Origin of the sequence: Oerskovia sp. USHLN155 (assembly GCF_037145535.1) — a bacterium.
Lineage (GTDB): Bacteria > Actinomycetota > Actinomycetes > Actinomycetales > Cellulomonadaceae > Oerskovia > Oerskovia rustica.
Genome location: NZ_JBBCXG010000001.1, coordinates 114,937 through 342,785, shown reverse-complemented (window position 1 = coordinate 342,785; position 227,849 = coordinate 114,937). Strand labels below are relative to the sequence as shown.

Below are 227,849 nucleotides of genomic sequence, written 5' to 3'. Positions count from 1 at the left end.
GCCGCGGCCTCGAGGGCGTCGACGAGCCGCGACCGGGCCGCGTCCTGCGACCGCTCGGGCACCTTGTCCCCGCACGCGTCGGCGATCCGACGTGCGGCACCGCGCACGTCCGCGACCATGCGCGCGACCGCGGCCTCGCGCCGGGCGGCGGCCAGGTCCAGGAGCGCGTCGAGCTCGTCGATCCCCTGCCCCGTCGTCGCCGAGACGCCCAGCACGCGCGCCGTGACGAGACCGTCCTCGGCCACGAGACGGCGCAGGTCCGCGAGGCACGCGGTCGCCTCCTCGGGGGTGAGCCGGTCGATCTGGTTGAGCACGACCACGACGACGTCGCCGTGCCCCGCGAGCGGGCGCAGGTAGCGCTCGTGCAGCGCCGCGTCCGCGTACTTCTGCGGGTCGACGACCCACACCAGCAGGTCGACGCGCTCGACCAGGCGCTCGGCGACCGCGCGGTGCTCGGTCACGACCGAGTCGTGGTCCGGCAGGTCGAGCAGCACGAGCCCGTCGGTGGCCACGCCCGCGCGGTCCGCGGCGTGGTGTCGGTCCCCGACCTCGAGCCAGCTCAGCAACGGGTCGGCCCCCGGCCCCCAGACGACCGCCATCGGGCGAGCCGTCGTCGGGCGCGTGATGCCCGGCCGGGCGAGCGGGGCGCGGGCGATCGCGTTGAACAGCGAGGACTTGCCCGACCCGGTCGAGCCCGCGAGCGCGACGACCGTGTGCTCGGCCGACAGCGCGGTGCGCGTCGCGGTGTGCGCGAGGACGGCGCGCGCGTCGTCGAGCAGGTCGTCGGGCAGGCGGGCCGTGCCGGCCGAGACCGCGGTCTCGAGCGCGGCGACGCGCGCCGACAGGTCCAGGCGGGCCATCAGCGCTCGTCCCCGGTGGGCGCGGCCTCGCCCGGCTCGACCGGACGGGTGCCGAACAGCCGGCGCCAGAACCCGGGACGCTCGGTCACCGGGGCGGCCGTGTGGTCCGGTGGTGCCGACGCGGGGACGGCACGCGCCCCGCGCAGGGCACCCCCCTGCCCGACGGCGCCGCTCACCTCTCCCGTCACGCCCGCCCGGTCGCGCTTCTTCTGCTCGCGCCGCGCGGCCTGGCGCACGTCGTACGCCGCGGCCCGGAGCGGGGCGCCCGTCGCGTCCCCCGTGCCGAGCGCGTCGAGCTGCGACGTGTAGCGTCGGGCCTCGCCGTCGAGGACCGCCGCGACGCGGTCCGCGAGCCGGTCCTGCGCGGTGCGGGTCAGGCGGCGGACCGCGTCGTCGCCGAACACGGCCTCCAGGAGCTTCTGCGCGAGCACCGCGGTCCCGCCCGCGATCCCGATCTCCGCCCCGGTGATGCCGCCCGTCGAGGCGAACACGAGGATCATGAGCGCCACGCCCAGGCCGTTGAGCCCGAACGACAGCGCACGCGCCGTGCCGCGCCTGCCCGCGGCCTGCTCACCGACGAGCGCGAGGACGTCCGACTGCCAGCCCCGGATCTCCTCCGCGACCCGGGTCCGCAGCGAGGCCGAGGCGCGGGACAGGTCGAGCCCGTCGAGCAGCGCGGCTCCGGCCGGGTCGGCACGCCACGCACGGTAGGTGCGCTCGGCGGCCTCCTCCGCGGCGTCGAGCACCACGGACTCCAGGCCGTGCGAGATCGCCTCCTCGACGCCCGGGACCTGGCGCCCCTTGCCGCGGAAGAAGCCGCCGATCGCGTCGCGGACGGAGCCGACCTTCTGCTCGACCGCCCGGAAGAACTCGCCCGTACCCACGAAGTCCTGCCAGCGTGCAAGGACCTCACCACGCAGCATCGCGCCGTCGCTCGTCGCGGCGAGCACCGTGCGCCGCGCGTCGTCGTACGCCGCGTCGACCGAGGACCGCAGGTGGTCGTCGGCCTCGTGCTGAACGTCGACCGCACCGGCGAGCCGCAGCGCGCGCCGCACCAGGTCGTCGACCACGCCGTCCCGCGTCGCGTCGATCACTGCCGAGCGTGCACCCGCGTCGCCACCGAGCGCGGTCAGCCAGCGCGAGATCTCCCCGACCGCGGTCTCGGGCAGCAGGCCGTCCACGAGCGACGCCTCGGGCACGACGAAGATCGGCGCGTCGCCCAGGCCGTTCTCCGAGGCCAGCCGCTGGAGGTCCGCGCCGACGGCCTCCGCCCCGGGATCCACGCGGTCCAGGACGAGCGCCACCTGCGCGCGCCGGGTCGCGGCCTCGTGGAGCAGGTCCCAGGGCACCGCGTCGGCGTAGCGGGCAGCCGTGGTCACGAAGAGCCACAGGTCCGCGGCCCCCAGGAGCTGCGCGGCGAGCTCGCGGTTCTCGACCACGACCGAGTCGACGTCCGGGGCGTCGAGGAGCGCCAGGCCCGGCGGCAGGACCTCGGACGCGACCAGCCGGACCGACCGCTGCGCCCCCTCGGCGGAACCGTGGTCCGCGGGTCCCGTGACGCGCGCGAGCCCTGGCAGGATGCGGTCGGTGCTGAACCAGCGGGCGTCGAGCGGGTGGTGGACCAGCACGGGCGAGCGGGTCGTGGGCCGCAGGACCCCCGGCACCGTGGCCCTCTCCCCCAGGACCGAGTTCACGAGCGTCGACTTGCCCGCCCCCGTCGAGCCACCGACCACCACGAGCAGCGGCGCGGACCGCGACCGCAGGCGCGGGAGCAGGTAGTCGTCGAGCTGGTCGACCGCGAGCGCGAGCGTCCGACGGTCCTCCTCGACGCCGGGCGTCACGAGGGGAAGACGCTGCGCCGTGAGCTCGCCCCGTAGGACGTCGAGCGCCGCGACGAGCTCGTCGGTGCCCTGTACCGACCGCGCGGGCGCGTGCCCCGCGCCGGGGTCCTCGTCCGCGACGTGACGACCGTGACCGGCCTCGTCGAGGCCCTGGTCGGGGGTGCCGATGGCGCGGGAGCGGTCGTCGCCTGCGTCGGTGGGACCGCCGTCGGGAGCACCGCCGACGGGCGGGACGGCGTCGTCGCTCGGGTGGGTCATGCGCCTCAGTCTGCCGGACGCAGCGCCCGCGCGACCGGTGAGCGCGCCGGGACGACGAAGGGCCCCGGCGGATCGCCGGGGCCCTTCGGTCGCGGTGCCGCCCGTCAAGGGCCGAGCACCGGTCGTGCGCTGGTCAGTCGCGCGTCAGCTTGCGGTACGTGACGCGGTGCGGGCGCGCCGCGTCGGCGCCGAGGCGGCCGATCTTGTTCTCCTCGTACGAGGCGAAGTTGCCCTCGAACCAGTACCAGTTCGCCGGGTCCTCCTCGGTGCCCTCGTACGCGAGGATGTGCGTCGCGACGCGGTCGAGGAACCACCGGTCGTGCGAGACCACGACGGCGCAGCCCGGGAACTCGAGCAGGGCGTTCTCGAGCGAGCCCAGGGTCTCGACGTCGAGGTCGTTGGTGGGCTCGTCGAGCAGCAGGAGGTTTCCACCCTGCTTGAGGGTCAGCGCGAGGTTCAGACGGTTGCGCTCACCACCCGAGAGCACGCCGGCCGGCTTCTGCTGGTCCGGGCCCTTGAAGCCGAACGCCGCGACGTACGCACGGGAGGGCATCTCGACGTTGCCGACCTTGATGAAGTCCAGACCGTCCGAGACGACCTCGAACAGCGTCTTCTTGGGGTCGATCCCGCCGCGCGACTGGTCGACGTAGGAGATCGACACGGTCTCCCCGACCTTCAGGTCGCCGCCGTCGAGGGGCTCGAGGCCCACGATCGTCTTGAAGAGCGTCGTCTTGCCGACACCGTTCGGGCCGATCACGCCGACGATGCCGTTGCGGGGCAGCGTGAAGCTCAGCCCGTCGATGAGCTGGCGACCGTCGAAGCCCTTCTGCAGGTTCTGGGCCTCCAGCACGACCGAGCCCAGACGCGGGCCCGGCGGGATCTGGATCTCCTCGAAGTCCAGCTTCCTGGTGCGGTCCGCCTCGGCAGCCATCTCCTCGTAGCGCGCCAGACGCGCCTTCGACTTGGTCTGGCGGCCCTTCGCGTTGGAGCGGACCCACTCGAGCTCGTCCTTCAGACGCTTCGCGAGCTTCTGGTCCTTCTTGCCCTGGATCGCCAGGCGCTCCTGCTTCTTCTCCAGGTACGTGGAGTAGTTGCCCTCGTAGGGGTACAGGCGACCGCGGTCGACCTCGCAGATCCACTCCGCGACGTGGTCGAGGAAGTAGCGGTCGTGGGTCACGGCGAGGATCGCGCCGGGGTACGACGCGAGGTGCTGCTCGAGCCACAGGACGGACTCGGCGTCCAGGTGGTTGGTGGGCTCGTCGAGGAGCAGGAGGTCGGGCTTCTCGAGGAGGAGCTTGCAGAGCGCGACACGACGGCGCTCACCACCCGAGAGCACCGACACGTCGGCGTCCGGCGGCGGGCAGCGCAGCGCGTCCATGGCCTGCTCGAGCTGGGAGTCGAGGTCCCACGCGTCGGCCGCGTCGATGGCCTCCTGCAGGGTGCCCATCTCGGCGAGCAGGGCGTCGAAGTCCGCGTCCGGCTCGGCCATGAGCGCCGAGATCTCGTTGAAGCGGTCGAGCTTGCCCTTGATCTCGGCCACGCCCTCCTCGACGTTGCCGAGGACCGTCTTCTCCTCGTTCAGCGGCGGCTCCTGGAGCAGGATGCCGACCGAGTAGCCCGGCGAGAGCCGGGCATCACCGTTCGAGGGCTGCTCGAGGCCGGCCATGATCTTCAGGATCGTGGACTTGCCGGCACCGTTGGGGCCGACCACACCGATCTTGGCCCCGGGAAGGAAGTTCAGGGTGACGTCGTCGAGGATGACCTTGTCACCGTGCGCCTTGCGCGCCTTGTACATGGAGTAGATGAACTCAGCCACTGGCTCTGTTCCACCGTTCGATCGCTCGCGGGATGCTGTGCGCCCGCCCCGGACCCGGGGTGCCCCAGGTGGGGCGGGCGTCTTCGACCCCCCAGCCTACGCGGTCGGGCCTCAGCGCGTCGCCAGGAGCTCGCCGGTCGGCACGGCCTCGTGGGTGTCGCCGGCCTCGGCCTTCTCGTCGGCGAGACCCGCGTCGTCGGCGCCCGGTCCCCGCTCCGCCAGTGCGTCGTCCACCAGGCCGTGCTCGGCGTCGTCGTCCTCGGGGAACGGCTCCCCCAGCCGTCCCAGGTCCCACGCGCCGGCGTCGCCCGGTCCCTCGCTCAGGCCGCCCGTCCGCTCGCCGGACCCCTGGGTCCCCGAGCCCGGGACCGCACCGGGCGAGGCGGGCGCCAGGGCGTCCGCGGCGCCGTCGGGCTGGGCGGTGCGATGCACCGTGTGCTGGAACTGCGCGCGACCGCGCGTCAGGTCCGGGCCGAGCGCGCTCGCCTCGATCACGAGGTTGGTGCGCGGGCCCTCGGGGCTGGTCCACTCGTCGACCGCGAGGCGGCCCGTGACCACGACCGCGTCGCCCTTGCGCAGCGACGCCGCGACGTTCTGCGCCATGGCGCGCCACGCCTTCACGGTGAACCAGATGGTGCGCCCGTCGACCCACTCGCCGCGCGAGCGGTCGAGGTAGCGCGTGGTGCTCGCGATGCGGAAGCTCGTGAAGTCGTTGCCGGTCGGGGACGTGAAGAGCTTGGGGGTCGTGCCCATGAAGCCTGCCAGCGTCACCGTGACGTCGTTGCCCATCGTTCCTCCTGGGTGCGGGGCCGGCCTGGTGCCGACCGCGCACTCAGGCTGACGGTTCGCGCGTCGCGGCGTCCTGGGTCGAGGGCGTGTCTGTGGACAGCTCGCTCAGGTCCTTGGCTGTGGGCAACGTCAGAGGCCCGGTGAGCGGTGACGCCTTGCCCGTGTCACGCGCCGACTGCGCCAGCTCGCGCACCCGCCGGTGCTCGTCGAGGAGCTTCTGCGTCGGCCTGCCCATGGTCTCCTGGACCACCCGCTCGACGGCTCCGCGACCCGAGGCCAGGACCGTCGCCTCCCGGCGGCGCGCCAGCGTGCGACGGATCTGGATCCCTGCGAGGAAGAAGCCCAGGGCGACCAGGACCGCGGCCCCGGCAACGATCGCGAACGTCGCGACGATCGCCTTGTCCAGGTCCAGCACGCCCAGCGAGCCGAGGATCGCGAGCGCCCCCGTGACCACCGCGACGCCGATCGCCGCAAGAGCCGTGGTGCGGGTCGCGCGTGCCGAGGACGGCCCGCGGGTGTCGAGCGAGACCTTCGACAGCGCGCGCTGCGTGTCCTCGACCAGCCGGTCCGCGGGAGCGACCGCCTCGTCGAGCGCGTGCTTCCAGCCCGGGCGCAACGCCTTGCCGGCCCGCGCGAGCCACCGGCTCCGGGACAGAACGACGGCGTCGACCTGCGGCGGGGCGAACTCGGGGCGGCCGTACCCGTTGCGCACCGCCGCCGCGACCTGCCCCGCGACGGCCGAGAGCCCCGTGGCCTCACCGATCGCCGCGACCTCCTCGTCGACCGCGGTGCTCATGGTCCACGGCACCTCGCCGGGCGTCTCCTCGAGCAGGAGCGCACCTGCGCGGTCGAGCTCGCCCGCGACGCGGCTCGCGGCCACGCTCCGGCGGGCCACGGCCTGCTCCAGGAGCTCGCGCACCTGCCCGAGGCCCTCGCCCGTTCGCGCCGAGACCATCGTCACGAACACGCCGGAGAGCCCGTCCTCCTCCAGGAGACGCCCCATGTCCGCGACGAGGTTGCCGCGCTGCGTCGTGGGCACCGTGTCGATCTGGTTGAGCGCGACGACCATCGACGCCTCGAGGCCGACCGACTTCTGCAGGTAGCCCGAGTGCAGCGCGTCGTCCGCGTACTTCTGCGGGTCCACGACCCACACGAGCAGGTCGACGAGCGGCAGGACGCGGTTGACGACCTCCTGGTGCGCGGGCTCGATCGAGTCGTGGTCCGGCAGGTCCAGCAGGACCAGGCCCTCCAGCCCCTGCTCGGCGTCGCCGTCGAGCTCGCTGCCGCGCGTGATCCGGCGCTCCGGGTCGACCTCCAACCAGTCCAGCAGCGCGGTCGCCTGGTCGCTCCACGAGCACGCCGTGATGCGGGCCGTCGTGGGGCGCTTGGCGCCCACGTCCGCGAAGTTGAGCCGCGAGATCCGGTTGAAGAGGCTCGACTTGCCCGAGCCCGTACCGCCCGCGAGCGCCACGACCGTGTGGTCCACGCCGAGCGCCAGACGCTCCCGCACGCCGCCGATCGCCGTGCGGACTCGGGCCGCGACCTCCGGGTCGAGGCGGTCGCCCGCGAGGTCCAGGGCCTTGGCGAGGTCGTCGGTCCGGGACCGGAGCTGGGTGTCGTGGGACGTCATGAGAGCCTCCTGAGCTCGGCGAGGCGCAGGCGCAGCCCGACGGCGGCATCCGGTGCGAGGGCGGGGATGTCGAGGCGGTCGTGCAGGTCGACGGACTCGCGGGACACCATGGCGGCGGCGCGGTCCGCGAGGTCCGAGGTCAAGGTCGCGACCGACGCGTCCCCGGCGTCGCCGAGGAGGCTGTGCACGAGGCGAGCGGCGTCGTCGGACCCTGCGGCGGCCGTGAGGAGCAGCGCCGCCAGACCCGTGGGGCCGAACGCCTTGACCGCGGCCTCGGCCCGGCGCGTCTCGGCCGTCTCCTGCGGCGCGATGCCGGGCTCGTCGACGCCCCGCAGGGCCTCGACGGCGCGGTCCGCGACGGCGACCCACTCGTGGACCTGCGTCGCCGCGGCCTTCTCGCGTGCCGCCTCACGGACCGGGTCACCGTGCTCGGGGGCGAACGCCGGGCCGCCCGGAGGGGCCGACGGGCCGGAGAGCGCAGCGCGCAGGGCGTCGTCGGCGGCGGCCCCCGCCGCGACCAGCGTGCGGGTCGCGGCGGCGCGCACCTCCTCCAGCAGAGGTTCGAGCGCGACCTCGCGCGAGCGCCCCCTGCGCTTGGTCGAGCGCGCCAGCCCGTGCCGGACCTTGATGCGGTCGATCTTCTCGGCGCCCGCGAGCTGGGCCCAGCGCGAGGCGACCGATCCCCCGGCCACCACGCCCGAGGCGACGGTCCGACGGGCGGAGGCCTCGGCGTCGGGCAGCGCGCGGTCGATCGTCTCGCGCACGACCTCCGCGGCCTCGACCTGCTCCTGCACCGCGTCCGCGATACCCGTGACCCACGCGGGCAGCGCTGCGAGCGAGCCCTTGAGCGTGCGCACGATCACGGCGCGCGAGCGGTCCGGCCCCGCGAGCATCGTCAGCCAGCGCGCGATGGGTGCGACCGTCGCACGGTCGAGCATGCCCTCGTGCGGGCCGACGTCGGGGATCACGAACAGCGGGACCCCCTCCATGCCGTGCTCGCGCAGGCGCGCCAGGAGGTCGCCACGGATCGTCGTGAGGTTGTGCTGCGGGACCCGGTTGAGGACCATCGCGACGCTTGCGCCACGCTCCATGGCCTGCCCCAGCGCGACCCAGGGCAGGGCGTCCCCGTAGCGTGCGGCCGTGGTCACGAAGAGCCACAGGTCCGCGGCCTCGAGCAGCTGGGCCGCGGTCGACCGGTTCTCCGCGAGGAGCGAGTCCAGGTCCGGGGCGTCGAGCAGCGCGGTGCCGCGCGGCACGCCGTCGTGCTCGACCACGCGCGACATGGCCGTCGTGGGGCTGTGGACCAGGACGTCGACGTCGAGCGGGTTGTAGGCGAAGACGGGCTCACGGGTCGTCGGGCGCAGGACGCCCGCCGTCGAGACCTCCTCGCCCAGCAGCGAGTTGTACAGGGTCGACTTGCCCGCGCCCGTCGACCCGGCGATCACGACGACCGCGGGCGAGGACAGCTCCTTGAGCCGGGGCAGCAGGTGCTCGTCGAGCTGGTTCAGCAGGCGCTTGCGGGCCTCCTCGGCGTCCCCGGCCCCGTCGAGGTCCAGCGGCAGGCGGGCGTCGGCGACGTCACGGCGCAGGTCCCGGCCCACGTCGTAGACGGTGGTCCCGATCTCCTCGGGGGCGTTGCCAGGCGTGTTGCCGGGCGTCCTGCCCGAGGCGGAAAAAGCCCGCGGGGCACGGTCGGCAGCATGTCGGGTCGTCACCCGTTCATCTTCTGTGGTTACCGAGGCGATGCCAAACGCGCGCGCCGATGATCGGGTGACGGACTGCGGCGGGGGCGGGTGAGTTGGCCGACCCGGGGCGTGAGGGCTGGACCGAGGTGGCGTGCGACACGTCGCGGTGCCGCCAGAGCGAGCCTGCCCGACGGCGGCGCTCGCCCCGTGCGACACGTCCGCCTCGCGCGCGTGCGCGCAGGTCACGGCCGGATCCCACTACGATGGTCCCCGCGCCCCGATAGCTCAATGGATAGAGCAACGGCCTTCTAATCCGTAGGTTGCAGGTTCGAGTCCTGCTCGGGGCACCCCTACGCCTGACGCCCGACCTCACGTCCCGCGCCCTCACCGCGTCTTCAGGACGAACCGGTCCACCCGTCGCGGAGGTACTCCCATGCTGGACGTCCAGGACGCCGTCCACGTCACGATCGACCCGTCGATCCTCTACTTCGGGACCCCGGTCGTCCTCGTCAGCACCGTCGGTGCCGACGGACGGCCCAACCTCGCTCCGTTGTCGTCGATCTTCTGGTTGGGCCACACCGCGGTGATCGGTGTGGGGGCCAGGTCGCAGACCGCGATCAATCTGCGGGAGACGGGCGAGGTCGTCCTCAACCTGCCGTCGGTCGAGCAGGTCTCGGCGGTCGACCGGATCGCCCTCACGACGGGTCGTGACCCGGTCTCGGCGCGCAAGTCGTCCGTGGGGTACCGGTACGAGCCGGACAAGTTCGGGCGCGCGGGCCTCACCCCGGTCGGGTCGGACACGGTGTCGGCGCCGAGGGCGGGCGAGTGCCCCGTGCACCTCGAGGGTCGTGTGGTCGACGTCCACGCCCTGTGCGGCGACGACCCGGTCGCGGCGGGGAGCATCCTCGCGGTCGAGATCGCGGTCACGCGGGTGCACGTGCACGAGTCGATCCGTCTAGCAGGTTCGGCCCACCGGATCGACCCCGACCGGTGGCGCCCGCTCATCATGAGCTTCCAGCAGTTCTACGGGCTGGGCGACCGCGTGCTGCCGTCCCGGCTCTCGACGATCGACGAGGAGTGGTACCGCTGATCGACGATCCCGCCGGTCGCCCTCGTCGGCGGCGGTCACGTCGACGAGGGCGATCGGCGACGGCTGGGCCGTCCTGCTCTTCTTCCCCGTCGTGGTCGATCAGCCCCGGGGGGCGGGGGTTACCCGCCACAGCGGGCAGTCAGCAGATGGGCCGCTCCCACGGAAGGTGTCCCGCCCCGGGAGGCGAGCGAACGCCGTCGGGCAGCCTGCGGACCGGGTGAAGATGACCGGCGCCGCCGCCGCGGACATCGACCCTGATCGGGGCCCCCGTGCCGAGAATCCGCACATGGGGAGTTCTCTCCTCCCCCGGGGCGTGAAAGAGTAAAGAACCGGCCACCCGTCGCGGATATACTCCCCGGACCGGCCGGTCGACCGGCTTGCCCGGTTCGCCGGGTTCCAGGGGTGGGTCTCGCACCGACCCCGGTCAGTCACGAGCGAAGGATCACGATGACCGAGGCAGCACCGCTCCAGCCCCCCGCCGCGACCGAGCACCTCGTGCTCTCCGCGCCCGAGCCCGTGAAGCCCGTCGCGACCACGCAGGCCCCCGCGATGGCCCCGCGCGTCGACGAGGCCGCGATCCCCGGCCTGGACCAGAAGGTCACGTCCTACCTCGATGCCCTCATGGCCTCCGACGCCCGCTCGCCCGAGTTCGCGGCCAAGGCCAACGACGTGCGCACCATGGGCGACCAGGACATCCGCACCGCGGCCGACTCGTCGAACCGTCTCCTCGCCACGCCCGTGCGCGCGCTCAAGGAGGGCGGGCTGTCCGAGGGCTCCAAGGTGGGCAGCACGCTCCTGGAGCTGCGCCGCACGGTCGAGAACCTCGACCCGTCCGAGGCGAGCGTGGGTCGCAAGCTCCTGGGCATCATCCCCTTCGGCGACAAGCTGACCGACTACTTCCGCCGCTACGAGAGCGCGCAGGGCCACCTCAACGCGATCATCCGCGCGCTCTACGACGGCCAGGACGAGCTCCGCAAGGACAACGCCGCGCTCAACCTCGAGAAGCAGCACCTGTGGGACACCATGGCGCGCCTCAACCAGTACATCTACGTGGCCGAGCGTCTCGACGCGCAGCTCTCCGCGAAGACCGCCGAGCTCGACGCGACGGACCCGGAGAAGGCCAAGGCGCTGCGCGAGGACGTCCTGTTCTACGTGCGCCAGAAGCACCAGGACCTCCTGACGCAGCTCGCGGTGTCCATCCAGGGCTACCTCGCGATCGACATCGTCATCAAGAACAACGTCGAGCTCATCAAGGGCGTCGACCGTGCGACCACCACGACCGTCTCCGCGCTGCGCACGGCCGTCATCGTGGCGCAGGCGCTCGCGAACCAGAAGCTCGTCCTCGACCAGATCACCGCGCTCAACACGACGACGTCGAACATGATCGCCTCGACGTCCAAGATGCTCGCGGACCAGTCGGCGACCATCCAGTCGCAGGCGGCGAGCGCGACCGTCGGCCTCCCCCAGCTCCAGGCCGCGTTCCAGAACATCTACGCGACCATGGACTCGATCTCGACGTTCAAGGTCCAGGCGCTGGACTCGATGGCGCAGACCATCGGCGTCCTGGAGACCGAGACGACCAAGGCGCGCGAGTACCTGGACCGGGTGGCCCAGGGCGACCAGTCGGGTGCGGCCTCGGGCTCGCTCGACCTCGGGAAGGTCTGACCCGGACACATGGGCTGGTTCCAGAACCTGTTCGGCGGCGGGCGCAGGCGCCCGCCGGAGGTCCCCGTGCTGCCGCCGGCACCGACGAGCGCGGACATCCTGGCCTCGGTCGACGCCGTGCAGGCGCAGATCGAGGGCCGGGTCCCGCCCGCCGTCACGGCGCGCGTGAACCGCATCGCGAAGACGGTCGACGACATGGCCCCGCGCCTCGACCGCCTCGGCGGCGGCAGCGCGCAGGCGCACACGGTCGTCGCGACGGCCACGAGCTACCTGCCGGAGGCCGTCGGCGGCTACCTGCGCCTGCCGCGCGACTTCGCGGACACGCGCGCGGTCAACCGCGGCAAGACGTCGCTCATGATCCTGTGCGACCAGCTCGACCTGCTGGGCGTGACGCTCGACAAGATCTCGGACGCGGTCTCGCGTGCGGACGCCGCGGCGCTCGTGGCGCACGGTCAGTTCCTCGCGGAGAAGTTCCAGTCGTCCTCGATCGCGCTCGCGCCCGACGCGGGGGTGGGCACGGCCCAGCCGCAGGCGCCGGGCACCCCGGGCGGGTTGGAACGGCCGTGAGCGCCGCGCGCCAGGGGGCGCTCGCACGGAGCATCGAGGCGCTCGTGGCGGTGGGTCGCGGCGCGGGCCTCGTGCCCGACGACGTCGCGCACGAGGGCGAGCAGCTCGCCGCCGCGGTGGCCGAGTCGTCCACGGGCGCAGCCCCCGCGTGGCTCGAGGCCGTGGGCCGCGACCCGGGCGACTACACGGCGTTCTTCGAGTCGGCGCAACGTGGCCGGCGGTGGCGCTCGGCCCCGACCGACCAGCTCACGGCTCTCGTCGTCGCGGGCTCGGAGCACGCGGCCGCGTACGCGGAGGCGCTCGCGTCCGTGATCGCCGCGGCCGGCTCCCTGGGCTCACCCGGGCTCGCGGCTTCCGCCGGCGCCGCGTCCACGACGGCCGTCCAGCGGGCCGCGGCCCAGCCGCACACCGCCGCACCGCGCCCGCAGCAACAGGCACCGACCACCACCCGCTCCCCCGCGCCCGCGTTCGACCCGACGCTCCCGAGCGCCACGAGCCCGTTCGACCTCGGCTCGCTCGTCGGTGCGGGCGGGCTCCGTCCCCCGGCACAGGACGTCGTCCCGACCGTGGACGCGATCCTCGACGCGCTGGGCGCCCGGACCCCCGGCCACCCGGTTGGTGGGCCGGCCTCCGGGACGCACGCGACGCCGTCGGGCAGCGTGGACGGCGCGACCACCGGCGGCGCGCAGACCGCGACGACCGGGGACGCCGCCGCAAAGGCGGAGGACGAGGCCGAGCCGCCGCGCCCGCTCGAGGAGCTCCTCGCGGAGCTCGACGCGCTCATCGGGCTCGACCGGGTCAAGCACGAGATCCGCCAGCAGACCGAGCTCCTGCGCGTCGAGAAGCTGCGCACGGCCGCGGGCCTGACCACGCCCACGCTCACGCGCCACCTCGTGTTCCTCGGCAACCCGGGCACGGGCAAGACGACCGTCGGGCGCCTCGTCGCAGGCATCTACCGCGCGCTCGGGCTGCTCAGCACGGGGCACCTGGTCGAGGTGGACCGCTCCGAGCTCGTCGCCGGATTTCTGGGGCAGACGGCCGTCAAGACGTCCGAGGTCGTGGCGACCGCGATCGGCGGCGTGCTCTTCATCGACGAGGCGTACGGCCTCGCGGAGGACCAGTACGGCGCCGAGGCCATCAACACCCTCGTCAAGGACATGGAGGACCACCGCGACGACCTCGTGGTGATCGTCGCCGGGTACCCCGGCCCCATGGCCGGGTTCATCGCGACCAACCCCGGGCTCGAGTCACGCTTCTCCACGACCATCACGTTCGACGACTACACGGACGCCGAGCTGCGCGGCATCTTCGAGCGCATGGCCACGTCGGCCGACTTCGAAGCGCTGCCCGAGACCCTCGACCGGTTCGAGGAGATGGTCTCGCTCGTGCCGCGCACCGAGGGGTTCGGCAACGGCCGCCACGCGCGCAACGTCCTGGACGCGGCCATCGCACGCCATGCGTGGCGCCTCAAGGACACCCCGGAGCCCACGCTCGACGAGCTCCGCCGGATCCTGCCCGAGGACCTGCTGCCCCAGGACGGGACCGCCGCCGAGGGCTCGGCCGGCGTCCTGACCGACGCGGCCGAGCCGACCGAGCCGGGCAGGCCCGCTGAGCCCGACGAGCCCGACGGCCTCCCCGAAGACCTCTCCGAGAACCCGACCGTCTCTCCTCAGGAGGAGCCTGCATGAGCCAGACCCTGACGCCGCCGCCCGGGTCCGCCCCGGCGACCGGTCGGGCCGTCCAGCCCTCCTACCCCGGGCAGCCGTCCGCGCAGCCGGGCGCGCCCGCCGCCACGCAGGCCGAGGAGCGCGCCGCGCGCCGCGCGGGCGTGCGCAGCGCGCTGCGGCGCTCGCCGGGCAAGCTGCGGATCGCGCTCGCGCTGTGCGTGCTCGCGGCGATCGTCTTCGGCGCGCTCGGCTTCCAGGCCGCGCGCGTCCAGGGGATCGCGCTCGACGACGCCCGCGCGGACACGAGCCAGCTCCTGGGCGTCCAGGACGTGCGCAACAACCTGGTCGTCGCGGACGCCGCGGCGACCAACGCGTTCCTGGTCGGGGGCCTGGAGCCCGTGGACCAGCGCGAGCGCTACGACGACGCGATCGCGAACGCCTCGATCCGCATCGCCGAGCTCGCGGGGTCCAACAGCGCGGACGCGACCGAGCTCGGCCGGGTCGCCTCGCAGGTCGCGGTCTACACGGGCCTGATCGAGCAGGCGCGCGCCAACAACCGCCAGGGCTTCCCGGTGGGGTCGGCCTACCTCGACCAGGCCTCGACGCTGCTGCGCGACGAGATCCTGCCGACGCTGACCACGCTCGTGGACGACAACGCCGACCGCGTGGCGTCCGACCTGTCGATGGTGCGCAACGCGCTGTGGATCCTCGCGGCGGGCGTGCTGTGCCTGGCGCTGCTGGTCGCGACGCAGGTGTGGCTGGCCAAGCGCACGCATCGGGTGCTCAACGTGGGCCTGCTCGCGGCGAGCGCGGTCGTGCTGGTCGTGGGGGTCGTGGGCGCAGTCCTGCTGAGCCAGACCAACGGCGCGGCCGCGGCGGTCCGCGACGGCCCGTACGCGGCGACGCTCGCGGCCTCGACCGCGTACTCCGAGGCCAACGACGCCAAGGCCATGGAGAGCTTCACGCTCATCAAGCGCGGCTCGGGCCAGGCGTACGAGGAGTCGTTCGTCGAGCTCACGGCCGACGCGACGCAGCGCCTCGACGAGGCGGGCGCGGCCGGGGTCCTCGACGGGACCGCGGCCGGGTACCTGGCCGACTGGGTCACGCAGCACCAGGCGATCCGTGCGCTCGACGACGCGGGCGACTGGGACGGGGCGGTCGCGCTCGCGACGAGCTCGTCCGAGGGCAGCCCGAACGCCGCGTTCGCAGCCTTCTCCCAGTCCGTCACGAACGACATCACCGACAACATCCGGGCCACGCAGGCCGACCTCGCCTCGGCGGGCACGAAGTCCGCCCTCGCGGGCTGGCTGCTGCTGGCCGCGGGTCTCGTCGCGGCGGTCCTCGCCTGGCGCGGCCTGAACGTCCGACTGGAGGAGTACCGGTGATCACCACGACCTTCCGCAAGAGCGGGCGCCTGGGCGCCCTGGTGGCGCTGGGAGTCTCGGGCGCCCTGGTCCTGGCCGGTTGCGCCACGCCCGACGCCGGGTCGTCCGCGGGTGCGCCTGTGGCCTCGGTCGTCGGGACGGCCGGCAGCACCGCGGCCGGGAGCGGCCCGGCGGGCGCCGCGGTCTCCGCGGCCGCGGCGTGCGAGAACCCGGTCGCGTCCTACGCACCCGACGGACCGCTGCCCGGACCGGGGGCCCTCCCGGCGGGCAGCACCATGGCGGCGATCCGCGACCGCGGCTCGCTCGTCGTGGGCGTCTCGGCCGACACCCTCCAGCTCGGTGCCCGCAACCCCCTGACGGGGCAGATCGAGGGCTTCGACATCGACGTCCTCCACCAGGTGTCGACCGCGATCTTCGGCGACCCGGACCGGCTGCAGTTCCGCGTCATCACGTCGGGGCAGCGCCTCGAGGCCCTGGAGACGGGCGAGGTGGACATCGTGGCGCGCGCGTTCACGATCAACTGCGAGCGCTGGGAGACCATCGCGTTCTCCTCGGAGTACTACCACGCGGGCCAGAAGGTCCTCGTGACGCGTGACTCCGAGGCGCAGGGCATCGCGGACCTCGCGGGCCAGCGGGTCTGCGCCCCGGACGGCACCACGACGCTCGAACGTCTCCAGGAGTACCCCGACATCGAGGCCGTGCCCGCGACGACCCACACGGGCTGCCTCGCGCTCTTCCAGCAGGGCAAGGTCGACGCGATCACGGGCGACGACACGATCCTCGCGGGCTTCGCCGCGCAGGACCCGTACGCCAAGGTCGTCGGGCAGGCGATCTCCGACGAGCCGTACGGCCTGGGCATCCCGGCCGCGAACGTCGACATGGTCAAGTTCGTCAACGGCGTCCTGGAGCAGATGCGCACCGACGGCACCTGGACGGCGCTGTACGACGAGTGGCTCGGCGTCCTCGGTCCGGCTCCGGCCCCGCCGGTCGCCGTGTACGGCCGCACGCCGTGACGCCAGGCTCCTCGTCCTCCCCTGTTGCTGCCGGGCCGCCCGTGGCCCCGCGCACGCAGCAGGCCCCGACCGCGCCCGGACGCCTGGGCGAGGCGAGCCCCGCCGCCGAGCTCTTCACGTACCTCGCGGCGCTCGAGGAGTGGCTGCGGGCACGCCGCACCGAGCTCGACCGCCTCGACGCCGCAGCCCAGGCCGCGGCGTCCCCCGAGACGTACACCGCGGACCTGCTGCTCGCCATGACCCTGTGGCAGGCGGCCCGCACGCGCGCCGACGAGATGGCCGTGGTCTGGGACTCGGGGCGTGCGGACACGGTCGCGCGCGAGAAGATCTCACAGCTGATCTGGGGTCGGCTCAGCTCGCCCGACGGCTCGTCGCTCGTGTCGCTGGTCGAGGCGACGCGGCTGTGCGACGCGATCGTGGCCGCACTGCGCACGCGCCTGTCGTTCGACCCGAACGCCGCCGACGAGGTCGCCCGGTTCCGTGGGCTGCGCGCCGAGCTGGCCCGGTGCGACGAGCTCGCCGGCTCCGACACCTCGGCCCGTGGCCGGGTGGAGAAGCTCCGTGAGCGCTGGACGCGCCTGCGGGACAAGGCGTCGCACGGCGCCGACGTGACCGGCCCCCTGACCGAGCTCGAGGCCGAGGTCGCGCGCACCGAGCGCGACCTCATCGTGGGCGCGTCCGAGCGTCGCGAGCTGGCCCGCGACCGCAAGCAGGCCGTCGAGCGCTACGCGGCGCTGGAGGCCCGCGAGCCCTCGCTGCGCGAGCTCGCGGCCCGTGCCCGCCGCGAGATCGCGGCTCCCCCTCGCCTCGCGGTGCCCGACGTGTCACGCCTCGGCGAGGTCCCGCACGACCGTTCGGGGCTCGACGGCTTCCTCACCCGGCTCGCGACCGTCGCGCGCGCGTTCGACACGGTCGAGTCCGCGTACACCGCGCCGCTGCGCGAACGGGCCGAGCTGCGCTACCGGCTCGACGCCTACCGCGTGAAGGCCGACGCCAACGGCCGCAGCTCCTCCCCCACGGTCCGCTCCGGGCTGGCCGAGGCCCGCGAGGCGGGCGAGGCCGTGCCCTGCGACGTGGTGCTCCTGCGCTTCCTCGTCGAGCAGTACCAGTTCCTGTCCCGTGACCTGCCCGCACACCTCTCGTCGCCCGGACCGTCGCCCGCACCGGGCCAGGAAGGATCGTCCCGATGACCACGACCGCTCAGGAGTCCTGCTCCCAGCCGGGCTGCCCCGGCTTCATCGAGGACGGCTACTGCAACGTCTGCGGCTCGCCCGCCGCGCCCTCGGGCGCAGCCGGTGCTCCCGGCCCGGCAGGGTCGTCGACGACCGCGACCGCTGCCGCCGCGTCGCCGTCGGCCATGCTCGGCACGGGCATCGCGCAGGCCGCGCCGAACTACGCGGCCGGCCCCGGCCCCGAGGGCGAGGCCGTCTCGACCCGCACCGGGCGCACGAGCTCGACCCAGCTCGCGAGCGCCGCGCTCGGCTCGGCCCGCTCGGCCGTCACGGGCACCAAGTCGACACGGCGCGTGGGGACGTCCTCGACACGTCTGCGCGGCCACCGCCTGGGCGCGGGACTGACGACCGTGCCCAGCGCGCCGGTCCGCGACCCGCTCCAGGCCATCATGGCCGTGCCCGAGCTCGCGGAGTCCAAGCGCTTCTGCCCCACGTGCGGCGCCAAGGTCGGCCGGTCGCGCGACGGCGTCCCGGGCCGCACCTCGGGCTTCTGCCCGCAGTGCCGCACCGCGTTCTCGTTCGACCCGCAGCTCTCGCCAGGCGACGTCGTGGGCGGCCAGTACGAGGTCGTGGGCTGCCTCGCGCACGGCGGCCTCGGCTGGATCTACCTGGCCCGCGACCAGAACGTGTCGGGCCGGTGGGTCGTGCTCAAGGGTCTGCTCAACTCGGGCGACCCCGACGCGTTCGCGGCCGCGATCTCCGAGCGCCAGTTCCTGGCCGAGGTCGAGCACCCGCTGATCGTCGAGATCTACAACTTCGTGATGCACGACGGCGCGGGCTACACCGTCATGGAGTACGTGGGCGGCAAGTCGCTCAAGGAGATCCTCAAGGACCGCCGCGACGACAACGGCGGCGTGGTGAACCCGCTGCCCGTGGACCAGGCGCTCGCGTTCGTCCTGGAGATCCTCCCGGCGTTCGCGTACCTGCACGACCTGGGCCTGATCTTCTGCGACTTCAAGCCCGACAACATGATCCAGCAGGGCGACGGCGTCAAGCTCATCGACCTGGGCGGCGTGCGGCGCCTGGACGACCTGACCTCCGCCATCTTCGGCACGGTCGGCTACCAGGCTCCCGAGGTCGCGGAGATCGGGACGTCCGTCGCGTCCGACATCTACACGATCGGGCGCACGCTCGCCACGCTCGTGCTGGACTTCCGCGGGAACCAGACGACGTACGTCGCCTCCCTGCCGCCGGTCGCCGAGACCCCGGTCTTCCAGCAGTACGACTCGTTCTACCGCCTGCTCGCCAAGGCGTGCGCGCTCGACCCGTCGGACCGCTTCGCGACGGTCGACGAGATGCGCGCGCAGCTCATCGGCGTGCTGCGCGAGGTCGTCGCGACCGACCGCGGCCCGGGCAGCGGCGCGCTGCACTCGGCGGCCTCCGTCCTGTTCGAGGCGCCCGTGTCCGACGACGCCGACCACCCGCTGACGTGGGACGCCCTGCCGACGCTCAAGATCGACGAGTCCGACCCCATGGCGAGCTGGCTCGCGGGCGTCAACATCGCCGACCCCGCGGCTCGCATGGCCGCCCTCGCTGCGGCCCCCGAGTCGACGGTCGAGGTGCGGCTCGCGTACGCCAAGGCCGCGATCGAGCACCGCCGGTTCGCCGAGGTCGACAAGACGATCGTCGAGATCCTCGCCGACGACCCGTGGGAGTGGCGTGCGGCCTGGATCGGCGGGCTCGCCGAGCTCGCGCGTGGCGAGGCCGCGGACGCCCGCGCCTCGTTCAACGCGGTCTACGGCCAGGTCCCCGGCGAGCTCGCGCCCAAGCTCGCGCTCGCGGTCGCGTGCGAGGTCAGCGGGGAACCGGACATCGCGGAGTCGCTGTACGTGATCTGCGCCCGGTCGGACGCCAACTACACCGCTCCCGCGGCGTTCGGGCTCGCCCGCATCCGGCAGGCGCGGGGCGACCTCGACGGGGCCCTGCACGCGCTGGACCTCGTGACCCCGACCCGCAGCTCCTACACCGACGCGCGCATGCGCCGCGCCCGGCTCCTCGCCGGCTCCGACCGCGGGCTCACGGCCCTGGCCGAGGCGCTCGCGAGCGTCGAGTCGGTCGCGATCCCCCAGCGCGACCGCGTGGCCCTCTCGATCGACGTCCTGCGCTCCGCGCTCGAGGAGGTCACGGTCAAGAAGCAGGTCGGCACGGCGCGCCTCGGCGGGGTCGAGCCCAAGGAGCCACCGCTGCGCGACGCCCTCGAGGGGGCCTACCGCGAGATGGCGACGCTCACCGAGGACCGGGTCGCGAAGATCGACCTCGTCGACCAGGCGAACGCCGTGCGCCGCTGGACGACGACGTGAGCGCGCAGGAGAGCTCGCCCGGCCTGCTCGCGCCGTGCGCCACGTGCGGTGAGGTGCCCGCACCCGGGGCCAGGTTCTGCGAGAACTGCGGCTCCGACGTCGGGCCTGCGGTGGCCGCCGGGGACGGGCCGCCCATCCTGGCGCGCCCGCCCGTTCCCGCGCTCCCCGCGCTCAGGCTCCCCGAGCCGCCCGCGGACCTCAAGCCGACCGACCCCGAGTCCGGGTCGGTCCCGCCTCCCCCTCCTCCGCCCCCTCCCTCCGCGGTCCGGCGACCCTGCACGAGCTGCGGCGGGACCGTCGCGGACGACGGCTACTGCGAACAGTGCGGCGAGAAGGCCCAGGTCGAGCGCGACCACTGGGCCGAGCAGCCCACCCCCTGGGTCGCGGGCGTGTGCGACCGCGGCATCCGGCACTCGCGCAACGAGGACGCCATGGCGCTCGCCGCGTCGGGCGACCCGGCCACGGTCGGGCGGTTCGCGGCCCTTGTGGTGTGCGACGGGGTCTCGGCCGCGCCGGACTCCGACGTCGCGAGCCTCGCGGCCGCGCGTGCGGCCCGCGACGTGCTCGCGTCCGGCGGGCCCGACGGCGCCGCGCCCGTCACGGGCGACGTCACCGAGCGCATCCAGGCGTGGCAGGCTCTCATGGTCGCCGCGTCGACGACCGCGAACGACGCCGTCCTGGTCGCGGTGGGCGACAAGGCCGAGCGGGCCGAGCCGCCGTCGTGCACGTTCGTCGCGGCCGTCGTCGACGGCCCGCTGGTCGTCGCGGGCTGGGTCGGCGACTCGCGCGCCTACTGGATCCCCGACGCCGGCACGGCCCGCCAGCTCAGCGTCGACGACTCGTGGGCGCACGAGCTCATGGCCATGGGCACGCCGCGCCACGTCGCCGAGAACGCGCCCCAGGCGCACGCGATCACGCGCTGGCTCGGGCCCGACTCGACCGACCCGGCGGCCCGCTGCGCCCCGACCGTCCCCGACTCCTCGGGCTGGCTGCTGGTCTGCTCGGACGGCCTGTGGAACTACTGCTCCGCGGCCGACGACCTCGCGGACCTCGTGCGCTCGACCGAGGCCACGACGGGACGCGAGCCGCGCGCCCTGGCCGCCGAGCTCGTGCGCTGGGCCAACGCCCAGGGCGGCCGGGACAACATCACCGCGACCCTTGCCCGTTTCGAGGCGCTCGCCGCCTCGAACACCTCCGATAACCTGCACACAGACGCTTTCTCGGGCGACGAGCCCGCGACGCACGCCCTCTGATCCACGAAGGAGCCCAGAACCCATGGCCGAGTTCTCCGCCGAGGTCTTCCAGAACGAGTTCCTGTCCGAGGGCGCCACGGATGTGCACGCCATCGTGACGGTGACCGCCCGAGGGGCAGGTCAGGCGGGGGCGGCGACGTCGGGCGGCGGCGTCGCCGAGATCATCATGGTCGACACGTCCGGCTCGATGTCCGGGCGCAACATGGAGTCCGCCAAGTACGCCGCGCAGGTCGCGGTCGACCAGATCCTCGACGGGACCTGGTTCGCGATCGTCGGCGGCAGCCACGTCGCGCAGCGCGCGTTCCCGTACCCCAACGCGCGCGTCGCGATGGTGCAGATGGAGCCCGCGGCGCGTGAGGAGGCCAAGCGGGCCATCGCCATGATGAGCCCGTCGGGCGGCACCGCGATGAGCACGTGGCTCCAGCTCGCGGCCCAGCTGTTCGACACCGTGCCCCAGGCCGTCCAGCGCCACGCGATCCTGCTGACCGACGGCAAGAACGAGTCGGAGCCGCGCGAGAACCTGTCGCAGGTCGTGCGTGCCGTGACCGGGAGGTTCCAGTGCGACGCGCGCGGCGTCGGGTCGCGCTGGCAGGTCGACGAGCTGCGCGAGATCTCGACGGCCCTGCTCGGGACGGTCGACCTGATCGCCGACCCGAGCGAGATCGCGGCCGACTTCTCCTCGCTCGTCCAGAAGTCCATGTCGCGCGGCGTGGCCTCCGCGGACCTGCGCGTCTGGGCCCCGCAGGGCGCCCAGGTGCTGTTCGTCCGCCAGGTCGCCCCGACGGTCGAGGACCTCACGACGCGCCGCGCCGTGGTCAACCCGCTCACGGGCTCCTACCCCACGGGCTCGTGGGGCGACGAGTCGCGCGACTACCACGTGGCCGTGCGCGTGGCCTCGAAGCCCGTGGGCTCCGAGCAGCTCGCGGCGCGCGTGCAGCTCGCCGTGAACGGCGAGGTGGTCTCGTCGGGTCTCGTGAAGGCCAAGTGGTCCGACGACGGCGCGCTCACCACGCGCATCAACCCGGAGGTCGCGCACTACACGGGTCAGGCCGAGCTCGCGTCCGCGATCCAGGAGGGCCTCGCGGCCAAGGCGGCAGGTGACGAGGCGACCGCCACGGTCAAGCTCGGCCGCGCGGTCCAGCTCGCTGCCGAGACCGGCAACGACGAGGCCACGTCTCGGCTGCGCAAGGTCGTCGAGATCGAGAGCGAGGAGCAGGGCACCGTGCGCCTCAAGCGCAACACCGACAAGCTCGACGAGATGGCCCTCGACACCGCCTCGACCAAGACCACGCGGGTCAAGCGATGAGCGCGATCTGCCCCAACGGGCACGCGTCCGAGTCGACCGACTACTGCGACGTGTGCGGCGAACCCATGGGGGCTGCGAGCAGCGCGTCGGCGGCCGTGGCCTCCGGGTCCGTCGGGGCCGCGGCCGGTGCTGCCGGCACTGGCGGCGCGGCTGCGGGTGGCGAGCCCATCACGTGCCCGCACTGCTCGTTCCCGGCCGCGGCCGGGGCGCTGTTCTGCGAGAACTGCGGCTACGACTTCACGACGGGCTCGCTGCCCGAGCCCGCTGGGGCGCCGTCCGCCGCGACCCCGGGCTCGGTGGGTGCGGCTGCACCGGGGCCGCTCGATCCCCCGGCGTCGTCGCTCGACCTCGACCCGGTCGCTCCCCCCGCGGGGTCGCCCGCTGCCGCGCCGTCGGCGGACCCGCTGTCGGCGCCGGCCGCGCTCACGCCGCCGGTCGGTGGCCCGGAGGCGGGTGACCCGTCGTCCGCCCCGGTCGCTGGTGGAGACCCGGGAACCGGACCCCTCGTCGCTCCTGGAGATCCGGGTGCTCCCACCGGCCCGGCAGAGGGCGAGGCGGCGTCCGCGCGGACGGGAGCGACGCCGTCGAGCACGGGGACGCACCTGCCCACCCCGCCCGTGCCGGGCGAGGACCAGTGGGTCGTCGAGGTGTGGATCGACCCCGACTGGTACCAGGCGCAGAAGGCCGAGGACCCGCTGCCATCGGCCGGACTGCCCGGCCTCGTGGTGCTGCGCGAGCGCAGCGTCCTGGTGGGACGCCCGTCGGTGTCACGCAACATCCACCCGCAGATCGACTGCGGCGCCGACACCGGCGTCTCGCGGCGGCACTGCCAGCTCAACACCGACGGCCAGCGCTGGTGGGTCGAGGACCTCCAGTCGTCCAACGGGACCTACCTGAGCCCCGCGGGCGGCGAGCTGCCGATCGACCCCATCCCCGCCGGTCAGCGCCGCGAGGTCGCCGACGGCGACCGCATCTACCTCGGCGGCTGGACGCGCCTCGTGATCCGCAAGGCGCTGCCTGGGGAGGTCTGAACCTTTCGCGTCGTGCGCGACGGGTGGCGCGGACGCCGGCTGAGGCCGGGCCGCGGCACGTCCCGACGGAGGGCGACGGTTGGACAGACACGACCTACGCGCCCGCAGCCAGGTGAGTGTTCACCGACACCTGCTCCACAAACGAGGTTGAGAGGCGTGATTGCACTCGCCGCAGCAGCAACCACAAGTAGTGCTGAGAATGCTCCAAGTACACTCATGCGATCTAATGCCAGAGTCATGGGGCGTCCCATCCTCCCCTGTTCATCAACGCTCCGCCTCGCGACCTGCCCGACCAAACCATCGGGCCGTAATCTCGCGGTCGTCGATCAAGAAGTCGTCTCTCGATTGGGCGTCGAGGGGTGGTGCTCACGGCCGTCAACCCGAACCGGGTCAAACGCAGATAGTCTGATCACCCGACTCCACGAACTGTCGACGACGACACACAGAGTCGCGAATCGGCGCGCAACCGTTCGTTCGCTCCGGAAAGAAGGAGGCCGATGACGATCTCGGCCTTGCATCAGAGAGGATGGTTCGGAAACACTGCCACCTTCCCTCTATTATCCCGCTTGACCGGTCTGGACTCAGGGCCTTTCAGTCTCAGGGGGTGCGGCGGGCCTCCACAAACCGCATCAGCCTTGCTGACTCGAGCACACCGATGTCGGGCGCGAACTGCCAACCCACGCGGGTGAACGCGAATTCGCGGCTTCTACTACGAGTCGCCGCCTCCGAACCACGCCCCACGGAATTCACTTCCCCTCTGCCAGAACCACCGAAAAATCGAAGCCTTGACTCTCCCAAACTTGGGCAGCGCCATGAAGCACATCGAGAAGGACATGAAAATCTGAACAAATCGCCTTCTCTAGGTGATCAACATTGCTAAATACAACGAGCAAAGACGAGATGTTACCTAGCCATGACAGGTCCTGGAGACAGTCCGAGACCGCGTCCCAGCTCCCACCGAAATAGTCGGGAAACCGGAGGGCTCGCGCCAGCTCGGCAATAAGGGTCGCCTTCGAATTCACCTTCTCACCATCAACCTCAGCGAGGATCAATCCAGGACTCTTAGCACGCTCGGAGAGGAAGCTAGCATCTACCATCCTCGGCCACGACCGTTCAGACCCATGTCCGGGTCCCACTTCCCTCACCGCCCTTGAACGAAGTTGCTATAGTGATCACTAGTATAGTACGCCGAGCCGTCGGTCCCAGTGATAAGCCTCTCTGGGCCACGGTTCACACCGGGAGCGTACGGATTCACGTCATACTCAAAATACTTCACCACGCCACCCGCACCGTCGGTTGATGGCAAATAGCCCTCCTTGTTCCCAAAGGGGCGCTGAGCGCCTTGCCAATTTGGCAAACCAAAGCCAGCCGGTCCCGCGCCATTGTTGGCGTCGACATGGTCAAGAACGTCCTGCACATGCTTTGGAAGCGGTCCAATACCCACGTTGCCTGCGATCGGACAGGTGTTATGAACCAGAACCTCTTGCTGGCCAACATGATAGGTGTGGATGCCGTCAACCGAAAGATTGTACGCCCATGCAGTGCGCGAGGCGGAGCCACGCAACTCATCGATCGCGATCGTCCGCCCGTCAGCCTTCAGAACGAGTTCGCCAGCAGACAGCTCGTCGGCGCGCTCGAACCGCCCGTCGGTCACGGACCAAAACGGGTGGTCCTCGGTGGTCTCGAGGACGGCCCCGTTCTCGAGCCGGAGGTCCGTCACGGTGTCTTCGTGCACGAAGACGTGGGTGACTCTCCGGGCCTCCTGCTCCCCGGTCTCCGGGTCAGAGGCGGTCACCTCATCGCCGACCTTCACCTCATCGATGGGCTTCTTCGAGCCGTCACCCATCAGGACAGGGGTGGCTCCGGTAAAGGAGCACGCCTTGGCTGCGGTGTTTGCGGCACCGCCGGACAAGTCACGGGTCGCCTTATTCAGGCGTGAAACTGCGGGCCCGATCTTGAACCCTCTATAGATATCACCACCGATCGGGAGGAAGCTCGTGGCGCTCCGCTGAACCTCGTCCAGTCCCGCTCTCTTGCCGAACCAACCATGCCCATGCCGTCAGCGGCCATTCCAATCGGGCCGGGAATCATGCCGGCAGCATCGAGAGCCGTGCGCCGATACTGCTTGAACAATCGATTCTTGGCAGGCTGCAACTTCAGTTCTTGGCGCCGATGCTCTCGGTACTGGGAGGGGTTGACGATGAATGTGTTCGAGATTCCCATTCTGGGCTTGTGGACCGTACCGATTCCAGTTCTCGAGTTGTACTCGTACGCCTGGTTGCAATCCCGGTAGTCGACACGCCCGCAGTAGATGAGCCCCGTCGGGTCGGAGTAGGTCGTGGGGTTGTTGTTCGAGTACGCGTACCCGTTCCACTGCTGCGGGTCCGTGAGATCCATGAGCGGGTCGACCGAGATGAAGCGCCCCGTCTGCGCGTCGTAGTAGCGCGCACCGACCTGCGTGAGCCCTGTGGAGTCTGTGGGCTTGTTGAGGAATCCGCGATCCCCGACCCAGGTGGATGCTGCGGCGCCACGGGGGTTCCCGTACGGGTCGTGGTAGCGCCGCGTGAGCTGGTTGGTCGAGTTGTTGATCGAGATCTCGGCCGTGGCGTGGTGGTCACTGATGAGGGTCCGCACGCCCGCCGAGCCGTTCGCCGTCCGGGAGGCGACGGTCTTGCCTGCGAACGAGTAGTACCGCCAGCGCAAGTCCTCGCCACGATCCGCACACACTTGTAGATTCCCGACAGGCTCCCCGGACCTCGTGGAGCCGGGCTGGGAGGTTTCCTCCAACCGCTTGTCGACTTCCACCACCTCGCGCCGTTCGCGCTGGCCCGTTGCGCCGACGCATCTTCACCCTCGCGAGGACCAGAGTTGACCCGTGCCACCCGGCACCTCACGCCCTTCCCGAGGAGACCCTGTGGCCCGCCCCGTGCGCACCGATCTGCCCGCAGACCTGCCCGCAGACGTCCCCACCCCCGCACACCCCGACCTGTCGGTCTCGCCCCACGCCCCGGCACACCAGCCATCCCGCTGGAGCGTCACCGCATCCGACGCGGCCCGCATCGCGACGTTCGCCGCCCTGACGGCGGTCCTCGGCATGCCGGGGCCTCTGGCCCTGTTCGGCAACGCCGTCCCGATCACGCTCCAGACCCTCGGCGTCATGCTCGCCGGCGCGCTCCTCGGCGCGTGGCGTGGCGCGCTCGCGATGCTCACGTTCCTCGCGCTCGTCGCGGCGGGCCTCCCGCTCCTGTCGGGCGGCCGCGGCGGGCCGGGGGTCTTCGTGGGTCCGTCGGCGGGCTACCTTGTCGGCTTCGTGGTGGGTGCCGCGGTGATCGGGCTGATCGTCCAGCGGTTCACGACCCTGTCCTTCTGGCGTGTCCTGGCGGCGTGCGTCGTGGGCGGCATGCTCGTCATGTACGCCCTGGGTATCCCGCTGCAGTCGCTCGTCACAGGCTTCTCGCTCCGGACGGTCGCGACCGGTGCGCTCATGTACCTCCCGGGCGACCTCGTCAAGGCCGTGGTCGCGGCCTCGGTCACGGTCGGCGTGGTCCGCGCCTACCCCGCGGCCTCCCCGCTGCGCCGCGGTCCGAGGACACAAGAGAACCAGCCCGCCGCGAGCCCTGCGGCCTGATCGACCTACGATCCCCTCATGCCCGTCGCCCACGCCGTCATCGCGCACGCCCGCAGCTCCGCAGGGGGGCGCTGCGCGCTGCGCTCCCCCGATCGCTCTCGCACCTACCGTGCCCTCGCTGCGGACGTCGCGGCGGGAGCCGAGTTCCTGCGGGCGACCGGGACGGCCGTGGGCGACGTCGTCGCGATCTCCCTGCCCGACCCGGTCGACCTCCTCACGGCCCTCCTCGCGGTCGACCTCGCGGGTGCCACTCCCCTCGTCTGCGACCACTCGTGGTCGCGCGCCCAGCGCGCCGAGGTCCTGCGCACCATCGCCCCGGCGGGCTTCGTCGAGGTCCCGCTCCCGCGGGGCAGCGCGACGGACGCGCTCGCCCCGCTCGGCGGCCCGGTCGCGGACAGCGGGCCCGACGACGTCGCTCCCGCCGAGCCATCGGCGTCGGATCTCGCGTGGGCCGGGTTCTCGTCGGGGAGCACGGGCCGGCCGCGCGCGGTGGTGCGCACCCGCGCTTCGTGGACAGGCTCGTTCCCGGCGACCGCGCGACTCACCGGCACCGGTCCCGAGGACACCGTGCTGGTGCCCGGTCCGCTCGCGTCGTCGCTGTACTGCTTCGCGGCCGTGCACGCACTCGCGACGGGGGCGTGCGTCCAGCTCGCCAGGGGCGACGCCGCGATCACGACGGCCCTGGCGACCTCCGACGTCGTGCACCTCGTGCCCTCGGCGCTCGAGCCGATCCTCGACGCGATCGAGGCGGGCGCCCCGAGCCGACTGCGGACCGCCGTGGTCGGGGGCGCGTCGCTGCCGAACGACGTGCGCGAGCGCGCGGCCCGCGCGGAGGTGGGCGTCGTGACGTACTACGGGGCCGTCGAGCTGTCGTTCGTCGCGATCGACACCGACGGCACGGGCCTGCGCCCCTTCCCGGGCGTCGAGGTCGAGGTGCGCGAGCTGCCGGGGGCGACGCTCGGCGAGGTCTGGGTGCGGTCGCCGTGGGTCGCGCAGGGGTATCTCGCCCGCGCGACCGGCCCGTTCCGCCGCGACGGCGAGTGGTGCACGGTGGGCGACCTGGCCGAGGTGCCCGTCCCCGAGCCCACCACGGGAGAGGATGTCCCGCTGGTCCTGCGCGGCCGGGGAGACGGCGCGATCCTCACCGGCGGCGCGACGGTCGTCCCGGAGGACGTCGAGGTCGTGCTGCGCGCGATCCCGGGCGTCGAGGACGTCGTGGTCGTCGGGACCCCGCACCGCCGGCTGGGCGCGGTCGTGACGGCCGTGGTGCAGTGCGCGGACCGGCCGGGGCTCCGCGCGCACCTCGAACGCGTGGCCCGGGCCTCGCTGTCCTCGGCCCAGCGCCCGCGCCACTGGTACGGCGTGCGCGAGCTGCCCCGGACGCCGTCGGGCAAGGCCGCGCGCGGCGCGATCAGCGAGGCGCTGCTGTCCGGGGAGCCCGCGTACGAGGCGCTGCGGTGAGCGCGTCGCCCGACTCCCCCGTGGTCGTCGCCGCGCGGCGGACCTGGATCGGCACGGCGGGCCACGGGCTCGCGGACGTCGGCGCGGTGGACCTCGCCGCGCCGGTCCTGGGCGCAGCCCTCTCCGACCTCTCCGGGGGCCTGGACGTCGACGACGTCGTGCTGGGCAACTGCACGGGACCGGGCGGGAACCTTGCGCGGGTCGCGGTCCTCGCGGCCTCGCTGCGCGACCCGGACGGGCCGTTGACCGAGCGCGTCCCCGGGGTCACGGTCGACCGGCAGTGCGGCAGCGGCCTGGCCGCGATCCTGCTCGCGGCCCAGGGCGTCCGCGCCGGTGACGGCGACGTCGTGCTGGCCGGGGGCGTCGAGAGCGCCTCGACCGCCCCGCTGCGCGCCCACCGCCCGCCGCGCGGATCGGAGAACCTGCCCGTCCCCTACGACCGCGCCCCCTTCACGCCGCCCGAGCTCGGCGACCCCGACATGGGCGCCGCCGCCGACGCCCTGGCCCGCGAGCGGGGCATCGGCCGCGAGCGCCAGGACGCCTATGCCGCACGATCGCACGCACGCGCCCTCGCCGCCCACGCGGCGGGCAGGTTCGCCGACGAGACGGTCCCGGTCGGGACGCTCGACCGCGACGAGCGCGCTCGCCGGCTCGACCCTGCGCTGCTCGCACGCCTCCCGGCCGTGTTCACCCCGGGCGGGACAGTGACCGCGGGCAACGCGAGCCCGCTCAGCGACGGCGCCGCAGCGGTCGTGATCGTCCCGGAGCGGGTGCGCGCCCGCCTGGGGGTGCCCGGCCTGCGGCTCGTCGGCGGCGTGACGCGCGGCTGCGACCCGCGCCTGCCCGGCTGGGGGCCTGTCCCGGCGGTACGCAAGCTCCTGGCCCGTACGGGCCGGAGCATCGACGACGTCGCCGCGATCGAGCTCGTCGAGGCCTTCGCGGCGCAGGTCCTGGCGTTCACGGGCGCGCTCCGACTGCCCGACGACGACGCTCGCCTGTGCGCGGACGGCGGCGCCCTGGCGCTGGGGCACCCGTGGGGGGCGAGCGGCGCCGTGTCGGTCGTGCGGCTGTTCAGCCGACTCGTGCGCGCGGGGGCCCCGGCGGGCTCGCTCGGGCTCGCGGCCGCGGCGGTGGGCGGCGGCCTGGGTGTGGCTGGGTTGTTCGAGGTGGTCCGATGAGAGGGGCACGCATGCACGGGTCGACCGTCGAGAACCAGACACCGGACCCGGCGACCGCGCCCGCCGAGGTGGGCTGCGTCGTCGGGCTCGAGGACGTGCACGTGCGTCTCGGCGAGCGCGACGTCCTGCGCGGGGTCACCGCCCGGTTGCGCGAGCGGCGCATCGGGATCGTCGGCGCGAACGGCTCGGGCAAGAGCACCCTCGCGCGGCTGCTCAACGGACTCGTCCTGCCCACCCACGGCACCGTGCGGGTCGACGGCCTCGACACGCGCCGCTCGGGGGCCCAGGTCAGGCGACGTGTCGGCTTCGTGTTCTCCGACCCCGACGCGCAGATCGTCATGCCCACCGTCGCCGAGGACGTCGCCTACTCGCTGCGACGCAGCGAGCACGACCGCGCCGTCCGCGACCGTCTCGTCGCGGACTGGCTCGAACGCCACGGGCTCGACGGTCACGCCGACCACCCCGCGCACCTGCTCTCGGGCGGCCAGAAGCAGCTCCTCGCGCTCACGTCGGTCCTCGTGACCTCGCCGCGCCTCGTCGTCGCCGACGAGCCGACGACCCTGCTCGACCTGCGCAACACGCGCCGCGTCGCCGCACTGCTGTCCGAGATCCCGCAGCAGGTCGTGCTCGTCTCGCACGACCTCGACCTCATGACGGGCTACGACCGCGTGCTCGTGATCGACGAGGGCCGGGTCGTGGCCGACGACGAGCCCGCACCGGCCGTCGCGTACTACCGGCGGCTCCTGGACGAGCGGCCATGACCCCTGCGAGCGCGGCCCGGCCGAGCACGGCGGCGGGCACGGCCGGTGCCTACGTCGTCGGGCGCTCGCTGCTGCACCGCGCACCCGCAGGACCCAAGCTCGCCGCGCTCATGGTGTGCTCGCTCGCCCTGCTGCTCGTGCGCGACGCCGTGGGCGTGGGCCTCGCGGCCCTCGCGGTCGTGGGGCTCTACGGGTTCGCGGGCCTCGGGTGGCGCAGCGCGTGGGGCCAGGTGCGCCCTCTGCGCATGTTCCTGCCCGTGGTGTTCGCGCTCCAGTGGTGGCTCATGGACCTCACGTCCGCCGCGGTCCTCAGCACGCGCCTCCTGGTGCTCGTGGCGCTCGCGGGCCTCGTGACCTGCACGACGCGGGTCGCCGACCTGCTCGCGGCGATCGAGCGCGGGCTCTCGCCGCTCGGCCGCGTCGGAGTGGACGTCGAGCGCATCGCTCTCGTGCTGGCCCTCGCGCTGCGCAGCGTGCCCGTGATCGCGGACCTCGCGGGACGGGTCCGCGACGCGCAGCGAGCCCGTGGCCACGAACGCGACGTGCGCGCCTTCGCCGTGCCGCTCGTCGTGGGCGCGATGCGGCAGGCCGACGCGCTCGGCGAGGCGCTGCGGGCGCGCGGCTTCGACGACTGACCGTCAGGCCCGCCGCTGCTCGAGCCACTCGATCGCGACGACGCCCTGCCGCCGCTGGAACGCGCGCAGGGTCGGCATGTTCAGCGGGGCGGGGTGGCGCGCCGCGTCGAAGAAGTACCCGGCGAGTCCGGCGAGGAACGCGTCGACGTCCTCGCGCGTGGCCCCCCGGAACAGCGGGTGGGTCGCCGCGATCCGGTCGACGTCGACCGTGCTGCCGTTGACCCGCGCGTCGAGCAGCAGGGTCACGCCGTCGATCCAGCGCGCACCCGTCCCGGCCCAGGGCCAGTCGACGACCCACACGCGGGCGGACGTGTCGACCAGCAGGTTGTCGAACCGCAGGTCGAGGTGGACGAGCCGGTCGCCGTGCGCGGCGCGGGCTGCCCCGGCCGCGAGCGCCTCGAGCTCGTCGAGGTGGCTGGCGGCCCAGGCCGGGAGCGCCGACACGTCACCGTCGGAGCGCAGCCGCGTCCAGCCGTCGAACGACGGGGCGAGCTCGGCCGTCGCCTCGGGGAACGGCGCGGCACCCGAGGGGTCCCGGACCACGGGCTGCTCGAGCAGCGCACCGAGGAGCGCGATGAGCTCGCGGCGCTCGGGCGGCAGACCGGGGTGGCGGCCGTCGACGTCCTCGATCACGAGCGCGACCCACTCGTCGGACTCGTGCGCGCCCAGGAGCCGGGGGGCCGGCGCGGCGTCGGGCAGGCGGCGCAGCACGTCGAGCTCACGGCGGTGGATGTCGTAGGCGTCGGCGCTTCGGGTGCGACTCACGGCCTTGACGAAGGCCCGGTCGCCCGCAGCGGTGCGCACGCGGTCGGCGCTGCCCGGGGAGTACCCGTGCGCCTGGCTCTCGGCCAGGACCACCTCGCTGCCCAGGATCGTCTCGACGTCCGCGCGCACCTGCGGTGCGAGCTCCTGCCAGGTCGTGCGCCGCGTCGAGACGGTGCGTCGTGTCGAGTCCATCCGGGTGACAGTAGTCGGCGCGCGGCGCGGGACCGTTGAGCGCGCGCCCGCGAGTCCTGTCGTGTCCTCGCAGGTCAGCCGCATCACCCGCGCCGAGCGCCTCGCGCGCCTACTTCCCCTCGGGGGTCGGCTGCTTCTCGATCTCGACCCTCGTGAGCTCGGGGGTGAACGCGTACACGTCCTCGCCGTCCGAGGAGATCCACCACTTGCCGCACATCACGGTGCTCGCCTTCTCCTGACCGTCGGGCCACCACGCCGCCAGCAGGGTGGCGTCCGTCCGGAAGTCGTCGGCCGTGAACCCCTCGCGCTCGGGCTGCGGGATGAGCGGGTTCTCGGCCGAGACCGTGGTGCAGTCGGCCGGCAGGCCGTCGAGGCTCCCGCGGTACGTGAGCAGGCGCTCCATGCCCGTGGTGCGGAAGATCCCCTGGACGGTCGCGGCGTCGTCGGGCACCCAGGACGGGACGACCTCGTCGACCTTGCCCGCCTTGCCGGTGTCGAACGCGTAGGTCTTGGTGTGGCCGTCGTTGCGTTCCTCGAGGCTCTCGGAGAGGCCCCCGCACGCGCCGAGCGTGAGGGCTGCGAGGCCGCCGAGGGCGACGACGGCGAGCGTGCGGGGTCGGCGGGCGATGGACGGGGACGTGGTGTTCGTGGTCATGGCATCGACGCTACGGAGTCGCCCGGGGGCGACGCGTCGGGTCCTGGTCGGGTCCTGCGCGCGCTCGTCTGCACCGCTCGCGGGACCCTGTGGCAGGCGGTCTCCCTCTCTCGTCGCAGGCCGAGGGCGAGTCCCCCAGGGTCATCCCCTAGTCGCCGAGATGCCGGATTCGTCGCGTACGCCCCATCGGCCATCCGGCGGCCCTCGTCCCGTCGGCCGCCGTTCACCGGCCGGTCACCGGCCGGGCCTAGGTTCCGAGCGTCCGCCCTGCGCCCTGCGGGGCCATCGGAACGAGGAGCACGGAATGCGCGTGGTTCACCAGTCCCGCCTGCGGCACCCGAGGTCGGCCGGGATCGTGGCCGTCGGCCTCACGGTCGCGGTCGCCGCCGGGACGTTCGGGGTCGTCGGCACCGCCGTCGCGGCCCCCGACCCGTCCGTCCCCCCTGCCGTCACGCTCTCGCCGCTCGGCACGTACTCGACGGGCCAGCTCGACGAGTCCGCGGCGGAGATCGTCGCGTTCCACGCGGCCTCCACGCGACTGTTCGTCGTCAACGCCCAGTCCGGGAAGGTCGACGTCCTCGACGCCCGGGACCCTTCGGCCCCGACCCGCCTGTTCGAGCTCGCGGTCGGCGGCACGGCTTCCGCGGACGGCTCGGTCGTCGCGGCCGACGCCGTCGTGAACTCGGTCGCGATCCGCCCCGACGGCCTCGCGGTGGCCGCGGTCGAGTCGAGCACCAAGACCGACGACGGCTGGCTCGTCCTCTTCGACGCGGCCGCGCCCGTGACCACGCCGGGGGCCGCCCCCGCGAACGCGATCCTCGGCGCCGTGCGCGTGGGCGCGCTGCCCGACATGGTGACGTTCTCGCCCGACGGCTCGCGCATCGCGGTCGCGAACGAGGGCGAGCCTGCGGACGACTACAGCGTCGACCCCGAGGGCTCGATCTCGATCGTCACGGCCCCCGCCGGCCTCGCGAGCGCCGCCCAGGCGGACGTCCGCACGGCGACGTTCCACGCGTTCGAGGCGGGTGGCGCCAAGCCGCTCCCGGCCGGGGTCCGCGTGTTCGGCGGCCGGGAGGCCGCGGGCACCGGCACACCTGATCGCCCGGTGTCGGAGAACCTCGAGCCCGAGTACATCGCGTGGGACGCGACCGGCACCCTCGCCTACGCGAGCGTCCAGGAGGCGAACGCGCTCGCGGTCGTCGACGTCGCGAGCGCGACCGTGACGGACCTGCTGCCGCTCGGGGCGCAGGACCACGCCGCCGCGGGCACGGGCCTCGACGCGTCCGACAAGGACGGGAAGATCGACATCCGCGCGTGGCCGGTCAAGGGCCTCTACCAGCCCGACACGATCGCCTCCTACCAGGCGGGCGGCGCGACGTACCTCGTCACGGCCAACGAGGGCGACTCGCGCGACTGGGCCGGGTACTCCGAGGTCGCGCGCGCCAAGGACCTCGGCAAGAAGGGTGTCCCGGGTCTGTGCGCCGACGCGTTCTCGACGTTCGTCGGCGCACCCGGCAACCCGGCGACGCTCGCCGACCTCACCGCGGACGCCCACCTGGGCCGGCTCAACGTCAGCACCGCGAGCGGGCTGCGCGCCGACGGCTCGTGCTACGAGGAGCTGTACTCGTACGGATCGCGCTCGTTCTCGATCTGGTCGACAGACGGCCGTCAGGTCTTCGACTCGGGCGACGCGTTCGAGCAGCTCGTGGCCTCGGTCAACCCCGACTTCTTCAACTCGAACCACACCGCGTCCGGGTTCGACGGGCGCAGCGACGACAAGGGCCCCGAGCCCGAGGGGCTCGCGCTGGGCGCGGTCGGCGGTCGCACGTACGCGTTCATCGGCTTCGAGCGCGTGGGCGGCATCGCGGTCTTCGACATCACCGACCCCGCGCGCGCGACCTCCGTGTCCTACGTCAACCACCGCGACTTCTCGGTGAGCGCCGAGGCGACGCCCGAGAGGCTCGCCGAGGCAGGCGACCTGGGTCCCGAGGGCCTCACGTTCGTCCCCGCGAGCGACTCGCCCACGGGCGCGCCGCTGCTCGCGGTCGGGAACGAGATCTCGGGCACCACGACGTTCTACGGCGTCGACGTCCCCGGGGCCGAGCCCGACGACGGGCGGATCGACCTCACGGTCACCATCCCCGCCGCACCCGTCGAGCCGGGCGAGTTCGTGTGGACGATCGACGGCGGCAGCCGCGTCGTGGACCTCGGCACGGCCCGGCTCGCGGGCGACCACCTCGCGGCCACGGGACGGCTGAGCGCCGTGACGGTCACCGACACCCGTGCGACGGCTCCCGCATGGTCCGTCTCGGCCCAGGTCGACGACTTCACGAGCGGCGCCGGCGCGGGTGCGCGCACGCTGCCCGGCAAGCACCTCGGCTGGACCCCGTCGCTCGTGACGGCGGGCGGCGGGACGCTCGCGGGCGCCCCCGTGGCCTCGGGTCTCGTGAGCGGCAACGGCCTCGCCGACTCGGCCCTCCTCGGCTCGGCCGCAGCCGGGCACGAGCTGGGCAGCGCGGTCCTCGGGGCCGACCTCGACCTGCGCTTCCCGGTCGACGCCGCCGCGGGCACGTACACCGCGACACTCACGCTGACCGCGATCGGCTGACCGGCCGTGGATCGTCGCGCCGCGGCCGCCCGTCGTCGTCGCAGTGCGGCGGCCGTCCTCGCCGGGGTGGTGGCAGCGCTGCTGTCGACCGCCCCGGCCGGGGCCCTCGAAGCGCCCGACGGCGCAGCACCGGTCGAGCCCGTGCCGGTCGGCGAACCCGTCAGCTGGGGCGTGGCCCCCGCCTCGGCCCCGACGTTCGACCTCGTCCTCGACCCCGGGGCCACGGTCACCGACGAGCTCGTCGTGACCAACCACGGCGACGTCCCGCTCGACCTCGCGGTCTACGCGGCCGACGCCTTCACCTCGCCCACGGGTGCTCTCGACGTCCTGCCCGCGGGCACGCCGTCCGAGGACCTGGGCGCCTGGATCACCCCGGACGCCGCGCGCGTCGCGGTAGGCCCGGGCGAACGGGTCACGGTCCCCTTCACCCTGACCGTCCCGGCCGGGGCGACGCCCGGCGACCACACGGCCGCGCTCGTCACCTCGCTCGTGACGGGGGCGGGCGAGGGCGGGGTCGCGGTCGACCGGCGCCTCGGCACGCGAGTCCTGGTCAGGGTCGCGGGCGACCTCGTCCCGTCGGCGGCGATCACGGCCGTCCATGCCGCCTACACCGGGGCGTGGAACCCCGCGGGCACCGGGGACGCGCAGGTCTCGTACACCGTGACCAACACGGGCAACGTGCGCCTCAAGGGCCCGCTCTCGGCGACGGTCGCGAGCGGTGTCGGCAGCGTGTCGGTCCCGCTGGGCGACCTGCCCGAGCTCCTTCCGGGCGACGCGATCACCCTCACGGGGACGGTGAGCGGCGTCGCGCCGCTCGGGTGGCTCAGCGCGTCCGTGACTCTCGCGCCCGTCGTCGCCACCCCGGCGAGCACCACCCTGCCCGACGGCGCCGCCTCCCACCCCGTGCCCCTCGCCACGGGCGAGGGGCACCTGTGGGCGGTCCCGTGGTCGGCGCTCGCCCTGGCGACCCTGCTGGTCGGTGCGGTCCTGGGCTGGCGGGCGCTGCGCCGTCGGGCACGCGTACGGTTCGAGGCCGCGGTCGACGCGGCCCTCGCAGCCCGTTGAGTGCGTGATTCGGCTGCGACTCGCCGGGCGTGTCGCAGCCGAACCATGCACTCAACGGCCGGCGGCCTCCGCGGGCTCGGCGGCCTCCTCGGTCGCGGACGCGCGCGAGCCCCTGAGCGAGAGCAGCATCGAGACCGCGAGCCCCGCCGCGGTGACCCCGACGAGCAGACGGTAGTCGACCGCGCCGACGACGGCCGCCGCGACCACGGTCATGACGAGCTGCGGCACGTTGAGCAGCATGTTCGTCGCGGCCGACGTGCGGCCCTGGAGCGTCGGCGGGGTCTTGAGCTGGCGCTCGGTCACGAACCCCACGATCGCCCACGTGACACCCAGCCCGATCGCCCCCATCCCCACGATGATCGCGACGAGGTTCGTGCCCAGGGTGGGCAGGATCCCGAGCGTCACGATCCCCAGCGCGAGGGCGACCAGGCGCTGCGACCCGATCCTCGTGATCATGCGTGCGGCCGTGAGCCCCGCGACGATCGCCGTGACGCCCTGGACGCTCGAGATCGGCCCGAGCATCTCCGGGCCAAGTCCCAGTCCGTTCTCGATGACCGCGAAGCTCACCGCGTTGAGCACGCCCACGGCCCCGAACGCGACCGCGAGCGCAACGGTCAGGACGCCGAGCGGCGCGGTGCGGATCAGGTGCCGGAAGCCCGCGGTGACCTCGGCGAGTAACGGCTCACGCTCGTCCTGCGGCGTCGGCGGGGTCTCGACGAGCACGATCCGGGACACGAAGAACGCCGCGACCACGAACGCCACGACGGCCGAGACCACGAGAGGCAGCGGCCCGACGGCGACGTACACGCCCGCACCGATGACCGGCATGACGAGGCGGAACGTCTGGTCGATCGTCGTGAGGCGGCCGTTGGCTGCCCCGAGCGCCTCGTCGGGCAGCAGGTCGCGGATGAGCCCGGACTGGGCCGCGGCCGTCGCGAAACCGATCCCGGAGTACAGCACCGTGACGACGAAGATCAGCCACACCTGGTCCGGCCCCCTGACCGCGAACAGCGAGAGCAGCGAGACCGCGCCGACGAGGTAGGCGACGATCATCATGCGGCGGCGCGAGACGCGGTCGGCGACCTGGCCGAGCAGCGGCGAGACGAGCGCCGGGAGGCCCAGCGCCGCGAACACGAGGCCCGCGGTGCCGTTCGAGCCCGTGAGGTCCTTGACCCACACCGCGAAGATGACCGCGAGGACCGAGTCGGCGAAGTTCGTGAAGCCCCACGCGACCGTCAGGAGGCGGAAGGGGCGCGTGCGCAGGGCCTGCTTGACCAGTGCCGCGGTGCCGGTGTCGGTGTCCGTGTCCGTGCTCATGCGTCGGCCTCCTCGCCGGTCGGCAGCTCGACCGTGACCGAGCCGGGGGTGGACGCGCTCGTGCCGGGAGCGGCAGGGTCCACGGCGGACACCGGAGCGTCCGGGTCGAAGGGGTCCGCGTTGACGACACCGAAGAGCCGTGCGGGCCGCGATCCCTCGGGGCGCAGCTCGGGGTGCGCCCAGCGGCCCTCGAAACGGTCGGTGATCGCCTGGAGCTCGCGCGAGAGCTCGGTGAGCTCGGCAGGCGTCGCCCAGAACGAGCTCTTGGTCATGACGGACGCGAGCAGCCACTCGTGGGGCTGGCGGGGCGCGCCGTCGATCCAGTGCGCGATCCGCGCGGCCTCCTGGTCGACGACGATCCGCGCGAGCTCGCCCGCGGCACGCAGCGACTCGGGCTGCTCGGGGTCGTAGCGGCTGGTGCGACCGGTACCCACGGGCTTCCACGGCTTCTCGCGCCCCACCCTTTCGGCCGGTTCGACGAACCCGTACTTGGCGAGCATCCGCAGGTGGAACGAGCAGCTCGCGACCGACTCCCCCGTGACCTCCGCGCAGCGCGTGGCCGTGGCCTGACCCTCGTCGTCGAGCAGGTCGAGGATCGCGAGGCGCAGCGGGTGCGCCAGGGCGCGGATGCGCTCCGGGTCGGAGGTCGTGACGGCCTCGTCTCGCTGCGCCGGAGCCGGGGGCTGCGCGGGCTGGTGAGCGGCGTCGTCGGGCGGGGTGGTCTGCGGCATGACAGCCACGGTACAACTCTAAAGAAGTCTTGCGCAAGACTTCTATAGAGTCACATGAGCACCTGGCTCTCCTGCCGCAGGTCGTGCAGCCGGTCGATCACGACCACTCCCCCGAGCACCGCCACGGCCAGGCTCGCACCGGCCAGGACGTCCGTCACGAAGTGGTAGCCGAGGTAGAGCCTGCTCCCACCGACCACGACGATCACGACGACGCTCACCACGACCCACAGCGCGAACACGATCCGCCGCTGCCGCCCCTCCTTCCACTGCCGCCACACGAGGTATCCCCCGACGAGCACGAGGGTCGCCGCGCCGATCGTGTGCCCCGACGGGAACGAGAAGCTGCGCTCGACGCCCGCGACGACCATCGCGGACTCGTCCGGTCGCGGTCGGGCCACGAGCGCCTTGAGGACCGTCGAGACGAGCGTCGAGGTGATCATGGCCCCGACGAGCAACCCCGGCTCCCACCAGCGCTTGGTCGCGAGCCCCCACCACAGACAGCCCACGGCCACGAGGATCGGCAGCACCACGGGCCCGAACATGTTGGTGATGAACGTCAGCACGGTCGTCGCGGCCGCGCTCCGGTGCGCGACCATCCACTCCAGCACCACGTCGTCGGTGAACCAGAGGTCGTCGCGCTCGCGCACGGAGTCGTAGACGACCAGAAACCCCAGGACGCCGATCACGATCAGGACCAGGCCCGGCAGCGCGGCGACCAGCCGCGAGCGCCACACGTCCCGCCCGCCCGACGGCGCCGCCTCCCCCGCACTCAGGTCACCTCGGGCGTCACGCGCCTCGTCGTCAGGGTTCATCCCGAGAGCCTAGGGAGAAAAAGGGGTGCGCCGCTCGGTGAGGAGGTGGAAGTGTGGCACCCATCACCGCGGTGGCGTCCGTCCGGTCAGTACCGGGCGGTGGAGGGCCCGGCCAGGTCCACGAATCCGACGTCACGAGAGACACCACCATGCATCCCCAGCTCATGTACGACGTCGCCGACCTCGGTCGGCGCGAACAGCTCCAGGAGCAGACCCGCCGCCGCAGCTCGCTGCGCCGGGTGACGACGCGCCTCCCGGAGCACACCCGGCGATCCCGCCGACCCCGTCACACCGCATGACGCGGCTCGACCCTCCGGCGCCGCCCGCCCACCGGGTCCCCGCACGCCGAAGGCCCTGACTCCTCACGGGAGCCAGGGCCTTCGCGCTGTCCGCGGACTCGCGTCAGGCGCGCTCGGCGCGCTCGGCCAGGACGGCGTCCACCTCGCGCAGGAAGTCGGGGAGGTCGCCCGGGTTGCGGGACGTCACGAGCGTCCACCCGCCGGCGTCGTCCCGGACCACCGACCGGTCCTGCCAGGTGCCGCCCGCGTTGCGCACGTCGGTCCGCAGCGACGGGTAGGTCGTCAGGGTCTTGCCCTCGAGCACGCCCGCCTCGACGAGCACCCACGGACCGTGGCAGATGGCCGCGACCGGTCGCCCGGTGGTCGTGAACGACGTCACGGCGGCGATCGCCTCGTCCTCGAGCCGCAGCGAGTCGGCGTTGAGCGTGCCGCCGGGGACGAGCAGCAGGTCGTAGCCCGCAGGGTCGACGTCCTGCAGCCGGAGGGTGGGCGCGACCGTCGTCCCCGGGTCCTTGTCACCCACGAGGGTCTCGACGGGGTCGATCGTCACGGCCGCGACGTCGACGGCCGCCCCTGCCGACCGCAGGTGCTCGAGCGGCACCACCAGCTCGTCCTGCTCGACGCCGTAGTTCGTCACGATCGCCAGGACGCGACGGCCCGCCAGGTCGGTGTCAGCCATGGTTGTCTCCTTCTCGTCGTCGTCAGAGCACCCGGGTGCGGTCGCATCCAGGTCCTCCTCGACCGTAGGTCGGGCCCGTCCGGCTCGCAGCACGGGCGTCCAGGGCCTCGGCCCCGGCCCCCACGGCCTAGGCTGTGGGCGTGAGCCCCGTGAACACCAACGACCGCATCGTGTGGATCGACTGCGAGATGACCGGCCTCGACCTGGGCGCCGACGCGCTCATCGAGGTCGCCGCCGTCGTCACCGACTCCGAGCTGAACGTCCTGGGCGAGGGGGTCGACGTCCTCATCACCCCGCCGGACGAGGCGATCGAGCAGATGGGTGACTTCGTCCGCGAGATGCACACCACCTCGGGGCTGCTCGAGGAGCTGCCGGGCGGCACGACCATGGCCGACGCGCAGTCCCGCGTGCTGGAGTACATCCGCACCTGGGTGCCCGAGCCGGGCAAGGCCCCGCTCGCGGGGAACTCGGTCGGCACCGACAAGACGTTCCTCGAGCGGGACATGCCGGAGCTGGTCGGCCACCTGCACTACAGGATCGTCGACGTCTCCTCGATCAAGGAGCTCGCGCGTCGCTGGTACCCGCGGGTCTACTTCGCGTCCCCGGCCAAGACGGGCGGTCACCGTGCCCTGGGCGACATCCTCGACAGCATCGACGAGCTGCGCTACTACCGCGAGGCCCTGTTCGTGCCCCAGCCCGGCACGGACTCGCGGACGGCAAAGGCGATCGCCGAGCGGATCAAGGCGACGAGCGTGGGCACGACGCTCGGGACGATCGTCGCGCCCTTGCCAGGAGCCGCCGCGGGAGACACCGCAGCCCCCGGTTCGGCGCCCGCCGGGGCCGACGCCGAAAACCTGTCCTGAGACCCCTCAGAAACCAGGTACACTTTTCGACGGCTGCTAGAACGGTTCCTCGGAACCCGAGCAGGCCGTGGTGGGTATAGCTCAGCTGGTAGAGCACCTGGTTGTGGTCCAGGGGGTCGCGGGTTCAAGTCCCGTTACTCACCCCACGGGAAGAGGCTCCTCGCGTTCGCGCGAGGGGCCTCTTCTGCTTCCAGCACGCCGCATCACCCCCGCGAGACGCCCCCGCGGCGGCTGTGATTCCGCTCACCGGTGGCGGCTTCGCCTGCCCGTCCTACAGTGGGTGAGGTGTCAGCCCCCGCGAACACTGCCGTCCGTGGTGAGCACCAGCACGCGCAGGCCGTGGCCTCGTTGGTGCGCTCCGCCGCTGCCGTCGACCCCGGTCGCCCCTTGCGCCTCGCCAAGCGGACGACGAACCTGTTCCGCCCCCGGCGCCCGTCCCCTGGTCCCGGCCTCGACGCGTCGGGCCTGACGGGGGTGATCTCGGTCGACGACGCCGCTGGCACGGCAGACGTCCAGGGCATGTGCACGTACGAGGACCTGGTCGCGGTGACGCTGCCGCAGGGGCTGGTCCCGACCGTCGTCCCGCAGCTGCGCACGATCACGGTGGGCGGCGCCCTGGCGGGGCTCGGCATCGAGTCGAGCTCGCTGCGCAACGGCCTGCCGCACGAGGCGGTCCTCGAGATCGACGTCCTGACGCCGTCCGGCGAGCTCGTCACGGCCGGGCCCACGGGCGAGCACGCCGATCTCTTCCACGCGTTCCCCAACTCGTACGGGACCCTGGGGTACGCGACACGCGTGCGGCTGCGCCTCGACCGGACCGAGCCGTTCGTCGCGGTCCGCAACGTGCGCTTCGGGTCGGTCGCGGAGGTCGCTGCGGCGGTCGGCAAGATCGCGGCGGACGGCTCGTGGGACGGGCAGCGGGTCGACTTCTGCGACGGGGTCCTGTTCGCCCCGGGCGAGGTGTACCTGTGCCTGGGCCGCTTCGCGTCGCGTGAGGAGGCCCGGTCGCTCGCGCCTGCGCCGAGCGACTACACGGGGCAGCGTATCTACTACCTCTCGGTGCGTGAACGTCCGCTCGACGTGCTGAGCACCCACGACTACCTCTGGCGCTGGGACACGGACTGGTTCTGGTGCTCGCGTGCGTTCGGGGTGCAGAACCCGTTGGTGCGCAGGCTGTGGCCGCGCCGGTGGCGACGCTCGGACGTCTACCGCCGGATCGTGGGCCTCGACGAGCGCCTTGACCTCACGGGCCGGCTCGCGGACCTTCGCCGTCGGCCGCGCAACGAACGGGTGGTCCAGGACGTCGAGGTGCCCCTCGACCAGCTCGAGAGCTTCATGGCGTGGTTCACGGGCCACGTCCCCATGACGCCCGTGTGGCTGTGCCCCCTGCGGCTCGCCTCTCCCGAGCCGTGGCCGCTGTACCCGCTCGAACCGCACCGCGTGTACGTCAACGTGGGCTTCTGGGGCGGCGTGCCGATCGCCGAGGGAGGGCGCGACGGCGACGTGAACCGCCTGATCGAGATGGCGGTCGCGGTGCGGCACGGCCACAAGTCGCTCTACTCGACCTCGACGTACGGGCGCGAGACGTTCGACACCTTGTACGGCGGCATCGACTACGCGGCCGTCAAGGACCGCTACGACCCGGCGGGGCGCACGCCGACGCTCTACGAGAAGGCGGTGCAGGGAGCATGACGCAGATCGCGGTGGCCGAGGTCCTCGACGAGCTGGCGGAGGGCCCGTTGCCGTTCGGCTTCAGCGCGTACGACGGGTCGAGCGCAGGTCCGGCGGACGCCCCGTTCCACGTGCACCTGGCGAACGAGCGGGGTTTGCGGTACGTCGCGACGTCGCCCGGGGGGCTGGGGCTCGGCCGCGCGTACGTCGCGGGCGACCTGCAGGTGGACGGGGTGCCGGGCGGCGACCCGTACCCGTTGCTCCGGGCGGCCGCCGACGGGCTGCGCCTGCGCCGCCCGAGCCCTGTGGAGGTGGCCCGGTGGGCGCGCGGTCTGGGCCTGGGCGTCCTGCGGCCTCCGGAGCCGCCGCCCGAGGAGCACCTGTCGCGCCTGCGCCGGCTGACCGAGGGGCTGCGGCACTCGCGACAGCGGGACGCCGAGGCGATCAGCCACCACTACGACGTCTCGAACACGTTCTACGAGCGCGTCCTGGGGCCGTCCATGACGTACACGTGCGCGTGCTTCCCCACGTCGCAGGCGACGCTCGAGGAGGCGCAGGAGCACAAGTACGGGCTGGTCGCGGGCAAGCTGGGCCTGCGCAGGGGCATGCGCCTGCTCGACGTCGGGTGCGGCTGGGGCGGCATGGTCCGGCACGCGGCGCGTGCGGGGGTGCGGGCGCTGGGGGTCACGCTGTCCCGGCAGCAGGCCGAGTGGGCGCAGGCCCGGATCGAGGCCGAGGGGCTGGCGGACCTCGCGGAGGTCCGGTACGGCGACTACCGCGACGTGACCGACGGCGGCTTCGACGCCGTGAGCTCGATCGGGCTGACCGAGCACATCGGTGTCGCGAACTACCGCGCGTACTTCACGTTCCTCCAGGGTCGCCTGCGTGACGGCGGCCGGTTGCTCAACCACTCGATCACGCGCCCGACCAACACGGCCCGTCCTCGCGCGGGTGGTTTCATCGACCGGTACGTCTTCCCGGACGGGGAGCTCACGGGCTCAGGCCGGATCATCTCGACCATGCAGGACGTGGGTCTCGAGGTGCGGCACGAGGAGAACCTGCGCGAGCACTACGCGATGACGCTGCGCGAGTGGGGCGCGAACCTCACCCGGCACTGGGACGAGTGCGTGGCCGACGTCGGGATCGGCACGGCCCGCGTCTGGGGCTTGTACATGGCCGGCTCGCGGCTCGCGTTCGAGCGCAACGAGATCCAGCTCCACCAGGTGCTCGCGGTGCGCCCCGAGCCGGGCGGGGCGTCGGGCTTCCCGCTGCGCCCGGACTGGACCCCGTAGGCCCGACGGCGCCGCGCCCCTCTCCGCGGCGCCTCCCGGTCGGGCGCGGGTCGGGCAGGGTCGCGCGACGGCCCCGGGGTCAGGACCCGTCGCGGGCCGCCGTGAGGTGCGTGTGCGCGCACCGCCACCCGTCGGCGCCCCGGACGAACACGTCGGTGATCCACTCGTCGGAGGCGAACGCCTGGCCCTGGTAGTGGCCGGTGTTCGTGCCGCGGCCGACGAGCACGGCGACGTCGCCCAGCGAGCGGACGCTGCCGGTGATCTTGCTCATCGACTCGTGCGTGAGGTCGCCTGATCGCACGAGGGCCAGGAAGCCCTCCCGGGACGTGGTGCCGTCCTCGCCGACGATCAGCCAGTCGTCGGTCATGAACCGGCCGATCGCGTCGGCGTCGTTGGCCACGATGGCGTGCCCCCAGTCCGCCTCGACGGCTTCCAGCTCGCCCTGCAGGTCGTGGTCGGTGTCGTGTCCCATGCCACCCTCCTGGTGCTCACGGACCCGTTTCGGAGGGCCGCTCGGGACCTTGGTCCCGGGCCCGGGAAACCTTCGGCCCTACGCTCGGGGACGGCCCGTCCGGTCGTTCCTCCCGGCATTGACACTCTGTCATCTCCGCGTGACGGAGGCCACAGAATCTCGCTTGTGAAGACGTTCACAAGGTCTGTAGGGTCGACTTATCGAAGCGCTCCCAGCATAGGGATCGCAACGAAGTTCGATCCTTTCGCACCTCATCTCAGGTCGCCTCGACCTCTTCTTCTGGGAGTCACACCATGAGCACCAGCACCGCTGGTCCCGCCCGCTCCGTCCGCCTCATCGGCCTCGTCACGATGATCGCAGGCCTCGTGCTGCTGCTCGCCGGCGCAGCCACCTGGGCCACCATCACCTCGCAGCTGGCCGCCGAGAAGATCACGGTCTCCGAGGACGCGTCGATGCTCGCCGGCTCGCCGGTCCGCGGCCCCTTCAGCGCCTACGCCCAGGCCGAGATCATCAACGAGCACGCGCTCAAGATGAGCGAGGGCAAGACCTACGCCGAGCTCGACAAGGAAGACCCGACCCGCGCGACGGTCATGAACGGCTCGTTCCTCCGCGCCTCGCTCTTCACCTCGGTCGTCTCCTACGGCGTCAGCGCACTGGTCATGGGCCTCGGTGTCCTGTTCGGTCTCCTCGGCTACGCCCTGCGTCGCATCGGAGCAGCCCCCGCACTGAGCGTCGGCACCGCGAACCCCACCCCTGAGGTCGTCAACGCCTGACACAGCAGCACCAGCACGACCAGCTCGGCAGATCACCCGGCAAGAATCTCCCGGCATGGTGAAGGCCCGACGAGCAACCGCTCGTCGGGCCTTCATCACGTCCGGGGTCGGGCGCCGTGACGTGCGCCCGTCGATCGAGGGGCCCTGGGACGCCCCCGGCGGTCAGGCCTCGGGGCTCGCCACGAGCCGCCGCGCCACCGCGTCCGCGAAGCGGTCGAGCGATCCCTTGCCGAGCGAGAAGAAGAGCGAGGGCTCGGTGAGCTCGGCCTCGATGACCATGGGGGCGCCGTCGTCCCCGTTCACCAGGTCGACGCGCGCGTAGAGGTTGGGCTCCTGCCCCGGGACGGCCTTCGCCGCGACCGCGAGCGCCTGCTCGGCGACCGCGAGCTGCTCGGGGCTCGCCTCGAAACGGCTCATCTCCTCCTGCTTGTACAGGCCCTGGGTGGGACGGTGCGGACCGGTGAGCAGGGCGTTCTTGCGCACGGCGTGCGAGAACTCGCCGTCGACGAAGATCAGGCCGGTCTCCCCCGCGGTGTCGACGCTGCGGACGTACGGCTGGACCATGACCTGACGGCCGGAGGCCAGGAGGTTCTTGGCGTGCTGGATCGCGAGCCCGCGCGAGTGCGCCTCGCCGGACTGGTAGCGCCCCGTGTCCTTGGCCCCGGCGCTCACGACAGGCTTGATGACGAAGTCGCCCTGCGCGGGCAGGCGCGTGTGGATGGCGCGCGAGGACAGGTTCTGGCTCGGGTCGAGCCAGAGCGTCGGGATGACCGGGACGCCCTGCTCCTCGAGCTCCTTGAGGTAGCGCTTGTCGGTGTTCCAGCTGATGACGGCGGCGGGGTTGAGCACACGACCGGCACGCTCGGCCCACTCGACGAACTCGTCGCGACGGGGCGCGTAGTCCCAGGCCGAGCGCACGACCACCGCGTCGAACGACGACCAGTCGACCGACTCGTCGTCCCACACCGACGGCACGGCCTCGATGCCCCGGGCGGCGAGCGCTCCCACGAGGGGGGCGTCGTCCGGGTCGAGGTGGGGCAGGACGGAGCAGGTGGCGATGGCGATGCGCGCGGTGGTGGTCACGCGTACGAGCCTAGACGCCCCGCGCGCACCGTACACGCGCGGGCGGTGAGATCTCCGTCGCGCCCCCTAGGCCGCAGCGGCGTCCGCGGTGCGACGCAGGGCGGCGAGGATCCCGTCCGCGGTGAGGGACCCGACGACGTCGCCCGCCTCGTCCGCGACGGGCACCCGGCCCATCGCGGCCCCGGGCAGCGCCGCGATCGCCTCGAAGGCGACGGACAGCGGCGCGCCCAGGCGGATCGGGTCGGGGGCGGGCGCCGAGATGAGGTCGACGCTCTCGAGGTCTGCGCGCTGCACCATCGCGAGCCCGAGCATGCGAACGGGCGCGCCCTCTCCGATGAACTCCCGCACGGCGTCGCTCGCGGGGTGGGCCAGGACGGTCAGGGGCTCGGCGAGCTGTTCGAGGTGCCCGCCGAAGCTGAAGACCGCGATGCGGTCGGCGAGGTGGACGGCCTCGTCGATGTCGTGCGTCACGAACAGGACCGTGGTCCCGAGCTCGCGCTGGATACGCCGGAACTCGGTCTGGAGCCTTCGGCGCCCGGCAGGGTCGACGGCACCGAAGGGCTCGTCCATGAGCAGGACCGGCGGGTCCGTCGCGAGGGCCCGGGCCACGCCGACGCGCTGGCGCTCGCCGCCCGAGAGCTCGTGCGGGTAGCGCTTGGCGTAGGTGTCGGGGGCAAGACCGACGAGCTCGAGCAGCTCGCCGACCCGTGAGCGGGTCCGTGCCTTGTCCCAGCCGAGCAGCCCCGGGACGGTCGCGACGTTCTGGGCGACGGTGCGGTGCGGGAACAGGCCGACGTTCTGGATCACGTACCCGATCCGCCGCCGCAGGGCCACGGGGTCCCCCTGCGTGATGTCCTCGCCGCTCAGCAGGATGCGCCCGGCCGACGGCTCGACGAGGCGGTTGGTCATGCGCAGCGTCGTGGACTTCCCGCAGCCGGACGGCCCGACGAGCGCGAGCATCTCGTGCTCGCGCACGCTCAGGGACAGGTCGCCCACGGCGACCGTCCCGTTGGGGTACTCCTTGCGGACGCCGTCGAACACGATCGCCGCCTCGTCGGTGATCGTCGGGAACGCTGGGGTGGCCTCGGTGGTGCCGGTCGGGGTGCTCGCCATGCCACGACGCTACCCGGCGCGCCACCCCGTCGCGCGAGCGGTGGGCGGCTCGGGATAGGTTCGACGGCATGCCGCCCAACCCGTGGTTCTCTTGGAGCTACGTCCAGAACAACTGGGGAGAGATCTCCCAGGCGCTCGTCGAGCACACGACGATCACCATCCAGGCCGTGCTGATCGCCCTGGTCATCGCCCTGCCGCTCGCGGCGCTCGCGCACCGTGTGCGCTGGCTCGCCGTCCCCGTGCTCGGCACGACGGGCGTCATGTACACGATCCCCTCCCTCGCGCTGTTCTCGATCCTCGTCCCGTTCACGGGGATCGGTCGGACCCCCGTGCTCATCGGTCTCGTGATGTACGCCCTGCTCATCCTGGTGCGCAACGTCCTGGTGGGTCTGCAGGGCGTCGACCCGGACGTACGCGACGCGGCCAAGGGCCTGGGCTACGGGCCCACGCGGCTGCTGGCAGCGGTCGAGATCCCGAACGCGCTGCCGAGCATCATGACCGGCGTGCGGCTCGCGACGGTCTCGACCGTGGCGCTCGTCACGGTCGGGTTCGTGGCGGGGTACGGCGGGCTGGGCACCCTGATGTTCCGCGGCTTCCGGTCGAGCTACAACGCCCAGATCATGACGGCCACGCTCCTGTGCCTGCTGCTGGCCGTCGTGCTCGACCTGCTGCTTCTCCTGCTGGGCCGGGTCCTGACACCGTGGTCGCGCACCCGTGCGCCGGGCTCGACGGCCCGCCCGACGGGACGGGGCACGACCGAGGCGGCGGTCGCGCAGGCGGCCGAAACGGCGAGCGAGCGGACCGCATGAACGTCGTCGAGGAAGCCCTGACGTGGCTCAACGACCCGCTCAACTGGACCGGCCCCGACGGGCTGCTGGTCCGCACGGGCGAGCACCTGGAGATGACCGCGATCGCGGTCCTCCTGGCCGCCCTGATCGCGCTGCCCGCGGGCATCTGGCTCGGCCACTCGGGCAAGGGCGCAGGGCCGACGATCGTGATCGTCAACACCTCGCGCGCGCTGCCGACGTTCGGGATCCTGCTGATCCTCGCGGCGGGCGGGCTGTTCGGTGACCGGGCCGCGGTCATCTCGGCCGTGATCTTCGCGATCCCGCTCATCCTCGCGAACGCCTACACGGGCGTCGCCGAGGTCGACCCCGACGTCAAGGACGCGGCGCGCGGCATGGGCATGAGCTCGCAGCGCTCGCTGTGGCTCGTCGAGCTGCCGCTCGCGGTGCCGTTGGTCGCGGCGGGGCTGCGGACCGCGATCGTGCAGGTCATCGCGGTGCTGACGCTCGCGGCGTTCGTCGGTGGCGGGGGGCTCGGCGTGCCCCTGCGCGTCGGGTTCTCCAACCAGCGCTACGGGCAGGTCCTCGCGGTGGGCGTCGTGATCGCGGTGCTGTGCCTCGTCGTCGACGCGGTCCTCGCGCTCGTCCAGCGGGCCGTGACCCCCGCGCCGCTGCGCGTGAAGGCGGGCACCGTGCGCTGAGGTCCCCCTCGGGTTGCCGGGGCCCTCCCTCGGGGGTGGAATGGGTTGTCCGTGCGAGCCGACGACCCGAGAGGCACCTGACACCCATGTCACGGCGATCCACCACCTTCCGCACCCTGACCGCTTCCGCCCTCCTCGTCGTCGCTCTCGCGGCGTGCGGCGAGGCCGGTTCCTCCGGCACCGAGGCGTCCGGGGGTTCCACGTCGACCGCGAGCGGCACCGTGTGCGAACCCGTCGCCGGCGACGCGCTCGTCGTCCTCGAGGACGACAAGAACCTGCAGACCGTCGACAACATCATCCCGGCGGCCAACGCGGCCGCCGTCGCGAACCAGCCGGCCGTGCTGGAGCTGCTCGACACCGTGTCCGCGGCGCTCGACACCGACAAGCTCATCGCGCTCAACAAGGCCGTCGACGTGGACCGGCAGACGTCCTCGCAGGCCGCGCAGAAGTTCGTCGAGGACGAGGGTCTCGCGGCGACGTCGACCCCGGGGACCGGCACGTCGCTCGTCGTGGGCGCGGCCAACTTCTCCGAGAGCACGACGCTCGCCGAGATCTACGCCGCGGTCCTGCGCTCGGGCGGCTACGACGTCACGGTCCAGACCGTCGACGCGCGCGAGACGTACCTGCCGGCGCTCGAGTCGGGCCAGCTCAGCGTGTTCCCCGAGTACGTGGGGACGCTCACCGAGTTCCTCAACAAGGAGATCAACGGCGCCGACGCCGAGCCCCTCGCGAGCGGTGACCTCGACTCCACCGTGACCGCGCTGCGCGACCTCGGGACGCAGAAGGGCCTGACGTTCGGGGAGCCGTCGGCGGCCCAGGACCAGAATGCGTTCGCCGTCACGACGGCCTTCGCCGAGAAGTACGACGTGTCGACGCTCAGCGAGCTCGCCGAGGCCTGCCCCGGCGGTGTCACGCTCGGCGCCGGCCCGGAGTGCCCCGAGCGCGCGTTCTGCCAGCCGGGGCTCGAGGAGACCTACGGCCTCAACGTGACCAACTTCGTGAACCTCGACGTGGGTGGGCCGCTGACGAAGTCGGCGCTCCTCCAGGGCGAGATCGTGCTCGGCCTCGTGTTCTCCTCGGACGGCCAGCTCGGCTGACCGAGCAGGCGGCTGCTCGGGGCCTTCGCGGCTACAGGCCGTAGGTCTCGAGCAGCCGTAGCCAGACCTCGCTGATCGTCGGGTAGGCGGGCACAGCGTGCCACAAGCGTGCAAGCGGCACCTGCCCGACGATCGCGATGGTCGCGGCGTGCAGCATCTCCGCCGCGTCCGGGCCGACGAACGTCGCGCCCACGATGACCTGCCGGTCGGTGTCGACCACGATCTGCGCGGTCCCCTCGTAGCCCTCGGCCACGAGCACGGCCCCGGACACGGACCCCAGCTTGTACGACACCGCCTTGACCGTGAGCCCCGCCTTCCTGGCCTCGGCCTCGGTCAGCCCCACCGACGCGACCTCGGGGCGGGAGAACACGACCTGGGTCTTCGCACAGTGGTCGGCGGTCGCGGCGTAGCGGCTCCACGGCTCGGGGGTCTCGCCGTCCGCCCCGGCTGCCGCGGCCTCCCCCGGCTTCGCCCTCCCGAACCTCGCCGCGACCACGTCGCCCACGACGCGCCCCTGGTACTTGCCCTGGTGCGTGGTCGCCACGCGTCCGGTCACGTCCCCGCACGCGAACAGCCAGCCGCCGTCGACGCCCTGGACCTCGAGCTGGTCGTCGACCGCGAGCGCCTTCCCGGGCTCGAGCCCGACGACGTCGACCCCCAGGTCCGCGGTGCGCGGCACGCGGCCCGTCGCGACGAGCACCTGCGCCGCCGCGACCGACCCCTTGCCCTGGGGGCCGTCGTACGCGAGGCGCGCTCCGCCGTCGGGAAGGGACGACGCTCCCGTGACGCTCACACCCAGGCGCACGTCCACGCCGATCGTCTTCAGGCCGGCCGCGACGGCCTCGCTCGCGAAGGGCTCCGAGCGTCCGAGCAGGCGTCCGCGCGAGAGCAGCGTGACCTGCGACCCCAGGTCGCGGAACGCCGTCGCCATCTCGACGCCCACCACTCCCCCGCCCAGGATCACGATCGAGGGCGGGACGTCCTGGACGCTCGTGGCCTCGCGGCTGCTCCACGGGTCGGTCTCGGCCAGCCCCGGGGTGTCGGGCAGGACGGGCACGCTGCCCGTCGCGACGATCACGGCGTGCCGGGCGGCGAGCAGGCGGGTCTCGGGGAGGTCGTCGACGTCGGCGTCGGGGTCCTCGGGGCTGACCTCGACGAGCTTTTCCCCGACGAGCCGGCCCAGGCCGCGCACGAGCGAGATGCCGGCGCCGTCGAGCCACTGGACCTGCCCCGAGTCGTCCCAGTGCGAGACCATCTCGTCGCGGCGCGCGAGGATCGGCGCCGGGTCGAGCTCCGGGTCGGTCCGGACGCCGGGGACCGCGCGCGCGGCCGCCAGCGCCGCACCCGGGCGCAGCAGCGCCTTGGACGGCATGCACGCCCAGTAGGAGCACTCGCCGCCGACGAGCTCGGCCTCGACCACGGCAACGCTCAACCCGGTGCGGCTCGCGCGGTCGGCGGCGTTCTCGCCGACGGGCCCACCACCGATCACGATCACGTCGTAGGTCTCGTCCGGGGTGGCCTGGGTGCGTGGGTCGGTGCTCATGCCTCCCATCGTGACCCGGACCTCGCGCGGTTGCCCGCCGGGGCGCGGGGGCGGGTGCCCAGGGAGGAGAGCCCAGCCCCCTAGCGGCGCGCGGCGTGCCCGGTGACCAGCTCACGCAGCAGAGCGACCAGCACGTCGCGGTCCTTGCTCGGCAGCGACGAGAGGAGGGCGTCCTGCGCGTCGCCGAGCGCTGCGCCGAGCTCGTCGAGCCGACGCATCCCCCTGGGGGTCAGCGTGACGATGTTGCGACGCCGGTCGGACGGGTCGGCTCGGCGCTCGACGTCACCGTCGGCTGCCAGTCTGTCGAGCAGCGCGACCATGTCGCTCCGGTCGATCCCGCACCGGCGCCCGAGCGCGGCCTGGCTCGCTGGGCCGAACTCCTCCAGGGCGGCGAGCACGGCGTAGTGGGACCGGTGCGCCCCCGCGGCGGACAGGTGCTCCGAGACGGTCCGGGCCGCCTCCAGCGCCGCCTGGGAGAGCAGCCAGCTGGGAAGTGCCCGGAGGCGTTCAGGGGCGGTCTCGGTCTCCATCCCCAGATCCTACGCTTTGTTGGCTCTACCTATTGTGGGCACTGCCAACCATGGTTAACGTTGGGGGCTCCAACGACTTGCCGTGGTCACGAACTCTCGGAGGCTCTCATGCCCGTGCACGACGACGCCCACCTTCCCGTCACGCACCACGACGCCCTGCGCGGGCTGCTCGACCGCGAGGACGTCGCACGCCTCGTCTCCCGCCTCACGGCCGCCCTCGACGACGGCGACACCGACCGGCTCCGAGACCTGCTCGTCCCGGACGCACGCGCCACCACCCCCGGTGGAACCGCGCAGGGGGTCGACGCCGTCGTCGCCCAGGCCGCGCGCAACCATCGGCCGGAGGACGGCGTCCAGCACCTCGTCGGCAACGTCCTGGTCGATCTCGCACACGACCACGCAGAGGTCCGGGCGAACGTGGTCGCCACGTTCGCCCGACGCGAGCCGCAGGCGGACAGGCCCGTCACCCTCGGAGCGGTCTACCGACTCAGGGCACGCAGGACCGACGCCGGCTGGCGACTAACGCACATCACGACGGAGCCGATCTGGACATCGACCACCCCCGTCACGCGCGCTGGACCGGCCTAGCAGGACCTGGCGCGGCTGCCCGCCGGGCGGGGTGACGCCCGCCTCAGGTCGCGTCGTCGACGTGGGCCTCGTCGAGGCGCTCGAGGATCTGTGCGACTGTCTCCGCGACGGTCCACCCGGTCGTGTCGAGGTGCAGCCCGCCCGGGGTCTCGCGCGCGGCCGCAGCGAACTCGTCGGGCGTCCACGCGCCGTAGGCCTGCTTGTGCCGGGCGGCGTCACGCGCGGCGAGGGCCGCGGCGTCGGGCACCAGCACGACGGCGTAGCGCGGCCGGGTGCGCAGGCTCGCCGTGAAGCGGGCCAGGTCGGGCCCCAGCAGGATGTCCTGGACCACGGCCGTGATCCCCGCGGCCGCGTACGTGTCGGCGGCGCGGGCCGCGAGAGCGTGCCGCAGGTCGAGCTGGGCACGCGCCTGCGCCGACAGCGGCGGGTCCATCGACGCCTGCCCGCTCACGACGAACCGGCGGAACATGTCGCCGCGCACGTGGGCCGCGAGGGGGAAGGACCGGGCCAGGGCCTGCGCGACCGTCGACTTCCCGGAGGCCATGGCACCGGTGACGACGAGGACGGGAGCGGACGCGCGGACGTGAGCGGCGCCGTCGGGCAAGGAGGTCTCAGCAGGCATGCTCCGGACCCTAGGACGTGCGGCGGCCCGGACGCGAGCGGATTGCGGGGCGCTCGCCGAGCGTGCAGCTCGGGCCGTGCGCGGGAGTCCGCGACCCGAGCCGCACGCTCGACGCGCACGCCTAGTGCAGGACCGCCTTCTCCGAGCCCGCGCCCGTGAGCGAGCGGACCTCCATCTCGGCGAACTTCTCCGGGTGCGACGTCTCCTTGCTCAAGAACGTCCCCAGCACACCCAGCAGGAACGCGAGCGGGATCGAGATCAGGCCCGGGTTCTCGAGCGGGATGACCGCGAAGTCGATGCTCGTGTCCTTGATCATCGACAGGCTCGCCCCCGTGACCGGGTCCACCTTGCCCGAGACGACGGGCGAGAACGCGATGAGCACCAGGCACGAGACCAGGCCCCCGTACATGCTCCACAGCGCGCCCGACGTGTTGAACCGCTTCCAGAACAGCGAGTAGATGATGGTCGGCAGGTTCGCGCTCGCCGCGACCGCGAAGGCCAGCGCCACGAGGAACGCGATGTTCTGGCCCTGCGCGAAGATGCCGCCCACGATCGCGAGCACGCCGATCACGAGCACCGTGAGGCGTGCGACCTTGACCTCGCCGTCGGGCTTGACGGCGCCCTTCTTGATGACGTTCGCGTAGATGTCGTGCGCGAAGCTCGTCGCGGCCGTGATCGTCAGCCCCGCGACCACCGCGAGGATCGTCGCGAACGCGACCGCCGAGATGATGCCCAGCAGGATCTCGCCGCCCAGCTCGTACGCGAGCAGGAGCGCCGCGGAGTTCACGCCGCCGGGGGCCGACGAGATCGCCTCGGGACCCACGAGCGCGCCCGCCCCGTAGCCCAGCACGAGCGTGAACAGGTAGAAGATGCCGATGAGCCAGATCGCCCAGACGACGCTGCGGCGCGCCTCCTTGCCCGTGGGCACCGTGTAGAAGCGGGTCAGGACGTGCGGCAGGCCCGCCGTGCCGAGCACCAGGGCCAGCGCGAGCGACAGGAAGTTGAGCTGCGACATGGGCGTCGCCCCGTACTGCTTGCCCGGCTCGACGAGCGCCTCCCCGCCCGGGCCCGCCTTGTCGATCGCGCCCTGGAACAGGTCCGACAGGTTGAAGCCGAACTTCGCGAGCACCCAGAACGTCATGACCCCGGCACCCGCGATGAGCAGGACCGCCTTGATGATCTGCACCCACGTGGTGCCCTTCATGCCGCCGATCATCACGTACGCGATCATCAGGACGCCCACGATCGCGATGACGACGGACTGCCCCGCGGTCGACGAGATGCCGAGCAGCAGCGCGACCAGGCCGCCCGCCCCCGCCATCTGGGCCAGCAGGTAGAAGAACACGACCATGAGCGTCGCGAGCGCCGCCGCCATGCGCACCGGGCGCTGGCGCAGGCGGAAGCTCAGGACGTCGGCCATGGTGAACTTGCCCGTGTTGCGCAGCAGCTCGGCCACGAGCAGCAGCGCCACGAGCCACGCCACGAGGAAGCCGATCGAGTACAGGAACCCGTCGTAGCCGTTGATCGCGATGGCCCCGCAGATGCCCAGGAAGCTCGCGGCCGACAGGTAGTCGCCCGCGATCGCCGTGCCGTTCTGCGGGCCCGTGAAGTTGCGCCCGCCCGCGTAGAAGTCCGCAGCGGACCTGTTCTGCTTCGAGGCCCGCAGCACGATCACCATGGTCACCGCGACGAAGGCCGCGAAGATCCCGATGTTGATCCACGGGTTCCCGACGTCCGAGGCCTCCGCAGCCAGGGTCACGACGGGCGGCTCCACGCCCGGCGCCCCCCTCACCGGTCCTCCCCCTCGATCTGTCGACGCATGTCGTCGGCGACCGGGTCGAACCGCTTGTTCGCCCAGCGCGCGTAGATCATGGTGATCGCGAACGTCGAGACGAACTGGCCCAGCCCGAACAGCAGCCCGACCGTGATGTTGCCCGAGACCCTGATGCTCATGAAGTCGTGCGCGTAGTCCGCGAGCAGGACGTACACCAGGTACCAGACCAGGAACAGGGCAGTGACGGGAAAGACGAAGAGGCGGAACCTGCGGCGCAGGTCCTGGAACTCGGGGGAGCGCTGGACCCGCTGGTAGTCGGTCTCAGCGACGGGATCGTCCGTCGAGATGTCGGTCATGATGCCTCCGTTGGCTCATGCGTGCGGCACGCGGCGTTGCGTGGCTCGGGCGGCTTTTTCACCCGCTCCGCCAATGTGCCGTACATCACCCTTGTCGCCAAACACCCGATCCGGGCGTGTCGGAGGCTGCGGCGCCGGGTCGACGGGTGGGCGGCCTCGCCTGGTGCCGCGGCGGGCCACCGGGCACGGTTCCGACGCCGAGCGTGCAGTTCGGGCTGCCCACGGGCGCCCGTGACGACCACAAGTGCACACTCGACGACGTGCCCGAGGCGAGCGGCGCCGTCGGACCGACGGCGGCGCCCCGCAGCGCGCTCAGACCCGGCGGAACTCCAGGTCCGTGATGCCCCGGCCAGCCGCGTGGCCCTTGTTCTCGAAGCTCGTGAGCACGCGCCCCTCGAAGCGCGGCGCGACCGCACCGACCCCGTGGACGTTCTCGAACGACGGGTTCGCGCCGACGACCTCCAGCATCTGGTCCGCGTACTCGGCCCAGTCGGTCGCGAGCCGCCACGTCCCACCGGGACGGACGACCCGCGCGGCGAGCTGCGCGAGCTCGGGCGTCACGAGGCGGCGCTTGTGGTGGCGCGCCTTGTGCCACGGGTCGGGGAAGAAGATCCAGAGCTCGTCGACCGAGGCCTCCGGCAGCATCGTCGTCAGGACCTCGGCCGCGTTCGCCTGCACCAGGCGCAGGTTCGTCAGACCTCGCTGCGTCGCCCGCAGCACGGTCTGCGCGAGTCCTGGCGTATAGACCTCGACGGCCAGGAAGTCACGTTCCGGGGTGGCCTCGGCCGCGTTGACCACGGCCTCCCCCAGGCCCGACCCGACCTCCACCACGAGAGGAGCCGTCCGCCCGAAGGTCGCGGCGACGTCGAGCACGTGAGCCGGGTCGACGGACGTGCGCGCGATCGACCGAGGGACGTCCAGGACGAACTGGTCGGCGTGGTCGTCCCACGCGCGCTGCTGACGGGTGTTGAGGCGGCCGCTGCGGCGGACGAAGGACACGATGTCGGTACGGAAGCCCTGCTCGCGGGCCTCGGAGAGGGTCTCGGGCACCCGCCCAGTCTAGGCGGGCGCCCGAGGCCCCTCCCGCGGAGGGTCAGACGTACTGCGCGTACGCCGGCAGGTCGAGCTGACCGTTGCCCGACAGGCCGATGACGACGACCTCGGGCTCGGTGAGCGTGCGCGCGTACGCGATCGCCGCCGCGACCGCGTGCGTCGACTCGGGCGCCGGGATGATGCCCTCCGAGCGGGCGAACTCGAGCCCCGCCCGGAACGCCTCGTCCTGGTCGATCGCGATCGCGTCCATGAGCCCCAGGTTCACGGCGTGCGAGACCATGGGCGACATGCCGTGGTAGCGCAGACCGCCCGCGTGGATGGCCGGCGGCACGAAGTCCTTGCCCAGCGTGTGCATCTTGAGCAGCGGCGTGAGCCCCGCGACGTCGCCGTGGTCGTAGCGGTACTCGCCCCGCGTGAGCGACGGGCACGCCGAGGGCTCGCACGCGACGAGCCGCGTCGTCGTGCCCTCGCGCAGGTTGCGCCCCAGGAACGGGAACGTGAGCCCTGCGAGGTTGGACCCTCCGCCCGCGCACCCGAACACGACGTCGGCGACCGGCTCCCCCGCCTCCTCGAGCTGGACCAGGGCCTCCTGACCGATGACCGTCTGGTGCAGCATCACGTGGTTGAGCACGCTGCCCAGCGAGTAGTGCGCCTGCGGGTCCTGCGCCGCGACCTCGACGGCCTCGCTGATCGCCATGCCGAGCGAGCCCGTGGTGTCCGGGTCGCTCGCGAGGATCGCACGGCCCGACGCCGTCAGCTCCGAGGGCGACGAGTGGCACACGCCCCCGTAGGCCTCCATCTGGAAGCGGCGGTACGGCTTCGAGTCGTACGACGCCCGCACCTGCCACACCTCGCACGTGAGCCCCAGCAGGGCTGCGGCCATCGACAGCGAGGCCCCCCACTGCCCCGCGCCGGTCTCGGTCGTGAGCCGCGTCGTGCCCTCCATCGCGTTGTAGTACGCCTGCGCGATCGCCGTGTTGGGCTTGTGCGAACCGACCGGGCTCACGCCCTCGTACTTGTAGTAGATCCGGGCGGGCGTGCCGAGCGCGCGCTCCAGGCGGTGCGCACGGATGAGCGGCGCCGGCCTCCACATCGCGTAGATCTCACGGATCGTCTGCGGGATCTCGATGTAACGCTCGGTGCTGACCTCCTGCTCGATCAGCGCCAGGGGGAACAACGGGGCCAGGTCCGCGGGCACCAGGGGCTCGAGCGTGCCCGGGTGCAGGTGCGGCGGGACGGGCTCGGGCAGGTCCGCGTTCAGGTTGTACCAGTGCGTCGGGACGGTGGAGGGGATCTCGACGCCGAGCGGCTCGAGCGAGCGAGCGGTCGGGGCGGCAGGCACCGAGGGTGCCGGGGCGGGGAGGGGGGACGTCGTCAAGGAACTCTCTCCTTCGTGGATGGGCACGTGCGGGGGCAACGTTCCGGGCGATCCACTCCGGGAGACCTGCTGGACCGCCCTTCGTCGGGCTCGGTCAGCACGCCACAGCGTCCGACCGTCAGCGGTCGGGCCACCAGGTGTGTGCGGTGAGCAGGTTCACGGGCAGACCATAGCCCGCGGGGCGGCGAACTGTGAAGCGCGTCTCACGGACGGCCGTGCGCCGGGGACGACGAAGGCCCCTCCCCGCGTCGACGCAGGTGAGGGGCCTTCGAGGTGGTGCGCCATCATGGACTCGAACCATGAACCCGCTGATTAAGAGTCAGCTGCTCTGCCAATTGAGCTAATGGCGCCTGGTGGTGCTGGTCGTGCGGTGCTGCGTGCCCGCCGCTGCGGACGTCACGACGGCCCCGTCTCCGGGGCCGCGATCGTGGTGCGCCATCATGGACTCGAACCATGAACCCGCTGATTAAGAGTCAGCTGCTCTGCCAATTGAGCTAATGGCGCGCGAGAAGAAACACTACTGAACCGGCCCCCCGGAGACAAATCAGGGGGCCGGGCAGGGCTGTGACCTGCGCGACAACCCGCTGCGCGGGCCGCCGTCGAGGCCGCGCGTGCTACAGGTACAGCCCGGTCTTGCCGCTCGTCTCCTCGGGCTGCGAGACCGCGCTGACGTCCTTCTCGCGCAGCAGCACGAAGCTCTTGCCGTTCAGCTCGACCTCTGCGCGCTCCTCGGGGTCGAACAGCACGCGGTCGCCCCGGCTCACGTGCCGCACGTTCTCGCCCGTCGCGACGACCTGGGCCCACGCGAGCCGCTTGGGCCCGACGGCCGTCGCGGGGATCACGAGCCCCGCCGACGACTGCCGCTCGGACGAGTCGACCTCGGGCAGGACCAGGAGGCGGTCGTGCAGCATGCGCAGCGGCAGGCGCGCGGGCTCGCTGCCCGACGGCGTCCCGCGCGTCGCGGAGGACTTCTTCCGGGAGGTGCTGGCCGCGGCGGCGGGCTCGGGGCGCGCGTCCGGCTCGGGCCCGGCGTCCGGCTCGGGTGCGGGGGCGTCGTGCGGGGTGGGGGTCGTCGTGCTCACAGTCCCCACGCTACCGGTGTCCTCTAGGCTCGGTGTGAACCGCGATACGCACCACGAGGAGTTCCATGAGCACGCGCCTTGCCGTCGGAGACGACGCCCCCGACTTCACCCTCCCGACCGCCGACGGCGGTTCCGTGACGCTGTCCGACCTGCGCGGCAGCTCGGTCATCGTCTACTTCTACCCCGCGGCCTCGACGCCCGGCTGCACCAAGGAGGCGTGCGACTTCCGCGACTCGCTCGCGTCGCTCCAGGGCGCGGGCTACAAGGTCGTCGGCATCTCGCCCGACGCGCTGCCCAAGCTCGTGAAGTTCGCCGAGGAGGAGTCGCTGACGTTCCCGCTCGCGTCCGACGAGTCCAAGGAGACGCTCGAGGCGTACGGGGCGTGGGGCGAGAAGAAGCTCTACGGCAAGACCGTGACGGGCGTGATCCGCTCGACCGTCGTCGTCGACCCCGACGGCAAGGTCGCGCTCGCGCAGTACAACGTCAAGGCGACGGGCCACGTGGCCAAGCTGCGCCGTGACCTGGGGATCGACCCCAAGAAGTAGGCCGCCCGGTCCGCGAGCCGCCGATCGGTGCACCCCTCGCGCGCCCGTAGACTGTGCGGGCGCGCGAGTGGCGTAATTGGCAGCCGCGCCAGGTTTAGGTCCTGGTGTCTTCGGACGTGCGGGTTCGAGTCCCGCCTCGCGCACCTTCTGTCCCCGGTCAGCCGACCGGTACCTCGATCGCCCCGGGCACCAGTCCCGGCTTCGTCTCGGTGCAGTCGGTGTCGGCGGCCAGTCCCCACCCCTTGACCTGGACCGCGTCCCCGGCGCACCCGACGAGCTCCCGGTCCCCGAGCGGCTCCTCGAGCGCGACCGTCGTGGGCCGGACCCCGAAGTCCTCGCTGCACGCTCCCCTGGTCCGCTGGACGAAGGCCCGTACCTCGACGGTCTCCGTGCTCTCGTCGACCTCGACCTCGTCGACGTCGATGCACGTGCTGCCCCCGGCGAAGACGGCGACCTCCAGATCGGTCCCGTCCTGCGCGAGGAGCACCCACTCGACCCGCAGACGTTGCGGCTCCCCCGCCTCGCAGCCCGCGAGGACGGCCACGCCCAGCATGCACACCGCGACCACAGGCGTGATCGTGCGCGCGCGGCCGCACGTCGCCGAGGACCACCACGTCGCTCTCGTCATGCGCCGGACCCTACCGCCGCACGGGCCCCCGCGCAGGTCCCCGATCACGCAGCGCGCACGCGCCCGTCCTACTCTGGGAGGAGGTCCCGAGGAGGCGATCCCCAGTGCCGAACGGTCGGAGAACCCAGGCCATCTACGCGCACGAGGTCTCGGCGGCGATGTCGGCGATCGACCGGCGACGCTTCCTGCCGCGCAACCAGCGCCCGTACGCACGCGACGACCGGCCGCTGCCGATCGGCCACGGCCAGACGAACTCCCAGCCCCGGACGGTCGCCGACACGCTGCGCCTCCTCCAGGTGCCGCGCGGTGCGCGCGTCCTGGACGTGGGGTCGGGCTCGGGGTGGACGACGGCGCTGCTCGCCCACCTGGTCGGGTCGAGCGGGAGCGTCGTGGGCGTCGAGATCGACCCGGACCTCGCGGAGTGGGGGGCGGCGAACCTCGCGACCTACCCCATGTCGTGGGCGCGGATCGAGGTCGCCGAGCCGGGCGTGCTCGGGCGCCCGACCATGGGGGGCTACGACCGCATCCTCGTCTCGGCGGCCGCCCAGGTCCTGCCGCAGGAGCTCGTCGACCAGCTCTCGATCGGTGGGCGCCTCGTGATCCCGGTGCAGCACGTGCTGGTCCTCGTGGAGCAGCACCTGACGGGCACCGTGACGAGCCGGCACGGGAGCTACAGCTTCGTGCCGCTCATCGGGTCGTAGCCGCGGCTCCCGCGCGCCAGCGCGCGGCCGAGAAGTGGACCCGGCACCGTGCCTGGTAGGACTCGACGCCACCGACGTGCTCGGCCCCCGCGGTGAGGGCGTCACCACGTCCGTCGTCGCCACGGCCGACGACGACGCGCTCGTGGAAGGGGGCGTCCTCGCCGCAGACCGTGCAGACGGCCGTGAGGCGGTCGGCGCGCTCGGCCAGCGCGCCGAGCGCCGGGATCGGGTCGAAGGGGCGTCCGTCGAACGTCACGTCGAGCCCCGCGACGATCATCACGAGGCCCGCGTCGGCCGCGTGCTGCACGACGTCGAGCAGGTCGGGGCCGAAGAACTGCGCCTCGTCGACCGCGACGAGCTCGACCGCGGGATCGACCAGGTCGAGGATCTCCGTGGCGGACGTCGCGGCACGCGAGGGGATGTCGAGGCCTGAGTGCGAGCTCACGATGCCCTCGCCGCGCCGGTCGTCGAGCGCGTGGTGCACGACCTCGACGCGGCGACCCGCGATCTGCGCCCGGCGTACGCGCCGCAGCAGCTCCTCGGTCTTGCCCGCGAACATGGGCCCGCTGATGACCTCGACCCGTCCCCGCCGCACGTCGTCCACGCAGCCAGTAGACCATGGGGTGATGACAACGGCAGGGCCCACAAGGCAGCCCCGGGGCTCAGCCTCGGGCGTCCCACTCCGAGCGCAGCACACCCATGACGACCGCGTCGTACCGCTGCCCACGCACGACCCGCGCGTCGCGGAAGCGGCCCTCCTCGACGAACCCGAGTCGTCGGCCCACGCCCAGCATCGGCCCGTTGCCGGACCACGTCGCGAAGTCCAACCGGACCCAGTCGGTCACCGAGAACAGGTAGGTGGTCCACAGCGCGAGCGCCTCGCGACCGATGCCCCGCCCGCGCACGGCCGGGTCGTAGACGCCGACGCCCATGCGTGCCCACGCGGTCTCGCGCGACTCCCAGTACCAGGAGACGGTCCCGACGAGGTGGTCGTCGGGGTCCGCGATCACGGCCGAGCGAGGCGGCAGGCCGTCCACCACCCCGGGCGGTGTCAGCGCGAGGGCGGCGACCCGAGCGTCGGCCTGCGCGTCGTCGGGCACGGGGTAGTACGGCCCGTCCCACTCGTGCCACTCGTGGTGGGGACGCAACCACTCACGGAAGACGGCGAGGTCCGCGGGCCGCCAGCCTCGGAGCCGGGCAGCATGCCCGACGCCGTAGACCGGCACCTGCGGATCCCTCGCCGTCATCGGTGGTTCAGCGTGCGTCAGTCGACGTCGCCCTGCGGCGAGGAGCCCTCGTCGGAGGCCTCGTCGGTCAGGTCAGCCGACGACGCAGCCTCCCCAGCAACCTCCTCGTCAGCGGCCGCCTGCTCGACCGGAAACGAGTCCTGGTCGTCGGCGACCTCCGGGGCACCCTCCGTGGACTCGGCGTCCGTCAGCGCGGTCTCGATCCCGACCGCTTCGACCTCGGCCGGTACGACGACCTCGGCCTCGGTCACCTCGGTGACCGACGCCTCAGCGACGACGGACCCCTCGACGGACGCGACGCCGTCGTGGTCGTGGTCGTGCGCGTGGGCCGCCGCGGCAGCGATCGTGGCGAGCGTGGCCTTGACGGCCTCGCGCGCCTCCGACGTGACCTCGGGCAGCACCGGGACCGCAGGGGCCGCGGCCGGCGCCGTCTCCTTGGTCACGCGCTTGCGGCGCGACCGGGAACGCGAGCTCTCCGACTCTGCGGGCTCCTCCTGCGCTGCGGCAGGAGCCGGGGCGTGCTGGTGACCGCCGCCGTTGTTCGAGCCGCCCGACTTCTCGATCGGGTCGGTGTGCACGATGAAGCCACGACCGTTGCAGTGGTCGCACGTCTCGCTGAACGCCTCGACCAGGCCCTGGCCCACGCGCTTGCGCGTCATCTGGACCAGGCCGAGCGAGGTGACCTCGGCGACCTGGTGCTTGGTGCGGTCGCGGCCCAGGCACTCGACCAGGCGACGCAGCACCAGGTCGCGGTTGGACTCGAGCACCATGTCGATGAAGTCGATGACGATGATGCCGCCGATGTCGCGCAGGCGCAGCTGGCGGACGATCTCCTCGGCGGCCTCGAGGTTGTTGCGCGTCACCGTCTCCTCGAGCGTGCCACCGGAACCGGTGAACTTGCCCGTGTTGACGTCGACGACCGTCATGGCCTCGGTGCGGTCGATCACGAGCGAACCGCCCGAGGGCAGCCAGACCTTGCGGTCCATCCCCTTGGCGAGCTGCTCGTCGACGCGGTGCGCCGAGAAGGCGTCCTTCTCCGACGTCCAGCGCGAGACGCGCTCCTTGAGGTCGGGCGCGAGCTCGGCGACGTAGCTCGAGATCTCGTTCCAGGCGTTGTCGCCCGAGACGACGAGCGAGCTGAAGTCGTCGTTGAAGATGTCGCGGACGACGCGGATCGCGAGGTCCGGCTCACCCTGGAGCAGTGCCGGGGCGGAGACCGACTTCGCCTTCTTCTCGATCGCCTCCCACTGGCTCTGCAGGCGCTCGACGTCGGCGCGCAGCTCGTCCTCGCTCGCTCCCTCGGCTGCCGTGCGCACGATCACGCCCGACCCCTCGGGGACGACCTCGCGCAGGATCTTCTTGAGGCGGGCACGCTCGGTGTCCGGGAGCTTGCGCGAGATGCCGGTCATGCCGCCGCCGGGGACGAACACGAGGTAGCGGCCCGCGAGCGTGATCTGCGACGTGAGGCGAGCGCCCTTGTGGCCGATCGGGTCCTTGGTGACCTGGACCAGCACGGAGTCGCCGGACTTGAGCGCCTGCTCGATGCGGCGCGGCTGCCCGTCGAGGCCCACGGCGTCCCAGTTGACCTCGCCGGCGTACAGGACGGCGTTGCGGCCCTTGCCGACGTCGATGAACGCGGCCTCCATGGACGGCAGGACGTTCTGGACGCGGCCCAGGTAGACGTTGCCGGCCATCGAGACCTGCGACTGCTGCGAGACGTAGTGCTCGACGAGCACGCCGTCCTCGAGCACGGCGATCTGCGTGCGGCCGTTCTTCTCGCGCACGACCATGGAGCGCTCGACCGACTCGCGGCGTGCGAGGAACTCGGCCTCGGTGATGATCTGGCGGCGGCGACCCGCGTCGCGGCCCTCGCGGCGGCGCTGACGCTTGGCCTCGAGGCGCGTCGAGCCCTTGAGCGCGGTCACCTCGTCCGAGGACGTGCTGCCGCTGCGCTCGCGCGTGCGGGTGCGGGTGGACGACGTGGAGGTGGAGACGCCGGCGGTCTCGCTGCCGTCGGCCCGTCCGCCACGACGACGGCGGCGACGGCGACGGCTCGATCCCGAGCCCTCCTCGCCGTCGTGCTCGTCGACGTGGTCGTCCTGCTGGTCCTGCTGGTCCTCGGTGGTCTCGGCGCCCGGCTCACCCTCGGAGGCTGCGCCCGCGGGCTGCTCCGCCCGGTCGTCCGACTCGTCGTCGCCGTACTCGTCGCCGTCGGCTCGTGAGTCGCCGCCGCGCGAGCGGCGGCCACGGCCACCGCGACGGCGACGACGGCGCGGTGCGCCCTGCTCGTCGTCCTCGGCGGAGGCCGACTGCTCGTCGGTCTCGACCACGATCTCGAGGTCGTCGGCCTCGAACGCGTCGGCCGGGATCTCGACGCCCTCGGCGACGAGCTCGGCCTCGATCAGCTCGATCTCCTCGACAGCGGCCAGGTCCGCCCCGACGAGCTCGACCTCGACGGCGGACGCCTGCTCGGGCGCCGACTCCGCGGCGGGGACCGCCGGGGCCTGGGCGGGGGTCGTCGTCCCGGAGGTCGACGGCGCACCGGCGCCGCGGCGTGCGGACCGGCCGCGGCCGCCGCGCGTGCGGGCGGGGGCCTCACGCTGCTCGACCGGGGACTGCTCGGCGGGCGCCTGCGGAGCCTGCTCGGCGGGAGCCTCGGGGGCCGGGGCCTCCACGCGGGCGGGCGCCTCCTCGGTCGGGCGCGTGCCCGGCGTGGCGAAGCTCGGCAGGGCGCCCGTGGGCGACGTGGTGGGGCGCACGACGCGGCGCGAACGGCGCGGCGCGGCGGCCGGGTCCGGAGCCTGGAACAGGAGCGCGGTGGTCGCCAGACGCGGGGTGGCGGAGCCGCCACCGGTCGACGCGGGCGAGGCGGGCGCCTCCTCCACGACCGGGGTGGCCGCCTCGGCCTCGGCCTTGGCTGCTGCCGAGACCTTGTTGACGCGGCGCGAGCGGACCTTGGGCGCGGCGGGCTCGACGGGAGCCTCGACGACGGGAGCGGTCTCCTCGGCCGGGGCCTTCGAGGTCGCACGGCGACGCTTGGCTGCGGGGGCCTTCTCGACCGGCGCGTCGCCGGGCACCTCGGTGGTGGTCTCCTCGGCGGCCGGTGCTACGGCCTGCGCTGCGGAGGACCGCGTGGCCCGACGGCGCTTCGCGGCCGGGGCGGCAGGCTCGTCCGCCGCGGGGGTCGCCTGAGCGGCAGGGGCTGCAGCGGGCACGTCGGCGACCGGTGCGGCAGCGACGGGTGCGGTGGTGGGCTCGGCAGCCGGCTCTGCGGCGGGCTTGCGGGTGCGGCGGGCGCGGGCGGGCTTCTCGGCCGGGGCGTCCTCCTCGGCGGCGGGCTTGAGCCCGAGCTCGGACAGCACGTCGAGGACCGGCGCGTCGGCGGCGGCACGGGCCGCAGCGCCCCGCTTGCCACCACGACGGGGGGCATCGGCCGGGGCGTCCGCGGCGGGCGCCTGCACCGTGGCGGGAGCCTTCGCGGCGGGCGCCGTCGTGGTCGCGGGCTTCGTGGCGGGGGCCTCCGTGGCGGGTGCCTCGGCGGCGTTCGAGGCCGAGGGGGTCGTCGTCGGGCGGACGACGCGGCGCGAGCGACGCGGGGCGGCCTCGGCGGTCGGGAGGTCGATCCCGAGCGAGCCCGTGGGGGCGACGGGGTTGACGGCCGCGGGCTGCGCGGGGGCCTTCACGGCGGGGAGGGAGATCTGGGCTGTGGCCGCCTGGGCGACGGCCTCGGCGGAACCGGGCGCCGCGGCGGTCCGGGTGACGCGTCGTCGGGCCGGCTTCTTGGCGGGTGCTGCGTCCTGGCCGGCGGCCGAGCTCGTCGGGTCAGGGGTCGAGCTCGTCGTGTCAGGGGTGTGGTCGAGGGTCACGCGATGCGCTCCTGGTACCCCGAAGGTCCGTCCCCACATCGTGCGGCCCGTTCGGGCGGTTGTCGTCGCTCGGGACGTGCGCATCGCAGCGCTGTCGTCCCCGCGACGGAAGTCGGCGGTGGCGGCTCGGGCAAGGGCGGGCGGCGGGGGGCGCTTCGCCGGGCGGGCCATTCTTCCCGTTCGGCGGCGCTCCGCGAGCCGCGGACTGCGGTTGCGTCGAGCACGTACTGGGCGCGGAGGAGATGTGGTCCCCCTTGCTGGGTCAAGTATCGCACAGCCGACGTCGATCAGATGGGCATCTACAGGTCCGCCGCCCGTGTCGTCCAGAGGACCAAGGTCCCGACTCGGACCTTGTGAAGGTTCTCACAAACTGTCGTTTCCCGAGAGTTTTGGCGCCTGCTCCCCTCGCCGATGGTGCAGATTGGTCATAGCGTCGGCAGTAGGAACGCTGACCCTGCCCTGAGACAACCCCTCAGAACCCCCGGCAGCCCCCAGGAACCCCCCAGGAGCGTTTGTGGACGTCCTCGATCTCGCGAGGTGGCAGTTCGCCATCACGACCGTCTACCACTTCATCTTCGTGCCGTTGACGATCGGGCTCGCTCCTCTCGTCGCCATCATGCAGACCGCATGGGTGCGCACGGGGAACGAGCGGTGGCTCAAGCTCACCAAGTTCTTCGGCAAGCTCCTCCTCATCAACTTCGCGATCGGCGTCGTGACGGGGATCGTCCAGGAGTTCCAGTTCGGTATGAACTGGAGCGAGTACTCGCGCTTCGTCGGGGACGTCTTCGGTGCTCCGCTCGCCATGGAGGCGCTCGCCGCCTTCTTCATCGAGTCGACGTTCCTCGGGCTGTGGATCTTCGGCTGGGACCGCCTGTCCAAGAAGGTGCACCTCGCGTGCATCTGGGCCGTCGCGATCGCCGTGAACCTCTCGGCGTTCTTCATCCTCGCGGCCAACTCGTGGATGCAGCACCCCGTCGGGACCATCTACAACCCCGAGACCGGGCGTGCCGAGATGAACGACATCGGCGCCGTGCTCACCAACAACACGCTGTGGGCGGCGTTCCCGCACACCATCACCGCGGCCTTCCTCACCGCGGGCACGTTCGTCGCCGGCATCGCCGCCTGGTGGATGGTGCGCCTCGTGCGCACCAAGAAGGCCGAGAACATCGACCTCGCGCGCAACGTCTACCGCCCGGCCATCACGCTCGGCGTCATCGCGATGATCGTCGGCGGGCTCGGCGTCGCGGTCAGCGGCGACTTCCAGGCCAAGCTCATGTTCCAGCAGCAGCCCATGAAGATGGCCGCGGCCGAGGCCCTGTGCGAGAGCTCGCCCGACGGCGCACCGTTCTCGATCCTCGCGATCGGCGACCTGTCCGACTCGTGCGAGGGCGTCAACCACATCCTCGAGATCCCCGGCATGACGTCGTTCCTCGCCAAGGGCAGCTTCACCGCCCCGCTCCCAGGTGTCGACGAGGTCCAGCAGAGCATGACCGAGCGCTACGGCGACCTCACCGCGGCCGGCGAGCCCGTCAACTACTCCCCCAACCTGGGGCTGACGTACTGGAGCTTCCGCCTCATGATCGGCTTCGCGGTCGGGTCGATCGTCCTTTCGGCCATGGCGCTGTGGCTGACCCGCAAGGGACGCGTGACCGACAACAAGTGGTTCGCCCGCGTCGGGATCTGGGCCATCCCCATGCCGTTCATCGCGTCGTCGTTCGGCTGGATCTTCACCGAGACCGGGCGCCAGCCCTGGGTCGTCGCCCCCAACCCCTCCGGGATCGACTCGATCCGCCTGCTCACCGAGCGTGGCGTGTCGACCGTGGTGAGCCCCGGCGTCGTCCTGACCTCGATGATCGTCTTCACGCTGGTCTACGGGGCCCTCGCGGTCGTCTGGTTCAAGCTCATCCACCGCTACTCGGTCGAGGGCGTGCCCGAGATCGTGCACGACGACTCCCCCGAGGCGCGCGCCAAGGGCGACCCCGACGCCCCGGACTCGACCGACGAGTCCGACCGCCCCCTGTCCTTCGCGTACTGACGCGCTCTGACGGCTCAAGGAGACCCAGTACTCATGGAACTCACCATTCTCTGGTTCGTGCTCATCGCGATCCTGTGGATCGGCTACCTGGTCCTCGAAGGCTTCGACTTCGGCGTGGGCATGCTCCTGCCGATCCTGTCCCGCAGCAAGGACAAGGCGAAGAAGGACACCGAGCGTCGGCTCATCATCAACACGATCGGCCCGGTGTGGGACGGCAACGAGGTCTGGCTCATCACCGCGGGTGGTGCGACCTTCGCGGCCTTCCCCGAGTGGTACGCCACGCTGTTCTCCGGGTTCTACATCCCGCTCTTCCTGATCCTGCTCGCGCTCATCGTGCGCGGCGTCGCGTTCGAGTACCGCGGCAAGATCAACGACGACCGCTGGCGCGCACGCTGCGACCAGGCCATCGTCTTCGGCTCGTGGATCCCCGCGATCCTGTGGGGCGTCGCGTTCGCCAACCTGGTCCGCGGCGTCGAGCTCGACGCGGCCCACCAGTACGTCGGCGGCTTCTGGGCCCTGCTCAGCCCGTTCGCGCTGCTCGGCGGCCTCACGACCGTGCTGCTCTTCCTCATGCACGGTGCCGTGTTCATCGCCCTCAAGACGGACGGCGAGGTCCGGGTCAAGGCCCGCCGCCTGGCCGGCTGGTTCTCGATCGCCTCGGTGTTCGTGGCCGGCGGCTGGGCCGTGTGGGCCCAGGTCGCCTACTCGGTGCCGTGGACGTGGGCCGTGGTCGTCGTCGCGGCCGTCTCCCTGGTGGGTGTCGTGCTCGCCAACGCCAAGGCCCGCGAGGGCTGGGCGTTCCTGTTCTCCGCGCTCGCGATCCTCTCCGCGACCGTGCTGATCTTCGGGTCCATGTACCCCGACGTGATGCCGGCGCTCGACCCCGCGAACTCGCTGACCATCGACAACGCGTCCTCGACGCAGTACACGTTGACCGTCATGACGTGGGTCGCCGTGTTCCTGGTGCCGCTCGTGCTGGTCTACCAGTCGTGGACGTACTGGGTGTTCCGCCGTCGCCTGTCGACCAAGGACATCCCGCCGCCCATCGGTCTCTCGCTCAGGAAGCTCAAGGACTCCGCGTTCGGCGGGCCGTCCTCGGGCGGCGCCAAGAACCTGGACCTGACCCCCGCCACGGGTGAGCGGGACCCGGGGACGGACGCGGCGGCGTCGGGCAGCACGAACGACGGCACCGGCAGCACGTCCGCGTGAAGCCTCTCGATCCACGGCTCCTGCGCCAGGCGCGGGCGGCTCGCGGGTACGTCGTGCTCACGGCGGTGCTCGGCCTCGTCACGGCCGGGCTCGTCGTGGCGCAGGCGCTGCTCATCGCGAGCGTCCTCGCCCCCGCGATCCAGGGCAGCCTCACGCTGCCCGACGTCGCCACCCCTCTGTCGTGGCTCGCCGCGGTCGTGGTGGTGCGTGCCGGGGTCGCGTGGGCGCAGGAACGGTTCGCGCTCAAGGCCGCGACCAGGACGGTCGCGGAGCTCCGCGAGCAGGTCGTCAGCCATGCGGTGGCCCTCGGGCCCCGCTGGCTGGCGACCGGCCGCGGACCGGCCGTCGCGACGCTCGCGACGCGCGGGCTCGACGACCTCGAGCCCTACATGGTCCGCTACCTGCCCCAGCTCCTGCTCGCGGCGACCGTCACGCCCGCGACCCTGGCCGTGGTGCTGGGCCTCGACTGGATCTCCGCGCTCATCATCGCGGTCACGATCCCCCTCGTCCCGCTCTTCATGATCCTCGTCGGGCAGCTCACGGCCGGGACGTCCGAGCGACGGCTCCAGGTCATGCAGCGGCTCGGGTCGCAGGTCCTCGACCTGCTGGCCGGGCTCCCGACCCTGCGCGCGTTCGGTCGCGAGCACGGCCCCGAGAAGCGCGTCCGGGCGCTCGGCGACGCGAACCGCCGCGCCACCATGGGCACGCTGCGCGTCGCGTTCCTGTCGGGCATGGTCCTCGAGCTGCTCACGACGCTGTCGGTCGCGCTCGTCGCGGTCGGCATCGGGCTGCGGCTCGTGTACGGCGAGGTCGGGCTCGAGCCTGCGCTCGCCGTCCTGGTCCTGGCCCCCGAGGTCTACCTGCCGCTGCGCCAGGTCGGCATGCACTTCCACGCCTCGACCGACGGCATCGCGGCGGCCAACCAGGCGTTCGAGGTGCTCGACGAGCCGGTGCCGCCCGTCGGGACCACCCCCGCCCCGGCCCTCGCCGGCGCACGCATCACGTTCGACGGCGTCAGCGTGCGCGCGGGAGAGCGCGACGTGCTGGCCCCGGCCGCGCTGACGACGGCGTTCGGCGCCCGGGCGGCGGCGACCGACGCCTCCGGGACCGGTGCGACGCCGTCGGGCACCGTGGTCGCCCTGACCGGGCCCAGCGGGTCCGGCAAGACCACCACGGCCCTGGTGCTCCTGGGCCTGCTGGCCCCCGACGCCGGGCGCGTCCTGGTCACCCCGCGCGACGGCGAGCCCGTCGACCTCGCGGACGTCGACCCGACCACCTGGTGGCCGCAGGTCGCCTGGGTGCCGCAGCGCCCCACGCTCACCCCGGGGACCGTGCGCGACGTCGTGCTCGACGGTCGCGAGGTCCCCGACGCCGACCTCGCCGCCGCCGCGCGCCTGTCCGGGCTGGACGCCGTGCTCGACGTCCTGCCCGACGGCTGGCACACGGTGATCGGGCAGGGAGGCGTGGGCCTCAGCGTGGGTCAGCGCCAGCGCGTAGCCCTCACGGCCGCGCTCCTCGGGGACCCGGCCCGTGTCCCGCTCGTCGTGCTCGACGAGCCCACGGCCCACCTGGACGCGCGCGGCGAGCAGGCCGTGCTCGACGCCGTCCGCACGTGGCGCGACCAGGGACGCACGGTCGTCGTGGTGGCGCACCGCACGAGCCTCGTCGAGCTCGCCGACCAGGTCGTGACGGTGGCCTCGGCACCGCTCCCGCCCGCCGCGGGCACCGAGCCCGCCCCTTCCGTGCCGGACGCGTCGACCGCGTCCGCCTCCTCGTCAGGAGCCGTCGCATGAGCGACCTCGACCAGGTACCCGGCGAGCCCGTCGCCGCCGGGTCCACCGCGCGGGTCGGCGCCGCCGACGATCGCACCGGTACCGACCCGCTGTGGCGCGCGGTCCGGCTCCTCGACGTGAGCTGGGGACGTGCCGCGAAGGCGATCGGCCTGGGCTCGCTGGCCCTCGCGAGCTCGGTCGGCCTCGCGGCCGTCGCGGCCTGGCTCATCGCGCGCGCCTCGCAGATGCCGCCCGTGCTCCAGCTGTCCGTGGCGACCGTGGCCGTACGCGCGTTCGGCATCTCGCGCGGCGTGTTCCGCTACCTCGAGCGCCTGGCCTCGCACGACGTCGCCCTGCGCGGCATGGCCTCGCTCCGCGCGAACGTGTACACCTCGCTCGCCTCCGGACGTACAGCGGCCGTGGCGGGGGTGCGACGCGGTGACCTGCTCGCCCGTGTCGGCGCCGACGTCGACGCCGTGGGCGACGTCGTCGTGCGCGCGATCATCCCCGCCGGCGTCGCGCTCGTCGTGTCCGCGGGATCGGTGATCCTCGTCGGGGCCTTCCTGCCCTCGGCCGGCCTCGCCCTGCTCGCGTGCCTGCTCCTCGCGGGCGTCCTCGGCCCGTGGCTCTCGGCCCGCGCCGCTCGGCACACCGAGGAACGGGGCGCCGCCGCGCGCGCCGAGATGACCTCGACCGTGCTCGAGACCCTCGAGGGCGCGGGCCCCCTGACCGTCTCGGGCCGCCTCGCGCAGCGCATGGACTCGCTGCGTCGCACCGACCGCGAGCTCGCGGCGGTCACCGACTCGGGAGCCAGGACGTCGGGCACGGCCGCGGCCGTCAACAACGCCGCGATCGGCCTCGCCGTGCTCGCCGCGCTGCTCCTCGGGATCCCTGCGGTCGCCGCGGGCACGCTGACCCCGGTCGAGCTCGCCGTCGTCGTCCTCACGCCCCTCGCGGTGTTCGAGGCAGCGGGCGTGCTGCCCGCCGCCGCGGTGCAGATGCACCGCTCGCGCCAGGCCGCGCGACGCATCATGGAGCTGCTCGACGCCGCCGCTACCGATGTGTCAGAACCGCCGAGCACCAGAGGGCACGCCTGGTCCGACAGGTCGGAAGTCGTCGTGACCCGCGCGGCGTGCGGCTGGGACGGCCGCCCGGCCGTCACCGGGGTCGACCTGCTGGTGCGCCCCGGGCGCTCGGTCGCGGTCGTCGGCCCCTCGGGCGTCGGCAAGACGACCCTGCTCATGACGACCGCCGGTCTCATCCCCCCGGTCGCGGGGAGCGTGTCCCTCGACGACGCGCCCATCGCGACCTTCCCGCCCGACGACGTCGCGCACCAGGTCGTCTTCGTCGCCGAGGACGGGCACGTCTTCGACACCACGGTGCTCGAGAACCTGCGCGTCGCCCGGGGCGACGTGACGCCGGACGAGGCGTCGGCCGCCCTGGTCGACGTCGGGCTCGACGAGTGGCTCTCAGGACTGCCCGACGGGGTCGAGACGACCCTCGGCCCCGACGCGACGACCATCTCCGGCGGGGAGCGTCGTCGGCTGCTCGTGGCGCGCGCACTGCTCGCCCCCGCTCCCCTGCTGCTCGTCGACGAGCCCGCCGAGCATCTCGACCCGGCGACGGCCGACGAGCTGCTCACCCACCTCGTGGCGACCAGCCGCACGGGCGGGCGCGGGATCGTGGTCGCGACGCACCGCCTGTCGGCCCTCGCCGCGGTCGACGAGGTGCTGCTCCTGGGACGGCCCGCCGACGCGTCTCCCGACGCGCCGGCGACCGTGCTGGCCCGTGGCACGCACGCCGAGCTGCTCGCGCACGACGAGGGCTACCGGTGGGCGCTCGCGCAGGAGACCGCGAGCGTCTGACCTGGCGGCGCGTACGACGCCACCACGAGTCGGCTCAGCCCGGCGACCGCAGGCTCGCCAGGCGGCTCACGACCGGGTCCCGCCACTCCGCGAGGTCCTCGGGCCCGTTCTCTGCCCAGAGCTCGTGGAGCTCGGACGTGTCGCTGCCCTCGACCGCGCGCTCGAGCGTCGTCAGGACCCATGCGTGCTGCTGGTCGGTCAACGACGCGGCGAACGCGACGGCGTCGACCCCCTCGAGGTGATCGTCCGCAGGCCGCAGGCCGCGGGCCACGGCGAGCACCTCCGCGACCGCGATCGCGGCCTGCGCGTCGTCGACCTCGAGGTAGTCCTCGTCGAGATACCCGCTAAAGTCCTCGATCCCGAAGTTCCCTGCGCGCAGTGCCGCGAGCAGGTCGCCGGCGCCGTCGTTCTCGAACGGACCTGAGCCCCACGTCCCCATGTCTTCTTCTCCGTCTCCGCGGGCTGCTCCGCCCGTCGGGACGACCCTACGGGGATCCGGTGACACGGGCCCGCGCGGCGCGGCTCAGCCTCGGGACGCCCCCAGTCGTGACAGGAAGAGCGCCTCACCGACCGCGAGCTGCTCGATCTCGCTGGGCGCGACCGACTCGTTGGGCGCGTGGATGAGGCACGCGGGCTCCTCGACGCCGAGCAGCACGATCTGCGCGTCGGGGTAGCCAGAAGCGAGCACGTTGCACAGCGGGATCGACCCGCCCTGGCCGGCCGTCACGGTCTCCTTGCCGAACGCGTCCGCCAGGGCGCGCGAGAGCGTGTCGAAGACCGGGCCGTCGGTGCGCGCCTGGAACGGCTGTCCGACGGCGTCGCGCACCGTCGTGACCCTGACCCCCCAGGGCGCGTGGTTCTCCAGGTGGGCCACGAGCTTGTCCTGGAGGTCTCGCGCGTCCGCGCCGGGCGGGATGCGCAGGTTGAGACGGGCGGCCGCGCGCGGCTGGATCGCGGCGGCCGAGCCGACGACGTTCGGAGCGTCGATGCCCAGGATCGTCACCGCCGGACGCGCCCAGAGCTGGTCGGAGACGCGCCCCGACCCGAGGAGTCGCGTGCCGTCGAGCATGCCGGCGTCGCTGCGGAACTGGTCGGGGTCGTAGTCGACGCCGGGCCAGGTCGCGTCGGCGATCTCGGACGGGACACCGTCGATGGTGGTGTTGCCCTGGTCGTCGCGCAACGAGGACAGGAGGTGGACGAGGGCCGCCAGCGCGTCGGGGGCCGCTCCCCCGAACATGCCCGAGTGGATCTCGCCCTCGAGCGCCTCGACCGTCACGACCACGTTGGCCGCGCCACGCAGGGACACGGTGAGCGTCGGCAGGCCCAGGGTCGCGTTGCCCGTGTCCGCGATGAGGATCGCGTCCGCCGAGAGCTCTCCCGGGTGGGCCTCGACGTACTGGTCGAGTCCCGCGGTGCCCTGCTCCTCGGAGCCCTCGATGACGATGCGGATGCCGACCGGGTAGTCGTCACCGCCGAGCGCTCGCAGGGCGCGCAGCGCCGTGAGGTGCGTGACGATGTTGCCCTTGCAGTCCGCGGAACCCCGCCCGTAGAGGCGCCCGTCCCGCTCCGTCAGCTCGAACGGGGGCGTGCGCCACGCCGCGTCGTCGAGCGGCGGCTGCACGTCGTAGTGCGAGTAGAGCAGGACGGTCGGCGCCCCGGGCGGCCCGGGGCGGTGGCCCAGGACCACGTGCGACCCGTCGGGGGTCTCCTCCAGGTGCGCGTCGTCGATCCCCTCGGCACGGAAGGCGTCGGCGACCCAGTGGGCTGCGCGCTCGCAGTTCTCCTTCGGGAACAGCCGCTCGTCGGCGACCGACGGGATCGCGACGAGGGTCCGCAGGTCGTCGAGCGCTCGAGGCAGCAGCGACGCCACCTGCGCCTTCACGGGGGCGAGATCTTCCGGTGTGCTGCTCACGAGTCCTCCTGGTGCGTCGTGCTGCTGTCGAGATTGAGCGAGTCGACGTAGGCGTCGAACTCGTCGAGCTGCTCGGGGCAGTACACCTCGACCACGAGGCGGTCCCCGGCGAGCCGTCGCTCGTCGACGAGCGACGGCCTGCTGCCCGGACCGGTGGCCCCGTTCGTGGACCCGAGGTTGGCCGTCGCCTTCACCAGTGCGGCCGGGTCGGTGCAGAACCCGCCGCCGTCGGCACCGAGGACCGCGACGATCTGGTCCTCGTCGAACGCCGTGATGCCGATCGCCTCGAACTCGGCGTGGAGCTCGGCGGCCCGCTGCTCGGCCAGCTCGCGGTCCTGCGCGGCGTGGTAGTTGTTGTAGAGCACGGCCATGAGGACTCCGACGGCGACCGCGAGGAGCGCTGCGGCGGTGTAGAGGATCCAGCGCCGGGGGTCACCCGGTTCGTCCTCGTGCTGCGGCAGGCCGTCAGGGCCCTCGGTGGTGGACGTCGCGGTCATGTCACGCCTCCTTCGGTCCGTCGGCCGGGGCGTCGACGAGCGGTTCCTCGGGCCCCCCGACGTTGTCCGGGTTCTTCCACCCCGGCTTGCGCAGGAAGTAGAAGAGCGCGGGCACCAGGATCCCGACGACGCCCAGCCCGCCACCGACGATCAGCAGGTACACCCCGCCGCTGCCGCTCGAGAACTGCGCGGGCGGCACGAAGCCGATGATCATCGCCGCGACCGACGCCAGGAAGCCGACCGTGCACAGCAGCGTGAGCGCCGGCGCGCGATACCCGCGGGGGTGGTCGGGCTGGTTCCGGCGCAAGCGGACGGCCGCGACGAAGAGCAGCAGGTACATGATCAGGTACACCTGCGTGGTGATGACCGACAGGATCCAGTAGGAGCTCGAGACGTCCGGGATGAACGCGTAGAGGAGCGCGATGGCGGTCGTCACGAGCCCCTGCGAGACCAGGATGTTCTGCTGGACGCCGTGCTTGTTGAGCTTCTGCAGGAACGGCGGCAGGTAACCCTCCTCGCGCGCGACCGTCAGCAGCCCCTTCGAGGGGCCCGCGAGCCAGGTGAGCATGCCGCCGAGCGAGGCCGCGATGAGCATGAGGCCCAGGATCGGCGTCAGCCAGCTCACCCCGAAGTTGGCGAAGAACGCGTCGAAGGCCTGCATGACACCGGCCGTCAGGCTGAGCTGGTCGGCCGGGATGACCCAGCTGATCGCGAGCGCCGGGAGGATGAAGATCAGCAGGACCAGGCCGATCGCGAGGAACATCGAGCGCGGGAACTCCTTGGCGGGCTTGCGCAGGCTCGTCACGTGCACCGCGTTCATCTCCATGCCCGCGTAGGACAGGAAGTTGTTGACCACGAGCACGAGCGACGCGATCCCGGTCCACTGCGGCAGCAGGTGCGAGGCGTCCATGGGAGCGGCCGAGGCGTTGCCCTGCCCGAGGAACACGAGCCCCAGGACCACGAGCAGCGCGCCGGGGACCAGCGTCCCGATGATGAGCCCGAAGCTGGACAGGCCCGCGACGGTCTTGGTGCCCTGCGACGACACCCAGACCCCGGTCCAGAACAGCACGACGATGACGATCGCGACGTACAGGCCGTTGCTCGCGAGCGACGGGTTGATGACGTAGGCGAACGTGCTCGCCACGTACCCGAGCAGGCTCGGGTAGTAGAAGATCGTCATCGCGAACTGGCACCAGATCGCGAGGAACCCCGCGGGCTTCGAGATGCCGTCGGCGACCCAGCGGTACACGCCTCCCGACCAGCCGGACGCGAGCTCGGCGGACACGAGCGAGGTGGGCAGGAGGAAGACGATCGCCGGGACGATGTACAGGAACACCGCCGCCAGCCCGTACACGGCCATGGTCGGCGCGGCACGCAGGCTCGCGACCGACGACGTGATCATGAACGCGAGCATGAGCCAGGTGATGTAGTTCTTGGGCGTCCTGGCGGTGATCGCCGCGCGCATCTCCTCCCGCGTGGGCGGCGCCCCGCGGGACCCCGGCGCGGCCGTCGAGGTCGCCCCCGTCTCGCCCGACTCCGCTGTGGATGAGGTCATCGTTCCTCCGTGCCGCCAAGACCCCCTGGACGGGCGGGTCGCCGTGAACCGCTGGGACGTGCCAGACGTTGCGAACATATCGCCAGGGACCGGTTTGCGCTCCCGGAACGCCGGGCGGTCCGCGCGGCCCTCGCCCGCCAGGTCGGACGACGTGTCGGCGCTGGTAGCGTCGGCGTGTCCACCGCGCCGGGTCCGGGCCGGGCTGCGCCGGCCGTCCGCTCGACCACCGCCCGACTGCCGCCCGTCGCACCTTCCCTCGTCTGGAGCCACGCGTGAAGATCCTCGTCCCCCACACGATCACCCTCGACCTCACCTCGGGGGCGGCCCCGGCGGGCCGGGACCGCTCGGAGACTCCGGACGAGGTCGTCCTGTACGACGCTTCCGCTCCCCTGCCCCCGGAGCACCGCGACGCCGAGGTCCTCGTCGCGTGGGCCAACTCCCCCGAGAACCTGGCCGACGCCGCAGCCCACCTCCCCCGGCTCCGCTGGGTGCAGACGCTCGCCGCCGGACCGGACGCGATCCTCGCGGCGGGCTTCGCTCCCGAGGTGGTCGTGACCAACGGCCGGTCGCTGCACGACGGCCCCGTGGCCGAGCACGCCCTCGCGCTCACGCTGGCCGCGGTCCGCGACCTCGACCGCCTCGGGGCCGCTCAGCGCGAGCACTGCTGGGACTCCGCGACGGTCGACTGGCAGGCCGATCCCGCGACGAGCCGACACTTCACGCTGCACGGCGCGCGCGTGACGATCTGGGGGTTCGGGTCGATCGCCGCCAGGCTCGCGCCCCTCTACGCGGCACTGGGGGCGCACGTCACAGGGGTCGCGAGCACGGCAGGCGAACGGCACGGCTTCCCGGTCGTGACCGACGAGGACCTGCCGCGGGTCCTCGCCACGACCGACGTCCTGGTCTCCCTGCTGCCGGCCGTCCCGGCCACCCGCCACGCGTTCGACGCCGCGCGCATCGACGCGCTCCCGGACCACGCGGTCTTCGTCAACGTGGGCCGGGGTGCCACGGTCGACGAGGAAGCCCTCGTCGCCGCGCTGCGCGAGGGCCGGCTGGGCTGCGCGGCCCTGGACGTGACGGAGACCGAACCGCTCCCGTCCGACTCCCCGCTCTGGGACACCCCACGCACGATCATCACGCCGCACGTCGCTGGCGGGCGTCCCCAGGGAGCGTCAGCGCTGGTCCGGGAGAACGTGGAGAACCTGCGCGCGGGCCGCCCGCTGCGCAACGTGGTCCCGCGCGGCTGAGCGCCGCCCCACGGGCACCTACCAGCGAGCGTTCCGCGGCACCTTCTGGCAGACGGGGCACGTGTACGACGACCGGTTCATGAACTCGTCGCGCCGCACGAGCGCACCGCAGCGGGTGCAGGCCTCGCCCTCGCGGCCGTACACCGCGAGCGAGCGGGAGAAGTAGCCGGACCGGCCGTTGACGTTGACGTAGAGCTCGTCGAAGCTGGTGCCGCCCTGGGCGAGGGCTTCGCGCATGACCTCCTCGGCCGCGTCGAGCACGCGGTGCGCCTCGGCCAGGCGCAGGGTGTCGGTGGGGCGCGCGTAGTGCAGGCCGGCGCGCCACAGCGCCTCGTCGGCGTAGATGTTGCCCACGCCGGACACGAGGCGCTGGTCGAGCAGGGCTCGCTTGATCCCGGTCCGACGACGGCGGATCGCCCTCGCGAGGTCGTCGCGCCGCAGCGCGGGGTCGAGCAGGTCGCGCGCGATGTGGGCGGCGGGCTCGGGGATCTCCGCGAGAGCCGAGCCCCAGCCACCGGGGCCATCGTCGGGGGTGGGCGCGAGGTCCGTGACCGACAGGTGCCCGAACGTGCGCTGGTCCACGAAGTCGAGGGTCCGCGGCGTCCCGGGCTCCCCGGGGAGCGCGGACAGCTCGAGCCGGACACGCAGGTGCGGCACCTTGTCGACCGCGGCCGTCCCCGAACGGACCAGGAGCTGGCCACTCATGCCCAGGTGCGCCATGAGCGCGGTGACGTGATCGCCCGCGGGCGGTGCGCCGTCGGGCAGAGGGCTGCGAACCGAGGCGTGGGCGGGCTCCTGCGACAGGAGGAGCCACAGGTACTTGCCGCGGCGGACCGCGGCGCCCACGCGCTGGCCGACGAGCTGGCCGCGGAAGCTCTCGGGGCCGCCCTCGTGGCGGCGGACCGAGTAGTCGCGCAGGACCTCGACGCCGGTGACGACCCGGCCCGTGACGTGGCGGGCCAGGCCGTCACGGACGGTCTCGACCTCGGGGAGCTCAGGCAACGGTCCCGTGCGCCCCGTCGATCGGCTCGCCCGGGTCGGCCGCGGAGGCCGCAGGCACGGCCGCCGCGGGTAGCGGAAGCTCGATGATCGCCCGGTAGGCCATCTCGGCGGCGTCCTGCTCCGCGTACTTCTTGGCCGAGCCGCTCCCCGTGCCGTACACGACGCCGTCGAGCGAGACCTCGGACGTGAAGGTGCGGGCGTGGTCCGGACCGTCGCCCTGGCTCGCGTACGCGGGGGCACCGAGGTTCCGCGCGGCAGCCGCCTCCTGGAGGGAGGTCTTCCAGTCGAGCCCCGCACCCAGGTCCGCGGCGACGGCGAGCGTCGGGTCCACGAGACGGTGCACCAGGTCGCGCGCGACCTCGAGGCCGTGGCTGAGGTAGGTCGCGCCGATGAGGGCCTCGACGGTGTCCGACAGGATCGAGTCCTTGTCGTTCCCGTGCGTGCGCACCTCGCCCTTGCCGAGCAGGATGTACCCGCCGAGCCCCAGGGTGCGCGCGATCGCGGCGAGGGACTTCTGCGAGACCGTGGCGGCGCGCATCTTGGCGAGCTCGCCCTCGGGGAGGTCAGGGTGGCGGCGGTACAGCGCCTCGGTCACGACCAGGCCCAGGACCGCGTCGCCGAGGAACTCGAGGCGCTCGTTGGTCGGGATCCCGCCGTGCTCGTGCGCGAAGGAACGGTGCGTCAGTGCAAGCACGAGAAGCTCGGGATCCAGGTGGATCCCGAGCCTCTCGAGAAGACCGGCGGCCGCGGGGGCGTCCGGCGTCACGCTATTCAGCCTGCGTGCTCGGTGCGCAGCGCCTCGACGTACTGACGGCTCTTGTAGGTGCCGCAGGTCGGGCACGCAGCGTGCGACAGCTTGTCGCCCTTGCACTGCGGGCAGGTCGTGAGGTTCGCGGCGGTGGTCTTCCACTGCGAACGACGCGCACGGGTGTTGCTGCGCGACATCTTGCGCTTCGGAACAGCCACGGCTAGCTCTCTTTCGTCTCGTCGGACACGCTCGGATCCTCGAGCATGCTCTGTAGTGCCGACCACCGGGGATCGACAATGTCGTGCGAGTGATCAGGATCCTCAGCCAGACGTGCTCCGCACTCGGAGCACAGGCCCTGGCAATCGGGCTGACACAACGGTCTGAATGGTAGTGCAGTGACGACGGAATCCCGAAGCGCGGGCTCGAGATCGATCAGGTCGCCCTCGAGCTCGTACACCTCGTCCTCGTCGTCACCGGACTCTGCCGCGGCCTTCGCACGCTCGGGATACACGAACAGCTCCTGGACGTCCGCGACGACGTCAGCCGTCACCGGTTCCAGGCACCGCACGCACTCCCCGACCGCCTGGGCCTGGGCAGTCCCCGTCACCAGCACACCGTCCATCACCGATTCGAGCCGGACGTCCAGCTCGAGGTCGGTGCCTTCAGGGATGCCGATCACGACGGTTCCGAGGTCGGCCGGAGCCTTGACCGAGCGAGTCACCTCACGCATCGATCCGGGACGCCGACCGAGCTCGTACGTGTCGAGCACAAGAGGCGAGCGCGAGTCGAGAGTGATGGGTTCCTCCACAGGGTTTCGGCGACCCGAGCGGGCCACCGGTGTTCAAGGTCACAGCACGCACGCCTGCCCCGCGAGAACTCGGGGGATGGACGAGCGTCCTCGGTCCCAGTCGATGACAGGCAGGACCAACGGACTATCTTACGGCATCGCGGAACTGCCGTCGAACCTCGCGAACTGCCCACCGCGCCGCTCGGGTCCGCGCAGCGTGTGCGGGGAGGCGCGGGCGAGGACCGGGCGAGCCCGACCCGCCCCTCGGTGCGAGCGTCAGGCCCCGTCCGCCTGCCCCTGGTAGTCGCCGATGCGCTGCGCGAGCTTGGCGCGCCCCGCGTGCACCTGCGCCATGATCTTGCCGAGGTCCACCTCGAACTCCGCGAGGCGACGGTCGCAGTAGTCGTCGGCGTCGACGCGCAGCTCCGCGGCGGTCCGCTCGGCCTCCTCGACGATCGCTCGGGCGCGGGACTCGGCCTGGACCGCTACCTGCTCCTTCTGGACCAGCTCGATCGCCCGGGCGCGCGCCGTGTTGAGGATGTCCTCTGCCTGCCGGTTCGCGTCCTCCAGGACGGCGTTGGCCTCGGCCAGGACCTCGTCCGCGTGCGCGAGCTGCTCGGGCAGCGCCTGGCGCATCTCGTCGACGAGGGCAAGAGCGTCGGCCTTGTGCACGAGGACCGAGGACGACATGGGCATCGCCCGGGCGTTCTCGACGAGCAGGGCCAGGTCGTCGAGGATCACGTGGAGACCGGCCTCGGTCTGCGCCTCGTCCTCGGTCTGCCCGAGCGGGTGGTCGTTCATCGGCCTGTTCCTTCCGTGGTGGGGGGCGCCTGCGCCGACCCGTCGGCGCGGGCGGCGCGGTCTGCGAGCGCCTGGCGCACGAGGTCCCCGACGCCCGCGGGCACCAGGTCGTCGACGGGACCGCCGAAGCGGGCCACGTCCTTGACGAGCGAGGACGCGACGTGGGCGAGGGCGGGGTCGCCCGGGACGAACACCGTCTCGACGCCCACGAGATGACGGTTCATGAGGGCCATGGGCAGCTCGGCGTCGAAGTCCGCACCGCCCCGCAGCCCCTTGACGACGGCCGCCGCGCCGGCGTCCCGGCAGAAGTCCACGAGGAGGCCGGGCACGATCTCGACGCGGACGTCCTCGAGCCCCGGGCTCACGGCGAGCGCCGCGCGGGCGATCTCGACGCGCTGCTCGGCGCTCAGCAGCGCTGACTTGGAGGAGTTGCGGGCGACCCCCAGGATCACCTCGTCGAACAGCGACCGCGCTCGGCGGACGATGTCGAGGTGGCCGAGGGTGAGGGGGTCGAACGACCCCGGGCAGACGGCGATGGTCACCTCGCCACGGTAGTACACGCCCGCCGGGAATCCGGGCAGGTCAGGGCTGTCGGGCGACCCGCGGAGCGCCAGCACGGCGCCGGGGCGGCAGCCCGGCCGGGGACGCCCGACCGTCCTGCGCGCACGCCACGAGCGCGGCAGGATGGGGGCCATGCCTCCCGTGTCCGGCCCCGTCGTCGTCCCCCTGCGTTCCGTCGAGCAGCTCACGCAGCTCTACCGGGACGTGCTGAGCCCGTCGTTCCCGCCTGCCGAGCTGGTCTCGCTCGACTCGTTCCTCGCGGACCACGCGGCGGGGCACCTGGAGTCGTTGGGCGTCGTCGAGGTGCCCGACGGCGCCACTCCCCCGGCCGGTCCGGCCGCGGCGGGCACGGGGTCGGGTGCGGCGGGCACGGGGTCGGGTGAGGCGGGCACCGCCTCGGACGGCCTCGGCGAGGAGAGCACCGCGACGGGCGGGACCGGCCCGGTGCCGACCGGTCGCGTGGTGGCGGGCGTCGTCGGGTCCTGGTCGGCCGAGGCGCGCGTCCTGCTGGTGCAGTACTTGGCGATCGCCCCGGGGCGCCGCGGAGGTGGCATCGGTGCCGCACTGCTCGGGGCCGCGGTCGCCGCGTGGCTGAAGGACCTGCACCCGGTCATGGTGCTCGGCGAGGTCGAGCACCCGCGGTTCCATGCCGCGAGCGAGGCGCACGGCGACCCCGAGGCTCGGCTGCGGTTCTACGCCCGCCACGGTGGGCGCGTGCTCGCGGTGCCGTACTTCCAGCCCGGCAACGAGCCGGGGGCTGAGCGGGTCCCGGCACTGCTGCTCATGACGCTCGCGACCGAGGACCCGGAGGCGGCGAGCGTACCCGCCGCGCCCCTGCGCGCGTTCCTGCGGGAGTACTTCGAGGCCAGCGAGGGATCCTTGGCCAACGACGCACCGACCCGCGCCCTGCTCGACGCGGTGTCGGGCGACCGGGTCGCGCTGCTCGGCGTGGACGAGCTGGACCGCGTGCCCGTGGGGCTGCTCGACGGGTCGTCGCTGCGCGCGCCGGCGGGCTGACGCCGTCCGGCCCCCCGCCGTCCGCCCGCGAGACGGGAGGTTCGGTCCCAGACGGGAGCCTTCGCCCGTTGCGGGGAGACCCGTCTCGGACCGAACCACCCGCACCCCGGCACCCGTCTCGCACGGGTCTCAGGACGCGTCGGCCTGCGGCTCCTCGGCCGTCGCGGGGCCCGCGTAGTACACCGCGGTCTCGCCGTAGTCCTTGCGGGCGAGCAGCTCCCACCCGGACGGCCACGTCGGTTCGGGGCTGCGTGTAGACCGCTCGACCACGACGACCGCGTCCTCGACGAGCGCCGAGGTCTGCGCGAGCTGGCGCAGGAGCTCGGCGACGACGGCCTCCGACACGTCGTAGGGCGGGTCGATGAAGACGACGTCCCACGTGGTCGACGGAGGCGACTGCACGAACTTCTCGGCCTTGTCCTGGACGACCTGCACGTTCGTCAGGCCGAGGGTCTTCACGTTGGCCCGGCAGACCTCTGCCGCGACACGGGCCGCGTCCACGAGCACGACTCGCTGCGCGCCGCGCGAGGCCGCCTCGAGCCCCAGGGCGCCGGACCCCGCGTACAGGTCCAGGACGTAGGCGCCGTCGAGGACCCCGTAGTGCTCGAGCCGCGAGAAGATCGCCTCGCGTACCCGGTCGCTCGTGGGCCGCGTCCCCTTGGGGGGCACCTGCAGGCTGCGTCCACCGACCGTCCCGGCCACGATCCTCGTCATGCGGACAGCCTAGACGGACGCCCTGGCACGCCCGCGCCGCCTGGACGGTGTCACCCTCGGCGGGCACGACCGTCACCCTCGGCGGGCAGAACCGTCACGCGCGTTCCAGGAACTCCTCGCGCTCGGGGTCGAGCTGGCTCGCGATCGCGGCCCGCAGCTCCGGGTGCTGCTCGAGCTCTGGGTCGCCGCCGACGACCTCCGCGGCGTCGGCTCGCGCCTGCTCGATCACCGCGACGTCCTTGACGACGCGCAGCAGCCGCAGCGAGCTCGCCCTGCCGGACTGGGCCGCGCCCAGCACGTCGCCCTCGCTGCGCAGCTCGAGGTCCACGGTCGCGAGCCGGAACCCGTCCGTCGTCTCGGCCATGGTCTCGACGCGCACGGCCGCGGGCGTCCCGGGCTCGACGGTCGAGACGAGCAGGCACAGCCCGGGCGCGGATCCGCGGCCCACGCGCCCGCGGAGCTGGTGAAGCTGCGAGAGGCCGAAGCGGTCGGCGTCGAACACGACCATGACGGTGGCCTCGGGGACGTCCACGCCGACCTCGACCACGGTCGTGGAGACCAGCACCTGGACGGCCCCGGACGCGAAGTCGGCCATGACCTTCTCCTTGTCCGCGGGGGCCATCTGCCCGTGCAGGACCCCGACGGCGAGCCCGCGCAGGGCCGGCACGCTCGCGAGCTCCTCGGCGACCTCGAGCACGGCGCGCAGCGGTGGCCGGTCCGACCCGGTGCCCGGTCCGTCCAGGTCGAGGAAGTCGGGCACCTCGTCGAAGTCGTCGGTCCGGGTCTTCTTCTTCGCGGGGGCGCCCTCCGCGTCGGCGGCGCCCGAGCCCGCCGCAGGTTCGTCGGGGTGGATCCGCGCGCACACCACGTAGGCCCGATGGCCGGCGTCGACCTCCTCGCGCACGCGCTGCCACGTCCGGTCCATCCAGGCCTCGTTGTCCGCGGGGACCACGTGCGTCGTGATGCCGGCGCGGCCGGCCGGGATCTCGGTGAGCGACGACGTCTCGAGGTCTCCGAACACGGTCATCGCGACCGTGCGCGGGATGGGGGTCGCGGTCATGACGAGCAGGTGCGGGCTGGTGCGGGCCTTGGCGCGCAGCGCGTCGCGCTGCTCGACGCCGAACCGGTGCTGCTCGTCGACCACGACGAGGCCGAGGTCCGCGAACTGCACGTTCTCGCTCAGCAGCGCGTGGGTCCCGACGACGATCCCGGCCCGGCCGCTCGCTGCGTCGAGCAGCGCGCCCTTCTTTGCCGCGGCCCCCATCGACCCCGTGAGGAGCGCGACGCGCGTGCCGTGGTCGGCCCCGCCCAGCATGCCCTCCTCCGCGAGCGGCCCCAGCAGGGTCCGCAGGGTGCGGGCGTGCTGCGAGGCGAGCACCTCGGTGGGAGCCAGGAGCGCGGCCTGACCTCCGGCGTCGACCACCTGGAGCATCGCGCGCAGCGCGACGACCGTCTTCCCCGAGCCGACCTCGCCCTGGAGCAGGCGCTGCATGGGCCGCGAACGCTCGAGCTCGCCGGAGATCTCCTCGCCGATCTCGCGCTGCCCGGCCGTGAGCGTGAACGGCAGCGACGCGTCGAAGTCCGCGAGCGCGCTGGGCTCGCCCGGTGCGCGCAGCGGCCGCGCCGTGGCCTCCTCGGCCTCGGCCCGCGCGCGCCGCTGGGCGAGCGCGGCCTGCAGGACGAACGCCTCCTCGTAGCGCAGCCGGTCCCGCCCGTGCTGCCACTGGCGCGTGTCGAAGGGCTCGTGGACGTCCTTGAGCGCCGCGTGCCGGGACCCGAAGCCCCGGGCCTCGCGCACGGCGGGCGGCAGCGGGTCCGGCACCTCGTCCTCGGTCAGCGGGTCGAGGACCTGGCGGACGGCCTTCTGGATGCGCCAGCTCGGGATCGAGGCGCTCGCCGGGTAGAGCGGGATGGGGCGCCGCGCCTCGATGAGGGCGGCCTCCTCGTCGTCGGCGTCGACCCCGATGACGAGGTAGTCCGGGTGCGTGAGCTGGCGGGCCCCGCGGTAGGCGCTCACGACGCCGGTGAACAGGCCTGTGCGGCCGGGCTGGAGACGGCTCTCGTGGGTACGCAGCGCACCGGTGCCCTTCGCGAAGAACGTCAGCGAGAGGCGGTGGACGCCGTCGGTCACCTCGGCCTGGAGCATGGCGCCGCCGCGCGAGCGCATGGCCCGCACGGTCGCCTGGACGACACGAGCCATGATCGTGACGTGCTCGCCCAGCACCAGGCCACCGAGGTCGGTCAGCTTGCCCGGGTCGCCGTAGCGGCGCGGGTAGTGGCCCAGCAGGTCCCCCGTGGTCTCGAGGCCCAGCTTGGCGAGGGCGCCCGCCGAGCGCGGGCCGAGCACCTTGGTCAGGGGCTCGGCGAAGCGGTCGACCGGTCCGGTCACCAGGTCGCCTGCGAGGCGTCGCGTGCCGGTCAGGTGGTCCGCGTCCGCGGGGGCGGCGGTGCGAGGGTCGCTGCTCATTCTGCTCCCAGCTCCAGGTCGGCGTGGTCGCGCCCCGAGTCGAGGACGACGACCTCGATGCCCGGGACGCGCTGGCGGGCGATGCCTGCGACGACGTCGATCACGACCGGGTCGACCCGTCGCCCCGGCAGGACGGTCAGCACCTCGTCGTCGGCGCGGAGGAGGCCTTCGAGCGCGGGTCGCACGAGCGCCCCGTCCGCGGGGACCTGGACGGCCCGGACGTCGTCGAGGGTCGCCCGCATGAGGGAGACGACGTCGTCGACGGAGCCCAGGGTCGCTGCGGCGAGCGCCGCCACGACGTGCAGGTCGGTGGGGGCGTCGAGCACCTCGATGCCCCGCAGGTCGCCGGCGCCCGTGCCGACGAGCCCGCCGGCCTCGCGGGCCACGCCGGCCGCGTCCTCGCTCCCGGGCAGGACGGCGACGCGGCGCGCGCCGGTGTCCACGGCCACGCGCAGCACTTCCCCCGGTGTCGGCGCCTGGTCGGTCGCGAGGAGGACGACGGCACCGCTGCGGGCCAGGTCGGGCACGAGGCCGGGGGCCGACGTGATCGCGACGACGCCGTGCTCGGGTACCTCGCCGGGCGTCGGGACAGCGTGCCCGTGCAGGCCGCGCGCCGCGACCTGGGTCGGGAGGTGACGGACGCACACCTGACGCAGCCGGGCGCCGCCGGCCGCGGTCCGGGCGGCCTGGACCGCGCGCGCGGGGTCGTCGGTGTGCACGTGGGCCTGCCAGACGCCCTCCCCCACGACCACGACCGAGTCGCCGACCTGCGCGAGGGCCGCTCGCAACGCGTCGGCGAGGGACGACGACGGAGCCGGGGTGCCTGTGCCGTCTGTGCCGTCGACCACGAGCATGACCTCGAACTCGCCGTCGATCCCGACGGGCGCGTGCTCGGGCGCCGCGCCGTTCACCGGCCCGACGACGTCGCTCCCCTGCGCGGTCACGCTCGCCGTGACATCGGTCACGTCCTCGTCGGCAGGCCCGCTCGTCATGGGGGCCATGGTGCCGTCGACCACCGACAGGGAGCTGCCCGGACCGAGGCGAAGGCCGTCGGTGGCGACGTCGTCGGTCCCCGCAGCGTCAGCGGCGACGACCCCCAACGCCCGGCACAGCGCGTCGAGGACGAGCACGAGCCCGAACGCCCCGGCGTCGAGCACGCCCGCGCGGGACAGGACGTCGAGCTCTCGGGGGCTGCGCAGCATGGCCTCGTGCGCCCCCGAGCGCGCTGCGAGCACGACGCCGTTCCGGTCTGCCCCGGCGTCCGCCGCGAGGCGCGCGGCGACGGCGGCTCCGTCGGCCGCGGTGAGGATCGTGCCGGGGACCGGGACGGCGACGGCCGCGTACGACGAGCGGGCCGCCGCCTCGAGGCGCGTCGCGACCCGCAGGGACCCGACGGGCTCGTCGGCCACGGTGGTCGCACCGGCGAACCCGCGCAGGAACTCGCTGAGGATCACACCAGAGTTGCCGCGGGCCCCGATCAGGGCACCCCGCGCGAAGGCGAGCAGCAGGGTGTCGACGGGCGCGCCGTCGGGCACCTCGCCCACGGCCCGCGCACCCTCGGTGACGGTCAGGAACAGGTTGGTGCCCGTGTCGGCGTCGGCCACGGGGAACACGTTCGCGCGGTCGATGCGCGCCCTGGCCTCGCCCAGCGTCCGGACCGTCTCCGCCACCCATGCCCGCACCACCGCGGGCTCGATGTGCTCCGTGCCGTCCGTCACGCTCGTGGGGCTCCTTCGTCGGGGTCGGGCGCGCGGGGGTGCCGAACCCCCGCAGAGCCTGCGATACTTACCGGACCACCGTAGTCCGCCCTGCGCGCTGCACCATGCACGCTCTCGGGTCGGTTTGGGGTGGAGGGTGGCCATCGGCTACCCTATGGAGGTTGCCCGGACAGATCCGGGCGACCACGGACGTTCCCCGGCCTGTGTGCTGGTTCGGAGCGTTCACCCCACAGACCATTCACTACGTCGCCGCTGTCCTTTCGCGGAGGCGTGCACGACGATCAGGAGAAATCGTGGCTGCCAACTGCGAAGTCTGCGGCAAGGGCCCGAGCTTCGGGCACAGCATCTCGCACTCGCACATCCGTACGAAGCGTCGCTGGAACCCGAACATCCAGCGCGTCCGTGCGATCGTCTCGGGTACCCCGAAGCGTCTCAACGTGTGCACCTCGTGCCTGAAGGCCGGCAAGGTCGTCCGTCACGTCTGAGCCTTCCCGCTCGTTCGCCGAAAGCCCGCCAGGAATCGTCCTGGCGGGCTTTCGCGTTCCTGGGGAACGCCCGGGCCCGACGGCGGTGCTCCCCTGCGGCGCGAGGCCGCGGTGCGCACGGGGTCGTCGGGGGCCGTGACCGGTCGTGTCAGTCCACGCGACGCCGCTTCGGCCGGGCCCGGAAGTGCGCCCGCTCCCCCTGGGGGCCGTGCAGGACGAGGAGCTCGACCGGGTGCTCGTCGGCGTTGAGGATCGCGTGCGGGGTGCGCGTGTCGAACTCTGCGGCCTCGCCCTCGCCCAGCACCAGGTCGTGCTCTCCGAGCAGGAGCCGCAACCGCCCGCCCAGCACGTAGAGCCACTCGTAGCCCTCGTGCACCTTGGTCTCCGGCAGCACGTCCGAGGTCCGTCCGTGCAGGACCTGCTTGTAGGCCTGGACCCCGCCCGGGCGGCGGGACAGCGGCAGGATCGTCGAGTCTCCCCGCTTCACGGGCCGCGCGTGGATGCGCGGGTCTCCCGTGGGCGGCGCGCCGACGAGCTCGTCGAGCGGGACCTCGTGCTCGCGCGCGAGCGGCAGCAGGAGCTCGAGCGTCGGGCGCCGGCCTCCTGACTCCAGGCGGGACAGGGTGCTCACGGAGATGCCCGTGCGGTCGGAGAGCTCGACGAGGGTCAGCTGACGCTGCTGTCGCAGTGCCCGCAGCCGGGGGCCGACGGCCTCGAGGGCGGCGGCGAAGGGGTCGTCCTCTGGTGCGTTCATGCACCCGAGTTTGCCACTCCGGCAACAGGAATTGCCACCGACGACCCTGCGCACCGATGCTCGTCGAGGAGGTGGTCCCCATGACCCGCACGAGCCCGACACCCGCCACGGGTGAGAACACGCACACCGACGCCACGCCCCGCGTCCACGACGTGATCGTCGTCGGAGGCGGCGCGGCCGGGCTCAGCGGAGCCCTGACCCTCGCCCGCGCCCGGCGCGACGTGCTCGTGGTCGACGCGGGTCGCCCCCGCAACGCCCCCGCCGCGCACATGCACGGCTACCTGTCCCGCGACGGCGAGGACCCTGCCGCGCTCCTGGCCACCGGGCGCGGCGAGGTCGCGGCGTACGGCGGCCGCATCACGCAGGGCACGGTCGAGTCGGCCGCCCGGCTGCCGGACGGCGGCTTCGAGGTCCGGCTCGCGGACGGCCGGGACCTGCACGCTCGGCAGCTGCTCGTCACCACGGGGCTCGTCGACGAGCTGCCCGCGGTCCCCGGGGTCGCCGAGCGCTGGGGCAGGGACGTCCTGCACTGCCCCTACTGCCACGGCTGGGAGGTGCGCGACCAGGCCGTGGGCGTCCTCGCCACGAGCCCGGTGGCGCTCCACCAGGCCCAGATGTGGCGACAGTGGACCGACGACGTGACGCTCTTCCTCCACGAGGAGCCCGCGCCGGACGCACCGACCCGCGCCGCGCTCGACGCGCGCGGCGTCACGGTCGTCGACGGTCCGGTCGAGGCGCTCGACGTCCGGGACGGCGTGCTGAACGGCGTGCGGCTGGCGTCCGGCGAGGTCGTGCCGTGCGACGCCCTCGTCGTCGCGCCCCGCTTCACCGCCCGGTCCGCGGTCCTGGAGTCCCTGGGGGTCGAGACCGCGGAGCAGGTCGTCGACGGCACGGTGGTCGGGACGTACGTCCCGTCGGACCCGATGGGAGCGACCTCGTTGCCCGGGGTTCGCGTCGCGGGCAACGTCACGAACATCATGGCGCAGGTCGTCGCCGCGGCCGCCGCCGGGGTCCAGGCCGCTGCGGCGACCAACGCCGACCTGATCGCCGACGACGTCCGACGAGCGGTCGCGGGCTCCGTCGGCACCCGGCAGGCGACCGTCGGCAAAGGCTGAGAGGATCGGTGGACGACGGACCGCGAGGGGCGACGCCGACGGCCCAGCCACCCCTCGTCGAAGCCGACAACACATCCCCTTGGGGAGATTTGCTGAAGATCCGGACAAAGAGGGTTGGCGAATCTCCACGGAAGTGGCAGGATTTGGTCATGGTGACGGAACTCAACGAGGTAACGATCCGCACGGCGACACCGCAGGACGCGGCGTCGATCGCCCAGGTGCACATCGCCTCCTGGCGCGGTGCCTACGCCGGGATCGTCCCTGACGAGTACCTGGCCTCGCTCGACCACGACCAGCGTGAGTCCGCCTGGACCACGAACCTCACGAACTCCGGCGCGGACATCCTGCTCGCCGAGGCCGACGGGCGCGCCCTCGGTTTCGCCAGCATCGGGCCGGCCCGCGACGAGGACGCCGACGACGGCGACCTCGAGATCTACGCCATCTACCTCGACCCCGAGGCGTGGGGCCGTGGCGTGGCCCGTGACCTGATGAGGACCATGCTCGGCAAGGTCCCCCCGCGCACCCCTGTCTCCCTGTGGGTGCTCAAGGACAACGACCGCGCGCAGCACTTCTACCGCCGCCACGGGTTCGCCCCGGACGGCGTCGAGCGCCGCGACGACATCGGCGGCCGTGACCTGACCCAGGTGCGGTACCGCCGCAGGTCCTGACGCCGGGCCTCCGACAGTCCTCCCGTCGAGGGGGTCGCCCGAGAGGGTGGCCCCCTCGACCGTCGTCCCAGGGCTCAGCCGCGGAAGTGGTCCCACCCCACGCCGTGCGCGCGCGGCGCGGCCCCGTCGACCGTGACCGCCGGACGTGCGGCGCCGGAGGCCGCGGGTCCCGCAGCCACCACGCGCCCGACCTCCCGGAACGGCTCGGGGAGGGCCGTCCCCGCAGGGAAGGTCGCGAGCAGCCCGTGGTCCTCACCACCCGTCAGGACCCAGTCGCGAGCCAGTGCCGCCCTGTCTCCCGACCCCGCGACGTCCTCGGCGGCGGACGGCCACTCCCCCGCCGGACGCCGACCCGTGGCCGAGCTCACGGCGGACGCCGCACGGGCGAGCCGGGCGAGGTCCGCCGCGAACGCGTCGAGGTCCAGGTCGATCCCGACGCCGCTCGCGCGGGCGACACGGCCCGCGTCCCGCAGCAGCCCGTCGGACAGGTCCAGCATCGCGGTCGCACCGGCGTCGGCTGCCGCTGGGCCCGCGGCAAGCGGCGGCTCGGGCCGCAGGTACGCGTCGACCAGCTCGCGGTCCGCGTCCCCCAGGTCGTGGTCGAGCAGGGCGAGCCCCGCGGCGGACCAGCCCCTGCGCCCGGCGTGCGCGACGACGTCGGACACCTGGGCACCCGAACGCAGGACCGGCGCCCGACCGCCCAGGTCCCCGTGGACCGTGACCGCGACGACCACGTCGTCACCGCTCGACAGGTCACCCCCGACGACGGCCGCGCCGCTCGGCGCGCACGCCGCGGCGAGGCCGCGCGCGAGACCCGTGACCCACCCGACGGGCAGGTGCCCCGGGACCACGAGCGAGACCACGAGCGACGTGGGCCGTGCCCCCATGGCCGCGATGTCGGCGAGGTTCTGCATGGCGGCCCGCCACCCGACGTCGTACCCCGTGGACCACTCCGGGCGGAAGTGTCGCCGCTCGACCAGGACGTCCGTCGAGACGACGAAGCGCCCGTCGGGAGCGCTGACCACGGCCGAGTCGTCACCGGGGCCCACGAGGGTCGCCTCGCCCGTCGGCAGGAGCGGGAAGATCGCGGCGAGCAGCTCCTCCTCCGAGGTCTCGCGCACCAAGGTCGGGTTCTCGTTCGGATCGCTCACGGCGCCACCTTACGCGGGACCGGCACGCCCGCCGGAGCGGCTACCGTTGGAGGGTGCTGAACGCCCCTCGTACCCCTGCCCGACGCTGGACGCCCACCGCGATCCTGCTGGTCGCCGTCACCGCGGGCCTCGGCGCCTGCGCACCGACCATCGGTGTCCCGGTCGCGGACGATGCCGCGAACCCGAAGTGTGCCGAGGTCGTCCTCGCCGTCCCCGACGAGCTCGCAGGCCTGCCCAAGATCAAGACCGACAGCCAGGCCACCGCCGCCTGGGGCGAGCCCGGTGCTGCCGTGACGCTGCGCTGCGGCGTGACCCCGCCCGAGCCCACCACCGTCGGGTGCATGGGCGTGCCGAGCAACGCCGGGAGCGTCGACTGGATCGTCACCGACGACGGCAAGGACACCTGGACCTTCGTGACCTACGGCCGCGATCCCGCGGTCGAGGTCCAGCTCCCCCCGGCCGTGAGCACGACCCGCACCTCGTCGTTCGTCTCGGACCTCAACCGCGCGGTGTCCAAGGTCGAGCAGACGAGCTACTGCATGTAGGTCGGCACAGCACCTGGGCAAGCCGCAGGACGACGAGAGCGCGCCGCCCCGTGAGGGGTGGCGCGCTCCTCGCGTCTACCGGGTCAGGCGGCCGGGACGGTCAGCGCAGGCCCGTGGGGCGCTGCAGCGCGAGCTGGATGAGCTCGTCGATCAGCTCCGGGTACGTGATCCCGGACTTCTCCCACATGCGCGGGTACATCGAGAACGGCGTGAATCCCGGCATCGTGTTGATCTCGTTGACGATGACCTGGCCGTCGGTCGTCACGAACACGTCGACGCGCGAGAGTCCCTCGGCGCCCACGGCCTCGAACGTGCGGACCGCGATGTCGCGGACCTCGTCGACGAGGTGCGGCGGCAGGTCGGCCGGGCAGCTCAGCTCGACCCCCGCCTCGTCGAGGTACTTGGCCTCGAAGTCGTAGAAGTCGTGGTGCGCGTCGGTCACGACGATCTCGCCGGGCAAGGACGCCCGCGGGCGCTCACCCTCACGGCCACCGAGGACCGCGCACTCGATCTCACGTCCCACGACCCCGGCCTCGACCAGGACCTTCGGGTCGTGCCGACGGGCCTCCGCGATCGCCGCGGGCAGGTCCGCGAGGTCGTCGACCTTGGTGATCCCGAGGCTCGACCCCGCACGCGCCGGCTTCACGAACACGGGCAGCCCCAGACCCGCGACGGTCTCGGTCCACGCTGCCGGGTTACGGTCCCACTCCCCCGGACGGATGACCGTGTACGGCGCGATGGGCAGCCCCTGGCCTGCGAGCACGAGCTTCATGAACTGCTTGTCCATCCCTACGGCGGAGGCGAGCACGCCTGCGCCCACGTAGGGGACGTCGGCGAGCTCGAGCAGGCCCTGGAGCGTGCCGTCCTCGCCGAACGGCCCGTGGAGCAGCGGGAAGACGACGTCGACCTCTCCCAGCTCGCGCGGGAACTCGCCCGGCTCCAGGACGCGCAGCGCGCGCTGCCCCACCGCGAGCGGCAGCAGCACCTCGCCGCCCGAGGCCGTGACCTCCGGCAGGTTGCCGGGCGTGATCTCCCAGCGCTCGGGCTCGTCGGCCGCGAGGACCCACTGCCCCGCCTTGGTGATCCCGACGGGGATGACCTCGTAGCGCTCGCGGTCGATCGCGCGCATCACGCCACCCGCGGTGGCGCACGAGATCACGTGCTCGCCGGAGCGTCCGCCGAAGAGGATGAGGACGCGCGTCTTGCGCGCGGGAGCACTGGGTTCTGGCTGGCTGGACATCGCCGACGACCCTACCGGAACCGCGCTCGACAGCGTGAACAGGAGCGGGCGGGCGAGGTGCCCAGGAGGTGGAGGAGCGGTGGTAGAACGGGGGCATGACCTCTCCGCTGCTGACCGACGACCTGCTCGACCGCATCCGCTCGCGCGCCGCGACCTACGACCGGGAGAACACGTTCTTCACCGAGGACCTCGAGGAGCTGACCGCGGCCGGCTACCTCAAGGCGTTCGTGCCCGCCGCGATGGGCGGCCCGGGGCTGGGCCTGCGCGACGTCGCGCACGAGCAGATCCGCCTCGCGGGCGCTGCGCCCGCGACCGCGCTCGCCGTGAACATGCACCACGTGTGGACCGGCGTCGCGCGCTACCTGTACGAGCGCGGTGACCACTCGCTCGACTTCGTCCTGGAGGAGGCCGCGCGGGGCGAGGTCTTCGCGTTCGGCTACTCCGAGCCGGGCAACGACCTGGTGCTCTTCGGGTCCAGGACGCAGGCCCGTCCCGACGGCGAGGGCGGCTACTCGTTCCACGGCCGGAAGATCTTCACGTCCCTGTCTCCCGCGTGGACACGGCTGGGCGTGCTCGGGGTCGAGACGGCCGCCGAGGACGGCCCCGCGCTGGAGGGCGACCCGCGCCTCGTGCACGCGTTCGTGACGCGCGAGGGCGGCGGCGTCGACGTGCTCGACGACTGGGACACGGTCGGCATGCGCGCGAGCCAGAGCCGCACGACCATGCTCGTGGGCGCGCACGCCCCGGCCGACCGGGTCGTGCGCCGGTTGGCCCCCGGGCCCTCGACCGACCCGCTCGTGCTCGCGATCTTCACGACGTTCGAGGTCCTCCTCGCGTCGGTGTACACGGGCATCGGCAAGCGCGCCCTCGAGCTCGCCGTCGAGAACGCCCACCGGCGCACCTCGATGAAGAACGGCGGCAGGCCGCTGTCGCAGGACCCCGACATCCGCTGGCGGGTCGCCGACGCGGGCATCGCGATGGACGGGATCTACCCGCAGATCGACCAGGTGGCGGGCGAGATCGACGCCCTCGTGGACAGGGGTGCCGGCTGGTTCACGGCCGTCGCGGGACTCAAGGTGCGGGCCACCGAGACGGCGCGCGTCGTCGTCGACCAGGCGATCCGGGTGTCCGGGGGCTCGTCGTACTTCACGTCGTCCGAGCTCGGGCGGCTCTACCGCGACGTGCTCGCCGGGATCTTCCACCCGTCCGACGACGAGTCCGCGCACTCGACGTTCGCGAGCGCGCTGCTCGGACCGGTCGAGGGCTGACGGAGGCCGAGGTCGCGTCGAGAGTGCAGTTCGGGCCGTCCCGGCACGGCTGGCGACAACCAGAACTGCGCACTCGACGCACCACCCCTTGTCTCCTCCTGCGGTTGCCCGCGGCACCCACCCGCCCGCCAGGCGTAATCTCACCCCCATGACGACCGAGCCCGCCCGCCACCGCTCACCGCTGTCCCCCGCCACGATCGCGGTCGCGGCGGGACGCCCGCCGCGCGAGCAGGGCGGGCCGGTCAACCCGCCCGTGGTCCTGTCCTCGACGTACGTCTCGCGCGGTGTGCAGCAGCCCGGCGAGCTCCTCTACACCCGCATGGACACCGAGACGTGGCACCCGTTCGAGGAGGCCCTCGCGACCCTGGAGGGTGCCACGGAACCCGGCATCGTGTTCGGCAGCGGCATGGCGGCGATCGCAGCCGTCTTCTCGTTCGTCCCGGCGGGCGGCAAGGTCGTCCTGCCCCGGCACGCCTACCAGGTCACGCTGGGGTTCGCCGACGACCTCGCGGCCCGCCACGGGGTCGAGGTCGTCCGGGTCGACGTCGCCGACACCGACCAGGTGCTCGCCGCGATCGACGGGGCGGACCTGCTCCTGATCGAGTCGCCGACCAACCCCATGCTCGAGGTCGCCGACCTCCCCGTGCTGCTGGCCGCGGCACGCGAGCAGGGCGTGCTCACGGCGGTCGACAACACGTTCGCGACCCCGCTGGGGCAGCAGCCGCTCACCCTGGGGGCGGACGTCGTCGTGCACTCGGTCACCAAGTACCTCGCCGGACACTCCGACGTCGTGCTCGGGGCCGTCGTCACGAACGACCCGGGCCTGGCCGCGAAGGTGCGTGCCTACCGGACCCTGCACGGCGCGATCGCCGGGCCGTGGGAGGTGTGGCTCGCGCTGCGCGGGCTGCGCACCCTCGCGCTGCGCGTCGAGCGCTCCCAGGCCAACGCCGCAGAGATCGCCCGACGCCTGGCCCGGCACCCGCTCGTCGAGGAGGTGCGCCACCCGAGCCTGCCGACCGACCCTGGCCACGAGCGGGCAGCCCGCACCATGACCGGCTTCGGGTCGATCCTCGGGCTGCGGCCCCAGGGCGGGCGTGAGGCCGCCGACGCGCTCGTCGAGGCCGTCGAGCTCTGGGTCCCGGCGACGAGCCTGGGCGGGGTCGAGTCGAGCCTCGAGCGGCGGCGGCGGTTCGCGACCGAGTCGCACACGGTCCCCGAGGACCTGCTGCGCCTGAGCGTCGGCATCGAGGACGTCGAGGACCTGTGGGCGGACCTCGACCAGGCCCTGCGCGCCGCGGCCCGCGGCTAACGAGCGGCGGGCGACCCGTCCCCGACCGCCTGCGGCTCGACGGCCCGCGGCCCATCAGGCCGTGGCTCGTACACGTCCGCGCTGAAGACCACGACCCCCGACTCGAGGTCCACGTCGATCGGGGGCGCGGTGGACGGCGCCTGCACGATGTCGAGCCGCTGACGCTCCTTCTCCTCGGTCAGGTGGACCCTGCTCGGCTGGAAGACGTCGACGAGCTCGCCGAACGCACCGGACCCGGCGCTCTCGCCCGCCCCTCGTCCGTCCCCGAGCTGCCGGTCCCTGGAGCGCCCGCTCACCATGCGCTCGATCGCGACGACCGCGACGATCACGAGCACGACGATGAAGAAGAGCGGCCCGCCCGCACTGCTGATCCACGGCATGCAGCCACCGTAGGGCCGACGGGAGCCGCTGTCATCCCTCGTGCGAGGGAGGGGAGCACCGGCGGCGACGACGGCACGGGCGCCAGCCGTTCCTCGTTCGAGCCCCTCCGTGCGACCGTGTCCTTGCGCGCCTACGCTCGAAGATCACCCGGGAAGAGGTCCCGGACGGAGCTCCTCGGAGGCGCACCGATGAAGGGCACGACCCGACGACGCCGAGCCGCAGCACTCACCGCCGGAGTCGCGACCGCGGTCCTCGTGATCACGGCCTGCTCGGGCGGGGACGACCGGGACGACCCCGGGCCGAGCACCCCGTCCCCTGCCGCCTCGTCGACCCCCGACCCGTCCGCCTCGGCAGGCCCGACGGACACCCCGACCGGGTCCACGGACGACGACGGCTCCGCCTCCGCGCCCCCGTTCCCTGCGAACACCGAGCCGGACACGTCAGAGCCGTCCGCAGGTGCGGCGCTGACCGTGACCGACGTGCGTGTCGGGCGGCACGACGGGTTCGACCGCGTGGTCTTCGAGCTCGGCGGCACGGGCACGCCCGGCTGGCGCGTCGAGTACGTGCCGGAGGCGGTCGAGGACGGGAGCGGGAACGTCGTCGACCTCGACGGCGACGGCACACTCCAGGTCATGATCTCCGGCTCCGGCTACCCCACGGACACGGGCGTCGCCGAGTACGCGGGTCCCAACCCTCTGCGGGTCGCCGAGACCGACGAGGTCGAGGAGGTCCTGCTCGGCAGCGTCTTCGAGGGGTCCACCCAGGCGTTCGTCGGGACGGACGAGGTCAGTCCGTTCCGGGTCTACGCACTGACCGACCCGACGCGGGTCGTCGTCGAGGTCCGCAACGACGACGTGTGACGGGTGTCGGCTCGGCAACCGTCAGGGCGCCGAGCCGACAGAGCGGGCGGGACTCAGCGACCCGACGTCACGCCCTCGGACTTCTGGGGCCGCGAGAGCAGCCCGCGAGCCATGTCGTCGACGGGCATGCCCTCGTGCAGGACCGCGACGACGCCGGCCGTGATGGGCATGTCGACGCCGACCTTCTGCGCGAGCTCGAGGACCGAGCGGCAGGACTTGACGCCCTCCGCTGTCCCCCCTGTCGCCGCGACGGCCTCGTCGAGGCTCATGCCGCGGCCGATGTGCTTGCCGAGCGTGTGGTTGCGGGACAGGGGTGACGTGCAGGTCGCGACCAGGTCCCCCATGCCGGCGAGGCCCGAGAACGTCTCGGCGTCGGCGCCGAGCGCGAGACCGAGCCGAGTGATCTCGACGAGTCCGCGCGTGATGACGGTGGCCGTCGTGTTGTACCCGAACCCACGCCCCTGGGCGATCCCCACGGCGAGCGCGATGACGTTCTTCACGGCGCCGCAGAGCTCGACGCCCACGACGTCGGAGTTGGTGTACGGGCGGAAGTAGGACGACGAGCAGGCCGCCGCGACGAAACGCGCGGTCTCCTCGTTCGTGGCCGAGACGACGGTCGCGGTCGGCTGGTGCTCGGCGATCTCCCGCGCAAGGTTCGGCCCGGACACGACCGCGACCCGGTCGAGCGGCAGGCCCCACACCTCGGCGACGACCTCGCTCATGCGGCGGTCGGTGCTGAGCTCGACGCCCTTCATGAGCGAGACCGCGACGACGCCCTCCGCAAGGTGCTCACGCAGCGGCGCGAGCGTCGCACGGGCGCTCTGGGACGGGATCGCGACCACCACGAGCTGCGCCCCGGCGAGGGCCTCGGCCGCGTCGGTCGTGGCCGTGAGCCCCGCGGGCAGCTCGATGTCGGGCAGGTACGCGGAGTTGCGGCGGGTCGCGTTGATGTCGGCCGCGACCTCGGCGTTGCGACCCCACAGCCGGACCTCGCAGCCGGCGTCGGCCAGGACGGCGGCGAACGTCGTGCCCCACGCCCCCGACCCCAGGACGGTCGCGGTGATCTGCTGGTCGCTCACTTGCGCTCCTCCGAGCCGGGGTTCTTGCGGACGTCGAAGCGCTCGGCGGGAGCCTTCTCCCCGCGGATGTCCTCGAGGAGACCCGTGATCGCGTCCATGATGCGGTCGGTGGCCTCGCGCAGGGTCGCGGTGTCGACGGGGCGCTCGTAGAGGTCCGACAGGTCGACCGGTGGCCCGGCGTGCACCGCGACGTTCTTGGGCGGGAACGGCCGGAACCGCTTGCTGTAGCGGGGCAGGAGGTCCTGCATGCCCCACTGCGCGATGGGCACCACGGGCATGCGGCTCGCGAGGGCCAGGCGCGCGGCACCGGTCTTGCCGACCATCGGCCACAGGTCGGGGTCGCGCGTGAGCGTGCCCTCGGGGAAGACCGCGACGCACTCGCCCAGCGCGAGCTGGTCGACGGCCACGCTGACCGAGGACGCCGCACCGACGGTGTTGCGCTGGACGGGGATCATGCCCGTGCGGTTCAGGAGACCGCCGAGGAGCGGCACCTTCCACAGCGACGCCTTGGCGAGGATCTTGGGCGCCCGCCCGTTGTCGTACAGGAAGTGGGCGAACGTCAGCGGGTCGATGTTCGACATGTGGTTGCCCGCAGCGATGAACCCGCCCGTCGCGGGGATGTTCTCCTCGCCCTGCCAGTCGCGGCGGGTGATGGTGAACATGAGGGGTCGCACGACGAGCGCGACGAGGCGGTACGCGCGGCTGTCAGGATGAGCTTTCGGCACGGTCACCGAGCCTACCGGGCCGCGTGCCGTCGTCGGGCCCGACGGCGCCGCGCGCCCTGGGTGCGCGGGCCCGACGCCGCTGCCACGACGGCTCAGATCCACCCGTGGCGGCGCGCGAGGTGCACGGCCTCGTGCCGGTTGGTCGCACCCAGCTTGGCGGCGGCCGAGGACAGGTAGTTGCGCACCGTGCCCGGCGCGAGCGACGCGCGGGTCGCGATCTCCTCGACGGGCGCTCCACCGGCCGCGAGCTCCAGGACGTCGGCCTCGCGGGCCGTCAGGGGGCTCGAGCCGGCCGCGATGGCCTCGGCCGCGAGCTCGGGGTCGACGTAGCGTCCACCGGCCTGGACCTGGCGCACCACGTCCGCGAGGACGCGCGACGAGACCGTCTTGGGCAGGAAGGCCCCGACACCCGCCTCGAGCGCGCGCTTGAGGTACCCGGGGCGCCCGTGGCTCGTGACCATGACGACCCGGCATCCCGGCGCCTCGACGGCCAGGGCCCGGGCGACCTCGATCCCGTCGAGGCCGGGCATCTGGAGGTCGAGCACCGCGACGTCGGGGGTGTGCTTGCGTGCTGCCGCGAGCGCCTCGGTCCCGGACGCGGCCTGGACGACGACGTCGAGGTCGTCCTCGAGCGAGAGCAGGGTCGCGAGCGCGTCACGGATGAGGTTCTCGTCGTCGGCGAGCAGGATGCGGATCACGCGGTGGGGCCTTCCTCGGTGGGGCTGGGGGTGCCTGCGCCACGGCTCCGGGAGCCGCGCGGCATGCGCGGGACGAGGCTACCCATGCCGGGGCTCGGCAACGGGACGCTGGCCGTGAGACGGAAGACGGGCGGGAGGAGATGGGTCTCGAGGCGCCCGCCGGTCTCGGCGAGCCGTTCGCCCAGGCCGATCAGGCCGGACCCGCTGGGGCTCCCCGGGCTGGTGGTGGTGCGGTCGAGGTCGGGGACGCCGTCGTTCGTGACGGTCAGCACCGCCTCGCCGCGCTCGACGCGCAGCGTGATCTCGCACCGTGCGGCGTCCGAGTGCCGGACCACGTTCGTCACGGCCTCGCGCACGACCCAGGCGAGCGCCTCCTGCGTGGCCAGGGGCAGCGCGGCCTCCTGCACGTCGCCGCAGGACTCGATCGTGGTCTCGATGTCGGCCGAGCGCAGGACCGAGCGGGCCCCGCTGAGCTCGGCCGGCAGGTCCGTGGCCCGGTACCCGGCGACCACGGCCCGCACCTCGCGCAGCGAGTCCTGCGCGATCTGGCGCACCTCGAGCATCTGCTCGGCGGCTCCCGGGCGACCGCGTGTCGCGAGCTCGGCGGCCAGCTCGCTCTTGACGGCCACGACCGAGAGCGTGCGGCCGAACACGTCGTGCAGGTCGCGCGAGAAGCGCAGCCGCTCCTCGGCGACGGCCAGACGGGCGTGCAGGACGCGGTTGCGCTCCTGCTCCCACACGATCCCCAGCATCCAGACGGACACGCGGTAGGACGCGAACACGCCGACGCACATGAGGACGACGCCGATGCCCTGGCCCACCGCGATGCCCGCTGCCGTCTCGTCGCGGACCGGGGCGACGAACCACGAGACGAGCCCCGAGACCGCCGCGACACCGACCGCCCCGAGCGCCAACCACCGGAAGGTCAGGAGCGGCGCGCAGGCCGCGACCGAGAATGCGGTCGCCGCGGTCACGACCAGGACCGGGGTGTTGCCCTGGAACATGGATCCCTCACCTGTCGGGTACGCCGCGAGGCCGACCACGCAGGTCGCGAGCGCGAGCCCCCACATGGCGCCCAGGGCCCACCGGGGAGGCGGCGGGCCACCGAGGAACCGGGTGACCCCGTACCGGATCACGACGACGCACGACGCGGTGTGCGCGAGGCACAGCCCGATCAGGGGGGCGAGCAGCGCCGGGTGCCCCGTGGGCACCTCGCCGACGACCCAGAGCACCACGAAGAGCTCGAACGTCGCGACGACGTACAGCGACCAGCGCGTGTAGGTGTCGAACCGTTCCGGGTTGCTGCGACGCGACCACGCGCCGACGAGGGGATTCCAGCTCACGGGGTCAGCCTTTCACGTGGGCATCTCGGCGCTCCGGACGAGCACGAGGTTGCGGTCGTTCTCAGCAGGAGAGCGACCGCAACCACGTGCTCGACCGCATCGCCCGGCCCCGGCGCGAGCCAGGTCCGGGCGTGCCCGCCAGGGGCGCGGTGGTCACCGGCGCGGTTCCCACCGCATGTACCGGGTCGCGAGCCACGCGCCGAGCACGCACCAGGCGGCCAGGACCGCCAGGGGCTGTGCTGCCAGGGCGAACGTCTCCCCGAAGCCCACCGCGACGCCGTCGGGACCGAGGCCCGTGAGGCCGATCGTCAGGAGCTCGGCGACCGGGTGCAGGGGCGTGAGCTCGGCGAGGGTCTGGACGCGCTCGGGGAGCATCGTGAGCGGGAGGGTCGTCCCGGACAGGAGCAGCGCGAGAGCCATGATCGGCAGCGTCGAGAGCTGGGCCGTCTCGACCGTGCGCGTGAAGGCCGTGCTCGCGGCCGCGAGCGCCGCGAAGACGAACGCCCCCCCGAGGACCGCGACGAGCAGCAGCAGCACGTTCGCGGGGGCGTCGAGCCCGATCCACAGCGCGATCGCGGCCCCTCCCAGGACGAGCTGACCCAGCATCGTGGCGACGGCGGGCGTCGCGGCCCCCGCCAGGATCTCGGCGTCGGAGCACTGCCCTGTCCGCAGGCGCTTGAGCACGAGCTCCTCGCGCCGGGCCACGTAGGCGCTGGCCAGGTTGTAGTACACGACGAACATCAGCGCGAAGCAGATGAGGCTCGTGAGCGCGAACGCACCGATGATCGACGCTCCCGCGTCGTCACCCACGAACGCCTCGAACGCGCCCGAGAAGTGCAGGAAGGCAACCATGGCGGGGGCGAGGAGCACCCCGTTGAACAGGGCCGTGCGGTTGCGCAGGAGGAGCGTGGTCTCGGCGCGCACGAGCGAGCGGATGCGGCGCAGCGACCCGGTGAGGGCGCTCGCGGAGCGCTGGGTCGAAGGGGCGCCCGGGGTGCGGGTCGAGGCAGGGGCGAGGGTGGTCATGCGGCACGCTCCGTCGGGTCGGTGGTGGACGCGGACGCGGTGCGGGCGGTGCCCGGCCCGTCCGCGATGGCGAGGAAGGCCTGCTCGAGGGACGCAGGGCGCGCCTCGATGCGGCCGAAGGTCACGTCGCGGTCGGTCGCCCAGGCGAGCAGCACCGCGAGGGTGTGCTGGAGGTCGCGCGTCGCGATCGCCACGGTGCCGCCCTCGACGCGCGTGAGCGTCTCCCCGGGCAGCAGCGGCAGGTCGGTCAGGTGGGGTCGCACGCTCTCCTCGTCGAGGTGGACGAACGAGGGCTCGGCCTCGACGATGTCCGCGACCGTGCCCTCCTGGACGATCCTGCCGCCGTGCATGATCGCGAGGCGGTCGGCGAGGCGTTCGGCCTCCTCGAGGTAGTGGGTCGTGAGGACGACGGTCGTGCCGTCGTCGAGCAGCCCTCGCACGAGGTCCCACGCCGAGCGGCGGCTCTCGGGGTCGAGCCCCGTGGTCGGCTCGTCGAGGAACAGGACCTCGGGGCGCCCGAGGAGCGCCAGGGCGAGGTCCAGACGGCGCCGCTCCCCGCCCGAGAGCGAGCTCACGGGGACGTCGGCGCGGCCGCGCAGCGCGACCAGGTCGAGGGCCTGCTCGACCGGGCGCGGCGCGGTGAGCGTCCCTGCCCACATGCGCGCGGTCTCGATCGCCGTCAGGTCGGACGGGAAGCCCGCCTCCTGCAGCATGATCCCGATGCGGGGGCGGACCTGGGCACGCTGGCGGTAGGGGTCCTTGCCGAAGACCTGGACCGTGCCGCCCGTGGGGCGGGCCAGTCCCTCGACGACCTCGAGGAGCGACGTCTTGCCTGCGCCGTTGGTGCCGAGGAGCGCGAAGAGCTCGCCGCGGCGGACCTGGAGGTCCACGCCCGCGACGGCCTCGAAGCCCCGCGCGCCGCGCGAGGCGCTCGCGTACCGGCGGCGCAGGCCGCGCACGTCGATGACGAGGTCGTCCGGGGAGGTGGAGCGGCCCGGGGTGCCGCTGCCGTAGGTGTCGTTGTCCATGCCTCCAGCCTGGTGCCGGCAGGAGAGGTCAGGCAGTGCGCCCCGTCACCCGTTCCGTCGGGTCCGTCACCGTTCCTCGATGACGTTTGTCATGTCGTCCGCGACGGTGGCCGCGCTGGTGACCGAGGCCGCCGGCCCGGCCGACGCCCCGGTGCCCGCGTCCGTGCCGGGGGCGCTCCCGCCGGTCCCCGCGGGTGCGCTCAGCGCGAGCCCGCCCAGGGTCAGGACGCTGAAGGTCAGGGCTCCCGCCCCCCAGGTCAGCGCCCGCCGACGGGGTGCACGCGGTTCGGGGGTGTTCTCGGGGGACGTCTCGGACGGCCGCTCGCTCGACATGTCGCTCCTCCAGCCCGGGCGACCCGTTCGCCCGTGCCCCCACAGTGGTCCTCGGACCTGCGCGGAGGATGACGCGAGCCTGTGGAAAGCCTGAGAGGACGACGACGGGCGCGGTGCGTGCCGTCGCACGTACCGCGCCCGTCGGGTGTCGGAAGCCTCCGATCGGCCCTGTGAGCCGCCGGAGGAGCCGGGTCAGCCCCGGCTGACGTCCGCGCCCAGTGCCTCGAGCTTGTCCTGGAAGTACTCGTACCCACGGTCGATCAGACCGATCCCCCGCACGGTCGAGGTGCCCTTGGCCGCGAGCGCCGCGATGAGGTGGCTGAACCCGCCGCGCAGGTCCGGGACCTCGATGTCGGCCGCGGACAGGGGCGTCGGGCCGGAGATGACGGCCGAGTGGTGGAAGTTGCGCTGCCCGAACCGGCACGGCAGGCCGCCCAGGCACTCCTTGTAGACCTGGATGGTCGCGCCCATGCCGCGCAGCGCGTCCGTGAAGCCGAACCGGTTCTCGTAGACGGTCTCGTGGACGATCGACAGTCCCTTGGCCTGCGTGAGCGCGACGACGAGCGGCTGCTGCCAGTCCGTCATGAAGCCGGGGTGCACCGCGGTCTCGAGCACGATCGCGTTGAGGTCGCCGCCCGGGTGGTAGAACCGGATGCCGTCCTCCTCGACCTCGAACTCGCCGCCGACCTTCCGGAACGTGTTGAGGAACGTCATCATCTCGGGCTGCGTCGCGCCCTTGACGGTGATGTCGCCGCCGGTCGCGAGGGCCGCGGACCCCCAGGACGCCGCCTCGATGCGGTCGCCGAGGGCCGTGTGCTGGTAGCCCATGAGCTTGTCGACGCCCTCGATGCGGATCACGCGGTCGGTGTCGACCGAGATGATCGCACCCATCTTCTGCAGGACGGCGATGAGGTCCATGATCTCGGGCTCGATCGCGGCGCCCGACAGCTCGGTGATGCCCTCGGCGCGCACGGCCGTGAGCAGGAGCTGCTCGGTCGCGCCGACGCTCGGGTAGGGCAGGGAGATCTTGGTGCCCTGGAGGCGGCGCGGGGCGCGGATGTGGATGCCCTGCTCGCGCTTGTCCACCACGGCCCCGAACTGGCGCAGGATGTCCAGGTGGTAGTTGATGGGCCGGTCGCCGATGCGGCAGCCGCCCAGGTCCGGGATGAACGCCTCGCCCAGGCGGTGCAGGAGCGGGCCGCAGAAGAGGATCGGGATGCGGCTCGACCCGGCGTGCGCGTCGATGTCCGCGACGTGCGCCGACTCGACGTCGGTCGGGTCGAGCTGCAGGACGCCCCCGGCCTCGTCCGCGACGACCTTGACGCCGTGCAGCTCGAGCAGTCCCGTCACGACACCGACGTCGCGGATCTGCGGCACGTTCCGCAGCACGCTCGGCCCCTCGCCGAGCAGGGAGGCCACCATCGCCTTGGAGACGAAGTTCTTCGCCCCCCGCACGGTGATGGTCCCGTTGAGCGGAGTGCCGCCGTTGACGTACAGCAGATCGTTCATGTGGTCGTGGTCGCCTAGCTCTCTCGAGGATCGTCCGGATGGTCGTGCGTCCGGCGCGGGCTGCGCGCCCGTGCCGTCGTGCGGCGCCGCTCGCGGTGCCGCACTCCCCCGTCCCCCAACGCAGGGCATCCGAAGATTATTCACCCACAAGCGTGTGCCCGACGACGACGCCCGCCACGAGCGGCCGCTGACCAGCGAGAACGCGGTCGCCCTGGGCGGGTCGCGCGGTCGTCGCCCTGCCGGACATGCCCGGCAGGCCTGACATGCCCGACGGCGGAGGCTCGCCTCGTGCGCGAGGTGCGCTCCGCCGTCGGGCACCTGGGCTACGCCTGGGCGGGCTCGTACTGCTCGACGTAGCGGTCGATCTCGTCGAGGTACGCCGCCCGACGCTCCGCGTCGATCCACGAGGCCTCGAACGAGTTCTTCGCGAGCGTGACGACCTCCTCGGACGTGAGGCCGGCCTTGGCCGCGACCGCGGCGTAGTTGTCGGCCACGTAGCCGCCGAAGTAGGCCGGGTCGTCGGAGTTGATGGTGATCTTGACGCCGTCGCGCAGGAGCTGGGCGACCTCGACGGCCTTCATGTCGTCGGTCACGAAGCTGTTCGACACGGGGCAGCTCGTCAGGCCGATGCCGCGGGCCTTGACCTCGGCCACGAGCGCGGGGTCCTCGACGATGTTGGTGCCGTGGTCGATGCGGTCGACCTCGATCGTCTCGAGCACCGTGCGGATGTTGTCGATGCTGCCGACCTGGTCGATGTCGCAGTGCATCGTCAGGCGGTAGCCGAGCTCGCGGGCCCGGGCGAAGACCGCGGTGAACTTCTCGGGCGGGTTGCCGCGCTCGTCGGAGTCGAGGCCCACGCCCAGGATCAGGTCCTTGAACGGCACCGAGGCCTCGAGCGTCTCGGCGGCGCTCTCGGCCGAGAGGTCGCGCAGGAAGCACAGGATGAGGTCGGCGTCGACGCCGAAGTCGGCCGCGGCGGCCGCGGCGCGGTGGTAGCCCTTGACGACGGCCTCGAACGGGACGCCGCGCGCGGTGTGCGCCTGGGGGTCGAAGAACATCTCGGCGTGCTTGACGCCGTTCGCGGCCGCGCGCAGGAGGTACGCGTGGGCGAGCTCGAAGAAGTCGTCCTCGGTCTGCAGGACGTCCATGGCCGGGTAGTACACGGCGAGGAAGCTCGTGAGGTCCGTGAACCTGTACGTCGCCTGCACCTCCTCGACCGTGGACTGGCCGATGTCGATGCCGTTGCGCTCGGCGAGGCGGAGCTTGAGGTCCGGCTCGAGGGTGCCCTCGAGGTGCAGGTGGAGCTCGGCCTTGGGCAGCCCGGTGACGAAGTCCAGGGTGGGCTGGAGGGGCAGAGGCATGGTTCTCCTTCGTGTGGGGGTCGTCCTCCCATCATGCCTTGCGCGCCGTGGTGGCCCTTGGCTGGTCGCGGCCTCGCCTCCCACAGCGTGACCACATCGCGAGACGGCCTGCTCGCCCTACGGTCCTCGTCCTTACCGTGGGACGCGAAGTTACCGGGTAGTACGGTCCCCCTTCGATGCCCAGGGGACCTCCTCGACGCTTCCCCGAACCCCGCAGGAGCACTCCCGTGACCACGACGGCAGCACACTCGACCGCCGACCCCTCCGGCACCGCCGGACCTGCCGGGCGGGCCGGCACCACCGGGGCGCCCGGCACCCCGGACGCCCCCGCCAACAGCAAGGGGCGCGTGATCTTCGCGAGCCTCATCGGCACCTCGATCGAGTTCTACGACTTCTACGCGTACGCGACCGCCGCGGTCCTCGTCTTCCCGGCCGTGTTCTTCTCGGCCCTCGACGGCAGCACGTCCCAGCTCCTCGCGTCGTTCGCGGTGTTCGGCGTCGCGTTCGTCGCGCGGCCCCTCGGGTCGATCGTGTTCGGTCACTACGGCGACCGGATCGGCCGCAAGGGCACGCTCGTCGCGTCGCTCCTGACCATGGGCGTCGCGACGTTCCTCATCGGCCTGCTGCCGCCGTCGACGACCCCGGGCTGGTCCGTGCTCGCGCCAGCGCTGCTCGTCCTCATGCGCTTCTGCCAGGGCCTGGGGCTCGGCGGCGAGTGGAGCGGCGCGGCGCTGCTCGCGACCGAGAACGCCCCCGCGGGCAAGCGCGCGATCTGGGGCACGTTCCCCCAGCTCGGCGCCCCGATCGGGTTCATCCTCGCGAACACCACGTTCCTGGTCCTGGCCGAGACGCTGACCGACGAGCAGTTCTCCTCGTGGGGCTGGCGCGTGCCGTTCCTGGCCAGCGCGCTCCTCGTGATCGTGGGCCTGTGGGTCCGGCTGCGCCTGGTCGAGAGCCCCTCGTTCCAGAAGGTCGTCGAGACCGGCGCGGTCGCCAAGCTGCCCGTGGCGCAGGTGTTCCGCAGCTCGTGGCGCCAGATCGTGCTCGGCACGTTCATCATGCTCGCGACCTACGTGCTGTTCTACCTCATGACCACGTTCACGCTGACGTTCGGCACCGCGCCCGCCGAGGTCCCCGCGGGGAGCGGCGGCGCGCCGGGACTCGGCTACGAGCGCACCGACTTCCTCGTGATGCTCATCGTCGGGGTGGTGTTCTTCGGGATCTTCACACTCGTCTCCGGGCCGATGGCCGAGAGGTTCGGGCGGCGCAAGCACCTCATCTGGACGACGGTCGCGATCATCGCGTTCGGCGCCCTGTTCGTGCCGCTGTTCATGGGCGGGACGGTGGGCGTCATGACGCTCCTGGTCGTGGGCTTCACGCTCATGGGCCTGACGTTCGGCCCCATGGCCGCGATCCTGCCCGAGCTCTTCCCCGCCAACGTCCGGTACACGGGCTCGGCGATCGCCTACAACCTCTCGTCGATCCTCGGGGCGGCCGTCGCACCGTTCATCGCGGTCGCGCTGTGGGAGCAGGCGGACGGCTCGCCCGTGCTGGTCGGGGTCTACCTGTCGGCTATGTCGGTCCTGACGCTCGTGGCGCTGCTCGTGAGCAAGGAGACCAAGGACGTGCAGTACACCGACAACGTGAGCTGACCGCTCGGTGCCGCGAGACAGGGGCTGGCGTCGAGACAGCGGGCCAGGTGCCTCTGTCTCGACGGCAGTCCGCTATCTCGTCGCGGCTGCCCGTGCCGAGTCCAGGCTCTCGCGGACCAGCCCCAGGACGACCGCGAGCTCGTCGGCGTCGCGCGGTCCGTAGACCATGATCTCGGTCGCGTGGTCCGCGTACTGGTGCGGCTCGCCCCAGCCGGCCGCGCAGACCTCCTCGGCCCGCGCTCGTGGCAGGCACAGGTGCAGGCTCGTGTCGGTCACGCCGTGCAGGTGGACCGGTTCGAGGCGCTGGTCGGGTGCCGCGAGCGACGTCGCAGGGACCGTCGTGCGGTCGAGGCCGTCGAGGAACAGCGCCCGGGACGTCGCCGGGGACACCGAGCTGTGCCCCTCCCGGACCCCGTCGATCGTGGTCGCCGCGAGCACCAGCTCGCCCCACAGCGCGGCCGGAGAGAGCTGGTCGACCTGCCGGTGCGGCCCCTCGTCCGACGTGGTGGGGCGAGGGCCTCGGCGAGGGGTCAGCGTCATGGCTCGGAGGCTAGCGGCCGCGTGGCCGCCCGGCGAGGGAATTGTCCATGGCCCGCGTGGCTCACCACGGACGCCCGACGACGGAGCGCACCTTCACGGGGAAGGTGCGCTCCGGCGTCGGGCGCCTGAAGGAGACTGCCAGGATCAGTCGAACAGGTTCGTCTGCAAGGTGGTGTACAGGACCGTGTGGACGCGGTCACGCAGTGCGTTCCCGACCCCCACCGGGTCCTCGTCGACCGCGGCCTTCGTCGCCTTGTCGGAGCCCGGGAGCATCGCGAGCATGAGGTCGTTGCCGTAGCGGGCCGCGAGGCCGGGGTCCATCCAGGCCCCGAGCACCGCGTCGGTCGAGACGACGCCCTGGAAACCCCACTCACCACGGAGCACGTCCTGCAGGAGCTGCTCGTTGGCACCGGCCCACACGCCGCCCATGTTGATGAACGAGCTCATGGCACCGGTCGGGTCGGCCTCCTTGACCGTGATCTCGAAGGGCTTGAGGTACAGCTCGCGCAGTGCCTGCTCGTCGACGAAGACGTTCACGCCCGTGCGGGCGTTGACCTCCTGCTCGTTGAGCGCGAAGTGCTTCATGAAGGTCAGCACGCCCTTGCTCTCCGCGCCCGAGACCATCGCGGCCGACATCATGCCCGACAGGTGGGGGTCCTCCGAGAAGTACTCGAAGTCGCGCCCACCCAGGGCCGTGCGGTGCAGGTTCATGCCCGGGGCGTACCAGCCCTCGATGCCGTAGGCGTTCGCCTCGGTCCCCACGGACTCGCCGAGCGCGCGGGCGAGGTCGTCGTTCCAGGTCGAGGCCACGACGATCTGGGTCGGATAGGCGGCAGCCTCGAGCGAGCTGAACAGGGAGTTCAGCCCGGCGGGCCCGTCGAGCAGGTCCATGGCGGGGATGCCCAGGCGGTCGACCGCGTGCGTGCGGTACGCGCCCTTGGCGAAGAGGTCGACCTGCTCGTCGAGCGTGAGCTGGTCGAGGAACTCCTCCCACGTCGGGTCGTCGTGGTCGAGGCCCGCGAGGTCGGCCAGGACGAGGCCGTTGTCGGCGCCGTAGGTCGGCGTCTCGCCCTCGGCGGGCTCGATCTCCGGGTCCATGCGCGCGAGCAGCTCGTCGGAGGCCGTGGCCCCGGCCTCGGGCGCCTGCGGCCACGTGCCCTCCCAGTCGGAGCGCGAGAGGTACGTCAGGTCGCCCTCGACGTAGTCGAAGCGGTTCGTGAGCTCGGCCCCCGTGTCGGCGTCCGTGGCGTAGACGACGTCCTCGGCCACCACGTGGTCGAACTGCGCGACCGGCGTGTGGACGTCGGTGCGCACCGAGACCTGGTAGGTCCCCGCCTCGAGCAGGTACGCGCCGTGACCCTCGGTGTCCCAGGAGGCCATGTCGCGCACGTCGAACGTGACGGTCACGGTCTCGGACTCCCCCGGCTGGAGCATCCCGGTCTTGTCGTAGCCCGCGAGCTCGATCGCGGACTTCTCGATGCCGCCCGGCGTCCAGGGGGCCGAGAAGTACACCTGCACGACGTCCTTGCCCGCCGTGCCGCCCGTGTTGGTCACCGTGACGTCGACGCTGATCGTGTCGCCCTCGACGCGCGGCGCCGTGGCCTCGTGCGCGAACGTGGTGTAGCTCAGGCCGTGGCCGAACGGGAACTGGACGGCCTGCGCGTAGCCCGCCTCGTCGCCCGCGTAGCGCGTCTCGTAGTAGCGGTAGCCGACGTAGATGCTCTCTTCGTAGTCCATGTACGAGCGCTTGACGTTGGCGTAGTCGAAGTCGCCGACGTTCGCGATCGCCGGGGCGCTCGTCACGTCGTAGGCGTAGGTGTCGGTCAGGCGGCCGGACGGGTTCACGTCGCCCGTCAGCACCTTGGCGAGCGAGACCGCGCCGCGCGGGCCCGGTGTGCCGATCCACACCGCGGACCTGATCTGCGGGTACTCGTCGAGGAAGCCGAGCTCCATCTGGTTGCCCGAGTTCACGACCACCACGACGTCGTCGAACGACGCCGTCACGACGTCGAACAGCTCGCGCTGCTCGTCGGTCAGGCGCAGCTGCTCGGGGCTCATGTCCGACCCCTCGACGCCGTCGTTCCCGATGACCACCAGCGCGGTGCCGGAGAACTGTGCGGCCTGGGCCATGACGTCCTCGGTGAGGTAGTCCGGTGCGGGCTCGCCCTCGGCCGGCTTGAGCATCGAGCTCGCGATCTGCAGGAGCCCGTTGCTGTTGCCCGTGCTGGTCCTGGCGCCGGCCTCCTCCATCGTCGCCTTGAGCTCGGTGTTGACCGTGACCCCCTGCTCGGCGAGGGCGTCGTAGAACGTCACGGACTGCGACTGGTTGCTGCCGCCCGACCCGCCGCCCCCGAGGATGAGGTTGAAGGACGCGAAGCTGAACACGTTGAGGTTGTCCTCGGCCAGCGGCAGGAGGTCGTCCTGGTTCTTCAGCAGGACGATCCCCTCGTCGGAGATGTCCTCCGAGACCTGGGCGGCGTTCTCGCGGGCGGCCACGCCAGCTGCGGTGGACGAGTCGTACTCGATCGTCATGAGGCGGCCGAACGCGCTCGCGAACGGTGCGACCAGTCCCCCGATCGCGATCACGGCCACCGCCGTGACGCCCCAGCCGACCGCGCGGCGTGGCCGGTGCTCGACCTTGCGGTCGATGCGCGCGCGCCGCCTGTCCTCACGGCGCTCGGCCCGGGTCATCCCGGCGCGGGCTTCCTTGCGCTCCGCCTTGGCGATCTTCCTCGCCTCACGGGCCGCACGCTTGTCGGCCGCCTTGGCCGCCCTGCGCTCCTGCGGCGCCATCGCCTTCAGCTCGGCGCGTCGGGCCCGCCTTGCCGCGCGCAGCTCCTGTGCGCGCGCGACGGCGTCCCGCTTGATCTCTGTGCGTGTCGCCATTCCTTCTCAGTCCTTCTTCGGAGCCCGCGCGGCCATCGCGTGGGCACGCCATGCCGGGACCAGGCGGCGTGCACCGCGCCAGAACCGGCCGTTGACCATCAGCAGGAAGGCGTCGAGCATCGCGTCGTCGACCTTGCCTGCGCTCATCCGCGACACCGACCGGAAGGGCAGGTCGAGGACGAAACGGGTGTTGTTCGCCGCGTGGGGACGCCCCAGCAGCATGAGCAGTCGTCCGGCGGCGTCGATGAGCCGGACCAGCCCGCCTCCCACGCCGCCGCGACCGCGCGCCTGGGCGATGATGTCGGCGCGCGTGAGCGGGCGCCCGGCGGGCCAGTCGGAGGCCGGGGGCGTCCGTCCCAGGAGCGCGGCGAACTCGTCGTCGGGGACGCGGTCCACCTGGCCGCTGACATAGTGCGGCAGGTCGTCGGCGGCGCTGCCGGTGGAGAGCGGCCAGGGCTCGCCGTCCACCACGACGGGCGCGGACAGCCGCAGGTCGCGCGACGACGCGCCGACCTGCACGGTGTAGGTGCCGGGCACGGTGCGCCACCCGTGGCTGCCCGTGTCGTAGGCGGCGAACGCGTGCTCCGCAAGGTCGACGGCCACGCTCGCGCTCTCCCCCGGTGACAGGGTGACCTGCGCGAACCCGGCGAGCTCGCGGGGCGCACGAAACTCGCCCTGGGCCCCGCCCGGCGCCTCGACGTAGACCTGCACGGTCTCGGTCCCGACGCGGTCGCCGGTGTTGGTGATCGTGACCTGGACGCTTGTGCGGTCCGCGACGAGGTCGCTGTGCTCGAACGTCGTGTAGCTCAGCCCGTGCCCGAACGGGTAGCGGACCGGCAGGCCGACCTTGTCGGCGTGGCGGTAGCCGACGTAGATGCTCTCGCGGTGCTCGGACGTCGCCTCGGTCCGCCCGAACGTCGCCGACGACGGCACGTCCGTGTAGCGCAGCGGGTACGTCTCGGCGAGACGTCCGGCCGGGTCGACCTTCCCGGTCAGCACGTCGGCGATCGCCCGGCCACCGCCCTGGCCGCCGAGGTAGCCGTGCACGATCGCGTCGACGTGCTCGGCGAACGGCAGCTCGACGGGCGCGCCACCGGCCAGCACGACCACGACGGGCACGCCGAGCGTCGTGAGCTCCCTCGTGAGGGCGAGCTGGTTGCGGGCGAGCCGCATGTGCGTCCGGTCGACGCCCTCGGCCTCGGCGGACTCGTCCAGGCCGAGGAACAGCAGCACGACGTCGGCGCGCTCCGCGAGGTGCACGGCGCGCCGACGACGACGGGCCGACGACGGCGAGTCCCAGGCGCCCCGGCCCCCGTCGCGGCGGGCGAAGCCCTGCTCGTAGCCCACGACGTCCAGGCCGCTGTCGCGCAGTGCGTCGAGCGGCACGTCGACCCGGGTCGGGTTCACGAGCGAGCTGCCCGCGCCCTGGTACCGGGGGTTCGCCGCGAAGTCGCCGATAACCGCGACGCGGCCCGAGTGCGGGCCGAGCGGCAGCGTCCCGCGCGCGTTGCGCAGCAGGACCACCGAGCGCCGTGCGGCCTCGACCGCGAGCTCGTGGTGCGCGTCGAGGTCGACGGGTGCGGCGCCGTCGGGCGTGCGGTTCGTAGCGCGGGCGCGCTCCGTGCGCTCGACGAGCGTCAGCAGCTCGTCGACGCGGGCGTCCAGGACCGCCTCGTCGAGGCGCCCCTCCTCGACCGCGCGCACGACCTCGGCGTCGGTCACCCCGTCGGTCGACGGCATCTCGAGCGCGTTGCCTGCGACCAGGCCCGCGACGCGGTCGTTGTTGCCGCCCCAGTCGGTGACGACCAGGCCGTCGAAGCCCCAGCGCTTGCGCAGGATCTCGTCGAGGAGCTCACGGTGCTCGTTCGCGTAGGTCCCGTTGACCTTGTTGTACGAGCTCATGACGGTCCAGGGCCGGCCCTCGGTGACTGCGATGCGGAACGCCTCGAGGTAGGTCTCGTGGAGCGCGCGCTCGTCGACGACCTCGTCCATCGTCATGCGGTGCGTCTCCTGGCTGTTCACCGCGAAGTGCTTGGCGCTCGCGGCGACGCCGCGGGACTGGATGCCGCGGATCTGCGCCGCGGCGAGCCGGCCCGCGAGCAGCGGGTCCTCGGAGAAGTACTCGAAGTTGCGGCCCGCGAGCGGGTTGCGCTTGATGTTGAGGCCGGGTCCGAGCAGGACGCTGACGTTCTCGGCGGCGGCCTCGGCGCCGAGCGCCTCGCCCACCCGCTCCACGAGGCCCGGGTCCCAGCTGTTGGCGAGCGTGGCGGCCGTCGGGAAGCACGTCGCGGGCAGGCTGGCGTTGAGACCGAGGTGGTCCGCCGCCCCGCCCTGCTTGCGCAGCCCGTGCGGTCCGTCGGTGAGCATGATCGAGGGAACGCCGAGCCGGTCGACCGGCTTGGTGTTCCAGAAGTTCGCGCCCGAGGTGAGCGAGGCCTTCTCGGTGAGGGTCATCTCGCTACGGGCACGTCGTCGGGCGTCAGGAGTGAGCACGGCCACATGCTAGCCCAACCTCCACCAGTTGGTGGAATTACGAGAGGGGGTAGCCTCTGACCTCGGAGGGGATGCACCGTGACCACGCAGCAAGCAGGCGCCACCGGGCGTTCCGAGGGGTACGCCACCGGTCGCGCCACCAAGCAGCAGATCGTCGCCCGCGCCGCTGAGGCCTTCGCGCAGAAGGGCTTCTACGGCGCATCGCTGCGCGGCATCGCCCGCGAGGCCGGGATCGACCACTCGACGCTCCTGCACCACTTCGGCAACAAGACCGCGCTGCTCCTCGCCGTCATCGAGTGGCACGACGCGCAGCACGCGCCGCCCGAGATGCCTTCAGAGTTCACCGCCGAGGACCTCGTCGACGGGTTCGTCAGCACCGCCGAACGCAACCGGTCGGCCCCGGGCCTGGTCCAGCTCCTCTCGACGCTCTCGGCCGAGGCCGGGACACCTGGTCATCCCGCGCGGCCGGTGCTGCAGGAGCGGCACCAGGTCCTCGTCGGGGTCATCGGCGGGATGATCCGGACGCAGCGTGCGCGGCGGGTCCTGCCGGATGCCGGGCCTTCGCCCGAGGCCCGCGCCGCGCTCGTCATCTCCACCTGGGAAGGGCTCCAGGTCTTCGACGCGCTCCACCCTGGGGAGGTCGACGTCCCGTCGATGGTCGGGGAGATGCTGCGACGGGAGTTCGGGATCGGGTGAGGCCGCTGCTCGCTACGGGAGCGCACATCCCTCCCACGCATGACCGCTCGACGGCGCCCGGTGCCCGGTGGCTCCTGACCCGAGGCTCCACCGCCGTGACGGCGTACTCACTCAGCCTTGTTCGCCCGCTTCAGCAACCATTCGCGGACGGTCGGCACGGAACTCAAGAGCCGCGCGACCTCTAAACCTTCGTCACGGGAGATCACCCTCGCCAGTGGGGCAAACTCAGCAGGACGGACATCCAGGAGGCTCAGCACACGATCCCCTGTACGAAGTTCAACGAGCAACTCGCACCGGAGATGACGGGGGATGTCAGGACGATGGTCCAACGAATGCCACAACGCAGGCCGCAGGTAGTGGGCCCCTCCACCTGCGACGTTCTCCTGCACCCACACCGGATCAAGGCGCTTGTTCAGCCTGCGCCCACAGGCGCGCTCCTCGAGTTCGAGCAAGGTCGGCGTGTCCACCACCTTCACCTCACGCGGCACCGAAACCGAGCGATTCCCTGTCGGATCGGACACCACAAAAGAACCCGAGGTTTTGGGCACTTGCGAGTGGTAGCGAGTGGACTGTGCTCTGCCTGCTGCACGGCGCACCGCGGAACTAATTAGCAGCTCGCTTTTCACTGCCAAAACGCCTGACGTCCTTGCTATTCGACGAGAAACTCTTGAAAGCCGCCATCGCAAAACTCCAGACTCCCAGCTAGTGCTGCCAGGGCGACTGGCTTCCAGTGATTGATCCCCAAGCGCGCACGAATACTACGTGAAGCGCGGGCCAGATGATCAGCAACTCGCGAGGCTCCACCTATCCCATGCAGTTCATGGAGCCCCCTCGCTTGCTCCGCGACCTCCTCAATCGCCTGCGTTTCGTATAGTTCGCCCAGTCGAAGAAACTCGAACTGTCGGCGCAGCGGCGAAATAAGATCCTCGGGGAGTGAACTAGACGACTGCACGGAGTACTTAAGACTGAGATGGGGTTCGAAACTCAACGACACATGCAAGAACGGCGTAGTTGAGTTGAACAACACAGAATAGGGGTGCACAAAGAGAGGCCCTAGCGAATCTGAGACCTTGTCACCCTTGAGGTTATTACATACGCTGCAACAGGGCACTAGGTTGGTTGGAAGCACAGAGTATTCTGGGTATATCGACTTCGGCAGGAAGTGGTCGAGTTCTGACGTATCTCGGTGGCCGCAAAGGCAGCATTTGAGGCTAAGAGAGAGAATTGCCGAACCCTCAGACCTGAGTCTCCCGCTGCGAATAACTTTGTAAGTCTTGTGGAGAATACCAACATCCAAGGCGTTCCAAGCAACTGTCGGGTGGGTGCCGTCAACCAGGTCTGGGGAGTAGGAATCGCACCTTTGCGAAACCCTAGGCCGTAAAAGACGCATGCGGGTGAGCGCATCTTCAGCGGTGCTGGAATTGCGGACGCGGTCGTAAAGCTCCATACCCGCTTGATCAGGTGGGTCAAGAAAAATAATCTCAACCACCCCTGTTGGAGAATCGGAGAAACAGGGCGTGCGCTTGCGCGCTCAGACCCATCGGAAATAACTGCTCGAGGTCGCCCTCGGACCTACTCTGGGCGAGTTCTCGTAGAACTCCTTGATAGTCGGTGGAGCTGCTATCGAGAGAAAATACATGTCTCGTAATCTCACCAATGTTCGAACCGAATGTCTCGATCGTCGGAGTCTGAACTGTGGTCTTACTGCCGATGCGATTCAGAACTCGAACTGACGAGGCCGGGACCTCCTGGAGCACTACAGGGCTATGCGTTGCGATCAATCCAAAGGAGTCAAACTCCTTAAGCAGATACTGAGTCGCCTTCAGAAGCGCAGCCAGAAGAGGTGGATGGAGGTGGCTTTCGGGCTCGTCGAGTAGAACCAATGAACGTTTCCGGAGGTGAGCGGCGAGTTGCACCACGATATTTAGGACGATCTTATGTCCAGTGCTAAGTCTCCCCAAACTTGTTTCCGCTTCAAAAGAGTCGTCTACCCATTCGTCTGGTCGGATCCCAATTCGACCGAACGAGGGCTCGGCTCCAATGATTTGCAAGGCGCGCCGCACGGCGTCAGCACCTTTGGAGCTCTGAGCGGATTTCAGCGCCCGCATGAATTCACGGTCAATCTCGCTTATGCTCTTCAGTTCGACTTCCGAACTATCGGCACCGACGACGCGGCGCAGACCGCAGTAAGTGTAGCCGAAGAACTCAGTCTTTCCCCGCTTGTCGTTAGTTGAGCCTTGAAGCGAGTCAATCTCGGGAAGTTTGAAGGTGTCGAATGCGCTATATGAGACGGCGACAACGGCCGCGAATGTACGGTCTTCACCCGTTAGGTGTGGCGATTCCTTGGTCAGCGGGCTATTAGCGCCGACTTTGCTGACCAGCCTAGCAATTTCGGCAAGCAGACGGGTTTTACCTGCGCCGTTGTATCCAATCAGGGCATTACAGCGTCCGGGTACCGGCCCAGTGTCGTCGAAGTTGAACTGCACCTCTGAGCCGCTTGAGGGATCTACGTACGAGAAACTCGCGCGTTGACGGGCACGGGTGGAACCGCCCCCGATAAACTCTACTGCGGTCTCGAGTACGTGTTGAGCTTCGCCGAACCGTAGGAGCGATAGCTCCCATGCCGGATATTGTTCTGCCCGCTCCCTAACTTCTGAATTGGCGATAACGTCGTTCATTGATTCAAGGTACGCATCGCGCATCGCCTTCGGGAGCGTGCCGAGCTTCTCGTAGTATTCGATATCCTGGCCAAGTGAAGCGTACTCGCCAGACAGTCGCTTAAGAGGTGCTAGCGGGAGTTCTGTGCGTCCCGATTCTTGTCCTAGTTTCATGATCTTTACGCCACCGAGGTCGATGGGGTTGAAGCCGGGGGCGGAGATTTCCACACCGTACAGGGTCTTGAACCCGAAGTCGTCCCAATTGTCGTCTAAGAGTGAGACGTGTAGGCGCGAGTGCCCCGCGCGGGTGCTATGAGACCACTTTGACCTCTCAATGCGTACTCTCATTCTTCTCTTTCGTGTCTGAGGTAACTTTCGGAACCTCGTGAATGTCCGATCCGCCAGGCGGATGCTTGCTCGATTGTCGCATTGCTGGCGGGTGGTTCACACTTCCCTGCGGGCGAGTCTTCAAACTGACGTGACGCTGGGTCGTAGGGGGACGTCACGCCAGGGCACACTGACCTCACGCGTGAGCGCGCTCGTCACAGCGACGGCCCTCACCATAACGGTGACGGTCGTCGCGTTTGCCGCTGGCAGCGTCGACGCCACGCGCTAACCTGACTGGGCATGTCTTCTGCATGCGGGTCCACGTGGTGCAGGCTGAGAGGACGACGGCGGCGCGATGGGTGATGGCGAGCTTCTCGTAGCCGGTGGCCAGGGGGCGTCACCACTTGGCCAGACGAAACAGCGCTCGACGCCGTTGGGTCGGCGTTCTCCCGCTGCAACCGTTTGATCTCCCGCGGCGGCCTCGGTCGTCGCCCCAGGCCGCTCGCCCGCTTCGACCTGCGCACGCCGCTGCCACGACTGAACGCCCCCAAGGAGCCAGCCGCCTCGCATTTCGGAGGCGAACCGGGGCTGACGTCGAAGCCGAGTCGCCGCAGTACAGGGGCAGTCGGGCCCTCACCACCACTGAACTCTGAGGCGGCCAGGCCAGCCGCTGCACCAAGGACGGCCTTGGAGGCGTACTGCCGCCCCTCGTAGACGATTCGGTAGGTCCGGGCACGACCAAACCCATACCTGGCGTGGCAGGCATCTTCGCCGAGGCGGTCGTGCTCCGCGATGGCTCGCAGGACATCGCCTCTTAACACATCATCGAACCTGGCCACGATCCCGAGCCTAGGGCCTGGGATCGGCTGGCCACGCGTTCCCTGGGGGAAAGTCACCCGACGTTCGTCGTTTCGTTCTCATAAGTGAGCCCCCATCGGAGGCAGCAGAAATGACAGTGAGGATGGGTTCCGGTGACTATGTTCACGGTTGAGTGCCCACACGGCTACCCGAACTCACTCACGTCGGAGGGGAGCCCCATGTGCCCGATCTGCCGACATGCCATGCCTCCCCCACCCGCGTCGCCTTGGAAGCCGCCATCGCTGCCCGGATCGTTACGTCGCCTGCGGCGGCCTCGGCCTCCTCGCGTTCGCGCCGGGCCACGGCCTCCGCGGGCGGCGCCCACTCCGCACGGGCGTCGGAATGCGGACCCGGTTGAGCCAGTGGCGCGCGTCGCTCTTCGTAAGGAACGTCAGCGGGCGGTCGTCCTCGGTCCGCGCAGAGAGGAACTTCCCGTCGGGAGCCGGGTACCGCGCTTGCCACCGCTTCGACGGGAACTTGCGCAGCCGGCCCCATGCCTTGCGGCGACCCCCCGCCGTTCGCTGGGCCGTCGTCGCCTCCGCCATGCGCGCCCTTCCCCCAAGCCCTTCGTGCGGCCCCGGACGAGAGGGGCACGACACGACGATACGCGCCGCCGTGCCCCTGCGTGCCCCCAAGATGGACATTCCTGTCCCCAGCCGACCCCGGTTGTCCACCATGATCCAGGCATAGAAAGAGGCCCTGATCCGCGGCAATACCGCAGATCAGGACCTCCTTTGAGCAGGACGCTCGCACCGGTCCGTCCTGTCCAGGTGTCAGAAGTTGATCATGTGCCCCGCGAGCCCGTGAATGGCCTCCTGCACGGCCTCCGACAACGTCGGGTGCGTGTGCACGTTGCGCCCCAGCTCGGACGCCGTGAGGTCCCACTTCTGCGCGAGCGTGAGCTCGGGCAGCAGCTCGGACGCGTCGGGGCCGATGAGGTGGCCGCCGAGCAGCTCGCCGTAGCGGGCGTCGGCGACGAGCTTGACGAAGCCCGTGGGCTCGCCGAGGCCGTGCGCCTTCCCGTTGGCGGTGAAGGGGAACTTGGAGACCTTGACGTCGAAGCCCTCGTCGCGGGCCTGCTGCTCGGTGAGGCCGAAGCTCGCGATCTGCGGCTGGCAGAACGTCGCGCGCGGCATCATGCGGTAGTCGCCGAGCGTCATGGTTTCGGCGCCGCCGATGGTCTCGGACGCGACGACGCCCTGCGCCTCGGCGACGTGCGCGAGCATGAGCTTCGCGGTGACGTCACCGATCGCGTAGATGTGGGGCACGTTGGTGCGCATGACGTCGTCGATCGCGATCGCGCCGCGGTCCGTGAGCTGCACGCCCGTGTTCTCGAGCCCGAAGCCCTCGACGTTGGGCGCGAAGCCCACAGCCATGAGGACCTTGTCGACCTCGATCGAGCCGGGCTTGTCGTCCTTGACGCCCTTGTAGGAGACGGTCACCGACGATCCACCGTCAACGACCGTCTGCACCGCGGTCGACGTCAGGATGTTCACGCCGAGCTTCTTGTACTGCTTGGCGATCTCCTTGGAGACCTCGATGTCCTCGTTGGGCAGCGCACGGTCGAGGAACTCGATGATCGTCACGTCGACGCCGTAGTTCTTGAGCACGTACGCGAACTCCATGCCGATCGCACCGGCTCCGACGATCGCGATCGAGCGCGGCAGCTCGCGCGTCAGGATCTGCTTCTCGTACGTGACGACGTTCTCGCTCAGCTCGACGCCCGGCAGCAGGCGGACCTTCGAGCCCGTCGCGATGATGACGTTCGCGAACGTCACGGTGTCGGTCTGGCCCGAGGACAGCGCGACGTCGATCGTGTTCGCGTCGCGGAACGTGCCGCGCCCGTCGTACTCGGTGATCTTGTTCTTCTTCATGAGGAAGTGCACGCCCTTGACGCGGCCGTCGGCGACGTCGCGGCTGCGGTCGAACGCCTTGCCGAAGTCGAACGACACGTCGCCCGACATGCCGAAGAAGTCGGCCTGGTGCGTGAACAGGTGGGCGAGCTCCGCGTTGCGCAGGAGCGCCTTGGAGGGGATGCACCCGACGTTGAGGCACACACCGCCCCAGTACTTCTCCTCGATGATCGCGACGGACTGGCCGAGCTGGGCCGCGCGGATGGCGGCGACGTAGCCGCCGGGGCCCGCGCCGAGGACGACGACGTCGTAGTGGTTAGCCATGGGGACCAGCCTAGGACGTCTGCCCGACGGCGGTGCGACCGATCGCGTCACACGTCGCCCGGGCGGTGGCGCCGTCGGGCAGCGGGTACGTCGCCCTCGGCGCGCGGACGGGCCGCGACGGCGGGGCGCCGGAGTCGTTACGATGCGCTACAGCCGCGTCGATTCCCGACCTCAGGGCTCGTGGGCGGCGACACGGGCCTCGTGGAGACCTCATGGCCGTTGGACTCGTAGCCCTCCTGGACGACATCGCAGCGTTCGCCAAGCTGGCGGCCGCGTCCGTCGACGACATCGGCGCCGCTGCGGGGCGGGCGAGCGTCAAGGCGACCGGTGTCGTGATCGACGACACCGCGGTCACACCCCAGTACGTCGCCGGGCTGGCCGCGAAGCGCGAGCTGCCCGTCATCAAGCGCATCGCGATGGGCTCGCTGCGCAACAAGCTCCTGTTCATCCTCCCCGCGGCCCTGCTGCTGAGTCAGTTCCTGCCGTGGCTGCTCACGCCGCTGCTCATGGTCGGCGGCGCCTACCTCGCGTTCGAGGGCGCCGAGAAGCTCTGGGAGATGGTCTCGGGCAAGCACGCCGAGGCCGTCGACGACGCTGCGGCGAAGAAGGCCGTCGACGAGGACAGCGTGGTGTCGAGCGCGGTGCGCACCGACTTCATCCTCAGCGCCGAGATCATGGTCATCGCGCTCAACGAGGTCGCGACGGAGGGCTTCTGGGCCCGCGCGATCATCCTGGTCGTCGTCGCGCTGCTCATCACGGCGGTCGTCTACGGGATCGTCGGGCTCATCGTGAAGATGGACGACATCGGCCTGCACCTGGCGGGGCGCGAGACCGGCTGGGTCAAGTCGTTCGGCCACGGCCTGGTCAAGGCGATGCCGCGCGTCATGGCCGTCATCTCGATCGTGGGCACCGTCGCCATGCTGTGGGTCGGTGGCCACATCCTGCTGCAGGGCACCTACGACCTGGGCTGGCATGCGCCCTACGACCTCCTGCACGTCCTCGAGGACGCCGTGCACGGCGTCCCGGCGGTCGGCGGGTTCCTGGTGTGGCTCGTCGACACCCTGGGTTCGGCGATCGTCGGCGTCGTGGCGGGTGCGGTCGTCGTGACGGTCGTGCACTTCATCCCGCGCAAGAACAAGCACTGATCCTCGCCCTCGCAGGGGCGCTGCGGGCGGGTTCCCGGTCCTCCGGGAGCCCGCCCGTTCTCGTTCTCGCGGCGCGTGTGGGTGGCCACCCCTACCGTGGGAGGACCGCCAACGAGTCGCAGGAGGATGTCATGGGCTTGCAGTTCGGGTTCGTCGGGAGCTTCGGTTCCGCGTCAGAGCTGGTCACGATGGCCCGTGAGGCCGAGGAGCACGGCTGGGACGGCTACTTCACGTGGGACGGCATCAGCCTGCCCGGCATGGAGGGGTACGACCCGTGGGGCATCCTCGCCGCGGCCGCCGTCCAGACGCAGCGCGTGACGCTCGGCGCGCTCGTGTTCGCCCTGCCGCGCAGGCGCCCGTGGGAGCTCGCGCGCCAGGCGCTGACGGTCGACCACCTGTCGGGCGGTCGGCTGGTCCTGCCGGCGGGTGTCGGGGTGCTCGACGACGCCGGCTTCAGCGCCGTCCCCGGTCAGCTCACGTCGCTGCGCGAACGGGCCGAGCTGCTCGACGACGTCCTCGCGTTCCTCGAGCGTTCCTGGTCCGGTGAGGCGTTCTCGTTCGACGGGAAGCACATCTCGACCGGCGAGATGACGATCTCACCCCAGCCCGTCAACGGGCGCATCCCGGTTTGGCCTGTGGGCGTCTTCCCGAGCGAGAAGTCGATGAGCCGCGCGGTGCGCTGGGACGGCGTGACCGTCCAGCTCCGCGGCGACCGCGGCATGGACCCGCTCACGCCCGTCGAGGTGCGCGAGGTCGCCGGCTGGGTCGCCGAGCACCGTGACCCGGGCGCCGGGCCGTTCGATCTCGTCGTGCAGCGCGACTTCGCGACGGACCTCGACGCTGCCGCCGAGGACGCGCGAGCGCTCGAGGCTGCGGGCGCGACCTGGTGGCTCGAAGCCGGCTGGGACCCGACGAAGGTGACGGCAGAGTCGCAGCTCGCAAGGATCCGCCAGGGCCCGCCGCGCCCCTGACCTTCGGCGGGTGCGGCGGCCACCCTCGGTGCCCCCCGCGAGCACACGCCGACGGCGCCGCTCCCCCGCCCAGGGGAAGCGGCGCCGTCGGGCAGTGACCTGCTCAGGCGAGCGTCACACGAAGGGGCGCGCCGCCTCGATCTCGACCGTCGGCAGGTGCTTCGCGGGCAGCGTCTTGGGACGCCATGACGCACGCGTCTGCTCGAACGCCGTGATGTCGCCCTCGTGCTGGAGGGTCAGGCCGATGTCGTCGAGGCCCTCCATGAGGCGCCAGCGCGTGTAGTCGTCGATCTGGAAGCGGACCACGACGTCGTCGGCCGTCGCGGTGCGCTCGACCAGGTCGACCGTGACCTCGGTGCCGGGCTTGGTCTCGAGGACCTTCCACAGCAGCTCGATGTCCTCCTGGGCGACGATGCCCGCGACGAGGCCCTGCTTGCCCGAGTTGCCACGGAAGATGTCCGCGAAGCGCGAGGCCAGCACGACCTTGAACCCGTAGTCCTTGAGGGCCCACACGGCGTGCTCGCGCGACGAGCCGGTGCCGAAGTCGGGGCCCGCGACCAGCACGGAGCCGGACGTGTACGCGGGCTGGTTCAGGACGAACGCGGGGTCGCCGCGCCACGCCGCGAACAGCGCGTCCTCGAAGCCCGTGCGCGTCACGCGCTTGAGGTAGACGGCGGGGATGATCTGGTCCGTGTCGACGTTGCTGCGGCGCAGCGGGACACCGACACCGGTGTGGGTGGTGAACTTCTCCATGATGCTTCTGCTTCCTCGATGAGTGTCGTCAGGGGGCCGGTGTCAGACCTGCAGCGGGACGCGCGGGTCGAGCGGCGCGAGCGGGGTGCCGTCGAACGACGTGATGTCGACGTCGGCGGGCAGGTCCAGGTCCGCCAGCGAGGACAGGGTCCCGCGGATGGCGGTCGCGGCCGCGACGAGCGGCGACACGAGGTGGGTGCGCCCACCCTTGCCCTGGCGACCCTCGAAGTTGCGGTTGGACGTGGAGGCCGAGCGCTCGCCGGGGGCGAGCTGGTCGGGGTTCATGCCGAGGCACATGGAGCAGCCGGCGTTGCGCCACTCCGCACCGAAGTCGAGGAAGATCTGGTCGAGCCCCTCGGCCTCGGCCTGGAGCCGCACGCGCGCCGAGGCGGGCACGACGAGGACGCGCAGCGAGTCGGCCTTCTTCTTGCCCTGGACGACCTTGGCGACCGAGCGCAGGTCCTCGATGCGGCCGTTGGTGCACGAGCCGATGAAGACCGTGTCGATCGCGATGTCGCGCAGCGGCGCGCCCGGGGTCAGGCCCATGTACTCGATCGCACGCTCGGCGGCGACGCGCTCGTTCTCGTCGGCGATCTCCGAGGGGACGGGGACGTTCGCGGACAGGGGCAGGCCCTGGCCGGGGTTGGTGCCCCAGGTGATGAACGGCTCGAGGTCGGCCGCCTCGAGGACGACCTCCTCGTCGAACGTGGCGTCGTCGTCGGACCGGAGCGTCTTCCAGTACTCGACCGCGGCGTCCCAGTCGGCACCCTCGGGCGCGTGCGGGCGGCCCTTGAGGTACTCGAACGTGGTCTCGTCGGGCGCGATCATGCCGGCGCGCGCGCCTGCCTCGATCGACATGTTGCAGACCGTCATGCGGGCTTCCATGGTCAGCTTGCGGATGGCCTCGCCGCGGTACTCCAGGACGTAGCCCTGACCGCCGCCCGTGCCGATCTTCGCGATGATCGCGAGGATGATGTCCTTGGACGTCGCGCCCGGGGGCAGCTCGCCGTCGACCGTGATGGCCATGGTCTTGAAGGGCGCGAGCGGGAGGGTCTGGGTCGCGAGCACGTGCTCGACCTCGGACGTCCCGATGCCGAATGCGAGGGCCCCGAACGCGCCGTGCGTCGAGGTGTGCGAGTCGCCGCACACGACCGTCAGGCCGGGCATGGTGAGCCCGAGCTGCGGTCCGACCTGGTGGACGATGCCCTGGTCCGCGTCGCCGAGCGAGTGGATGCGCACGCCGAACTCCTTGGCGTTGTTGCGCAGCGTGTCGATCTGGGTGCGGCTCGTGAGGTCCGCGATCGGCAGGTCGATGTCGAGCGTGGGGGTGTTGTGGTCCTCGGTCGCGATCGTCAGGTCGGGACGGCGCACCTGCCGGCCGGCGAGGCGCAGGCCCTCGAAGGCCTGCGGACTGGTGACCTCGTGGATGAGGTGCAGATCGATGTAGAGGAGGTCGGGCGACCCGTCGGTGCCACGTCGCACCAGGTGCGCGTCCCAGACCTTCTCCGCCAGCGTGCCGGCCATGTTGGTTCTCTCCTACCTGTGTCCTGCGGTGGTCGCTCACGCGGGGGCCGTGGGCGACGATCGGGGGGTACATCTCGGTCGTGGACCGGGCGGAAACTCCTGGTCCTTCGTCGACACGACACCCGCTGACTTGCATCTCACTGTGCGAGACGTCAATATCGACCTATGGACAATTCTAGCGGAGTCGGCGTGCTGGACAAGGCGGCGTCCGTTCTGGGCGCTCTGGAGTCGGGACCAGCCACCTTGGCCCAGCTCGTCACCGCCACCGGACTCGCCCGTCCGACGGCCCATCGCCTCGCGGTCGCACTCGAGCACCACCGCATGGTGGCCCGCGACATGCAGGGCCGTTTCGTCCTCGGGCCGCGCCTGAACGAGCTCGCGACGGCCGCCGGCGAGGACCGCCTGCTCGCCGCGGCGAACCCCGTTCTCACGGCGCTGCGCGACCACACCGGCGAGAGCGCCCAGCTCTACCGCCGCCAGGGGGATCATCGCATCTGCGTCGCCGCGGCCGAGCGCCCCGTCGGCCTGCGAGACTCGATCCCCGTGGGCGCGACGCTCACCATGGGCGCGGGCTCCGCGGCCCAGGTGCTGCTCGCCTGGGAGGAGCCGGACCGCCTGCACCGCGGCCTGCGCGAGGCCGTCTTCACGGCCACGATCCTCTCGGGTGTCCGACGGCGCGGCTGGGCCCAGTCCGTCTCGGAGCGCGAGCTCGGGGTCGCCTCGGTGTCGGCGCCCGTCCGCGGACCGTCCGGGCGCATCGTCGCCGCCGTCTCGATCTCGGGGCCGGTCGAGCGCCTCACGCGCCAGCCCGGCCGCCTGCACTCGGGCTCGGTCGTCGCCGCAGCCAACCGACTGACCGAGGTCCTGCGCCGCGCCGGAGAGTAGCCGTCCATCGGCCGTGGGACCGTGAGGGGTGGGGGCCGAGAGGCGCCCACCCCTCACGGCGTCCGGCACCCAGCCACGCCCTGGCGCGTCCCAGTGGTGCTGCGGCCTTGCCCCGCCATGTCCGGACACGGGACCCACGACCGATTCGGGCGAAACGCTAGACTCGGCCCCGGCGCGCCTCCGACGGCGCTCCGCCTGTTCGCTCCACCATGGCGGGCAGAGCCGAGAACCGCCCCGATCGACGACGTGAGGACCACACGATGCCCGGCAAGGCCAAGACCATCCTGATGTGGGTCGTCATCGTCTTCCTGCTGTACGCGGTCGTCCAGAGCCCCGACCGCGCGGCGGACATCGTCCAGGCGATCTGGGACGTCATCCTGGGCGCCTTCCAGAGCTTCGGGCAGTTCGTCCAGTCGCTCATGAAGTAGGCGCACCGTGGCGCAGGACCTCCCCTCGCAGGCGTACGAGTCTGCGCCGCGCCTGAGCGCGCGCCACCTGCGGCGCTACATCCTGCCCGGTGAGCGCGTGGTCCTGGCCACGCGTGCCCACTGGGGCAAGCTCGCCGAGCCCGTCGCCACGACGGCCGCCGCCTTCCTGCTCGCGGCCTGGCTCGTCAGCGTCCTGGCTCCTGCCGTGGGCGAGGGCTCGCTGCTGCTCTGGTGGGCCTGGGTGCTGGTCGCCCTCCGTCTGCTGTGGAAGGTCCTGGACTGGCGCAACGAGTGGTTCGTCGCGACCGACAAGCGCATGCTCCTGATGTTCGGGCTCGTGACCCACAAGGTCGCGATGATGCCCCTCGGCAAGGTCACGGACATGAGCTACAGCCGCTCGATCCTCGGGCGGATCCTCGGCTACGGCCAGTTCATCCTCGAGTCGGCCGGGCAGGACCAGGCCATGAGCCGCATCAACTGGGTCGCCAACCCGGACGCCACGTACCGGAAGCTGTGCGACACGATCTTCATCCCCGGGGGGCGCGGCGGGCCGTGGGGCCAGCAGCCGCAGGGCGGCGCACCCGGTGGGGGCGCGACTCCCCCGCCCCCCGCACAGCCCGCGCAGGCTACATATGCGACAGCTCAGCAGGCGCCGACCCCTGTCCCGGGCCGGTTGAGCTGGGCACCGACGAGCGACGGGCCCGAGGGCGACCTGTCGGCCGCCGCGACACAGCCCATCGCCGTGCGCTCGGTGCAGGCCGGCGGGCAGGGCCACCTGTTCGTCGCACCCCGCGGCAGCTCCCCCCGGCTGGACGGCTCCGACCGACCGGTCATGGCTCCCCCGCTGCCGCCGGACCCGGTGACCGACCGGCCGGACCGCTCAGCCCGGCCGGAGCAGCCGGAAGAGATCGCCGAGCAGATCGGCGACGGCCTCGGCGACGGGCCCGACGGTGAGTCCGACGGTCCCGCATGGGAGGTCTCCGACGACGACCGCGGCCGGTTCGTGCCCGTCACGCCCTGGGACCCGCAGAGCGGGTGGCAGGCCACGGACCCGTGGTCGCGCCCCGAGGGCGCGTCGGGCCCGCCGTCGGCGAACCCGCCCGTCCCGCCCCTGCCCCGCTGACTCGTCGGCCTGGCCCACGGGTCGGTGGGCTCGTCGGCTGTCGCGGCCGAGACCCTCCGCCCCGGGGCCGGAAGCAGGGCACCGTGACATCTCCGCCAGGTTCGGGCCCTTCGACCCTGTTCTCGACGCAGGTCCCCAACCTACGGTGCAGTAACCACCCGCCCCAGGCCTGAGAAGGGTCCACCTGTGACCACGCTGTCCCTGCCCGCCCCCGCATCGTTCCCGCCCCTACCTCGTGTGATCCAGGGCGGGATGGGGATGGCGGTCTCGTCCTGGCGACTCGCGTCGGCCGTCGCACGCACGGGGCAGCTCGGCCTGGTCTCCGGGACCGCGCTGGACCTCGTCCTGGCGCGCAGGCTGCAGAACGGCGACCGCGACGGCGCGGTGCGCAGGGCGCTCGACGCCTTCCCGGTGCCGCGGTTCGCCCAGCGGGTGCTCTCGCGCTACTTCCGTCCCGAGGGGCGCGGCGAGGGCCAGCCCTACGCCCCCGTGCCTCGCCTCGCGCTCCGTCAGACCCGCCTGGCGCAGGAGCTCATGATCCTGGGCAGCTTCGTCGAGGTGTGGCTCGCCAAGGAGGGGCACGACGGGCGGGTGGGCATCAACTTCCTCGAGAAGATCCAGATGGCCGCTCCTGCGGCCGCCTACGGGTCGATGCTCGCCGGCGCGGACTACGTCGTGACCGGGGCGGGCATCCCCCGCGACATCCCGCACCTGCTGGACCAGCTCGCGGGTCATGAGGCCGTCCAGTTCCCCGTCACGGTGGTGGGTGGCAGCCACCACACGGTCGATCTCGACCCCGACACGCTCCTCGGCGGGTCGCTGCCTCCCGTGACGCGGCCCACGTTCCTCGCCGTCGTCTCCGCGCACGCCCTGGCCGAGCACCTGGTGCGCGAGGACCACACCCGGCCCGACGGCTTCGTGGTCGAGGGCCCTCCTGCCGGCGGGCACAACGCCCCTCCCCGCGGGCGCCTGACGCTCGACGAGGCCGGGCAGCCGGTATTCGGCCCACGCGACCAGGCCGACCTGACGAAGGTCGCCGCGATCGGGCTGCCGTTCTGGCTGGCGGGCGCGCAGGGCACCCCGGAGGCGTTGGCCACCGCGTGCGAGGCCGGGGCGACGGGCGTCCAGGTCGGCACGCTCTTCGCGCTCTCGACCGACTCGGGGCTCGACCCTGCCCTGCGCGAGGACGTGCTCGCGCGGCTGCGCGCCGGGACGCTCGACGTACGCACCGAGCCGCTCACCTCGCCGACCGGCTTCCCGTTCAAGGTCGCCCAGCTCCCGGGCACCCTCTCGGCCACGGACGTCGCGGCGGCGCGGCCCCGGCTGTGCGACCTGGGCTACCTCCGCACCCCGGTCGAGAAGGACGACGGCAAGGTCACCTATCGCTGCCCCGCGGAGCCGGCCCACATGTTCGAGCGCAAGGGCGGAGGGGCCGACGACGCCGTCGGCCGGTCGTGCCTGTGCAACTCGCTCGCGGCCGACGTCGGGCTCGGTCAGACACGTGCCGACGGGTACGTCGAGCTCCCCCTCGTCACCCTCGGGGCGGACGTCGCCGGAGCGGCGCGGCTCGCAGAGCGGCACGACGGCGCCTGGTCGGCCGGCGACGTGCTCGACTGGCTCCTGGACGAGGGGGCGCCGGCCTCGACGATCGGCGCCTGACGGGCTCAGCCCGGGGTCGGGACGCGACGGCTCCTGACCTTCTCCAGCTGGGCCGACAGGTCCCAGTCCCCGGGGCGCGCGCCGGGTGCGAACCACGGGGCACCCCCGTCGACCCAGGCCTTGCGGGCTCGGAGCGCGGTGCGCCAGGAGACGTCCTGCACCCCGCTCTCGGATCCGCAGCAGTCGCAGACGGCGTGGAGAGGAGTGCCCCCGTGCCACAGCTCCTCCGGGTCGCCCGGGTCGGACCAGCCGCAGACCCTGCACGTCACGTCGATGAACATCGCAGGAACCTAGCACCTTCGTCCGTCGCGCGTCGGACGGGTCGCCGACCGGATGCTCCCCCGGAACGGGTAGCCGACCGGATGCCCCCCGGAGACGACGAAAGCTCGACCATCTTCCGATGATCGAGCTCTGCGTTGGTACCCCCAACGGGATTTGAACCCGTGTTACCGCCGTGAGAGGGCGGCGTCCTAGGCCGCTAGACGATGGGGGCCAGGACCGCTCCCCCACCCAGAAGGGCGAGTGAGCGTCATCGAGGCCCGGTCATCTGACGATGGCCAGGCCTCGTACGTACCCCCAACGGGATTTGAACCCGTGTTACCGCCGTGAGAGGGCGGCGTCCTAGGCCGCTAGACGATGGGGGCCTAAGCTCGTCACCCCGAGGGGCGCCGTGCCGTTGAGAACTCTACTGCACGTTTCGTGTCGGTTTGACCGACTCGATGCGCTGCATGCTCTGCGCTGGGGTACCAGGACTCGAACCTAGAATGACGGTACCAGAAACCGTTGTGTTGCCAATTACACCATACCCCAAGGAGGTATCAGCGCCGCACCCTCGTCCCGTTCCCGGGCCGCGGTTGAGCGCCTCACCGAGAGAAAACATTACCGGACACTTCCGGCCCGGCCAAATCGCCCTCGCGACGCCCGGCTGCGTCGCCCCCGCCGCTCGGCCCGCCTCGTCCGACCGCGCCCGGCTGCGGCGGCAGCCGGTCCACGGCCCCGTACGACACGTCGTGCGCCAGATGTAGACCTCGCCGCCCGGACGTGGCACCGTCGAAGACGTGAGCACCGACGACGCCCCGACCCCCGACCCCCCGCGCGCCTCGCACGCCGCGCGCGCGTCCTCGTTCGGCGCCGGAGCGGGAGAGTATCGCGCCGTCCGGCCGTCCTACCCGGACGCCGCGATCGACTGGATGCTCCCCGCGGGGGCACGGCACGTGCTCGACCTCGCCGCGGGCACGGGCAAGCTCACCGAACGCCTCATGGCGCGCGGGCTCCACGTGACCGCCGTCGAGCCCTCCGAGGGCATGCGCGCCGAGCTCCAGGACGCCGTGCCGGGGGCCCACGTCCTGCCCGGGACCGCCGAGCGCATCCCTCTCGAGGACGGGAGCGTCGACGCGGTCCTCGTCGCCCAGGCGTGGCACTGGTTCGACGTCGCCGTCGCGGTCCCGGAGATCGCGCGCGTCCTGCGTCCCGGCGGGCGCCTGGGCGTCGTGTGGAACGTCCGCGACCACACGGTCGACTGGGTCGAGAGCTTCACCGAGATCATCCATCGGGGCGACTCGCTCGAGCCGGTCCACCGGACGCCCACGATCGACGGCGCCGACGGGGCCTTCACGCCGCTCGAGCACGCGACCTTCTCGTGGGCGGACCGGCTGCCGGCCGCGTCGCTGCGGACGCTCGCGTCCACGCGCAGCCACCTCCTGACCCTGCCGGCGACCGAGCGCGACGAGCTGCTCGACGCCGTCGACCGGCTGGTAGCCACGCACCCGGCCCTCGCCGGCCGGTCCGAGATCGACCTCCCGTACCGCGCCGAGTGCTGGCGCGCGGACCGCGTCCGCGGCACCGACACCGACGCGGCCGACGCGTGAGCGCCCAGCCGGAGGATCTCGCGACCACGCTGGCCCCTGGCCCCGTCACGCCCGACGACGTCCGCGCGGCCTCCCGTTGGCTCGCCGACGGCGTCGCGCGGCATCCCGATGCGGCCTTCGACGCGCAGGCGGGGCCCGTGCGGTGGTCGTGCTGGGCGACCGCCGAGCACGTCGTCGACGACCTCCTGGCCTACGCGCTCCAGGTCGCGGGCCTCCCCCTGCTCGACTACCTGCCGCTGGCGGGTCCCAAGGGTGAGGACGAGATCGCGCACGTCAAGCGCGAGGCCGGACCGGCGGGCCTGGCCGAGGTCATCGTCGCGGGCGGTGAGCTGCTCGCCGCCCAGGTCGCGGCCCGTCCCCCCACGGCCCGCGCCTACCACCCGTACGGGCTCTCGGACCCGGAGGGCTTCGCGGCCATGGGGGTCGTGGAGATCCTCGTCCACGGCCGGGACGTCTTCCAGGGACTCACGGGCACGTCTCCGACGCTGCCCGAGGGCATGAGCGCCCGGGTGCTGGCCCGGCTCTTCCCCGACCTGCCGCCCACCGCGCTCGACCTGGCCCCGGACGACGCCCTCGTGTGGGCGACGGGCCGCAGCGACCTGCCCGGCCTGCCGCGACGGACCCGTTGGCGCTGGGACGCGAGCGTCCGGTAGCCCACCGCCTGGTGGCGACGTCGGAGAGTCGTCGCCGCCAGGCCGGGGGTGTCGGGTCGGGGGTGTCAGGTCGCCGTCACGGGGCGTCACGTCAGGAGAAGCACTGCGACGAGCGAGGTCCCGGTCACGACCGCGGCCGACGCGGTGCCGAGCACGAGCGCGCGCCGACCTGTGCGGACCAGGTGCGCGGCGTCGACCCCGAGGCCCATCGCGAACATCGCGGCGGTGAACAGCAGCGTGGTGACCATGGTCGTCACCTCGATGACGGACGCGGGCAGGACGCCCGTGCTCCGCACCAGCACGGCCACGAGGAAGCCGACGACGAAGAGCGGCACGGGTGGCGTCCGGCGGGCCGCCGAGGCCCCGGAGCCCCCCGCGGCGACCTCGACGTCCGCGGGTGGCGCCACCCGCTCGCGCCGAGCCCTCAGCACCCCGGCCCCGGCCACGAGCGGGGCGAGGAGCACCACGCGGGCCAGCTTGCTCACGGTCGCGGTCGCGAGGGCGGCGGCCGAGACGGCGCCGCCCGCGGTCACGACCTGCGCGACCTCCTGGACGCTCGCGCCGATCCACAGTCCGGCGCGGTCGTCGGCGAGGCCCAGCAGCCCGGCGAGCCACGGCAGCACGAAGATCGCGAGCGACCCGAAGATCGTGACGAGCGCGAGCGCGGTCGCCACGGCGTCGTCGGCCTCGCGGCGCGACTCCTCGTCGTCGCCGCTCCCGACGACTCCCTGCATCGCGGAGATCGCGGCTGCGCCGCAGATCGAGAACCCCGTCGCGACGAGCAACGAGGTCACGCGCGGCACGCGCAGGGCCCGTCCGAGCGCGAGCGTCGCGCTGAAGGTCACGGCGACCGTGATCCCGACGACCGCGAGCCCTCGCCACCCGAGCGCGAGGACCTCGGGCAGCGAGAGCTGGAGCCCCAGCAGCACGACGCCGGCGCGCAGGACACGCGTCGCGGTCCACCGCGCCCCCTCCTGGGTGCGGGACGTGAGCACCGCGGCCCACCGCGCGACCCCGGCTCCCTGCCCGACGGCGGCGCTCGCCCCGCCCGCGCGCCGCAGGCTCCCGAGCAGCGAGCCGACGGCGGCGCCCACCAGGAGGGAGAGCACGAGCGGCGAGAGCGGGACCACCTGCGCGAGCAGGTAGGCGCCGAGGGTCGCGACGGCGCAGAGGACGAGCCCGGGGGCGGCGCGCCGGATCCAGGGTGCGGGGCTCCCGGTCGGGGCCGGGCCGCCGGACGTGGCGGGGCGGTCGGGGGCGCGCGTCGCGCCCGGGGTGCGGGCGGCGAGGTCGTTCGTGGGGGTCATGCTTCCACGGTGCCGCGACCGGACCCGCACCAGAAGGCCCGGTTCACGACCTAGCCATAGGATGAGGCTATGACCGAGGCCGACCGGGGAGCCCCCACGAGCACCGCTCACCCGCGCCGCGAACGCACCTCGCTGGCCCTGCTCGAGCTGCTCGTCGCGACCGACCGGCACGGGTCCATCAGCGCGGCCGCTCGTGCGCTGGGGGTGTCGCAGCCCAGCGCCTCGGCCGGCATGCGACGCCTCGAGAGGCACCTGGACCTCGAGCTCGTGACCCGCTCGACCCGCGGAGCCCGCCTGACCGAGACGGGGCGCGCGACCGCGACCTGGGCCCGTGAGGTCATCGACGCCTCTGACAGGTTCGAGACCTCGGCCGCGGCACTCCGCGAGGCCCCCTCGGCCCGCATCCGGCTCGCGGCGAGCCTCACGATCGCCGAGTACCTCGCGCCCCGATGGCTCGCGACGCTCGCTGCTCCGAGAGCCGCGGGCGGCATGACCGGCCCGGAGGACCCGACCCCGGCCCCCGACGTCGAGCTGCTCGTCCGCAACTCGCGCACCGTCATGGAGCTCGTGCTCGCCGACGAGGCAGACCTCGGGTTCATCGAGAGCTCGACCATGCGGCGGGGGCTGCGCAGCCGCACCCTCGCCCGCGACGAGCTGCTCGTCGTCGTCGCCCCCACGCACCCGTGGGCGTCCCGGAGGCGCCGCACCGCGACCGTCGACGAGCTGCTGGGCGGAGGCCTCGTGGTGCGCGAGCGCGGGTCCGGCACCCGGGAGACCCTCGAGAAGTCGCTGCTCGCGACGGGCGCTCGGCTACCGGAGCACCTGCCCTACCTGGGGTCGACCGCGTCGCTCAAGACCGCCGTGCAGTACGGCGGGGCCGTCGCGGTGCTGTCCCGGCTCACCGTGGCCGACGACCTCGCACGAGGCTCGCTCGTGCAGGTCGACGTGCCCGGCCTGGACCTGACCCGGCGGCTGCGCATGATCTGGAAGGACGGCACCGAGCTGACGGCGGCGGCACGGCGCATCGCGGCGGTCGCGACCGCGAGGTAGAACGCGCCGCGCACCACCTCGAGCGGCACGTTCTACCTCGCCGTCCGACGAGCGGTCAGCGGCCGTCGAGCACCAGGTCGCCGACCTCGTCGAGGCTCGCCACGACGTGCACCCCGGCCGCTCGCGCGGCCTCGGGATCCTCCTCGGCCGGGCCGCCGCGCCGGGTCCCCGGCCGGTCGATCCACACGCCCGTCAGCCCGGCCGCGGCGGCCGCGCGGGCGTCGACGTCGAGCTCGTCGCCCACGTAGACCGTGCGGGCCGGGTCGGTGCCCAGGCGCGCGCACGCCTCGACGAAGACTCTCGGGTCCGGCTTGCCGAAGCCCAGGGTGTCGACGCCCACGAGCATCGGCACCTCGGACAGCCCCGACCGCGACAGCTTGTCCGTCTGGAGCGCGACGGCCGCGTTCGACAGGGCGCCCACCCGCACTCCCGCGGCGGCGAGCCGCTTGAGGACGGGGGCGGCGTCGTCGTGCGCGCGCCAGCCCTCCTCGAACGTGCCCCAGAAGACCGACCTCCAGCCTGCGTACCCGTCCTCGTCGAGGACCGCACCGCCGAACGTCTCCTGGAGCTCGTTCGCGCGCAGCATGCGCTGCCCGTCGAACGTCAGCTCGCCGCGCGTGTACGCCCGGTACCAGCCGTGCGGGTCGCTGCGCCACAGCGCCAGGACCTCGCCGTACCGCTCGACCGGCAGCTGCGGCAGGTACACCGCGCACACCGCGTCGATCGCGAGCGCGAACGCTCCGCGGGTGTCGACGAGCGTGTCGTCGACGTCGAACAGGACGCCGTCGACCGCGCCGGGCGCCGCTCCCCCACCGGGGTGAGCGGCACCGCCGGGGTGAGGGGCGCCGTCGGGCAGCGTGGCCTCAGGGGTGCTCACAGCGACGCGCGCAGCGCACGCAGGCGCGCGAGGGTCGACTCCTTGCCGAGGATCTCCATCGACTCGAACAGCGGCGGCGAGACGCGACGGCCCGTCACGGCCACGCGCAGCGGCGTGAACGCGAAGCGCGGCTTGATGCCCATCTCCTCGACCAGGACGGCCTTGAGGGCCTCCTGGACCGGGTCGGTCGAGAAGTCGTCCAGGGCGTCGAGCACGCGGATCGCGGCGTCGAGCACGGCCGGCGCCTCCTCGCGCAGCGCGGCGCGCGCCTCGTCCTCGACGGGCACGGCGTCGTCGGCCACGAATAGGAAGCCCAGCATGCCCTTGGCCTCGCCGAGCAGGACCATGCGCTCCTGCACGAGCGGGGCACCCGCCGTGACGAGCGCCTGGTGCTCGGCCGACAGGTCCGCGAACGAGTCCGCCGGGACGAACCCGCCCTGGTGCAGGTACGGGACCAGCCGGTCGCGGAAGTCCTCGGGAGCCAGCATGCGCAGGTGCGTCGCGTTGATCGCCTCGGCCTTCTTCAGGTCGAAGCGGGCCGGGTTCGGGTTGACGTCGGCGACGTCGAACGCCGCGACCATCTCCTCGACCGTGAAGATGTCGTTGTCCGCGGAGATGCTCCAGCCCAGCAGCGCGAGGTAGTTCAGCAGGCCCTCGGGCGTGAAGCCGCGCTCCTTGTGCAGGAACAGGTTGGACTCGGGGTCACGCTTGGAGAGCTTCTTGTTGCCCTCGCCCATGACGTACGGCAGGTGACCGAACTCGGGCATGACCTGCGCGACGCCCAGCTCGAGCAGCGCGCGGTACAGCACGACCTGGCGCGGCGTCGAGGACAGCAGGTCCTCGCCGCGCAGCACGTGCGTGATGCCCATGAGCGCGTCGTCGACCGGGTTGACGAGCGTGTACAGCGGCTGGCCGTTGCCGCGCACGATCACGTAGTCCGGGACCGAGCCCGCACCGAACGAGATCTCGCCGCGCACCAGGTCCGTGAACGACACGTCGGTGTCGGGCATGCGCATGCGCAGCACGGGCTCGCGACCTTCGGCGCGGAACGCGGCCTTCTGCTCGTCCGTCAGGGTGCGGTCGAACCCGTCGTAGCCCATGGCCTTGGGGCGACCGGCTGCGACGTTGCGCGCCTCGATCTCCTCGGGCGTCGAGAACGACTCGTACGCGTACCCGCCCTCGACGAGGCGGCGGACGACGTCCTGGTAGAGGTCCCCACGCTGCGACTGGCGGTAGGGCTCGTGCGGGCCGCCGACCTCGACGCCCTCGTCCCAGTCCATGCCGAGCCAGCGCAGCGCCTCGAGGAGCTGCTGGTAGCTCTCCTCGGAGTCGCGCGCGGCGTCCGTGTCCTCGATGCGGAAGACGAACGTCCCGCCCACGTGCCGGGCGTACGCCCAGTTGAACAGGGCCGTGCGGATGAGGCCGACGTGCGGCGTCCCCGTGGGCGACGGGCAGAAGCGGACGCGGACGGGCGAGGAACCAGGTGCAGGGATCACGTCCCACAGCCTATCGCCGCCCGGTCGTGCGGGCCGTGCGCCGGCTCCGCGCCCGCTCGGCAGCCCGCCGGCACGAGGCCGGGCACGAGGCCGGGCGCCGGCCTGGCACGATGCCGTCCGCCCGCCGGGCACAGGACCGGCGCGAGGCGCACAATCGCGTACATGGCAGGTTCCGATCACTCCCCGACCATCGCGACCGACACCTCCGACCACCCGGCCGGCACCGGTGCGAGCGGCCTCATCGCGGACGCGCTCGCCGGCGTCCACGAGGCGTTCCGCGGTCTCGACGAGGGCACGGTCGCGACCTACATCCCCGAGCTCGCGACGGCCGACCGCTCGTTGTTCGGCGTCGCCCTGGCCGGGGTCACGGGCAGCATCTACACCGCGGGCGACGCCGACGTCCCCTTCACCATCCAGTCCCTGTCGAAGCCTTTCGTGTTCGCCCTGGCGCTCATGGACCGGGGGCTGCCCGAGGTGCTCGCGCACGTCGGCGCCGAGCCCAGCGGCGAGGGCTTCAGCTCGATCCGCCTCGACCCCGTCACGGGGCGGCCACCGAACCCCATGGTCAACGCGGGCGCGATCGTCACGACGTCGCTCGTGCGCGGGGACACCGAGGAGGAGCGGTTCGCGCGCATCCTGCGCGTGCTCGGCGCGTTCGCGGGGCGCCCGCTCGAGGTCGACGGCCGGGTCTACGTGAGCGAGTCGGAGACGGGCGACCGCAACCGCGCGATCGCCTACCTCATGCACAGCACGGGGGCCCTGACCGCGGACGTCGAGGGCACGCTCGACACGTACTTCCGCCAGTGCTCGGTCCTCGTCAGCGCGCGCGACCTCGCCCGCATGTCGGCGACGCTCGCGAACGGCGGCGTCAACCCGGTCACGGGCGAGCGCGTGGTCGACGAGGTCGTGACCGAGTGGGTGCTCGCGGTCATGGCGACGAGCGGCATGTACGACTACGCGGGCGAGTGGCTCCTGCGCGCGGGGCTGCCCGCCAAGAGCGGCGTCTCGGGCGGGCTGGTGTCGGTGGGCGTGGGCCAGTTCGGCCTGGGCCTGTTCAGCCCGCCGCTCGACGCGCGCGGCAACAGCGTGCGCTCGGTCGCGGCGGCGCAGGAGATCTCCCGGCAGTTCGACCTGCACCTCATGCACCGCCCGGACCGCGACGTGCCCACGCTCTACCGCTCGACACGGGCGGACCGCCTGCGCCACCTCGCGCACCGCACGCCCGCCCAGCTCCTGCGGCTGCGGGAGCTGGGCGCGGCCATCTCGGTGCGCGCGGTCCAGGGCACGGTCGAGTTCGCGGCCGCAGAGACGATCCTGCGCTCGGTCGACGACCTGCCCTCCCCGCTGCCGGGCGGCGAACGGTGGCTCATCCTCGACCTGCACCGCACGTCCCGCGTGGTCACGCTCGGTGCGCAGCTCCTGCGCGCCCTCGTGGCACGGTTGCGCGCCCAGGGGGTGCACGTGGTCGTGGTCGACCCGTTCGAGCGTCGCCTGCTCGCGGGCGTCGACCACGAGTTCACGACGTTCGAGAACGCGCAGCGCTGGTGCGAGGACCGCCTCCTGGAGGCGGCCCGAGGCACCTGAGTCGTCAGCCCCGCCGGACGACCGGGTTCGCGAGCACTCCGAGCCCCTCGACCTCGCACTCGACGCGGTCGCCCGCGTCGATGCGCCCGACGCCGGCCGGTGTGCCCGTGAGGATGACGTCACCGGGCAGCAGCGTGAACGCCTCGGAGATGTAGGACACCAGGTACGGGACGTCGAAGATCATGTCGCGCGTGCGACCGTCCTGACGGGTCTCGCCGTTGACGCGCGAGGTCACCGCGAGGTCGTCGACGTCGAGGTCGGTGTCGATCCACGGGCCCAGCGGGCACGCGGAGTCGAAGCCCTTGGCGCGGGCCCACTGGCCGTCGGTGCGCTGGGCGTCACGGGCGGTCACGTCGTTGGCCACGGTGTACCCGAGGATGTAGGACGCCGCGTCCTCGGGACGCACGTCCTTCGCGATGCGCCCGATCACGACCGCGAGCTCGGCCTCGTAGCTGACCTCCTCGGTGAAGTCGGGCAGCACGATGGGGTCGTCCGGGCCCACGACCGAGGTGTTGGGCTTGAAGAAGATGAGCGGCGTCGTCGGCACGTCGTTGCCCATCTCGGCCGCGTGGGCCGCGTAGTTGCGGCCGACCGCGACGACCTTGGAGCGCGGGATCACGGGCGCGAGGAGGCGGACGCCGTCCCCGAGCTCGATGCGCTCGCCCGTCGGCAGGACGGGCATGTAGAGGGGGTCGCCGTTGAGGACGGCGAGGTAGGTCTTGCCCGCCTCCTCCTGCACGAGGGCGTAGCGGGGGTCTTCTCCGGTGGTGAATCTGGCGATGCGCACGGGCCCAGCCTACCGACGCGCGAGGCCGCGGCCCCCTGGGCGGGGGTCGCGGCCTCGTCGCGAGTCGTGCCGGGCTGACGTGCAGCCCGACGGCGGCGCTACGCCCGGGCGAGCACCTCGCCGTTGAGGACGGCGAACCATCCGGCGGGCTCCTCGGCCCAGCGCAGCCACTCCTGCGCGAGCTGTTCGAGGGCGACGTCGTCCGCGAGCGCCGACTCCTTGGCCTGGACGGCGAAGTTGGACGCGATGCAGCGTTCGGCCCAAAGCCCGCCCCACCAGGCACGGTCGGCGGGGGTCGAGTAGCACCAGACCCCGGCCGAGGGCACGATCTGGGCGGGGTCGAAGCCCGCTTCCTGGACCCAGGCGAGGAGGCGACGACCGGCGTCGGCCTGGTAGCCGTAGGCGTGCGTGACCTCGTGGTAGAGCTCGTTCCACTCGGTGAGGCCCGCGGACTCGGGGTACCAGGTCATGGCGGCGTAGTCGGCGTCGCGCACGGCGACGATGCCGCCGGGCTTGGCGACGCGCTTCATCTCGCGCAGCGCGGCGAGCGGGTCGGACAGGTGCTGGAGGAGCTGGTGCGCGAACACGACGTCGAACGTGTCGTCGGCGAAGGGCAGCTCGTAGGCGTTGGCCTGCTGGAACGAGACGTTGCTCAGCCCGGAGCCGGCGGCGAGCTCGCGCGCGCTCTCGAGGACGGCGGCCGAGGCGTCGACGCCGATCACTGTGCCGCCGGGCACGTGGCGGGCCAGGTCGACCGTGAGGGTCGCGGGCCCGCAGCCGACGTCGAGGACCTGGTGGTCGCTGCGAAGGTGGGGCAGGAGGAAGCCCGCGGAGTTCTCCGCGGTGCGCCAGCGGTGCGAGCGCAGGACGGACTCGTGGTGGCCGTGGGTGTACGACTCGGACTCCATGCTGGGTGTGCTGCCCAGGGCCCCGGTGGGGGCGTCGGGCGCATGGGCGTCGGGCGTGGCGTCGGCGGTGACGTCCTGGTCCGGCGTGGGGGTGTGGGTCATGCTTGCACGGTAGAACGCTTCCACCCTTCCCACAGCCCTGTTCTCACATCATGGGCGGGGAAGGGTCGGGGTGCGGCCCGGCGCGTCGCGCGCGCCGCGCGGCCGGGGCGGGCGACCACCCGGGAGAATCGCTGCGTGACCACTGTCCCGGCCGCCGCTGCCCGCCCTGCCCACGCGACGTCGTCGGGCGGGTTCTGGCGTCGGCACGCCGCCCTGCTGCTGCCTGCGGGCGAGCGGGTACCCGGCGTCGACCTGGCCCGGGGGCTCGCGATCCTCGGCATGTTCGCCGCGCACGTCGGCGTGACGTCGGACGACTTCTCGACGGGCGACGGCTGGCTCTCGCTCGTGCACGGCCGGTCCTCGATCCTGTTCGCGGTGATCGCGGGGGTCTCGCTCGCGCTCGTCTCGGGGCGCCGCGCTCCCCTGTCGGGCCTCCCGGCGCTCCAGGCACGCACGCGCATCCTGGTGCGGGCCGTGCTGCTGCTCGCCCTCGCGGGCCTGCTCGACCTTCTCGGCACCCCGGTCGCGCTGATCCTGGGCTTCTACGCGGCGTACTTCGTGCTCGCGCTGCCGTTCCTGCGGTGGGCTCCGCGGCGGCTGTTCGGCCTCGCGCTCGTGATCGCGGTCGTGGGTCCGGTCCTCGTGCAGTGGCTGCCCGAGGTCCTGCTGCGGGCCGAGCTCACGCTGCCCGTGGACGGGTCGGGGGCGCTCACGGACTTCCTGCTCACGGGGCACTACCCGGCGCTCGTGTGGATGGCGTACGTGCTCGTGGGGCTCGGGGTGGGGCGGCTCGACCTGTCGTCGCAGCGTCTCCAGGTGCGGCTCCTGGGCGGCGGCGCGGCCGCTGCGCTGGGTGCGTACCTGCTGTCCGCGCTGTTCACGGGCACGACGCTGCCCCAGGTCCTCGCGGGGTCGGGGCGGGCCGCGCTCATCCAGCAGTCGGCCGTGGACGCCTCGGGCCTGTACCAGCCCGAGCCGCTGCCGTGGACGGCCCCGCTACCGACGTCGGACTACCTGTGGCTCGCCGGGCCGCACACCGACACGACGCTCGAGGTGCTGGGCTCGGGCGGGTTCGCGCTCGCGGTCCTGGGCCTTTGTCTGCTGCTCGGCAGCCGCCGCCCGGTCCTGCGCGTCCTCGCCCCGCTCGCGGCCGTGGGGTCCATGGCGCTGACCGTCTACTGCCTGCAGATCGTCGCGATCCGGGTCTGGGAGGAGCCGCTCATGGCGGGCACGGGGAACGGCGAGCTGCTGGTGCTCGTCGTGGCGAGCCTGGTGCTCGCGACGGTGTGGCGGTGGTCGTTCGGGCGCGGCCCGCTCGAGAGGTTCATGGGCTGGGTCGCGGGGCGAGCGGCGTCGGTCTCCTCGGGCGTCGCGCCGGACGGCGCGTCGCCCACCCGGCGAGACGTCGTCCCGACGGCGCCGCCCACCTCCAGCGGGGACGTACAGTCGGGCGCATGACGACTTCTTCACCCGACGCCCCTGCCCGCCCCGAGGTCCGTCGCCTGGGTTCGTCCGGACTCGCGGTGTCCGCGATCGGCCTGGGCTGCAACAACCTGGGGCGCCCGCGCACCGCGACCGAGTCCCTCGAGGGTTCCCGCGCGCTGGTCGACGCAGCGCTCGACGCGGGCATCACGTTCTTCGACGTCGCGGACGTCTACGGTGCGCAGCCCGGCCTGAGCGAGGAGCTGCTGGGCAAGGCGCTGGGCTCGCGCCGCGACGACGTCGTGGTCGCCACGAAGTTCGGCATGCCCATGCACGGCGCGAACGGCGAGGACTTCCGGGCGCGCGGCTCGCGGCGGTACGTCGTCAAGGCGGTCGAGGCGTCGCTGCGGCGCCTCGGGACGGACTGGATCGACCTCTACCAGTTCCACACCCCGGACAGGCGCACGCCGGTCGAGGAGACGCTGTCCGCGCTCGACGACCTGGTCCGCGCGGGCAAGGTCCGCTACGTGGGGCACTCGAACCGCGCGGGCTGGCAGATCGCCGACGCCGAGTACCAGGCGCGCCTGACCGGTACCGTCCGGTTCGTGTCGGCGCAGAACCAGTACAACCTGATCGACCGCGAGGCCGAGCTCGAGGTCCTGCCCGCGGCGAAGGCCTACGGGCTGGGCGTGCTGCCGTTCTTCCCGCTCGCGAACGGCCTCCTGACGGGCAAGTACGCGGACGGCACGGGGCCCGACGACGGCCGCCTGGTCCACTCCAAGCCGCACCTGCTGGAGTCCGCGCCCTGGCAGGCACTGAAGGCGCTCCACACGTTCGCGCGCGAGCGCGGCGTGACCGAGGTCGAGGTCGCGTTCGGGTGGCTGCTGGCCCAGCCGCAGGTGTCGAGCGTCATCGCCGGCGCCACCCGGCCCGAGCAGGTCCGCCAGAACGCCGCGGCGGGCTCCTGGGTCCCGACGGCCGAGGACCTCGCCGCGCTCGACGCGATCTTCCCGCCGGCGCGCAAGGTCGCACCGTTCTAGCCCACCGCCGCGGAGCCTGGGGGCGTCGGTAGGCTGGGCCCATGGGAGAGAACCCACGACCGGTCGTCCTGGGAGTCGTTCGTGGGCAGCCCGAGGAGGTCCTGCGCACCGCGTCCGGGCTCGCGGCGCGCCTCGGCGCCGAGCTGATCTGCGCGACGGTGAACCCCGCACGGTTCGTGGTCTCGGAGAGCGCCGACGGTCACGTGACGTCCGCACCGATCGACCCGGACTTCCACGACGCGCACGACGACGAGCTCGACCCGGAGCTCGCCGAGCGTCTCGCGTCGGCCCTGGACGCGGTCGGCGTCCGTTGGAGCACCCGGCTGCTCGCCGGGGACCCGGCGGACGCTCTGGCCCGGCTCGCACGGACGGTCGACGCGGAGCTGATCGTCGTGGGGACCCACGGGCCGGGCCGCGGGGTCCACGACCTCTTCAACCGGTCCGTGGCGATCCATCTCGCGCACCGCCAGCACCGTCCGGTCGTGGTCGTCCCGGCGGTCCCCCCGGGCACCGAGCCCGTGCCCGCCGGGAGCCCCTCCTGATGCCCGCGCGCGAGCGGCCGAACCACCTGCGCCCGGCCGCGATCGGGCTCGTCGTCGTCGGTGGGGCGCTCGGCGCCGCGGGTCGTGAGGCCGTCGTGCTGGCCGTGCCGGACGTCGACGGGCTGCCCGTCGCGATCCTGCTGGTCAACGTCGTCGGTGCCTTCGTCCTCGGCCTCCTCTACGAGTCCCTCACCCGCCGCTCCACCGGCGAGCCGCGCGCCGGGCGGCTGAGGCTTCTTCTCGGGACGGGGTTATGCGGCGGGTTCACGACGTACAGCACCCTGGCGACCGGCACGGCGCTGCTCGTCGACGCCGCGCGCACCGACGTCGCGATGATCTACGTCGCCGCCACGCTGGTCGTCGGGACCGTGGCGACGGTGCTCGGGATCGTCGCGGGCTCGAGGCTCCCGGCGTCCGACCGTCCCGTCGACGGGGGCGTGCGCCGGTGACGCTCGCCCTCTTCCTCGTCGTCGCCGTCGCCGGTGGCCTGGGTGCCGGGACGCGCTTCGTCCTCGACGGCGTCGTGCGCTCGAAGGTCCGCACGGCCTTCCCGTGGCCGACGACGATCATCAACCTGTCCGGCTCGCTCGCGCTGGGCGTCCTCACGGGCCTGGTCGTGGCCAGGCTCGCACCGACCGACGTGGCCGCGGTGATCGGCACGGGCTTCCTGGGCGGCTACACGACGTTCAGCACCGCGAGCTACGAGACCGTCCAGCTGGTCCGCCAGAAGCGGTACGGCACGGCGTTCGCGTACTCGATCGGGGTGCTCGTGGCGTGCGTCGCGCTGGCGTTCGCGGGGTACCGCTGGGGGTCGTCCCTCTGAGCGTCGGTCATCGCCCGCTCCGGAGCGGGCGATGACAGCACCCACGGCGAGGCGTAGCGTCGGGAGCATGGCCACGTGGGAGGACGTCGGGCGGATCGCGGCGGTGCTGCCGGACACCGCCGAGCACCGCCCGCACGAGTGGGCCGTGCACGGACGGAACTTCGCCTGGGAACGTCCGCTGCGCCGTCGGGACCTGGACGAGCTGGGCGACCTGGCACCGGACACCCCGCCCCTCGGGTTCTACGTCGCCGACGAGGGCGAGAAGCTCGCGCTCGTGGGTGACGAGCCGAGCACCTTCTTCACCACCGCCCACTTCGCGGGCTACCCGATCGTGCTCGCGCGGCTCGACCGCGTCGCAGTCCCCGAGCTCGAGGAGCTCCTCGAGGACGCGTGGCTCGCGCGGGCGCCCCAGCGCCTCGCGCAGGCGTTCCTCGACGCGACCGAGTAGGGACGTCGCCGCCTAGGAGGCCAACCGCTCCCGCACGTCCTGGCGGACGCGACGATCGTTCTCGGGCTGCGTGACCTCGGCCCAGACCGCGTCGAGCGAGAGGCCGAGAACGTCTGCGATCGCGGCGACGGTCGGGAAAGCAGGGGTGGCGACCCTGCCCGTCTCGATCTTCCGGAGGGTCTCGGGCGAGACGCGCGCAGCGAGTGCGACCTCGAGCATCGAGCGATCCCCTCTGGCCCGGCGCAGGAGCGCGCCGAGGCGCTGTCCGCGCTCGACCTCGGCGGGAGTGAGCGGCAACCTGACCATGGATCCGATTGTAGTACCGGGATAACATGGCCGGTATAGTTATTGGAAACGCGAGGAAGACACCACATGATCGAGATACTGAACCCCACCGAGCTGACCCGAGCACGAGAGACGGGAGCCCTGGTCGCTCGTGTCCTGCACACGCTCAAGGACCGCAGCACCGTCGGGACGAACCTCCTGGACGTCGACCGGTGGGCGAAGGAGCTGATCGTCGAGGCCGGCGCACTGTCCTGCTACGTCGACTACGCGCCGTCGTTCGGGCGCGGGCCGTTCGGCCACCACATCTGCACGGCCGTCAACGACGCCGTGCTGCACGGACGGCCGCACGACTACGCCCTTGCTGACGGCGACCTGCTGACGCTCGACCTCGCCGTCTCCCTGGGAGGCGTCGCGGCGGACGCCGCCATCAGCTTCGTCGTGGGTGACGCGCGGCCCCCGGAGAGCGTCGCCATGATCGAGGTGACCGAACGCGCCCTGGCGGCGGGCATCGCAGCCGCTCGACCCGGCGCCCGGGTCGGCGACCTCTCCCACGCCATCGGCACGGTCCTCGGCGACGCCGGATACCCGATCAACACCGAGTTCGGGGGGCACGGCATCGGCTCGACCATGCACCAGGACCCCCACGTCTCGAACACGGGACGCCCGGGCCGGGGATACAGGCTGCGCCCCGGGCTGCTGCTCGCCCTGGAACCCTGGGTCATGCAGGACACCGCCGAGCTCGTCACCGATGCCGACGGATGGACGCTCCGGAGCGCGACGGGCTGCCGGACGGCGCACAGCGAGCACACGATCGCGATCACGGACGACGGGGCCGAGATCCTCACCCTGCCGAGGCCCTCGTGAGGTCGCCGGTGCACGCAGGCCGGCCCGCCTGACTCGACGGCCGCCGCCTCGTCTCGTCCGGCCCGCGCGGTCGTTCCGGCCTACGCTCGGCTCATGACGTTCGCCGAGGTGATCGAGGTCGTCGGCAAGGTGGTCGACGCGGCGGGGGTCGCCGCGATCGTGGTCGGCGCCCTGTACGCGGCGTTCCTGTCCCTGACCCGACGCCGGGAGGGCAACGTCTACCGCCTGTTCCGGCGGCGGCTCGGCCGCTCGATCCTCCTCGGGCTCGAGCTCCTGGTCGCTGCCGACATCATCCGTACCGTCGCGATCACGCCGACGCTCGAGAGCGTCGCGGTGCTCGCCGCGATCGTCCTCATCCGGACGTTCCTCAGCTTCTCGCTCGAGCTCGAGATCACGGGTCGGTGGCCCTGGCAGCAGTCCCCCGAGCAGGACCCCGCGCCGGCCGGGGACGCCGCGGCGGAGCCCACGCGCCCGTAGGCTCCGCCGGTGGCGGGCGTCAGCTCGTCGTCGAGAAGATCACGGCGTCGTACTCCCACGCCCCCACGTTGACCTCCATCGTCAGGTCGGCGGGATCCGTGACCCCGAAGACCACGGGGAACGTCACGGACTGCCCCGGGAGGACGGACGTGCTGGGGGTGCTGCTGATCTCCTGCGCCGCGTCGAAGACCTGGGACCCCTCCGCGCCGCCCGAGGAGACCGAGACGTAGGCGAACGTCGGGTCGAACGTCTCCGCGGTGCCGTTCGTCAGGGTGACGTCGAGGCGCACGAACTGCGTGAAGCCCTCGTCACCGGCAGCCGTATCGCTGGGCGTGAAGGCAGCCGGGGCGCTCACGCCGACCTCGAGACCGTCCTCGTAGACCGCGATGTCACCGAAGGCGAGGGCCGGCGACGGGGCGCCCGCCGCGCCGTCCCCGGCGCCCTGGGAGTCCGAGCCGGTCCCGTCCGCGGGGATCTCGCCGACGGCGGGCTCCTCGGGGGCCGAGCTCGAGATGCTCGTCGACCCGAGGCTCGAGGAGAGCTCCTCGAGCGCAGCGACGAGGAAGATCTGGGAGACGACGACACCGATCCCTGCGACCACCGAGATGATGATCGCGGCGATCGACATGCCCTTGCCGTTGCCGAGGGTCCCCGCCTTGACGAGCCCGACGATGCCCAGGACGAGCCCGGCGAGCGCCAGGACCGCTGCGAAGAAGTTGACGAACGGGATCAGGCAGAGCACGAGCCCGACGATCGCGAGGACGAGGCCTGTGATCGCCAGCACGTTGGTCTTCCTGGGCGGGACGGCTCCGTAGGGCGGGTAGCCGCCCTGCTCCGGTCCCCAGGCCGCGGGCAGTCCGGGGTATCCGGGCTGCCCGGGGTATCCGGGCTGCTGGTAGGGCGAGGGCTGCGGCGCTCCGGGATGGCCGAGCGACGGCGGGGTCGGCTCTGCGGGTCCGGGAGGGGGGTACGTCATTCGGCTGCTCGTCTTCTGGTCGGGCGCGGCACGGCGTCGCCTGGGTGTGCGGAGAAGGGAGGCGCGCACGCTCGGGGCGCACTCCGGTACAAGTGTTCCATGTGTGGAGATGGCGCGGAGGGGACGTTCGGGTGAAAACGCCGGGGACGCGCACGCGCCCCACGACCGCTCCGCTCCGGCCGACACCTACCCTGGAAGCATGCCCACGCTCCCTGCCCCCCACCGGGCGCGCCCCGCGACGGCGCGCACCGCCGTCGGGCCGGATCCTCTCGCCGACGACGAGTGGCTCCCCCTCGCCGCGGCGCACGCAGAGCGCGCCGACGCACTGACCGCCGGCTGGCGCGAGCGCAAGACCCGTGGAGAGAAGCACGCGGTCGAGGACTTCCTCTTCACCTACTACCCCACGCGCCCCGCCCAGCTGCGGCGGTGGCACCCGGGCGCGGGCGTCGTCCTCGGGCCCGCGGACGCCACCCGGCCCGACGACGTCGCGCCCCTCCTCGCCGAGCGCGCCGCCTGGCGGTGGTACAGGACCGGCCCGGGCGGCGGGGTGACGCTCGACATCGACGCGTTCCTCGCCGACCGGGGCGACACCGTGCGCTACGCCCGCGACCTGCTCGCGGCCACGGCCTCCCGGCCCGCGACGCTCGGGTGCTTCGGGCTGCACGAGTGGGCCATGGTCTACCGCGACCACGCCCAGGGGCGCGACCACCGCCACCCGCTGCCGCTGCGGCTCGGGGCCCGCGGCACCGACGAGGTCGTGGCGACGCACCCCGTGCGCTGCTCGCACTTCGACGCGTTCCGCTTCTTCACCCCGGAAGCCGTGAGCCTCAACCGGCTGCAGCCCACGCGTGAGACGCAGCCCGCGCTCGAGCAGCCCGGCTGCCTGCACGCCAACATGGACCTCTACAAGTGGGCCGTGAAGCTCAGCCCCGCGGTACCGAGCGGGCTCGTGCTCGACGCGTTCGAGCTCGCACGCGACATCCGCTGGGTCGACATGCGGGCCAGCCCTTACGACGTGTCGTCGTACGGCGAGGCCCCCGTCGCGATCGAGACCCCTGCGGGCAAGGCCGAGTACGTGCGGCTCCAGCGCGGGTTCGCAGAGCGCTCGGGCGTGCTGCGCGCGCGGCTGCTCGAGGTCTGCGAGCGCCTGCTGGGCTGATCGGGCCCCGGCCACGAGAAGCTCAGCAGACTGGCAGGATCGGGGCATGTCGCGTCCGCCCCTCGCAGAGATCCCCACTCGTCCCGTTCCTGTGCCGCCCGCCGTCCGCTCGCTCGTCGACTCCGCCGGAGGCGGGGACCTGGTCGCCGTGTGGGAGAACAGTCTTGGCGGCCTCACGTTCCGCTGGGGCGCCGACCGCTACGTCAAGTGGGTCGCGGCCGGGACCCCGGAGATCGACCTGCTCGCCGAGGCCGAGCGGCTGGCGTGGGCGTCGCGGTTCACGGCCGTACCGCGCGTGCTCGACGCCGGGCAGGACGAGTTCGGCGCCTGGCTCGTGACCGAGGCGATCGACGCGGCCTCGGCCGTCGACCCGCGCTGGATCGCCGAACCGGCCACCGCCGCGGCGGCGATCGGCCGCGGGCTGCGCGTCCTGCACGACGCCCTGCCGGTCGAGGACTGCCCGTTCACGTGGAGCGTCGAGCAGCGCGTCGTGCGCGCCGACGAGCGCATCGCCGCCGGCGAGGGCCCGTCCGAGTGGTTCCCCGAGCACTCGCGGCTCACGGTCGCCGAGGCGCGCCCCCTGCTCGACCTCACGCCCCCGATGGACCGGTTGGTCGTCTGCCACGGCGACGCGTGCGCGCCCAACACCCTGCTGTCCGCCGACGGCTCGTTCGCGGCGCACGTCGATCTCGGGTCGCTCGGCGTCGCGGACCGCTGGGCCGACCTGGCCGTGGCCGCGTGGAGCACCGAGTGGAACTACGGGCCGGGCTACGACGGGATCGTGTACGAGGCCTACGGGATCGAGCCGGATCCCGAGCGCATCGCCTACTACCGGCTGCTGTGGGACCTGGGCTGACACTGCTCCCCCGCCCTCGGCCGCGCGACCCGGCAGGGTGCGACCATGGAGCCGTGCCCCCGCTCCCCCTCCGCACGTCCGCGCACGCATCGCTCATCGTGCCGGCCCTGGTCCTCGTCCTCCTGGCCGGGTGCGCCGTCGGCCCTGCCCCGTCGCCCACCCCCGGGGCGAGCGACCGTGAGACGTCGGCCTCGACGAGCGGCCCGGTCGGGCAGGTCGGCGCGGCGCCCGCACCCCCGCCCGCCGGGGCCGGTCTCGACTACCAGCTCGGCGGTGCCTACCCGCCGCCCGACGGCGTCACGGTCGTCGTGCGCGACGTCACCGACTCCCCCGCGGGCGCGGGCTACGACGTCTGCTACGTCAACGGGTTCCAGACCCAGCCCGGCGAGAGCGAGACCTGGCTGCGCGACCACCCCGACCTCGTCCTGCACGACGACGGCGGTACACCTGTCGCCGACCCCGGCTGGCCCGACGAGCTGCTCCTCGACACCTCGACCGACGCAGCGCGCCGCGAGATCGCGCAGGTCGTCGGCGCCCAGGTGGACGCGTGCGCGGACGCGGGCTTCGACGCGGTCGAGCCCGACAACCTGGACTCGTTCACCCGCTCGGACGGCGCGCTCACGAGGGACGACAACCTCGCGCTGGCCGCGCTGCTGATCGAACGCGCCCACGCGCGGGGCCTGGCGATCGGGCAGAAGAACACGGTCGAGCTGGGCGGTCGCGGCCCGGCGCTCGGGTTCGACTTCGTGGTCACCGAGGACTGCGCGGTCCACGACGAGTGCAGCGACTACGCTGCGGCCTACGGGACGCGCGTCCTGGAGATCGAGTACGACGACGGGCCCGCCCTCGCGGAGCGCCTCGCCTCAGCATGCGCTCGCGGGGCGTCGGTCGTGGGCCGCGACCGCGACCTCGCCCGGCCGCGCGACCCGGGCTACGCCTTCGCGTCCTGCTGAACCGGTGCCCACACGTCACCCGGCACGTCGCCGGGCAGGTCCGGGTTCCCGGTCCCCACGAACCGGGCGTCGGTCCCGTCCTTGCGGACCCGCTCGAAGTCCTTGAGCGCACCGAACGCCCACCGGCCGAGCAACGTGATCGCGACGAGGTTCACGAGGGCCATGAGCGCCATCGCGACGTCCGCGACCGCCCACACCGCCTCGAGCTCGATGAGCGACCCAATGCCGATCGCGGCGAGCACGAGCGTGCGCAGCGCCGTGAGCGCCTTGGCACGGATGCCGAGGAACGTCAGGTTGACCTCGGCGTACGAGTAGTTGCCGAGCACCGAGGAGAACGCGAAGACGAACACGAGGATCGTCATGGGCCACACGGTCCACGACCCGAGCTGGGCCGCGACGGCCTCCTGCGTGAGCGAGGCGCCGGCCGCGTCGGTCGTCGTCCCCGGGTCGAAGACCTCGGGACCGGCCATGAGGATGATGAAGGCCGTCGCCGAGCAGACCACGATCGTGTCGACGAACACCCCGAGCGACTGGATGAGCCCCTGCTTGGCGGGGTGCGAGACCGTCGCGGTCGCGGCGGCGTTCGGGGCGCTGCCCATGCCCGCCTCGTTCGAGAACAGTCCGCGCTTGACCCCGTTGAGCAGCGCCGCGAGGATGCCGCCTGCGGTGCCGGCGACGGCCTGGTCGAGCCCGAACGCGCCCTCGACGATCTGCCGGACCACGCCCGGCACGGCGCCGAGGTTCATGAGGATGATGGTCGCCGCGAGCAGGACGTAGACGCCGGCCATGACCGGCAGCACGATCCCCGCGACCTTCGCGACGCGCTTGACGCCGCCGAACAGCACGGGGGCCGCGAGGATCATGAGGAGCACCGCGGTCCAGCCGGGCGAGACCGCGTGGCCGTTGTCGAGCGCCTCGCTGATCGTGTTGGCCTGCACCATGTTGAACGCGAACCCGAACGCGAAGATCAGCAGGATCGCGAACACGATGCCCCACCGGCGCGAGCCCAGGCCGCGCTGGATGTAGTAGGCGGGGCCGCCGCGGTAGGAGCCGTCGTCGGCGCGGACCTTGAAGATCTGGCCGAGCGTCGCCTCGACGAACGCCGTGGCCATCCCGATGAGCGCGACGCACCACATCCAGAAGATGGCCCCCGGGCCGCCGAGCGTCAGCGCGATCGCGACGCCCGCGATGTTGCCCGTCCCCACGCGGGACGCGAGCCCCACGCAGAAGGCCTGGAACGACGAGATGCCACCCTCGGCCGAGCCGGTCGAGCCGCCCACGAGCCGGAACATGAGCCCGAACAGCCGCACCTGGACGGCGCGCGTGCGGACCGTGAAGTAGATGCCTGCGCCGATGAGGACGTAGATCAGGACGTACGAGTACAGGGCGTTGCTCAACGGGTCGATCAGCGCCTCTTGCAAGACGTCCATGCTTCATTCCTCCAGCCCGACGGCGGGGCAGCCGTCCGGAGGGACGCTAACCTCTCGCGGTGGTCGTTGTCGCGACGGCCTCTCAGCGGGGCTGGGAGTGCGCGCGCTCCCCGCGCTGTGCCTTCTCGGCCGTCTCGGCGATCCGGGTCGCTCGCGTCTGCGGCCGCCGGGCCTCCGCGATCCAGCCGAGGATCAGTCGCCGCACGCCCGGCGGGAAGCCGTCCCAGCACTCACGAGCGGGCGGTGCGGCGGCGAATGCCGAGGCCAGGTCGTCGGGGACGACGAGCGCCTCGGCGTCGTCGTACCTCGTCCACGAGCCGTCCGCCCTTGCGGCGTCGACGACCGCGCGACCCGCGTCGGTCATCCTGCCGTCGGCCTCGGCGCGGGCGACCCTCTCCTTGCTCAGGCGTGTCCAGCGGCTCCCCGGCCGCCGCCGTGTGAGCCACATCATGGAGCGCTCGTCGTCGATCGTCTGCACCGTCCCGTCGATCCACCCGAAGCTCAGCGCCTCCTCGATGAGCGCGTCGTAGTCGATCGGGTCACGGCCGCTCGCCCGCCGCCACTGCACGACCCAGACCCCCGGCACCTCGTCGTCGTGGTGCTCGGCGAGCCACGCACGCCACTCTGCCGCGGTCTCGGGGTGGAAGCGGGGCGCGTCCGCGCGCCGGTCGGTCACCATGCGCACACACTTCCACGGGCAGCCGCGGGCGCGCGCGGCGAGGGCACGGGAGGCCCGCGATCCCCCGGGGGACAAGGCCTCTGCGACAATGGCCACGATGAGCACCACGACCCCCACCACCCGTCCCGAGCCCGGCCTGGTCCGTCACCTGCCGGCACCGGACGGCTCGGGCACCCCGGACCCTGACGCCCTCTACGAAGGGTTCACCGAGTGGGCCACCGAGACGGGGATCGACCTCTACGCCCACCAGGACGAGGCCGTCATCGAGATCTTCTCGGGCGCGCACGTCATCCTCGCCACGCCCACGGGCTCGGGGAAGTCGCTCGTGGCGGTCGGCGCGCACTACGCGGCCCTCGCCGCGCACCACGCGGGAGTCCCCGGCCGCAGCTACTACACGGCCCCGCTCAAGGCGCTCGTGAGCGAGAAGTTCTTCGCGCTCGTCGCGGTGTTCGGGTCCGCGAACGTCGGCATGATGACGGGCGACTCGTCGGTCAACCCGACAGCTCCCATCATCTGCTGCACCGCGGAGATCCTCGCGAACATCGCGCTGCGCGACGGTGCGGACGCGGACGTCGCGCAGGTCGTCATGGACGAGTTCCACTACTACGCGGACCCGCAGCGCGGCTGGGCGTGGCAGGTCCCGCTGCTCGAGCTGCCGCAGGCGCAGTTCGTGCTGATGTCCGCGACGCTGGGCGACACCTCGACGTTCACCGAGGACCTCGAGTCCCGCACGGGACGTCCCGTCGCGGAGGTCACGAGCGCCGAGCGCCCCGTGCCGCTGACGTTCAGCTACGTCGTCGAGCCGCTGGGCGAGGTCATCGAGGAGCTCGTCACGACGCACCGGGCGCCGGTGTACGTCGTGCACTTCACGCAGAAGGACGCGGTCGACCGCGCCCAGGCCCTGCTGAGCATCAACGTCGCGAGCCGTTCGGAGAAGGACGCGATCGCGGCCGAGCTGGGCGACTTCCGCTTCACCTCGGGGTTCGGCAGGACGCTCAGCAAGTTCCTGCGCCACGGCGTCGGCGTGCACCACGCGGGCATGCTGCCCAAGTACCGTCGCGTGGTCGAGCGCCTGACCCAGGCCGGGCTGCTCAAGGTCGTGTGCGGCACCGACACCCTGGGCGTGGGCATCAACGTCCCCATCCGCACGGTCCTCATGACGAGCCTCGTGAAGTTCGACGGCGAGCGCATGCGTCACCTCACGGCGCGCGAGTTCCACCAGATCGCGGGCCGCGCGGGCCGGGCCGGCTACGACACGCTCGGCGAGGTCCTCGTCATGGCCCCCGAGCACGTGATCGAGAACCGCAAGCTGCTGGCCAAGGCCGGGGACGACCCCAAGAAGCTCAAGAAGATCGTCCGCAAGAAGGCCCCTGCCGGTGCGGTCAACTGGACCGACGCGACGTTCGAGCGCCTGCGCGACGCCGACCCCGAGGCCCTGACCAGCCACTTCACTGTCAACCACGCCATGGTGCTCAACGTGCTCGCGCGGGGTGACAAGGGCGAGGACCCGGTGCGAGCCATGAAGCACCTGCTCACGGCGAACCACGACACCGACGCCCAGCGCGAGCGCCACGTGCGCCAGGTGTTCCGCATCTACCGCTCGTTGCGCGTCGCGGGCATCGTCGAGCGCGTGCGCGTGCCCGACCCGACGTACCCGAGCGGGCAGCGCCCCACCGTGCGCCTCACGGTCGACCTGCCGCGCGAGTTCGCGCTCAACCAGCCGTTGTCGCCCTTCGCGCTCGCGGCGCTCGACCTGCTCGACGTCGAGTCCCCCACGCACGCGCTCGACGTCGTCTCGGTTTTGGAGGCGACGCTGTCCGACCCGCGCCAGGTGCTCGTCGCGCAGCAGCACCGGGCCCGCGGCGAGGCCGTCGCGGCCATGAAGGCCGAGGGGTACGAGTACGAGGAACGCATGGCGCTGCTCGAGACCATCACGTGGCCCAAGCCGCTCGCGGACCTGCTCGAGCCCGCGTTCGTGACGTACAAGCACTCGAACCCGTGGGTCTCGGACGCCGAGCTCTCGCCCAAGTCGGTCGTGCGCGACATGGTCGAGCGGGCCATGACGTTCGCCGAGTTCGTCTCGGTGTACGGCCTGGACCGCACCGAGGGTGTCGTGCTGCGCTACCTCGCCGACGCGTACCGCTCGATGCGCCAGACCGTCTCCGAGGAGCACCGCACCGAGGAGGTCCAGGACATCACGGAGTGGCTGGGCGAGCTGGTGCGCGGCACCGACTCGTCGCTGCTCGACGAGTGGGAGCGGCTGGCCAACCCCGTCGACGACGACGCGGACGGCGAGATCGGCGACGGCCCGCTGTCCGGAACGGGGGCCGAGGCCCCCGCCCGTCCCGTCACGGGCAACCCGCGCTCGTTCCGCGTCCTGGTCCGCAACGCCCTGTTCCGCCGGGTCGAGCTCGCGGCGCGGGAGAACTACGACGCGCTCGAGGCCCTCGACAAGGCGAGCGGCTGGGACGGCGACGCGTGGGCCGACGCCCTCGACCCGATGTTCGAGCTGCACGGCAACGACGCGATCGGCGTGGACGCAGCGGCCCGGTCGTCAGCCCTCGTGCAGATCGTCGAGAACGGCGTGCGGCCCGACGGCGAGCGCGTCGAGCCGGGCACGTGGTTCGTCCGCCAGGTGCTCGACGACCCGGCCGGCGACCACGACTGGGCGATCAGCGCCGTCGTCGACCTCGCGGCGAGCGACGAGGCCGGCGCCGTGGTACTGAGCGTCGTGGCGGTCGGGACGATCTGACGCGGCCTACCGGAGCACGTCGTCGGCCGGGCGGCGGGGCGTGCGGGGAGACGTCGGGCTGTAGCCCAGCCGCATGACCATCTGCGGGACGCCCGCGTCGAGCGCCGTGACGAGCTCGGCGCGCGTGGCGGGGTTCTCGAGGACGGTGGTCGCGAACGAGGCGTGCACGAAGTAGGTCGTCGCGGTCAGCAGGACACGTTCGAGCGCCTGGCCGGCCACGAGCCAGTCGCGCACGGTGTCACCCGGGGTCGTGAGGACGGCGAGCGTCGAGCGGTGCTCGAACGCCGCCCGGTCGCTCGTGGTGTCCCCGCCGAAGTGGCGCACGGGCGCCAGGGCGTCGTCGCTCGCGGGGCCGAGCGCAGAGACGGGGATCCCGTCGGGGCGGTCGGGATCGTTCGTGATCCAGCGCGCCTGCTCGACGCGACCGGTGTGGTCCCGCCCGGCCTCCTCCTCGGCCCGCCGGACGAGGTCCAGCAGGACGGTCCGCTCGGGGGCCTGCGGTGCGAGGCTCACGAGGCGCGCACCCTCCGAGGCCGCCGCCTCGTCCAGGTCGTCGACGACGTCGGCGTCGAGCGGCTGATCCTCGAACGGCACGCGGGACGTCGAGCGCCGTTCGATCGCGACCGCGAGGTCGAGCTCGTCGGCGTCGGGCAGGACGCCCGGCACCAGGTCGACGCGCGCGACGAGCGCAGGATCGCCGTCGTCCGGGACGAGCGAGAGCACCGGACGGAAGGACTCGCGGCGGGCCGCGATGCGCAGGTTCGCGAGGAACGCTCCGCAGCTGACGAACATCTCCCGGCCCGCGGGGTCGGCGTGGGTCAGGCGGCGCGAGTCGTCGGCGCGCACGTCGAGCGTCGTGCCGTGCACGTGGACGGACCACGGCTGGGTGTTGTGCACGCTGGGAGCGCGGGACGCGGCCGCGAGGATCCGTTCGATTCTGGGGTCGTCGATGCTCATGTGCGTTCTCCCTGCTTCCGATGCGCCCCTGACGCATCCCCTGCCGGCGGTCACCTCTGCCACTCCGAGCGTCCCAGGAGGTGCCCGGGTCGGCCAGTGCCAAAGGTCCCGGCGGGGCCGAGGTGCAGGTCACAGGCCTGGGCGACCAGAAGGCGAGACCCGTCGTGGCGCGCTTCGGCCCGCCACGACACGCCTGCTCCACCGTCCTACGGTGGCCTCATGAGCACACCGGGACCGCAGTCGACTCCGCACGAGGGCGAGCAGCACCGGAGCGAGGGGACGGGCGCGCGGCTCAACCGCCTCCGGGCCGGGGTGCTCGGCGCGAACGACGGCATCGTGTCGACCGCGGGCGTCGTCGTGGGCGTCGCCGCGACCAGCACGTCGATCCTGGTCATCGCGACGGCGGGGGCCGCAGCGCTGCTCGCGGGCGCCCTGTCGATGGCCGCGGGCGAGTACGTCTCGGTGAGCACGCAGCGCGACACCGAGGAGGCGATGCTCGCCAAGGAGCGCCAGGAGCTCGCGACCATGCCCGACGAGGAGCTCGCCGAGCTCGCAGGGATCTACCGGGCCAAGGGGCTCACGCCCGAGCTCGCGCACGAGGTCGCGGTCCAGCTCACGGCGAACGACCCCCTCGCGGCCCACGCCGACGCCGAGCTGGGCATCGACCCCGACGACCTGACGTCGCCGTGGGAGGCCGCGGTCGCCTCGATCGTGTCGTTCACGGTCGGTGGTCTGCTGCCCCTGGCGGCGATCCTGCTGGCGCCCACCGCGGCCCGGATCCCCGTGACGTTCGTCGCGGTGGTCCTGGCGCTGGTCCTCACCGGCTGGGGCAGCGCACGGCTGGGGCAGGCGCCGACCCGGCGCGCGACGATCCGCACGGTCCTGGGCGGTGCGATCGCCATGGCGGTCACGTACGGGATCGGGTCGCTCGTCGACGTGAACGTCTAGCCGGGGGCCGGCTTCGCGGCTCAGCGCATGAAGGGCCCGAAGATGGAGGCCACCATCGACGCCGCACGGTCGGCGTCCCCGTCAGCGATCGCCTCGACCAGCTCGTGGTGGTGGCGGTGCGCCGCGTCCTCGTCCTCGCGCTCCTCGTCGCGCATGTGGACGGCGAAGACGTCGAGCATGCTCGAGTAGAGCTGCAGGTAGAGCGGGTTGTGCGTCGCCGCCACGATCGCGCGGTGCAGCGCGAGGTCTGCGTCGGCCCGGAAGTCGCGATCACCGGTCGACCAGATCGCCTCCCGTCGGTCGCGCAGCTCGCGCAGCTGCTCGACGTCGGCGTCCGAGCGACTCGATGCGGCAAGCGATGCTGCCGTGCTGTCCAACGCGCGGCGCAGCTCCAGGTAGTGCCGACGGCTGCCCCCCGCGAGCTGGCGCTCGAGGGTGCCCGTGAGCTCCGAGCTGGAGATGACGAAGGTGCCGCGGCCCTGCTCACGGCGCAGCAGGCCGCCGTGCACGAGCGACTGGATCGCTTCGCGGACCGTGTTCCGGCCGACCCCGAACTCCGACACCAGATCGGCCTCGGTCGGGATCCGCTCGCCGACCGGCCAGCGGCCGGAGACCACCTCCGCACGGAAGCGTTCGACGGCCTGGTCGATCAGGCCTGCTCGACGCACGGGCCGACCTGTGTCAGACTCACCAGAATTCATCCCATGATCCCATCATTCGCCGACCTCATCGTGGAGTTTAGCGTGACGACACTCTCTCCAGCACGCCTCCCGGTACGCCGCGGACGGCTGATCCTGTGGGCTGGCCTGGCCATCGCCCTCACCGCGGTCAACCTTCGGACGGCCGTGACCGGAATCACCCCGCTCCTCGAGATCATCGGGGCGGACCTCGGGTTCGGAGTGGCGGTCGCAGGCCTGCTCGGGACCGTGCCCGCGGCGTCGTTCGGCATCTTCGGGTTCCTCGCCCCCGTGGTGACGAGGCGGTTCGGGCTGGAGCGCACGGCCACGGCGGCACTGGGACTGACCGCGCTCTCGCTCCTGGGCCGCGCGTTCTCCGGGACGCCCGTCGCGCTCGTGCTGTCGACCGCGCTGGCCCTCGCCGGGATCGGCGCCGCGAACGTCGTGATCGTCCCCCTGGTGAAGGCCTGGTTCGCGGACCGGCTCGCCCTGTGGACCTCGCTCTACCTGATCCTGATGCAGACGGGCCAGTTCGTCGCCCCGCTGCTGGCCGTCCCGGTGGCGGAAGCGACGACCTGGCGGCTCTCGGTCGGGATCTGGGCGGGCCCGGCCGCACTGGCTGCCGTGGTCTGGCTCGTCCTGGCAACCAGGCTGCCCGCCGGTCATCACAGCCCCACCGCCCCGGCGACGACCGGTGCGAGACCGAGGATCAGCCGGTCCTCGACCGTCTGGGGTCTGGTCGTCCTGTTCGCGATGATGGCGCTGTCCAACTACGGGATCATCACCTGGGTGCCGGCCGTGCTCTCCGACGCAGGTGGGAGCCCGACCCTGGGCGGCTCCATGGTCGCCCTGTACTCGGCGTGGGGCATGGTCGCCGCCCTGGTGGTCCCCCACGTGGCCACGCGCATGACGAACCCCTTCGTCGTGGTCGTCGCGTGCTCGGTCGTCCTGATCGCCGGATACCTGGGCCTGATCCTGTCCCCGTTGGACGGCACGCTGCTCTGGGTGTGCGCGCTGGGCATCGGGGTGAGCACGTTCCCGCTCTGCATGACCCTGATCAACCGTCGGACCAGGACCCCGGAGTCCGCCTCGGCGGTGTCCGGGTTCGTCCAGGGGATCGGCTACAGCCTGGCGTGCTTCGGCCCGCTCGGCCTGGGCCTCCTCCGCGAGGCGACCGGCTCATGGTCGGTCCCGCTCCTCGCGCTCGCGGCGACCGCCGTCCCCGGCGTGGTCGCCGGCTGGTTCGCGTGCCGACCGCGTTTCGTGGAGGACGCTGCGACCCCGCCGGACGTCGCCTCCGCGCCTTCGCAGCCCCCGGGCACGCGCACCTAGGGGCACAATCGTCCTGTGGCCAAGAAGCAGAAGTCGCCCCACGCCGGCACGCCCGCGCTCGTCGCGCTCGAGAAGGCCGGGGTGCCGCACACCGTGCACCCCTACGAGCACGACCCGTCCTCCGACCTGAGCTATGGGCTCGAGGCCGCCGCGGCGATCGGCATCCCGGCCGAGCAGGTGTTCAAGACCCTGGTCGCCTCGGTCGACGGGACGCTCGTCGTGGGCGTCGTGCCCGTGGACCGCAAGCTTGACCTCAAGGCCCTCGCGCACGCGGCGGGCGGCAAGAAGGCGGCGATGGCCGAACAGGCCGCGGCCGAGCGCGCTACCGGGTACGTGGTGGGCGGCATCTCGCCGCTCGGCCAACGTCAGCGGCTGCGCACCGTGGTCGACGAGTCGGCCCTCGGGTTCGACGCGGTGTACGTCTCGGGCGGGAGGCGCGGGCTCGACGTGGGGCTGGCGCCCGCCGACCTGGTGTCCCTCACGGGCGCGGTGACGGCGCCGATCTCGCGGGACTGACGGTTCCTGCGACGACTCCACGACCGCTACCGGGGCAGCGGGTAACACTGTCTCAGCATGCGCGACGGGCCTTCCGGTCCGTGGACCGCGTTCCTAGAGTGGCGAGCGTGCCCGCCGGTACCGACCGCACCACCCTCGGACACCCCGCCAGCCCTGCCAGCCCCGCCAGTCCATGAGCCATCAGGAGGACGCCATGTCCGCTCCCCTCGACACGACCGAGAAGATCGCCGCCTACGCCCACCCCGACCGCCTGGTCTCCACCGACTGGCTCGCCGAGCACCTGCACGACGAGGACGTGGTCGTCGTCGAGTCCGACGAGGACGTGCTGCTCTACGAGACGGGTCACATCCCGGGCGCGGTCAAGGTCGACTGGCACACCGACCTCAACGACCCCGACCTGCGCGACTACCTCGACGGCAAGGGCTTCGCCCAGCTCCTGGGCTCCAAGGGCATCTCGCGCGACACCACGGTCGTCCTGTACGGCGACAAGAACAACTGGTGGGCCGCATACTCGGCGTGGGTCTTCACGCTGTTCGGCCACGAGGACGTCCGTCTCCTCGACGGCGGTCGTGGCAAGTGGATCGCCGAGGGCCGCGAGACCACGACCGACGTCCCCACGCCCGAGCCCGTCGAGTACCCGGTGGTCGAGCGCGACGACGAGACGATCCGCGCCTTCAAGGAGGACGTGCTCGCGCACCTGGGCAACGGCCCGCTCGTCGACATCCGTTCGCCCCAGGAGTTCACGGGCGAGCGCCTGCACATCCCGGACTACCCCGAGGAGGGCGTGCTGCGCGGGGGCCACATCCCCACGGCGCGCAACGTCCCGTGGGCGACCGCGGTCGCAGCCGACGGCACGTACAAGTCGCGCGAGGAGCTCGAGGCGATCTACCAGGAGGGCGGCCTGGGCCTGTCGACCGACGACGACGTCATCACGTACTGCCGCATCGGCGAGCGGTCGAGCCACACGTGGTTCGCGCTGACGTACCTGCTGGGCTTCGACAAGGTCCGCAACTACGACGGCTCGTGGACCGAGTGGGGCAACGCGGTCCGCGTCCCGATCGTCAAGGGAGCCGAGCCGGGCGAGGTCTCCGCGCGCCTCTGACGTCCGCCGTCTCCCGCGGATGCCCGACGGCGGTGGGCCGGGTCACGTACCCGGCCCACCGCCGTCGGGCCTCCGTCGTGTCACCACGGCGCCGCGGGCGCGGACGTGCGCCGGCTCAGACCCTGCGCACGACCGGCGGCACCCAGCGGCCGTCGAGCGCCTCGGGGAGCGGTGCGTAGAGCCGCATCGTCACGCCCAGCGGGCCTCGCGGCGCGGGGAGCCAGTTCGCCTCGCGGTCCGCGCGCGGGCTCTCGTGCTGCAGGTACAGGTCGAGCGACCCGTCCTCCCCGTACTGCAGGTCGTCGCGGTCGCCGATCGCGAACCGGTCGAGGGCGTTCGCCACCTGGTAGCCCTCGGCGTCGTACATCGTGACCGACCAGAAGGCCGCCGCGGGCGGGAGCTGGTCGGCGTCGAAGTGCAGCACGTAGTCGTGGTCCCCGTTCAGGGCCTGACCGTCCGCGTCGGTCGCGAGGAGCGGGTAGATCGCGTCCTCGACCGGGTTGGCTCCCAGCCCGACGAGCGTGACGACGGCCCGCTTGAGGTAGAAGTTCCCGTAGACGCCCATGGTGTCGCGGTAGAGCATCCAGCCGTTCGCCACGGTCCCGAGCGTCGCGCGCGACGTGTCCAGCAGCGCGCGGGCGCTCTCCGCCCCGGCCTCGATCTCCGCGATCTCGGCGTCGTCGAACTGCCCGGCGTCGAAGTCCTCGCCCGGGACGATGCCCAGCGCACCGATGCGGGCGAGCACCGAGAAGTCGGTCAGGTGCGGCGGGTTCGTGTCGAGGAGCCTGGTCGCGTACGTGAAGAAGTCGACCGCGCTGAGGGAGTCCACCAGGTGCAGCGGCTCGGTCCGCGTGTCCGCGGTCGGGTCGATCGTGAACGGCGGCCGCTCCCCCAGCTCCTGCACCGACAGGCCGTCCTGCACCGCGTGGACCGCCGGGTAGTCCGCGACGCCGTTGGTCTGGATGCGCCCGATGACCCACACCTGCGGGGTGGGCGCGACGATCAGCGCGACGTCCTCCGGGAGGTCGTCGTAGAACTCCGTGAGGTCGCCCTCGTAGTCCGGTCCGACGATCAGGTAGTCCCCCGCGCCTGTCCCCGTGGTCCGCTTGCCGATCGTCGCGAAGACCTCGGTCCACATGTCCAGCAGGGGCAGCATGTAGTAGCGGTCGTCGGTGTCGGGGACGTGGAGCAGCACGGGGCCGTCGGTCAGGTCGAGCCACAGGTTCGCGTACAGCGTGTCGAAGTTGGGGCGGACCACGGCCCGGAAGTCCGCGGGCGGGAACTCCCGCAGGTGGTGGAACACGTTGGGCGGCCCGAACCCGGGGCGGACGCCGGCCGCCACGTTCGTGGCCTGGCGCCGGCTGAGGTCCATGGTCACGAGCGGGTACAGGTAGACGTACGCCTCGTGGCTCAGCGTGCGCAGGTCGTTCGACAGGGTTCCCATGACGCTCCGTCCGTCCGCGCCGTGCGTCGGCGCACTCGTGGCTCAACGTATCGACGGGGAGCAGGCGGTGCGCGTCGAGCGCGCCGTGCCGGGCCCGGGCCGGCGCCGCGGCCGGCGCCCGGGCGCTAGCGGACGGCCCGACGGCGAGCCGTCCGCTGGGCGGTCCGGCGCTGCCCGGGCGCGTCGCGGGTGGGAGGATCGACGGATGACCGACGACGCCGCGACCGCCCTGCCCCCGGTCCTCACCGAGATCCGCGACGACTTCCTCGCGCTCGGCGAGCGCGACCGCCTCCAGCTCCTCCTCGAGTTCTCGCGCGAGCTCCCGGACCTGCCCGCGCGCTACCAGAACGCGCCCGGGCTGCTCGAGCGCGTCGAGGAGTGCCAGTCGCCCGTGCGCGCGTTCGCCGAGGTCGAGGAGGACGGGGTCCACCTGTACGCGACCGCGCCGGCCGAGGCCCCGACCACGCGCGGATTCGCGTCGATCCTGGCGCAGGGGCTCGACGGGCTGACACCCGAGCAGGCGCTCGCCGTGCCCGACGACTACCCGTTCATGATCGGGCTGACGAACGCCGTGAGCCCCCTGCGGCTCAACGGCATGACGGGCATCCTGCTGCGCGCCAAGCGGCAGATCCGCGAACAGGTCGCGGCGGGCTGAGGGTCCTCAGCCGCGGTCGTCGGCCTGCGCGTCGAAGCGCTCGCGGTGCCCCTGGATCTCGTCGGTGTTCTCCATGGCCCACTCCACGAGGGCCAGGACCGGCGGCAGCAGCGTGCGCCCCAGGTCGGTGAGCTCGTAGTCGACCCGCGGCGGGACGACCGCGTGGACCGTCCGGCTCACGAGCCCGTCGCGCTCGAGCTGGCGCAGGTTGAGCGTGAGCATGCGCTGGGAGATCCCGCTGATGCCGTGCAGCAGCTCGGTGAAGCGCAGCGGCCCGCTCGAGAGAGTGCCCAGGATGAGTGCGCTCCACTTGTCCCCGACCCTGTCCAGGACACGCCGGACCTCGCTGCTCGCGTGGTCGGCGCCGCAGCCGCCTCCGTCGGGGACGGGCACGTGAAGGTCGTCGGGAGCCTGCGACCGGTGGGTACCGCTGGTGGCGGCGGACATGAGTTCTCCGTTCCGGACCCACCGGGAACACCGGTGTGCCTTTTGTAGACCTCCTCCAGGTTACCCATGATGTCCTCCGGCACAAAAGGTGACCGACCCTACGGACGGTTACCGACCATCCTCTTCCGCGCACCCGCCGCGACATGGCGGCGTGCCACGACCTCGAAGGAAACCCTATGAACATCGCCCTCTGGATCGCCGCAGGTCTGCTCGCCGTCGCCTTCGCCGGTGCGGGCTTCATGAAGCTCACGACCCCGGCCGGCAAGCTGATGGAGCAGATGCGCTGGGTCACGCCGGGGCGTCTGACCGCGGTCCGGGTGCTCGGGGCGCTCGAGATCCTCGGCGCCGTCGGCCTGATCCTGCCGCTCGTGACCGACATCGCGCCGATCCTCACCCCGATCGCGGCCGTCGGCCTCGCGGTCACGCAGGTCGGCGCCATCCCGCTGCACGTCCGCCTCGGCGAGAAGCAGTCCGTGCCGGTCAACACCGTCCTGCTGCTGCTCGCAGTGTTCGTCGCCGTGGGGCGCTTCGCCGGCTGGGGCGCGTGACGCCGTCGGGCCGCTGAGACGCCGAGACGCCGAGAAGCGCGTCGAGTGTGACGTTCGGGCTGTCACCGGACCTCCGGGACAGCCCGAACGTCACACTCGACGTACGGGCCGGACGGGGCCCGCGATCACGCCTGGTCGCGCAGCGCCAACCTCCGCGCGAGCACCGCACACACGATGAGCTGGAGCTGGTGGAACACGATGACCGGGACGGCGATCGTGCCCGCGACCGCGACCGGGAAGAGCACCGCAGCCATGGGCAGCCCCGTGGCCAGGCTCTTCTTGGAGCCGCACATGAGCAGCGCGATGCGGTCCTCGACGCCGAGCCGCAGCCCCGCCCCGCCCCACCAGGTCACCGCGAGCATGACCGCGAGGATCACCGCGCTGATCCCGACGAGAGCCAGGATCGTCCACCCCGAGATCCCGGCCCACACGCCCGCGCTCGTCGCCGCGGCGACCGCACCGAAGACCACGATCAGGATCGTGCCGCGGTCCACCGACAGCGTGAGCCAGCGCCGCGCCCGGACCCACCGGCCCACGAACGGCTGCAGGAGCTGGCCCACGACGAACGGGGCGAGCAGGTGCAGCAGGACGTCGCGCAGACCGCTCAGTCCGCCGGTCGCGCCGCTCGACGACATGAACCACAGGACCAGCAGCGGCGTCACGACCATGCCCACGACGTTCGAGACCGTGGCCCCGCAGATCGCGCCCGCGATGTTCCCGCGCGCGACCGACGTGAACGCGACCGACGACTGGACGGTCGAGGGCAGCAGCGACAGGAAGAGGATGCCCGCCGCGAGCGGCGCCCCGACCACGGGCGTCACGGCCCACGAGACGGCGAGCCCCACGAGCGGGAAGACCACGTAGGTCGAGGCGAGGATCCCACCCTGGAGGCGGACGTTCCTCAGGCCTGACCAGACCTCGCTCGTCGACAGTCGCATGCCGTAGACCAGGAACAGGACGGCGACCGCGACGTCGGCGACCGTGTCGACGACACGCTGGACGTCGGCCGGCACCGGGACCACGAGCCCCAGGACCATGGTCGCGACGAGAGCCACGATGAACGGGTCGACCCACTGCTTCAGCACCTGGCGCACGAGGGACGAGTCTAGGTGTCACCGGCCGGTAGGCGGCCGTCGTCGACCGTCAGGACCGGCGAGCCCTCGGAGCCTCGCCGGTCCTGACGCCTCGCACGCGGACGCCGCTACGGGTGCGCGTGCCCCTGGTACCGGTGGAGCGCGGCCTGCGCGTGGTCGGGCACGCTGCCGTCCTTGTTCGCGACCAGGAAGATCCCGCCCATGCCCATGTCGGAGTGCGACTGCACGTGGCAGTGGACCATCCAGGCCCCCGGCCCGACGTTCTCCCCGGCGATCACCTGGAAGCCGAACGAGTCCCCCGGGTTGAGGTCGCGCGTGTCGACGACCTGGGTCGGGTCGCCGGGCCCCGTGAGGTAGCCCGTGCGGTTGTTCGCCCACCTGTGCGCGTGCAGGTGGAAGGTGTGGAACGCGTTGCCGTGACCGATCGCCACGAACTCGACGCGCTCACCCTGGTTCGCCTCGAACACGGGCACGTTCGGCGCGACCTGGTTGTTGATCGACATGCCGTTGAAGGCGACCGTGTACTGGCGGTCGGGCAGGACGTCGCCCTTGCGCCGGACGATCAGCGCGCCGTACATGCCGACCTTGACGCCCTCGGTGCCGTGGTCGGTGCCCAGCGCGTGGTCGTGGTAGTGCCAGTAGCCCGCGCTGCCCGGCATCCACTGGCCGCCCTTGGTCGTGTACGCGGCGTGGGTCCGCCACACGTACGTCCGCGACTGTCCGGGTTCGTTGAACGAGGCGTTGAGCGGGCTGCCGTCGGAGTCGTAGCTGTAGCTCACGCCGTGCGCGTGCAGCGACAGGCGCTTGTCCGTGGTGTTGACCAGGGTGATCTCGAACGTCTCGCCCTCCCACATCTCGAGGGTCGGGCCGGGAACCGTCGCCTGTCCGGGAGCGAGCCCGTAGCCGATCAGCCCGCCGGGCAACGCCTCGGCGTACATCGTCAGGCGGCGGACCTTGTCCTTGCCCGGCTTGCCCTTGTCGGGCTTGCCGTGGTTCCCGTTGCCGTGCGCGGCGGCGGGTGCCGCGCCGAGCCCGAGCACGGCCGGCGCCACGAGGCCCGCGACGGTGCCGGTCAGCATCGACCGTCGCGAGATCTGTCGCTTGAGCAGTCCGTCGGGGGCGGCGGTGTCCTGTGTCATCGTTCTCCCTCTCCTCTGCCCACCGGCGGGTCGTGGGGATCCGGGGGCGGTCAGGTCTTCGTCGTCGAATCCCTGCGTGCCCGGGTCGAGCGGTCGCGTGCGGGATGGGCGACGGGACCGTTCGGCCGGGCGTGGACTGCACGCGGAGCGCGTGGCACCGCTCTGTGGCCGACGACGTCGTGGGCCCGCTGCGGTGCGGCTCCCGTGGTGACGGGTCCGGTGCACGCCCGACCCTAGGGAGACTTCTGTCGTCGGTCAAGCACAAGTTGTTTGGTATACCTTTTTGTTTAGCGTTTCTCACTCCAGAAGAACGGCCGGCCGTACCCGTCGAGCCCCGCCAGGACCGTGCGGAGGTCGCCGCTCAGAACAGCGTGTATCCGCCGTCGACCGTCACGACGGCCCCCGTCATGAAGCTCGACGCCTCGCTCGCGAGCATGACCACGACCGGCCCCAGCTCGGCCGGCGTCCCCCACCGCTTCATGGCCGCAGGCGCCACGCAGTCGTCGTAGTACTCGGGCTGGTCCACGGGCGACGCCTCCGTGAGGATGTAGCCCGGCGCGACCGCGTTGACCCGGATCCCGTGCGGCGCCCACTCCGCGGCGAGCCCCTTGGTGAGCTGGTGCACCGCGGCCTTCGACGCGAGGTAGGCCGGCTGCCAGCGTGGGCGGTTCACGATCTGCGCGGACATCGACCCGACGTTGACGATCGTCCCACCGCGCCCGTCCTCGACCATCTGCCGGGCCACGGCCCGCGAGCAGTACCAGACGCCGTCGAGGTTCGTCGCGAGCGTGCGGTGCCACACGTCGTCCTCGATCTCCAGGGCCGCGCCCCCGATCGAGATCCCCGCGTTGTTGACGAGCACGTCGACCCCGCCGCCCTCGCGCCCGACCTGCGCGACGACGTCGTCCACCTGCTCGCGGTCCGTCACGTCGAGCTCGTAGCCGTGCGCGTCGAGGCCCAGCGCGCGCAGCTCGTCGGCCGCGGACCGCGCGGCCTCGACCGTGGTGGCGGTCAGCGCGACACGCGCGCCCGCCTCCCCGAGGGCCTGGGCGAGGCCGCGGCCGATGCCCCGGCTCCCCCCGGTGATCAGCGCCGTGCGGCCGGCGAGCGAGAACGAGTCCAGGACGGGCATGGGTCTTCCGATCAGGAGCGGGTGAGGGCGGGCGGCGTGTGTGCTCACGGCCCGGTGGAACGACGACGGCGCCGGCCCCGCCTGGGGGCCGGCGCCGCGGCGGCTCAGAAGTCGAACAGGTCCTCGAGCCAGGACTCCTTCTTCTTGCGCTTGCGGTAGCGCGGGTCGTCGCTGCGGTACTGGTCGGAGCCGCGGTAGCGGTCGTCCCCGCGGTACTCGTCACGGCGACGGTCGTCGCCCCGGTAGTCGTCGCGACGGCGGTCGTCCGCGTAGCCGTAGGGCGCTTGCGGCGGGACCGGGAGCTGCTGGGTCGGCGGGTACTGCACGGGCGGCGGGGTCGCGGCGCGGGGCGCACCGTGCGGCGCGGCCGCAGCGGCAGGGCCACCCGCCTCGGCGGCGATCTCGGCCTCGAGGCTGCGGTCGATGATCTTGTCGAGCTCACCCCGGTCGAGCCACACTCCGCGGCACGTGGGGCAGTAGTCGATCTCCACGCCCTTGCGGTCGGACATCACGAGCACGGTCTGGTCGAGAGGGCACAGCATGACGGGTCTCCTTCGTCGGGTCGAACGCTCAACGGTCGGCGCGCGGCGGTGGTTCCCGCTCGCCCGGAACGTGCCGGGCAGCGGGGCCGTGCGACAGGGTACGGCGGCGGGGTCAGACCTCGAAGAGGTAGCCCATGCCCGGCTGGGTGATGATGTGCCGCGGGTTCGCGGGGTCGTCCTCGAGCTTGCGCCGCAGCTGCGCGGTGTAGACGCGCAGGTAGTTGGTCTCGGCCGAGTACGCGGGCCCCCACACGTCGTGCAGGAGCTGGAGCCGTCCGACCATGCGCCCACGGTGACGCACCAGGACCTCGAGCAGCGACCACTCGGTCGGGCTGAGGCGCACCTCCTGCCCGGCTCGCAGCACGCGGCGCCGGGCCAGGTCGATCCGCAGGTCGCCCGCCTCGACGACGGGCTCGGACGCCTCGGCCGGCTGGGCGCGGCGCACCGCGGCCCGCAGCCGCGCGAGCAGCTCGTTCATCGCGAACGGCTTCGTCACGTAGTCGTCCGCGCCCGCGTCGAGCGCGTCGACCTTGTCGTCGCCGAGCTGGCGGGCCGAGAGCACCACGATGGGCACGGCGCTCCACCCCCGGACGCCCGCGATGACCTCGAAGCCGGAGAGGTCAGGCAGGCCCAGGTCGAGGAGGATCACGTCGGGGCGGGCGCTCGCCGCCGCGTCGAGGGCCTCCGTGCCCGTCATGGCCACGGTCACGTCCCAGCCGTGCGCTCGCAGGTTGATCGCGAGGGCGCGCACGAGGCCCGCGTCGTCGTCGACGACCAGCACCCTGTTGCCGTCGACGCTCATCCGCGTACCTCGCCCTTCTCGTCGTCCGTCATGCCCGCCGTGCCGGCCGGGCCACCGCTGTCAGTGCTCACGGCGTCATCCTCCCGTGCGTCGCGCGGCACCGTGACCACCATGGTCAGTCCGCCGCCCGGCGTGTCCTCGGGCGTGATGGTCGCGCCCACGGCCCGGGCGAGGCCGTCGGCGACGGCGAGCCCCAGTCCCAGGCCCTCGCCGGTCGTGTCACCGAGGCGTTGGAAGGGCTCGAACATGCGGACCTTGGACTCGTCGGACAGGCCACGACCCGTGTCGACGATGCGCAGCTCGATCTCGCGCGGGCCGGCCGACGCCGTGATCCGCACGGGCTCGCCGGGTGGGCTGTGCCGCACGGCGTTCGAGGTAAGGTTCGCGACCGCGCGTTCGAGCAGCCCGGGGTCCGTGCGCACGAGTGGCAGGTCGTCGGGCACGTCGAGACGCACGACACCCGGCCCGTAGGGCTCGACCGCGAGCGGCACGATCTCGTCGACCGACGCCGCGCGCAGGACGGGACGCACGCTGCCCGTCTGGAGCCGCGAGAGGTCCAGCAGGTTGTCGATCAGCTTCTCGAGCCTCCCCGTCGAGTCCTGGATGGTCCGCGTCAGGGCCTCGGTGTCCTCGGCGTCGAGGTCGACGTCCGGGGAGGCCAGCCCGTCGACCGCCGTACGGATCGCGGCGAGCGGGGTGCGCAGGTCGTGCGAGACGGCCGCGAGGAGCGCGGTGCGGGTCGCGTCGGCCTCCTCGAGGACGGCGGCCTGGGCCGCCTGCTCGCGCAGTCGCCGGTACTCCAGGACGAGCCCGGCCTGCGCGGCGAAGGCCTCGAGGACCTGCCGGTCGCTCGCGGGCAGGGCCCGCCCCCACAGGGACAGGCGGTGGTGGTCGTCGACGCGCAGCTCGGTGCGCCCGGGGTCGTCACGGTGCCCGACGGCGGAGCTCGCCCGGGAGCGCACGTCGCCGTCGGCGGGCATCCGGTCGCCCTCGGCGGAGATCCCGTCACCCCCGGCGAGCGGGCGGTCACCCTCGGCGGGCAACGCGTCACCCTCGGCGCGGCCCGTGGTCGCGACCGTCCGCCACGCGCTCCTCTCCCCTGCGCGCGACTCGAGCTCGACCCGCGACAGGCCGAACGTCTCGGCCAGCCGCGTGACGATGGCCTGCGCGGTGTCCTCGCCCGAGAGCACCGACCGCGAGAGCGCGGCGAGGGTCGAGGCCTCGGCCCGCGCCCGGTACGCCTGCACGGTCCGCCGCGCCGCGAGGTCCACGACCGACGCGACGGCCGCCGCGACGAGCACGAACACCAGGAGCGCCAGGAGGTTCTCCGGGTCCTGGACCGTGAGGAACCCCGTCGGTGGCGTGAAGAACCAGTTGAGGCACAGGAACGACACGACGGCTGCGGCCACGGCGGGCCAGAGCCCGCCCACGAGCGCGACGCCCACCGAGCCCGCGAGGAACAGCATGAGCTCGGTCGAGAGCGACACGTCCTCGCGCAGCAGCCAGAAGATCCCGGTCAGCACGGCGGGCACGACGAAGGCCAGGGCCCACCCGGCGGCCCGGCGTCGCCGGGACAGCGCCGACCACCGCCCCCGCAGGAGCCTGCCCGTGCGGGCCTTCTCGTGCGTCACGAGGTGGACGTCGATCGTCCCGGCGAGGCGCGCGATCTCCGTGCTGGACGAGCCCAGCAGCGCCTCGCGCCAGCGGGAGTGCCGCGAGACGCCCACGACGATCATGGTCGCGTTGACGCCCTGCGCGAAGTCGACGACTGCCGACGCGACGTCCTCCCCCACGACCGTGTGGAACGTCCCGCCGAGCGACTCGACGAGCTCGCGCGACGCGGCGATGGCTGCGGGCGGGGCGCTGGGCAGCCCGTCGGTGGCCAGGACGTGCACCGCGACGAGCTCGGAGCCCGATGCGCGCTGGGCGATGCGGGCGCCGCGTCGCAGCAGCGTCTCGCCCTCCGGCCCACCCGTGACGGCGACGACGACGCGCTCGCGCGCGGGCCACGTGCCGACGATCGCGTGGTCGGCCCGGTAGCGGGTCAGGGCGTCGTCGACGCGGTCGGCGAGCCACAGGAGCGCGAGCTCGCGCAGGGCCGTGAGGTTGCCCGTGCGGAAGTACGACGACAGCGAGGCGTCGATCTGCTCGGCCCGGTACACGTTGCCGTGCGCGAGGCGGCGGCGCAGCGCCTGGGGCGAGAGGTCGACGAGCTGGATCTGGTCGGCGTCGCGCACGACCTGGTCGGGCACGGTCTCACGCTGGCGCACGCCCGTGATGGCCTCGACGTCGCCCGTGAGCGACTCGAGGTGCTGCACGTTGACCGTGGTCACGACGTCGATGCCCGCGGCCAGGAGGTCCTGCACGTCCTGCCAGCGCTTGCGGTGCCGCGATCCGGGCGCGTTGGTGTGCGCGAGCTCGTCGACCAGCGCCACCTGGGGCGCGCGGGCGATCACGGCGTCGACGTCGAGCTCGGTCAGCTCGACGTCGCGGTGGCTCACGACGCGGCGCGGCACCACCTCGAGGTCGCCGATCTGCGTGATCGTGGCGGCGCGCCCGTGGGTCTCGACGAGTCCCACGACCACGTCGGTGCCGCGGGCTCGCCGCCGGTGCGCCTCGCCGAGCATCGCGTACGTCTTGCCCACGCCCGGGGCCGCCCCGAGATACACGGTGAGGACCCCCGGGCGGCGAGCGACGCCGTCGGGCCGGGGGGTGCCGGACGCGCCCGGGACCGGGCGCCCCTCCTGGGGGCTCCCGGACCCTGCGGCCTCCTGACCGCCGCGCGTCTCAGGCACGGGGCACCCGCGCCGTCCGGTCCACGGCGGGGGGCCTCGCGCTCGTCGTCATGGGTTCATCTTCTCCGAGTTCTCGAGCGCGAGGTTGAGCTCGAGAACGTCGACACGCGGTTCACCCAGGACGCCGAGGTCCCGGCCCGCGGTGTGCCGGGCCACGAGGTCCGCGACGACGGTCTCGTCGAGGCCCCTGGCCTCGGCGACCCGCGCGACCTGCAGGGCCGCGTACGCGGGGCTGATCTGCGGGTCGAGGCCCGACGCCGACGCCGTGAGCGCGTCGGCCGGCAGCGACGCGGGGTCCACGTCGTTCAGGTCCGCGAGCGCCGCCCGGCGCTCCTCGATCGAGGCGACGAGCTCGGGGTTGAGCGGCCCGAGGTTCGTGCCGGCCGAGGCGAGCGTGTCGTAGCCGTCGCCCGCGGCCGAGGGACGGCCGTGGAACCAGCGCTCGGCGTCGTCGGCCGCGGCGAAGTCCTGGCCGATCAGCGCGGACCCCACGACGGGGGCCCCGTCCGCCCCTGTGTCGGTGATCGACGCGGCGTGCGTGCCGTCGCTGCGCACGAGCGAGCCGTTCGCCTGCCACGGCAGGGCGAGCTGCCCGACGCCCCACACCGTGAGCGGGTACGCCACACCCAGGAGCAACGTCAGGACGAGCAGGACGCGCAGGCCCGCGAGCGTCTGGCGGAACAGCGAGGCGGCACCGGCCGAGGCCGAGGGGCGCGCGAGGGGGGCGGGGCGTCCGGGGACGCCCGCGGGGGTCGAGAGAGTTCCAGGCATGTCAGCCAATCCCGGGGATGAGGGAGATCACGAGGTCGATGAGCTTGATCCCGACGAACGGCGCCACGAGGCCGCCCACGCCGTAGACCAGAAGGTTGCGGCGCAGCATCGCCGACGCCGACGACGGCCGGTACCGCACGCCCTTGAGCGAGAGCGGGATGAGCACCAGGATGATGAGCGCGTTGAACACGACGGCCGACAGGATGGCCGACTCGGGGCTCGACAGCCGCATGACGTTGAGCACCGCGAGCTGCGGGAACACGACCATGAACATCGCGGGCAGGATCGCGAAGTACTTCGCGATGTCGTTCGCGATGGAGAAGGTCGTCAGGGCCCCGCGCGTGATGAGCAGCTGCTTGCCGATCTCGACGATCTCGATGAGCTTGGTCGGGTCGGAGTCGAGGTCCACCATGTTGCCCGCCTCCTTGGCGGCGGTGGTCCCGGTGTTCATCGCGACGCCCACGTCGGCCTGCGCCAGGGCGGGGGCGTCGTTGGTGCCGTCGCCCGCCATGGCGACGAGCCGCCCGCCGGCCTGCTCGCGCCGGATGAGCGCGAGCTTGTCCTCGGGCGTCGCCTCGGCCAGGACGTCGTCGACGCCCGCCTCGGCGGCGATGGCCCGCGCGGTCACGGCGTTGTCGCCCGTGACCATGACGGTGCGGATGCCCATGGCGCGCAGCTCGTCGAACCGTTCGCGCATGCCGACCTTGACGACGTCCTTGAGGTGGACGACGCCGAGCACTCGCGCGGGCCCCTCGCCGACCTGCTCGGCCACGACGAGCGGTGTGCCGCCCGAGGAGCTCACGGCGTCGACGTGGGCCGCGAGCTGTTCGGCGGCAGTGCCACCGGGCCCGCTGCTCGTCGACGACCCGGTCGAGTGCACCCAGCGCTGGACCGCGCTGCCGGCGCCCTTGCGGATGCGGCGAACGCGCCCGTCGGGCAGCGGCAGGTCGATCCCGCTCATGCGCGTCTGCGCGGTGAAGGGCACCATCTCGGCGCCGGTGAGGTCGTCCGCGTCGCCCGCCGTGCCGTTGCTGCCCGACGGCGTCACGCGCGCCGCGTGGTCGGGCTCCCCTGCCCCCGGGGCCGGGCCGGACGCCGGGGCCCCCACGCCGTACCGCTCACGGACGAGCACCACGATGCTCTTGCCCTCTGGCGTCTCGTCCGCGAGCGAGGAGAGCCGGGCCCCCTCGGCGAGCTGCTCCGTCGTGACGTCGCCGACCGTGAGGAGGTCGGCCGCCTGCCGGTTGCCGTACGTGATGGTGCCGGTCTTGTCGAGCAGCAGCACGTCGACGTCGCCCGCGGCCTCGACCGCGCGGCCCGACATCGCGAGCACGTTGCGCTGGACGAGACGGTCCATGCCCGCGATGCCGATCGCCGACAGCAGCGCGCCGATGGTCGTGGGGATGAGGCACACGAGCAGCGAGATGAGGACGATCATCGACTGCTTGGAGCCCGAGTACACCGCGAACGGCTGGAGCGTCACGACGGCCAGCAGGAAGATGATCGTGAGCGAGGTCAGCAGGATGTTGAGCGCGATCTCGTTGGGCGTGCGCTGGCGCTCCGACCCCTCGACGAGCGCGATCATCCGGTCGACGAACGTGTGGCCCGCGGGGGCCGTGATCCGCACGACGATCGTGTCGGACAGGACGACGGTTCCGCCCGTGACCGCCGACCGGTCACCGCCCGACTCCCGGATCACGGGGGCGGACTCGCCCGTGATCGCGGACTCGTCGACCGACGCGACGCCCTCGATCACGTCGCCGTCACCGGGGATGATCTCGCCCGCCCGGACGACCACCACGTCCCCGACGCCCAGCGTCGAGGAGGGGACCTCCGCCGTCGGGAGGGCCGCGAGACCTGTGCCCGACGCCAGGGTGTCTGAGGGAGCCATGACGCGCCGCGCGGTCGTCTGCTGCTGGGTCGCGCGCAGGCTCGACGCCTGCGCCTTGCCGCGGCTCTCCGCGATCGACTCGGCGAGCGTCGCGAACAGCACGGTCGCCCACAGCCACACCGCGATGGCCCACGCGAACACGCTGGGCTCGAACGCGGCGAGGAGCGTCGTGGCCACGGCACCGAGCTCGACGACGAACAGCACGGGCGACGTGTACAGCTCACGCGGGTCGAGCTTGCGGAACGCCCCGGGCAGCGCGGCCCGGACCTGCGCCCCCGAGAGCGACGCCCCACGCCCGGCCCCGGTCTTGCGGCCGGAAGGCCCATGGGGGGCCGAAGGACCAGCTGCACCAGCCGCGTCGCCCGCACCGTCATCGGCAGCACCGGCTGAGCCCGGAGCGACAGGAAGCAGGACCGCGTCGGACGCACCAGCAGGAGCGTCCCCGCGGGGGGCGGGGCGGGTCGTGGCGGGCTTGGCGGAGGACCGAGGAACGAGGTCCTCTGGAAGACCCGCCCCGCCCCCCGCGGGGACGCTCCCCGAGGGAGCGACGGAAGAAGAACGATTCATGAGAGCGACTCCACGATGGGACCGAGCGACAGCACGGGGACGAAGGTGAGCCCGACGACGACCAGGGCGACGGTCCCCAGGACGCCCACGAAGAGCGGCTGGTGCGTCGGGAGGGTGCCCGCGGTGGCGGGGACCGTCTTCTGGGAGGCGAAGCGTCCGGCGAGGGCCAGGACGAGGGCCATGGGGATGAAGCGGCCGGCGAGCATCGCGATGCCGAGGGCCGTGTTGTAGAAGGGCGTGCCGGAGGTGAGACCGCCGAACGCCGAGCCGTTGTTGTTGGCCGCGGACGTGAACGCGTACAGGACCTCGGAGAGCCCGTGCGGGCCCGCCTCCTGGATGCCGGCCTGCCCGGCGGGCAGCGCGATCGCGAGGGCCGTGCCGACCAGCACGAGGAACGGGACGGTGAGGATGTAGAGCGCGACGAGCGTGATCTCCTGGCGGCCGATCTTCTTGCCCAGGTACTCGGGGGTGCGCCCGACCATGAGGCCCGACACGAAGACCGCGACGATCGCGAGCATGAGCATCCCGTACAGGCCGGAGCCCACGCCGCCCGGCGCGATCTCGCCGAGCATCATGGTGAACATCGTGACGCCGCCGCCCGGGGCGGTCAGGGAGTCGTGCATGGCGTTGACCGCCCCGGTCGAGGTGCCCGTGGTGGACGCGGCGAACAGGGCGCTCGCGGCGAGGCCGAAGCGGGTCTCCTTGCCTTCCATGGCGCCGCCCGCGGCGAGCGGGGCGGCACCGGGGCCGGCCATCTCGGCCCAGGTGATGAGCGCGACCGCGACGAACCACAGCGCGCCCATGGCCCCGAGGATCGCCCAGCCCTGGCGCTTGTCGCCGACCATGAGGCCGAACGTGCGGGGCAGCGTGAAGGGGATGACGAGGATCAGGAAGATCTCGAACAGGTTGGAGAACGGGGTGGGGTTCTCGAGCGGGTGCGCCGAGTTGGCGTTGAAGAACCCGCCGCCGTTGGTGCCGAGCTCCTTGATGACCTCCTGCGAGGCGACGGGGCCGCCGAGCACGTGCTGCGTGCCGCCCGCGACCGTGTCGATCGCGGTGTGCGCGTCGAAGTTCTGGATGACGCCCGTGGCGAGCAGCACGAGCGCCCCGACGAACGCCATGGGCAGCAGGATGCGCACGCAGGTGCGGGTCAGGTCGGACCAGAAGTTGCCGACGCGCCCGTCGGTGCCCGAGCGCATGAAGCCGCGGATCAGGGCGACCGCGACCGAGATCCCGACGGCCGCGGACACGAAGTTCTGCACCGCGAGCCCGGCCATCTGGAGCAGGTGCCCCGCGGCGGCCTCGCCCGAGTACCACTGCCAGTTCGTGTTGGCCACGAACGAGACCGCGGTGTTCCATGCACCGGCAGGGTCGAACGCCGAGAACCCGAGGTTCATCGGCAGGTGCGCCTGGAGGCGCGCGAGCCCGTACAGGACCAGGAGCGAGGCCGTCGAGAAGCCGAGGAGCGAGAGCAGGTAGGTGCTCCACCTCTGCTCGGCGTCGGGGTCGACGCGCATGATCCGGTACCCGGCCCGTTCGACCCGCAGGTGCCGGGGCGAGGTGAAGACGCGCGCCATGTAGGCGCCGAGCGGGGCATGGACCGCGGCGAGCGCGAGGAGGAGCAGGGCGACCTGCCCGACGGCGATCCACACGCTGGGCGTCTGTGTCGCCGCCTGCGTCGCTGTCTGGGTCAGGACGGCGGTCTGGGCCAGCGCGGAGGTCTGGGTGAGCACGGTCGCGCTCACCGGACCTTGTCGCTGCGGAGCAGGGCGACGAACAGGTAGCCGAGGAGCACCACGACGGTGCCGAGCCCGACCCAGTCGAGGACCGTCATGACGCGGACCCCCCGGAGGAGCCGTGGCGGCGTGCCACGAGGCCGACGGCGGTGAAGAACACCACGGTCAGCAGGATGTAGGCCAGGTCGGCCATCTGAGCTCTGCCTTCGAACGTCGTGCGGCGGGCGGCTCCGTGGATCGCGAGCGGCTGCTCGTGGTCGGTGCGGGAGGCGCGGTGCCGGTGCGCAGCTCCTGCGCACACCTCAGGTCTACGGCGTGGGCGGGGCGTCACGGGTCGGCGTTGACGGGTTCTTGACGGGGCCCGGGCGCGTGTTGACGCAACCCTGACGGCGGGCGGTCGGCACCGCCCGTGCTCCTCGCGGGGGCCGGTACCGGGGTCGGCTCCGGCGCCCCCGGGCAAAGGGTCGCGGCGGGATCAGAGGGGCGGCGAGACGGGATCAGTCGGCGTCGAGGCGCTCGCGCAGCTCCTCGGCGAGGTGCAGGTCGTCGTCGAGCGCCGCGAGGGCGTCCGCGAGCAGGGGCAGCGACTCGGCGCCGGCGAGGAACCGGGCGGCCGCGACGTCGTCGTGCAGCTGGAGCGCGAGGTCCGCCCGCAGGACGAGGGCCCGGAAGCGCAGGCGTTCGGAGACGGTCCGGGTCCGCACGCCCTCGGCGTCGAAGGCCCGGTCGAGGACGCGGGCCGCCCCCGTGGGGTCGCCCGCTCCTCGCAGGATGCGTGCGTGCTCGACGGCACGGGCGATGTCGGCGGGCGCGTCGACGGTGCGCCGTGGGAGGCGGCCCAGCGGCACCTCACCGCGCTGCACCACGTGTGCCTCCTCGCACTCGTCGGGCCACGTGGGCTGCCGACGGGCTGTGTCCGATCTGTCCGTCCTCGTCCACCCTAGCCGCGAGGTATGGCCTGCGCGCGGGATGCCGCCCGGCGCGCCGCCAGGAGGCGCGGGCCCGGCGGAGGGCGGACGGCGGCGCGCCGCGAACCGTCCCGAGATGCGGCCAACGGGGGTCCGGAACGTTCCCGGACCCCCGTTGGCCGCACCTCGACGAGCGCCTCAGCGCTGGACGCGCGCGCTCCCGCCCGACGCGAGCTTGCGGACCTCGGCGAGCGACGCCGTCGACGTGTCGCCCGGCGTGGTCATCGCGAGGGCGCCGTGCGCGGCGCCGTACTCGACGGCCTCCTGGATCGAGCCGAGCTCCATGAGCCCGTACGCGAGGCCCGAGGCGAACGAGTCGCCGCCGCCCACGCGGTCGAGGATCTCGAGGTCGGCGCGGTGCGTGGCCTCGGCGAACCCCTGCACGCGCGACCATGCGATGGCGCCCCAGTCGTTGCGGGTCGCGGAGTGCACGGCGCGCAGCGTGGTGCCGATGACCTGGAAGTTCGGGTACGCGGCTGCAGCGGTCTCGATCATGGCGCGGAACGCCGCGGTGTCCAGGTCCGTGAGGTTCTCGTCGACGCCCTCGATCTCGAAGCCGAGGCTCGCGGTGAAGTCCTCCTCGTTGCCGATCATGACGTCGACGTACTGCGCGAGGTGGCGGTTGACCTCCTGCGCGCGCGCCGGGCCGCCGATGCCCTGCCAGAGCGACGGGCGGTAGTTGAGGTCGTAGGACACGATCGTGCCGTGCTTGCGTGCGGCCTTCATCGCGGCCTCGGCGACGTCCGCGGACGACGCGGAGAGCGCTGCGAAGATCCCGCCCGTGTGGAGCCAGCGCACGCCGCGTCCGAACAGCTCGTCCCAGTCGACGTCGTCCGGCTGCATCTGCGCGATCGCGGTGTTGCCGCGGTCGCTCACCCCGACCGCGCCGCGCACGCCGTAGCCGCGCTCGGTGAAGTTGAGGCCGTTGCGGACCGTGCGGCCGATCCCGTCGTACGGCACCCACTGGACGTAGCTCGTGTCGAGCCCGCCCGTGAGCATGAGGTCCTCGACCAGGCGGCCGACCTCGTTGTCCGCGAGCGCCGTGACGATCGCGCCGCGCAGGCCGAAGCAGCGGCGCAGGCCGCGCGCGACGTTGTACTCGCCGCCGCCCTCCCAGGCGTCGAACGAGCGCGTGGTCTTGATGCGTCGCTCGCCCGGGTCGAGGCGGAGCATGACCTCACCGAGGGAGACGACGTCGTAGGTGCAGTCCGCGGCCGGGCGGAGGTTCAGGGGGGCGCCCACGGTACGGGTGCTGTCGGTCATGTCAGCTCACTTTCCTGCGGCAGCGGAGGCGGGCGCGGCTGCGGACGTCGGAGCCGCCGCGAGCGCGACGGCCTGCGCGGAGCGTCGCGTGATCTCGGCGAAGTCGCCCGCCTCGACGAGGGCCTTGTCGACCATCCACGAGCCGCCCACCGCGAGGACCGAGGGCACCGCGAGGTACTCGGTCGCGTTGGTGGCGCTCACGCCGCCCGTGGGGACGAAGCGCAGCCCGGGGAACGGTGCGGACAGCGCCTTGATCGCGGGCACCCCTCCGTTGATGCCGGCGGGGAAGAACTTCACGACGTCGAGCCCCAGGGCGAGGGCGGCCATGATGTCCGACGGCGACGCGACCCCGGGGAAGATCGGCAGGCCGTGGTGCTGGGCGCGGCGCACGACGTCGGCGCTCAGGCCGGGCGAGACGACGAAGCGGGCGCCGGCGTCGACGGCCTGGTCGACCTGCTCGGCGTTGATCACGGTCCCGGCCCCGGTCACGAGCTCGGGGAGCTCGCGCGTCACGGCCGCGATCGCGGCGCGTGCCCCGGCGGTGCGGAAGGTGATCTCGGCGATGGGCAGGCCGCCGTCGAGGAGGGCGGCGCCGAGGGCGAGCGCCTGGGCCTCGTCCTCCACGACGACCACGGGGACGACCCGGACCCTGGCGAAGAGCTCGTGGAGGTCGGTCGGGGGCGCAGCGGGTGACATGAGGCCTCGCGTTTCGTTATAGTGAACGGATGTTCTGGAATGCGAAATCACTCTACGCGAACGGCCCCAGCCCGTGGTAGCCCGGCCGCCCGCCGACACGGACGCTCCCGAAGCCGACCCCGCACCGGCCACCAGCCCCCTCGGCTCGGTCGACAAGGCGCTGCTCGCGCTCGAGCACCTCGCGGCCGCAGGCCCGCACGGCACCCCGCTGGGCACCCTCGCGGCAGACCTCGGCCTGAACAAGACCTCGCTGCACCGCACGCTCGCCGCGCTGCGCTTCCGCGGCCACGCCGAGCAGGACCCCGCGACCGGGAGGTATCGCCTCGGCCCTGCGGCGACCGCGCTCGGGAACGTCTTCCTCGGGGAGGAGCACCTGCCCGCACTGCTGACGCCGGCGCTCACCGCGGTGTGCGAGGCGTCGGGCGAGCTCATCCACCTGGGCGTGCTGTCCGGGCCGGAGATCGTCTACCTCGACAAGGTCGAGCCCGCGCGCGCCGTCCGCGTGTGGTCCGCGATCGGCCGCCGCCGCCCGGCCGCCACCACCGCGCTCGGCCGCGCCCTGCTCGCGTTCCGCGCGACCGACCGCTCCGCGATGGGCTGGTACACCGCCGCGGCCGGCGACACGAGCCCCGTGACCGACGACGCGCTCTGGGAGACCCTGCGCACGACCAGGACCCGCGGGTACGCGACCGAGACCGAGGAGAACGAGCCCGGCATCAGCTGCCTCGCGGTCCCGCTCCTGCGCGCCGGGCAGGCCGTCGCGGCCCTGTCGGTGACCGCCCCGGCGGACCGCATGGACACCCGCCGGCACGTCGAGCTCGCCCGGACGATCGACACCGTCGCCCGGCCACTGCTCCCCCCGTCGCTGAGCCTGCCCGCCGACCTCGCTCCCTCGAGCAGCTGACCCGGCCGCCGCCCCGGCCGCGGCCCCGGGTGCCGGCCGGGAGCCCGGCCACCGACCGGGCCGAGCAAGGACGCCGACGGCGAGCGACGCCGTCGGGCGGGGAGCCCTCGACGCGCTCCGCCGTTCGCTGCGCGGCCCCCTGCGGTGTGAGAGAGTTCAGATCACACGCGATCTGCCCGTCGACCCGGGCACGACGAACGAGGAGCACCGCGGCGATGACCGTACTTGTGGCCTACAACGACTCGCCACAGGGTGAGGCGGCACTGCGAGCCGGAGCCGCCGAGGCGCTCCGTCGAGCCCTGCCCCTCGCCGTCTTCGTCCTCACCCCGCTCGAGGGTCCCCCGCAGGAGGACCCGCCGCTCCCGCCGGACCTCGCGCACCTGCTCGACGCCCTGCCTGAGGGCACACCGGTCGCGACCGTCACGTACCGCGAGGCACGCGTCGACCCGCCGGTCGCGATCCTCGACGAGGCCGAGCGCCTCGCAGCGAGCCTCGTCGTGATCGGCTCGCGCAAGCGCTCCCCCGTCGGCAAGTTCCTCCTCGGCAGCACCACCCAGCGCGTCCTGCTCGACGCCCATGCTCCCGTGCTCGTCATCAAGGCCAAGCACTAGCCCACATCACGCCAGGAGGTCCCCATGGACCCGGTCGTCGCTGGTCTCGTCATCGTCGCCGTCGGGTTGCTGCTGTGCTTCCTCGGTGTCGGCTCGGTCCACCTCGCGGTCATCGCGTCCGGGTTCGGTCTCGGCTGGATGCTGGGCGACCTGTTCGGCGCGAGCCAGTCGACCGCGCTGCTGGTCGGGGTCCTGGGCGCGCTCGTCGCGTGGATCACGGTCGCGTTCGTGTTCAAGCTCGCGTCGTTCTTCATCGGGATCGTGACCGGCGCGGTGATCGGCGCCAAGCTCTACGGCACGGTCTCGGGCGACTCGGGGAACTGGGTCCTCGCGGCGATCATCGTCATCGCGGTCGCGGCGGCCTGCGGATTCCTCGCGGACAGGTACCGGCGGCGGGCGCTGCTGTGGCTCACGACCATCGGTGGTGCGGGCCTCGTGCTCGGCGGCCTGGGCAGGGTGTCTCCGGACACGCTGGGCTTCCTGCGCGACCCGTCGCCGGGCTGGGAGCAGGTCGTGTCGTTCCTCGCGTGGGCCGCGCTGGCCCTCGCGGGGTGGCTCGTCCAGCGGCGGCTGTTCGCCAAGCGCCTGGGCATCGAGCGCGACGAGGAACCCTCGAAGCGCTGACCCGCGCGCGCCGGGACTCCCACGGAACGCCGAGTGCGGAGCAGATGCCGCCCCGACGGGCTCGGGACGGCGCGTGCTCCGCACTCAGCGGCCGAGGCCGGGCGGGCTAGCGCACCGCGACCTCGATGAGGTTCTTCCACGGGTCGTCGAACCGCAACGTCGCGCCGTCGTGGCGCATCTCGATCCCGCGCCGGGACAGCCGGTCGACGAGCGCCGTGACGTCGTCCTCGGAGGGCACGGAGATCGCGACCTGCCCCAGGCCCAGCGTCGAGGCGCGCGGCCCGGCCCCCTGGCTGTTCCACGTGTTCATGGCCATGTGGTGGTGGTACCCGCCCGCCGAGACGAACAGCGCGCTGGGCAGCGAGGCCGTGGCCTCGAAGCCCAGGGTGTCGACGTAGAACTCGCGGGCCGTGGGGATGTCGCCCACCTGGAGGTGCACGTGCCCCACCACGGTGTCGTCGGGGCCGACGACGTCGGTCGTCAGCGCCCGCTGGAGCGCCTCGTCCGTGAGGTGCTCCTGCATGAACGCGTGGGGGTCGATGTAGAGGGTGTCCATCGCGACCTGGCCGTCCTGCCAGCTCCAGGTCTCGCGCGGGCGGTCGTGGTAGAGCTCGACGCCGTTGCCCTCGGGGTCCGTGAAGTAGAACGCCTCGGACACCAGGTGGTCGCCGCTGCCGATGAACGTGCTGGGGGCCGTGCGCGCGACCGACGCGACGGCAGCGGCGAGCGCGGGGGCGTCGTCGAACAGCAGGGCAGTGTGGAACAGACCGGCCTCGCCGCGGCGGGCACGGGGCAGGTCCTTGCCGCGGCGCAGGACGACGAGCGGCGTCGCGCCGCGCCCAAGGACCACGATCTCGTCGCGCGAGCCGGTCCCGGCGCCGGGGATCGCCGCGAGCAGGGCGTCCGACGGCGTCAGCACGGCCAGGGAGAGCGCGTCCCGGTAGTAGCGGGTCATCAGGTCGAGGTCGGCGACGTGCAGCGTCACGGCGTCCATCGAGGTGTCGGCCGAGAGCAGGTCCTTGGTCGCGAAGCCGGTGGCGTCGGAGCCGGGAACGCTCGTCGTGCGGTCAGTCATGGTGTCCTCCGTCCAGGGCCGGGTCCCGACCTCTGCTCACCAGAATAGTTGATGCTTCAACTAAAAGGAAGCCGGTGTTGTCCCACGCGCCGGGCGCCCGGCCGCCCGGCCGACGCCACGCCCACCGCAGCCCGCAGCCCCTCGGCGAGCGGCGTCGTCGGGCGCCCGAGGAGGCGCGACAGCTCGCCCGACGTCGCGGCGAGCAGCCCGTCGCGCGTGTTGCCGTCGAGGGCGACCACGAAGCCCGCGGTCCCCTCGTCGAGGCCCGCGTCGAGCAGGATCTGCGCGTGCACCTCGGGGGTCACGTCCTGGTAGACGACCTCGCGGCCGACGATCTCGCCGACGGTCGCGGCGAGGTACGGGTGGTCCCACGCGACGTCGCCCGAGAGCTCGTGGACACCGCCCTCGAAGGCCGGGTCGGCCTCCGCCGCCGCGAGGACGACGGCCGCAGCCTCGGCGTAGTCCTTGCGGCTCGCCGAGGCGACGAGGCCCTCGCCGACGCTGCCGAGCACCACTCCGGTCTCGCGCGCCTGCTCGACCGCGCCGAGGTAGTTCTCGGTGTACCAGCCGTTGCGCAGGATCGTGGCGGGCAGGCCCGAGGCCGCGACGAGCTCCTCGGTGGCCTTGTGCTCGGGGGCGAGGACCAGCGCGGACGTCGTGGCCTGCGGTGCGCTCGTGTAGACGAGGTGGCGGACGCCTGCGGCCCTCGCGGCCTCGACCACGTTCGCGTGCTGCTGGACGCGCTGCCCGACCTCGGAACCCGAGACGAGGAGCAGCACGTCGACGCCCGCGAGCGCCGTCGCCAAGGTCTCGGGACGTGAGTAGTCGGCCTCGCGGACGACGACGCCGCGCTCGGCGAGGTCGGCGGCCTTGGCCGGTGTGCGGACGGCGGCGACGATCCGCTCGGGGGCGACGCCGCGCTCGACGAGCGAGTCGACGACGAGGTGTCCGAGGTGTCCGGTGGCGGCGGTGACGGCGATCATGGGGTCCTCCTGAGGGGGTGGTGGGTACCGCGACAGCCTGGCACTAACTTTTCGTAAGTGCAATCCATTCAGCAGTGCGTTCTACGTCACAGTGCTCACGATCGGCTTGCGCGCTAGGCTGGCCCCGTGACCGACCTCCACCCCGCCCTCGACGCCACGGGACCGTCCGACGAGATGCTCGCCGACGTGTTCCAGCGCGGCTGCACGTCCCGCCACGCGCTCGAGGCCGTGACGGGCCGGTGGGGAGTCCTGACCGTCGCGGGCCTGCGCGACGGCGCGGTCCGCTTCAACGCGTTGCGCCGACGCATCGACGGCGTGAGCGAGAAGATGCTCGCCCAGACGCTCCAGGGGCTCGAGCGTGACGGACTGGTCGTGCGCGAGGTCCGCGCGACCATCCCCCCGCACGTCGAGTACTCGCTCACCGAGCTCGGGCAGGTCGTCGCCGACAGGCTCGTCGACCTCATCGACGTCCTGGAGGGCGCGGTGCCGCAGGTCGTCGCAGCCCAGGAGGCGTACGACGCCCGGGCCGCGCGCTGACCGTCGCCACGCGTCCGTCGCGGCTGGGCAGCCTCCGCCTCGGCACCCGCCGCTGCGTAGACTCGCGAGCATGACCGCCGTCGCCCTCGGGCTCCCGCGCGTGCGCCCGACCGGGGCGCCGAGCACCCCGGGACGCCCGGACACCGAGGCGCTCGTCGACCGCTACGGGCGCGTCGCCCACGACCTGCGGGTGTCCGTCACGGAGAAGTGCTCGCTGCGCTGCACCTACTGCATGCCCGCCGAAGGACTCCCCGCGATCCCCCGCGACGACCTGCTGACGCCGGGCGAGATCGGACGGCTCGTCGGGATCGGCTACCGCCTCGGGATCCGCGACGTGCGGTTCACGGGCGGCGAGCCGCTCATGCGCCCCGACCTCGCCGAGATCGTCCGGCGCACGCGCGCGGCGGCCCCCGGCGTCCGGATCTCGATGACGACCAACGCGATCGGCCTCGACAAGCGCGTCGGCGAGCTCGTGGACGCCGGGCTCGACCGCGTCAACGTCTCGCTCGACACGGTCGACCGCACGCACTTCGCCGAGCTCACGCGCCGCGACCGCCTTCCTCAGGTGCTCGCGGGCATCCGGGCCGCTCTCGACGCAGGACTGTCCCCCGTCAAGCTCAACGCGGTCCTCATGCCCGAGACCCTCGCTGGCGCGACCGACCTGCTCGCGTGGGCCGTCGAGCACGGGTGCCGGCTGCGCTTCATCGAGCAGATGCCCCTGGACGCCGACCAGAACTGGGCCCGTGACCAGCTCGTCTCGGCCGAGCGGCTGCTCGACGTCCTGGGCGAGCGCTTCGCGCTGACCCCGGTGGGTCGCGAGGACCCCTCGGCCCCGGCCGAGGAGTGGGCGGTCGACGGCGGCCCCGCGACCGTCGGGATCATCGCGTCGGTCACGCGCTCGTTCTGCGGCGACTGCGACCGCACGCGCCTGACCGCCGAGGGGACCGTCCGCTCGTGCCTGTTCGGGAACGAGGAGGTGGACCTGCGCTCGCTCCTGCGAACCGGTCGGGCCGCCGGCTCGCCCGGGGAGGCGCGCGGCGAAGGGCCCGACGACGCAGCCACCGACGCCGCGATCGTCACCGCCTGGCAGGGCGCCATGTGGGCCAAGCCGTTCGCGCACGGCCTCGACCGCGGCGCCCCCGACACCGGTGCGGTCGGCGGTCCGGCCGACGACCCCGAGGCCTTCGCGCGCACCGAGCGCAGCATGGGCGCGATCGGGGGCTGACCGGCCTGGCGGCCAGACCGGCCGACGTGTCCAAGATCATCCTCCGCGGCGGCGCGAGAGCCGCAGGATCCCGCGCCTGGACGCGCCCCGCGACCTACCATGGAGGCGTGGCCCTCCTCGACCTTCCTCGCGACAGCCGTACCCCCGACGAGCCCGCTCCACGAGCCGACTCCCTCCCCGTCCACCGGCCCGGTCCGAGCCGCCTCACAGCGGGGCCGAGCACCGTCCTCGGCACCCTGATCGGCGTCACGGCAGGCACGTTCCTGCTGGCGGGCCCCGGCCTCATCCTGGGGGCGCTCGTCGGCATCGGGTTCGGTCTCCTCAAGGACAACCCGCGCGACTGACCGGGCCGCACGTCAGCCGCTACAGCCCGACCCACTCCGAGTCGCCGTCGGTGAAGTGCTGGCGCTTCCAGATCGGCACCTCGGCCTTGATGCGCTCGACGAGGAGCGAGCAGGCCGCGAACGCCTCGGCACGGTGACCCGAGGCGACGCTCGCGACGAGCGCCACGTCCCCGATCGTCAGCACCCCGTAGCGGTGCACGGCTGCGACGCGCAGCCCCGTCTCGGCGGACACCGTCGCGCAGCAGCGCCGGAGCACCTCGGTCGCGTCGGGGTGCGCCTCATAGTCGAGGCCCGTGACGTCGCGCCCGCCGTCGACGTCGCGCACGACCCCCCGGAAGGTCACGACGGCGCCGCACTCGCGCGAGGACACCGCACCTTCCACGGACCGCACCACGGCGTCGTCGAGCACGTCGCTCGTCACGCGGGACACGTCGCCCGGTGCGGGCGCACGGTGCGGGTCGTCAGCCGTCATCTTCCCGTCCTCTGCTCCCGGAGCGCCGCTCACAGCCGTACCACCCGCACGCTCTCGCCCTCCTCGACCCTTGCCACGCCCTCGGGCACCTCGATCAGCACGTCGGCCGCCGCCATGGTCGCCACGAGGTGCGACCCCGCGCCACCGACGACCTCGACCGCGCCACCGGGCACCGTCCGCCCGCGCAGCATCTGCCGCTTGGCGGGCGGGGAGTCGATCGCCGCGGTCACGGTGCGCGTCTCGTCATCCCGGTCCGGGAGGCCCGCCGCGCGTTCGAGGAGGGGGCGTGCGAAGACCGCGAACGAGACCTGGGCGCTCACGGGGTTGCCGGGGAAGGTGAGGATCGGGGTCCCGTGGTGGGTCCCCAACCCCTGTGGGCCGCCGGGCTGCATCGCGACCGACCGGAACGTCACGCCGTCCCCGAGGGTGTCCTTGACGACCTCGTAGGCGCCCTGGCTCACACCGCCCGACGTGAGGACCAGGTCGGCCGCCTCGGCGGCCCGTGCCAGGAGTGCGGCCAGCTCGCCCGGGTCGTCGCCCGTGCGCCCGGTGAGCACGACCTCGGCCCCCGCGCGCCGGGCAGCGGCCGCGAGCCCGGGCAGGTTCGCGTCGTACACCTGCCCGGTCGCGGCGGGCTCGCCGGGCCCGACGACCTCGGTGCCGGTCGAGACGACCGCGACGCGCACCCGTGCCCGGACCTCGAGCGAGGGCACTCCGCACGACGCCGCGGCGGCCAGGTGCTGCGGTCCCAGCCTCGTCCCCGCGGCCAGCACCAGGTCGCCACCACGCACGTCCGTCCCGACGTCGCGCACGAACTCGCCCCCACCGCGCGGCGCCAGCACCCCGACGTCCGTCCCGACGGACCCGCGCGGAGCCCCGGTCGCGTGCGCACCGAACCGCACGGCGTCGGTGTCCTCCACGGGCACGACGGCGTCGCTCCCCTCCGGCACGACGGCACCGGTCATGATCCGGGCCACCGTCCCCGGGGCGAGGACCGCCGGGCTGCCGGGCCCCGCGGGGACCTCGGCCACGACCGGCAGCACGACGGGCGACCCGTCCGAGGCCCCGGCGACGTCCGCGGACCGCACCGCGTAGCCGTCCATCTGCGAGCTGCGGAACGCGGGCAGGTCGACGGGTGCGAGCAGGTCTCTCGCGAGCACCCGGTCGAGCGCGTCGACCAGTGCCACACGCTCGACGCGCCGGTCCGCGAGCGCCGGCCCGAGCAGCGCCTCGACCTCGCGACGGTGCTGCTCGACGCTCACGCGACCAGCGCCTGCGGCCTGCTGGTGCTCCGTCCCGGGTCCGCTCGGCGCGGTGGCGGGCGTCGTCGTCGGGCCGCTTCTCGCCTCGTCGCTCGGCGCTGCCTGCTCTGCCGTCACTTCTGCTCCTCACGCCGCCCGGACGGGCCGCCCGCCCGGCGGCCACGGGACCCAGCCTGTCACGATCCGCGGGCCACGAGCGTGCCCGTCCGACGGTTGCGCCGCGCGCCGCGCGCTGCGACCTTGGAGCGGTGACGTCCACTCCCCCGGTCCCGCCGGCGCAGCCCGGCGGGCGGCCGCTCCTCCCGACGCTCGACCAGCGGCCGGGGCCCCCGCTGCGCTTCCCCGTGCGACCGGTCGCACCCGCGGTCCGGCAGTTCCTCGCGACCGAGGCGGGCGGCGCGGTGCTGCTGCTCGCGGCGACCGTGGTCGCCCTCGTGTGGGCGAACTCGCCGTGGTCCGCGGCGTACGACGACCTGTGGGCCACGACGGCCGGTATCCACCTGGGCGGCTGGTCGCTCGACATGGACCTGCACCACTGGGTCAACGACGCCGCGATGGCGGTCTTCTTCCTCGTGATCGGCCTCGAGATCAACCGCGAGGTCACGAGCGGTGAGCTGCGCAACCGGCGGACGGTCGCGGTCCCGGCGCTCGGCGCGCTGGGCGGGCTGCTCGTCCCCGCGCTCGTCTACCTGGCGTTCAACGCGGGCACCGACGCGCAGCACGGCTGGGGCGTGGTCATGTCGACCGACACGGCGTTCCTCGTGGGGGTCCTCGCGCTGTTCGGCCCGCGCTGCCCCGACCGGCTCCGGCTGTTCCTGCTGACCCTCGCGGTCGTCGACGACATCGGCGCCATCACGGTCATGGCCGTCTTCTACAACGACGGCGTGTGGCTGCCCGGCCTCGCGATCGCGGGAGTCCTGGTCGCGGGCATGCTCGTGATGCGCTGGCTCGGCGTCTGGCGCCTCGCGCCGTACGTGGGCACAGGCGTCGCGCTGTGGCTCGCGGTCTATGCCTCGGGCGTCCACGCGACGCTCGCGGGTGTCCTGGTCGGGCTGCTCGTCCCCTCCCGCCGGGCCCGCCCGGACCAGGTCGACGACGTCCCGGGGTACGCCCAGCGCCTGCGCGAGGAGACGACGGCGGAACGCGAGCACCTGACCGAGCTCGCCGCACGCGCGGCCGTGCCCGCGAGCGACCGGCTCCAGCGCGTCCTGCACCCGTGGAGCGCCTACGTCGTCGTGCCCGTCTTCGGCCTGGCGAACGCGGGCGTGCAGCTCGACGCCGAGTCGCTGTCGGCCGCGATGACGTCGCGGCTGACGATCGGGGTCGCGGTCGCGCTCGTGGTGGGCAACGCCGTCGGGATCTTCGGCGCCTCGGCCCTGGCCCTGCGGCTGAACCTGGGCGACCTGCCCGGCCGGGTGCGCTACTCGCACCTGCTGGGCGGCGCGATGCTCGCGGGGATCGGGTTCACCATCTCGTTGTTCATCGCCGAGCTCGCGTTCGACGACGAGGCGCTCATCGAGCAGGCCAAGATCGGGATCCTCGCGGGGTCGCTGATCGCGGCCGTCGCCGGGTCCGTGACGCTGCGCATCCTGGGCGAACGCCTGCCCCTGTGCTCGCCCGAGTCCACCGGACCGCCGCCCGGGCTGCCCCCACGGCCGTGGCGCGCGCCCGAGGCGGTCGAGGACGTCGAGGCCTAGGCCCCTCCCGCGCAGGCCTTGGGGCGGTGGCCACTCGTGCGGTGGCCCGTCGGCCCCTCGGGCGACACACTGAGACTCACGGCGGGACGACCCGTTGCCGCGACGCAGACGACCGGGGGCGACCATGGGCTCGTGCAGCACCGGAGCAGACCGTGGCTCGAACCGCTGAGCGCGCCACGGGCGTCGTCCTGCTGACGCTCGCCTCGGGCCAGTTCGTCATGACGCTCGACAGCTCGGTCATGAACGTGTCGATCGCCCAGGTCGCGCAGGACGTCGGCACCACGGTCACCGGCATCCAGACCGCGATCACGCTCTACACGCTCGTCATGGCCACGCTCATGATCCCGGGCGGGAAGGTCGGCGGGCTGATCGGGCGCCGCCGGGCGTTCGTGCTCGGGTGCATCATCTACGCGTGCGGGTCCTTCACGACCGCCCTCGCGCCGAACCTCGGCGTGCTGATCCTCGGCTGGTCGGTGCTCGAGGGGGTCGGGGCGGCGCTCATCATGCCCGCGATCGTCGCGCTCGTCGCCTCCAACTTCGCGGCCCCCGACCGGCCGCGCGCCTACGGGCTGGTCGCGTCCGCGGGGGCCATCGCGGTGGCCGCCGGGCCGCTCGTGGGCGGGTTCGTCACGACGTACTGGACGTGGCGCTACGTGTTCGTCGGCGAGGTCGTGATCGTCGCCGTGATCCTGCTGCTCACGCGCCGGATCGCCGACGCCCCGCTCGGTCCGCGGTTCCGGCTCGACCTGGTCGGTGCGGTGCTGTCCGCGGTCGGGCTCGGCATCGCGGTGTTCGGCGTGCTGCGCTCGGGAGAGTGGGGCTGGGTCCAGACGCGACCCGGTGGACCGTCGTGGCTCGGCCTGTCCCCGACCATCTGGCTGATCCTGGCCGGAATGCTGGTCGTCCGCCTCTTCTTCGCGTGGGAGCACCGCGTCGTCGCGGCGGGCAAGGAACCGCTCGTGCGGCCCGACATGCTGCGCAACGCCCAGCTCAACGGCGGCCTGACCATGTTCTTCTTCCAGTTCATGCTCCAGGCAGGCCTGTTCTTCACGGTCCCCCTGTACCTGTCGGTCGCCCTCGGGCTCTCCGCGCTCGACACCGGCATCCGACTCCTGCCGCTGTCCGTGACGCTCCTGCTCGCGGCCGTCGGGATCCCGCGCTTCTTCCCACGCGCCTCGCCCCGCACGGTCGTGCGCTGGGGCGTGGCCGCGCTGCTCGCCGGAATCGTGAGCCTGCTCGCCGGGCTCGAGGTCGGTGCCGGGCCCGAGGTCGTCACGGTCCCGCTCGCCCTCGCGGGGCTCGGCGTCGGGGCGCTCGCCTCGCAGCTCGGGGCCGTGACCGTCTCGGCCGTGCCCGACGAGCAGAGCGGCGACGTCGGCGGCCTGCAGAACACCCTGACCAACCTGGGCGCGTCGCTCGGGACGGCGCTCGCGGGCTCGGTCCTCATCGCGGGCCTCACGGCGACCTTCCTCACCGGGGTCGCGAACAACCCTGCGGTGCGCGCCGAGATCGCCGCGACGGCCCAGGTCGAGCTCGCGGGCGGCGTCCCCTTCATCTCCGACGCGCAGGTCGAGGAGGCGCTCACGAGCGCCGGGCTGCCGCCCGACGAGGTCGCCGCCCTGACCGAGGAGAACGAGGCCGCACGCATCACGGGCCTGCGGGCGAGCCTCGCGGTGCTCGCCCTGGTGGCCCTGACGGCGCTGTTCTTCGCACGACTGGTCCCGACCGCGCCCGTGGGCGGTCCGGCGGCGCCGCGGAAGGACTCGAACGCCCCCTCGGCTCAGGCGCCCTGACCTGGTGCCGGGCCCGTCGCCCGTCCCGCGTCCGCGAGCGCGGCGGCGACCGCCGCCCGGACGCCGTCCTCGGTCACCCGGCCCCGATACCGCACGCCCTCGACGTAGAGCGTGGGCGTGCCCCGCACACCGAGCGCCGTCCCGGCCAGGTAGTCGCGCTCGACGGCGTCACCGTGCTGCTGCGCGGCGTCACCGACGACGCTCGCACCGTCCAGACCCAGCTTCTGCGCCCAGTGCGCGAGCCCGACGTCGTCGAGCCGGTCCTGGTGCGCGAACAGGAGGTCGTGCATCTCCCAGAACCTGCCCTGCGCCCCGGCGGCCTCGGCCGCGAGCGCCGCCGTGAGCGCATAGGGGTGGACCTCGAACAGCGGGAAGTGGCGGAAGACGAGCCGGACCTGACCGTCCGACTCCTCGACGACCGTCCGCAGGACGGGGGCCGCGTCGTGGCAGTAGGGGCACTCGAAGTCGCCGAACTCGACGATCGTCACGGGCGCGTCGGGAGCGCCGAAGACGTGGGCGTTCGCTGGTACGAGGTCGGCGGGCGAGGTCACGTCCCCCAGCATCACACCGGGTCCTCGTCGACGCGCGTCACGTGCCCGGGCGTCCGTCCGCTCCGGAGCCAGTCGAGGAGTCCGTCGAGGGCCGACGCCTCGCCGCGCGCCGTCACGAGCACGGTCCCGTCGGGGAGGTTCTGCGCGTCGCACGCCAGCCCGAGCGCGGCGCCCTGGCGGGTCGTCGCCCACCGGAAGCCGACGCCCTGCACGTGCCCGTGCACGACCACGCGGACCGCAGCCTCCCCTCGGCCGTGGTGCGGCCGGCCGTCGTGCGACCGGTCGTCGTCCGCCATACCCACGCCTACTGCCACACGCCGAGGATCGCGCCCATGACCGCGAGCGCGACCACGTCGTGCAGCCCGTCGATCAGGGTCAGTCGCGTGGGCAGGTGCGCGAACCCGTTGTGGATCACGTGGGCCCCTGCGCGGAACACCAGGCCGACCACCGCGCCGAACAGCAGTCCTTCCCACAGCCCGTCGACCCCGGTCGCGAGGATCAGCGCCCCCAGGAGGATCGCCGTGAGGAGCGAGGCGACGCCCGTGGCGGCGAAGCGCGGCCCGGCGCCCTCACTGCTGTTCATCTCCTCCTCGGTCAGCCCGACGAGGCTCGCCCACTGCCGCCCCAGCGCACCGGTCGAGTAGAACAGGAGACCGACGACGAACGTCGAGAGGGTGGCCACGAGCACGGCCCACCAGTTGAGGTCTCCGATCGTGTCCAGCCATGCCATGTCTCGCTCCTTCCGCGCGGCGCCGGAGAGGCGTGCGGCCCGACGACGCAGCGCGCCACCGGTTTCAGGCTAACCGCCGGGGCGCCCGCCGCGCCGGGCGGAACGTCGACGCTCAGGTCAGGACGAGCCGTCGGGGGACGTCGGTGAGGGTCGGCACGGCCTCGACCGCGGGGTCACCACCGGCGGCCTCCTTCCACCACGCGATGTTGCGCGCGTGCCTGGCGTAGTCGGACGCGGGGTCGGCGCTCAGCGCGAGCGCGAGGTCGGACAGCAGGACGTGGTCGACGTAGCCGTCCTCGAGCGGCACCCCGGCGAGCAGGCGCCGCGTCCCCTTGAACCGAGGCCTGCGCTTCCACCGCTTGGCGGTGTTGAGCACGCGGTACAGCGCCCGGGGCGTGAACCGCCCGACCAGCTCCGGCTCGTCGCCGAGCTGGGCGAGCACCCGGTCCGGGTAGAACGTCAGCCCGCACGTCGCGGCCTCCCCCATCATCCACAGCAGGGCGACGTCGGACAGCCCCGACGAGTCGTTGCCCCCGCCGACGTCGGAGTGGGCGCCGGGGAACCAGACCTGCTTGACGCCTCCCGGCCGGTCGTCGTCGGTCGGGACGTCCCACAGGCACGGCTCGAACGTGAGCCGGCGCTCGTCGATCGCGAGGGCCTGGCGCGCGCACTGGACGGCGCTCGAGAGGCGCACGTCGTGGAAGCGGCTCCTGCGACGGGTGATGCCTGGGACGCCGAGGGCCCCCACGGTGTCGAACACCCCGAGAAAGGTGATGGGCACCTGCGGGTAGCAGTACCTCTCGCGGAACGCCGAGACGCGAGCGCGGCGACCCGGTGAGTGGTCGCGGTAGAGGGCCTCGGCCTCGGCCAGCAGGTTGCCGGCGCCGCGGTCGGCGAGCGCGTCCGCCGTGAGCAGGCCGACGCTCGCGATCATCCCCGCCACGCTGCGCGCGGTGTACGCACCACGGCTGAACCCGAAGACGTACACCTCGTCGTCGGGCTCGTAGTTGAGCGCAAGGTCCCGGTAGCCCGCGACGACGTTGCGGCTGAGCCCGTACCCGAACGCCCCGCCCAGCAGGGCGTCGACCCGGTAGCCGCGGGCGCCGACGCCCTCGACCGAGAACACCATCTGCTGGACCCCGTCGGGCCCGATGCCCGTGTGGACAGACCGGGCGATCTTCTCGATGTTCGACACGCTCACACGGACCGGCGAGTTCCACGTGCCGTCGCAGCAGAGCACCAGGCGCTTCATGGCTCCTCCTCGAACCCTCCCGTCGCCGTCGGCGGGCCTACCTGGAGGGAGCGCGGCGCAACGCCGGGTGATGCAGCGCCGCGCTCCGCCGACCAGGCCCGCCGGCCCCGCCGGCCGCAGCCCGCGGGCTCAGTGGTGCACGTGCGCGGGTACCCCCGTCGCCCCCTCGATCTCCGACTCCGCGATGCCGAGCAGCCGGTCCGCGAGCGCGCGCAGCGCGCGAGCCGCCGCGACGTGGTCGCCGATCGCCTCGATCTCCGTGTCGCCGGGGTCCTTGCGAGCCCTGCCCACGGCGTGGAGCTCGGACGGGACGTCACCGACCAGGATGGCCTCCGCCGTCGTCCGCCCCTCGCTCTCGACGAGGCTCACCTGGACGTGCCAGGACTTCGCGTGCACCGGGACGGCCACCTCGTGCGCCTCGGCGCCCTCGACGGGAGCGCGGACCATGGTGTCAGGCCCCGGGTAGACGAGCGTCCGTTCGCCCGTGTCGGCCCACTCGACCAGGTAGGGCGGCGAGCCGTCCTCGTGCTGGACCTCGACGACCATGCCGTCGCGGACCACGCCGCCGACGACCCCCGAGGCCCGGATGATCCTGTCTCCGACCGCTGCCAACATGTCGCGCCTCCCCGCTGAGGAACCTGCTTCCATGATGCGCGCCGGGCGGCCCGCGCGGAAGGGCGGTGTCCCCGCGGCCCGGTCAGCGCAGCCGGCGCAGGAACTCCCGGGTCCGCTCGCGCTGCGGGTCGCCGAGGACCTGCTCGGGCGTGCCGCGCTCGTGCACGCGGCCCTGGTGCAGGAAGCAGACCTCGTCGGCGACCTCGCGAGCGAAGCCCATCTCGTGGGTCGCGACGAGCATGGTCACGCCCTCGGCCCGCAGGTCCGCGAGCAGGTCCAGGACCTCGCCCACGAGCTCGGGGTCGAGCGCCGAGGTGACCTCGTCGAGGAGCAGCAGCTCGGGCGAGGACACGAGCGCCCGCGCGATCGCGGCACGCTGCTGCTCGCCGCCGCTGAGCTGGTCGGGGTAGGCCGTCATACGGTGCGCGAGACCGACGCGGCGCAGCATGGCCTCGGCCACCGCCTCCGCCTCGGCACGGCCGCGCTTGTGCACGAGGCGCGGGGCGAGGGTCACGTTGTCGATGACCTTCATGTGGGGGAACAGGTTGTACGACTGGAAGACCAGGCCCATGCGCGCCCGGACGGCGTTCGCGTCGAGGCGCGGGTCGGCGACGTCCTGCCCGTCGAGCAGGATCTCGCCGTCGTCGATCTCCTCCAGGAGGTTCACGACGCGCAGCAGCGTCGACTTGCCCGACCCGGACGCCCCGACGAGCACGACGCATCGGTGCTCGTCGACGTCGAGGTCGATCCCGTCGAGCACGAGGCGCTCGCCGTACGTCTTGCGGATCCCCCGCAGGGACAGCAGGTGGCTCATCGGATCGCCCCCGCCCCGCTCACGGTCGCGAGCGACCCGCGCCACCCCTGACGGGCCGAGTACACGTCGACGACGCGCGTGAGCGGGATCGAGACGAGCAGGAACAGGACGCCCGCCACCACGTAGGGCGTGAAGTTGTAGCTGCCGGACGCCGCGATCTGCGCGGCCCGGATCGCGTCCACGGCGCCCAGGATCGAGATGAGCCCCGAGTCCTTCTGGAGCGAGACGAGGTTGCTCGCGAGCGGCGCGGTCACGTGCCGCACGGCCTGCGGCAGCACGACCTTGCGCGTCGTCTGCGCGCGGGTCAGCCCGAGCGAGCGCGCGGCCGAGACCTGCGAGGGGTGCACCGACTCGATCCCGGCCCGGAACACCTCGGCGAGGTACGCGGTGTACGTGAGGATGATCGCGAGCGCGCCGAGGAACGCCCCTGACGTCGGGAGCCACTCGAGCCGCAGCGCCGGCAGACCGAACCCGACCAGCAGCAGCACGAGCAGCAGCGGAACCCCGCGGAACACGTCGACGTACGCGACCGCGAACGCGCGCAGCGGGAACAGCGCCGGGACGCGGCTCGTGCGGATCACGGCGAGCGTCATCCCGAGCACCATCCCGACGACCGACGCCACGACCCACACCCGCAGGTTGAGCCACAGCCCCTCGGCGATCGCGGGCAGCGAGTCCCACGCGCTGGCCGGGGAGAAGAACGCGTCGCGCGTGCGCTCCCACCCGGGGGCCGTGGTCACCACGACGTACAGGACCGCGACCACGACCACGGTCGAGAGCGTGGACACCCACGCTGCCCGACGGCGCCGCGCACGCCGGTAGGAGTCCCTCGCCACCGCGAGCGGGGACGGGGTCCAGGCTGCGGTCCCGGGGTGAGCGCCGCCGTCGGGCCTGCTGTCCTCGGGCGGTGCGACGCCCGACGCGCCCCCGCTCACCTCAGCCCAGCTCGGGGATGTCGTCCGACTTGAGCCACGTGGTGCGCAGCTCGGCGAGCGTGCCGTCCTCCTCGAGCGAGTCGACCGCGGCCGAGACGCAGTCGGTGAGCACCGAGCCCAGGTCAAGGACCAGGCCGTACTGCTCGACCGTGCCCTGGTCCGGCAGGGTGCCGATGACCACGGAGTCGGGGAAGTACTCGGTCGAGGCCGCGACGCCCTGGTCGACGTCCATGACCATGACGTCGATCGTGCCCGACTGCAGGGCCGTCATGCCGTCGCCCGCACCGTTGAACGGGACGATGTTCGCGTCGTCGCCGAACGCGGCCTTCGCGAGCGTGAGGCTCGTCTGGGCGGCCGTGACGCCGATGCGCAGGTCCTTGAGCTCGTCGAGCGTGGTGGCCCCCGCGTACGGGCCGGCCTCCTGCACGATCACGCCCTGGCGGGTCGTGAGGTAGGGGCTCGAGAAGTCGACGGCCTTGCGACGCTCGTCCGAGATGGACGTCTGCCACGCGGCGAAGTCGAACTCCTTGATGCTGGGGCTGACGATCTGCTCGAACGTCACGAGCTCCCACTCGACGTCGTCCGCTGAGTAGCCGAGCCGGTCGGCGACCTCGTAGACGAGCGCGGACTCGAAGCCCTCGCCGCTGTCGTGCTCGCCGATGTACCAGGGCGAGTACGCCTCGCCCGCGGCGACCGTGAGCTTGCCGTCGGTGTGGGTGGGCAGGGCGCCCGGCGCGCACGCGGGCGTCGAGCCGGCCGAGCCGGCGTCGTTCGAGGAGTCGTCGGCGGAGCAGCCCGCGAGGAGCAGGGCGGTCGAGACGGCTGCGACGGGCAGCACGGCGTTCAGGCGGCGCATGAGGACCTTCCGGGGTCAGGAGGGTGACGAGGCGGCTCCGGACGGCCGCGGGTGACGCGTGCTGCCGGGACTCGCCGGAGGTCGACTCTACGCCGGTCCCATGCGGTGAGACATGGGCGGGACGCACGGTGAGACGGTGGGTCGCGTCACACCGTCGCGCCGTCGCTCCTTCCCTCCGTCGCTCAGTCCTCGGGGAGGTGGAGGGCGTCGAGGCGCCCCTCGGTGTCGAGCGACTCGAGGATCGAGCGCGCGATCTGGTCGAGCTGGTCGACCTGCTCCGGGGTGAGGCGGTCGATGATGTGCTCGCGGACCGTCCCGACGTGGCCGGGTGCCGTTGCGACGACCTTGTCCCAGCCTGCGCCGGTCAGGACCGCGAGCGTGGCCCGACGGTCCTCGGGGCAGGGCGAGCGCTCGACGTAGCCGCGGCCCTCGAGGCGCTTCACGACGTGCGAGAGGCGGGGCAGGGTCGCGTTGGTCTTGAGCGCCAGGTCCGTCATGCGCAGCGTGTGGTCCGGCGCCTCGGAGAGCATCGCGAGCACGAGGTACTCGAAGTGGGTGAGCTGCGCGTCGCGCTGGAGCTGGGCGTCGAGCACACCGGGGAGGAGCTCGGAGACGGCCTGGAGGCGCATCCAGGTCCGCAGCTCGCGGGGGGAGAGCCATCGCACGTCGTCGGTCATGGGGCCAGTCTACCGACAATGGTTGACACGACAACTAAGCGGGTCTACGTTAGTTGTATCAACAACCAATCACGTCGGTGCGGTACCGGCGTCGCAGCCCCGGAGGACTTCATGACCAGCATCACGATCATCGGCGCAGGGAACATCGCAGCAGGCGTGGCGCGCATCGGCCTCGACGCCGGCGCACAGGTCCAGGTCCTGGCGCGCGACGCCGAGAAGGCCGCCACGCTCGGCTCCGGCGCATCGTTCACGTCGGGCGTCGTCGGCGACGAGATCACGGGCGAGCTCGTGGTCCTCGCGCTCCCCTACCCCGCCGTGCCGGAGGTCCTCGCGCAGTACGCCGGCCGGCTCGACGGCAAGGTCCTCGTCGACCCGACCAACCCCGTCGACTTCGCGACGTTCGACTCTCTCGTCGTCCCGGCCGACTCCTCGGCCGCCGCCCAGATCGCCGCGCTCGCCCCGACCGCCACGGTCGTCAAGGCGTTCAACACGAACTTCGCCTCGACCCTCGCGAGCGGCAAGGTCGCCGACCAGTCGACCACCGTGCTCGTCGCAGGCGACGACAACGACGCCAAGGCCACGCTCGTCGACCTCGTCCGCGCGGGCGGCCTCAAGGGCATCGACGCCGGGTCGCTCAAGCGCGCCCGCGAGCTCGAGGCCCTCGGCTTCGTCCAGATGACGCTCGCAGGCTCCGGCGCGACCCAGTGGACGACCGGCTTCACGCTCGCCGACTGACGCGGCGTCCTGGGCGCGACCCGGGAATGACGAAGGCCCGGTCCAGCATGTCTGCTGGACCGGGCCTTCCTTTTGTAGCGGGGGCAGGATTTGAACCTGCGACCTCTGGGTTATGAGCCCAGCGAGCTACCGAGCTGCTCCACCCCGCGTCGGTGAACACCACTCTACGCGACCTTTCGCCCCTGCCGTGACCAGGGCGCGTGTCGGGCACGTCACACGCGGGCGGCGCGTGGGTCCGGCGCTCCTCCCCGGTGGCATCCCGGGAATGACGAAGGCCCGGTCCAGCAAGTCTGCTGAACCGGGCCTTCCATGTGTAGCGGGGGCAGGATTTGAACCTGCGACCTCTGGGTTATGAGCCCAGCGAGCTACCGAGCTGCTCCACCCCGCGTCGGTGAACACCACCTTACGGGACAGAGGCCGGGGCGCCAAATCGGGCGCCCGGGTCCGATCAGGAGCGGTGCGGTGCGACGATCCCGACCCCGAAGCGGAACACGCGCTCCTCCCCCGGCGCGAGCCGGACGTCCTGCGCACAGTCCTCGCGGTTGTACGCGTTCGTCAGGCTCTCGACGGGTTCGAGCGCGATCGACGCCCGCGCCCGCTCGTCCAGCCCGTCTCCCGTGTACACGTGCATGTTGCCGCGCTCCTGCCACAGCTCGAGGCCTGCGCCGGTCGACGGGTCGAGGACGCGCGTGCGCGCGCGACCGTCCGCGTCGGTCACGAGGTCGGTGAACGCGGTGTCGAGGCAGGTCCCGGCAAGAGCCACCGGCCCGACGGCGTCACGCACCACCCGGGCGGCCTCGCCGTCGAGCGGGAGAAGGCTCGCGTCGGTCGCGACCGTCGCACGGGCGGGCACATGGAGCTCCAGGCCGTCGATCGTGTCGTGGCCGGGGATGCGGAGGTACGGGTGCCAGCCGGCCGTGACGGGCGCCGCGTCCCGCCCGACGTTGCGGTAGGACCAGGTCACGTCGAGCGTGCGCTCGGTCAGCTCGAAGCGGATCCGCGTCTCGAGGTCGAACGGATAGCCGGCTAGGTCGGTACCCCGGATCTCGGTCGCGAGGGTCAGGGCCACGGACTCCTCGCCCGTACGGTTCGTGCCGCCAGGCGCACCCGTGCCGTCGGTGCCCCCGGTGCCGCGCAGGGCGCCCTCGTCCTCGGGAACGATCTCCCAGTCGAGGACGCGCGCGAACCCGTGCATGGTCTGGGTCTCTCCCGGGGCGACGGGCGGGACGTGGTGCGCGACGCCGTCGAACACGTAGCTGCCGCCCGCGATCCGGTTCGCGAACGGGAACATCAGGCCCGACCGCGTCGCGTCCTGGGCGAGGAGCGCCTGCTCGGTCGCGTACCCGTCGAGGAGGTCGACGACGTCGCGCGACGTCGAGGAGGGCCGGCTCCACGGCGCCCGCCAGGCGAGGACCGTCGCGCCGCGCAGGGCGACGACGAGCTCGGCTCCGGAGGGGTGGACGAGCGCGACCGTCGGCAGTGCGCCGAGCGATCCCTCGACGATGTAAGCGTTGCTGCAAACGGTTGCACTGGTCATGAGGCCCCATGTTCGTCTTCCGCACGACAAATGACAAACGCACCCGCCGACGGTGAGCGCGTCACCCTCGGCGGGAGGGGGCGTCGCCCTCGGCGCAGACGACGGACGCCGCCCCCGACCCTCAGGTCAGGAGCGGCGTCCGTCGTCACCTCGCTCACCCCAGGGGGTGACCGGTCATCCGCGCGTCACGGGGTCTCGGTGCCCAGCGACTCCTCGGCGGCGATCGCCGACTCGAGCGCCGTCTGCAGGCGTTCCTGCGACTCGCCGTAGGCGGCGAAGTCCCCCTCGGCGAGGGCGGCCTGACCATCCTTGATCGCCTGGCTGGCGGCCTGGAGAGCCTGGTCGAGCTGGGCGCGCGCCTCGGGGTTCTCCGTGACGGGCGCCGGGGTGTCCGTCCCGGTGTCGGTGCCGTCCGTGGGCGGCGGGGTCTCTCCGTCGGTCGGGATGACCGGAGCGACCTCACCACCGGCGTCACCGGCCGACGCACCCGACTCGCCGCCGAAGACCTGGTTGAGGGCCTCGTCGAGCGTGTCGGCGAACCCGACCTGGTCACCGAAGCTGACCAGCACCTTGCGCAGCAGCGGGAACTTGGTGCCCTCGGACGCCTGCACGTACACGGGCTGCACGTAGAGCAGACCGCCGCCCACGGGGAGCGTGAGCAGGTTGCCGTGGATCACGGTGGAGTTGCCGCGGCTGAGGATGTTCAGCTCGTTGGACACCGTGGGGTCCGAGTCGAACGTGTTCTGCACCTGTCCCGGTCCGGGGACCGTGGCGTTGCGTGGCAGCTCGAGGAGCCTGAGCTTGCCGTAGGAGTCGGCCTTCACGCCGGCGGTACTCCCTGCCTCGGCATCGACCGCGAGGAACCCGGTGAGGATCTCTCGGTCGGAGTTGCCGCCCGGGATGAACGTCGTCATGAGGGAGAACGCGGGGTCCTCCTGACCGGGCATCTGCAACGTCAGGTAGTACGGCGGCTGGTAGGGCTTGGTGCCGGTGCCGCGCACGGTGGGGTCGCGCGGGACGTTCCAGAAGTCCTGACCGGAGAAGAACTCGCGGGCGTCGTCGACGTGGTAGCTCGTGAGCAGCGCGCGCTGGACCTTGAACATGTCCTCGGGGTAGCGCAGGTGGCTCATGAGGTCGCCGCTGATCTCGGAGATCGGCTTGAGCGACGTCGGGAAGACGTTGTCCCACGCCTGCAGGATCGGGTCCTCGGTGTCCCACGCGTAGAGGTCGACCGAACCGTCGTAGGCGTCGACCGTGGCCTTGACCGAGTTGCGGATGTAGTTGACCTGCTGCGGCGCGAGCGCCGCGACCGACTGCGAGTTGACCGTCAGGGTGTCCTGCGTCGCCTCGTCGAGCGGGCGCGATGCGGAGTACGGGTAGGAGTTGGTCGTCGTGTAGCCGTCGACGATCCACTTGACCCGGCCGTCCACGACGGCGGGGTAGACCTTGCCGTCGAGCGTGAGGTACGGCGCGACCTTGGCGACGCGGTCACGCGGCGACCGGTCGTACAGGATCTGGGAGTCGGGCGTCACACGGTCCGAGAACAGGATCTGCTCGGAGCCGAACTTCAGGGCGTAGAGCAGCTTGGTGCCGAACGAGCCGACGCTGGGGCCTGCGACGGCCCCGTCCTCGGCACCGAACGTGTTGTTGACCTGGCCGCCTGCGTCGTCGTCCGGGTAGTCGAACTCCCAGGGCTTGGTGCCCTCGGGGGCGCCGACGATCGAGTACTGGGTCGAGTCCGGGCTGAAGTAGATGCGCGGCTCGTACTCGGGCAGGGACCCCACCGACGGGATGTCGCCCTCGTAGAACGCGGGCTGGCCGCCCGGGCCGATCTGGTTGCCGTACGCGGCCACGACGCCGTACCCGTGCGTGTACACGGTGTGGTCGTTGACCCAGTTGCGCTGGCTCGCGCCGAGGCCCTCGAGGTTGAGCTCGCGGACCGCGATCACGGTGTCACGGCTCTCGCCGTCGATCATGTACCGGTCGACCGAGAGGGTCTCCTGGAAGTTGTAGTACTGCTTGTTCTGCTGGAGCTGGCGGAACGTCGGGCTGACGATCTGCGGGTCGAGCAGACGGATCGACGCCGTGGTGTCCGCGTCGGCGCGCAGCGCGCCGGCCTCGGCCTGGGTCTTCGCGTCGTAGTTCGACGCCTCGACCCCGTCGAGCCCGAACGCGGTCTTGGTCGCGTCGATGTTCCGCTGGATGTACTCGGCCTCGAACTCCTGCGCGTTCGGGTTGACCTGGAAGCGCTGGACGACGGCCGGGTAGATCCCGCCGATCGCGATCGCGGAGACGACCATGAGCCCCACGCCGATCGCGGGCAGGCGCCAGTTGCCGCGGACCGCGGTCGCCACGAACAGCAGCGCGACGAGGATCGCGACGCCCGTCAGGATCGCCTTGGACGGGATGACGGCGTTGACGTCGGCGTACGAGGCGCCGTCGAACTTGTCACCCGTCGTGGTCAGGAGCGAGTACCGGTCGAGCCAGTAGTTGGCACCGATGAGCAGCATGAGCACGGCGGCCGTGACCGAGAGCTGCACGCGAGCCGCCTTGGTCGTGCGCGGGCCGCTGCCCGCGCCACCGCCGATGCGCACCCCGCCGTACAGGTAGTGGGTCGCCAGGGCACCGATGCCCGAGATGATGACCGCGGCCATGAGGAAGCCCACGGCGAAGCGCAGCACGGGCAGCGTGAAGACGAAGAACGAGATGTCCAGGCCCCACTGCGGGTCCTTGGTGCCGAACGGCACCGAGTTCAGTGCCAGGAGCACCGTGCTCCACTGCGAGGACGCCGCCGCACCGGCGAAGAAGCCGATGAGCGCGGGGCCTGCGATCGTCACGACCTTGCGCAGGGGCTCGATCGCCTCGCGGTACTGGTCGAGCGTGGCCTGCTCGGGGGTCGAGGGCGCGTAGATCGGGCGGGACCTGTACGCGAGCGACAGCGACAGGAAGACGAGTCCGCCCATCACGAGGAAGCCGCCGACGAACAGCGCCGCACGGGTCCCCCACTCGGTCCACAGGACGCCTTCGAAGCCCAGCTGGGTGAACCAGAGGACCTCGGTCCAGAACTGTGCGAGCAGGAACAGCAGGAGGACGAGGGCAGCCACGACGGCAACGGCTATGCCGAGCGGGCTGCGTCGTCTGCGGGAGCCGGCCTCGGACCCCGAAGGGCGTCGTGGCGCTGCGGCGAATGACACGGTGGGCTTACCTCTTTGCGTTCGGTCGAGCGTCAGGTCGTCAGGCGTCGGTACCTGTCCGCGCCGGGCCCACGACCACCGGATTCACAGGCGGTCCACGATCTCGACAGGGTCAGGCCACAGGCCGTCCATCTCGTCAACGGCCCACAGCGGTTCCAGGTTCCCACACGTACCTGGCCCCGACCCGCCGACTGCGCCGAGGTCGTCGGGCCTGACATGCTGGGGACATGGCAGACACGACCTCCCCCGCGCCCGACCAGCCCGCCCCGAGCACGTCCCAGGCCGCCTCGGGCGTCCCCGACGACGCCCCCGCCCCCATCGTCCCCCTCGCGCAGCTCGCGCTCGCCGACGCCGTGCGCGACGTCGAGGCGCACGTCGCCGCCGACGGCTGGGACGCTCCCCCGCGCGTGTTCGCGCTCGTCCGCACCGCCGACGCGATGGCCGCCGACCCGGGCCTGGCCGACCGCCTCCCGCCCGAGGTCGTGACCGCGGCGCGCGGCATCCCGGACCACCTGGTCTCGGTCGAGCAGGAGGGCCTGCCCGACGTCGAGACCCTCGAGGACCTGCTCGCAGGGATCTCGTGGCCCGGCACGGTCGACGGCGCCGCGATCGTCGCCGAGCGCGTCATCCTGCCACCGTCTGCCGAGGAGGGGCTGCCCACCGACCCGGCTGCGGCCCTCGCCTACCTGTCGTCGCACCCTGACCGTCAGGACGTCCGTCTCGCGGTCGGTGTCCTGCGCGACGGCACCCCGTGGTGCGCGGTCCGCACGCGCGCGAACGACGACGGCGACGACGTCGCGTTCGGCCCGGACCTCGTGCCGGGCCTGATCGAGGGGCTGCGCGCGACGTTCGAGTGACCGCCGGGCGGCCGTCCGAGCCAGCGCGCGCCAGCGCGAGCCGGGCGAGCAGCGCCACGTGCGAGGGAGACGACGAGGGGCCGGACGACGTGGTCGTCCGGCCCCTCGAGTCGTGCGGAGGTGGTGCGGTTCGCGGGCCGTGGTCGCCGCGGGCTCAGCGCCCTGCCGTGCCCCGACGGACCGGCGGGCGCCGGCTCACGTGCACGTCGGCAGGCTCTCGCCCTCGCCCGCCCCGATCGCGACCATCGCGTCGCGGGCCTCGTCGAGCGTCGAGACCTTGACGACGTTCAGCCCCTCGGGCACGTTGCCCACGACCTCGTCGCAGTTCGCCTCGGGTGCGAGGAACCATGTGGCCCCGTCACGCTCGGCACCGTAGAGCTTCTGCTGGATGCCGCCGATGGGCCCCACGTTCCCCTCGACGCTCATGGTCCCGGTCCCGGCGATCACGGTGCCGTTCGCCTCGTCCTCGGGCGTGAGCCGGTCGATGATCCCGAGCGCGAACATGGTCCCCGCGCTGGGGCCGCCGATGTCCTCGATCTGGATCGAGACGTCGACCGGCAGGTCGAAGGCCGGGTCGATGAAGACCCCGAGGATCGCCTTGCCATCGGCCTCCTGCGTCGTGATCGTCAGGTCGACGGCCTCGCCGGCGCGCTCGACCCCGAGGACGACGTCGTCACCCGGCGTCACGGTCGCGAGCTCGTCGATGAGGTCCTGGTACGTCACGACGTCCTTGCCGTTCACGGTCGTGATGACGTCCCCGGTCTCGACGACCCCCTCCGCGCCGGTGTCCTTCGCGGCGCCCTGGATCGTGAGGGTCGCGGGCACCTCGTAGCCCAGCTCGGTCAGCGCCGCGACGGTCGCCATCTCCTGCGAGGAGAGCATCTCCTGCTGGCTCTCCTGCTCGCTCTGCTCCTGCGTGACGTCGCGCGGGAACGTCTCCTCGACGGGGCGCACCGAGCGCGACCGCTCGGCCCACCCCTCGACGACCTGGACGAGGTTCGCCGGGTACCCGGGCCCGCCCGCGACCGACACCGTGGTGAGCAGCAGCTCGCCCGTCGAGTCGTACGTCTCGGCGCCCTCGATCGTGATGAGGTCCTGGTCGTTCTGCGCACCGAGCGTGTCCTGCGTAGGTCCCGGCGAGCGCACGACGTACGGCGCGGGCATGACGGCGAGGCCGGCGACCAGGAGGGTCGTGGCCAGCACGGAGATGCCGAGCGTGAGCGAGCGGCGCGTCACGGGCGGGGGCGTGTAGTCCTCGTCCGGCGCGGGGCCGAACGGGTCGCCAGCACCTGCGGGCTCGTACGGTTCGCGGGAGAGCGGTTCTGTCACGTCGCTATCATCCCCGAGAATCCTGGACGTTCGCTGGCGGTCCGCCGCAAGCCCCCTGTCCCCCTGCCCGACGGCGCCGCTCGCCGCAGCCCTGCAGGTGCGCCCCGCGCGGGCCCGGGAGCGCGCGAGGGGAGCTCACGACGCGCGGCGACTCACCGCCGTCGGGCCTGACGCCAGATCGCCGCGGTGCCCAGGAGCGCGACCGCGGCACCCGCCGCACCGAGCGCGGCCGCGTCCCGTCCGCCCACGCGTCGACCACCGAGCGCCATCCTGCCCCGCACGCCCTCCATGAGGACGTCGACGCTCTGGGCGCTCGACCAGGCGGGCTCCCAGCCGGCCGCGTGCAGGCCGCGGGCCGTGACCGTCCACGGGTGGACCACGTAGGCCAGGTCGCTCGCCGGCGACGGCAGCACGCCCACCCGGTGCAGGCGCTCGGCGGCGCCGAACGCGGTCGCGGCGGGCAGTGTCACGTTCGCGAGCCCGGTGCGCTCGACGAGCTCGGCCGGGGTCACGACGTCGGGCGCACCGTCCGTGAGCGCCCCGACCGTGAACGTCCCCGACAGCCCCTGGTCGACGACGACCTCGACGGCCGACGCCAGGTCGTCCGTGTGCAGGAGCTGCCAGGGGCGGTCGCTGCCCTTGACGGTCAGGAGCCGCGGCGCCTCGAAGTGCCGGGTCAGGATCGTGTCGACGCCGGGACCGACGATCATCGCAGGGCGCAGGATCGCAAGACGGACCGTCGGCCCCGCCTGCGACTCGGCCGACGCAGCAGCGAGCTCCTCGACCAGGGCCTCCTCGAACGCCACCAGGTCCGCGACGAAGCCCCCGGCGTCGGGTGAGACGGGGTCGTCGTCCTCGATGTCCGGGCGGTCGGCGCTCGCGCCGTGCACGGTCGCCGACGTGACGGCGACGACCTGCTCGATCCCGTGCCGCGCGGCGACCCGTGCCACGCGCGCCGCCTGCTCGACCAGGTGGGTGCGTCTCGTGCCGCCCTTGGCGACCTTGACGCCGAACTCCCCGGCAGGGGCCACGGCGACGAGCGTCCGCGCCCCCTCGATCCACGGCGCCGACAGGTCGTTGGGCTCGACCGGCGCGTTCTCGGGGCCGCGTCCCCCGAGCGCGGCGCGCAGGAGCGCGGCGACGCGGCCCTCGCCCACCACGACCGTCCGGCCGTCCGTGCCGGAGCCGTCCTCCCGGGGTTCGGGCTGGTCGCGGACGTCCGCCACCGGAGCGCCGTCTGCGCTGCGCCGTGAGCGAACCGTGCCCTCCGACATGCCTCGACCCCCCTCGTCCGTCCTCGATTGTGGTTACGGTGATTCCTGACGCTATCCCGAGGAGACCCCGATGAGCAGCCAACCGCCCGACGAGTTCGCCTCCGGCGCGGGCGACCAGCCCGACGCGCAGTGGGAAGAGCTCCTGCGCTCCATGTTCGGCGCGGACGCCGACGAGGCCCTGCGCGAGCTGCGCGCTCGCGGCCTCGACCCGGCCGCCCTGGCCGCAGGCAGCGGCCTCAGCAACGATCCTGCGACCATGAAGCACGTCCTCGCCCAGGTGCAGCGGCTCCTCGCGAGCTCGGGCAACGGCCCGGTCAACACGGACGTCGCGCACGACATCGCCCGCCAGGTCGCGGTCGCCGAGGGCGACCCGTCACTCACGCCCGCGCAGGTCCGCTCGGCGACCGAGGCCCTGTCGGTGGCCGAGCTGTGGCTCGACGCCGTCACCGACCTGCCGCCTGCCGGCGGCAAGCGCTACGCCTGGAGCCGGTCCGAGTGGGTCGAGAAGACCCTCCCCGCCTGGAACGCGCTCGCGGCGCCCGTGGCCTCCTCGGTCGCCGACGCGCTGTCGACCGTGCTGCGCGACCAGCTCCCCGGCGGGGCCGACGGTCCCGACACAGAGCTCGGCTTCCCCGGGCTCCCCGCGGGGGCGCTCGGGATGGACTTCGACCCCGCGCAGATGATGCGCCGACTCGGCTCCGCCGTGTTCGGCATGCAGATCGGCCAGGCCACGGGGACCATGTCCCGCGAGGTCTTCGGCGTCACGGACATCGGGCTCCCGCTGCTCGACGAGCCCGCGACGGCCCTGCTGCCCACGAACGTCGCCGCGTTCGCCGAGGGGCTCGACGCTCCCGTCGAGGAGGTCCGCCTCTTCCTCGCCCTGCGGGAGGCGGCGCACGCCCGCCTCTTCACGCACGTGAGCTGGCTCCGCGCACACCTGCTGGGACTCGTCGAGGTGTACGCCCGCGGCATCACGATCGACCTGGACGCGCTCGAGTCGCAGCTCTCCGACATCGACGTCACGGACACCGGTGCGCTCCAGCGCGCCCTGTCGGGCGGCGTGTTCGGCCTGCAGAACACCGACGAGCAGAAGGCCACGCTGCTGCGCCTGGAGACCGCGCTCGCACTGGTCGAGGGCTGGGTCGACGAGGTCAGCGCGCAGGCCGCGCTCCCCCACCTCCCGCACGCCGTCCCGTTGCGGGAGATGCTCCGACGTCGGCGCGCGGCCGGCGGCCCCGCCGAACAGATCTTCTCGACGCTCGTGGGTCTGGAGCTGCGGCCGCGCCGCTCGCGCGACGCCGCGACGCTGTGGGCCCTCATCGCGGCACAGGGCGGACCTGACGCCCGGGACGGGGTGTGGGACCACCCGGACCTGCTGCCCAGCCCGCTCGACCTGGACGACCCGGCCGGCTACCAGGCGCGGCGCACCGAGGTCCAGGAGGAGCAGAGCGACCTCGACAAGGCGCTCGCCGACATCTTCAGCGAGGCCGAGGACTCGAAGGGCACTCAAGGCCCAGCCGACCCGGCCGCTCCGACGGACGACTCCGAGAACGAGCCGGACGGCTCGCCCCGCGACTGACGGTCCGCCCGCGACTAGCGGGCCGGTTCCCTCTCGGGGCCCTGCACGACCCGCCTGGCCGGCACCGCGTGCCGGTCGGGCGTGGGCTTCGTCGGGGGTTCCTCGGGAGCTCCAGCCGTGTCCGCCAGCACCGCCGGGTGGGCCTCGATCTCGACGTGGGGCGGGGCGTCCTCGGCGTCGTCGGGTGCCTCGGGCCCCTCGGGGGGGCCGCCGTCTCGGCTGAACGAGACCCCTTCGAGGAACCCCTTGGCCCGCTCCGTCCGCGGGTACGCCTCGAGCAGCGCCCAGAACCCCGGGCCGTGCCCGGCGTGCAGCAGGTGGGCGAGCTCGTGCAGCAGCACGTAGTCGAGCACCCACTCGGGCATGCCCTGGACGCGCGTCGAGATGCGGATGCTGCCGTCGATCAGGGTGCACGACCCCCAACGGCGTCCCTGGTTGCTCGACCAGCGCACGCTCGTGGGGTGCGCCCTGCCGTCGAGGTACTTGGCGGACAGCTCGGTCGCGCGGGCCACGAGCTCGTCGTCGGAGGGCCTGCGGCGCCGTTCCTTGTCGGCGAGCCGGTCCAGCATGCGCTGCACCCACTCGCGTTCCTGGGCGCGCGTGAACCGCGCGGGGATGGACACGATCGTGCGGTCCCCGTCGCGGTAGGCGCTGACCGTGCTCTTGCGTCGACGGCTCCGGCGTACCTCGACGTACGTCTCGGCGCTCTTCGCGGCGCCCGGCTCGGCTTCGTAGGCCACGGCACAGACCGTAGTGGGTCCGCGTGACATATGCCATAGACCACGCCGACGCTTGGTCCGCTCGCGTGCGCGGAATCGTCGAGAACTGGTCAAGTCTTGGCGAGGTGGATCGGCCTGTGGAGAACCTCGGCTCTCGCCCTCCCGTCGTCAGACTGGTCCGGCAGGTCCCCGCACCAGCCGAGGAGAACCCATGGACGACGACGACCTCTTCCCTGTCCGCCTCCGGCCGGGGACGGTCGTGCTCCACCGGGACCACGGGGTGCTCCAGTACGGCACCGACGAGCGCTGGAGCGTCCTCCTCAGCGGCCTCGACGAGCAGGAGAGCGCCTGGCTCCTCGACCACCACCGGTCGGGGCGGGCGCTCCTGCACGCGCCGCCCGCCCGGTACGCCGTCACGCCCGAGCGCCGACGGGCGATCGTGCGTCACCTGCACGAGGCGCTCCTCGTCGTCGGGCCACCCGAGGGGAGCCTCCGCGAGGTCGTCGCGCCCGCGCACGGGCGGGCCGACACCCCCACCCTCGCGCTGCTGCGCCCCGACGGGAGCGGCCGGGCCACGATGGCCCACCGCGCGCGGGCGACCGTCGCCGTCGGGGGGCTGGGGCGGCTGGGTCTCGGGATCGCGGTCGTGCTCGCCACGGCGGGCGTGGGTACGCTCCTGCTCGACGACGCCGCACCGGTCCAGGCGACCGACGTCGGGCTCGGCGGATATCGGGCACGGGACGTCGGGCTTCCGCGAGGCGAGGCGGCCGGGCGCGTCCTGTCCGACGTCGCTCCCGAGGTGCGCAGCCGCCAGGTCGCGGCGTCGCGATGGGTGTCACCGTCCGAGACGCGACCGGACGTCGCGGTCGTGGTCGAGCACCGCGTGCTGCGTCCTGAACGGTACGGGCGGCTCACGGGCGACGGGACCCCGCACCTACCCGTCGTGGTGCGGGAGGCGGACGTGGTGGTCGGACCGTTCGTCCGACCGGGAAGGACGCCGTGCGTCCGGTGCGTCGAGGGGCATCGCGCCGACCTCGACCCGCAGTGGCCGCAGCTCGCGGACCAGCTACGGGATCCTCAGCGGGAGGTCCTCGACGTCGAGGAGACCACGCTGGCAGCCGTCGGCGCGGCGATCGCCGCGAGCCAGGTGCTCGCGCACCTCGACGGGCTGACACCCCGCGCAGCCACGGCCTGCATCGAGATCGCTGTTCCCGATGCCGTGCCGAGGCTGCGCGAGGTGGTGAGCCACCCGCGGTGCGGGTGCTCGGACCTGACGGTCGCGGCGGCCACGTCAGGCCGCCGATGACGCGGAGACGGAGTCTTCCGACTCGCGGGCGGCGGCGCGAGCCGCCTCCTCCGCCTGGCGGGCGAGGACCTCGGCCTTGCTCGGCCGGCCACGCCCACGCTTGCGGGCGACGACGGCTCCGTCGACGAAGACCTCGCCGCCCCAGACGCCCCAGGGCTCCTGACGCTCGATCGCGCCCGCCAGGCAACCGGCGACGAGCGGGCAGGCCTGGCACAGGGCCTTGGCCTGCTCGACCTGCGTCGACTGCTCGGCGAACCAGAGCTCAGGGTCGTTCGTGCGGCAGGGCAGCAGCCCGGCGAGGAGCCGGTCGAACTCGGCCGCGTCCGAGGAACCGAGAGGGGTGGTGAGGGGTTGGTGGGGTGTCCAGGGGCCGGATCCGCCCTGGGCAGTGATGTTGTCGAGCAGCGCGGTGAGCCGCACGATGTCCTCCAGTGATGTCCTGATCTGCGTGTGAACTTCTTTGTCACAGGACCCGCAGGTGGTCGTGGCGTCCGGGGATGGTGGACGGCTGACCGGGAAGACGATCGCATTCGGAGAAACACGAAGGCCGCGGGTCCAGGTGGACTCCGCGGCCTGAGAAGGGTGCGTCGGTGACTAGACCGGCGACGTCCTCAGTGCGGAGTCGGGAACGGGGCGGATGACGAGGGATCCGCCGCGCCGTGCGCGGTTGATCGGATCGGCCGACACGTGTGTCGGGCTCGCCGTCAGGATCTGCTTCACCAAGCCCACCTCCCATCTCCGTCGAACGCCCGCCTCTCGGCGCGCGTCTCTCCTACAAGGACTCCTGAACCATATGCCGCCCTCGGAAGGACGCACAACTTATTTAACGAACTTCTTTCGACGAGTTTTCTCGCGTCCGGAAGAAGCCCGTGATCACGCCGAAATCAGCCCGCAGAACGCGCCACGATGTCCAGCAGCGTCGCGCCGTACCTCTCGATCTTGGCCGGACCGATCCCGTTGATCCTCGCCAGGTCCGGCACCGAGGCCGGCCGGGTCTCGGCGATGGCCGCGAGCGTGCCGTCGACCAGGATCGTGAACGCCGGCTTGTCCGTCTCCTGCGCGACCGACAGCCGCCACTCGCGCAGCTGCTCGAACAGGGCCTGGTCGTACTCGCCCGTGAGCTGGACCTTGTTCTGGTTCGCGCGGCTACGACGCGGAGCCCGCGACTGCTCGTCGTCGGGCCACAGACCGTCGAGGAACCGCGTGCGACGACGCGACGCACGCCCGCCGGGGTTGCGCGAGCGCCCGAACGACACCTGCAGGTGCTCACGCGCACGCGTGATGCCCACGTACAGCAGGCGACGCTCCTCGGCGACCGCCTCGTCCGTCTCCGCGAGCGAGATGGGCATGAGGCCCTCGCTCATCCCGGCGAGGAAGACCGCGTCCCACTCGAGCCCCTTGGCCGCGTGCAGCGACGCGAGCGTGACGCCCTCGACCGTGGGCGCGTGCTGAGCAGAGGCACGCTCGTCGAGCTCCGCGACGAACGAGACCACCGTGGGGGGCGCGTCCTGCGGCGCGACGCGCGCGACGTCGTCGGCCAGGGCTACCAGGGCCTGCATGGACTCCCACCGCTCGCGCGCGGCACCACGCGCCGACGGCGGCTCGTTCGCCCAGCCCGCCGTGATCAGGACGTCCCGGACCGTCTCCGGCATGGGGACCTGCGGGTCCGCGGACCGGGCAGCCCCGCGCAGCAGCACGATCGCGTCGCGGACCTCCTTGCGCTGGAAGAAGCGCTCGCCACCCCGCACGAGGTAGGCGATGCCGGCGTCCGCGAGCGCCTGCTCGAACCCCTCCGACTGGGCGTTGGTGCGGTAGAGGATCGCGATCTCGCTCGCACGCGTCCCCGCGGCCAGGAGCCGGCCGATCTGCGCGGCGATGCCCTTGGCCTCTGCCTCGTCGTCGTCGTACGCGACGTACGCGACGGGCGGCCCGGACGGTCGCTGGGCGACGAGCTCGAGCGCCTGGTGCGCTCCCCCGCGACGCCCCGCACGTGCCAGGAGCTGGTTCGCGAGCGTCACGACCTGGGGCGTCGACCGGTAGTCCCGCACGAGCTTGACGACCTGGGCCCCCGGGTACTTCTTCGGGAACGTGAGCAGGTGGTGAGGCGTGGCGCCCGTGAACGAGTAGATGGTCTGCGACGGGTCGCCGACCACACACAGCTCCTTGCGTCCGCCGAGCCACTGGTCGAGCACGAACTGCTGGAGCGGCGACACGTCCTGGTACTCGTCGACCACGAAGTGGCGGTACTGGCGGCGCACCTCGTCGGCCATGGCCCCCTGCGACGAGAGCATGTCGCCGAGCATGAGCAGGACGTCCTCGAAGTCGATGACCGACCGCTCGGTCTTGACCTCCTCGTAGGACGCGATGAGCCGCGCGACGGTCTGGTGGTCGTAGCCCGCGGGCGCCGGGCGGTCGATCGCCGCGCACGCCTTCACGTAGTCGTCGGCCGTCACGAGCGAGACCTTGGACCACTCGACCTCGGAGGACAGGTCGCGGACCGCGATCCGGTCCACACCGAGCCCCAGCCGCCGCGCGGCCTCGCCGACGACAGGAGCCTTGTACTCGAGGATGCGCGGTGGCGCACCGCCCACGACCTTGGGCCAGAAGTAGCTGAGCTGGCGCAGTGCCGCGGCGTGGAACGTCCGGGCCTGCACGCCCGTGGCGCCGAGCTCTCGCAGCCGCGTGCGCATCTCGCCCGCGGCGCGCGCCGTGAACGTCACCGCCAGGACGCTCGTGGGTGTGTACACACCCGTCCGGACCCCGTACGCGATGCGGTGCGTGATGGCTCGCGTCTTGCCGGTCCCTGCACCTGCGAGCACGCAGACGGGCCCGTGCAGCGCGAGGGCGACGTCACGCTGGTCGGGGTCGAGGGCTTCGAGGATCTGGTCCGCTGACTCGTTCGACATCCCGTCGATTCTCTCAGCCCCCGCCCACACCGGGCACCACTCTCCACAGGACCGGATGCTCCGTGCGACGTGTCGGACACGCCCCGGGAACAACCCGCCGCGCGCTGGCGTTGGCCACGACGGCAGCACCCGGGTCTCGTACCCCGGCCTGTCGGCCCGTGCGCACGGCCGGGCCCCGCGAACGAAGGAGCACCGATGGCCACGGCCCCGACCACCCCCGACGCCGGATCGATCGTCATGTACTCGACGACCTGGTGCGGCTACTGCCGTCGCCTGAAGACCCAGCTCGACTCGGCGGGCATCGGGTACACCGAGGTCAACATCGAGGAGCACCCGGAGAGCGCCGCCTACGTCGAGCAGGTCAACGGCGGCAACCAGACGGTCCCGACCGTGGTCTTCCCGGACGGCACCGCGGCGACCAACCCGTCGCTCGCCCAGGTCAAGGAGCGCCTCGCGGTCTGACGCCGCCGACCGGTCCGCCCGAGAAAGAGGCTGCCGTCGAGGGAGAGGGGCCCATCCCTCCACCTCGACGGCAGCCCTCCGTGTCGCGGGGCCCCGCACTCTCCGGGGCCCCGCGCTCTCGGTCGGCGGGTGTCACTCCCCCGTGAGCGGACCCCCGAACCACTCCTCGATGAGCGCCCGAGCGATCGACGAACGGCTCGGCAGCCTCACGTCCCCGCTCTCCGTGGCCTGCGTGAGCTCTGCGCGGGTGAACCAGCGCGCGTCGGTGACCTCCTCGCCGTCGGGCCGGAGGTCCGTCGTGAGCGCCGTGGCCGTGAACCCCAGCATGAGCGAGGCCGGGAACGGCCACGGCTGGCTCGCGCGGTAGACGACCTCCCCGACCGTGACGCCGACCTCCTCGGCGACCTCGCGCCGCACGGCCTGCTCGAGCCCCTCGCCCGGCTCGACGTAGCCCGCGAGGGTCGAGAAGCGGCCCTCGGGCCAGTGCGCCGCGTGGCCGAGCAGGAGCCGGTCCTCGCCCGGGCCGGCACCCGGGTCGACGACCGCCATGATGACCGCCGGGTCGGTGCGCGGGTAGTGCTCGACGTCCTGCGCGACGCAGCGCCGTACCCAGCCCGCCGCGACCGGCACGGTCGGCTCGCCGCAGCGCGGGCAGCGCTCGTTGGCCGCGTGCCAGGCGGCAAGCGCGACGGCCTCGGTCGCCAGGCCCGTGTCGCGCGGACCCAGGCGCGAGGCGAGCTCGCGCAGGCCCGCCCACTCGTGCGTGCGCACCAGGACCGACAGCGGCCCCTTGGGATCCACGCCCTCGATGTCGAGGTCGAGGTCGTCCGCGTCGTCGGGCAGGAGGAGAGCCAGGAAGGACGTGCCCGACGGCGCATCCTCGCCCAGGAAGACCCAGCGCGGCGTGTTGCTGTGGTCCCCCGAGGCCGCGTGCGGCTCGGGGACGGCCGCGACCTCCTGCGGCGTCGCGAGCGCGAGCCCGTCCGGGCCGGTCGCGAGCCGACCGCGGTGCAGCAGCACCACGCGCGTCGACGGGTCGGCGCGGAGCGTCGCGAACAGCCCCTCCTCGGTGCGGCGGTGCGCCGCACGGTCGAGCATCGAGTGCGCGAGCGGGAGGTGCGCGGCGAACGCACCAGAGGCGGCCGAGACGACGGCGGGGGCCGCGACGGGCGTCGAGGTGAGGGCGGGGTCAGGGGTGGGGGCGGCGGGGTGCGGCACGGCAGGCGAGGTGTGGTCGGTCACCCGTCGACCGTAGGTCACGCGGGGCAGGCGGGGCACGCGGCACGTCCAGCACGCGGACACGCCACGGCCCGGGTGACGGCGCCCGCCCCGCACCGACTACCGTGGTCGCGTGCCACGCTCACCGCTCAACCTCGCCGCGCTCGCGACCGCGGCCGTCCCCGGCCTCGACGTCCGCTCCGTGCGGCCGTCCGAAGCGACGGGCGACGACGACGTCGCGATCGTCACCGACAGCGGCGGACAGGAATGGGTCGTCCGCGCGCCTCGCACCCTCGCGGCCGGCGCGGCCCTCGAGGCCGAGACCGCGCTCCTGGACTCGCTGCGCCACTACGTCACGACGGGCGTCCTGTCCTTCACCGTGCCCGACGTCCTGGGCTACGCGCTGCTCCCTGAGGGCGGGCGTGCCGTCGTGCACCACCGGTACGGCGGGGTGCCGCTCGACCTCGACACGCTGCGCCCCGGCCCCGGGCTCGCCGCGGACATCGGCCGTGTCCTCGCCGCGGTGCACGAGCTCCCGCACTCGGTCGTCGAGAACGCGGGCCTGCCCGTCTACACGGCCGCCGAGTACCGCGACCGGCGTCTCGCCGAGGTCGACGAGGCCGCCAAGACCGGCAGGGTGCCCGCCCGGCTCCTGCGCCGCTGGGAGACCGCGCTCGAGGACGTGTCGTTGTGGAAGTACCAGCCCGTCGTCGTGCACGGCGACCTAGGCACCGAGCAGGTGCTCGTCGCGCGCGGTCGCGTCGTCGCCATCACCGACTGGGCCGAGGCGCGCGTCGCCGACCCCGCCGACGACCTCGCGTGGCTGCTCGTCGCGGCGCCGCCCGAGGCGATCGACTCGATCATGGAGGCCTACCAGCTCCGCCGCACCGAGCTCACCGACCCCCACCTGACCGACCGGGCGCTGCTCGCGGGCGAGCTGGCCCTGGCCCGCTGGCTGCTGCACGGCGTGCGGCACGGACTCCAGGACGTGATCGACGACGCGGTCGACATGCTGATCGACCTCGACGAGGTGACGAGCGGGGAGAGCGAGGGGTAGCAGGCAGCCCCCGGCGGTCGTCAGCTGCCCGCCACGAGCGCCTCCAGCTCAGCTGCGTCGAGCAGCCGCTCCGGGCGCACGGTCTCGTCGGAGCCCAGGTAGTAGAACGCGGCGTTGACCTTCTCGACGGGCAGCCCGGACCAGCGCGACCACGCGAGCCGGTAGACCGCGAGCTGGACCTCGCGCGTGCGCCGGGCCTCGGCGTCACGTGGGGCCTTGCCGGTCTTCCAGTCCACGACCACCACTGCGTCCTGCGCGCCGTCGTCCGCGTGCTCGGGGCTCTCGGGGAAGACGGCGTCGATGCGCGAACGGAACATGATGCCGCCCACGGGGGTCTCGACGTCGACCTCCACGGCGAGCGGTGTGCGCCCCGCCCACTCCGAGGCGAGGAACGTCTGCTGGAGCGCGTCGAGGTCCAGGTCCGGCGAGATGTCCTCGTCGTCGGCACCGGGCAGGTCGTCGACGTCGAGCAACGAGGACGACGTGAAGTACTGCTCGGCCCACAGGTGGAACTGCGTGCCGCGGCGCGCGTGCACCGTGGGCTGCGCAGGCACCGGGCGCCGCAGGTGCAGCGCGTACTCGCCCCGGTCCGCGGCCAGACGCACGAGCCCGGATGCCGAGATGTGCGCGGGGAACGAGATCTCGCTGCTCCGGGCGTCACGGCGGTCGCGCTCCTCGAGCAGGATGCGCGCGAGCTCGCGCAGGTCCGTCCCCGACGCGTCGAGCAGCGGAACCTGACCCTCCGAGACCGCACCCGAACCGGCGACTGCGCCGCGACCAGCAGCGACCGAGAGCGACGCGCGGGCGTCGATCCGGTCGCGGACCCGGTCTGCAGCGGCCCGCACGACCGCGCGAGCTCGCGGCTCGACGGTCGGCGCGGGCGGTGTGGGCGCCCCGTCGGCCACGCCCCCGTCCGCGCCGGTGCCGTCGGCCCCCGGCTCCCCACGCGGCCACTCGGCCTCGTGGACCAGCTCGTCGCGCGGGTTGGTCTCGTCCTTGTCGGGCATGCCGGCCCAGTCGGCCGCGCTGATGATCCCGGCCTCGGCGAGCTCGACGAGGAACGGCGAGGGCGTGCGCGGCTTGGTCGCGTCACGCCACCAGGACCCGGCGAGCAGGAGCTCGGCGCGGGCGCGCGTGAACGCCACGTAGGCGAGGCGGCGCTCCTCGTCGACCTGGTGCTCGCCGCTCGCCGCGAGGAACTCCTTGCGCCGACCGTCGAGGTCCTTGGCGTCCTCGGCGACCTCGTGATGGAAGACGGGCAGGTCCTCGGCGTCGCCGCGCAAGGGGTACGGCAGGTTGCCCAGCCCGGTGAACCAACCGCTGTCGGTCGGCCCCTTGTCGCCCACGGCCGTGTTGGGGAAGATCCCGTCGACCATGCCGGGCACGGCGACGACGTCCCACTCCAGGCCCTTCGAGGCGTGCACCGTGATGATCTGCACCGCGTCGGGGTCGGGCTCGCGCACGGGCAGGTCGAGGCCGCGCTCCTGCGACCCGGCCGTGCCGAGCCACGCGAGGAACGCGCCGAGCGTGGGCAGGTCCGCGGACTGCGAGAACGTCGCAGCGACGTCACGGAACGCGTCGAGGTGCGCGCGGCCCCGGTCGCCGACCTCCTCGCCGTACCCGCCCGCGGCGAGCGTCGCCGCGGTGGTCACCTCGATGTCGAGACCGAGCGCCCGCTCGGCCTGGGTCACGAGCTCCGGGAGCGACAGGTACGTCTGACCGCGCAGGTCGCGCAGCACCCTGGACAGCGCGACGAGCCGCGAGTGCCCGGCCTCGGTGAGCACGCGGCCGTCCCGCGCGGGGTGCCCCGGGGCGGGCAGGTCGTCGAGCGCGTCGACGATCGACCGGTGGTCGACGACGTCGCCCTCGACCACGGTGAGCGTCCCGTCCGCGGCGACGCCGGGCAGCTCGGCGTCGCCCGGCGCGCCCGCACCCGACGGCCCGGCGGGCGCTCCGCCGTCGGGCGGGCCAACGGGAGAGGAGTCGGCAGACGGGCGGCGCGCCGCGTCCCGGCGCGCCAGGTCCGCCGCCCAGCTGCTCAGCGCGTGCAGGTCCGCCGCGCCCAGGTTGAGGCGCGGCCCCGTGAGGACGCGCATGAGCGAGTCCCCGCGCGACGGGTCGTGCGCAACCTCGAGGAGTGCCACGAGGTCGACGACCTCCGGGGTCGTGAGCAGGCCACCCAGCCCCACGACCTCGACCGGCAGCCCTTTGGCGCGCAGCGCGACCTCCATCGCGAGGAACTGCGAGCGCGCGCGGCACAGCACCGCAGCGGTCACGCGTTCCTGGCGGCGCGTGCGCGGACGCCACCGCTCGGCGACGAAGTCCGCGACCGCCGCGGCCTCCTCCTCGAGCGTCGCCGCGTACACACCGGTCACGACGCCGCGCCCCGCGCCGGGGCGCTCGTCGAGCTGCGGCACGGGCACGCGCGTAGCTCCCTCGCGCAGCGGCGCCGCCGTGACGTTGGCCGCGGCCAGGACGGCCCGGTCGTTGCGCCACGAGGTGCTGAGGTACTGCACGTCGGCCGGCGCGCCCGTGCTGCCGGGGCCCGTCGCACGGAACCGCTCGGGGAACCGCGCCAGGCCCGACGCGCTCGCGCCGCGCCAGCCGTAGATCGACTGGTTCGGGTCGCCGACCGCCGTGACCGGGTGCCCGCCGAACAGCGCGCACAGGAGCTCGACCTGCGCGTAGGACGTGTCCTGGTACTCGTCGAGCAGCACGACGCCGTACCGGGCCCGCTCCCCCGCGCCCACCGCGGGCACGGTCCGGGCGAGTCGGGCCGCGATCGCGACCTGGTCCCCGAAGTCGAGCGAGTCGGACGTCCGCTTGCGCTCCTGATAGGTCTCGACGACGTCGAGCAGCCGGTGGCGTTCCCCGAGCGAGCCGAGGAGCCTCTTGACCTCGGCGTAGTGCTCGGTGCGCCTGCCGCCGAGCGGCGTCGCCAAGATCGTGTCGACGATGCCCGTGATGCCCGCGCGGGCCTCGTCCGGGCTCAGCAGGTGCTCGCTCAGCGCCCCGGACAGCGACAGGACCGCGCCGACGACCGTCGAGAACGCGGCGTCGGTCTGGAGGTCGCCGGCCCAGCTCTCGACGACCTCCGCCGCGAGCTGCCACTGGCTGGCCTCCGAGAGCAGCCGGGCGCCCGGCTCGATGCCGATGCGCAGCGCGTGGTCCCCCACGAGCGAGGCCGCGTACGAGTTGTAGGTCGAGATCGCGGGCCGGTCCAGCATCGACAGCGCCGCACCGTCCTTGCCCAGGGCACGGTCGAGCTGCACGAGGCGCGACTGCACGCGCTCGGCGAGCTCGCCCGCCGCCTTGCGCGTGAACGTCAGGCCGAGCACGGCCTCCTTGGCGACCCACTCGTTCGCGATGAGCCACACGACGCGCGCGGCCATGGTCTCGGTCTTGCCCGACCCGGCCCCGGCCACCACGAGCATCGGCGCCAGGGGCGCCTCGATCACGGCGACCTGCTCGTCGGTGGGCCGCGGACGCCCCAGCATCTCCGCGATGCGCACGGCCGAGAACCGCGGCTCGGGCAGCTCCCGCGTGCCCGCCGCCGCGCCGCCGGCCCCGGCCGGGAGACCGACCACCCCGAGGTCGACGTCGTCGAACAGCGACTCGGCGCTCATGCGATCACCTGGCGGCCTTCCGTCATGAGGGGGCAGGAGCGGCGCACGGGGCACACCGAGCACAGCTTGTTCTCGCGGGCCGTGAACACCGAGTCGGCCATGGTGTCCGCGACGTCCTCGACGAGCTCGCGCGCCCAGCTCGACCCGTCGGGCTCGGGCTCCAGCGCGGGCTGCGTCCGCAGGCCCGCGTCCTTGCCGTCACCCACGAACACGAGCTGAGCGCCCGCGCTCCGGGTGCCTTCGGGCAGGTCGAGCACCCCGCCCTCGACCGCGAGCTGGTAGGTGCCGAGCTGGGGGTTCGTCACGGCCTCCGTGACCGACGGCTTGGTCTTGCCCGTCTTGAGGTCCGCGACGCGCACCGCGCCGTCCCCGGCGTCCTCGACCCGGTCGATGACCCCGCGCAGCACGGCCCGACCGATCTCGAGCTCGAACGGCGCCTCGACGAGCAGCGGCTCGCCCGAGGACTGCAGGTACCCCGCGAGCCGGCCGATCATGTCCTCGGCCTTGTGGCGCGTCTGGGTCGCGGGCCAGCCCGGCGTGAGCGCGAGCTCGGGCCAGCGGCGGTCCAGCTCAGCAGCGAGCTCCGAGCGCGTCCCGCGCGGCGCTTCCTGGGCGATCGAGTGCACCAGGTTGCCCAGCGACTGCGCGGTCGCGTCGGGAGCCGTGCCGCCCGCGCTCTCGACCGCCCAGCGCAGCGCGCACCGGCTCACCGACTCGACCTTGGACGGCGAGATCAGGACGGTGTCCTCGGAACCCCACAGGGGCTCGGTGCTCGAGACCGGGTTCACGCCGTACCAGGACTCGGGCCGGGCCTCGCCGACGCCTGCGAGCGCCAGGTCGGCCAACAGCTCGGCGAGGGCATCGGCGCGCTCGGGGTCCGGGACGTCCGTCCGGTCCCGTCGCCCCCCGCGCGCGGCCGGGCGCGCGGCGGCCGACGACGTCACGGGCACCTCCCGCACGACCTGCTCGACGAGCAGGCTGCGGGCCGAGGCGACGAGCCCGCGCAGGTCGAGCGGCTGCCCCACCTCGACGCGACGCGGGTCGCGCTCCTCGTCGGGTGCCACCGGTCCGTCGCCGTCGTCCGGCGTCCCGCTCGCGGTGGGCGCGTCGTCGTCGGGTCCGGCGGGCGGGCACACGAGGTCGACGAACGGCGAGGGGACCTCGTCGACGTCGCTCACGGCCGTCACGAGCAGGCGCCGCGTCGCGCGCGAGGTCGCGACCGCGAAGGACCGCAGCTCGTCGGTGAGGACGGTCCGCCGGGCGTCCGGCCCCAGGCCGTGCGCGTCCTGCGAGCGCCCCGCGAGGAGCTCGACGAGCGCCTCGGAGCCGAGCAGCGAGTCGCGCAGCCGCAGGTCCGGCCACACGCCGTCCTGGACCCCGGCCACGACCACGACGTCCCACTCGCGTCCGGCCGCGCCCGCCGGCGTGAGGGCGGCGACCGAGTCCGTGCCCGTGGCGCGGGCCGCGAGCGAGTCGGCGGGCAGGTCCTGGGACTCGAGATACTCCACGAACGCCGACGGCGGAGCCCCCGGCATGCGGTCGACGAAGGTCTCCGCGGCGCGGAAGAGCGCGAGGACGGCGTCGAGGTCGCGGTCGGCACGGGCACCGACGGCCCCTCCGCCCAGGGCGGCGTCGCGCCACCGGTCCGACAGGCCGGTCGCGCTCCAGATCGCCCAGAGCACGGTCTGCGCGGTCGCGTCGGGGGCTCGGGTGGACTCGCGTCCGGCGGCGATCACCCGGGCCACGGACACGGCGCCGCGCCGCACGCTCGTGGGCAGCGTCGCGGCACGCGACTCGTCGAGCAGGACCTCGACGAGGAGCGCGTCCGAGGTGCGCCCGCCGCCCGAGCCGAGCTCCTCGGCGCGCAACGCCCGGCGCAGCCGTCGCAGCGCGACCACGTCGAGGCCTCCCACGGGGGAGGTCACGAGCGCGGCCGCCGTCACGGGGTCCAGCTCGTCGAAGCCCGACGGGTCGTCCGACGCGGCGGGCTCGCGCTCGATCAGCGTCTCGGCGGGATCGCCCACGTCGCGGGTCACGGCGTCGTCGATCCCGGCCGCGCCGCGCACGCCGTCCAGACCCCGCGAGTACCCGGCCGGGGGCAGACCGACCGCGACGCGCATGATCGCGAGCAGCGGCGTGACCGCGGGCTCCTCGCGCAGCGGCACGTCCGAGCCGAGGATGCCGACGGGCACCGAGGCCGCGACGAGCGCGCGGCGCAGCGTCGCGAGCTGGGCCCCGGCGCGGCAGACCACGGCCATGCGCCCCCAGGGGGTGCCGTGCAGCAGGTGCTCGGCACGCAGCTCGCGGGCCACGTACGCGGCCTCCTCCGCGCCGCTGCCGAGCAGCGCGACCGAGGCGCCGCGCGGCGGTCCGTCCTCCGGGACGTGGACAGGCGACGCCGCCGCCCCGCGGTGGACCGCGCCCGCGACCGTGCCGATCTGGGTCGTCACGGTCCGCGTGACCGCGCGAAGGTTGCCCTCCTGCCGCCAGGCGGTGCCGAGGACCTCGACCCGCGCGTCGAACTCGCCCGTCGCGGCACGCCGTCGCACGGGCGCCGCCGCCCGCCCGACCAGGGCAGGGCTCGCACCGCGGAAGGTCTGGACGGCCGTGTCCGGGTCCGCGAGCAGGACGAGGCGGGCGCCGTCGTCGTGCACCACGCGCAGGAAGCGCGCCGTCGCGATCGTGGCCTCCTGGTAGTCGTCGACCACGACCAGGTCCCACCCGGGTCGGGGCGCGCCCGTGACCTCGTCCTCCCAGGCGAGCAGGGCCTCGGCGGCCTCGTCGACCACGACCGCCGGGTCGTAGCGCGAGCCCAGGTCCGGGGTCCCGACCCGCAGCGCCGTCACGTCGAGGTACTCCTGGTAGACCTGCGCTGCGGTCCGCCACTCGGGGCGGTCGTGCTGCGCGCCCAGGTCGTCGAGGTCCGCGGGGGTCAGGCCGCGCTCGGCCGCACGCATCAGGAGGTCACGCAGCTCCTGGCGCAGGCCGCGCAGGGCCAGCACCTCCTCCGGCAGTCCGTCCGGCAGGCGCAGCGGCACGCCCTCGCCGTCGAGGTGACCCGCGAGCAGCTCGGCGAGGAGGAGGTCCTGCTCGGGGCCGGAGATGAGGGTGGGCGGCGGCTCACCGGTCGCCGCGGCCCGTGCCCGCAGGACCGCGAACGCGGCGGCGGCGGCCGTGCGGACCATGGGGGCGCTCACCGTGCGGTCCGCGCGCGCCGACAACCTGTCGCGCACCTCCGCCGCGGACCGCCTCGATGCCGCGACCACCAGGATCCGGGCCGGGTCCACGCCCTCGCTCAGCGCCTGTGCGGCCACCTCGATGGCGACGGTCGTCTTGCCCGTCCCGGGGGCCCCGACGACGAGCGTCGCAGGCTCCGTGCGCGCCGCGTCGAGCGCGGCCCGCTGGGTCTCGTCGAGCCGGACGGGGCCCGCGGAGGCGGTGTCCGGCAGGACGAGGCGGAGGTCGGGAAGGTGCAGCACCCGAAGATCTCATCACGAGGCACCCACATCGCCGGGTCACCACGGCCACCCGGCACGGGCACCGCTAGAGCGTCGGCCACCCGTTCGGCAGGCAGCCCTCGGTCGACATGGACTGCTGGACCATGACGGGGGCGAGCGCACCCGGCGCCGGGCAGCTGACGTGCCGGTGCCCCAGCACGTGCCCGACCTCGTGGTTCACCAGGTACTGCCGGTACAGCGGCAGGTCCTGCCCGAAGTCCGCGGCACCGTTCACCCAGCGGGAGAAGTTGAGGATCGCGGCGCCCGTCGTCCCGCACGAGTACTCGCCGATCGTCTTGAGCGGGGCGCACAGCCGGTCGGTCGTGGCCGGGCTCGCGAGGACCACGCGGATGTCCGCGTCGCCCCCGGTCCGTGCGAACGTCACGCCGTCCACCGCGCTCCAGCCCCGCGGGTCGTTGAGCGTCGTGAGCACGGCGGCCGCGAACGTCTCGCCGTCCACGGGCAGCCCCTGCTCGACCTCGACGCGCACGCGTTTGACGGTCCCCGCCCCGGGGGCGGGCACCTCGGCCGGCACGACCACCAGCGCCCCGCCGAGGTCCGGCACGACCTCCCTGCCGACCAGCCCCGACCCCTCCTCGACGACCCGCTCGAGGGGCAGCGGCAGCGCCCCCGGGCCGTCGAGACCGAGCTGCGGGTCGCGCACGGAGCGGCTCGCGGTGTCCTCCGAGCGCACGTCCGTCGCACCGTCCGTGCCGGCGGTCCCGCTCGGCGCGGCACCGGCCGTCGCCTCGGGCGCAGCCCCCTCCTGCCCGACGGCGTCGCTCCCCGGGCCGTCCGTCGCACCGGAGGCCGCAGGCACCACGGGACCCGCGGGGGCGCCGGGGACCAGCGACCCCACCCCCAGGACGCCGGCCCCGAGCCCGCCCAGGACCCCGACCACGACGAACGCTGCCGCCGGACCGCGCCGCATCCCGCGCCGACGGGCGTCCCCGAGCCGTGCCCGGGTGCGCGCCCCACGCGGCGTGCGCGGCGCCGTCGGGCCCGGGAAAGGGGCCTGACCTGGGACTTCACCCTCCACCGGACGATCCCCCAGGGGTCCCCTCCAACCGTCGACGGGCGCTCCTGGTGCATTCACGTGTCCATGATCTCATCGCCCGCCGCACCACCTCTGCGCTGCCCGTACTATCGCGGCATGTCGGGGGTCGCAGAGAAGCAGAGAATGCCCGGTTCCGTCCGCGCACGCATGCCCAAGGACGAACGGCGCGTGCAGCTGCTCACCATCGCCGAACGCCTGTTCTCCGACCACGGCTACCACCACATCACGATGGACGACATCGCCGACGGCGCCGGGGTCAGCAAGCCCGTCCTCTACCGGCACTTCCCGTCCAAGCTCGACCTGTACCTCGCGCTCGTCGACCAGCAGGGCGTGGCCCTCGTGGACTCGGTCCGCACCGTCCTCGCGCCGTTCCGGTCCGCGCCACCGGGCACCTCCCCCGCCGACGTCGACGCCCTCGCCGTGGACGGGCTCGCCGTGATCGAAGCCATCGTGCGGGCGTACGTCGACTACGCGAGGACCGCCGGGCCCTCCGCAGGCCTCCTGTTCGAGTCCGACGTCATGCGCGACCCCGGCGTCCGGGCCCGCGTGCTCGAGCCGGACGAGGTCAACGCCCGCGAGTTCGCCCTCGTCCTCGGGCGACTGACGTCCCTCACCGAGCACGAGGCGCTCGTCGTGGCCCGCACCTGCACCGCGATCGCGCGCAACGCCGCGGGCGAGGCAGCACGCGCCGGCACCGACGTGACGAGCGAGGAGCTCACGCGCCTCGTGCCCGCGCTCGCGTGGCGCGGGGTCCACGGGATGCTCCGCCGCGACCGCTGACACCGGCCCGGCCGCTCACCCGTCGCCACCAGCGCGGGGGCGTCCGAGACGTCCGGGAATCTCGTTAGTATCGGAGGAGTTGTCGACCAGTAGCCGGCGGGATCACCCGCGGGCGACGCTCGCGAAGGAGAATCACGTGGAAGTCACCATCGGTGTGCAGAACTTGGCCCGCGAGCTCGTGATCGAGACGGAGGAGACCACCGAGGCCGTGGCCGCCGCCGTCTCCGCCGCTCTGGCCGGCGGTCCGGCCCTCGAGCTGCTCGACTCGCGCGGACGCCGCGTCATCGTCCCGACGGCGTCGATCGGCTACGTCGAGATCGGCACCGAGGAGCAGCGTCGGGTGGGCTTCGGCTCGCTCTGACTCGCGTCCGACGCGCGCAGCGCACGAGAGCGGGGCCCTGGCTGACTCAGCCGGGGCCCCGCTCTCGTCGTCTCGGTGCGCTCAGGCCGCGAGGCCGTACCAGACCGCTCAGGCCGCGAGGCCGTACCAGACCGCTCAGGCCGCGAGGCCGTACCAGACCGCTCAGGCCGCGAGGCCCAACCGCCCCATGCGGCGCGTGTGCTCCGCCGTGAGCTGGGAGAAGACCCAGGCCTGGCGGTCGGCGGCCGTGCCCGTCACGTCGGCCGCCCCGGGCGTGCCGGCCTCGGTGCGGTGCCCCGCGCCGTCCGCCAGGAGGCGACTGAGCCCCTCGCGCTCGGCGAGCAGGGACTGCACCAGCCCGAGGGCCTCGCCCACGAGGCGGCGCCCCCACAGCGCGAGGCGCGACGCGAGCACGGGGTCCGCCGCTGCGGCGTCGGCGATGACGGTCGCGGAGCGCTCGGAGTCGACGCCGTCCGAGAGGATCTCCAGGACCAGGTCGCGCGACTGGTCGTCGAGCCCGTCCGCGGCGAGGCGGCAGAAGTCGTCGGCCACGCCGTGCCCCACGTACCCCTTGAGGACGCCCTCCCACCACGTGCTCGACGGGGTGCGGCTCTCGAAGTCGTCGAAGATGCCGTCGAAGGCGCCCATCTCGGCCTCCGGGTCGCCGCCCAGGTCAGCGATGCGCTCCAGGACGCGCTCGTGCCGCGCGAGCATCTTGCCCGCGTGCCGCGAGAGCTGGTGGCGCTGCGCGAGGGTCGGGGCGTTCGCCGCGTCGGCCGCCAGGCGCCCGAACGTCGCGAGCTCGGTGTACGCGATGAGGCCCAGGAGGCCGATCACGTCGCGGTCGGTCGCGAGCCTCTCCGTACCGCCGGTCAGGTCGTGGTGCTGGGGCTCGCTCATCCGGTCAGAATAGTCGAGCGCCCTCCACCGGCCGCGACATGAAACGTGACAACACGGGTGATGACGGCTCCAGCGGGAGCAGTCCGATACTATGGGTGGGTACATCGGTTGCCCGGTCGTCCGAATCCCCCGGCCCCCGGTGGGTGCTCCTGAGCCCCACCCCGTGCCGAAAGACTTGCGAACGACACTGCACGACGCCGACCTCGGTCGGTGCGCGCGGGCGGAACCGGGGTTCGCGCCTCACGGCCGACGACCCCCGACGACGTCTTCGCGGCGAATACCCACGATCGGCTGCCGGCCACTAGGCGCGAGAGACCGTACCTGCCTGGGACTTCCCGGAGCATCGTGGACCCGCCGAACCGTCGGGTCGATCACGCACGTGCGGCGCCTCGCGCCAGACATCAGAACCACGAGGCACCAGTGACCACCACCGAAACTCCCGTCGAGCCCACCGAGCTCGACCTCCCCTCTGCCGAGACCCCTGCCGACGACGTCCAGGGCACGCTCTCGTCGAGCGTCCAGGCCAAGGACGTCTCCTTCGCGGACTTCGGCGTCCGCCCGGAGATCGTCGAGGCGCTGGCCGACGCCGGCATCACCCACCCGTTCCCCATCCAGGCCATGACGCTGCCGGTCGCGATGTCGGGCCACGACATCATCGGCCAGGCCAAGACCGGTACCGGCAAGACGCTCGGCTTCGGCGTGCCGCTGCTGCACCGCGTCGTCGCTCCGGGCGAGGAGGGCTTCGACCAGCTTCCCGCCCCGGGCAAGCCGCAGGCGCTCGTCATCGTCCCGACGCGTGAGCTCGCCGTCCAGGTCGCCGGCGACCTCGAGGCCGCGTCGGCCAAGCGCAGCGTCCGCATCATCCAGCTCTACGGCGGCCGTGCGTACGAGCCGCAGATCGCGACGCTCAACGCGGGCGTCGAGGTCGTCGTCGGCACCCCGGGCCGCATGATCGACCTCATGAACCAGGGGCACCTCAACCTCACGCGCGCCCGCTGCGTCGTGCTCGACGAGGCCGACGAGATGCTCGACCTGGGCTTCCTGCCCGACGTCGAGAAGCTCCTCTCGCGCACGCCCGCCGCCCGTCACACCATGCTGTTCTCGGCGACCATGCCGGGCGCGGTCGTCTCGATGGCGCGCCGCTACATGACGCAGCCGACGCACATCCGGGCCAACGACCCGGACGACGGCGGCCAGACCGTCAAGAACATCAAGCAGGTCGTCTACCGGGCGCACGCGCTCGACAAGGTCGAGGTCCTCGCGCGCATCCTCCAGTCCGAGGGCCGCGGCCTGACGATCGTGTTCGCGCGCACCAAGCGCACGGCCGCCAAGGTGGCCGACGAGCTCGCCGACCGCGGCTTCGCGTCCGGCGCGATCCACGGCGACTTGGGCCAGGGCGCCCGCGAGCAGGCGCTGCGCGCGTTCCGCTCGGGCAAGATCGACGTGCTCGTCGCGACCGACGTCGCGGCGCGAGGCATCGACGTCGACGACGTCACGCACGTCGTGAACTACCAGTGCCCCGAGGACGAGAAGACCTACCTGCACCGCACGGGCCGTACGGGCCGCGCGGGCAACAAGGGCACGGCCGTCACGTTCGTCGACTGGGACGACGTGCCGCGCTGGGGCCTGATCAACAAGGCCCTGGACCTGAACATCCCGGAGCCCGTCGAGACGTATTCGACGTCCCCGCACCTGTACACGGACCTCAACATCCCCCAGGGCACCAAGGGCCGCCTGCCCAAGTCGGCGCAGACCCGCGCGGGCCTGGACGCCGAGAAGCTCGAGGACCTGGGCGAAACCGGCAAGCGTGGCGGTTCGCCGTCGCGCGCCGGCCGTGACGCAGGACGCGACGCGGGCCGCTCGGGCTCGCGCGACGCCGGCCGTTCGGGTGGCCGCGACAGCGGGCGCAGCGGCTCGCGTTCCGACGGCCGCGAGGGTGGCCGCAGCGGCGAGGGCGCGCAGCGCTCCCCGTCCACGGGCTCCACCGACGCTGCTCAGGCTCCGCGCACCGAGGCTCCGGCTGCGGGCGCCTCGGCCGAGGGCGCTCCCTCGCGTCCGCGTCGCCAGCGCAACCGCCGCCGCACGCACGGCGGCACGTCGGGCGCCGGGACGGCAGGGACGCCGGCTCCGGCCGAGTGATCCTCGACCGCTCGGCCTGACCTGACGGCGGGCCGTCGCTCCACGGAGCGGCGGCCCGTCGTCGCGTCCGGGAGCGGGCGGTCCCCGGCGAATCGGTCCGTCGCACGTCCGCCTCGTCGGGACGCGTTCCGCAGGACGGGTCTAGCGTGGGTCCATGGAACCTCGCGTCAGTCTGATCACCCTGGGGGTGCGCGACGTCGCCCGGGCGCGCGCCTTCTATGTCGACGGCCTCGGGTGGGAGCCGGTCACCGAGGTCCCGGGCGAGGTCGTGTTCCTCCAGGTCGGTCACGGCCTGCTGCTCTCGCTGTGGCGCCGCGCCGATCTCCTCGAAGAGGCCGGTCCCGGTGTCCACGAGGCCCACCACTCCTCCGAGCATTCGCCGGGGCACGTCCTTCCCGTCGCGCTCGCGCACAACGTCGGCTCCCCTGCCGAGGTGGACGACGTCCTGGCGAGCGCGCTCGCCGCAGGAGGCTCCGTCGTCGTGCACGCGCAGGTGCGCGTGT

204 protein-coding genes, 10 tRNA genes and 1 pseudogene (2 of these 215 only partly in view) are annotated in these 227,849 nt (G+C 72.8%); 92 read left to right on the top strand and 123 right to left on the bottom strand.

Translation table 11 applies throughout. From position 1 onward, the window contains the following. From WFH32_RS01525 to WFH32_RS01500, 6 genes are all read right to left on the bottom strand, one after another. On the bottom strand, positions 1-860 hold the 5' portion of the coding sequence (locus WFH32_RS01525; protein WP_336706006.1) for a GTPase. The gene continues 727 nt to the left of window position 1, outside the view; the window shows 860 of its 1,587 coding nt (coding positions 1-860); it begins with the start codon at positions 858-860; its stop codon lies beyond the left edge, outside the window. Further along, positions 860-2,959, bottom strand: a complete 2,100-nt coding sequence (locus WFH32_RS01520; protein ID WP_336706005.1) for a dynamin family protein — start codon at positions 2,957-2,959, stop codon at positions 860-862. The genes WFH32_RS01525 and WFH32_RS01520 overlap by 1 nt, the downstream gene beginning before the upstream one ends. A 133-nt stretch (positions 2,960-3,092) precedes the next feature. Beyond that, a complete protein-coding gene (ettA, locus tag WFH32_RS01515; RefSeq protein ID WP_191798154.1) occupies positions 3,093-4,775 on the bottom strand; it encodes an energy-dependent translational throttle protein EttA in 1,683 nt (560 codons plus the stop codon). A gap of 111 nt (positions 4,776-4,886) precedes the next feature. Continuing rightward, the gene (locus WFH32_RS01510) at positions 4,887-5,564 is read right to left on the bottom strand and encodes a single-stranded DNA-binding protein (RefSeq protein ID WP_336706004.1); all 678 of its coding nucleotides are present in this window, start codon (positions 5,562-5,564) and stop codon (positions 4,887-4,889) included. Positions 5,565-5,607: 43 nt separating this feature from the next. Then, positions 5,608-7,194, bottom strand: a complete 1,587-nt coding sequence (locus tag WFH32_RS01505; RefSeq protein WP_336706003.1) for a GTPase — start codon at positions 7,192-7,194, stop codon at positions 5,608-5,610. Continuing rightward, positions 7,191-8,909, bottom strand: a complete 1,719-nt coding sequence (locus WFH32_RS01500; RefSeq protein WP_191798160.1) for a GTPase — start codon at positions 8,907-8,909, stop codon at positions 7,191-7,193. Before WFH32_RS01500 ends, WFH32_RS01505 begins: the two co-directional genes overlap by 4 nt. Before the next feature lie 244 nt (positions 8,910-9,153). Here WFH32_RS01500 and WFH32_RS01495 point away from each other — a divergent pair. From WFH32_RS01495 to WFH32_RS01440, 12 genes are all read left to right on the top strand, one after another. Next, positions 9,154-9,226, top strand: a tRNA-Arg gene (locus WFH32_RS01495). A gap of 86 nt (positions 9,227-9,312) precedes the next feature. Further along, positions 9,313-9,969 carry a flavin reductase family protein gene (locus tag WFH32_RS01490; protein WP_336706002.1) on the top strand — a complete coding sequence of 219 codons (657 nt, stop codon included), beginning with the start codon at positions 9,313-9,315 and terminating at the stop codon, positions 9,967-9,969. 447 nt (positions 9,970-10,416) lie between these two features. Next, complete coding sequence (locus tag WFH32_RS01485) at positions 10,417-11,634, top strand: toxic anion resistance protein (protein ID WP_030150916.1); 1,218 nt, start codon at positions 10,417-10,419, stop codon at positions 11,632-11,634. Between the two features lie 9 nt (positions 11,635-11,643). After that, complete coding sequence (locus WFH32_RS01480; RefSeq protein WP_030150915.1) at positions 11,644-12,201, top strand: hypothetical protein; 558 nt, start codon at positions 11,644-11,646, stop codon at positions 12,199-12,201. Next, a complete protein-coding gene (locus WFH32_RS01475) occupies positions 12,198-13,889 on the top strand; it encodes an AAA family ATPase (protein WP_336706001.1) in 1,692 nt (563 codons plus the stop codon). The genes WFH32_RS01480 and WFH32_RS01475 overlap by 4 nt, the downstream gene beginning before the upstream one ends. Further along, the gene (locus WFH32_RS01470) at positions 13,886-15,253 is read left to right on the top strand and encodes a hypothetical protein (protein ID WP_336706000.1); all 1,368 of its coding nucleotides are present in this window, start codon (positions 13,886-13,888) and stop codon (positions 15,251-15,253) included. Before WFH32_RS01475 ends, WFH32_RS01470 begins: the two co-directional genes overlap by 4 nt. Then, the gene (locus WFH32_RS01465) at positions 15,250-16,266 is read left to right on the top strand and encodes a glutamate ABC transporter substrate-binding protein (RefSeq protein WP_336705999.1); all 1,017 of its coding nucleotides are present in this window, start codon (positions 15,250-15,252) and stop codon (positions 16,264-16,266) included. Before WFH32_RS01470 ends, WFH32_RS01465 begins: the two co-directional genes overlap by 4 nt. Beyond that, positions 16,263-17,456: a hypothetical protein gene (locus tag WFH32_RS01460; protein WP_336705998.1), complete on the top strand. Its 1,194-nt coding sequence runs from the start codon at positions 16,263-16,265 to the stop codon at positions 17,454-17,456. The genes WFH32_RS01465 and WFH32_RS01460 overlap by 4 nt, the downstream gene beginning before the upstream one ends. Further along, positions 17,453-19,798: a serine/threonine-protein kinase gene (locus WFH32_RS01455; protein WP_336705997.1), complete on the top strand. Its 2,346-nt coding sequence runs from the start codon at positions 17,453-17,455 to the stop codon at positions 19,796-19,798. The genes WFH32_RS01460 and WFH32_RS01455 overlap by 4 nt, the downstream gene beginning before the upstream one ends. Further along, positions 19,795-21,051 carry a PP2C family protein-serine/threonine phosphatase gene (locus WFH32_RS01450; RefSeq protein WP_336705996.1) on the top strand — a complete coding sequence of 419 codons (1,257 nt, stop codon included), beginning with the start codon at positions 19,795-19,797 and terminating at the stop codon, positions 21,049-21,051. Before WFH32_RS01455 ends, WFH32_RS01450 begins: the two co-directional genes overlap by 4 nt. Before the next feature lie 22 nt (positions 21,052-21,073). Further along, a complete protein-coding gene (locus WFH32_RS01445) occupies positions 21,074-22,357 on the top strand; it encodes a VWA domain-containing protein (protein ID WP_191796164.1) in 1,284 nt (427 codons plus the stop codon). Continuing rightward, positions 22,354-23,388: an FHA domain-containing protein gene (locus WFH32_RS01440; RefSeq protein ID WP_336705995.1), complete on the top strand. Its 1,035-nt coding sequence runs from the start codon at positions 22,354-22,356 to the stop codon at positions 23,386-23,388. The genes WFH32_RS01445 and WFH32_RS01440 overlap by 4 nt, the downstream gene beginning before the upstream one ends. A 746-nt stretch (positions 23,389-24,134) precedes the next feature. Here the strand turns inward: WFH32_RS01440 and WFH32_RS01435 are convergent. The 3 genes from WFH32_RS01435 to WFH32_RS01425 form a co-directional block, all read right to left on the bottom strand. Continuing rightward, complete coding sequence (locus tag WFH32_RS01435; protein WP_336705994.1) at positions 24,135-24,440, bottom strand: barstar family protein; 306 nt, start codon at positions 24,438-24,440, stop codon at positions 24,135-24,137. Between the two features lie 89 nt (positions 24,441-24,529). After that, positions 24,530-25,234, bottom strand: a complete 705-nt coding sequence (locus WFH32_RS01430) for a polymorphic toxin-type HINT domain-containing protein (RefSeq protein WP_336705993.1) — start codon at positions 25,232-25,234, stop codon at positions 24,530-24,532. Positions 25,235-25,317: 83 nt separating this feature from the next. Then, positions 25,318-26,193 carry an RHS repeat-associated core domain-containing protein gene (locus tag WFH32_RS01425; protein WP_336705992.1) on the bottom strand — a complete coding sequence of 292 codons (876 nt, stop codon included), beginning with the start codon at positions 26,191-26,193 and terminating at the stop codon, positions 25,318-25,320. A gap of 109 nt (positions 26,194-26,302) precedes the next feature. Here WFH32_RS01425 and WFH32_RS01420 point away from each other — a divergent pair, with 109 nt between their 5' ends. Genes WFH32_RS01420 through WFH32_RS01400 form a run of 5 tightly spaced genes read left to right on the top strand, consistent with a single transcriptional unit; the run spans position 26,303 to position 31,051 of the window. After that, entirely contained in the window at positions 26,303-27,016 is a 714-nt protein-coding gene (locus tag WFH32_RS01420; RefSeq protein ID WP_336705991.1) for a biotin transporter BioY, read from the top strand. 18 nt (positions 27,017-27,034) lie between these two features. After that, complete coding sequence (locus WFH32_RS01415) at positions 27,035-28,477, top strand: AMP-binding protein (protein WP_336705990.1); 1,443 nt, start codon at positions 27,035-27,037, stop codon at positions 28,475-28,477. Beyond that, the gene (locus WFH32_RS01410; RefSeq protein ID WP_336705989.1) at positions 28,474-29,655 is read left to right on the top strand and encodes a thiolase family protein; all 1,182 of its coding nucleotides are present in this window, start codon (positions 28,474-28,476) and stop codon (positions 29,653-29,655) included. The genes WFH32_RS01415 and WFH32_RS01410 overlap by 4 nt, the downstream gene beginning before the upstream one ends. A gap of 11 nt (positions 29,656-29,666) precedes the next feature. Beyond that, on the top strand, positions 29,667-30,416 hold the full coding sequence (locus WFH32_RS01405) for an energy-coupling factor ABC transporter ATP-binding protein (protein ID WP_336705988.1): 750 nt from the start codon (positions 29,667-29,669) through the stop codon (positions 30,414-30,416). Continuing rightward, the gene (locus tag WFH32_RS01400; RefSeq protein WP_191796169.1) at positions 30,413-31,051 is read left to right on the top strand and encodes an energy-coupling factor transporter transmembrane component T family protein; all 639 of its coding nucleotides are present in this window, start codon (positions 30,413-30,415) and stop codon (positions 31,049-31,051) included. Before WFH32_RS01405 ends, WFH32_RS01400 begins: the two co-directional genes overlap by 4 nt. A gap of 3 nt (positions 31,052-31,054) precedes the next feature. Here the strand turns inward: WFH32_RS01400 and WFH32_RS01395 are convergent, their stop codons facing one another. Then, the gene (locus WFH32_RS01395; protein ID WP_336705987.1) at positions 31,055-32,008 is read right to left on the bottom strand and encodes a phosphotransferase; all 954 of its coding nucleotides are present in this window, start codon (positions 32,006-32,008) and stop codon (positions 31,055-31,057) included. 109 nt (positions 32,009-32,117) lie between these two features. After that, positions 32,118-32,663, bottom strand: coding sequence for a hypothetical protein (locus WFH32_RS01390; protein WP_336705986.1), 546 nt, complete (start codon positions 32,661-32,663; stop codon positions 32,118-32,120). Between the two features lie 304 nt (positions 32,664-32,967). Here WFH32_RS01390 and WFH32_RS01385 point away from each other — a divergent pair, with 304 nt between their 5' ends. Further along, positions 32,968-35,271 (top strand): choice-of-anchor I family protein, encoded by a 2,304-nt coding sequence (locus tag WFH32_RS01385; protein ID WP_336705985.1) that lies wholly within the window; start codon positions 32,968-32,970, stop codon positions 35,269-35,271. 6 nt (positions 35,272-35,277) lie between these two features. Beyond that, positions 35,278-36,336 carry a WxL protein peptidoglycan domain-containing protein gene (locus tag WFH32_RS01380; protein WP_336705984.1) on the top strand — a complete coding sequence of 353 codons (1,059 nt, stop codon included), beginning with the start codon at positions 35,278-35,280 and terminating at the stop codon, positions 36,334-36,336. 51 nt (positions 36,337-36,387) lie between these two features. Here WFH32_RS01380 and WFH32_RS01375 read toward each other — a convergent pair whose 3' ends face one another. The 4 genes from WFH32_RS01375 to WFH32_RS01360 all read right to left on the bottom strand — a co-directional run bounded on the left by WFH32_RS01375 (position 36,388) and on the right by WFH32_RS01360 (position 40,174). Next, complete coding sequence (locus WFH32_RS01375; RefSeq protein WP_336705983.1) at positions 36,388-37,653, bottom strand: MFS transporter; 1,266 nt, start codon at positions 37,651-37,653, stop codon at positions 36,388-36,390. After that, positions 37,650-38,384, bottom strand: a complete 735-nt coding sequence (locus tag WFH32_RS01370; protein WP_225228050.1) for an ArsR/SmtB family transcription factor — start codon at positions 38,382-38,384, stop codon at positions 37,650-37,652. Before WFH32_RS01370 ends, WFH32_RS01375 begins: the two co-directional genes overlap by 4 nt. A 50-nt stretch (positions 38,385-38,434) precedes the next feature. Then, a complete protein-coding gene (locus WFH32_RS01365) occupies positions 38,435-39,196 on the bottom strand; it encodes a phosphatase PAP2 family protein (protein WP_336705982.1) in 762 nt (253 codons plus the stop codon). Between the two features lie 402 nt (positions 39,197-39,598). Next, entirely contained in the window at positions 39,599-40,174 is a 576-nt protein-coding gene (locus WFH32_RS01360; protein WP_336705981.1) for a DJ-1/PfpI/YhbO family deglycase/protease, read from the bottom strand. Between the two features lie 188 nt (positions 40,175-40,362). Here WFH32_RS01360 and orn point away from each other — a divergent pair, with 188 nt between their 5' ends. The 4 genes from orn (at position 40,363) to WFH32_RS01340 (ending at position 44,000) form a co-directional block, all read left to right on the top strand. Further along, positions 40,363-41,037, top strand: coding sequence for an oligoribonuclease (orn, locus tag WFH32_RS01355; RefSeq protein ID WP_442946293.1), 675 nt, complete (start codon positions 40,363-40,365; stop codon positions 41,035-41,037). A 70-nt stretch (positions 41,038-41,107) separates the two neighbouring features. Further along, positions 41,108-41,183, top strand: a tRNA-His gene (locus tag WFH32_RS01350). 139 nt (positions 41,184-41,322) lie between these two features. Beyond that, on the top strand, positions 41,323-42,729 hold the full coding sequence (locus WFH32_RS01345) for an FAD-binding oxidoreductase (RefSeq protein WP_336705979.1): 1,407 nt from the start codon (positions 41,323-41,325) through the stop codon (positions 42,727-42,729). Continuing rightward, positions 42,726-44,000 (top strand): class I SAM-dependent methyltransferase, encoded by a 1,275-nt coding sequence (locus WFH32_RS01340; RefSeq protein WP_336705978.1) that lies wholly within the window; start codon positions 42,726-42,728, stop codon positions 43,998-44,000. Before WFH32_RS01345 ends, WFH32_RS01340 begins: the two co-directional genes overlap by 4 nt. Before the next feature lie 79 nt (positions 44,001-44,079). On the opposite strand, the gene WFH32_RS01335 is transcribed toward WFH32_RS01340, so the two are convergent. Beyond that, positions 44,080-44,472 carry a nuclear transport factor 2 family protein gene (locus WFH32_RS01335; RefSeq protein ID WP_336705977.1) on the bottom strand — a complete coding sequence of 131 codons (393 nt, stop codon included), beginning with the start codon at positions 44,470-44,472 and terminating at the stop codon, positions 44,080-44,082. 293 nt (positions 44,473-44,765) lie between these two features. Between WFH32_RS01335 and WFH32_RS01330 the strand changes: the two genes are divergently transcribed. Beyond that, positions 44,766-45,245 carry an aromatic ring-opening dioxygenase LigA gene (locus WFH32_RS01330; protein WP_138825011.1) on the top strand — a complete coding sequence of 160 codons (480 nt, stop codon included), beginning with the start codon at positions 44,766-44,768 and terminating at the stop codon, positions 45,243-45,245. A 162-nt stretch (positions 45,246-45,407) separates the two neighbouring features. On the opposite strand, the gene WFH32_RS01325 is transcribed toward WFH32_RS01330, so the two are convergent. Both WFH32_RS01325 and WFH32_RS01320 read right to left on the bottom strand, forming a co-directional pair. Next, on the bottom strand, positions 45,408-46,328 hold the full coding sequence (locus tag WFH32_RS01325) for an ATP-grasp domain-containing protein (protein ID WP_336705976.1): 921 nt from the start codon (positions 46,326-46,328) through the stop codon (positions 45,408-45,410). A 66-nt stretch (positions 46,329-46,394) separates the two neighbouring features. Further along, positions 46,395-47,441, bottom strand: coding sequence for an ABC transporter ATP-binding protein (locus WFH32_RS01320; protein ID WP_191796180.1), 1,047 nt, complete (start codon positions 47,439-47,441; stop codon positions 46,395-46,397). Positions 47,442-47,509: 68 nt separating this feature from the next. Between WFH32_RS01320 and WFH32_RS01315 the strand changes: the two genes are divergently transcribed. The 3 genes from WFH32_RS01315 to WFH32_RS01305 all read left to right on the top strand — a co-directional run bounded on the left by WFH32_RS01315 (position 47,510) and on the right by WFH32_RS01305 (position 50,024). After that, on the top strand, positions 47,510-48,250 hold the full coding sequence (locus WFH32_RS01315; RefSeq protein ID WP_336705975.1) for an ABC transporter permease: 741 nt from the start codon (positions 47,510-47,512) through the stop codon (positions 48,248-48,250). Then, positions 48,247-48,927 carry an ABC transporter permease gene (locus WFH32_RS01310; RefSeq protein WP_191796182.1) on the top strand — a complete coding sequence of 227 codons (681 nt, stop codon included), beginning with the start codon at positions 48,247-48,249 and terminating at the stop codon, positions 48,925-48,927. Before WFH32_RS01315 ends, WFH32_RS01310 begins: the two co-directional genes overlap by 4 nt. 86 nt (positions 48,928-49,013) lie before the next feature. Then, positions 49,014-50,024 (top strand): glycine betaine ABC transporter substrate-binding protein, encoded by a 1,011-nt coding sequence (locus tag WFH32_RS01305; RefSeq protein WP_336705974.1) that lies wholly within the window; start codon positions 49,014-49,016, stop codon positions 50,022-50,024. Between the two features lie 31 nt (positions 50,025-50,055). Here the strand turns inward: WFH32_RS01305 and WFH32_RS01300 are convergent, their stop codons facing one another. Together WFH32_RS01300 and WFH32_RS01295 are read right to left on the bottom strand one after the other, a co-directional pair. Further along, entirely contained in the window at positions 50,056-51,567 is a 1,512-nt protein-coding gene (locus WFH32_RS01300) for a dihydrolipoyl dehydrogenase family protein (protein ID WP_336705973.1), read from the bottom strand. An 80-nt stretch (positions 51,568-51,647) separates the two neighbouring features. Continuing rightward, complete coding sequence (locus tag WFH32_RS01295; RefSeq protein ID WP_191796185.1) at positions 51,648-52,097, bottom strand: MarR family winged helix-turn-helix transcriptional regulator; 450 nt, start codon at positions 52,095-52,097, stop codon at positions 51,648-51,650. Between the two features lie 108 nt (positions 52,098-52,205). Here WFH32_RS01295 and WFH32_RS01290 point away from each other — a divergent pair, with 108 nt between their 5' ends. Next, complete coding sequence (locus WFH32_RS01290) at positions 52,206-52,685, top strand: nuclear transport factor 2 family protein (protein WP_336705972.1); 480 nt, start codon at positions 52,206-52,208, stop codon at positions 52,683-52,685. A gap of 43 nt (positions 52,686-52,728) precedes the next feature. Here WFH32_RS01290 and WFH32_RS01285 read toward each other — a convergent pair whose 3' ends face one another. The 8 genes from WFH32_RS01285 to WFH32_RS19260 form a co-directional block, all read right to left on the bottom strand. Continuing rightward, positions 52,729-53,307 carry an AAA family ATPase gene (locus WFH32_RS01285; protein ID WP_191796187.1) on the bottom strand — a complete coding sequence of 193 codons (579 nt, stop codon included), beginning with the start codon at positions 53,305-53,307 and terminating at the stop codon, positions 52,729-52,731. A gap of 121 nt (positions 53,308-53,428) precedes the next feature. Next, positions 53,429-54,985: a solute symporter family protein gene (locus WFH32_RS01280; RefSeq protein WP_442946292.1), complete on the bottom strand. Its 1,557-nt coding sequence runs from the start codon at positions 54,983-54,985 to the stop codon at positions 53,429-53,431. A gap of 110 nt (positions 54,986-55,095) precedes the next feature. After that, entirely contained in the window at positions 55,096-55,437 is a 342-nt protein-coding gene (locus tag WFH32_RS01275; RefSeq protein WP_191796188.1) for a DUF485 domain-containing protein, read from the bottom strand. A gap of 312 nt (positions 55,438-55,749) precedes the next feature. Continuing rightward, a complete protein-coding gene (trmB, locus tag WFH32_RS01270; RefSeq protein ID WP_191796189.1) occupies positions 55,750-56,487 on the bottom strand; it encodes a tRNA (guanosine(46)-N7)-methyltransferase TrmB in 738 nt (245 codons plus the stop codon). A gap of 43 nt (positions 56,488-56,530) precedes the next feature. Continuing rightward, the gene (locus WFH32_RS01265; RefSeq protein WP_225228051.1) at positions 56,531-57,868 is read right to left on the bottom strand and encodes a TrpB-like pyridoxal phosphate-dependent enzyme; all 1,338 of its coding nucleotides are present in this window, start codon (positions 57,866-57,868) and stop codon (positions 56,531-56,533) included. A 274-nt stretch (positions 57,869-58,142) separates the two neighbouring features. Next, positions 58,143-58,218: transfer RNA gene (locus WFH32_RS01260), tRNA-Lys, on the bottom strand. Between the two features lie 78 nt (positions 58,219-58,296). Beyond that, positions 58,297-58,372: transfer RNA gene (locus WFH32_RS01255), tRNA-Lys, on the bottom strand. 110 nt (positions 58,373-58,482) lie between these two features. Further along, positions 58,483-58,950: a co-chaperone GroES gene (locus tag WFH32_RS19260; protein WP_442946289.1), complete on the bottom strand. Its 468-nt coding sequence runs from the start codon at positions 58,948-58,950 to the stop codon at positions 58,483-58,485. Positions 58,951-59,015: 65 nt separating this feature from the next. On the opposite strand from WFH32_RS19260, the gene bcp reads away from it, so the two are divergent. Then, the gene (gene bcp, locus WFH32_RS01245; protein ID WP_336705971.1) at positions 59,016-59,495 is read left to right on the top strand and encodes a thioredoxin-dependent thiol peroxidase; all 480 of its coding nucleotides are present in this window, start codon (positions 59,016-59,018) and stop codon (positions 59,493-59,495) included. 61 nt (positions 59,496-59,556) lie between these two features. Next, positions 59,557-59,638, top strand: a tRNA-Leu gene (locus WFH32_RS01240). A 14-nt stretch (positions 59,639-59,652) separates the two neighbouring features. On the opposite strand, the gene WFH32_RS01235 is transcribed toward WFH32_RS01240, so the two are convergent. After that, positions 59,653-60,123: a hypothetical protein gene (locus WFH32_RS01235; RefSeq protein ID WP_336705970.1), complete on the bottom strand. Its 471-nt coding sequence runs from the start codon at positions 60,121-60,123 to the stop codon at positions 59,653-59,655. Positions 60,124-60,227: 104 nt separating this feature from the next. Here WFH32_RS01235 and WFH32_RS01230 point away from each other — a divergent pair, with 104 nt between their 5' ends. After that, entirely contained in the window at positions 60,228-60,824 is a 597-nt protein-coding gene (locus WFH32_RS01230) for a protein-L-isoaspartate O-methyltransferase family protein (protein WP_318244100.1), read from the top strand. Here WFH32_RS01230 and WFH32_RS01225 read toward each other — a convergent pair. From WFH32_RS01225 to WFH32_RS01215, 3 genes are read right to left on the bottom strand one after another with little or no spacing between them, the layout of a single operon-like run. After that, entirely contained in the window at positions 60,811-61,428 is a 618-nt protein-coding gene (locus WFH32_RS01225) for a thymidine kinase (protein WP_336705969.1), read from the bottom strand. The genes WFH32_RS01230 and WFH32_RS01225 overlap by 14 nt on opposite strands. 58 nt (positions 61,429-61,486) lie before the next feature. After that, entirely contained in the window at positions 61,487-62,050 is a 564-nt protein-coding gene (locus tag WFH32_RS01220; protein ID WP_336705968.1) for a GNAT family N-acetyltransferase, read from the bottom strand. 38 nt (positions 62,051-62,088) lie between these two features. Continuing rightward, a complete protein-coding gene (locus tag WFH32_RS01215; protein WP_336705967.1) occupies positions 62,089-65,937 on the bottom strand; it encodes an Rne/Rng family ribonuclease in 3,849 nt (1,282 codons plus the stop codon). Positions 65,938-66,451: 514 nt separating this feature from the next. Here WFH32_RS01215 and WFH32_RS01210 point away from each other — a divergent pair. Genes WFH32_RS01210 through cydC form a run of 4 tightly spaced genes read left to right on the top strand, consistent with a single transcriptional unit; the run spans position 66,452 to position 72,818 of the window. Beyond that, on the top strand, positions 66,452-67,972 hold the full coding sequence (locus tag WFH32_RS01210) for a cytochrome ubiquinol oxidase subunit I (protein WP_191796194.1): 1,521 nt from the start codon (positions 66,452-66,454) through the stop codon (positions 67,970-67,972). 33 nt (positions 67,973-68,005) lie between these two features. Further along, positions 68,006-69,181, top strand: coding sequence for a cytochrome d ubiquinol oxidase subunit II (cydB, locus tag WFH32_RS01205; RefSeq protein WP_336705966.1), 1,176 nt, complete (start codon positions 68,006-68,008; stop codon positions 69,179-69,181). Continuing rightward, entirely contained in the window at positions 69,178-70,974 is a 1,797-nt protein-coding gene (cydD, locus tag WFH32_RS01200; protein WP_191796196.1) for a thiol reductant ABC exporter subunit CydD, read from the top strand. The genes cydB and cydD overlap by 4 nt, the downstream gene beginning before the upstream one ends. Next, entirely contained in the window at positions 70,971-72,818 is a 1,848-nt protein-coding gene (gene cydC / locus WFH32_RS01195) for a thiol reductant ABC exporter subunit CydC (protein WP_336705965.1), read from the top strand. The genes cydD and cydC overlap by 4 nt, the downstream gene beginning before the upstream one ends. Before the next feature lie 34 nt (positions 72,819-72,852). On the opposite strand, the gene WFH32_RS01190 is transcribed toward cydC, so the two are convergent. The 4 genes from WFH32_RS01190 to WFH32_RS01175 form a co-directional block, all read right to left on the bottom strand. Next, positions 72,853-73,257 (bottom strand): DUF4259 domain-containing protein, encoded by a 405-nt coding sequence (locus WFH32_RS01190; RefSeq protein WP_336705964.1) that lies wholly within the window; start codon positions 73,255-73,257, stop codon positions 72,853-72,855. Positions 73,258-73,341: 84 nt separating this feature from the next. Next, the gene (locus WFH32_RS01185; protein WP_336705963.1) at positions 73,342-74,730 is read right to left on the bottom strand and encodes a dipeptidase; all 1,389 of its coding nucleotides are present in this window, start codon (positions 74,728-74,730) and stop codon (positions 73,342-73,344) included. Then, positions 74,727-75,227, bottom strand: coding sequence for a hypothetical protein (locus WFH32_RS01180; protein ID WP_191796199.1), 501 nt, complete (start codon positions 75,225-75,227; stop codon positions 74,727-74,729). Before WFH32_RS01180 ends, WFH32_RS01185 begins: the two co-directional genes overlap by 4 nt. Position 75,228: 1 nt before the next feature. Next, positions 75,229-76,782 carry an APC family permease gene (locus WFH32_RS01175; RefSeq protein ID WP_225228052.1) on the bottom strand — a complete coding sequence of 518 codons (1,554 nt, stop codon included), beginning with the start codon at positions 76,780-76,782 and terminating at the stop codon, positions 75,229-75,231. Positions 76,783-77,054: 272 nt separating this feature from the next. Here WFH32_RS01175 and WFH32_RS01170 point away from each other — a divergent pair, with 272 nt between their 5' ends. Continuing rightward, a complete protein-coding gene (locus tag WFH32_RS01170; RefSeq protein ID WP_336705962.1) occupies positions 77,055-78,029 on the top strand; it encodes a phosphoglycerate dehydrogenase in 975 nt (324 codons plus the stop codon). A gap of 18 nt (positions 78,030-78,047) precedes the next feature. On the opposite strand, the gene mutM is transcribed toward WFH32_RS01170, so the two are convergent. The 6 genes from mutM to coaD form a co-directional block, all read right to left on the bottom strand. Then, positions 78,048-79,031 (bottom strand): bifunctional DNA-formamidopyrimidine glycosylase/DNA-(apurinic or apyrimidinic site) lyase, encoded by a 984-nt coding sequence (gene mutM / locus WFH32_RS01165; protein ID WP_336705961.1) that lies wholly within the window; start codon positions 79,029-79,031, stop codon positions 78,048-78,050. Beyond that, positions 79,024-79,797 carry a ribonuclease III gene (gene rnc, locus WFH32_RS01160; RefSeq protein ID WP_336705960.1) on the bottom strand — a complete coding sequence of 258 codons (774 nt, stop codon included), beginning with the start codon at positions 79,795-79,797 and terminating at the stop codon, positions 79,024-79,026. The genes mutM and rnc overlap by 8 nt, the downstream gene beginning before the upstream one ends. Positions 79,798-79,802: 5 nt before the next feature. Continuing rightward, positions 79,803-79,997, bottom strand: a complete 195-nt coding sequence (gene rpmF, locus WFH32_RS01155; protein ID WP_030150858.1) for a 50S ribosomal protein L32 — start codon at positions 79,995-79,997, stop codon at positions 79,803-79,805. A gap of 2 nt (positions 79,998-79,999) precedes the next feature. Then, positions 80,000-80,587 carry a YceD family protein gene (locus WFH32_RS01150; protein ID WP_318244106.1) on the bottom strand — a complete coding sequence of 196 codons (588 nt, stop codon included), beginning with the start codon at positions 80,585-80,587 and terminating at the stop codon, positions 80,000-80,002. 255 nt (positions 80,588-80,842) lie between these two features. Then, positions 80,843-81,367 (bottom strand): hypothetical protein, encoded by a 525-nt coding sequence (locus WFH32_RS01145; protein WP_191796203.1) that lies wholly within the window; start codon positions 81,365-81,367, stop codon positions 80,843-80,845. Beyond that, positions 81,364-81,909, bottom strand: coding sequence for a pantetheine-phosphate adenylyltransferase (coaD, locus tag WFH32_RS01140; RefSeq protein WP_191796240.1), 546 nt, complete (start codon positions 81,907-81,909; stop codon positions 81,364-81,366). The genes WFH32_RS01145 and coaD overlap by 4 nt, the downstream gene beginning before the upstream one ends. A 151-nt stretch (positions 81,910-82,060) precedes the next feature. On the opposite strand from coaD, the gene WFH32_RS01135 reads away from it, so the two are divergent. Continuing rightward, the gene (locus WFH32_RS01135; RefSeq protein ID WP_336705959.1) at positions 82,061-82,945 is read left to right on the top strand and encodes a hypothetical protein; all 885 of its coding nucleotides are present in this window, start codon (positions 82,061-82,063) and stop codon (positions 82,943-82,945) included. Between the two features lie 129 nt (positions 82,946-83,074). On the opposite strand, the gene rsmD is transcribed toward WFH32_RS01135, so the two are convergent. From rsmD to WFH32_RS01120, 3 genes are all read right to left on the bottom strand, one after another. Next, positions 83,075-83,659: a 16S rRNA (guanine(966)-N(2))-methyltransferase RsmD gene (gene rsmD, locus WFH32_RS01130; protein WP_191796205.1), complete on the bottom strand. Its 585-nt coding sequence runs from the start codon at positions 83,657-83,659 to the stop codon at positions 83,075-83,077. A 94-nt stretch (positions 83,660-83,753) separates the two neighbouring features. Next, complete coding sequence (locus WFH32_RS01125) at positions 83,754-86,126, bottom strand: ATP-dependent DNA helicase RecG (protein WP_336705958.1); 2,373 nt, start codon at positions 86,124-86,126, stop codon at positions 83,754-83,756. Then, positions 86,123-87,844 carry a DAK2 domain-containing protein gene (locus WFH32_RS01120; protein ID WP_336705957.1) on the bottom strand — a complete coding sequence of 574 codons (1,722 nt, stop codon included), beginning with the start codon at positions 87,842-87,844 and terminating at the stop codon, positions 86,123-86,125. Before WFH32_RS01120 ends, WFH32_RS01125 begins: the two co-directional genes overlap by 4 nt. 293 nt (positions 87,845-88,137) lie before the next feature. On the opposite strand from WFH32_RS01120, the gene rpmB reads away from it, so the two are divergent. Continuing rightward, entirely contained in the window at positions 88,138-88,329 is a 192-nt protein-coding gene (gene rpmB, locus WFH32_RS01115; RefSeq protein WP_030150850.1) for a 50S ribosomal protein L28, read from the top strand. A 148-nt stretch (positions 88,330-88,477) separates the two neighbouring features. Here the strand turns inward: rpmB and WFH32_RS01110 are convergent, their stop codons facing one another. After that, complete coding sequence (locus WFH32_RS01110) at positions 88,478-89,083, bottom strand: helix-turn-helix domain-containing protein (protein WP_191796208.1); 606 nt, start codon at positions 89,081-89,083, stop codon at positions 88,478-88,480. Between the two features lie 80 nt (positions 89,084-89,163). Between WFH32_RS01110 and WFH32_RS01105 the strand changes: the two genes are divergently transcribed. Both WFH32_RS01105 and WFH32_RS01100 read left to right on the top strand, forming a co-directional pair. Then, positions 89,164-90,198, top strand: coding sequence for an NAD(P)/FAD-dependent oxidoreductase (locus tag WFH32_RS01105; protein ID WP_336705956.1), 1,035 nt, complete (start codon positions 89,164-89,166; stop codon positions 90,196-90,198). 149 nt (positions 90,199-90,347) lie between these two features. Beyond that, complete coding sequence (locus WFH32_RS01100) at positions 90,348-90,866, top strand: GNAT family N-acetyltransferase (RefSeq protein ID WP_138825082.1); 519 nt, start codon at positions 90,348-90,350, stop codon at positions 90,864-90,866. Between the two features lie 74 nt (positions 90,867-90,940). On the opposite strand, the gene WFH32_RS01095 is transcribed toward WFH32_RS01100, so the two are convergent. Further along, positions 90,941-92,017 carry a thiamine-phosphate kinase gene (locus WFH32_RS01095; protein WP_336705955.1) on the bottom strand — a complete coding sequence of 359 codons (1,077 nt, stop codon included), beginning with the start codon at positions 92,015-92,017 and terminating at the stop codon, positions 90,941-90,943. A gap of 53 nt (positions 92,018-92,070) precedes the next feature. Between WFH32_RS01095 and WFH32_RS01090 the strand changes: the two genes are divergently transcribed. Beyond that, positions 92,071-92,562, top strand: a complete 492-nt coding sequence (locus WFH32_RS01090; protein ID WP_336705954.1) for a DUF3515 domain-containing protein — start codon at positions 92,071-92,073, stop codon at positions 92,560-92,562. 100 nt (positions 92,563-92,662) lie between these two features. Here the strand turns inward: WFH32_RS01090 and WFH32_RS01085 are convergent, their stop codons facing one another. Next, positions 92,663-93,802 carry a D-alanine--D-alanine ligase family protein gene (locus WFH32_RS01085; protein WP_138825086.1) on the bottom strand — a complete coding sequence of 380 codons (1,140 nt, stop codon included), beginning with the start codon at positions 93,800-93,802 and terminating at the stop codon, positions 92,663-92,665. A gap of 95 nt (positions 93,803-93,897) precedes the next feature. Between WFH32_RS01085 and WFH32_RS01080 the strand changes: the two genes are divergently transcribed. Both WFH32_RS01080 and WFH32_RS01075 read left to right on the top strand, forming a co-directional pair. Then, positions 93,898-95,070, top strand: a complete 1,173-nt coding sequence (locus WFH32_RS01080) for an acyl-CoA dehydrogenase family protein (RefSeq protein ID WP_336705953.1) — start codon at positions 93,898-93,900, stop codon at positions 95,068-95,070. Between the two features lie 148 nt (positions 95,071-95,218). Next, a complete protein-coding gene (locus tag WFH32_RS01075; protein ID WP_191796212.1) occupies positions 95,219-96,379 on the top strand; it encodes a trans-sulfuration enzyme family protein in 1,161 nt (386 codons plus the stop codon). On the opposite strand, the gene WFH32_RS01070 is transcribed toward WFH32_RS01075, so the two are convergent. Further along, the gene (locus WFH32_RS01070; RefSeq protein ID WP_191796213.1) at positions 96,376-96,759 is read right to left on the bottom strand and encodes a DUF6191 domain-containing protein; all 384 of its coding nucleotides are present in this window, start codon (positions 96,757-96,759) and stop codon (positions 96,376-96,378) included. The genes WFH32_RS01075 and WFH32_RS01070 overlap by 4 nt on opposite strands. A 189-nt stretch (positions 96,760-96,948) precedes the next feature. Here WFH32_RS01070 and WFH32_RS01065 point away from each other — a divergent pair, with 189 nt between their 5' ends. Further along, positions 96,949-97,620, top strand: coding sequence for an AMIN-like domain-containing (lipo)protein (locus WFH32_RS01065; protein WP_191796214.1), 672 nt, complete (start codon positions 96,949-96,951; stop codon positions 97,618-97,620). Between the two features lie 53 nt (positions 97,621-97,673). Here the strand turns inward: WFH32_RS01065 and WFH32_RS01060 are convergent, their stop codons facing one another. The 9 genes from WFH32_RS01060 to WFH32_RS01020 form a co-directional block, all read right to left on the bottom strand. Then, a complete protein-coding gene (locus tag WFH32_RS01060) occupies positions 97,674-98,699 on the bottom strand; it encodes an NAD(P)H-dependent glycerol-3-phosphate dehydrogenase (protein ID WP_318244108.1) in 1,026 nt (341 codons plus the stop codon). Next, on the bottom strand, positions 98,696-99,424 hold the full coding sequence (locus tag WFH32_RS01055) for a lysophospholipid acyltransferase family protein (RefSeq protein ID WP_318244109.1): 729 nt from the start codon (positions 99,422-99,424) through the stop codon (positions 98,696-98,698). The genes WFH32_RS01060 and WFH32_RS01055 overlap by 4 nt, the downstream gene beginning before the upstream one ends. A gap of 92 nt (positions 99,425-99,516) precedes the next feature. Further along, entirely contained in the window at positions 99,517-100,122 is a 606-nt protein-coding gene (locus tag WFH32_RS01050; RefSeq protein ID WP_336705952.1) for a response regulator transcription factor, read from the bottom strand. Beyond that, positions 100,119-101,465 (bottom strand): sensor histidine kinase, encoded by a 1,347-nt coding sequence (locus WFH32_RS01045; RefSeq protein WP_336705951.1) that lies wholly within the window; start codon positions 101,463-101,465, stop codon positions 100,119-100,121. Before WFH32_RS01045 ends, WFH32_RS01050 begins: the two co-directional genes overlap by 4 nt. A gap of 153 nt (positions 101,466-101,618) precedes the next feature. After that, on the bottom strand, positions 101,619-102,491 hold the full coding sequence (locus WFH32_RS01040; protein ID WP_191796217.1) for an ABC transporter permease: 873 nt from the start codon (positions 102,489-102,491) through the stop codon (positions 101,619-101,621). After that, positions 102,488-103,519, bottom strand: a complete 1,032-nt coding sequence (locus WFH32_RS01035) for an ABC transporter ATP-binding protein (RefSeq protein WP_191796218.1) — start codon at positions 103,517-103,519, stop codon at positions 102,488-102,490. The genes WFH32_RS01040 and WFH32_RS01035 overlap by 4 nt, the downstream gene beginning before the upstream one ends. A 66-nt stretch (positions 103,520-103,585) precedes the next feature. Next, positions 103,586-103,852 (bottom strand): hypothetical protein, encoded by a 267-nt coding sequence (locus tag WFH32_RS01030; RefSeq protein ID WP_191796219.1) that lies wholly within the window; start codon positions 103,850-103,852, stop codon positions 103,586-103,588. A gap of 192 nt (positions 103,853-104,044) precedes the next feature. Further along, positions 104,045-105,361, bottom strand: coding sequence for a UDP-N-acetylglucosamine 1-carboxyvinyltransferase (murA, locus tag WFH32_RS01025; RefSeq protein WP_191796220.1), 1,317 nt, complete (start codon positions 105,359-105,361; stop codon positions 104,045-104,047). A 323-nt stretch (positions 105,362-105,684) separates the two neighbouring features. After that, on the bottom strand, positions 105,685-106,722 hold the full coding sequence (locus WFH32_RS01020) for an adenosine deaminase (RefSeq protein WP_191796221.1): 1,038 nt from the start codon (positions 106,720-106,722) through the stop codon (positions 105,685-105,687). Between the two features lie 347 nt (positions 106,723-107,069). Here WFH32_RS01020 and WFH32_RS01015 point away from each other — a divergent pair, with 347 nt between their 5' ends. Continuing rightward, positions 107,070-108,374 carry an MFS transporter gene (locus tag WFH32_RS01015; RefSeq protein WP_336706167.1) on the top strand — a complete coding sequence of 435 codons (1,305 nt, stop codon included), beginning with the start codon at positions 107,070-107,072 and terminating at the stop codon, positions 108,372-108,374. Positions 108,375-108,446: 72 nt separating this feature from the next. On the opposite strand, the gene WFH32_RS01010 is transcribed toward WFH32_RS01015, so the two are convergent. From WFH32_RS01010 to WFH32_RS01000, 3 genes are all read right to left on the bottom strand, one after another. Further along, complete coding sequence (locus tag WFH32_RS01010; protein WP_225228053.1) at positions 108,447-108,914, bottom strand: luciferase domain-containing protein; 468 nt, start codon at positions 108,912-108,914, stop codon at positions 108,447-108,449. 144 nt (positions 108,915-109,058) lie between these two features. Next, complete coding sequence (locus tag WFH32_RS01005; RefSeq protein WP_336705950.1) at positions 109,059-111,800, bottom strand: beta-glucosidase; 2,742 nt, start codon at positions 111,798-111,800, stop codon at positions 109,059-109,061. 6 nt (positions 111,801-111,806) lie between these two features. After that, the gene (locus WFH32_RS01000; protein ID WP_336705949.1) at positions 111,807-114,293 is read right to left on the bottom strand and encodes a glycoside hydrolase family 3 C-terminal domain-containing protein; all 2,487 of its coding nucleotides are present in this window, start codon (positions 114,291-114,293) and stop codon (positions 111,807-111,809) included. A gap of 78 nt (positions 114,294-114,371) precedes the next feature. Between WFH32_RS01000 and WFH32_RS00995 the strand changes: the two genes are divergently transcribed. Then, positions 114,372-114,989 (top strand): TetR/AcrR family transcriptional regulator, encoded by a 618-nt coding sequence (locus WFH32_RS00995; protein ID WP_336705948.1) that lies wholly within the window; start codon positions 114,372-114,374, stop codon positions 114,987-114,989. A gap of 107 nt (positions 114,990-115,096) precedes the next feature. On the opposite strand, the gene WFH32_RS00990 is transcribed toward WFH32_RS00995, so the two are convergent. The 3 genes from WFH32_RS00990 to lpdA form a co-directional block, all read right to left on the bottom strand. Beyond that, the gene (locus tag WFH32_RS00990; protein WP_336705947.1) at positions 115,097-115,537 is read right to left on the bottom strand and encodes a hypothetical protein; all 441 of its coding nucleotides are present in this window, start codon (positions 115,535-115,537) and stop codon (positions 115,097-115,099) included. Positions 115,538-116,470: 933 nt separating this feature from the next. Continuing rightward, the gene (locus WFH32_RS00985; protein ID WP_336705946.1) at positions 116,471-117,874 is read right to left on the bottom strand and encodes an AAA family ATPase; all 1,404 of its coding nucleotides are present in this window, start codon (positions 117,872-117,874) and stop codon (positions 116,471-116,473) included. A 1,730-nt stretch (positions 117,875-119,604) separates the two neighbouring features. Next, positions 119,605-121,008, bottom strand: coding sequence for a dihydrolipoyl dehydrogenase (gene lpdA / locus WFH32_RS00980; RefSeq protein ID WP_336705945.1), 1,404 nt, complete (start codon positions 121,006-121,008; stop codon positions 119,605-119,607). A 212-nt stretch (positions 121,009-121,220) separates the two neighbouring features. Between lpdA and WFH32_RS00975 the strand changes: the two genes are divergently transcribed. Together WFH32_RS00975 and WFH32_RS00970 are read left to right on the top strand one after the other, a co-directional pair. Beyond that, on the top strand, positions 121,221-122,153 hold the full coding sequence (locus tag WFH32_RS00975) for a DUF808 domain-containing protein (RefSeq protein ID WP_336705944.1): 933 nt from the start codon (positions 121,221-121,223) through the stop codon (positions 122,151-122,153). Between the two features lie 131 nt (positions 122,154-122,284). Beyond that, positions 122,285-123,124, top strand: coding sequence for an LLM class flavin-dependent oxidoreductase (locus tag WFH32_RS00970; RefSeq protein ID WP_336705943.1), 840 nt, complete (start codon positions 122,285-122,287; stop codon positions 123,122-123,124). A gap of 114 nt (positions 123,125-123,238) precedes the next feature. On the opposite strand, the gene leuD is transcribed toward WFH32_RS00970, so the two are convergent. Then, positions 123,239-123,877, bottom strand: coding sequence for a 3-isopropylmalate dehydratase small subunit (leuD, locus tag WFH32_RS00965; RefSeq protein WP_138825117.1), 639 nt, complete (start codon positions 123,875-123,877; stop codon positions 123,239-123,241). Between the two features lie 42 nt (positions 123,878-123,919). Next, complete coding sequence (gene leuC, locus WFH32_RS00960) at positions 123,920-125,401, bottom strand: 3-isopropylmalate dehydratase large subunit (protein ID WP_138825119.1); 1,482 nt, start codon at positions 125,399-125,401, stop codon at positions 123,920-123,922. 165 nt (positions 125,402-125,566) lie between these two features. Between leuC and WFH32_RS00955 the strand changes: the two genes are divergently transcribed. The 4 genes from WFH32_RS00955 (at position 125,567) to WFH32_RS00940 (ending at position 129,496) form a co-directional block, all read left to right on the top strand. Continuing rightward, positions 125,567-126,286, top strand: a complete 720-nt coding sequence (locus WFH32_RS00955; RefSeq protein ID WP_030150819.1) for an IclR family transcriptional regulator — start codon at positions 125,567-125,569, stop codon at positions 126,284-126,286. Positions 126,287-126,546: 260 nt separating this feature from the next. Then, positions 126,547-126,714: a hypothetical protein gene (locus WFH32_RS00950; RefSeq protein WP_164984114.1), complete on the top strand. Its 168-nt coding sequence runs from the start codon at positions 126,547-126,549 to the stop codon at positions 126,712-126,714. Between the two features lie 7 nt (positions 126,715-126,721). After that, positions 126,722-127,837 carry a PH domain-containing protein gene (locus tag WFH32_RS00945; protein ID WP_336705942.1) on the top strand — a complete coding sequence of 372 codons (1,116 nt, stop codon included), beginning with the start codon at positions 126,722-126,724 and terminating at the stop codon, positions 127,835-127,837. Positions 127,838-128,023: 186 nt separating this feature from the next. Beyond that, positions 128,024-129,496: a nitronate monooxygenase gene (locus tag WFH32_RS00940; protein WP_318244284.1), complete on the top strand. Its 1,473-nt coding sequence runs from the start codon at positions 128,024-128,026 to the stop codon at positions 129,494-129,496. Positions 129,497-129,501: 5 nt separating this feature from the next. Here WFH32_RS00940 and WFH32_RS00935 read toward each other — a convergent pair whose 3' ends face one another. The 4 genes from WFH32_RS00935 to WFH32_RS00920 form a co-directional block, all read right to left on the bottom strand. After that, positions 129,502-129,777: a hypothetical protein gene (locus WFH32_RS00935; RefSeq protein ID WP_191798410.1), complete on the bottom strand. Its 276-nt coding sequence runs from the start codon at positions 129,775-129,777 to the stop codon at positions 129,502-129,504. 136 nt (positions 129,778-129,913) lie between these two features. Further along, positions 129,914-129,989: transfer RNA gene (locus WFH32_RS00930), tRNA-Glu, on the bottom strand. Between the two features lie 78 nt (positions 129,990-130,067). Beyond that, a tRNA-Glu gene (locus WFH32_RS00925) sits at positions 130,068-130,140 on the bottom strand. 94 nt (positions 130,141-130,234) lie between these two features. Continuing rightward, positions 130,235-130,306: transfer RNA gene (locus tag WFH32_RS00920), tRNA-Gln, on the bottom strand. Positions 130,307-130,554: 248 nt separating this feature from the next. Here WFH32_RS00920 and WFH32_RS00915 point away from each other — a divergent pair. Together WFH32_RS00915 and WFH32_RS00910 are read left to right on the top strand one after the other, a co-directional pair. After that, on the top strand, positions 130,555-131,364 hold the full coding sequence (locus WFH32_RS00915) for a class I SAM-dependent methyltransferase (RefSeq protein ID WP_336705941.1): 810 nt from the start codon (positions 130,555-130,557) through the stop codon (positions 131,362-131,364). Further along, entirely contained in the window at positions 131,361-132,017 is a 657-nt protein-coding gene (locus WFH32_RS00910) for a hypothetical protein (protein WP_336705940.1), read from the top strand. The genes WFH32_RS00915 and WFH32_RS00910 overlap by 4 nt, the downstream gene beginning before the upstream one ends. An 86-nt stretch (positions 132,018-132,103) precedes the next feature. Here WFH32_RS00910 and WFH32_RS00905 read toward each other — a convergent pair whose 3' ends face one another. Continuing rightward, positions 132,104-133,324, bottom strand: coding sequence for a YeiH family protein (locus WFH32_RS00905; RefSeq protein ID WP_336705939.1), 1,221 nt, complete (start codon positions 133,322-133,324; stop codon positions 132,104-132,106). A gap of 69 nt (positions 133,325-133,393) precedes the next feature. Between WFH32_RS00905 and WFH32_RS00900 the strand changes: the two genes are divergently transcribed. Beyond that, positions 133,394-134,374 (top strand): LysR family transcriptional regulator, encoded by a 981-nt coding sequence (locus tag WFH32_RS00900; protein ID WP_191797760.1) that lies wholly within the window; start codon positions 133,394-133,396, stop codon positions 134,372-134,374. Between the two features lie 55 nt (positions 134,375-134,429). On the opposite strand, the gene WFH32_RS00895 is transcribed toward WFH32_RS00900, so the two are convergent. Next, positions 134,430-135,251, bottom strand: coding sequence for an HAD family hydrolase (locus WFH32_RS00895; protein WP_336705938.1), 822 nt, complete (start codon positions 135,249-135,251; stop codon positions 134,430-134,432). After that, a complete protein-coding gene (gene gltX / locus WFH32_RS00890; protein ID WP_191797762.1) occupies positions 135,248-136,747 on the bottom strand; it encodes a glutamate--tRNA ligase in 1,500 nt (499 codons plus the stop codon). The genes WFH32_RS00895 and gltX overlap by 4 nt, the downstream gene beginning before the upstream one ends. A gap of 162 nt (positions 136,748-136,909) precedes the next feature. Between gltX and glsA the strand changes: the two genes are divergently transcribed. Beyond that, positions 136,910-138,331 (top strand): glutaminase A, encoded by a 1,422-nt coding sequence (gene glsA / locus WFH32_RS00885; RefSeq protein WP_336705937.1) that lies wholly within the window; start codon positions 136,910-136,912, stop codon positions 138,329-138,331. A 4-nt stretch (positions 138,332-138,335) separates the two neighbouring features. Here the strand turns inward: glsA and WFH32_RS00880 are convergent, their stop codons facing one another. Together WFH32_RS00880 and WFH32_RS00875 are read right to left on the bottom strand one after the other, a co-directional pair. After that, entirely contained in the window at positions 138,336-139,118 is a 783-nt protein-coding gene (locus tag WFH32_RS00880; protein ID WP_030150808.1) for a fumarylacetoacetate hydrolase family protein, read from the bottom strand. Between the two features lie 98 nt (positions 139,119-139,216). Continuing rightward, positions 139,217-140,026, bottom strand: coding sequence for a methyltransferase domain-containing protein (locus WFH32_RS00875; protein ID WP_225228420.1), 810 nt, complete (start codon positions 140,024-140,026; stop codon positions 139,217-139,219). 237 nt (positions 140,027-140,263) lie between these two features. Here WFH32_RS00875 and WFH32_RS00870 point away from each other — a divergent pair, with 237 nt between their 5' ends. The 6 genes from WFH32_RS00870 to WFH32_RS00845 all read left to right on the top strand — a co-directional run bounded on the left by WFH32_RS00870 (position 140,264) and on the right by WFH32_RS00845 (position 144,403). Next, positions 140,264-141,586: a heparan-alpha-glucosaminide N-acetyltransferase domain-containing protein gene (locus tag WFH32_RS00870; RefSeq protein ID WP_336705936.1), complete on the top strand. Its 1,323-nt coding sequence runs from the start codon at positions 140,264-140,266 to the stop codon at positions 141,584-141,586. Further along, the gene (locus WFH32_RS00865; protein WP_191797770.1) at positions 141,583-142,590 is read left to right on the top strand and encodes an aldo/keto reductase; all 1,008 of its coding nucleotides are present in this window, start codon (positions 141,583-141,585) and stop codon (positions 142,588-142,590) included. The genes WFH32_RS00870 and WFH32_RS00865 overlap by 4 nt, the downstream gene beginning before the upstream one ends. 41 nt (positions 142,591-142,631) lie before the next feature. Further along, positions 142,632-143,132 carry a universal stress protein gene (locus tag WFH32_RS00860; RefSeq protein ID WP_336705935.1) on the top strand — a complete coding sequence of 167 codons (501 nt, stop codon included), beginning with the start codon at positions 142,632-142,634 and terminating at the stop codon, positions 143,130-143,132. After that, positions 143,132-143,581: a fluoride efflux transporter FluC gene (locus tag WFH32_RS00855; protein ID WP_336705934.1), complete on the top strand. Its 450-nt coding sequence runs from the start codon at positions 143,132-143,134 to the stop codon at positions 143,579-143,581. Before WFH32_RS00860 ends, WFH32_RS00855 begins: the two co-directional genes overlap by 1 nt. Next, positions 143,578-143,955, top strand: coding sequence for a fluoride efflux transporter CrcB (gene crcB / locus WFH32_RS00850; protein ID WP_336705933.1), 378 nt, complete (start codon positions 143,578-143,580; stop codon positions 143,953-143,955). Before WFH32_RS00855 ends, crcB begins: the two co-directional genes overlap by 4 nt. 67 nt (positions 143,956-144,022) lie before the next feature. Continuing rightward, positions 144,023-144,403, top strand: a complete 381-nt coding sequence (locus WFH32_RS00845; RefSeq protein ID WP_191797778.1) for an MmcQ/YjbR family DNA-binding protein — start codon at positions 144,023-144,025, stop codon at positions 144,401-144,403. A 12-nt stretch (positions 144,404-144,415) separates the two neighbouring features. Here the strand turns inward: WFH32_RS00845 and WFH32_RS00840 are convergent, their stop codons facing one another. After that, entirely contained in the window at positions 144,416-144,709 is a 294-nt protein-coding gene (locus tag WFH32_RS00840; protein ID WP_336705932.1) for a helix-turn-helix domain-containing protein, read from the bottom strand. A 66-nt stretch (positions 144,710-144,775) separates the two neighbouring features. Between WFH32_RS00840 and map the strand changes: the two genes are divergently transcribed. Together map and WFH32_RS00830 are read left to right on the top strand one after the other, a co-directional pair. Then, positions 144,776-145,552 (top strand): type I methionyl aminopeptidase, encoded by a 777-nt coding sequence (map, locus tag WFH32_RS00835; protein WP_336705931.1) that lies wholly within the window; start codon positions 144,776-144,778, stop codon positions 145,550-145,552. A 93-nt stretch (positions 145,553-145,645) separates the two neighbouring features. Next, positions 145,646-146,029, top strand: coding sequence for a DUF1622 domain-containing protein (locus WFH32_RS00830; protein WP_191797784.1), 384 nt, complete (start codon positions 145,646-145,648; stop codon positions 146,027-146,029). Positions 146,030-146,048: 19 nt separating this feature from the next. On the opposite strand, the gene WFH32_RS00825 is transcribed toward WFH32_RS00830, so the two are convergent. Continuing rightward, the gene (locus WFH32_RS00825) at positions 146,049-147,005 is read right to left on the bottom strand and encodes a DUF4190 domain-containing protein (protein ID WP_336705930.1); all 957 of its coding nucleotides are present in this window, start codon (positions 147,003-147,005) and stop codon (positions 146,049-146,051) included. A 199-nt stretch (positions 147,006-147,204) separates the two neighbouring features. On the opposite strand from WFH32_RS00825, the gene WFH32_RS00820 reads away from it, so the two are divergent. The 3 genes from WFH32_RS00820 to WFH32_RS00810 are packed head-to-tail and all read left to right on the top strand — an operon-like array spanning position 147,205 to position 149,973. Continuing rightward, a complete protein-coding gene (locus tag WFH32_RS00820) occupies positions 147,205-148,164 on the top strand; it encodes a 3-methyladenine DNA glycosylase (RefSeq protein ID WP_336705929.1) in 960 nt (319 codons plus the stop codon). 46 nt (positions 148,165-148,210) lie between these two features. Continuing rightward, positions 148,211-149,020 (top strand): aminoglycoside 3'-phosphotransferase, encoded by an 810-nt coding sequence (locus WFH32_RS00815; protein ID WP_336705928.1) that lies wholly within the window; start codon positions 148,211-148,213, stop codon positions 149,018-149,020. A gap of 53 nt (positions 149,021-149,073) precedes the next feature. Continuing rightward, positions 149,074-149,973 (top strand): endo alpha-1,4 polygalactosaminidase, encoded by a 900-nt coding sequence (locus tag WFH32_RS00810; RefSeq protein WP_336705927.1) that lies wholly within the window; start codon positions 149,074-149,076, stop codon positions 149,971-149,973. Here WFH32_RS00810 and WFH32_RS00805 read toward each other — a convergent pair. After that, positions 149,952-151,403, bottom strand: coding sequence for an alanine/glycine:cation symporter family protein (locus tag WFH32_RS00805; RefSeq protein ID WP_191797790.1), 1,452 nt, complete (start codon positions 151,401-151,403; stop codon positions 149,952-149,954). The genes WFH32_RS00810 and WFH32_RS00805 overlap by 22 nt on opposite strands. 82 nt (positions 151,404-151,485) lie before the next feature. Next, positions 151,486-152,082, bottom strand: a complete 597-nt coding sequence (locus tag WFH32_RS00800; protein WP_191797792.1) for a YdeI/OmpD-associated family protein — start codon at positions 152,080-152,082, stop codon at positions 151,486-151,488. 97 nt (positions 152,083-152,179) lie between these two features. Here WFH32_RS00800 and WFH32_RS00795 point away from each other — a divergent pair, with 97 nt between their 5' ends. Beyond that, on the top strand, positions 152,180-154,834 hold the full coding sequence (locus tag WFH32_RS00795; protein WP_336705926.1) for a DEAD/DEAH box helicase: 2,655 nt from the start codon (positions 152,180-152,182) through the stop codon (positions 154,832-154,834). Positions 154,835-154,840: 6 nt separating this feature from the next. On the opposite strand, the gene WFH32_RS00790 is transcribed toward WFH32_RS00795, so the two are convergent. After that, positions 154,841-155,791, bottom strand: a complete 951-nt coding sequence (locus tag WFH32_RS00790; RefSeq protein ID WP_336705925.1) for an Acg family FMN-binding oxidoreductase — start codon at positions 155,789-155,791, stop codon at positions 154,841-154,843. Between the two features lie 219 nt (positions 155,792-156,010). Between WFH32_RS00790 and WFH32_RS00785 the strand changes: the two genes are divergently transcribed. Continuing rightward, a complete protein-coding gene (locus tag WFH32_RS00785) occupies positions 156,011-156,739 on the top strand; it encodes a VIT1/CCC1 transporter family protein (protein ID WP_191797798.1) in 729 nt (242 codons plus the stop codon). Positions 156,740-156,759: 20 nt separating this feature from the next. Here the strand turns inward: WFH32_RS00785 and WFH32_RS00780 are convergent, their stop codons facing one another. After that, complete coding sequence (locus WFH32_RS00780; RefSeq protein ID WP_336705924.1) at positions 156,760-157,407, bottom strand: FadR/GntR family transcriptional regulator; 648 nt, start codon at positions 157,405-157,407, stop codon at positions 156,760-156,762. Positions 157,408-157,443: 36 nt separating this feature from the next. Here WFH32_RS00780 and WFH32_RS00775 point away from each other — a divergent pair, with 36 nt between their 5' ends. From WFH32_RS00775 to WFH32_RS00765, 3 genes are all read left to right on the top strand, one after another. Continuing rightward, entirely contained in the window at positions 157,444-158,748 is a 1,305-nt protein-coding gene (locus tag WFH32_RS00775; protein ID WP_191797803.1) for an MFS transporter, read from the top strand. Between the two features lie 15 nt (positions 158,749-158,763). Then, the gene (gene ybaK / locus WFH32_RS00770; protein WP_191797805.1) at positions 158,764-159,264 is read left to right on the top strand and encodes a Cys-tRNA(Pro) deacylase; all 501 of its coding nucleotides are present in this window, start codon (positions 158,764-158,766) and stop codon (positions 159,262-159,264) included. Between the two features lie 193 nt (positions 159,265-159,457). Further along, on the top strand, positions 159,458-160,366 hold the full coding sequence (locus WFH32_RS00765) for a sulfurtransferase (RefSeq protein ID WP_336705923.1): 909 nt from the start codon (positions 159,458-159,460) through the stop codon (positions 160,364-160,366). A 115-nt stretch (positions 160,367-160,481) separates the two neighbouring features. Here WFH32_RS00765 and WFH32_RS00760 read toward each other — a convergent pair whose 3' ends face one another. Beyond that, positions 160,482-161,810, bottom strand: coding sequence for a DUF1254 domain-containing protein (locus tag WFH32_RS00760; protein ID WP_191797809.1), 1,329 nt, complete (start codon positions 161,808-161,810; stop codon positions 160,482-160,484). A 205-nt stretch (positions 161,811-162,015) separates the two neighbouring features. Here WFH32_RS00760 and WFH32_RS00755 point away from each other — a divergent pair, with 205 nt between their 5' ends. Then, entirely contained in the window at positions 162,016-162,465 is a 450-nt protein-coding gene (locus WFH32_RS00755) for a SufE family protein (protein WP_191796387.1), read from the top strand. Positions 162,466-162,471: 6 nt separating this feature from the next. On the opposite strand, the gene WFH32_RS00750 is transcribed toward WFH32_RS00755, so the two are convergent. Next, positions 162,472-162,912: a winged helix-turn-helix transcriptional regulator gene (locus WFH32_RS00750; protein ID WP_336705922.1), complete on the bottom strand. Its 441-nt coding sequence runs from the start codon at positions 162,910-162,912 to the stop codon at positions 162,472-162,474. 176 nt (positions 162,913-163,088) lie between these two features. Between WFH32_RS00750 and WFH32_RS00745 the strand changes: the two genes are divergently transcribed. Beyond that, on the top strand, positions 163,089-163,460 hold the full coding sequence (locus WFH32_RS00745) for a DoxX family protein (protein WP_191796385.1): 372 nt from the start codon (positions 163,089-163,091) through the stop codon (positions 163,458-163,460). A gap of 125 nt (positions 163,461-163,585) precedes the next feature. On the opposite strand, the gene WFH32_RS00740 is transcribed toward WFH32_RS00745, so the two are convergent. From WFH32_RS00740 to eda, 13 genes are all read right to left on the bottom strand, one after another. Then, positions 163,586-164,554 carry a bile acid:sodium symporter family protein gene (locus WFH32_RS00740; RefSeq protein ID WP_191796384.1) on the bottom strand — a complete coding sequence of 323 codons (969 nt, stop codon included), beginning with the start codon at positions 164,552-164,554 and terminating at the stop codon, positions 163,586-163,588. 107 nt (positions 164,555-164,661) lie between these two features. Then, the gene (locus tag WFH32_RS00735) at positions 164,662-165,693 is read right to left on the bottom strand and encodes a multicopper oxidase domain-containing protein (protein WP_225228111.1); all 1,032 of its coding nucleotides are present in this window, start codon (positions 165,691-165,693) and stop codon (positions 164,662-164,664) included. Positions 165,694-166,054: 361 nt separating this feature from the next. Beyond that, entirely contained in the window at positions 166,055-166,825 is a 771-nt protein-coding gene (locus WFH32_RS00730; protein WP_191796383.1) for an SDR family NAD(P)-dependent oxidoreductase, read from the bottom strand. 104 nt (positions 166,826-166,929) lie between these two features. Further along, positions 166,930-167,367 carry a TFIIB-type zinc ribbon-containing protein gene (locus tag WFH32_RS00725; protein ID WP_191796382.1) on the bottom strand — a complete coding sequence of 146 codons (438 nt, stop codon included), beginning with the start codon at positions 167,365-167,367 and terminating at the stop codon, positions 166,930-166,932. 112 nt (positions 167,368-167,479) lie between these two features. Continuing rightward, positions 167,480-168,169 carry a response regulator gene (locus tag WFH32_RS00720; protein ID WP_191796381.1) on the bottom strand — a complete coding sequence of 230 codons (690 nt, stop codon included), beginning with the start codon at positions 168,167-168,169 and terminating at the stop codon, positions 167,480-167,482. After that, complete coding sequence (locus WFH32_RS00715) at positions 168,166-170,796, bottom strand: DUF4118 domain-containing protein (RefSeq protein ID WP_404822022.1); 2,631 nt, start codon at positions 170,794-170,796, stop codon at positions 168,166-168,168. The genes WFH32_RS00720 and WFH32_RS00715 overlap by 4 nt, the downstream gene beginning before the upstream one ends. A 216-nt stretch (positions 170,797-171,012) precedes the next feature. Next, positions 171,013-171,735 carry a potassium-transporting ATPase subunit KdpC gene (gene kdpC / locus WFH32_RS00710; RefSeq protein WP_336705921.1) on the bottom strand — a complete coding sequence of 241 codons (723 nt, stop codon included), beginning with the start codon at positions 171,733-171,735 and terminating at the stop codon, positions 171,013-171,015. A 1-nt stretch (position 171,736) separates the two neighbouring features. After that, positions 171,737-174,193, bottom strand: a complete 2,457-nt coding sequence (gene kdpB / locus WFH32_RS00705) for a potassium-transporting ATPase subunit KdpB (RefSeq protein ID WP_336705920.1) — start codon at positions 174,191-174,193, stop codon at positions 171,737-171,739. Then, positions 174,190-175,845 carry a potassium-transporting ATPase subunit KdpA gene (gene kdpA / locus WFH32_RS00700; protein ID WP_191797697.1) on the bottom strand — a complete coding sequence of 552 codons (1,656 nt, stop codon included), beginning with the start codon at positions 175,843-175,845 and terminating at the stop codon, positions 174,190-174,192. The genes kdpB and kdpA overlap by 4 nt, the downstream gene beginning before the upstream one ends. Before the next feature lie 89 nt (positions 175,846-175,934). Continuing rightward, positions 175,935-176,027 (bottom strand): potassium-transporting ATPase subunit F, encoded by a 93-nt coding sequence (locus WFH32_RS00695; RefSeq protein WP_129429396.1) that lies wholly within the window; start codon positions 176,025-176,027, stop codon positions 175,935-175,937. Between the two features lie 399 nt (positions 176,028-176,426). After that, positions 176,427-176,795 carry a hypothetical protein gene (locus tag WFH32_RS00690; RefSeq protein WP_138825193.1) on the bottom strand — a complete coding sequence of 123 codons (369 nt, stop codon included), beginning with the start codon at positions 176,793-176,795 and terminating at the stop codon, positions 176,427-176,429. A 240-nt stretch (positions 176,796-177,035) separates the two neighbouring features. Then, positions 177,036-178,160: a sugar kinase gene (locus WFH32_RS00685; protein WP_336705919.1), complete on the bottom strand. Its 1,125-nt coding sequence runs from the start codon at positions 178,158-178,160 to the stop codon at positions 177,036-177,038. 6 nt (positions 178,161-178,166) lie between these two features. Next, positions 178,167-178,856 carry a bifunctional 4-hydroxy-2-oxoglutarate aldolase/2-dehydro-3-deoxy-phosphogluconate aldolase gene (gene eda, locus WFH32_RS00680; RefSeq protein ID WP_191797655.1) on the bottom strand — a complete coding sequence of 230 codons (690 nt, stop codon included), beginning with the start codon at positions 178,854-178,856 and terminating at the stop codon, positions 178,167-178,169. 73 nt (positions 178,857-178,929) lie between these two features. On the opposite strand from eda, the gene WFH32_RS00675 reads away from it, so the two are divergent. From WFH32_RS00675 to WFH32_RS00665, 3 genes are all read left to right on the top strand, one after another. After that, positions 178,930-179,760, top strand: coding sequence for an IclR family transcriptional regulator (locus tag WFH32_RS00675; RefSeq protein WP_336705918.1), 831 nt, complete (start codon positions 178,930-178,932; stop codon positions 179,758-179,760). 215 nt (positions 179,761-179,975) lie between these two features. Beyond that, a complete protein-coding gene (locus WFH32_RS00670) occupies positions 179,976-180,371 on the top strand; it encodes a universal stress protein (protein ID WP_138825201.1) in 396 nt (131 codons plus the stop codon). Positions 180,372-180,395: 24 nt separating this feature from the next. Continuing rightward, a complete protein-coding gene (locus tag WFH32_RS00665) occupies positions 180,396-180,995 on the top strand; it encodes a DUF4203 domain-containing protein (RefSeq protein WP_191797659.1) in 600 nt (199 codons plus the stop codon). 106 nt (positions 180,996-181,101) lie between these two features. Here the strand turns inward: WFH32_RS00665 and WFH32_RS00660 are convergent, their stop codons facing one another. Together WFH32_RS00660 and WFH32_RS00655 are read right to left on the bottom strand one after the other, a co-directional pair. Further along, positions 181,102-182,070: a VOC family protein gene (locus WFH32_RS00660; protein WP_336705917.1), complete on the bottom strand. Its 969-nt coding sequence runs from the start codon at positions 182,068-182,070 to the stop codon at positions 181,102-181,104. Between the two features lie 56 nt (positions 182,071-182,126). Next, entirely contained in the window at positions 182,127-183,053 is a 927-nt protein-coding gene (locus tag WFH32_RS00655; protein WP_336705916.1) for an SDR family oxidoreductase, read from the bottom strand. Positions 183,054-183,179: 126 nt separating this feature from the next. Here WFH32_RS00655 and WFH32_RS00650 point away from each other — a divergent pair, with 126 nt between their 5' ends. The 3 genes from WFH32_RS00650 (at position 183,180) to WFH32_RS00640 (ending at position 185,159) form a co-directional block, all read left to right on the top strand. Then, positions 183,180-183,590, top strand: coding sequence for a winged helix-turn-helix transcriptional regulator (locus tag WFH32_RS00650; protein ID WP_318244240.1), 411 nt, complete (start codon positions 183,180-183,182; stop codon positions 183,588-183,590). Positions 183,591-183,660: 70 nt separating this feature from the next. After that, positions 183,661-184,815: a GTP 3',8-cyclase MoaA gene (gene moaA / locus WFH32_RS00645; protein ID WP_191797665.1), complete on the top strand. Its 1,155-nt coding sequence runs from the start codon at positions 183,661-183,663 to the stop codon at positions 184,813-184,815. A gap of 107 nt (positions 184,816-184,922) precedes the next feature. Further along, entirely contained in the window at positions 184,923-185,159 is a 237-nt protein-coding gene (locus WFH32_RS00640) for a hypothetical protein (protein WP_138825210.1), read from the top strand. Between the two features lie 19 nt (positions 185,160-185,178). On the opposite strand, the gene WFH32_RS00635 is transcribed toward WFH32_RS00640, so the two are convergent. Then, a complete protein-coding gene (locus tag WFH32_RS00635; protein ID WP_191797667.1) occupies positions 185,179-185,631 on the bottom strand; it encodes a molybdenum cofactor biosynthesis protein MoaE in 453 nt (150 codons plus the stop codon). 29 nt (positions 185,632-185,660) lie between these two features. Next, positions 185,661-187,010 (bottom strand): molybdopterin molybdotransferase MoeA, encoded by a 1,350-nt coding sequence (locus WFH32_RS00630; protein ID WP_318244241.1) that lies wholly within the window; start codon positions 187,008-187,010, stop codon positions 185,661-185,663. Between the two features lie 131 nt (positions 187,011-187,141). On the opposite strand from WFH32_RS00630, the gene nhaA reads away from it, so the two are divergent. Both nhaA and WFH32_RS00620 read left to right on the top strand, forming a co-directional pair. Further along, the gene (nhaA, locus tag WFH32_RS00625; RefSeq protein ID WP_191797669.1) at positions 187,142-188,590 is read left to right on the top strand and encodes a Na+/H+ antiporter NhaA; all 1,449 of its coding nucleotides are present in this window, start codon (positions 187,142-187,144) and stop codon (positions 188,588-188,590) included. Positions 188,591-188,742: 152 nt separating this feature from the next. Next, positions 188,743-190,383 carry an MFS transporter gene (locus WFH32_RS00620; RefSeq protein ID WP_318244242.1) on the top strand — a complete coding sequence of 547 codons (1,641 nt, stop codon included), beginning with the start codon at positions 188,743-188,745 and terminating at the stop codon, positions 190,381-190,383. Here WFH32_RS00620 and WFH32_RS00615 read toward each other — a convergent pair. The 9 genes from WFH32_RS00615 to WFH32_RS00575 all read right to left on the bottom strand — a co-directional run bounded on the left by WFH32_RS00615 (position 190,371) and on the right by WFH32_RS00575 (position 196,813). Continuing rightward, positions 190,371-190,934 (bottom strand): DsbA family protein, encoded by a 564-nt coding sequence (locus WFH32_RS00615; protein ID WP_191797673.1) that lies wholly within the window; start codon positions 190,932-190,934, stop codon positions 190,371-190,373. The two genes, WFH32_RS00620 and WFH32_RS00615, sit on opposite strands and share 13 nt — an antisense overlap. An 11-nt stretch (positions 190,935-190,945) precedes the next feature. Next, positions 190,946-191,230, bottom strand: a complete 285-nt coding sequence (locus tag WFH32_RS00610) for an acylphosphatase (RefSeq protein WP_336705915.1) — start codon at positions 191,228-191,230, stop codon at positions 190,946-190,948. Positions 191,231-191,238: 8 nt separating this feature from the next. Next, positions 191,239-191,664, bottom strand: coding sequence for a DUF1761 domain-containing protein (locus tag WFH32_RS00605; RefSeq protein WP_336705914.1), 426 nt, complete (start codon positions 191,662-191,664; stop codon positions 191,239-191,241). 112 nt (positions 191,665-191,776) lie between these two features. Then, positions 191,777-192,916 (bottom strand): DUF2235 domain-containing protein, encoded by a 1,140-nt coding sequence (locus tag WFH32_RS00600; protein ID WP_336705913.1) that lies wholly within the window; start codon positions 192,914-192,916, stop codon positions 191,777-191,779. Between the two features lie 129 nt (positions 192,917-193,045). Beyond that, on the bottom strand, positions 193,046-193,531 hold the full coding sequence (locus tag WFH32_RS00595; protein WP_336705912.1) for a dsRBD fold-containing protein: 486 nt from the start codon (positions 193,529-193,531) through the stop codon (positions 193,046-193,048). Between the two features lie 82 nt (positions 193,532-193,613). Next, entirely contained in the window at positions 193,614-194,345 is a 732-nt protein-coding gene (locus tag WFH32_RS00590; protein WP_191797683.1) for an amino acid ABC transporter ATP-binding protein, read from the bottom strand. Next, positions 194,342-195,280, bottom strand: a complete 939-nt coding sequence (locus WFH32_RS00585) for an amino acid ABC transporter permease (protein WP_336705911.1) — start codon at positions 195,278-195,280, stop codon at positions 194,342-194,344. Before WFH32_RS00585 ends, WFH32_RS00590 begins: the two co-directional genes overlap by 4 nt. A 1-nt stretch (position 195,281) precedes the next feature. Next, positions 195,282-196,136 carry an ABC transporter substrate-binding protein gene (locus tag WFH32_RS00580; RefSeq protein WP_336705910.1) on the bottom strand — a complete coding sequence of 285 codons (855 nt, stop codon included), beginning with the start codon at positions 196,134-196,136 and terminating at the stop codon, positions 195,282-195,284. Positions 196,137-196,318: 182 nt separating this feature from the next. Further along, positions 196,319-196,813 carry a MarR family winged helix-turn-helix transcriptional regulator gene (locus tag WFH32_RS00575; RefSeq protein WP_191797689.1) on the bottom strand — a complete coding sequence of 165 codons (495 nt, stop codon included), beginning with the start codon at positions 196,811-196,813 and terminating at the stop codon, positions 196,319-196,321. A gap of 111 nt (positions 196,814-196,924) precedes the next feature. On the opposite strand from WFH32_RS00575, the gene WFH32_RS00570 reads away from it, so the two are divergent. Next, the gene (locus WFH32_RS00570) at positions 196,925-197,548 is read left to right on the top strand and encodes an NADPH-dependent F420 reductase (RefSeq protein WP_336705909.1); all 624 of its coding nucleotides are present in this window, start codon (positions 196,925-196,927) and stop codon (positions 197,546-197,548) included. Positions 197,549-197,623: 75 nt separating this feature from the next. Here the strand turns inward: WFH32_RS00570 and WFH32_RS00565 are convergent. The 4 genes from WFH32_RS00565 to WFH32_RS00550 form a co-directional block, all read right to left on the bottom strand. After that, positions 197,624-197,697, bottom strand: a tRNA-Met gene (locus WFH32_RS00565). A gap of 165 nt (positions 197,698-197,862) precedes the next feature. Further along, positions 197,863-197,936: transfer RNA gene (locus WFH32_RS00560), tRNA-Met, on the bottom strand. A 60-nt stretch (positions 197,937-197,996) separates the two neighbouring features. Then, positions 197,997-199,085: an aldose 1-epimerase gene (locus tag WFH32_RS00555; RefSeq protein WP_336705908.1), complete on the bottom strand. Its 1,089-nt coding sequence runs from the start codon at positions 199,083-199,085 to the stop codon at positions 197,997-197,999. A gap of 185 nt (positions 199,086-199,270) precedes the next feature. Continuing rightward, entirely contained in the window at positions 199,271-202,279 is a 3,009-nt protein-coding gene (locus WFH32_RS00550; RefSeq protein ID WP_191797693.1) for a UPF0182 family membrane protein, read from the bottom strand. A 227-nt stretch (positions 202,280-202,506) separates the two neighbouring features. On the opposite strand from WFH32_RS00550, the gene WFH32_RS00545 reads away from it, so the two are divergent. Next, positions 202,507-203,136, top strand: a complete 630-nt coding sequence (locus tag WFH32_RS00545) for a PPA1309 family protein (protein ID WP_225228405.1) — start codon at positions 202,507-202,509, stop codon at positions 203,134-203,136. A 195-nt stretch (positions 203,137-203,331) separates the two neighbouring features. On the opposite strand, the gene WFH32_RS00540 is transcribed toward WFH32_RS00545, so the two are convergent. Together WFH32_RS00540 and WFH32_RS00535 are read right to left on the bottom strand one after the other, a co-directional pair. Continuing rightward, positions 203,332-204,465, bottom strand: a complete 1,134-nt coding sequence (locus WFH32_RS00540; RefSeq protein ID WP_336705907.1) for a YlbL family protein — start codon at positions 204,463-204,465, stop codon at positions 203,332-203,334. Positions 204,466-204,617: 152 nt separating this feature from the next. Beyond that, positions 204,618-205,691, bottom strand: a complete 1,074-nt coding sequence (locus WFH32_RS00535) for an NAD-dependent epimerase/dehydratase family protein (RefSeq protein WP_336705906.1) — start codon at positions 205,689-205,691, stop codon at positions 204,618-204,620. Positions 205,692-205,809: 118 nt separating this feature from the next. On the opposite strand from WFH32_RS00535, the gene WFH32_RS00530 reads away from it, so the two are divergent. After that, positions 205,810-207,318 (top strand): zinc-dependent metalloprotease, encoded by a 1,509-nt coding sequence (locus WFH32_RS00530; protein WP_336705905.1) that lies wholly within the window; start codon positions 205,810-205,812, stop codon positions 207,316-207,318. A gap of 167 nt (positions 207,319-207,485) precedes the next feature. On the opposite strand, the pseudogene WFH32_RS00525 reads toward WFH32_RS00530, so the two are convergent. Further along, a pseudogene (locus WFH32_RS00525) lies at positions 207,486-208,088 on the bottom strand (SprT-like domain-containing protein); the annotation flags it as partial. 160 nt (positions 208,089-208,248) lie between these two features. On the opposite strand from WFH32_RS00525, the gene WFH32_RS00520 reads away from it, so the two are divergent. Next, entirely contained in the window at positions 208,249-209,343 is a 1,095-nt protein-coding gene (locus WFH32_RS00520; protein ID WP_336705904.1) for a ThiF family adenylyltransferase, read from the top strand. On the opposite strand, the gene WFH32_RS00515 is transcribed toward WFH32_RS00520, so the two are convergent. Both WFH32_RS00515 and WFH32_RS00510 read right to left on the bottom strand, forming a co-directional pair. Beyond that, complete coding sequence (locus WFH32_RS00515) at positions 209,329-209,763, bottom strand: WhiB family transcriptional regulator (protein WP_138825243.1); 435 nt, start codon at positions 209,761-209,763, stop codon at positions 209,329-209,331. The genes WFH32_RS00520 and WFH32_RS00515 overlap by 15 nt on opposite strands. A gap of 464 nt (positions 209,764-210,227) precedes the next feature. Next, entirely contained in the window at positions 210,228-212,249 is a 2,022-nt protein-coding gene (locus WFH32_RS00510) for an ATP-dependent DNA helicase UvrD2 (protein WP_191795705.1), read from the bottom strand. 195 nt (positions 212,250-212,444) lie between these two features. Between WFH32_RS00510 and WFH32_RS00505 the strand changes: the two genes are divergently transcribed. After that, entirely contained in the window at positions 212,445-212,711 is a 267-nt protein-coding gene (locus tag WFH32_RS00505) for a mycoredoxin (RefSeq protein ID WP_138825247.1), read from the top strand. 132 nt (positions 212,712-212,843) lie between these two features. On the opposite strand, the gene nudC is transcribed toward WFH32_RS00505, so the two are convergent. After that, positions 212,844-213,953 carry an NAD(+) diphosphatase gene (gene nudC / locus WFH32_RS00500; protein ID WP_336705903.1) on the bottom strand — a complete coding sequence of 370 codons (1,110 nt, stop codon included), beginning with the start codon at positions 213,951-213,953 and terminating at the stop codon, positions 212,844-212,846. Positions 213,954-214,062: 109 nt separating this feature from the next. Here nudC and WFH32_RS00495 point away from each other — a divergent pair, with 109 nt between their 5' ends. Next, a complete protein-coding gene (locus WFH32_RS00495; protein WP_336705902.1) occupies positions 214,063-214,986 on the top strand; it encodes a phosphotransferase in 924 nt (307 codons plus the stop codon). Positions 214,987-215,006: 20 nt separating this feature from the next. Here the strand turns inward: WFH32_RS00495 and WFH32_RS00490 are convergent, their stop codons facing one another. The 3 genes from WFH32_RS00490 to WFH32_RS00480 form a co-directional block, all read right to left on the bottom strand. Beyond that, positions 215,007-218,612 carry an ATP-dependent DNA helicase gene (locus tag WFH32_RS00490; RefSeq protein ID WP_336705901.1) on the bottom strand — a complete coding sequence of 1,202 codons (3,606 nt, stop codon included), beginning with the start codon at positions 218,610-218,612 and terminating at the stop codon, positions 215,007-215,009. Further along, positions 218,609-222,091, bottom strand: a complete 3,483-nt coding sequence (locus WFH32_RS00485) for an ATP-dependent helicase (protein ID WP_336705900.1) — start codon at positions 222,089-222,091, stop codon at positions 218,609-218,611. The genes WFH32_RS00490 and WFH32_RS00485 overlap by 4 nt, the downstream gene beginning before the upstream one ends. Before the next feature lie 64 nt (positions 222,092-222,155). Continuing rightward, entirely contained in the window at positions 222,156-223,040 is an 885-nt protein-coding gene (locus tag WFH32_RS00480) for a DUF3152 domain-containing protein (RefSeq protein WP_336705899.1), read from the bottom strand. A 249-nt stretch (positions 223,041-223,289) separates the two neighbouring features. Between WFH32_RS00480 and WFH32_RS00475 the strand changes: the two genes are divergently transcribed. Further along, a complete protein-coding gene (locus tag WFH32_RS00475; protein ID WP_191795709.1) occupies positions 223,290-223,946 on the top strand; it encodes a TetR/AcrR family transcriptional regulator in 657 nt (218 codons plus the stop codon). A 136-nt stretch (positions 223,947-224,082) separates the two neighbouring features. Next, entirely contained in the window at positions 224,083-224,307 is a 225-nt protein-coding gene (locus tag WFH32_RS00470; protein ID WP_030150741.1) for a DUF3107 domain-containing protein, read from the top strand. Positions 224,308-224,469: 162 nt separating this feature from the next. Here the strand turns inward: WFH32_RS00470 and WFH32_RS00465 are convergent, their stop codons facing one another. After that, positions 224,470-225,207 (bottom strand): ferritin-like fold-containing protein, encoded by a 738-nt coding sequence (locus WFH32_RS00465; RefSeq protein ID WP_138825258.1) that lies wholly within the window; start codon positions 225,205-225,207, stop codon positions 224,470-224,472. 420 nt (positions 225,208-225,627) lie between these two features. Between WFH32_RS00465 and WFH32_RS00460 the strand changes: the two genes are divergently transcribed. Then, on the top strand, positions 225,628-227,346 hold the full coding sequence (locus WFH32_RS00460) for a DEAD/DEAH box helicase (protein ID WP_336705898.1): 1,719 nt from the start codon (positions 225,628-225,630) through the stop codon (positions 227,344-227,346). A 154-nt stretch (positions 227,347-227,500) separates the two neighbouring features. Continuing rightward, positions 227,501-227,849, top strand: partial view of a VOC family protein gene (locus tag WFH32_RS00455; RefSeq protein ID WP_336705897.1) — the 5' portion only. The gene runs 134 nt beyond the window's last position; only the first 349 of its 483 coding nucleotides appear in the window; it begins with the start codon at positions 227,501-227,503; the stop codon falls past the right edge of the window.

Excerpts from the sequence above, each read along its gene's own strand:
- WFH32_RS00570 (WP_336705909.1), top strand. The coding sequence starts at position 196,925 with ATGACCAGCATCACGATCATCGGCGCAGGGAACATCGCAGCAGGCGTG.
- WFH32_RS01390 (WP_336705986.1), bottom strand. The coding sequence starts at position 32,663 with ATGACCACGAACACCACGTCCCCGTCCATCGCCCGCCGACCCCGCACG.
- WFH32_RS00840 (WP_336705932.1), bottom strand. The coding sequence starts at position 144,709 with ATGGTCAGGTTGCCGCTCACTCCCGCCGAGGTCGAGCGCGGACAGCGC.
- WFH32_RS01300 (WP_336705973.1), bottom strand. The coding sequence starts at position 51,567 with ATGAGCACCGACCCACGCACCCAGGCCACCCCGGACGAGACCTACGAC.
- WFH32_RS01075 (WP_191796212.1), top strand. The coding sequence starts at position 95,219 with ATGACGACCGAGCCCGCCCGCCACCGCTCACCGCTGTCCCCCGCCACG.
- murA (WP_191796220.1), bottom strand. The coding sequence starts at position 105,361 with ATGAACGATCTGCTGTACGTCAACGGCGGCACTCCGCTCAACGGGACC.
- WFH32_RS00845 (WP_191797778.1), top strand. The coding sequence starts at position 144,023 with ATGGCCACGTGGGAGGACGTCGGGCGGATCGCGGCGGTGCTGCCGGAC.
- kdpC (WP_336705921.1), bottom strand. The coding sequence starts at position 171,735 with ATGCCTGGAACTCTCTCGACCCCCGCGGGCGTCCCCGGACGCCCCGCC.
- kdpB (WP_336705920.1), bottom strand. The coding sequence starts at position 174,193 with ATGAATCGTTCTTCTTCCGTCGCTCCCTCGGGGAGCGTCCCCGCGGGG.
- WFH32_RS00730 (WP_191796383.1), bottom strand. The coding sequence starts at position 166,825 with ATGCCCGTCCTGGACTCGTTCTCGCTCGCCGGCCGCACGGCGCTGATC.
- WFH32_RS01035 (WP_191796218.1), bottom strand. The coding sequence starts at position 103,519 with ATGGACAACGACACCTACGGCAGCGGCACCCCGGGCCGCTCCACCTCC.
- WFH32_RS00520 (WP_336705904.1), top strand. The coding sequence starts at position 208,249 with ATGGACGACGACGACCTCTTCCCTGTCCGCCTCCGGCCGGGGACGGTC.
- WFH32_RS00635 (WP_191797667.1), bottom strand. The coding sequence starts at position 185,631 with ATGACGGCTGACGACCCGCACCGTGCGCCCGCACCGGGCGACGTGTCC.
- WFH32_RS00510 (WP_191795705.1), bottom strand. The coding sequence starts at position 212,249 with ATGTCGAACGAGTCAGCGGACCAGATCCTCGAAGCCCTCGACCCCGAC.
- WFH32_RS01040 (WP_191796217.1), bottom strand. The coding sequence starts at position 102,491 with ATGACCACCCTCGCCCCTGCCTCGACCCGCACCCCGGGCGCCCCTTCG.
- WFH32_RS01440 (WP_336705995.1), top strand. The coding sequence starts at position 22,354 with ATGAGCGCGATCTGCCCCAACGGGCACGCGTCCGAGTCGACCGACTAC.
- cydB (WP_336705966.1), top strand. The coding sequence starts at position 68,006 with ATGGAACTCACCATTCTCTGGTTCGTGCTCATCGCGATCCTGTGGATC.
- WFH32_RS01285 (WP_191796187.1), bottom strand. The coding sequence starts at position 53,307 with ATGCCTGCTGAGACCTCCTTGCCCGACGGCGCCGCTCACGTCCGCGCG.
- WFH32_RS00975 (WP_336705944.1), top strand. The coding sequence starts at position 121,221 with ATGGCCGTTGGACTCGTAGCCCTCCTGGACGACATCGCAGCGTTCGCC.
- eda (WP_191797655.1), bottom strand. The coding sequence starts at position 178,856 with ATGTCACCCGCTGCGCCCCCGACCGACCTCCACGAGCTCTTCGCCAGG.
- WFH32_RS00465 (WP_138825258.1), bottom strand. The coding sequence starts at position 225,207 with ATGAGCGAGCCCCAGCACCACGACCTGACCGGCGGTACGGAGAGGCTC.
- WFH32_RS00555 (WP_336705908.1), bottom strand. The coding sequence starts at position 199,085 with ATGACCAGTGCAACCGTTTGCAGCAACGCTTACATCGTCGAGGGATCG.
- WFH32_RS01085 (WP_138825086.1), bottom strand. The coding sequence starts at position 93,802 with ATGTCCAGCCAGCCAGAACCCAGTGCTCCCGCGCGCAAGACGCGCGTC.
- WFH32_RS01145 (WP_191796203.1), bottom strand. The coding sequence starts at position 81,367 with ATGAACGACCACCCGCTCGGGCAGACCGAGGACGAGGCGCAGACCGAG.
- orn (WP_442946293.1), top strand. The coding sequence starts at position 40,363 with ATGACCGGCCTCGACCTGGGCGCCGACGCGCTCATCGAGGTCGCCGCC.
- WFH32_RS00600 (WP_336705913.1), bottom strand. The coding sequence starts at position 192,916 with ATGAAGCGCCTGGTGCTCTGCTGCGACGGCACGTGGAACTCGCCGGTC.
- WFH32_RS00790 (WP_336705925.1), bottom strand. The coding sequence starts at position 155,791 with ATGAGCATCGACGACCCCAGAATCGAACGGATCCTCGCGGCCGCGTCC.
- WFH32_RS00865 (WP_191797770.1), top strand. The coding sequence starts at position 141,583 with ATGACGACTTCTTCACCCGACGCCCCTGCCCGCCCCGAGGTCCGTCGC.
- WFH32_RS00655 (WP_336705916.1), bottom strand. The coding sequence starts at position 183,053 with ATGATCGCCGTCACCGCCGCCACCGGACACCTCGGACACCTCGTCGTC.
- WFH32_RS01455 (WP_336705997.1), top strand. The coding sequence starts at position 17,453 with ATGACCACGACCGCTCAGGAGTCCTGCTCCCAGCCGGGCTGCCCCGGC.
- WFH32_RS01330 (WP_138825011.1), top strand. The coding sequence starts at position 44,766 with ATGAGCACCAGCACCGCTGGTCCCGCCCGCTCCGTCCGCCTCATCGGC.
- WFH32_RS01020 (WP_191796221.1), bottom strand. The coding sequence starts at position 106,722 with ATGCCTCTGCCCCTCCAGCCCACCCTGGACTTCGTCACCGGGCTGCCC.
- WFH32_RS01305 (WP_336705974.1), top strand. The coding sequence starts at position 49,014 with ATGTCACGGCGATCCACCACCTTCCGCACCCTGACCGCTTCCGCCCTC.
- WFH32_RS01395 (WP_336705987.1), bottom strand. The coding sequence starts at position 32,008 with ATGGACTCGACACGACGCACCGTCTCGACGCGGCGCACGACCTGGCAG.
- WFH32_RS01175 (WP_225228052.1), bottom strand. The coding sequence starts at position 76,782 with ATGACCTCATCCACAGCGGAGTCGGGCGAGACGGGGGCGACCTCGACG.
- WFH32_RS00900 (WP_191797760.1), top strand. The coding sequence starts at position 133,394 with ATGACCGAGGCCGACCGGGGAGCCCCCACGAGCACCGCTCACCCGCGC.
- WFH32_RS00575 (WP_191797689.1), bottom strand. The coding sequence starts at position 196,813 with ATGACCGACGACGTGCGATGGCTCTCCCCCCGCGAGCTGCGGACCTGG.
- WFH32_RS01135 (WP_336705959.1), top strand. The coding sequence starts at position 82,061 with ATGCCTCCCGTGTCCGGCCCCGTCGTCGTCCCCCTGCGTTCCGTCGAG.
- WFH32_RS01105 (WP_336705956.1), top strand. The coding sequence starts at position 89,164 with ATGACCCGCACGAGCCCGACACCCGCCACGGGTGAGAACACGCACACC.
- WFH32_RS01010 (WP_225228053.1), bottom strand. The coding sequence starts at position 108,914 with ATGACGCTGACCCCTCGCCGAGGCCCTCGCCCCACCACGTCGGACGAG.
- moaA (WP_191797665.1), top strand. The coding sequence starts at position 183,661 with ATGACCGCCGTCGCCCTCGGGCTCCCGCGCGTGCGCCCGACCGGGGCG.
- WFH32_RS00820 (WP_336705929.1), top strand. The coding sequence starts at position 147,205 with ATGCCCACGCTCCCTGCCCCCCACCGGGCGCGCCCCGCGACGGCGCGC.
- WFH32_RS01110 (WP_191796208.1), bottom strand. The coding sequence starts at position 89,083 with ATGAACGCACCAGAGGACGACCCCTTCGCCGCCGCCCTCGAGGCCGTC.
- glsA (WP_336705937.1), top strand. The coding sequence starts at position 136,910 with ATGGCAGGTTCCGATCACTCCCCGACCATCGCGACCGACACCTCCGAC.
- WFH32_RS01080 (WP_336705953.1), top strand. The coding sequence starts at position 93,898 with ATGACCTCTCCGCTGCTGACCGACGACCTGCTCGACCGCATCCGCTCG.
- WFH32_RS00720 (WP_191796381.1), bottom strand. The coding sequence starts at position 168,169 with ATGAGCGTCGACGGCAACAGGGTGCTGGTCGTCGACGACGACGCGGGC.
- WFH32_RS00475 (WP_191795709.1), top strand. The coding sequence starts at position 223,290 with ATGCCCGGTTCCGTCCGCGCACGCATGCCCAAGGACGAACGGCGCGTG.
- cydC (WP_336705965.1), top strand. The coding sequence starts at position 70,971 with ATGAGCGACCTCGACCAGGTACCCGGCGAGCCCGTCGCCGCCGGGTCC.
- WFH32_RS01005 (WP_336705950.1), bottom strand. The coding sequence starts at position 111,800 with ATGGCGACACGCACAGAGATCAAGCGGGACGCCGTCGCGCGCGCACAG.
- WFH32_RS01470 (WP_336706000.1), top strand. The coding sequence starts at position 13,886 with ATGAGCCAGACCCTGACGCCGCCGCCCGGGTCCGCCCCGGCGACCGGT.
- WFH32_RS01485 (WP_030150916.1), top strand. The coding sequence starts at position 10,417 with ATGACCGAGGCAGCACCGCTCCAGCCCCCCGCCGCGACCGAGCACCTC.
- WFH32_RS00750 (WP_336705922.1), bottom strand. The coding sequence starts at position 162,912 with ATGTCCGCCGCCACCAGCGGTACCCACCGGTCGCAGGCTCCCGACGAC.
- WFH32_RS01375 (WP_336705983.1), bottom strand. The coding sequence starts at position 37,653 with ATGAGCACGGACACGGACACCGACACCGGCACCGCGGCACTGGTCAAG.
- WFH32_RS00480 (WP_336705899.1), bottom strand. The coding sequence starts at position 223,040 with ATGCGGCGCGGTCCGGCGGCAGCGTTCGTCGTGGTCGGGGTCCTGGGC.
- WFH32_RS01360 (WP_336705981.1), bottom strand. The coding sequence starts at position 40,174 with ATGGCTGACACCGACCTGGCGGGCCGTCGCGTCCTGGCGATCGTGACG.
- WFH32_RS00755 (WP_191796387.1), top strand. The coding sequence starts at position 162,016 with ATGACCGACGACGCCGCGACCGCCCTGCCCCCGGTCCTCACCGAGATC.
- WFH32_RS00950 (WP_164984114.1), top strand. The coding sequence starts at position 126,547 with ATGCCCGGCAAGGCCAAGACCATCCTGATGTGGGTCGTCATCGTCTTC.
- WFH32_RS00955 (WP_030150819.1), top strand. The coding sequence starts at position 125,567 with ATGGACAATTCTAGCGGAGTCGGCGTGCTGGACAAGGCGGCGTCCGTT.
- WFH32_RS00665 (WP_191797659.1), top strand. The coding sequence starts at position 180,396 with ATGGACCCGGTCGTCGCTGGTCTCGTCATCGTCGCCGTCGGGTTGCTG.
- WFH32_RS01505 (WP_336706003.1), bottom strand. The coding sequence starts at position 7,194 with ATGACGTCCCACGACACCCAGCTCCGGTCCCGGACCGACGACCTCGCC.
- WFH32_RS01370 (WP_225228050.1), bottom strand. The coding sequence starts at position 38,384 with ATGCCGCAGACCACCCCGCCCGACGACGCCGCTCACCAGCCCGCGCAG.
- WFH32_RS00830 (WP_191797784.1), top strand. The coding sequence starts at position 145,646 with ATGACGTTCGCCGAGGTGATCGAGGTCGTCGGCAAGGTGGTCGACGCG.
- WFH32_RS00795 (WP_336705926.1), top strand. The coding sequence starts at position 152,180 with ATGAGCACCACGACCCCCACCACCCGTCCCGAGCCCGGCCTGGTCCGT.
- WFH32_RS01430 (WP_336705993.1), bottom strand. The coding sequence starts at position 25,234 with ATGGGTGACGGCTCGAAGAAGCCCATCGATGAGGTGAAGGTCGGCGAT.
- WFH32_RS00760 (WP_191797809.1), bottom strand. The coding sequence starts at position 161,810 with ATGGGAACCCTGTCGAACGACCTGCGCACGCTGAGCCACGAGGCGTAC.
- WFH32_RS00785 (WP_191797798.1), top strand. The coding sequence starts at position 156,011 with ATGAGCACACCGGGACCGCAGTCGACTCCGCACGAGGGCGAGCAGCAC.
- WFH32_RS01405 (WP_336705988.1), top strand. The coding sequence starts at position 29,667 with ATGCACGGGTCGACCGTCGAGAACCAGACACCGGACCCGGCGACCGCG.
- WFH32_RS01100 (WP_138825082.1), top strand. The coding sequence starts at position 90,348 with ATGGTGACGGAACTCAACGAGGTAACGATCCGCACGGCGACACCGCAG.
- WFH32_RS00610 (WP_336705915.1), bottom strand. The coding sequence starts at position 191,230 with ATGGCGGACGACGACCGGTCGCACGACGGCCGGCCGCACCACGGCCGA.
- WFH32_RS00505 (WP_138825247.1), top strand. The coding sequence starts at position 212,445 with ATGGCCACGGCCCCGACCACCCCCGACGCCGGATCGATCGTCATGTAC.
- WFH32_RS01290 (WP_336705972.1), top strand. The coding sequence starts at position 52,206 with ATGCCCGTGCACGACGACGCCCACCTTCCCGTCACGCACCACGACGCC.
- WFH32_RS00825 (WP_336705930.1), bottom strand. The coding sequence starts at position 147,005 with ATGACGTACCCCCCTCCCGGACCCGCAGAGCCGACCCCGCCGTCGCTC.
- WFH32_RS01295 (WP_191796185.1), bottom strand. The coding sequence starts at position 52,097 with ATGGAGACCGAGACCGCCCCTGAACGCCTCCGGGCACTTCCCAGCTGG.
- leuC (WP_138825119.1), bottom strand. The coding sequence starts at position 125,401 with ATGGCCGGCACGCTGGCGGAGAAGGTCTGGGACGCGCACCTGGTGCGA.
- WFH32_RS01275 (WP_191796188.1), bottom strand. The coding sequence starts at position 55,437 with ATGACCGACATCTCGACGGACGATCCCGTCGCTGAGACCGACTACCAG.
- WFH32_RS00735 (WP_225228111.1), bottom strand. The coding sequence starts at position 165,693 with ATGACACAGGACACCGCCGCCCCCGACGGACTGCTCAAGCGACAGATC.
- WFH32_RS00725 (WP_191796382.1), bottom strand. The coding sequence starts at position 167,367 with ATGCTGTGCCCTCTCGACCAGACCGTGCTCGTGATGTCCGACCGCAAG.
- WFH32_RS01510 (WP_336706004.1), bottom strand. The coding sequence starts at position 5,564 with ATGGGCAACGACGTCACGGTGACGCTGGCAGGCTTCATGGGCACGACC.
- lpdA (WP_336705945.1), bottom strand. The coding sequence starts at position 121,008 with ATGGCTAACCACTACGACGTCGTCGTCCTCGGCGCGGGCCCCGGCGGC.
- WFH32_RS01030 (WP_191796219.1), bottom strand. The coding sequence starts at position 103,852 with ATGTCGAGCGAGCGGCCGTCCGAGACGTCCCCCGAGAACACCCCCGAA.
- WFH32_RS00660 (WP_336705917.1), bottom strand. The coding sequence starts at position 182,070 with ATGACTGACCGCACGACGAGCGTTCCCGGCTCCGACGCCACCGGCTTC.
- WFH32_RS01365 (WP_336705982.1), bottom strand. The coding sequence starts at position 39,196 with ATGAACCCTGACGACGAGGCGCGTGACGCCCGAGGTGACCTGAGTGCG.
- WFH32_RS00490 (WP_336705901.1), bottom strand. The coding sequence starts at position 218,612 with ATGAGCGCCGAGTCGCTGTTCGACGACGTCGACCTCGGGGTGGTCGGT.
- WFH32_RS01235 (WP_336705970.1), bottom strand. The coding sequence starts at position 60,123 with ATGACGAGAGCGACGTGGTGGTCCTCGGCGACGTGCGGCCGCGCGCGC.
- map (WP_336705931.1), top strand. The coding sequence starts at position 144,776 with ATGATCGAGATACTGAACCCCACCGAGCTGACCCGAGCACGAGAGACG.
- WFH32_RS01180 (WP_191796199.1), bottom strand. The coding sequence starts at position 75,227 with ATGACCGCGACGTCCACCACCGAGGGCCCTGACGGCCTGCCGCAGCAC.
- WFH32_RS01385 (WP_336705985.1), top strand. The coding sequence starts at position 32,968 with ATGCGCGTGGTTCACCAGTCCCGCCTGCGGCACCCGAGGTCGGCCGGG.
- WFH32_RS00855 (WP_336705934.1), top strand. The coding sequence starts at position 143,132 with ATGCCCGCGCGCGAGCGGCCGAACCACCTGCGCCCGGCCGCGATCGGG.
- WFH32_RS01190 (WP_336705964.1), bottom strand. The coding sequence starts at position 73,257 with ATGGGGACGTGGGGCTCAGGTCCGTTCGAGAACGACGGCGCCGGCGAC.
- WFH32_RS01070 (WP_191796213.1), bottom strand. The coding sequence starts at position 96,759 with ATGCCGTGGATCAGCAGTGCGGGCGGGCCGCTCTTCTTCATCGTCGTG.
- WFH32_RS01490 (WP_336706002.1), top strand. The coding sequence starts at position 9,313 with ATGCTGGACGTCCAGGACGCCGTCCACGTCACGATCGACCCGTCGATC.
- WFH32_RS01520 (WP_336706005.1), bottom strand. The coding sequence starts at position 2,959 with ATGACCCACCCGAGCGACGACGCCGTCCCGCCCGTCGGCGGTGCTCCC.
- WFH32_RS00815 (WP_336705928.1), top strand. The coding sequence starts at position 148,211 with ATGTCGCGTCCGCCCCTCGCAGAGATCCCCACTCGTCCCGTTCCTGTG.
- WFH32_RS00595 (WP_336705912.1), bottom strand. The coding sequence starts at position 193,531 with ATGTTGGCAGCGGTCGGAGACAGGATCATCCGGGCCTCGGGGGTCGTC.
- WFH32_RS01415 (WP_336705990.1), top strand. The coding sequence starts at position 27,035 with ATGCCCGTCGCCCACGCCGTCATCGCGCACGCCCGCAGCTCCGCAGGG.
- WFH32_RS01480 (WP_030150915.1), top strand. The coding sequence starts at position 11,644 with ATGGGCTGGTTCCAGAACCTGTTCGGCGGCGGGCGCAGGCGCCCGCCG.
- WFH32_RS00860 (WP_336705935.1), top strand. The coding sequence starts at position 142,632 with ATGGGAGAGAACCCACGACCGGTCGTCCTGGGAGTCGTTCGTGGGCAG.
- WFH32_RS00805 (WP_191797790.1), bottom strand. The coding sequence starts at position 151,403 with ATGGACGTCTTGCAAGAGGCGCTGATCGACCCGTTGAGCAACGCCCTG.
- WFH32_RS01400 (WP_191796169.1), top strand. The coding sequence starts at position 30,413 with ATGACCCCTGCGAGCGCGGCCCGGCCGAGCACGGCGGCGGGCACGGCC.
- WFH32_RS00590 (WP_191797683.1), bottom strand. The coding sequence starts at position 194,345 with ATGAGCCACCTGCTGTCCCTGCGGGGGATCCGCAAGACGTACGGCGAG.
- WFH32_RS01280 (WP_442946292.1), bottom strand. The coding sequence starts at position 54,985 with ATGGTGATCGTGCTGCGGGCCTCGAAGCAGAACAGGTCCGCTGCGGAC.
- WFH32_RS01340 (WP_336705978.1), top strand. The coding sequence starts at position 42,726 with ATGACGCAGATCGCGGTGGCCGAGGTCCTCGACGAGCTGGCGGAGGGC.
- WFH32_RS00695 (WP_129429396.1), bottom strand. The coding sequence starts at position 176,027 with ATGACGGTCCTCGACTGGGTCGGGCTCGGCACCGTCGTGGTGCTCCTC.
- WFH32_RS00970 (WP_336705943.1), top strand. The coding sequence starts at position 122,285 with ATGGGCTTGCAGTTCGGGTTCGTCGGGAGCTTCGGTTCCGCGTCAGAG.
- WFH32_RS01315 (WP_336705975.1), top strand. The coding sequence starts at position 47,510 with ATGCCGCCCAACCCGTGGTTCTCTTGGAGCTACGTCCAGAACAACTGG.
- WFH32_RS00905 (WP_336705939.1), bottom strand. The coding sequence starts at position 133,324 with ATGACCCCCACGAACGACCTCGCCGCCCGCACCCCGGGCGCGACGCGC.
- WFH32_RS01125 (WP_336705958.1), bottom strand. The coding sequence starts at position 86,126 with ATGAGCAGCGACCCTCGCACCGCCGCCCCCGCGGACGCGGACCACCTG.
- WFH32_RS01335 (WP_336705977.1), bottom strand. The coding sequence starts at position 44,472 with ATGGGACACGACACCGACCACGACCTGCAGGGCGAGCTGGAAGCCGTC.
- rsmD (WP_191796205.1), bottom strand. The coding sequence starts at position 83,659 with ATGACGAGGATCGTGGCCGGGACGGTCGGTGGACGCAGCCTGCAGGTG.
- leuD (WP_138825117.1), bottom strand. The coding sequence starts at position 123,877 with ATGGAGAAGTTCACCACCCACACCGGTGTCGGTGTCCCGCTGCGCCGC.
- WFH32_RS00800 (WP_191797792.1), bottom strand. The coding sequence starts at position 152,082 with ATGGTGACCGACCGGCGCGCGGACGCGCCCCGCTTCCACCCCGAGACC.
- WFH32_RS00775 (WP_191797803.1), top strand. The coding sequence starts at position 157,444 with ATGATCCCATCATTCGCCGACCTCATCGTGGAGTTTAGCGTGACGACA.
- WFH32_RS01065 (WP_191796214.1), top strand. The coding sequence starts at position 96,949 with ATGAAGGGCACGACCCGACGACGCCGAGCCGCAGCACTCACCGCCGGA.
- WFH32_RS00670 (WP_138825201.1), top strand. The coding sequence starts at position 179,976 with ATGACCGTACTTGTGGCCTACAACGACTCGCCACAGGGTGAGGCGGCA.
- WFH32_RS00530 (WP_336705905.1), top strand. The coding sequence starts at position 205,810 with ATGAGCAGCCAACCGCCCGACGAGTTCGCCTCCGGCGCGGGCGACCAG.
- WFH32_RS00715 (WP_404822022.1), bottom strand. The coding sequence starts at position 170,796 with ATGCTCGGCGAGGCGCACCGGCGGCGAGCCCGCGGCACCGACGTGGTC.
- bcp (WP_336705971.1), top strand. The coding sequence starts at position 59,016 with ATGAGCACGCGCCTTGCCGTCGGAGACGACGCCCCCGACTTCACCCTC.
- WFH32_RS00605 (WP_336705914.1), bottom strand. The coding sequence starts at position 191,664 with ATGGCATGGCTGGACACGATCGGAGACCTCAACTGGTGGGCCGTGCTC.
- WFH32_RS01320 (WP_191796180.1), bottom strand. The coding sequence starts at position 47,441 with ATGGCGAGCACCCCGACCGGCACCACCGAGGCCACCCCAGCGTTCCCG.
- WFH32_RS00545 (WP_225228405.1), top strand. The coding sequence starts at position 202,507 with ATGGCAGACACGACCTCCCCCGCGCCCGACCAGCCCGCCCCGAGCACG.
- WFH32_RS00935 (WP_191798410.1), bottom strand. The coding sequence starts at position 129,777 with ATGTTCATCGACGTGACGTGCAGGGTCTGCGGCTGGTCCGACCCGGGC.
- WFH32_RS00685 (WP_336705919.1), bottom strand. The coding sequence starts at position 178,160 with ATGACCGACAGCACCCGTACCGTGGGCGCCCCCCTGAACCTCCGCCCG.
- WFH32_RS00765 (WP_336705923.1), top strand. The coding sequence starts at position 159,458 with ATGTCCGCTCCCCTCGACACGACCGAGAAGATCGCCGCCTACGCCCAC.
- WFH32_RS00875 (WP_225228420.1), bottom strand. The coding sequence starts at position 140,026 with ATGGAGTCCGAGTCGTACACCCACGGCCACCACGAGTCCGTCCTGCGC.
- WFH32_RS00580 (WP_336705910.1), bottom strand. The coding sequence starts at position 196,136 with ATGCGCCGCCTGAACGCCGTGCTGCCCGTCGCAGCCGTCTCGACCGCC.
- WFH32_RS01310 (WP_191796182.1), top strand. The coding sequence starts at position 48,247 with ATGAACGTCGTCGAGGAAGCCCTGACGTGGCTCAACGACCCGCTCAAC.
- WFH32_RS00745 (WP_191796385.1), top strand. The coding sequence starts at position 163,089 with ATGAACATCGCCCTCTGGATCGCCGCAGGTCTGCTCGCCGTCGCCTTC.
- WFH32_RS01445 (WP_191796164.1), top strand. The coding sequence starts at position 21,074 with ATGGCCGAGTTCTCCGCCGAGGTCTTCCAGAACGAGTTCCTGTCCGAG.